The following is a 230,686-nucleotide window of genomic DNA, read 5'->3' as shown; positions in this document are numbered from 1 at the left end:
TGCTGCATTAAAAGCAGAGTTTCAATATCAATATCAAAAAACAAACGGTAAGTCTTTAAGAAGTAGAGCATTCGCGAACAATGTAAAGATGAATCAGTTAGCTTCTAAAGCAACAGGATTTTCTAACTTTTTATTCTCTAATAGTTTTACTTCAGGAATTGCTAAAAATATAATGGGAGTAGCTCCGGAAAGGAATTTACCTCAACTAGCGAAACAAACTGTTTGGGACTATTATTCTAAAAACCATGTAGAGCTTGCGAAGCCTATAAAAACTGTCTATTTATTTAACGACGAGTTCACTAATTATTTGGATGCAAGTATTGGAATAGATGCTTTGCAATTATTACAAAAGCTAAATTATCAAGTAATAATTCTTGATAATCCAGAAAGTGGCCGTAGTTATATCTCTAAGGGTTTCTTAGAAGAAGCGAAGGAAGTAGCGAATAAAAACATAGAACTCTTTTCAAGTTTAATTTCTGAAGATTCACCTTTATTAGGAATAGAACCTTCAGCTATATTGAGTTTTAGAGATGAATATCTACGTTTAGCAAATAATATTGATAAGGCGAATACCTTATCTAAAAACTGTTTTTTGATCGAAGAATTTTTAAAGAAAGAGATCGCATTAGGAAATATAAGGGCAGAGGCATTTACTTCAGAAACAAAAGAAATAAAAATTCATACGCATTGCCATCAAAAAGCCTTGTCCAACTCTGCTTATACTTTTGATATTTTAAATCTACCTACAAATTATACTGTAAGAATAATAGCTTCTGGTTGTTGTGGGATGGCAGGATCTTTTGGATATGAAAAAGAGCATTATGAGATCAGTATGAATATTGGAGAACAGAGTCTTTTTCCAGCTGTTAGAAAATGTTCCGATTCTACTTTGATTGCTGCAAACGGAACCAGTTGCAGACATCAAATATTTGACGGAACTAAAAGAATTGCACAACACCCAGTGACAATCTTAAAAGAGGCTTTAATTTAAATTGTAATTATATTTTTAAAAATTTTAAAGACGCATAGCTCGCCTATGATTTTAATATGTCTTTAGATTTTTAAATCTGTAGTTAAAAAATTACATTTGTTAAAAATCGATATATGGCAGGGAACTCCTTTGGGAAATTATTTAAACTAACCACTTTCGGAGAATCACATGGCCCGGCTATTGGTGGAATAATAGATGGTTGTCCCGCTGGCATCGTTTTGGATCTAGATAAAATCCAGGATGATCTTAATAAAAGAAAACCTGGCCAATCTGCAATAGTTACTCAGCGTAAAGAACCAGACACCGTTGTTTTTCTGTCTGGTATTTTTGAAGGTGTAACTACGGGTACTCCAATTGGCTTCACTATAGAAAATGCTAACCAGAAATCGAAGGATTACTCTCACATAAAAGATGCTTTTAGACCCTCTCATGCAGATTACACATATTCAGAAAAATATGGCGTAAGAGATTATAGAGGAGGAGGACGATCTTCAGCTAGAGAAACAGCTTGTAGAGTTGTTGGAGGCGCAATTGCCAAACAAGTTATAAAAGATATTAAGATAGTTGCGTTTACTTCTTCTGTGGGTGAACTGAAACTAGAGAAAGAATTTGCTGAATTAGATTTCAGTTTAATTGAATCTAATCCTGTACGTTGTCCAGATCCTGAGACAGCTACTAAAATGGAGAATTATATTAAGCAAATTAGGGCAGAGGGAGATACCGTTGGTGGTACTGTAAAGTGTATTATTAAAAATGTTCCAATAGGATTAGGAGAACCTGTGTTCGATAAATTACATGCTACTTTAGGACAAGCGATGCTTTCTATTAATGCTGTTAAAGGTTTTGAAATTGGGAGTGGTTTTGATGGCACTAAATTAAAAGGTAGTGAGCATAATGATCTTTTTAATCAAGATGGCACAACCAAAACAAATTTAAGTGGAGGTATTCAAGGTGGAATCTCTAATGGAATGGATATTTACTTTAATGTGGCTTTTAAACCTGTAGCTACAATTATGCAAAAACAAGAAACTATTAACTCTAAAGGTGAGTTGGTAGAAATGCAGGGGAAAGGAAGACACGATCCATGTGTGGTTCCAAGAGCAATACCTATTGTAGAGGCTATGGCAGCCTTGGTATTAGCAGATTTTTGGTTACAAAATAAGACATCTAAAATATAATTAAAGCAAGAAATACAATGAAAAAATTAGCATTGCACTGGCAAATTTTATTAGGGATGCTCTTCGGGGTACTCTTCGCACTAGTGTTAACCAATTTTAGCTGGGGACCAGACTTTGTTGAAGATTGGATTAAACCTTTTGGAAACATATTTATTAATGCTTTAAAATTAATTGCAGTTCCCTTAATTCTAGCTTCTTTAATTAAAGGGATCTCCGATCTTAAGGATATTTCTAAATTATCCCAAATGGGAACTAGAACTATTGTAACCTATATAATTACTACGGTTATAGCGGTTTCTATAGGACTTGGACTTGTAAATCTTATAAAACCCGGAAGTGCAATTAGTGAAGAAACTAGAACAGATCTTATTACTAGTTACGAAACTGATGCATCGGTAAGAATAGCAGATGCTCAAAAGCAAAAAGATGCAGGTCCTTTACAAGCCTTAGAAGACATCGTTCCTAGTAATATCTTTGGTGCAGCTAGTGATAATGGAAATATGCTTCAAGTGATCTTTTTTGCTATTTTCTTCGGAATTGGTTTAATCCTTATTCCAGAAGCAGTTGGAAAACCGGTAAAAGACTTTTTTGATGGCTTTAATGAAGTTATCTTAAAAATGATAGATCTCATAATGCTTGCAGCTCCTTACGGTGTATTTGCTTTATTAGCAGCCTTAGTTGTAGAATCTCCAAGTGCCGATCTTTTTGCTGCATTAGCTATGTACGCCTTGACCGTAATTGTTGGATTAGCAATAATGATTGGTTTCTATATTTTAATCGTTTGGATCTTTACAAAAAATAAACCAGGATTTTTCTTAAATGGAATTGCGCCAGCACAGTTATTAGCTTTTTCCACAAGTTCCAGTGCTGCCACTTTACCTGTAACTATGGAAAGGGTAGAAGAGCATCTTGGAGTACATAAAGAAGTTGCAAGTTTTGTATTGCCTATTGGTGCAACTATTAATATGGATGGGACAAGTCTTTATCAAGCGGTAGCTGCAGTATTTATTGCACAGGCGTTTGGGATAGACCTAAGTATTGGAGCTCAATTAGGGATCATAGTAACTGCAACCTTAGCTTCTATAGGCTCTGCTGCTGTTCCTGGAGCCGGAATGGTAATGTTGGTGATAGTACTTGCTCAAGCAGGGATTCCGGAAGCTGGTTTAGCACTGATATTTGCAATAGATAGACCTTTAGATATGTGCAGAACAACTGTAAATGTAACTGGGGATGCAGCCGTTTCTATGCTGGTTGCTAAATCTGTAGATAAATTAGGCCCACCAAATGTGAAGGATTGGGATGATAATTATGCGCCAACCAAAGAAAAAGAGATCGCACATCAATAAGAGATAATGTAATAGTACAGTTTTTCTAAAAGGAAGTCGGATTCTAAAATTTATTTAGAATCCGACTTTTTTTTATTCTAAAAACTTCGCTTTTAGTTCTGGTGTTGGGATCATGCAAGATTCTTTTTTGCCAAACCATTTGTAGCGATTAGTGGCCACAATATCATACACTCCATCTCTAATGAAATTTGGGAGAAATAAGAAGTGTTTCATTAAAGAATATCCTCCAGAAAGCTCTTTTGCTATTTTTAATGCCGCAGTAGATTTTTCATAATAAACGACTCCTGGCTCAATTAAGGTTATGCTATCTAGTTTCTCTGGATCGATCCCTCTTTCTGAAACCATTTTTTTACCCAAGTCACTTTGTAAGGAGGCAAACCTAAAAACATCTTTTTTATCATGTTCAATAATAAAATTGATGGCATTATTGCAAAGATTGCAAACGCCGTCAAAAAGGATAATCTTTTTATTTTTGGGTAATACAGTTTCCATTTTATTTTTTCTTTTTCCCTGCAGGTTGCACCAATTCTAATTGCGCAAGATCTACGTTGGTAGTGAACATGCCGTAATTTACAATGGCTTTTCCTTTTTCAATTTTATCTATAGAGCCAACAGCACGACCATCTTCCATTCGAACTCGGTCTCCAATTTTCAAGGCAACCTTAGGCTTATTTGCTTCTTTTTTCTTCTGAATTGCTTCTGATTTCTTTTCTTCTTTCTTACGCTCCCTAATTACTTCTACTTTCTTTTCAGCTTCTTGAAGCACCTGTTTTTCCTTGACTTTTTTGACCTTGATCTCTTTAGGTGTTTCTTTTTTTCGTTTAGAATTCTCGATCTCAACGATCTTCAAGAATTCACCAATTAGATCTTTTTTCTTTTTATTGCTGAAGTATTTCTCGCTAAGATCATTGATCTTCTGCCCGAGATAGATCAACCGCTGATTACTATCATAGAGTTCCTGATAGCTCTCTAATTTCTGCTGAATCTTTGAATTTGTCTCTTCTAGCTTGTCTTTTTGCTGAGAGGCTTTTAACTCCTTACTTTTTAATGAATCGGTCGTTTTTTGAAGCTTGCTGCGTTCCCGTTGAAGATCTGCAATGCTCTTGTCAAATCGGATTTTCCCGCGTTCTACTTTCTTTTTAGAACGGTTTATCAAGCTATAGGGAATTCCGTTTTTCTGAGCAACTTCAAAAGTAAAAGAGCTTCCCGCTTCTCCAAGATGCAATTTGAAAAGTGGTTCCAGTGTTCTGGAATCAAACATCATGTTGGCGTTGCTCATATATGGCAATTCATTCGCCAACATCTTTAAATTGGTATAATGCGTAGTTAAGATTCCAAAAGATTCCCGCTCGTAGAACACTTCCAGAAAAGTTTCGGCTAAAGCACCACCTAATTCCGGATCACTTCCGGTTCCAAATTCATCTATAAGAAATAATGTTTTATCATCACATTTCTTCAGAAAATAATTCATGTTCTTTAAGCGATAACTATAAGTACTTAAATGATTTTCTATAGATTGATTATCTCCAATGTCGGTTAATATTTTATCGAAAAGACAAACCCGACTGTATTCATGTACCGGTATTAAAATCCCGCTTTGCAACATGATTTGCAATAAACCAACCGTTTTTAAGGTGATACTTTTACCACCTGCATTGGGTCCGGAAATTACTATTATACGTTCTTCTTTAGAAAGCTCAATATTCTGAGGATAGGTTTTTGTCCCCGATTTAAGGTTATTTCTATAAAGCAACGGGTGATAAGCATCTTTTATATAAAGCTCCCGTTCCTTTGTGATCTTTGGTAATAAAGCATTAATTAAACGCGCATACTTCGCCTTTGCAGCTATCACGTCTATCTCACTAAGAAGATCCTGATATTCCTTTAATAGTTCTATATAAGGAACCATGAAAACAGTAAGCTCTTTTAATATCCTGTCTATCTCTTCTTTTTCCTCATATTCCAGATTATTTAATTCTCTGGTATGGTTCAAAGTAGCTTCTGGCTGAATATATACAATACTTCCAGTTTTAGAATTTCCTAGAATCCCACCTTTCACTTTTTTACGGTGCATAGCTGAAACTGCCAACACTCTAATATTATCTACAACACTTTCTTTTATTTCATCTAAATAACCATAACCGCTATATTTTGAAAGCGCATTAGTAAAACTGGAATTTATCTGGCCTTTTACCAAATTCATCGCCCGGCGAGTATTAAGTAGCAGGGGAGAAGCATTATCTTTTACATCCCCAAATCTATCTATTACTTCATCTATTCTCTCAATAAGTACCTTGGTATATTCTACTTCTTCAGTAGTCTTATACAAACTTGGGTAAAGTTCCTTGAATTTATTAAAAAATCGTAATTGATCGTTTACCGTTTGAGAAAGACTGGAGATCTTCCTAAAGCCTCCAATTTCTAAAACAGCATTTTCTATATTTAGGAGTTTGATCTCCCTATGAACAGCATCAAAACCATGATTAGGAATTTTACTGTCCTGCATATAAGAACTTACATATTCGTTAGTCTGGTTTAGACCAAAAATAGTATCGTCGTAAGAAGAATATGGTACAATTTCTAAAGCCTTTTCAATTCCCATTTGTGTGGTACACAACTCACTTATTTGTTTTCTAACAGTAGGAAACTCTAGATCCTGAAGGCTTTTCGATGCAATTTTTATCATAGTAATTTTTCCCTAATTTTGGGTTCTACAAATTTACTTAAATTATAATGAAGCTCACTATCCATAACAGTTGGAAAAAGGTACTTAATGATGAATTTAATAAACCTTATTTCCAAGAATTAATAGATTTTGTTTCTGAAGAGTATGAAAATAATACTTGTTACCCAAAACAAGAACATATTTTTGAAGCCTTTAACAAATCATCTTTAGATGCTGCAAAAGTGGTTATAATAGGGCAGGACCCATATCATGGATTTGGCCAAGCAAATGGATTGTGCTTCTCTGTACATAATGGAGTTACAAACCCTCCTTCATTAAAAAATATTTTCAAAGAATTGGAGTCTGATCTTGGGGGACCATATAATACAGAAAATGGTGATCTTGAAAAATGGGCAAATCAAGGCGTTCTTTTATTGAATGCGGTATTAACTGTTAGAGGTGGAGATGCAGGATCTCATCAAAATAAAGGATGGGAAAAATTTACAGATGCGGTGATCAAAGTTCTTTCTGAAGAAAAGGAACACCTGGTTTTTTTACTTTGGGGTGGCTATGCAAAAAAGAAAGGAAGAAAGATAGACACTTCAAAACATTTGGTTTTAACTAGTGGTCATCCTTCTCCCTTAAGCGCTAATCGTGGATATTGGTTTGGAAATAAACATTTTACCCAAACGAATAAATATCTAATTGAAAACAGGAAATCCCCAATAAACTGGTAATTTAAAATCTAAATCCGAGGTTTACATTAAACTGGCCAACAACAACAGGAGAGTTATCGTTGAATAAATTTCTACCAATCCCGGTACTTAGATCTAAGAAGAAACCTTGTTTTCCAACAAATTTTCCACCTAAACCAAATCCCAGAGCGAAATCTGTATAAGATATCTTTTCACGGTTAGAGTAATAGATATCATCCACAAAGTATTCATTATACTCAGAATATTTCCCAGAAGATATCATTGCAAGTCCATTTACATAAAATCCCCAAGCTGTACGGTCTCCAAAAAAGTATTTATATTTTCCCGTTAAAGAGACATCTTTGTTAAAAGCATCACCAATGTCTTCGTTATCTCTATCTAAGGCCAGAACAAAGGCTTCAATTGCCCAACTAGAATTTGGTGTTATTATACGTTCATAGGCAACATCCAGAGCTCCAAAAGCAACTAAATTTAATGTACCTATACTTAGTTCGTTTTTTGCAATATCTCGTTTATAAACTATTTCTTCTGAAGAAGTGGTCTCCTTTTCAGTAGTTATTCCTTGTGAGAAACTTATAAATGATGCAAATAAAAAGAGGGGAAGAAGTAATTGTTTTTTCATGTAAGCTTTTTAAAATATAAAATGAGATTAAAAACTACAAATTATAAATTAATTTGGAAGCAGCGAGTTTTTCAGGAATTAAATTCAAGCTTAATAAATGGTTTTGAATATTCTCAATTTCCTCTACTGTCAGCTGGGATTCACTCCATGAAGTGATCTCCAACCATTCTTTAATATCTTCTAGCTTTTGATCATATCGTTTAGCTAATAGCTCCTCTATTTCCGGGATCTCTTTAAAACTGATCGTTTTAGTGTTAATCACCTTCAACATTTCCCTAACGGCATCCTTTTGATTTTCTAAAACGTCTTCTCTTACCGCAATAACAAAACATGGCCACGGAGTAGGACATTCTCCCACACTTCTAAAAACGCCTTTATCTACCAAAGGTTTAGTAGTAAAACGTTCCCACATAAAGTACTGAGCTTTATCTTCTTCTAGAGCTTTTACAGCTCCATCTATATCCCCAACAATTTCAAAGTCTAATGATTTAGGTTCCCAGTGTAGCTTTTCAGCATTTATATATGCCATAAGATGAGATCCCGATCCCATCCTTGAAATAGCTGCCTTTGTATTTTTTAGGTCTTCTACAGAACTATATTTAGAATTAGCATCTACGTGTATTCCCCATATTAATGGAGAATGTACATAGGTTTGTACTATTTTAGACGGATTTCCAGCGATGATATCTTTAATGATCCCTTCTGTTAAAATAATAGCGACATCTATTTCATTATTTCTCAAAGCAGAATTCATAGCGCCCGTTCCCCCAGGGAAACTATGCCATTCTATATGTAAATGATCATATTCAAAATCTCCATCTTCTATAGCAAGATGCCATGGAAGATTGAAATGTTCTGGAACTCCACCAACTCTAAGTGTTCTCATTATATATCGTGTTTTTCTTTTAAATACTCATAGATCTCATATTGAGAACGAATCGCTTTTTCTCCAGCCTTTCTTTCAACATAAGTGTTCGACTCTTCTTTATCCTGAATTCTTGCTTTTACATTATCACTCAATTGAATATGTAAAATATCTTTAAATTCCTGAGCGATATCTTCATCAAAAATAGGTGTGATCACTTCTATCCTTCTGTCTAAATTTCTACTCATCCAATCTGCACTTCCAAAAAATATTTGTTCATCGCCTCCATTTTCAAAAAGATAGATTCTTCCGTGCTCCAAAAATCTATCTATAATACTGGTAATATAAATATTTTCACTCATTCCTTTAATTCCAGGTATCAGACTCGTGAAACCACGAATAAGCAATCGAATTTTTACTCCAGCATTACTGGCCTTATATAAAAGTTCGATCATTTCTTCATCTTCTAAGCTATTCATTTTCGCAATTATGGAAGCCTTTTTTCCTTCTTTCGCAAATTGAATTTCATTTAAAACCAGTTTAGTGAAATTTCTACGGGTGGAGAAAGGAGATATTAATAAGTGCTTTTCTCTAGGAATGATCAATTTTCCATCCAACACCTTAAAAATACGATCCAGTTCCTTAGTTACTCTTTTATCTGCAGTGAAAATTGCATGATCACAATAAATCTTGGAGGTCTTACTATTAAAATTCCCGGTTCCTATATAAGCGTATCTTTTCGCTTTTCCATTTTCCTGCCGTTTAACCAGCATGATCTTGGAGTGAACTTTAATCTTTGGATAGCTATAAATTACATTGGCTCCTTTTTCTTCAAACTTCCTTCCCCAAACTATATTGTTAGCTTCATCAAATCTTGCTTTTGCTTCAACAAAAATGGTCACTTTAATACCATTTTCAATAGCCTTAAGAAGACTAGATGTTAATTGAGATTCATCGGCGACTCTATAAAGCGATATTTTTATCGCTTCTACAGTTGGGTCTGAAGCTGCTTGCTCCAAGAATTTTTCGACATAGTTGAAAGACATAAAAGGGAAATGCAAAGACTGATCTTTTGCAGCTATGATCTCAAAATAATTTTCTGAATTACCTAAAACTTTATGTTTAAGAGGGGGAAGCTCTTCAAAATGTAACTCGGCATTATTTGTTGGATCTGGGAAAGAGAAAAAATCGCTAAAATTATGATATCTCCCTCCAGGCATCATATCTATCTTTCCAAGATTTAAGAGTTTTCTTAACTTCTTATGGATTTCCTTATCCATATCTGCATCATATAGTAAACGAGTAGGTTGCCCATCTGTTCGTTGTGCCAAGGACTCATAAATTTTTTCGGCTAAAACCCCATCAAATTCATCTTCAATATAGAGTTCGGCATCTCGAGACATTTTTATTTCATAAATCCCGGAAACAGATTCCTTTGGAAATAATTCTGGAATAATATTTCTAATAATATCGTCTAGAAAAGTGATCGTATTATTGGTGAATTGTACAAAGCGGCCACATTCTTCAGTAGGAATATTTACAAAACCTAGTTTGTTTTCATCCTTAAATGTAACTACTAAATAAAGTATATTATTGGTGAGAAATAATTCAGATGCTTTAGTAAGGTCAATGACTTCAGGTTTCAAATATTTTGCTACCTGCTCATTATAATATTTTTTTGCATAAGCATGTTGTTCCTGATTGAAGTTTTCTGATTCTATTAGAAAGATTTCTTTTTCTGCCAATTGCGGAATGATCTGCTCATGAAAGATCTCTCCAAATTTATTTTGCTGAAGTTTTACTTCCTCTAAGATTTGCTTGGTAAATTTATTAGGTCTTAAGGCAAGTTTTTTACGAATGCTCTTCTCTACTTTTTTAATCTGCCGTAATTGAGATACGCGTACTCTAAAGTATTCATCTAAATTAGAAGAGAAAATAGCTAAAAATTTAAGTCTTTCGTAAAGCGGATTTATTTCGTCTTCAGCTTCTTGTAAAACCCGTTCATTGAAACTCAACCAATTTAGATCGCGATGTCTTAAACGAGATTCTGTAGATGCTAGCATAGGGGATCATTTTTAACAAAAATACAAAGACTACAATGCTCTCAACTTTAATGTTCTGTTAAATAACGGCCTCTATAGAAGCTATTCTATCTAGTGCATCCACAATAAGCCTTTCTACCGTAGCTGTTGGATCTTTACTAAATTCGCCTGTTGCTCTATTAGCAACTATAGCATTTAATGAGAGCGCTCTATGCCCAAGAAGTTTCGATAAACCATAGATCCCGGCAGTCTCCATTTCAAGATTGGTTATTCTTCGGTCTTTATAATTAAAGTGAGCCATTCTATCATTTAGATTTGGGTTGCTAAGTGGCAACCTAAGCACTCTTCCTTGTGGACCATAAAAGCCACAGTTGGTTACAGTAATTCCTTTAAAATAATCCTTTTCAAAATAGGAGAGTAGCCTAACATCTGCATTTACTACATAAGGAAGACCATTTTCTCTTGGAAGAATTAGATGTTCTAATAATAATTTTGAAAATTTTATATCTTGGATTTCCTCACTTTTATAAAAATGAAGTAAAGAATCGAAACCTACAGCAGTTTCAGAAACTAAAAAAGCATCTATTGGGATATCTGCTTGAATAGATCCAGAAGTCCCTATTCTAATAATATCTAAAGAAGTGAGATTTTTCTTAACCTTCCTTGTTTTAAAATCTATGTTTACCAACGCATCTAATTCGTTGAAGACGATATCTATATTATCGGTTCCAATACCTGTAGAGATCACACTAATGCGTTTACCTTTGTACATTCCAGTTTGAGTATGGAACTCTCTTTTATGTACAATATGCTCTATAGTATCAAAATGCTTAGTAATATTGTTTACTCTATCTGGATCACCTACCGTAATAACTGTTGTAGCTAATTGATTTGGCAATAAATTTAAATGATAAATACTACCATCTTCATTTAGGATAAACTCTGAAGGTTTTAAAGTCATTCTATAATTTTAAAATATTATGAGATTCAGAGTCGTATAAAAAATCATACATTTTTACTCCGCCAAATGAATCTTTGTTTTTTAGGTTTTGATAAAAATTACGTGAGCCAATAAAAGCCTCTTCTCCCTCTTCAGTAAGGATGATCCTCTCATTTTTAAGAGTATAAAACTTTTTCAACTTATCTAGTAATCTCTGAATTTGTCTTTCTCCATATCCAAAATATCCTTGATACTGAATAGAATAGCCCAATAACTGATTTAAACTAGTGATATTATTCTCTTTTATTAATCTAAGAATATTTGCTTCTATCGTGTTTAAGCCTGTTCTGGAATTTGGAAAACGTTCTATATGAGTTCTAATACAGCTGGAAAGGTATTCGAAATTAGATTTTTGCCTTATCAAGGATTTTAATTTCAAAGGGTTCTCTTCATTGTAATACTGCCAGATCAAATTTGCCATTTCTAGATCATCCTGATCTAAATGTATTTTCTGATCGAAGTGATTTTTTAGATGTTTCAGAGATAATTGAGAAAGTGGTTGAAATTCCTTTTCTCCTTTCAGTTTTTTGCTGCAAACTAAGTAAACAGGCAGATCTACCTTATTTTCCAGTAAACGGCTAATTGCAGCTATCATATTAATATGAGAGAAAAGATCGAACTCAAACCAAAGAATAATTTCATCGGTATCTTTTATCGCATCTAATTTCTGAAGTTGTTGTAAAAATTTCTCTTCATAATCTTCTGGATTAATTTGATAAAAGCGTTTTAAGAAAGTAGTGCGTAGTTTAATGAATTCTGGAGTTCCTAGTTCATAGGTGGTAGGACCCTCACAAAGCATTTCTCGCCAAATAACAATATCTCCCTCAATGCCCAATTCCGAAATATTTTCTGCAAGTATATTTCCATTAGCAATATGTAATTGTCTAGGCATATTAAGGGGTTAAAAAAACATTAGTATAAATCATCCGCCAACTCGTTTCACTCTATAACCATCTTGTTTTAAAAACTCCATGACTTTATTTCTAACATCTCCTTGAATTATGATCTCTCCATCTTTAACAGATCCACCAACACCACATTTTTTCTTTAAGGTTTTTCCAAGAGAATTAAGATCTTCATCCTTTCCTTCAAAACCTTTAATAACAGTCACAATTTTACCACCGCGACCTTTGTTGCTAAAATGTGCCTCTAAATATTGATCTTTAGGTTCTGGGGTTTCGGTTTGTTCTGAATCATTAGCATCTACATCAAAATCATTATCTGTAGAAAAGACAAATCCGCCCAGATCCTCTAAACCTAATTTTTTCTTGGACATAACTTATTTTTTAATAAGCCCTATCTCAACAAGACGCTGATGTAGAAATTCTCCAGCAGTAATATCTTCATATTGCTTAGGATTGTTTTCATCTATACATTCTTCCAGACAATTTAAAGGCATTTCACCTCTTGGATGCATAAAAAATGGAATAGAATAACGTGGATTGCTCCATTGCTCCTTAGGTGGATTTACCACTTTATGAATAGTAGATCTTAATTTATTATTGGTAAGTCTTTCCAGCATATCACCAACATTAATAACCAATTCATCTTCTTCGGGAATTGCATCTATCCATTCTCCGTCTTTTCTCATTACCTGAAGTCCTCCTGTAGAAGCACCCATTAAAAGTGTGATTAAATTGATATCCCCGTGTGCTCCGGCACGTTCAGCACCTTTAGGTTCTTCAGTGATTGGTGGGTAATGAATAGGTCTTAAAATACTATTTCCATTACTTGCCCAATGATCAAAATAATGCTCATCTAAGCCAATATATATAGCTAAAGCTCTTAATACATAGATTCCCGTTTTTTCAAGCATTCTATATGCTTCCATCCCGGTATGATTAAAATCTTTTAATTCTTCTACAATTACGTTTGGAGGATATTCTTCTTTTAAATTAGCATCGGCTGTTGGTTCTTGTCCAAAATGCCAGAATTCTTTAAGATCTCCTTCTTTTTTGCCTTTAGCATGTTCTTTCCCAAAAGAAATATAACCTCTCTGTCCTCCTAAACCTTCAATTTCATAACTTCTCTTAGTCTCTTCTGAAAGGTCAAAGAATAATTTTACTTCTTTATATAATTCCTCCACCAACTCATCACTCAAAAAGTGATTTTTTAGTGAAACAAATCCAATCTCTTCATAGGCTGTACCTATTTCATCAACAAATTTTTGCTTGCGCTTTGGATCTCCTGAAAGAAAATCTGCTAAGTCTACACTTGGTATATTATTCATTGCCATTTTACGGTGTCTTTATCATAGTTTACAAACAAAGTTAAATAAAATTAATGGAGTATATATTTTTCTTTACAATTATAAGGAACTCATAAAATTAATTACATTTGATTAACTAGATATATTTTATGAAACCTGCAAATACAGACTTTTCAAGCATAAACTACCAAAACACCAACCTCCCTAATTCTACTCTTTTAAAGTTATACAGGGGAATGCTTAAGCCCAGACTCATAGAAGAAAAAATGCTTATTTTATTAAGGCAGGGAAAAGTATCTAAATGGTTTAGTGGAATAGGGCAGGAAGCCATTTCTATAGGAGTAACAATGGCAATGCAAGAAGATGAATATATCTTACCAATGCATAGAAATTTAGGTGTATTTACCGCTAGAGAAATACCTCTTTATAGGTTGTTTTCTCAATGGCAGGGAAAAGCTAATGGTTTTACTAAGGGAAGAGATAGAAGTTTTCATTTCGGAACTCAAGAATATAAAATTGTGGGAATGATATCTCACTTAGGTCCTCAGTTAGGAGTTGCAGATGGTATTGCTTTAGCACATAAACTTAAAAATGAAAATAAATTAACTGCGGTTTTTACTGGAGAAGGAGGTACCAGTGAAGGGGATTTTCATGAGGCTTTAAATATTGCTTCTGTTTGGGATCTTCCTGTTTTATTTTGTGTTGAAAATAATGGATACGGACTTTCAACCCCAACCACCGAGCAATATAGGTGCAAGAATATCATGGACCGCGGGATTGGTTATGGAATGGAAGCTTATCAAATAGATGGGAATAATATTTTAGAAGTATTTACCAAGGTATCTGAGATAGCTGAAAGTGTTCGTGAAAACCCAAGACCAGTATTATTGGAATTTATAACATTTAGAATGCGAGGTCATGAAGAGGCAAGTGGAACAAAGTATGTTCCAGAAGACTTGATGAAGGAGTGGGCTGCTAAAGATCCACTATCTAATTTTAAAGCCTTCTTAATAGAAAATAACATCCTTAGTGAAGAGGTTAATAAAGGCTATATAAAGGATATCAAAGCTGAAATAAATGAGAACTTACAGCTAGCATTCGATGAAGAAGTAATTGTTTCTTCTGAAAGTGAAGAGTTAAATGATGTATATCAAAAATTTGAATATCAGCATTTTGAAGAAAATAAAGAAGTAGAGAATATCCGGTTTATCGATGCGATAGCAGAAGGTTTAAAGCAATCTATGCAACAGCACGATGATCTTGTTCTAATGGGGCAAGATATTGCAGATTATGGAGGAGTTTTTAAAATAACAGAGAACAGTTTAGCAGACTTCGGCAAAGACAGAGTTCGTAATACCCCTATTTGTGAATCGGGAATTGTGGCAGCTGCAATGGGACTTTCTATTAAAGGGATTAAGTCTATGGTGGAAATGCAATTTGCAGATTTTGTGAGTTCAGGCTTTAATCCAGTGGTTAATTATTTAGCTAAAGTACATTATAGATGGAACCAACAAGCAGATGTTGTAATAAGAATGCCTTGTGGCGCAGGGGTTGGCGCAGGACCCTTTCATAGTCAAACTAATGAAGCTTGGTTCACTAAAACTCCAGGTTTAAAGGTTGTGTATCCAGCATTTCCTAAAGATGCCAAAGGATTATTGAATACCGCCTTTAACGATCCCAATCCAGTCTTGTTTTTTGAACATAAAGCACTTTATAGAAGTATTCGTCAAGAAGTGCCAACAAATTATTATACGATTCCTTTTGGAAAAGCCGCATTCATCCAGGAAGGGCACGAGGTTACTATTGTAGCTTACGGAGCAGCTGTACATTGGGCAATGGAAGCCTTATTGGAGTTCCCAGATCTTAGTGTAGATCTAATAGATCTTAGAACTTTGCAACCCTTAGATATAGACACCGTTTTCACTTCTGTAAAGAAAACAGGACGCGTACTTATAATAAATGAGGACTCTATCTTTGGAAGTATCGCTTCAGATATTGCAGCGCAGGTGGCAGAAGAATGTTTTGAGTATTTAGATGCACCTATAAAGAGATTAGGAAGTATGGAAACACCAATTCCATTTACGCAAAACCTAGAGAATCAATATCTTCCGAAAAATCGTATTAATGAAAAATTAAAAGAATTAATAACGTATTAGCAAAATATTGGCTTTACAAGTTTATATTTAAGATTCCTTAACAAATTCCTTGTTAAATTATTAATAATCTTTTGTTAGATGCTTAAGCGTAGAGTAATTTAGCTTTAACTAATCATTAAACTACTATTATTATGGTACGACTTATTGTTATTTTCCTGATTATTGCACTAGTTGCTGCAATTTTTGGTTTTGGAGGAATCGCAGAAGGATCTGCAGACATTGCAAAAATTATCTTTTACATCTTTATTGTATTGCTTGTTATTTCCTTAATAAGCCGATTATTCAGAAGATAATTTAAGCTCAATATATTAATCCAATTAGATAAAATAACTTTATTTGATTGGATTTTTTCAAATCTTTAAACAAAAACCCTTATGAAAAAGTTAATTTTTATACTCACCGCAGCTCTTTTAATAGTTTCCTGTGGTCCTAGTAAAGTAGCAACAGAAGCTCGTAAAACATTTAAAGGCGATTGGATGCTTAATACCGTTACATATCCTAATTCTCAAGGTACATTTGATGTTACCTTATTTAATGATGCTTCGGCAGCATGTTTTAAGGGAAGTAACTGGAGTTTTGTTTCCAATAACAATACGGGTACTTATACTACTGCTGGTTCTAATTGTACTGCTGGAGAACGTTATTTCGTTTGGTCTATAGACGAAGAGAATACACCAAGTGGAACATTCGACTTTTTATTGAAACCAACAGATAGTAAATGGAACTCTACTACTGGAAATCAAGGTTTCAGAATTAACTTAGTTTCCTTAACCGAAACTACAATGACCTGGGAACAAACTGTAACCCTAGAAGGTTCTCCATTTGTTATCAGAATGAATTTTACTAAACTTTAAAATATAAATTATGAAAATAGGAATAAATAAATTTTTAGCTCTAGCATTTACGGCAACCTTATTATTTGGTTGTGAGGCTACTAAGAATGCAAATAACACTCAAAAAGGTGCTGTAATAGGTGCTGGTAGTGGAGCCGTTATAGGTGGTGTAATTGGAAACAATGTTGGAAAAGGAAATACTGCTCTAGGGGCCATAATTGGTGGTGTTGTAGGTGGTACTGCTGGTGGTTACATTGGAAGTAGAATGGATAAACAAGCTAAACAAATAGAGCAAGAAATTCCTGGTGCTGAAGTTGAAAGAGTAGGTGAAGGAATTAACGTGACATTTGATGAAGCGAGTGGTGTTTATTTTGATACTGAAAAATATAACATCAATGCAAAATCTCAAGAAACCTTGAATAAATTAGCTGGTATCTTTAAAGAATATCCAAATACTAATGTTTTAGTTGAAGGACATACAGATGATACAGGTAGTGATAGTTATAACCTTACTTTGTCTAAGAACAGAGCGCAGGCCGTAACAAATTATATGGTTAATAACGGATTGGATAAAGGTAGGTTTGATACCAAGTGGTATGGGGAAGCTCAACCTAAGTACGATAACACTACTGCAGATGGTAGATCTAAGAATCGTAGAGTAGAACTTGCTATCGTTGCAAATGAACAATTGAAAAAAGAAGCAGAAGAAGCTACTAAAGAGAACTAAGACAACTCACAAATTCATACTAAATCCCGGGTTTCCCCCGGGATTTTTTTGTTTCCTTTTAGTATCTTCAACAAGTGAAAAAAAAATCTATAGGAATTATCGGCGGTGGTCTATCAGGCCTCGTTTCTGCTATTCATCTTTCTAAAAATAATTTGCTTGTTACAGTATTCGAGAAAGACTCTTATCCTAGCCATAAAGTTTGTGGAGAATATCTATCTCTGGAGATCGTACCATACTTAGAACAACTTGGAATTGATCTATTAGATCTTAATCCTGCCAAAATAAGCAAGCTTCAATACAGCGATGTATCTGGAAAATTAATAGACACAACATTGCCCCTAGGCGGTTTAGGGGTCTCCCGTTATACTTTAGATGAATTTCTGTATCAAAAAGCAATTTCCTTTGGTGTTAAGTTCGTTCACAAATTGGTAACCGATGTGAAATTTATTGAAAATGAATTCGAATTAATCACCAATAAAAAAGATACGTATCACTTTCATTTGATATTAGGAGCTTATGGAAAACGCTCATTATTGGATAAAAAATTGTATCGTGATTTTATCGATCAAAAGTCTGGATGGTTAGCAATAAAAGGACATTATATAAAAGAAGATTTTCCAGATGATCTAGTAATGCTACATAATTTTAAAGGTGGGTATTGCGGATTATCTAAAACCGAATCTGGAGCTATTAATGTTTGTTATTTGGCTTCCTATAATAGCTTTAAAGCACATAAAGATCCAAGCACTTTTAAAAGTGAAATTTTAATGCAAAACCCTCATTTAAATTCTTTTTTTCAGGATGCAATCCCATTATTTGATAGAGACCTTAGCATTGCACAGATATCATTTAAAAAGAAATCTAGTGTGGAAGATCATATTCTAATGTTAGGAGATGCGGCAGGACTAATTCATCCTTTGTCGGGGAATGGCATGGCCATGGCGATCCATAGCGCTAAGATCGCTTCAGAAGTAATTCTCAAATATTACGAAAATGAAACCTACAATAGAGAAGATATGGAAAAGGAATATCAAAAAAATTGGAAAGAACAGTTTAGCTCCAGATTACGGATGGGTAATATTTTGCAAAATATTTTATTAAATCCAAAGCTTTCAAATATCGTTCAAAAAATTATAAGTAGCTTCCCTTCATTGCTCCCAAAAATTATTTCAAGAACCCACGGAAACCCAATATTATGATTTCTATAAATACTTCAAAACGCAGTGAAGAAGCCGAGATCATGGATGATTTCGAATTAAAAGGGGAAGAACTAGAGCAAACCCTGAGTGATCTTGAAAAGATAAATAAATGGTTGGGCGGAAATAAGATCACCTTAGAGGGAATTCAAGTTCTTTTGAAAGACACTCCGGAGCAAACAACGATAAGAATAGCAGATGTAGGTTGCGGTAGTGGGGCTGTACTTCGAGAAATTGCTAATTGGGGTAGAAATCAAAATTTTAATTTAGAACTTATTGGGATAGATGCAAACCCATACGCGGTTGAAATTGCCCAAAGAAGATCCAATTATTATCCTGAAATAAAGTTCGAAGCCTTAAACATTTTTAGTGAGACCTATAAAGAGCAGAAATACGATATAGTGCTTTGCACCCTCACTCTTCACCATTTTAAAAATGAGGAGATCTTAGAATTACTAAATACTTTTATGCATCAATCTAAAAAAGGGGTTGTAATAAATGATCTTCAGCGAAGTAAAACCGCATATATTTTATTTCAGGCTTTCTGTAAAGTGTTCATCAACAATGAGATTGCAAGAAAAGATGGATTAACGTCTATTCTTCGGGGTTTCAAAAAGAATGATCTAGAAAATTTAGCCAAAGAAATCCCTTCTCAAAAACATAGTATAAAATGGAAATGGGCATTCCGTTACCGTTGGATCTTAAAAAAATAACCCCTTATGAGTGTAAGAATTATAAGCGTTCAAAAAGAACTCCCAAAATATTTTAGAGAAACTTCAGATATAATACCATTGGTCGAGGATTGGCTGGATGAAAAGGACGAACGCTTTAGGAGAAAGATCACTAAGATATTTGAAGGTGCTGGTGTAGATAAGCGATATTCTATAATGGCTCCAGAGGAGGTTTTTACGGCGACTTCTTTTGAAGAGAAAAATAACATCTATGTTAGGGAGGTTAAGAAATTAGGTAAAAACGTACTTAAGGATGCATTAGACCAGAATAACTGGGAACCAGGATCTTTAGATTTTATAATCACGGTTAGTTGCACTGGCATCATGATCCCTTCTTTGGATGCTTATCTAATTAACGAATTACAACTAAATCAAAATATCACCAGACTTCCAGTAACCGAAATGGGTTGTGCTGCAGGAATTTCTGGAATGATCTACGCCCATAAATTTTTACAAGCCAATCCTGGAAAAAGAGCAGCTATTGTTGCGGTTGAAAGTCCAACTGCTACCTTTCAATTAGGAGATTTTAGTATGGCCAATATGGTGAGTGCAGCAATTTTTGGAGATGGAGCAGCTTGTGTATTGCTTTCTTCTGAAGAAGATGCTGTAGGGCCTAAAATTATAGGGGAAGAAATGTATCACTTTTTTGATGCTACTCATTTAATGGGCTTTCACCTTGCTAATTCCGGGTTGCAAATGATCTTGGATGAGTCTGTTCCAGAAACTATTTCAAATCATTTCCCAGATATTATTTATCCTTTTTTAGAGAAAAATGGTAGTTCTATAGATAAAGTACAACATTTAATTTTTCATCCAGGTGGAAGAAAGATAGTACAAACAGTGTCTGATCTTTTTGGTATCTTAGGGAAGAATATAGATGATACCCGAGAAGTACTTAGACTATATGGGAACATGAGTAGTGTAACCGTGCTTTATGTTTTGGAAAGATTTCTTCAGAAAGAAATACCAAAAGGAGAGCAGGGTTTACTTTTAAGTTTTGGTCCCGGGTTTTCAGCTCAACGAATTTTAATAGAATGGTAGCAGAATTTAAAGATCTTAATTACTGGGCATTGATCCTGGGAGGCAGCAGCGGACTTGGACTTGCAACAGCCCGAAAACTTGCCAAACACGGCATGAATATTATAATTATTCATAGGGATAGACGCTCTGAAATTCCAGATATCGAGGAAGCTTTTGAGGACATTAGAAATTCTGGCGTTCAGTTAGAAAGTTTTAATGTAGATGCTATTCAAAAAGAGAAAAGGGCAGATCTAATAAAGGAGATCACCTCTATTTTAGGAGAGAAAGGTAAAATAAGGACTTTAGTACATAGCATTGCCAAAGGAAATTTAAAGCCGATGAGTGGTGAGGGGCCTTTTTTAGAAAACATAGATTTCCAAATCACTATAGATGCAATGGCATTGAGTTTATACGACTGGACTGAAGCTGTTTATCAATCAGGATTATTTGCTAAAGATGCTCGAGTAATTTCTTTTACCAGTGAAGGAAATAAAAAGGCTTGGGAGAATTATGCAGCTGTTTCTGCTGCCAAGGTAGTTCTAGAATCAATAACAAGAAGCATGGCACTTGAATTTGCAAGATATGGTATTCGTGCAAATTGTATTCAGGCTGGAGTTACAGTTACCAGATCTTTCCAGATGATTCCGGGAAATGAGACGTTGAGAATGCATGCATTAAAACATAATCCATTTAAGCGTTTAACCGTTCCAAACGATGTGGCCAATGTGGTATATCTTTTAAGTAAAGATGAAGCCAGTTGGATCACGGGGACAATAATCCCTGTGAATGGTGGGGAACATCTTAAATAATTCATTCAAAATTTAGCTTTAACCAAAATTTCGATTTTTAAAGTGAGTTTTAATTCTATAATTTCCACACTTCCTTATACTTATCCATTTCTATTTGTAGATGAAATTTTACAGATAGATGAAGAATCTTGTACGGGCACTTATCGTTTCCCTAATGATTCTTATTTTTATAAAGGGCATTTTAAAGATAATCCTGTAACTCCTGGAGTGATCTTAACAGAATGTATGGCGCAGATAGGAGTAGTATGTTTAGGAAGCTTTCTTCTGAATATAACTAACCAAGAAAATCCTGCGCTAACAGAGAATATTCAAATTGCATTAAGTTCCAGTCAAATAGATTTTTTTATTCCGGTATATCCCGGAGAGCAAATAAAGGTGGTTTCAAAAAAGGAATATTTTAGATTCAATAAATTAAAATGTGGTGTAGAAATGTTCAATAGTAATAATGAATTGGTTTGCCGGGGGACGATCGCGGGCATGATTCGTAAATGAGATCTAAAATTCAAAATTTCAGGTTTCAAGTTTCAAGTTTGATGTTTAAGATTTAATTTGTTGGGGTATTCTAGGGATTATATTTATAATAGAGATGTCAGGTTGAGTAGTTTAGAAAACTTCATTTCTAATAGAAAAGTTTTCGAATACGCTCGGATAGAACATTGCGTAAGGTTACAGAATAAAGATTAACTACATTTCGGAATAGTCAATAATGGAAAAAAGAGTTGTAATTACAGGTTTAGGAATTTGTTCTCCCAATGGAGTAAGTATTCCTGAATTTGAAGAATCTTTAAGGTCTGGCACGAGCGGGATCACTTTTCATCCTCAACTTAAAGAGCTTAATTTTAGTTGCCAAATAGGAGGGAAGCCTGAAATTTCTGAAACCAAGCTAGCTGAATATTTTACGCCTTTACAACTTCGGGGCTTAAATAGCAGTGGAATTGTATACGGTGTGATCTCCGGAACCGATGCTTGGAAAGATGCCGGACTTGAGATCTCGGATGGTTCATCTCCAGATTGGGACACTGGGATTATTTTTGGAACCGGAATCTTAGGCGTAGATAAATTTAGAGAAGCCATTCATTTAATAGATGAGGGAAAAACAAGACGTCTAGGCAGTACCAGTGTAATACAAACCATGGCAAGTGGGATAAGTGCTTATCTGGGAGGTATTTTAGGTTGTGGTAATCAGGTGACTACTAATTCTTCTGCATGTACTACAGGAACAGAAGCCCTTTTAATGGGTTATGAGCGCATAAAAGCTGGAAAAGCGCAAAGAATGTTAGTGGGAAGTTGTAGTGATCATGGACCCTATGTCTGGGGCGGATTTGATGCTATGCGTATTCTTCCAGGCAATTATAATGAATATCCAGAAGCTGCCTCCCAACCTATGAGTGCAAATGCATCTGGATTTGTTCCTGGAAGTGGAGCTGGAGCTTTAATTTTGGAAGATCTTGAGTCTGCTTTGGAACGAGGTGCCAAGATCTATACCGAAGTGCTTGGGGGAGAAGTAAACAGTGGCGGACAAAGGGGAGAAGGAAGTATGACGGCTGCAAATAATGAAGCAGTACAACGTTGCATTGTAGGAGCTTTAAAAAACTCAAAGGTATCAGCTTCAGAAATAGACCTGATTAATGGACATTTAACAGCAACGAGTAAAGATTCCGTAGAAATTAAGAATTGGGTTCAGGCTTTAAGTTCAAATTCAGTATTTCCATATATCAATTCTCTTAAAGGAATGACAGGACATTGTTTAAGTGCTTCAGGGAGTATGGAGTGTGTGGCAAGTGTGTTGCAAATAGATAAAGATTTTATTTTTCCAAATATTAATTGTGACGAAGTTCATCCAGAGATCTTAGATCTAATTTCAGAAGAACGTATTCCAAGGAAAATAATTGAAGAACCTATCAATATAATAGCAAAAGCAAGTTTTGGCTTTGGAGATGTGAATGCGGTGGTTATTTTTAAGAAATATGTTTAATTCAAAATTTTATATTCAAGATTTCGGATTTCTTATTTAAATTTTTAAACCTCAAACCTCAAACCTCAAACCTCAAACCTCAAACCTTGAACCGTGAACCTTGAACAGAACAGTAATATTTTTTACTTTTCACCTCAAATAGATTATTATATTAGCCTCATGACAGACAAAACAATTTTAGAAAAAATAAAGGCCATCGTAACTCCTTATGTTCAACGCAAAGAAGGGCTAGAGGATTTTGATGAAAAAACTGATTTTTTAACTGACCTAAAAATAAACTCAGCGAATCTAGTAGATGTTATTTTGGATGTTGAAGATGAATTTAATATAGAAATAGATAACACTTCGATGGAAGGAATGCTTACTGCCGGAGATGCTAAAAGAATAATATTAGCTAAAATTGAAAATTGATAGGTAATGATATAATAGACCTTAATATACCGATCTCTCCAAATTGGAACAATCCTCGTTATTTGAATAAATTATATACTCCTACAGAGCAATTTGTTATTTTTAATTCCGACAATCCTAAGATCTCTCTTCAATTATTTTGGACATTAAAGGAATCAGCTTATAAAGCACATCAACGTTTATTCAATTTGCCTAGAACCTATAATCCGCTAGATTTTCAATGTAAAATTATATCAGAAAATAAAGAAAAATTACACGGAATTGTAAGGGTTAATAGCTATACTTACTACACTCAATCAAGGATTACATCCCTAACTATCCACAGTTCAGCAACTTCAAAAAAAACTCAGTCTACAAGTATAAAAGTTTTTGAAGATGAAAATATTCTAAAAGACAAATTATTTAGTGAATATTCCTTACTTTTAAAAGAGCCGAAAACAAATTTTAGAATTAAAAAAAAATATCATAATATTCCTGAATTGTTTAGCAACAATATAAATACCAATCAGGTATTTTCTCTTTCTCATCACGGAAAATTTGCTGCATTTGCAATCGCGTTAATGAACTGCTAAATGCTCGTTAAAGAATATTAAAGGAGATGGCCTTGCTATCATCCCTTTGTAAATTTAAATATAATTTAAAACCAAAATATCTTATGAAGACAGTAGATAAAATGGAGATTTTACATAGCCAAACAGCCGAATTTATTTTACAAGGAGAGACCGGAAAATTTTTAAAATTGATTCCCGATACTTTTATAATAAAAGGTAGCGAACAAGAAAATGGATTTAATCAAGGATATGCAATTAGACATATTAATAGAAAAGACATTCTTTTAATAGACGTAGTTGAAAAAGAAACCCTAAAAGCAGTAAAACAACTTGTAACCGATGGGTATACTATAAAAGGAATTATCCTTAGTAACTCCTCGGTCTATAAAAATGCATATGCAGATCTTAAAACAATTTCTGAAGACGCTGGAGGAGCTCCAATTTTTGCACATCCAAGAAATTCTATTAAAGACGACTATAATTTAAAGGATATCACTGGGAAGCAGGAGGTAACTAAACACTTTGGCTTAAAGATCTATGACTTGCCTGGAAATGGGGGAGGATCTATTTTGATCTATTCAGATATCAATGACGGTATGTTGTTTACAGGAGAAGATGCCATAGGTTCCAGTTATTCTACTGAAGAAAATAATTTTTCTAGACCTACAATGGATAGTAAAAATTCTGAATTTGGATTAGCCGAAAGTTGGGGAGCTTTTGAAGAATCCTTTAGTTATCTTTTCCCATTACATGGAAAGCCAGCTTTCAATTTAGAAGATGGTGAACAAACCGATATACTAAATAAACTCAGCAGAATTCAGTCTTAGACTGATAAAATATTTTTACAAGGACTATTCCCGAAGTGTTTTCGCATTGATCACAATTTTAGTTTTCTTATTTATGAAAAAGTAAAATTCCGTTTAATGTTTTTTGTAAATCATTTCTCGAATAGTCTTTTTTTTATTTGCCTATTTTTATGTTATAGACGGTTGTAACTTTTAAAGTTCTATTCATCTTCAATTCTCTCTTTATTTTCCTTAGCATTCTCTTTTGCTTCTTCAGCCTGATCTTCAGCTTTCTCAACCATAGGATGGTCTTTTACTCCAAAACCAACTATTAATATTACGTTGGAAATTGTTTCGTAAAGCATGGTTACAATTGCTATAAAACCACCCCCTAAGATAGAGGCCATTCCCAAACTTATATAATATATTATAGTGAACCAAGAGCTTGGAACTTCCTCACTTTCGGTAATTGGTAAATTCAGCATTAAAAAGGTTATTACCGAAACTATTATAAGAATGGTTACAAATTTTGCAATGGTCAAAACATGACTATAGTGCACCTTAGTTAGTCTGGAATTAGAACCTGTACTTAAGCTTAACAAGGGGAGCATCAATGCCAAAATAGTTGATGATCCTAGGATCACGGTATTGCAAAGCATATTAATTCCCGATAGGGAAGTGGAAAGCAGTTCTTTAGCTTTATATCCAGACATTTCCCCTAATATATAAGTCCCAATTCCCATAATAATTGTTGAGACTACACCTCCTACAATTGCACGTTTTACGATTACATTCATATTAGAATATTTTAAAACAATTTATTTGCTATTCATTTCTCGCCTTACACACTTATAAAAGCTATAAGATATTGTTAAACACCCCAGAAAATCCAACGAAATTTGATATTTTGAAAAGTAAAATTATAAAAAAATGGAAAATCTAAATGTTACCCAAAAGCTAATAAAATCTCATCTTCTTCAAGGAGAAATGACTCCGGGAAAAGAAATTGGAATTAAGATAGACCAAGCTTTATTACAAGATGCAACTGGAACCTTAGTGCAATTAGAATTGGAAGCCATGAATCTTAAAAAGGCCAAGACGGAAGTTGCAGTACAGTATGTAGATCATAATCTTTTACAAACAGATTTCAAGAATGCCGATGATCATTTATTTCTTCTTTCTGCTGCGCAGAAGTTTGGTTTATGGTACAGCAGGCCAGGGAATGGTGTGAGTCATCCTGTGCATATGGAACGTTTTGGGAAACCAGGGAAAACATTAGTAGGTTCAGATAGTCATAGTTGTGCGGCTGGTTCTTTAGGAATGCTCGCAATTGGAACAGGGGGTTTAGATGTTGCTGCCGCCATTGCAGGCAAGCCTTATTTTGTAAAGATGCCAAAAGTTTGGGGTGTAAAACTTACTGGAAAACTGCCAGACTGGGTAAGTGCCAAAGATGTGATCTTGGAAATGTTGCGTAGACATGACGTAAAAGGTGGCGTTGGAAAGATCGTAGAATATTATGGAGAAGGATTAAAATATTTAAGTGCTATGGATAGACACGTAATTGCAAATATGGGCGCAGAGCTTGGAGCAACTACCACTGTTTTTCCTAGTGATAATGAAACCAAGCGTTTTTTAAGATCCCAAGGTAGAGAAGGGGATTGGAGTGAACTTTTAGCCGATGATGCTTGTGAATATGACCTATATGAAGAAATAATTTTGGATGATCTTGTTCCTTTAATCGCTTTGCCAACCAGTCCAGGAAATGTGGTTCCGGTGTCTGAGGTTGCTGGAAAAAAGATTAGTCAGGTAGTGCTAGGTTCTTCTGCTAATCCGGGTTTAAGAGATTTCTGGATGGCAAGCGCTATAGTAAAAGATAAGGCAGTGAACAGTGATGTTTCTTTTGATGTGAATCCAACATCAAGACAAACTATTCAAAATATGATCGAGAATAAGGCTTTTGGTAATCTTATTAAAGCTGGGGCAAGATTTCATCAATCTGGATGTATGGGTTGTATAGGGATGGGACAAGCTCCGGCATCTAATACCATAAGTCTAAGAACGATGCCTAGAAATTTCCCGAGTAGATCTGGTACAGAAGATGATCAAGTGCATCTATGTAGTCCAGAAACCGCAGCAGCTTCTGCATTAACCGGAGTGATTACAGACCCTAGAGATTTGGAAAAGTTATATAAGATGAGTTACCCTCAATACATTCAACCAGAAATGGAAATTATAAATAAAGAAATGTTGGTAGCTCCTTTGGAAGATGGTTCTCAGGTCGAACTACATAAAGGACCAAATATAAAAAGTCTGCCACATATAGAACATTTACAAGATAATTATAATGTGCCCGTACTTTTAAAAATGGGAGATAATGTTTCTACCGATGAGATCCTTAAAGCAGGAGCAGAGGTCTTACCCTTTAGGAGTAATTTGCCCGAAATAAGTAAATATTCTTTTACCGTAATAGATGATACTTTTTATGACCGTGCGATGAAAGCTAAAAATGAACACGGAGGACATATTGTTGTGGCTAAAGAAAACTATGCTCAAGGTTCTAGTAGAGAGCACGCTGCTTTAGCTCCAAAATACCTAGGGCAGGTTGCAGTTCTAGCAAAAAGTTATGCGAGGATCGCATGGCAAAATTTGGTGAATTTCGGAATTCTTCCCTTGGAATTTATAGATATAGGCGATTATGATAAAATAGAACAGGGTGATATGGTTTCATTAAAAAACCTACCTAAGACGGTTTCTGAAAGAGAACAAATTCAAGTAATTATTCAAAAGAAGAATGGAGAAGTTTTGGAGATCCCTAGTAAGCACAGTTTAAGTGATAGACAAATAAATATTTTGCTAAAAGGTGGGATCATAAACGAATTCAAAGAGAAATTGGAAGAAAACGAACTAAACTCATAATTAATTATAATAGTAATTTTAAAAATTAAGATCATGAAAATAGGAGTTATTGGAAGTGGAAATATTGGTGGCAATCTTGGTAAACATTGGGCCAAAGCAGGCCATGAAGTATTGTTTAGCTCAAGACATCCCGAGCAATTAAATGATATTGTTAGAGAAGCTGGTGGAAATTCTAAAGCCGTTAGTATTGAAAAAGCATTTGAAGCAAATGCAGATGTCTATTTATTAGCAGTTCCTTTTAAAGCTATAGACAGATTATCTGAATTATATGCGGGAGAATATGGTGGAAAAGTGATCATTGATGCTACCAATCCATATCCAGAGAGAGATGGGGCCATGGCGCAAGAAGTTAGAGATTCTAACAGGAATGCTTCAGAATATACAGCCATGAAATTTAATACTGCTAAGACTTCAAAAGCTTTTAATACTATTTACGCCGACCATTTAAAGAACAAAGCTTTTCAGGAAACAGATAAACTCGCTATTCCTTATGCCGCACAAGATCAAGAAAGTAAGGAAACCACCAGAAAATTGATAGAAGACATAGGTTTTGAGGCTGTATATGTGGGAGATCTTACTAAAACAAAAATAATGGATCCAGATCAAAAAATATATGGTAAATCTGTGAGTAGACAGGAATTAGAAAAGTTGATCTCTTAGAAAGAACTTTATATTATAAATAGCCAAAGACTTAAGGGAAAACACTTAAGAAAGGTACAAGTAACATCCTTTAAGTATATATGAAGACAGAAAACAAAAATGAAGAACGAGATCGGAAACAAAAAAATATAGATTCTGAACTTGAAAATTCTGAAGTTAAGGAGAATGGTGAAGAAAATAAACGCCGTGAACATGGAGAGATATTAAATGAGCAACTGGAAGAAGGTAAAGCCGTGTTTGGAAATAGCCCAGGCAGCATTGCGCTATGCTCATTTACTGCAGGTTTAGAGATAGGATTTAGTTTTTTACTAATGTGCTCTGTCTTCAGCTTTTTTACTGGTAAGCTGGCCGAAGACACTATATTTAAATTATTGACCTTTGTATATCCTGCTGGTTTCATTTTTGTAATTCTAGGAAGGTCCTTACTTTTTACAGAGCAAACCTCCTTGCTAAGCTTACCGGTTTTAAACAGAAAACAGTCGGTAACGAGTTTATTAAAACTGTGGAGTTTAGTGATATTTGGGAATCTTGCTGGAGGTTGTCTAATGGCAGCACTCTTAATTTGGATAGGGCCAGCTTTAGGTCTTTTCGACCTATTAGCGGTTGAAAAAATTGCCAGTCATGTCATTTCATTTTCTCCTCAAGTAATTTTGATAAGTGCAATTTTGGCTGGTTGGTTAATGGGATTACTTTCTTGGTTGTTAGCATCTGCAACAGATACGGTAAGTAGGATCCTATTAATTATAATAATTACCGGAATAATGGCTTTTACCAGTTTGCATCATAGTATTGTAGGAAATGTGGAAGTATTTGCTGGACTTTTAAGTTCCCCGAAAATCACGATTTCAGATTATTTAATATTTGAAAGTGTTGCACTTTTAGGGAATGCAATTGGGGGAGTAGTGTTTGTTGCCTTATTAAAATATCGTGCTTTTGTATATAACGTAGATTAAATTAAATGCTATAACAGAAAAAAGGTCTGAAATAATTAAACTTCAGACCTTTTTTTTATATGTTATCCAATTTAATGAGTATTCATTTGTGCTTTTCGCTTAGATAGTTGTCTATCTAGATCGCTTACCGTTTCTGCCATAGCCGCTTCAAAAGAAGTTTCGTTAGATTCTGCAAAAACCTGTGGTCCAGGCACACTTAATTTAATATTGCAAATAAATCCTTTAGGATCCATACCATCTTGCTTCTTAAAGAAAACATCTGCACGGATTATCCAATCATATTTATTTTCTAATTTATCTAGTTTCTTCTGAGTTAATTCTTCTAAACGTTCACTTTTACTTAGTTGAACAAATTGAAATATCGCTTCCATATTCTAATAATTTTTAGGGTTAATATTTTATCTAAGAAACCCATTTTTCTATAGTTCTACAAGCAATTCTTCATTAATTAGCAAAGAATTATGATTGGGCTATAGAGAATATATGAGATGAGATTAACTTCATAGTTTAGTTTTTCTCAAGATTATTAGCACTTTGTATAAATACCTGTGTAATAGAGGGTTGCTGAATCTGGATCTCGTTACGAATGTTTTGCATGGTATTCTCAGCCTCCAACAATTCCATGGTATCTAAAAGATCTATTTCTATTACCAGCAGTATACTATCTGGCCCAAAATGCATCGTTTGTGGTAAGGTCCAATCTTTCACACTTGGATGCTCTTTCATGATCTTTTCTACTGCAGCTATAACTTCTGGATTTGCACTTTCACCCAATAATAATCCTTTACTTTCTTTTGCTAAAAATGTAGCTACTATTAGCAATAATGCTCCAATAGAAACTGAAGCAGCACCATCTAGATATGGATTTTGCAGTTGCTGAGATAGAAAGACCCCAAGTAAAGCGATACTTAAACCAACCACGGCAGCTGTATCTTCAATAATAACTGCAAAAGTTGCAGCATCTTTACTTTGTACTATATTTTTAATTAAGTTTCCTGAAGCTGCTCTAGACTTATTAAAGGTTTTTAAGGCTATATACAGTGCAGTACCTTCAAAAACCAATGCTGCAATTAAAACTCCGTAATTCCAAGTAGGATCTTCTATAATATGCGGATCTTGTAAGGCATGAATTCCTTCATATATTGCAAAACCACCTCCTAATGCAAAAATTAGGATACTTACCACAAAACTCCAGAAATAGACCTCTTTTCCGTAGCCAAAAGGATGCATTTCATCGGGTTCTTGTTTCGAGCGTTTTATTCCCAAGAGAAGTAAAAGCCCATTTCCAGTATCTACCAGAGAATGGATCCCTTCTGCCAGCATTGCAGAACTTCCTGTGAAGAAAGCCGCAAAAAATTTTCCTATTGCAATTAAAAGGTTCGCGCCAATTGCGCCGTAGATAGCGATCTTAGAATTACCCGCCATAAAGTTTGGATTTTTAGTGATTGGATTAGTTGCTGGAAAATTACAATATTTCGTGCAGAAGTAGGGTAGTGCTGCGCTATTTTAGAATTTATTTGGCATTTCAGGCATTAGTTTTTAAACTTCTTATTCTATGATACTATTTAATTAAACTGACATTTATCAAGTTTAAATTAAAGTGTAGGATTTAACTTTATAGCTTGCATGGGTTCAATATTAAAGAGTTACTATTTATAGTGGCTTAAAAACAAACATTTAGTGTTGTATATTTATAGAGGCTAACTTAATAGTGAAGTTTTCTTCAACGATTTATAACCCTAAACGTTTAAAATCAATAAATTATGAAGACAAAATTATGTATTTTACTCTTATTAGGTTTCGTACAAATAAGTGTAGCTCAAAAAACGGAAAAAATTAAAGGGGATAAGGATGTGATCTCTGTAAGTAATACCATAGATAAGGAATTTAGTGTATTGGAGATCAGCAATAACTTAAAGGTGACCATAGCTCAAAGTAATAAGAATAGTTATGTTCTTACTACAGATAAGAATCTTGCTGAAGTGGTAAATGTAGAAGTTACCAATGGAGTGCTTAAAATGTTTACGACTGCTAAAATTACAGGTAGTAAAAAATTAGAAGTCTTTTTAAGCGTAAAAGGTATTTCTACTATTATTTTAAATGATGATGCAGAACTAGAAACTCAAGGCACTTTATCTTCAGATATTTTTAGTTTTACGGGAAATCAATCTACAAAGTTCGATCTAGATATAGAGGCGCAGAATGCCAGCATAATTTTAACCAAGAATTCTGGTGGAAAATTAGATCTAAAGGCAAAGGAGGTGACTGTTAATATTAGTGACAGATCAGATTTGAAAGGTAAAATGGATGCTGAAAATTTATCGGCGCAATTATCTAAGTCGGCGGAAATGGATATGGACGGCAAAGTGAATAATGCTATTTTTAATTTGAAAAATTCAGCAGAGTTGAAAACTAAGAAAATGAAAGCAAGAACTGCAATACTAAATGCTTCCAATAGTGCTGATATTTATATACATGCCACCAAAAACCTGAGTATAGATATAGAAGGAAAAAGCAAGGTTTATGTATATGGTAATCCTCAGATAGAGGTTAAAGGTTTAACCGATAGATCCAGAATAATAAAAAAGTAAGCTAGTATTAAATATAATTAAGTAATTATGGCAAAGATCCTTTCAGTAAAGCCTTCAGAATTTCCAGAAATTATTGAAGTTGGTACAGATTCAAGCATTATTCCTGTGCATACTAAAATTGAATTTCATGCTGTAGACCTTCGTTTAGAAATGGAATACATGCTATATCTCTATGCTTACGATATACGAGGAAAAGAAGATATACCAATAATTTTAAATAACTGGGATGAAAGTACGATCTCTGCAATCCCACAGGAAACCGAAGATGATATGTTAGGAAAGATCTCTATTCATATAATAGCAACTTCTAGGATCCAATCTATAGATAGCAAGCTTAAATTGAAATTAGGCATCTTGAATAAGAACAAACATTATGAGCGCAGGCATTTAAAGATCTTTGCTGAATTAATTCCAGCTGTGGGTGTTGCGTCTAAATGGAGTGATGCTTTTGAAGCTGGGGTAGCACACTAATTAAATACGATGATTGGATAAGTGAATACTGCTATTTTAAATTTTAAAAATTCTTCGGAATTTTATTCTTAGAAGTTGAAAGCGAATACGGCTAGCTTAAGTGCTTCCAACAATACTGATTTTTTTGTTTGCCACTAAGAACCTAAAAAGAGATGCCGAAAGCAAGATTTTTGTATCTGGCAATCCAAAAATTTGAGTTGAAAGGTTTATCTGGTCGTTACATAATAATTTAATAGTGGATTTGCCCATACCTAAAATTAATATTCTTTCTAGTTTTGGTAAATACAGGTATGTTTTAGATAGTTTCAGTAGCTCGTTTCTCGTCTGCTTTTAGATAAATAATCAGACCAATTGATAGAGCTGCGCATATTGAAAAGCCAATAAACAGAGGCAAAGCTGTATCAGAAATAAACCTTCCAATAAAGATACTGATAGGAACTGCCATAATAGTAGATATAAATCCGGTTACGGCAGCAGCACTCCCGGCAATATGTCCTACAGGTTCCATAGCCATTGCGCGTAAATTTCCGAAGAGAAAACCAATACTAAAAAATTGCAGTGCGAAAAACAGGAATAAAACACGAACATCCGGATTCGGACTATTATAGAATATGGCAACATATATCGCAGAGATCATAAAAAATGAAACCAGGGCCATGGTGATCAATTTTTCCATTCCAAATTTAATAACAAATATTCCATTAAGGAAAACAGCCGAACCTATAGATATTGCCAGGCCGGCGAAAATTAAGGGAAATTCTTCCTTCAAATTATATTGATCCTCGAAAATTTGCTGTGCGCTACTTAGATAAACCATAAAAGATCCAGTAATAAATCCGGCAATAATGGTAAAACCAATTGTTCTTTTAAATTTTATGAGCTCTTTAAATTCACCTATAAAGCCTTTTTTGGAAAAGCTTTTTTTGTTATTAATGGTTAAAGTCTCAGGTTGTCGTTTCCAAAACCACCACGAAACTAAAATACTTATAAGTACCTGAATATAGAAAATCCCGCGCCAGTTATATTGATCAAGAACAAATTTACCCAAAGCCGGGGCAATTACGGGAACCAATATAAAAACAACGGTCACAAAAGACATAATACGGGCCATATAATCCCCGCTATACATATCGCGTATAATAGCAATACTCATGGTTCTGGGAGCAGAAAGTCCAATTCCTTGCAAAATCCTACCAACAACCATCATTTCTAAACTTGTTGAATTAACACAGATGAAACTAGCAAAGATAAAAAGGGCAAAACCCATGTAGACAACTGGTTTTCTCCCAATACTATCGGAAAGCGGGCCAAAGACTAAAGGACCAAATCCAAGCCCTAGGAAGATCATTGTAATGAGTAATTGGTTATCTACAATTTCGGTGGTTCCAATAGTAACTCCAATAATGTCTAAAGCCGGCAATAAAGCATCGATGGCTAATGCCACCACAGACATCAATGAGGCCATAAGTGCCACAAATTCCAATTGCGAAGCCTGTATATTTTTTTGCATCCCGCAAAAATAATCTATTGATCTTAACAAGGCAGAACTTAGAGCACCTAAAATCTGAGGTATTTAAAGGAAAGCAAATTGGTACATAGATATTTTACATTGAAAATTATAACGTCTTGCGGTTATAAGAATATTTATAGCTGAATTATTAAATGGTCTTCAAGTTCCGAACTTTGTAAATGAAATAGGCTGAAGAGTGCTTTCTAATAAGATCCGGAAGAAGTGATAGAATTTCTTAAAAATCACTATTTATTAAAATAGGAAATTAAAGTGAGCTTGAGGTTATTATACATTCTATTTTACATAATATAAATTATAGTACAAATATGACTGTGTCGTAAAACAGTGTATAGCTGTGCTATTTGATATAATATCAGATATCGGCCGTCAGGACTATATCGATAGATATTATGTCAAAACCGTTTTACTGGAATGTTCTTGAATATTTGATAGTTATAATTAAATACTATGTAAAATATCCTAGTATCAGTTACTTAAATTAAATATTCCCTATCTGGTTCAAGTAACTTTTAAATAACAGATTCTCAGTGAATGGTATTGAAACATATTGTCCTTTAATTTGCCGCTATGTAAAATTGCCGGTGCTCCCGAAAGCTTTCGGGACGCTCATTGTTTATTTTAAATATAATTGCAGATGCAATCATATTTAAAACACAATTCCAGCCGCTTTGCCAACGTCAAAAAAAGCTTAGCTTTTAGATTCATATAAAAATCGCGTATTCGATAATAATCCTGTAAGATTTTTTTCTACGGTCTTCTCGTGAGTTTGCCGCAACAGCTTAAAATTACTCTACGAGATAATTTCTAAGCACTTGCTAGTATAGTGTTTCAATTTAACTCTTTTAATTTGAGCTGTATAATAACATTAGAATAGAAAATTTAACAACTAATATTTGATTCAGTTTTATCCTATATTTATTTGAAAACGGTATTAATAGTAGTACCAATTCTCCGATTTGGCCCGTATAATGTGATTGTTTTTTCTGCTTCTGGTCTTCCAAAATAGGAAGGAAATAAATAATGATAATCTAACGTAAGTCTTAGCTCGGTTTTTTCATTGTTCACAGTTAAATCATAATTACCTGAGTTCTGAATAATAAATAATGAACCATTGGAAGGAATAGAAATGGTTTCTGGTAAATTCTTCCCGTTAATAATTAGTATGTCATTCCAAGAATAGCTGTCTTGATTTATTGAATTAATAACAGGCACATCTTCAGACAAAACATCTACATTAAAAATTGATGTTGTTTTAACTTCGCCATCTATCAAATATTTAAGTTTATAGTTAGTTGCTGTTACAATATTTTCTGGAAAACGAAAACTTAAGGAATTAAATGGCATTCCGTTAGTATAAGAAGATGAATTTGTAGTTAAAATATTTTGAATGGTGTAAGAATTTTGTTCATTTTCTAGAACAAGAGAAGAATTTGGTACAGATAGATCTATACCCGTTCCAGAAGCAATTGCAATGGCATCACTATAAAATAATTTGGCGTTGCTACCAAAAAAGTTATAAGCTTTGGCTGTTAATGTAAACGTAGCTGTTGTACCATTTTCAGCTTTTACTATATATTCCACTGGTAAATAGAAGTTTTGTGGATCTTCTTGAACCGAAGCAATAGTGCTACCTTCAGGTAAAGAAAAAACAATGTCTGCAGAGTCTAACACATTATCGGTTTCTGCATATAAAGTTTTAGCAGTATTATCTACCTCACCATCATAAACTTTGCCCTCTATTAATAATTGAAAACCGAAAATATTTGTATTTGAACTTATATTTTTTACAAGCACTCTATAAATATTTGAATCTCCATTTTCTGCGATAAGTGTATAGGAAACTTCATTTTCAAAATTTTGTGATACAGTTGGTGCTGGAGAAATACTTGCTTTATCTGAGTATTCAATAATTGGTACTAAAGATGCTAGATCTGCATCTTCAGTATTAAAGTTGATAGTTTTATCAGTTTCATTTATTTCTCCAGAAACTAATTCGCCTGCAATGTTTATTTGAAATGATGTTATTAGATTTTTATCACTTAGAATTACTGGAGATCCATCTGAATCGTCGTCTTTTTGACATGATGCTATTATACCAATAAACAATATTAGAATAAATTTGATGTTTTTCATTTTCAAAATTTAATTTTTTAATCCGCTTACACTTGGGTAAATCACTGTTTCCCCTTCGCCAATCACAATTGTTGGAGATTTAAATATGACTCCTTCACTTTTTATTTTCCAATCCATTACACCTGTTTCAGCATTTATAGCATACAAGTTTTTGTTCCAATCTCCTATGTATACTGTATTTTCAAAAACAATTGGAGAAGAAGTTGTGTTATTTTCTAAAACTTGACTCCAAATCACCGAACCGTTTTTCGCATTTAAACATAATAATTCGCCACTGCCATTATTTGAGATACCAATGTATACTTTATCGTTATAGACAAATGGAGAAGTCTCTAAGACACCAGTAGGAGAATTATATTCCCATACTGTAGAACCAGTATTTAAATTATAAGCATAGAGCGTTCTATAAGTACCAACAATAACAGATTGGTTAAATTGTGTTGGAGAAGGATAAAATGGATTATACTTACCTGCATTGATAGTCCAATTTATAGAGCCTGTATTTTTATTAAGAGAATAAAACCTACCAATATTATCACCAAAATAGATATCGTTATTTACAATTAAAGGATTTGTGTTGATTTTAGTGGCAGCTCCTGTATTATTATTACTTAATCTAAAGCTCCAGTTTGTTAAGCCTGTTTTTTTATTAATAGCATATAAATGATCATTATTCCTACTACACGCAAATACATTCTCAGAATCTATAGATAAAGGAGCATAATAGCCTAGAAAACTTCGTTCCCATAGCTTCCCTCCTGTTATTTTATTAACACAAAACAAATTAGAATCAGCATCGAAAGCGTAAACATTTAAATCATCTATAATAATATTTCTATATTCATCATTAAAATTACGGCTAGGTGTACTTGACCATATATTTTCTCCAGTAAGAATATCCAATCCATTGATACCATTAACACCAGAATAAACCATATTATCGGATATGCTATGGCTTTCTATATTTGAGGTTCTAGTAGACCACATTGGTTGTAAACTAAAAAGATCGATAGCATTTAAGGCTCCAGAACCATCTGCAAACAATAATATTTTACTATTAGCGCTAGAAAAATTAAAACTAACTTCTGTTGTCCCACCGTTCTTATCTGAACCTATTATTCTACCCGTATAATCTTTATTATACTCTAAAGTCGTAGCACCTATAGATTCTGTAGTTTCTGAAATAAGAATGGAGTTTATATATAATTTATAAAATATCTGGTCATCATCTTCATCTTTGGCATCACTCCAGTCTATAGTTACTTTTTTACCATCTAAAAGAATTTCCTCGATTTGTATGGATCCTGGTTTTGAATTAATATGAGAATTGTCATCATCAGATGAGCAAGAAAAACATAGGATAAGTAGAATTAAAGTGAAGTATTTCATCAAAATATTGAATTTTTCATTGGAGAAAACAAACATAACGAAAATCCGTTAATAAAGATGATTTGTTCAACCACAATGTTCTACCAACAATTTCCCCCATTTCTATTGGGCTGGTAGCGTAAATGGCTAGTTATATATAAGATCTGAATGAAAATTTTGGAAAGAAAACTAACAGATTGTGAGTTCATTCTACTCTTCTTTCACTCAGTTCAAATAATATAACGCTTAACCCTATGGTATACTTTTAAATATGGTTTAGCAAGTGGTTGATACCTATATTAAAAAATAATGAGCTGAATTATGATGTGTACAGAAACTAAAGGCTATAATTCAATACTATGTAAACTATCCCGTTATATTCTGTTTTCATAAGAAACCTTTGTACTTGGGCACTTAAACATTCGTATTTTTGCATTTCCTTTAATTTTAATATTCTGTAACAACTATGCAGAAATTTTTGAATAGCAGATGCTCTTCCACTTTGGCAAGTAATCTATTATTTTTTTTAAAAAAAGACACTTCTAAAAAATGGAAAATGCATATCCAGTAAAAAGAAAGTAAGACATTATGATACCCAAACTACATTATATATCTCAAGGAAACTCTCCAAAAGAACATCTGGAAAACATCCAAAAAGCCTGTACTTCTGGTGTTGAACTTGTGCAATTAGGTTTAAAAAATGATTCAGAAGAAAATTTTTTAAAATTAGCCAAAGAAGCTAGAGAGATCACCTCGCATTATCAAACTAGATTAATTATTAACGACCAATATAAAATTGCAAAAGAGGTTAAAGCAGATGGTGTACACTTAGAAAAAATGGACTCCTGCCCTACTATAGTGAGAGCGCATTTATACACTTGGCAAATTATTGGCGCAACAGCAACTACCTTGCAAGATTGCCAAACATTAATAGATAAGGAAGTCGATTATATTATTTTAAGCCCCTTTAGATTTACAACAAGCAAAGACAATCTAAGTCCGGCTTTAGGTTTAAGCGGTTATACTGCAGTTTCAGAAGCCTTAAAAACTGAAACTCCGATACTTGGATTTGGAGGCATAACCACAGAAGATGTTAAAGGCATATTAGCAACAGGTGTTTCTGGAATTGCTGTGTCTGATGAAATCACCCAATATTTTGATACTATAAAAACATTTAATCTATTACTAAACGCATCTTTAATAGAAGAGAAACGCCATTCATTTAAATAACATAAGATCAATTTACAATAAAGTTAAAAGTGAAATATCTTTAAAAAGGGAAGATTCTATTTTTTCGTTGCTTTCATTTGCTGAAACAATTCTTTGAACAAACCTCGAGCTATCAATACTTTCATGATCTCATTGGTGCCGGCATAAATTCTTGCCACTCTATTATCTGCATACATCCTAGCAATTGGGTAATCCCACATATATCCATAACCTCCAAATAACTGCAGACATTCGTCTACTACTTTAGAGTGCATTTCTGTTGCTGAATACTTAGCCATGGAAGCACTTTCGGCAGTTAATTTATGTGCTGAAAGTAATAGTGTACAACGATCTAAAAAAGTTTGATGTATTTGTAATTGTGTAGCACACTCTGCAAGTTTAAATTGTGTGTTTTGAAAATTTGCAATAGGTTGCTTAAAAGCTGTTCTTGTAGAGGTATATTCAATAGTTTTTTCAATAGCCCCTTCTGCCCCACCAATAGCATTAAGTGCTACTATTAATCGTTCTCTAGCTAATTCCTTCATCATAATTTTGAATCCTGCTCCTTCTTCTCCTAATAAATTTTCTTTTGAAACTTTTACATTATCAAAAAACAATTCGCAAGTATCTTGGGCTTTCATCCCTATTTTCTTGAGTGGGATTCCCTTTTCAAAACCTTCAGAATCGTTTTCAATGATCAATAAAGAAACGCCTTCATTCTTTGTTCCAAGATAGGTTTTTACGGCTACTATAGACATATCACTCATATAACCATTAGTGATAAAAGTTTTCTGACCATTTACCAAATAATGATCTCCTTTATCTACAGCGTTAGTTGTGATAGCCTGAAGATCACTACCACAGTTTGGTTCTGTCATACCAAGTGATGTGATTAATTGCCCGCTAGCCATTCTAGGTAGATAATTTTGCTTTTGAACTTCGGTGCCATACTTTAAGAGATAGGGAGCAATAACATCTGAATGTAATGAAAAACCTGGTCCACTAACTCCTTTTTTAGCCAACTCCTCAATAAATAAGGCGCTAAAGCTGAAATCTAAACCACCTCCCCCATATTTTTCAGGCATATCAATGCAAAGCAATCCCAATTCCCCGGCACGTTCCCAGATCGCTCGGCTAACCATTCCATTTTTTTCCCATTCATCTTGCTGATCCAAAATTTCATTGTGGATGAAATCTTGGATCATCTTTCGGGTCATTTTATGTTCTTCTGAAGAATAGATCTCTCGTTCTAATAAAACATTTTGTAACATACCTGATATTTTAATTTATTGAAGATGAACAACTAACTAGATAAACCTAGAGACAACTATTTAATTTTCAGCATATTAAATATAATATTTTAATTCCATTTTCGGCACACTACTTATTTATGATTTACCTCAAGAAGTGGATTAGCCAGTGACTGATTCATATTTAAAGAAACCTTTAGCAGAATTATATAAAATATCTCAATAGGTCTGTTGCTAAGCTGTTTTTCTTAGAACTTCTAAAGGAGAACTCTTCAAAACTTCCCGAATGTTGCTTAATCCAATTCCCAGAACCAATAAGGAAATTCCTGGTATAAATATAAAAAACGGAATTAATGATGGTACAAATGCTTCTTTAAAAACGAAAATAGCCAATAAAAAACTACTAATAAGTGCCAAAAGTATTCCTACTAAACTTCCTAATACTCCTAAAAATAAATATTCAAGTGCGGTGATGCTTAATATTTGTTTGTTCTTAGCGCCCAAAGTTCTTAGCAACACACTTTCCTTGATACGCTGATATTTACTTGTACGCACAGAACCTATCAACACGATAATTCCTGTTAGAATACTAAAGAAAGCCATGAAATTGATGATCCATGATACTTTATCCAGTATATCTTCTACCACAGTATATACTTGTCTTAAATCTATAATAGAAACATTGGGGAATTTGCTAACCAAATCTCGCTGTAAGCCCGCTGAAGCTTTTTCTGTTGCGGCATAAGTTGTTAATACATTAAATTGAGGTGCATCTTCTAAAACCCCTTTTGGAAAAACGATAGAAAAATTGAGTTGCAGGTTTGCCCAATCTACTTTTCGAATGCTTTTCACAACTGTTTGCATAAGTACTCCTTGCACATTAAAAACGATAGAATCACCTATTCCCACGTTTGCATCTTGTGCAAGATTATCTGAGATCGAAATTTGAACTAGATCATTCTTGTTTTGAGTAGCCACCCACTCCCCTTCCATGATTTCTTCTGAAGCCATTAATTCATCCCGATAAGTTGTCCTAAATTCGTGGTTCAAGATCCAGCCTCTTATTTGTGCGGTACTGTCGGCACGTAAAGCATTTACCAGAACATTTTTTATACTATGAATACGCATGGTAACTAGCGGAATATTATCTATTACTGGTAAATTATTTGCTTCAAAAGTCTTCACCACTTCATCAATCTGGGCTGGCTGTACATCTAAGGTAATTAGGTTCGCAGATTCTGAGCTTTGACCTAATTCTGTTTTATCCAATAATATATCTTTGGTAAAATATAAAGTACTTATCAAAAAGGTTCCTAAACCAATAGCTACAAGTAATACGAGGGTTTGATTGTTGGGCCGAAATAGATTCAGTAAACTTTGTCTCGTTGTAAAACGCGCTCCTTTGGGGAAATAGTTTTTCACCGCTTTCATGCTAAGAATGGCGATACCTGCCAATACTCCAAATGTTACAAGCACTCCACCAATAAATGCGAGTGCAAACAACCAGTCTTTGAGCAACCAAAAAGTAAAACCATATAAAAACAGAATGATCACTGCAATTGCCACAATTCGAGCCTTTTTTGATCCTGCAGATGTACTAGCGCTAACCCGTAAAACCTCTAATGGAGAAACATACCAAGTGCGTAATAATGGCAATAAAGCAAATAAAACGGACATCACTAAACCTAAGATCACGCCCATAATTAATGGTTGTACGCTAATATTTATGGTTAGATCAAATGGTAAGAATTCTTTTAATAATAGAGGGAATAACTCCTGAAGCCCTACACCAATTGCCGTTCCTATAACTCCTCCCACAATTCCTATTCCTGCAATTTGTATTAAGAAGATCAAAAAGCTTTGTTTTCTTGAAGCTCCCATACATTTTAAGACGGCGATGGCTTTAATTTTTTCCTTGATATAAATGTTTACAGAACTGGCTATACCAACACAACCCAGTAAAAGTGCAATGAATGCCGTTAAATTTAAAAAGGATCCAACATTCTCATAACGTCTTCCCAGTCGGCGGCTTGTACTAGTATGGGTATCTAGATCTGCATCTTCTGCCTCTAGCATGGGTTCCAGACGCTTTTCTAAGGCTTCTAGATCTACTTCTGGTTGCTTGTAAAAAAACTGATATTCTTTACGGCTTCCAAACTGTAGCAATTCTGTTTCGTCAATATATCTATACGGAATAATGACTAGCGGCGCAACGGAAGTTGAAATTGCTGTATTCCCAGGGATCGCTTGTAAAGCACCAGCAATAGGAATAGTAAGTTCTCCTATTTTAATAGAATCTCCAGGATTCATTTTATACTGCAACATTAGCGTAGCATCTACCAGAGCGCCACCAGATTTTTGATAATTAGCAGCCGCCGAAACTGGCTGTGTTTCTATAATGCCATAAAAGGGAAAATCTCCTATTAATCCTCTAACGCGAACTAGTTTTGTCCCATCATTTTTAGGAAAAGCGATCATCGATACAAAATTAACTTCAGATGCATCCGGCTTTAAAGAATCTATAATTGCCTGAGCTCTTTCCGTGGGAAGTTGATCGCTATCGATAGTATAATCGGCACCCATCAAAGATTTAGATTGCTTCTGAATATTTTCGGTGAGATTCTGACTGAACAACTGAATGGAAACCACGGCAGCGATCCCTAAAATTATAGAAGCCATAAAAAGCAACAATCGTACTCTACTTGCTTTGGCATCCCGCCACGCCATTTTAAAAAGCCAAGGGATATTTAATTTTGATTTTAATTTGGAAGTGCTCAAAAGTTTGCTGTTGTTTCGTTAGTCAAGATCTTGCCACCTTTCAATCTTAGTATTTGCTGAGTTCTAGCCGCAAGATCTAGATCATGGGAAATAATTACTAGAGTAGTTCCAGCATCTTTATTAAGGTCAAAAAGCAACTGTATAACTTTCTCTCCAGTTTCTTCATCTAGATTTCCTGTAGGTTCATCTGCAAATAAAATCGATGGTCTGTTAGAGAAAGCTCTTGCCAGTGCCACTCTTTGCTGCTCTCCCCCAGATAATTGCGATGGATAATGATGAATGCGATCTCCTAAACCTACCTTTTCCAATAATTCCTTTGCTCTGCTGTTTGCGTCTTTAGCTCCTTGTAATTCTAAGGGCACACTAACATTTTCTAAGGCAGTAAGCGTTGGTAATAACTGAAAATTTTGAAAAATGAAACCAACTTCCTCATTTCGTAGTTGTGCTCGCTCATCTTCATTTAAAGTCTTTAGATCATAACCGCATAATTCTACAGTTCCTGCATTAGGTTCGTCCAAGCCTGCACATAATCCAAGCAAGGTGGTTTTGCCGCTTCCAGAAGGACCAACTATAGAAAATGTTTGTCCTTTCTCAACTTCAAAAGATATGTTTTGAAGAACAGTTAATTCCTTGGACCCACTAGTATATCTTTTTTCTAGCCCGTTAATCTTTAATATCTTTGACATCTAATTTTTGTAATAATTACTGAAATCATGCTGAAGTCTAAAACTACACAAACGCTTTTAAACAGCGCAATTTCCAAGCCTAGAAACCTCTTAAATTTTTGTTATATACTGATAGCTTTCGCTTTGATTTCTTGCGGTAATGAAACTAAATCTAAAGTAAGTGTAGAGGAAAATGAAGTTAGCAGTACAGTAAATGAAGCTCCTGAAGCAACTGCAAAAAAGACCATACTTTTTTTTGGGGATAGTATCACAGCGGGTTATGGCCTGGATGATACTAATGATGCTTTTCCTGCAGTTATCCAGTCTAAAATAGATTCTCTTGGATTGGCCTATGAGGTTGTAAATTCTGGATTAAGCGGGGAAACTACTGCTGGAGGTAAAAGTAGGATCCAATGGATACTCAATCAAGATATTGATATTTTTGTTTTAGAATTGGGCGCAAATGATGGCCTGCGCGGCGTAGCATTAACTGAAACCAGAGCAAACTTGCAGGCAATCATAGATGCTGTAAAATTGAAGAGTCCAACTACGAAAATTATATTGGCTGGAATGCAATTGCCACCAAATATGGGACAAGATTATACAACAGAATTCAAAGAAATTTTCACTGATCTTGCTGCTGAAAATAAACTTGCCTTTATTCCATTTATATTAAAAGATGTTGGTGGTATTAAAACTTTGAATCAGAATGACGGAATTCATCCAACTGTAGAAGGTCATAAGATCGTTGCTGAAAATGTTTGGGAAGTTCTCTCGCCTGTGATCAACGAGGAATCAAAATAACTTAAGAGTTGTTAGAGGTATTTTGTAAAGACACCAGTTATTTGAAAATTCATTATAGATTCTCAAATAACTAATGCTTTACAATAAATTTTAATTCAACTCCTGCATGATCTCAGCAAATAATTCATAAGATCGTATTCTGTCGTTTACATCGTAAATATTAGTAACCGCTATAAGTTCGTCCGCTTTGGTTTGCTCCATAAACTCTTTTACCTGAGCTTTCACGGTGGCCTTACTACCTATAAAAGAATATTTTAACATTTGGTGTATTTGCGGATGTTGCAAAATCTCCTCCAATTCTGTTGTCATGGCGGTTGGTGGTTGTACAAACTCCCGTTTACCTGTAAATATCCCCACGATCATACGGATTAAAGATGTAGACATACGTTCGGCTTCCTCGTCTGTATCTGCAATAATAATATTTACCCCAGCCATTACACGTGGTTCCTGTAACTCTTCTGATACTTGAAATTCATCCCGGTAAATTTCTAAAGCATCCATTAAATGTGTTGTCGCAAAATGACTTGCAAATACATAAGGTAATCCTTTTTTTGCAGCCAAATGTGCACTATCTGTACTGGAACCTAAGATATAAATTGGAACCTCTACCCCTTCTGCCACGGTTGCTCGCACTTTAGAAGTGGAATTCTCCTTAGAAAAGTATTTTTCTATCTTTTCCAATTCGGCAGGAAAAGATTGTGCCGCTTGCATAAAATCTGAACGTATAGCTTGTGCAGTCTCTCTATCTGTTCCCGGAGCTCTGCCTAATCCTAGATCTATTCGGTTAGGATATAATGAAGCTAAGGTGCCAAATTGTTCAGCAATAATTAAAGGAGAATGATTGGGTAACATAATGCCCCCAGAACCAATTCGAAGTGTTTTTGTGCCTCCCGCAACATAGCCAATCAAGACCGAGGTAGCACTACTTCCTATATTTGGAGCATTATGATGTTCTGCTAACCAATATCTGGTATAACCAAAACTTTCGGCGTGTTGTGCCAATTCCAGAACATTATTAAAAGTTTGTTTTAGAGTATGACCTTCAGAAACCAAAGCAAGGTCTAAGATTGAATATAATGTAGGTTTTTTTTTCATAAATGGAAATAATCAATTGTAAAGTGAGTGTCTAAATACAGAAGAGAATTTTTGAAAATAAAGACTCTTTTTTCATCTAGATTCGATACCCTTAGTACCCAAATTTAGCTGAGACTTACATTAAGGAGTAATAAAAATAGAAGAAGTTTTCTATTCACACTTTTGATTTTGTAATATCTATTGAAAGAATGAAATAAAATAAAGCTAACTAGGATTATAAAGTATAAATAATTCAAATAAAAAAATCACCTGTTTATGTTGCAAGTGATTCTATACTCTCTAAATATTGATTTCAATCAATTCTTAAGCGATTTCATATCTATAACAAATCGATATTTTACATCACTCTTCAGCATACGCTCGTAGGCTTTATTAATATCTTGAATCTTTATAAGCTCGATATCTGAGGTAATATTATGCTTTCCGCAGAAATCCAATAATTCCTGAGTTTCGGCAATCCCACCAATTAAAGATCCTGCAACAGACTTACGTCCCATAATGAGTGGTACAGTAACCAACATAGGGTCTAATGGGCCTAAATAGCCAACTACTACCAGCGTACCATTTGTGCCAAGTGTACCTACATATGGATTGAGATCATGCACGTAGGGAACGGTATCGATAATAACATCAAAACGTCCCGCAGCTTTTTCCATTTGAGCCTCCTCTGTAGAAATAATTACTTCATGTGCACCTAATTCTTTAGCGTCCTTTATTTTATTAGTAGATCTTGAAAATAATGTTACATGTGCACCTAGAGCAGCTGCCAACTTAATAGCCATATGGCCCAAGCCTCCCAAACCCACTACAGCTACCTTACTTTCTTTCCCAACATTCCAATATCTTAAGGGGGACCAAGTTGTAATTCCTGCACATAATACCGGTGCAATCCCTGCAGGATCTAAATTTTCCGGAACACGAAGTACAAATGCTTCATCTACAACAATGCTTTCTGAATAACCACCATGTGTATTTGTATCTAGGTGCTTATCGTAACCGCCGTAAGTTCCAACCCATGATGGGCAATATTGTTCTAGGTCTGCTTTACAGTTTTCACAGGTTTTACAGGAATCTACTAAACAACCAACCGCTACTAAGTCACCTTTTTTATACTTTGATACTCCGGCTCCAACATTAGTAACCCTACCCACAATTTCGTGTCCTGGTACTACAGGATATTGGGTCATACCCCAATCGTTACGGGCAAAATGTAAATCGGAATGGCACACGCCACAAAATAAAATATCGATACTTACATCTTTTGAAGTGACTTCTCTTCTATCTATGTTCAATTGTTTCAAATCGGCTTCAGGAGATTCAGTTCCAAATGCTTTAACTCTGGTTGTTTTCATCATTTTTATATTTTATGGTTGCTATAATTTTAGAAAATTCATATCCAATTGTGCTATGAACTTTTAGGGAGGAAATTAAAGATACAAAATACTAGCAATAATTTTTCTGTTTACAACTGATTTTCAGCACATTAGGAGCTATTCAATTTTATTTTTTAAAGAATTTTCTTCGGTTTGAAGCTTTACTAAATGAAAGTAAAATGCAGCCTATATAAAGTTTACAGGATATTATGTACATAATTGACCTAGATTATTTTTGTAAACAGAATTGATAGTAAATGAATTTTTACATAGTATTTTATAAATAGCTAAAAATCATTAACTTACAACATCAGTAATATACTCTCCCTCCATAATTCGTAATTAAGCTTTATTTCCTCTAGTCATATAATTCTTAACCTGTAAACGATGAATTAATTTAAACCGATTATTGATGAAATCTAAAGAAGAAGCTAACCTAGTAAAGGCTAAGAAAAAAGCAAAGAACAGAAAAGTAGAATTAATTGTGAAAGCGCATGAGCTCTACGCACTCCCTCCAACAGAAAAAAATGTAGATGCCAATACATCTCTTTCTGATGATGAAGGATATACTAGTGAATTTGGGGAATCTAACAGTAAATATGAAACTGTTGTTTTTAAGAATTTTATTATGAACTGGGATATTGAAGTTGAAAATAAAAAGGATAAAAATTATAATGTAGAATTGGTATCCATTACTCATAACCCTAAACCTTCTGGAAATCCCAATATCTTTGATGTGAACCCACTAAAGCCCAAAAAATATAGCAACAATAAAAGTATTTTTGGGACTGTTGTCCACGCTTCACCCTCACCTGAAGATTACACTATACATTTCCAGATCTTTAAAAATGACAAAGATCCTCATACTTTTCATTTAGATCCAAAATTAAAAGTTAATCCAGAATAATTAAATATGCATCTTAAAATTAAAGCCTATTGTTTACTGATAGGCTTCTTTTGTACAGGCTTTCAATTTACTTGGAGTCAAGATCAGAAGCTTGCAGATAGTCTCAAGATTATTTATGAAAAGGGAGAAACTTCCGGGATCGAAAGATTGGAATTGCTTCGGAATCTTTCTTTTAATGAGGTAAACGATATAGACGCCTCTATAAAGTATGCAGAAGAACTGATAGCACTCTCGAAAGCTCAGAGTAATTTTATGTATTTATATAGAGGATATTCCCAAAAGGGAAGTGCACATCGGTTAGCCGGAGATTTAGACTTTGCTTTAGAGAATTTTTTCAAGAGTATTGACGCTGCTATAAAGGCAGATCATAAAATTGGCGAAGGTATTGGGAATTTAACTGTTGCAGACACCTATTCTGAGATGGGGAATTCTAACAATGCCTCAATTTATTATGAAAAAGCGATTTCTATTTTACGCGAAACAGACAATGACTTAGGTTTGGCAACAGCACTATTAAACGCGGGAGATGAAGCTTTTAATACTAAGGAATATGAACTGGCATTGCAATACTTCGAAGAGTCTGGTGCCTTATTTAAAGAGAAAGATTATTTGATTGGCACCGCTTATAATCTCGGGAATATGGGAATGGTCTATGCAGAGCAGGGAAAGGAAGCGCTCGCAAAATCGAATATTACTGAAGCCATTGCCATTTTAGAAGAGCTTGGGGATTATTATGCTATTTCTGAATATCTCACCTATATGGCCGATATTTATTTAAAGCAGAATAAGCCAATTATCTCCCTGAATTATGCAGAGAGAAGCTTGGAATTAGCTGAGAAATACAGACTTAAAAAACAGATAAGTGAATCTAATCTTAAATTAGCTGAATTGTATGAAGCAGCGGGTAATTTACCGGAAGCCTATTCCCATTACAAAGACCACATTACCTATAGAGATAGTTTTGTGAATCTGGAAAATGTTGCTAGCATGGCCGATATTCGTACTAATTTTGAAGTATCACAGAAACAGGCAGAAGTAAATTTACTGAATCAGCAAAAAAGAAACCAACTCATTATTCTTGGATTTACGGGATTTTTACTCCTCACTTTGTATTGGTATTATAGAAGCATTTCCAAAGAGAAAAGACGTTCTGAAATTTTACTTCTAAACATTCTTCCAGAGGAAACTGCACAAGAACTTAAAGAAAAGGGTAAAGTACAAGCTAAAAAATTTGATTCTGTAACGGTATTGTTTACAGATTTTGTGGGTTTTACGGGCTATGCAGAAAGTCTGCCACCAGAAAAACTGGTACAAAGTGTAGATTTCTATTTTTCGAAATTCGATGAGATCATGGATACTTATCGTTTAGAAAAAATAAAAACTATTGGCGATTCTTATATGTCTGTAGGAGGATTAAATAATGCTAATAGTGACCATGCCCTTAGAATGGTAAAAGCAGCATTTGCAATTTTAAAATTTGTTAATGATTCTAAACTGGAGAATCATGAAGATAATACGCGTTTCGATATTCGGATAGGAGTAAATACCGGGCCCGTGGTAGCGGGTGTTGTAGGCACTAAAAAATTCTCTTATGATATTTGGGGAGATGCTGTAAACATTGCATCTCGTATGGAATCTCACTCTTTACCAGGAAGGATCAATATTTCTAAATCTACTTATAATCTTGTTAAAAATGATTTTGAGTGTGAAGCTAGAGGCGAAATAGAAGTCAAGAATAGAGGCCAAATGGAGATGTTTTGGGTAAATGCTTCTAAAACAAACTTCAAGAATACCCCAAGTTGATCTAATTATAATTTCTCTACTTCTAATAATAGTTCTAAAAAAAAACCACCCTCTCGGATGGTTTTAAATATAAAATTTTGAATAATTTAAACCGGTACTGAATCTGTAATACTTCTACGGTCCCAGTTTCGGTGTTGCGCCATACTCTTTTTAAAAGCTTCTGGTTTTTCATTCACATGTACAGCTTTATCTTTCATATGATCTTTTACGAAGCTAGCTTTTAACAGGCGCTCCCCTTCTCCATCGGCGGCAATCGCCTTGCAATATTTAAAAGTTTCATTCACGAACTTAATAAATTTGGCTTGCTTCAATAAAGCATCTACAGAGGTTTTTCCATCCGGAATATAAAGTGCATCAAAAAGTACACTTTCTGTTGTCATAATAGCAGCATCTACCTTATGTTCATTCTTATCAGAATCTTTTACAGTGCCTCCATGTGGTGCGATCAATTTTGCCATCGCTCCTTCTTTTTCAAGCATTGCTTTCATAGCTTTGAAGCTTTTAGCATCAAAACCATCAGCCAACAACACAGCTACTTGACGAGTAGCAATGCTATCAAATTTGGTATTCGATTGGCTCAAGGCTGGGGAAGCATCCAGGTAATTTTTCTTAGGTCCCGGTTCGTGCTTTTTAGGATCGGCATCTGCACCAATAGCCTGATTAATTGGTTTCTGGATATTATTAGGAACCTTCATTCCTAAACCGTCTGCAACTTTCTGGGCAAGATCTTCGTCTATTTGGGCAATAAGCCATAACATACGTTCTTTAATATGATCATGCATACATTTACCCAACTCGAAAGTATAAGCTCCTGCTACATGCTCTTGTTCCCATGGGGCTAAGCTTCGGTAAAAAAGTGCGGGTTGAGAGAAATGATCACTAAAACTTTCACTTCGGGTACGGATCTTTTTAGCATCTATACGCTCCTCATAGGAATGAAATGCACCTTCAGACATTTTTGCCAAATGGGGACAGCCTCCACTTAAAGAATTTGGAAAATAAGCAGTTTGTCCTTTTGGGATACTTGCTTGCATTTGTCCATCCCGCTGATTGTTATGAATTGGAACTATGGGTTGGTTTATTGGGATCTGGTGGAAGTTAGGAGTTCCCAATCTAGAAAGTTGTGTGTCTCTATAAGAGAACAAACGCCCTTGCAAAAGTGGATCGTTAGAAAAATCTATTCCTGGAACGATATGTCCTGGCAAGAAAGCTACCTGTTCAGTTTCAGCAAAGAAATTTTCAGGATTTCTGTTTAATACCATTTTCCCAACGATGGTTACAGGAACCATTTCTTCTGGAATTAATTTTGTTGGATCTAAAAGATCGAATTCAAATTTATGTTCATCTGCTTCAGGAACAATCTGTAATCCTAATTCCCATTCTGGGAATTGTCCTGCTTCAATAGCATCCCAAAGATCACGACGGTGAAAATCGGCATCTGCTCCGTTAATCTTAACAGCTTCTTCCCAGGTTACAGAATGCACACCTAATTTCGGCTTCCAATGGAATTTTACAAAATGAGATTCATTCTTATCGTTGATCAATCTAAAGGTATGAATTCCAAAACCTTCCATCATTCTCAAACTACGCGGAATAGCACGGTCACTCATCGCCCAAATATGATTATGCAAAGTTTCTGTAGTAAGTGAAACAAAATCGTAAAAAGTATCGTGGGCAGAGGCTGCCTGTGGAATTTCTTTATTAGGTTCTGGTTTTACAGAGTGAATAAGATCTGGGAATTTCATAGCATCTTGAATAAAGAATATAGGCATGTTATTACCTACTAAATCCCAGGTTCCTTCTTCAGTATAAAATTTAACAGCAAACCCACGAACATCACGTGCCAGATCTGGAGAACCTTTTGAGCCGGCAACTGTAGAAAAACGAACAAAAACGGGAGTCCTTCTATTTGTATCGGTGAAAATTCCAGCTTTCGTAAATTCGGACATATCCTTAGATAGCTCAAAATATCCATGTGCTGCACTTCCACGAGCATGCACAATTCTTTCTGGAATTCGCTCATGATCAAAGTGGGAGATTTTTTCTCTAAGTAGAAAATCTTCCAATAAAGTAGAACCCCTTTCCCCAGATTTAAGCGAATTATTTGTGTCGTTTACTTTAAGACCTTGATTGGTGGTCATGGTAGTGTCTTTCATTTCCCAATGGTCCTTCTTTAAGTCCTCAATTTTTTTAGACTCGGAAGAATCCTTATTAGTTTTCTTAGCCATTATTATAATATTTAGTGAATGAATATGTAACTTGATTTTTGTGTTATCTTTCTAAAGCTATTAGGTAGCTTAATTAAAATTAAACATTCGAACATATCATTTCAATATTTTAAGAATAGTTTATGTTTTGGCGAAATTGAGAAAAATTCCCACTGCCTAGATACTCATATTTGATGAAATGTAAGCCTTTAGCAACTACTGCTGAATTGGGATTGCTTTATTTATCGCCACTATAAAGATGAAAGGCCTTAGAAGGATTCCGTTTAAAGGTCATTTAATAAAATGCTATAAGTATTCCGCTTATTTACACTAAATTTAAAACTTATAGTTAATTAGAATAAAATCACTGTTTTACCAATGGACTTACCAGACTCTTGTAACTGGTGTGCTTCTTTTAAATTATCTACAGTAAAGCCTTTTATTGTAGTTGTTAGGGTTGATCTAATTGTACCCTTATCTAATAAATCGGCAATATGATTTAAAATCTCATGTTGTCTCTCCATATCTTCAGTGGTAAACATAGCTCGAGTAAACATTAACTCCCAAGAGAAGGTAACACTCTTATTTTTTAGCAGATTTAAATCTAAAGGCACACTACTTCCCGTAATAGATAAAATATGACCTTGAGGTTTAATAATCTCTGTCGCAGTTTCCCAATAGCCTTCCAGATCTACAAAATCTAAAATATAGTTCACTTGGGGATGACCTATTTTCTTTAATTCCTCTTTTAAATGATGATGATTTACTACGAAATCTGCGCCTAAATCTTTACACCATTCGGTAGAATTTTCTCTTGAGGCCGTAGCAATCACGGTTAAATTCGCTAATTTCTTAGCTAATTGAATCGCTATGGATCCTACGCCACCAGCTCCTGCTAATATCAACACCGATTTTCCTTTATCTTTTTCTGGATCTATTCTTAGGCGGTCAAACAAAGCTTCATAAGCAGTTAAGCTTGTTAATGGCATAGCAGAAGCTTCCGCAATACTTAGGCTTTTAGGTTTTTTACCAACGATACGCTCATCCACTAATTGAAATTCTGAATTACTACCACTTCGTGTAATATCACCTGCATAAAATACTGAATCTCCCACTTTAAATTTCGTGGTCTTCTCACCTACTGCTTCAACGACTCCAACCGCATCCCAACCTATAATTTTTGGTGTTTCTAAAACCGTATCCTTGGCTGCATTCTGTCGTATTTTGAAATCTACAGGATTTATAGAATTTGCTTGAACTTTTATTAAAAGATCATAGCCTTTAGGTGATGGTTTTTCAATTTCAAACTCAATAAAACTTTCTTCATTTGATATTGGTAATGATTTTTTAAATCCTATTGCTTTCATAATTCTTGTTTTATAATTGATTCAATATTATATATTCAGTAAGTATATAATAGTAGCCTCCAACTTATATGAATAAACCAAAGTGTATAAGAGTAATCATCTTAACTCTGATTTTTTTTGTCACTCAATAATATAAGTGAATTTTTTCAGAAAGCAAAGGCATACTTTTTTTGCGGAAATATATAGAGGTAATAATTTATCTAGTGGAAATTCGCTTACTGTATTCTGTTGATACCCTGTCTCTGAAATTTCTTATTTTTTAAATTTACAGATTTGAAACTTTTCAAAAACATATAAAGTCATGTTGGAAATTTCGTAGAGGGAGTTTAATAATGGAAAGTGAAAGCTTTTAATAAAAACACCGGCTCTTTCAAATACTAACTGTTTATTTTCCTAATAATTTTTGCTTGCTTCCTACTTCTTATTTTGAAAATTCAATTTATTATAGATCCATCTTCACGAAACATAACATCTTTATTCTTTCCTTTCTGTTTGAATTCTACATCGTAAAAAACACCATGTTTAGCAGATTCTACATGCTCTACTTCAGTGATCTCATGATCGGAATATTTTTCTTTAATTACACTTTTAATAGCCTCAGGTAATTCGTCATTTTTTATACTATTCTCGGTTTCCACCCAAGAACCATCTGCATTAAAATCGGCGCGATATTTTTCTCCATCTATTTTAAAATGAGATTCCCAATACCCGTGCTCATCTTGTTCCCAGTCTGGATCGGTCTCTCCTGGATATTTATTTTGAAAGGTAATTTGTACCGCTTCAGGTACATCATCGTTTTCTTTATCGGCTTTTTTATTTTCCTGACAGCTTACAATTCCTACGCATAAAAAGCTAAGAAGTACCAAATATCGTTTCATATCTAATTTTTAGAAAGTAAAGCTAATAAGATCAAATAAAAAATCAGCTTAAGGAATTCATAAAATCTGGTGAGATACGCTATTTGCCAAGCTATCGGGATAGTATAACTGAGTGGCGAGACGTCATGCTGAAATTGTTTCAGCATCTCAGTAATTAATAAGAAGACCCTGAAACTAGTTCAGGGTGACGATGCGCTAAACGAAATTTAGTAAAGAATATAATTGTCAAGCTGAGCCTGTCGAAGTTGCTTTTTATTTAGACTCTTCGACAAGCTCAGAGTGACAGAGTACTTTCAACTTTCAGTATAAGCACTACCAGTTAATAGGTCTGTAATCTTTTAGGAATTTTCCACACCAGTGTTTCCCGGTATTAATCCCATCAAACAAAGGATCCATTACTCTTGCAGCTCCATCAACAATATCTAAAGGTGGCTGAAAATCGTCTCGCTCTTGTTTTAACTTTGCCAAAGCTGCAGGATCTTCATCTGTAACCCAACCAGTATCTACCGCATTCATAAAGATGCCATCTTTAGCCAAAGTGCCTGCAGATGTATGTGTTAGCATGTTTAAAGCTGCTTTAGCCATATTGGTATGTGGATGTCTATCTTCCTTAAAGCCAGGATAGAATTTCCCTTCCATCGCCGAGACATTAATTATGTGTTTTTTTCCAGTATTCTCTTTTTTCATGACTTCTGAAAGTCTGTTGCACAATACAAAAGGAGCTACTGAATTTACCAGTTGCACTTCCAGCATTTCGGTAGTTTCAATTTCCCCTAGTTTTAAACGCCAAGAATTGGTTTTTCTAAGATCTACCTGTTGTAAGTCGGCATCCAATTCTCCTTCCGGAAACACTTCTTTTGCAACTAAGGTATTATCAAAACTATAAGGAATCTGGGATAATTTTGCTGATGCCCGCAAACCTATTCCAGGTTCTGGTCCATGCCATGTAACCGGCATATTAGTATTGGAAGAGGTTCTTGTAGTAAGACCCTTTAATTCTTGAAGGCAGTTATCATGATCTATTAAAAGATTACGAGCAAATTCTGGTAAGGAGGCAATGGAGCGTTCTTCATTTGGCATTAAATGCTGATAGAAGCCTGCAGGACGGCGCACCGTTTGAGCTGCATTATTTATGAGGATATCCAATTTTTCATATTTCTGCTCTATAAAATTACAGAAGATCTCTACACTTGGAATATGTCGCAAATCGAGTCCGTGGATCTTCAATCTATGTCCCCATTCTGTAAAATCTTCTTCCTTAGAGAATCTCAAAGCAGAGTCTACTGGAAAACGAGTGGTTGCTATCACAGTTGCTCCGCCTCTTAACAGCATTAAGCTTATATGATATCCTATTTTTAATCTGGAGCCTGTTATTACAGCTATTTGTCCTTTTACATCTGCATTCTGAAAACGTTTTGCATAATTAAAATCTCCACAACTTGTGCACATGGAATCGTAAAAATGATGCATTTTGGTGAATTCTGTTTTACAGACATAACATTTTCGAGGAGTTTCTAATTCCAATTCCACTTTATTGGCGAGATGTGCCATTGGAAGCAATTTGGGAGCTACAAATACCGAAGCTTCCCGAGCATTTCGAATCCCCGTTTCTTTACGAGCGGTTTTATCTTTTGCCTCTTGTTTGCGTTTTGCTGCTTTTTTACCGTCCTTTTTTCGTCTGGAAAATTCATCCCGATCTGGTCTGGAGAACATTCCAGCTACTTTTAAAAGTTGTGTTCTTTGCTCCCTTGGAATGTCAAATATCTGATCTGTGTCTTCTATCAATTGTGCTAAAACCGCGATGCAGTTTTCAATTTCTGCGGAAGTGATCGCTGCTTTTATTTCTGTTTCATTCTTCTTCATAACCAAATTGCAAGCTAAATTCAGCAGAAGATCCAGCAATACGCTACATGAATCAGTGCTAAGTTTATAGAGGCGCAAAGGTAGTTTTTAAATACTGTTCGATTTGAATTTTTATTTTTTTAAACCTATTTAAAGAACTGTTTCGTTTCCATGGATTATTTGGAGAATGGTTCAAGTGTAAGGAATTGAAAAATCTAAGATTTTACTGCCTGTAGATACACCCAATATCCTTCTTTGAAGGGAATTTGAATATTAGTAAATCCTACATTTCTTAAGCATTCTATTTGATCTAGATAATCTGTCGGTTTATCGAATGCTTTATAATGTTCCATGACCCAAGCCCATTTTTCTCCATCAGGAAAATTGCTATTAACAAAATGATGCCATTCATCCAATAACACTGGATGATCTGGATTAGTTTTATTTATCATTAGGTCACTATAAGAAAACATTCCTCCTATTTTTAAAGAAGAATAGATAGCCTTAAAAATAGATCTCTTTTCTTTGTAATCACAATGATGTAGACTAAACCCAGCAACAATCAAGTCATAAGATTCTGGTTTAAAAATGAAATCATTGAAATACATATTGGAATAAATAACATTATGGCTCTTAAACTGCTTCCGACATAATTCGATCATTTCTGAAGATGCATCCACCATTGTATATGTTGCATTTGGAAAATGAGAAATTAATTGAGAAGTGATATTTCCATTACCACACCCAAGATCAAGAATAGAGATTGGACTAAAATTATCTGGAAGGTATTTTATAAAACTTGAAATGAGTTCCTTATAATGAGGAACACAGCCAATCATATCATTGGTGTAATTTTTAGAAAATTCATTAAATTCTAATGCTATGTTATTAACTGATTCCATTATTTATCTTCAAAACTGTTTAGTTATTGATTATTAGTATATTATGTATTAAATATATGATATTTTTTTCAGTAAATTTTGAAGGAATACTAGTGAAAATATAGTAGATAAGAGGAATTTATAATTATACTGAGATAGGTAAGTTCATAGAATTTCAACTGTTTCAATAAATAGAATTGACTTTAATTTTTCAAAAAAAAGCCCTTTAAAAATCAATTTTAAGTGGTAGTCGTATTTTTGCTTTATAAAAAATCTATTTCTTAAATATCCCTGCAATCTGATTGTAATCTAAAAAGTATTGAAGTTTCAATGAGAACACATTATTTATAGGCTGTTGGAACAAGGTATCTATACTCTGGGTATACGAATCGCGAGCAGCTGTATCAAAATTGAATAATTGGTTACGGTATAAGGCAGTTACAAAGCTCCCTGGTGCAAATTGCCAAGAATAACTAAGATCGAAATTCCAAGTAGAGAAATTGATATCTGGATTATCCGGAATATTCGTTGTGGTGTAACCAGTATCATGGGTAACGCGCCCATTGTTCTGCAAACTAAATAATTGTTCGTCATACTTAACGATGCCCCAATAATTTCTTAGCGTTAGAGATAAGGTATGATTTGGATTAAAGTTATAACTGGCATTAAAAGTTTGCTCTATCTCTTCCCTTTCTCTGTCCCCAAAGATCACCTCATCATCTATTTGAGTTACATAGCCTCGATCTCCTAAATAATGATCTCGATAGAAAAAATATGAGATCATAAATTTATCATTGAATCGTATTTGAGGACCAAACCCAAACCAGTAATCAAAATAATCTCGACCTTCTTGAAGAAAAGATTCAGCACCAATATTAGCACTTAAAGCCACTTTTTTACTATTGTTTGAGTTAAACCATCCGTTCATATTTACTCCGTTTTCAGTTATAAAGTAACTTCCTTCTTTTCGAGGCTCAAAATAATCGTATTGTTTACCAGGTAGTAAATTGATGTTCCCTCCTATTTCATTCAACTTTTTTGTAGTTCCGTTAGCACTTAAACCCAAGCCAAATCCTGTAAAAGTACTTGGTTCAGCAAGCATTGTATAATTCACATAAAAATTAGCGAAATAGCGGTTCCAAATTCCGGATGGTTCAAAAGTGCGATAATTAATATCTACTCCAAAATTGTTATAATTGTTTCTATTTTGTAATCCTAGATCGTTCGGATCAAATTTAGTGTCGGCATAGCTGTGATCTATACTATATCGGAAATTACCATGAGCTTTTCTTGCAGCTACAAAAGTGCTAAATCCTGTAATGGTTCCAGTCTCTAGGTTAATATTACTCATTTTTATATCCCCTCTTACTTGATATGTATTTCGCTTGTTGGTAATATCTGAAGTGATCGCTGTAACATTTGCATCTCTAAAAGATCCTTCCCGAGTTACATTTGTGTTGATGATCCCAATTGAAGAATTGCCATTAAACTGCTTATCTATTACTAAAATGTTATAATTTGTAAAGGGTTCTACCACCTCCCTGCGACGGTCTCCAGTCTCTATATTTTCTATGGTAGCTTCTGCTTTTTCTGTAAAGGAATTAAAAAAGCCTAGTCCTAACCCATTTCCGGTTCTTCCGGATACTTTAATAGCATTCAATACTTTTACAGATTCAGGAAAATCCACCACCTCTTCATTTGCTGAAGTCACAGGATCTGTAATTGGTGCGCTTCCTACCCTTCTGGAAAAGAAAAGATCTCCTTTAGAGAAAAGATCCACGCCTTCGGTAAAAAACTGTCTTTGTTCAGAAAAAGTTTGTTCGAAGGGACCAAGATTTAAAGTAATATTATCAAATCCAGCCTGTGAAAAATCAGGTATTAAAGTGGCGTCTAAAGTGAAGTTCTCGGTTAAACCATATTTCACATCCAATCCGGCATTAAAGTTAGATTCATAAACACCATCAAAATTATTTTGGACAGTAGAAACAAAAGGGTAAAGAGAAAGTCTTGTTGGAGGATCTATTGCTTCTAAACCTTTTAATTCCCCGTGATATAAACCAATATTTCCTTTAGTAACATCTACCGGGTTCCAAGTGTATTGGGATTCATCTCTTCTGAAACGTCTATGAAATTGAATACCCCAAGTTTCCACATCATTATTATCGAATCTAAGGCAACGGTATGGGATCTTCATCTCCACGATCCACCCATCTTCCACGATCGCTACTGCACTGCTCCATACGCTGTTCCATCCAAAATCCTCACCCACACTTGGGTTAGAAATTGCATCGGCTTGAGTACCCGAGGCAAAAACAAAGAATTCGGTATCATTTTGAGCATCATTATTAGGGTTTACTACAAATCCGAAAAAGTCTGCATTCCCAAAATTATCTCGACTAGAAAGTTGTTTGGCTATCTTAGTAGGATCATCATATAAATATGCAGAGATGTATAAGGCAGAATTATCATAAGCCAACTTAACCACTGTTCTGTTACTTTCTGTTTCCTTAACATTCATATTAGGACGAAACTGAATAAAATCTACTGCTTCTTGTGCATTTGCCCAAACGGCATCATCTAAGATCCCATCTATTTTGGGAGCTTCTACCGCTCGTTCAATATGTAGTTGTTTTTTGGTTACTTGTGCATTTGTACTTAGGCCAATACAAATGATGATGATGGTAAAAAGTGATAATTTCATTAATAAGATTGATTGATGTATCTAAAAGACCTACTTATCATCTAATTGTTACATAAACATCTAATTTTATTCAAATTTCATGGATTTACATTGAAGCGGTTAGAAAGATCATCTAAATGCTATAGAAATTAATAGAATATACAAAAAGCCCTACTGCATTGGCAATAGGGCTTTTTCTATCAAAAAAATCTGAGGTTAAAGTTATTAGTTATTGTATAAAAATAATGAAGATGCGGACATTAAATCATTTGAAACTGTTGGAGCAATGTCTCCTGTAATATTTAAGACATTAGTAAAAGCCAAAACTTTTCCATTTCCTACTTCAGCAATAAACACAGTATTAGTTTTATGATCGTAAGCGACATCTATAGGATTTCCTAATAAAGTAGAAGCTCCAGAAACTCTGGTTTGATCTGCTAATGAAATACTCCCTCCAGTTGCAGTAGCTTCTAAAATACTACTAAAGTTCTGAATCACTTGAAAACCACCATCATTAGTTGCATTTGCAGCATCACCTATATCTGTCATCACCAATACATCATCTGCTTCATTATAATCTATCCCGTGTGTTCTTACTATTCCTGCAATGGTAATTCTCTTATCTGGGGATAATGTTCCATCTGTAGCATTATTCAGAAAATTATTGAAGACCGCCAGATCACTAGAGTTATCTACAACAGCTAAAAGATCATCTCCCTTAAAAGTGATTCCCCAAACATTAAATCCTGGATCTACCGTATTTTCCAAAGTAAAAGAAGAGCCATTGTAGGAATAAACATAAAACATGTGTGTTCCATTATCTGAAACTACAATTTTATTTCCTGAAACTGCAATTTCTCTCGGGCTCGTTAGATCTGCATTACTTGAAAAATCGGAGGTTACAATAGATGCATCTGCTGCATTAGAAAAATCTGAATAATAAGCTAACATAAGATCTGATCTTGATGCTTGAATTAATATATCGTTAGTCCCAGAATAATAGATTCCTTCTGAAGCTGTAGATCCTGAAGTAATGGTTTTTACTAACATGCCTACACCATCGTATATGTTGATGTCTCCATTAGCATTGTTGGTAGTATATAGCTGTGTTTTTAATGTGGAAGATTGAGTTGAATTTCCTGAATTCCCATCTGTTTCATCACTGGAAAAATAAATTGAAGAGGCTCCAGCAAGATCCTTCGAAAAAGTAGGTGATAAATCTCCTCCATCTCCTATAGAAGAAAAGCCTAATACAGTTCCATTTCCAATTTCAGAAATATAAACAGTATTCTCTTCAGAATCATATGCTACATCAATCGGATTTCCTAAACCTGTAGAAGGTCCGGCAACACGCGTTTGCATATTTAAAGTTAAAACTTCCCCATCTGAGAGTGCATCAAATTTACTGGAAAATTCATTAATTATATGAAAACCTCCATCATCGGTTACATTTGCTGCATCTCCAATATCCGTCATCACTAAAACATCATCTGTTCCATCATAAGTAATTCCATGGGTTCTAATAATTCCTTCGATAGAAATTCTTTTTGATGGAGCGAGTGTTCCATCTATTACATTATTCTCAAAATCGTAAAATACTGCAAGATCGTTAGTTGTATCTACAACTGCATAAAGGTCGTTTCCTTTAAATGTAATTCCCCAAACAGGAAACGGTATTGTCACTGTATTTGCTAAAGAAAAACTATCTCCGCTTTTAGTATAAACAAAAAATTTATTAGAACCATTATCTGATACTACATAGGTATTTCCATTAACTGCAAGTTCACGAGGGCTCTCCAAATCTACAGCACCTGTATAGGTGGTTGTTAAAGAAGCATCTGTCATAAAGCTTGAAATATCTGAATATGCTTCCAACTGTAAGTTAGAACGTGAAGCTTGAACCAAGAGATCATTATTGGTATCGTAATAAATTCCTTCGGCTGAAGAGGATTGAGTAGTGAACGTTAGAGTAGAATCTCCTGAAATGCTATATTTAGTAATATTTCCGCCAGCATTACTAGTTACATAAAGTTCTGTTCTTCTCCCTAGCATTGTAGTTGTACAAGGTTCGCACATTGTACCTCCACAATCGACACCAGTTTCAGTACCATTCATAATTCCATCTGTACAAGTTCCTTCTGCAGCCATGTAGTCGTCATCGTCTGAACATGATACAACCAAGGATAAGCACAGAGAGAAAAGACTAAGTCTAAACAATTTTTTCGTTGAAATTTTCATATCTCGTTTTGTTGATTAATAGTATAATATCTACGGAGACAGGAAGTGAGCAGTTTCTAAAGAACTACTAATTGTTTGTTAAAGACTCTTAAAAAAATATTTATAGCTTATTTAAAGGATCGCTTTATTAAAGAAATTATTAAGTGGTTGCATAGTTTTCCAATATTCCATGATTAGAGAATCTAGATTATGGTTTGTAATTGTTTCTGGCGGTAAAGTAGTTCCATAGTAAAACTGCTTATTAGCAATTAGAGGTTCATTTTTAAGTGCACTTTGAAATTCTTTAGGAATACGTTTGTTTATCTCACCCCTAACGGAACCAAATTTTTCTTTAAAATCTTCGTTATCTATCAAGAAACGAAACCCTTTTGTGTCTGCACTAATTGCTGCTCTTATCTTATGAAGTTGTAGTGATGAAGGTTGATAACAGCGTCCCATAATTGTGATGTTTTCTGGTGAAAACCTTATATACATCCCAGGAAGACTTTTATTTTTTCTACCATTTGTAGAAATTGCTGCTGAAGAAAACAATTTATAAGATGATTTATCTTTAGAGAAGCGTACATCTCTATGTAACCTAAAAATACACTCTTTTGAAGTAATTTGATAATCTGTATCTAATATGCATATTTCCTCAATGATTTTTTCTACAAAGGCTTCAAAAGGTTCCTTTACGCTTTTTTCATAGCGTTCTTTATTTGCGTGAAACCATTCTGTATTATTATTTACCGTCAACTCTTTAAAGAACTCGGAAAAATCATCTGTAAAATAACTCATGTTGAAAATTTTGATTGATTTAGAAATGAAATTCAATTTGAAATTCACTCCAATAGTAGGACGGGAAATCTTGGTGTTCCTTAATAAATATTAATGATTTGAATTTTCTTAACCATTTTTAAAAATAGGTAATCTACTTCAAGATCGAAGATTTTAAACTTCATTAAAATCTAGTTAATGTTTCATTTATAAAGTATGAACTATTCCAATTATTAAAAACTATATACTGTTTAAGTACATTTTAAGAATTCCGATTGATGTAGGTTAACCAAACGGGTTAAACTAATCATAATCCTACATTCTGGCGGGTTTAAGCCTTTTCTAAGCTCTAGATTTGCATTATAATTTAATTTTTAAACTTAAAATTCATAGAAATGGAAAATAATATAAAGGGAAAAGTTGTTGTAATTACCGGTGCTAGTAGTGGTTTAGGAGAAACAACAGCTAGACATTTAGCAAGCAAAGGAGCATCAGTTGTTTTAGGAGCTCGTAGAATAGAGAACTTGGAAAAAATAGCAAATGAGATCCGTGAAGATGGTGGAAAAGCTGAAGTTTTAAAAATGGATGTAACTAAGGCTTCAGAAGTGAAGGCTTTGGTAGATAAGGCTGTTTCTACATTTGGGAAAATAGATGTGCTTATTAATAATGCAGGTTTAATGGCAATTGCTCCACTTTCTGAAACTAAAGTTGAGGAATGGGATAAAATGATAGATATCAATATAAAAGGAGTTTTATATGGGATCGCGGCAGTATTGCCAATATTCCAAAACCAGTCTTCTGGGCATATTATTAATCTGTCTTCTGTAGCAGGAATAAAAGTGTTTAGTCCGGGTGGAACTGTGTATAGCGGAACCAAATATGCGGTTAGAGCAATTACTGAAGGATTAAGACATGAAGTTGGAGGTGCAATTAGAACTACTTCTATAGAGCCAGGAGCTATCGATTCTGAACTAAAACATGGAAGTTCTCATGAGGAAAGTTCTGCAAACGTAAAAGAATTTTACAAACAAGCAATACCTTCAGATTCTATAGCTCGTGCTATTGCGTATGCAATTGAGCAACCAGATGATGTGGATGTAAATGAAATTGTAATTAGACCAACTGTACAAGAGTTCTAGATTGCAATTAATTTAAATATTAAAGGGTTTAAGGAACATAGTTCTTTAAACCCTTTTTCTTTGAAAATTAGAACTATTAAATAGCTTTTAATTCTGATTAAATTTAGAATTTAGATTTAATATTTCCAGAGAATTCCTCCAGTAAGACTTTTAGTTTTGGAGCTATATATGTTTTACAAAACGGTTTTTCTGGATCTTTGAGATAATAATCAAGAAGTTCTTCCCTTGAGGCTTTAAATTTATTAAAGGAATACACTTTTGTGATTAGCTTATAATTAAATTCTGGCTGAAGATTCTTCAAAATCTTTATAGAATGAGCATTTTGATATTCAGAATAAGTATACACCGCAGATCTGTACCTTCCCCTCATGCTATGCATGGACATACTTTTATGGGTGTAAAGATGGATTTCGATAAGCCTTTCCAGAGGAATAACTTCTGAATTGAAGTGTACAATGACAGCTTCAGAAAAATTTGAATGCTCATCAAAAGAAGATACATAACCCTGCTCTACCTTTTTTACACCAATTAGAGATTGAAAAACCGCTTCGGTACACCAGTGGCAACCACCTCCTAACGCAATTTTTTCTAAAGAATTCGGCATAAAATTAGGTCTTAGATTAGTTTAAGAATTATTGCTTAAAAAAAAGAAATGTCTTTATTTTAATTCAACTTTCTTTGGTCTCATCCTTCCTTTAAATCTAGACAGAAGAATCAATTTCTTCTTGGTATTTATAAAATAAACTCCTGTTAATAGAACAATAGCAGCAATAGAAGATTGTAGGGTTATTTGTTCATTTAGAAAATACCAGCCTAAACTCATCGCTATAATTGGGTTTACATAGGTTGAGGTAGCAACTTTCTCTGGAGAAACAACTTTTAATAAATAATTGAAAGATGTAAAAGCCACAATACTTCCAAATAAAATTAGAAGGATCATAGAGATCTGTACCTCGCCACTCCAAGTTGTTGGAAGTGACCATGATTCTCCAAAGGCGAAACTAGCGAGCATAAGCATGATTCCACCAGAAAACATTTGATAGCCGGTATTCACAAAATAATTGGTAGGCAAATCTGCTTTACTTACAAAAATACTTCCGTATGCCCAGCTTACTAAACATAAAAAGATCATTCCCATTCCAATAATAGAATCTCCATCACTAATTATCTGCTTCTGACTTACCAGAAGGTACATTCCAATAATTCCGAAGCCAACCCCTATCAACGACATGGTTTTTATTTTTTTACCTTCTAAAACTCTTAATAAAAACAATACAATTAATGGTTGTGCAGAGATCTCCAAGGCTGCAAATCCGCTGTCTACAAATTTAAGAGCCCATACAACGATCCCATTACCAAAGCTGAGAAACAGAAAGCCAGCAATAATGGTATTTTTAAGTTGCTTTTTAGTAATAGAAATATTAATTCCCGAAATCTTACAAATTATAAAGATCAAAAGACCTGCAGTTATAAATCTAATAGCTGCTAGCATAAATGGAGCAAGTTCTGTTACTGCGATCTTATTTAAAAGATATGTGGAACCCCAAATAACATATATCGAAAAAAAAGCAAGTACAATAAGTACTGTATTTGGAGTCTTTCCCATGAAGATTTTCATTTTAAATAAAGTGCAATAATAAGATAAACTTTCAATAAAGTAAGTTGCTAAAAATCTAAATAAAAAAGACTTGGTTTTGGTTTACTTTATAGATTTAGGAACTCAAAATTGATTTATTATAAAGACTTGATCTCTGAAAAAACATACTTCATTTCAGTTGCAATTTGTAAACTTCTATCTTTATAAACCGCTTTTTGGTTTGGTGTTCCATCAGACACTTTTGGATCTTCGTACGTGATCGGGATCCTTATTTCTGCTCCTTTAATAAGTGGACAATTCTCATCTGCATCAGAACATGTAAGAATGGCAGCAAACTCCGTTTTCGGATTGGTTTCAGAATCAAAGGTTTTTGAGAAGGCATTGATCGGGGATACCTTTTCTGAATATGTTATATTATAAATAGGGTTAGACCCTTTGGAAATAACTTTTATAACAAAACCTAAATCTTTTAAAGTTTCAGCAACCATAGGATATAAAGCGGTAGCCTCAGTTCCTCCAGAATAACAAACAACTTTATTCAGATTAAAATAAGCAGCAATCGCTTGTGCCCAAACTTGAGAGAAATGACTTCTTCTAGAATTGTGGGTACAAATAAAGTTCAGTTTAATCTCCTTGTTAGTATCCAGCTTTTCTTGAATATATGCAATTAGTGGTGCTAATATTCTTTTTCTATCTTTCGAAATAGAACTAATATCTAATGATTTTATGACTTCTGAAATTTTTGGAAGTGTCATATTCTAAAAGTAAGTTGGATGATTCTAATTATGTTTATACTAATCCTAGCAACAACCAGATCCTGGTGCAAAAGAATTTGCTTCTTCTTTTGTAAGATGGGATAAATTCACCTTAATTTTTTCTGAAGGAATTCCACATTTATCTTTTGCAAGACAATCTGTTAATTTGGTAGTTAAAAGAAAATTATCACCTTCAAAATCTAGACCGTATTTCCCTATCGTTGAGCCTTGATATTCTACTTCAATCTCCAGATCTTCCATATCTAATACTTTTTCTGAAAGTTCAATAATACTTGCTAATTTTTCAGGATGAAGTCTATGATCATAATCGTTGGCCTCCCAAAGCTGAAAATTAGCTACTTCCTCTTTCCTAACTGTCCCCCCACAATCTATGAAGTGTTTAGATACTTTTCCAACTTCTGTTACATGAAAGTGATTTGGTACTAAACTCCCATCAGGAAGTTCAAAAGCGATGGTTTTTAAATTTTGGAGAGCTTGTTTTATTTCTGAAAGTTTCATTATTCTAATGTTTTAAATTGATAATTCATTTATTGGTTTACCTATCTATTTACAGCTATTAACAGTATTAGGTTGTAACTCCAAGAATTCTTTAAATAATCCCAGGGCCTCATTCCATTTGTCTTCATTAATACAATAACATACACTCGTTCCCTCTACATTACCTTTAATGAGTCCCAAGTTTTTTAGCTCTTTTAAATGCTGAGATATTGTTGGCTGTGCTAAACCGATCTCTTCAACAAGATCTCCACAAATACAAGTTTGCATTTTAAAAAGATGTTGTAAAATGGCTACTCTAGCCGGATGCCCAAAAGCCTTTGCTATTAAAGCAATCTCATTTTGCTGTTCTGTAAAAATTTCTGATTTGGTAATTCCCATAATAATATATTAATACATTGCAATATTACGATTAATATATTTGTATTAAAAATATTTTATATAAAAATAGCTTATCCTTCTCATCAGAAGTACAATGTCTGTCATCCTGAGCTTGTCGAAGGATTTTTTTTTCGTCAAGCAGAACTTGTTTCAGCTTCTTTTTTATAAAACTCCTATTTATTTAAATACTGAAATTAAACCCAGGATTTCAACTAACTGTCATCCTGAGCTTGTCGAAGGATTTTTTTCGTCAAGCTAAACTTGTTTCAGCTTCTATACCTTAAAACATACACTCGAATCCGGTCGAAATAACTGGGTTTTAATTTACTCCTTCGGGATAAATTTAAGTGCTGCAGAATTAATACAATATCTAATATGGGTTGGTGCAGGTCCATCCATAAATACATGACCTAAGTGTAGACCAGTAGATTTTTCGATCACTTCATTTCTCACCATTCCAAGGCTATTATCTTTTACCCAAATAACACCCTCGTTAGTTATAGGTTCACTAAAAGATGGCCAACCTGTTCCAGAATCAAATTTAGTTGCAGAACTAAATAAAGGTTCACCCGTGGCCGCACTTACATAAACACCTTCTTCATGATTATTATAAAATGCATTATTAAATGGGGGTTCAGTTCCTTTTTTAACCATGATTTCATATTGGTTTGCAGTTAATTCCGCTTTCCATTCACTTTCAGATTTTGCTTTAGGGAAATCATGACTAAATTCTGTCTCAGTCTTTGCAGAAATTTCATCTTTAGACTTTCCTTTTTTCTGACTATTCTGACAAGAAACTTGAGCTATTGCCAGAAAAATTAAAATTGTGAAGATGCTATATTTTGAAATTAGATTTTTCATTATTGTTGTTTTTATTCAATTCTCTTGGAATTAATTTCTAGAGAATTCTGATTAATATTCTTATGTTATTCTATGTACGTAAAGTCTCCCCTAGCCTTTCTTAAGCTAATGCCAAATCTTAACAGATTAATATATTAGTTATAAAGCAAACTAATGAGAATAAAAAAAGCGACTGTTAAAAGTCGCTCTTTTAGTCATTTAAACTATTTTATGCTTTTGGCAACATTACAGTATTTACAACATGTATCACTCCGTTAGACTGATTAACATCTGCAATAGTTACCATAGAAGTTCCTCCATTGGCATCTGTAATTTCCACATTACTTCCTTTCACCATTGCTGTTAAAATTCCGCCATTTACGGTAGTGAACATTGCTTTCCCATTACCATTTTTAATAGCTTTCATAATATCCATAGAAGAATGTTTTCCAGCTACCACATGGTAAGTAAGCACACTTTGCAATTTCATTTTATTTTCAGGTTCTAAAAGACTTGCTACCGTTCCTGCTGGTAATTTATCGAAAGCAGCATTTGTTGGAGCAAAAACAGTAAATGGCCCATCGCCTTGTAAAGTGGTTACAAGATCTGCAGCTTTTACAGCCGCAACCAAAGTTGTATGCTCTTTAGAGTTCACCGCATTTTCAACGATGTTCTTTGTTGGATACATTGCTGCTCCCCCAACCATCACTGTCATATCCTTGGACATATTCATATCTTCTTTCATGGCTTTGTCTTTAGAAGAAGAACATGCTCCTAAAGAAAGGATCGAAACGAATAATAATGCTTTAAAAATGTTTGTAGTTTTCATAATTGTTGATTTGTTATTGTTATATGTGACTAGATAAACGCATCTAAGATCGGGGCGGTTTTAAATAGCGATCGATTTAGCCTTTCTTTAACAATAGACAAACTATGATTTACTTGGCTTTAGGCTGAATATTAATGATTTACATGTTTTGATAAAATTCTCAACATTTAAGGAATAAATAGGGAAGTGACCTATTTTGAAGATTATAAAAGCAATACCTCTTTATAATAAACAACAAACCACCTTAAAATTATATTTCAAGGTGGTCTATAATGGTATAAGTATTCAACTTTTAAAAAGTTTTGAGAACTGTGTTTTAAATTGATTGAAAACTAAACTTTAACGATCATCTTTCCAGTATTAACTCCTTCAAACATTCCAGCTAGGGCTTTAGGTAAATTATCGAAACCATCAAGGATAGTTTCTTTATATTTCAGTTTACCTTCCTTAAGCCATGGCCCCATTTCAGCAAGCATTTCTTCCATTCTATCATTATAATCTCTAGATAGAATTCCTTGTATGGTTGCACGAGTGTAGAGCATTTTGTGTAAAAATCGGGGCCCTAACTCCGGAGTTTCCAATCCGTGGTTGTATTGGGAGATCTGTCCACAAATTAAAATTCGCGCTTTATGATTGATAAGATTAAAAACGGCATCGGTGATTACCCCTCCAACATTGTCATAATAAACATCTATACCGTTTGGAGCGGCATTGTTCAAAGCTGCAGTCATCTCTTCTAAAGACCTATGCTCTTTATAATTGATCACGGCATCTGCTCCCAGTTCATCAGTTAAAAAATCCAATTTTTCTTGTGTTCCTGCAATACCTATCACTTTGCAACCTTTGATCTTTGCTATCTGAACAACTGTAGAGCCCACAGCACCTGCTGCACCACTTACTACCACAGTATCCTCTTTTTTAAGTTTCCCTGCCTCTAAAAGGCCGAAATAGGCAACACGAGCAGGCATTCCAAGAACCCCCAGGGCAGTTGAAATAGGCGCAACCTCCGGATTTAATAGCCTTGCTTCGTTTTCTTGAACAATGGCGAATTGTTGCCATCCTTTGTAGCAGTTTACAAAATCTCCATTTTTCAATTTAGTGGATCGGCTTGCTATCACTTCGCCAACCATACCTCCACCCTGAACGATACCTAATGAATGTGGTTTTTCCCATGTATTATGAGTGGATTGTTGGATACGCATATATGGATCTACACTTAAATAAAGAGCTTTTACCAAAACCTCTCCTTCGTTAAGGTTATCTGAATTTAACTCTTCAACATTAAGCTTGTAATGCTCCTCACCAATTTGTCCGGAGGGACGTTCTGTATAGATCCATTGTTTGTTTGTAATCTTCATTTCGAAATTATTTTATAAATAAATTAGTTTGGGAACAACAGATATCATGTTCTAAATAAATCAAAAACTTGTAAGCTCCCGAGGTATGGAATAGAGAATATTCTTATAAATTCTAGGCAAGCCACTGGATATTAAACCCTTGTTGAGGATTATAGCTGATTGTTTAAAGCTTTAATATATTCAGCAATTACAGCTTCATTCCTTTTATAATAGGTCCATTTTCCATGACGCGTCGGGATTATTAGTGAAGCCTTCTGCATTTGTATTAAATAGGTAGAAATAGTTGACTGAGAAAGACCGGCGCGTTCTGTAATATGAAACACACAAACACCATCATTAAAATGTCCCAAATCCTCGTGAGGTCTAAAATTAGCCTCCGGATCTTTTAACCATTTTAAAATATTCAGTCGAGTTTGATTAGCAAGCGCTTTATTGATATCTATAATTTCCATGTGACAAAGATAAGGTAATACGTAGAACACATCTATAAATCTAGATATAAGAATCTATCTCTTATGAAATATGAATTTCTAAAATCATCAAATATTTAAAGAAGTTTAGATTAGCTGTTCTATTATTAAAAAGAAGTTCGGTCTAATCTAATACTACTTTAGTAGTTTTTTTATTCAATCTGGAAATCAAATAACTACTTGTAACAATCAAGCTACCACCTAATAGAATGTTCCAAGTAATTGGTTCATCTAGCACAAAATATCCCAACAAGATAGCACTAACTACTTCTAAATACATAAGTGTAGTTGCAGTTGCGGCAGATAATTGCTGAAGTCCGTAAAAAAAGAGTTTAAAAACCACAATCCCAATTAAAAATCCGTAGAAAACACCAATTCCTAGATCTGTTACTGTTGCTGAAGGAATTGCAGTTAAAAATGGAATAAAAACGATAGCTCCAACTATATTCTGATAAAAGACCATTTGGTTCTTACTATATCTTGAATTCTCTGCCTTGAATAACACAACTGTAATAGCATAACCAATTGAAGCTCCTACGGCTGCAAGCATTCCAATAAAATCATCAGACTGAAAACTGAAGGGTTTCCCAATGTAGGTGATCACTATTCCCGTGAATGCCAATAGAAGTAGCAGGGTTTGTTTACGTTCTATTTTTTGTTTGAAAAATAGAACCTCAATTATAGTGACAAATATGGGATAGGTATAGAAAAGAACTACCGTATTCCCTATAGAAGTATAAATATATGCCAGCAAATAGAGATACATCCTCGCCGCATTGATAAGAGACGCGAGTAACATTTTTTTATTATCCCCTTTAAAATGCAATTCGCCATTTTTCCATAAAAAAGGAATCAAAATCAAGATTGGAATTCCAGTTCTAAACCAAGCAATAGTACCGGTGCTTAAACTAGTCATGGATTTTATTAGCAAGCCATTAGCACCAGCAAGAATTGCGCAGATTATAATAGCATAGATCGCCTTTTTATTCATAACGGAAACTTCTATAAGTAGATTATCAATACCAAGTTTTCAATCCAATACTGTTATTAAAAACCTGATATAAAAAACAAATTCCAAAAACAGCAAGTGCTTTTGGAATTTAAAATATTGTTTAAGCGAAACTTATGCTGGTTGTAGCTCCTGATCTTTTTTAGACTTTCTATAAAGGAAAGAATTAAAAATGTTTCTTTTTGCAAATCTAAATTGTCTATCAGAATTTACAAACTTAACAAACAAAGGTTTATTTACTCCAAAGTACTCATAAGTCGTTCCATCTGTAAAAGATATCTCTAATAAATTCCCTTTATGTTGGAAATCGGCAATTCCAGCTTCAGAGGTGGTTTTGTTGTATTCTTCAAGATTAGCTGCTTTCGTTTCTGGTGCTATACTCACTAAAAAGTGGTAACCATCAATTATTTGCTTGCTTTTAATTTCAGCTTCCGCGTGTTTCTCATCACTTTCCTGAAATTTATCTGGATGCCATTCTTTTACCAGATTTCTGTAAGAAGTCTTTAGTTGCTTAAGGTCATAACCTTTTTCAACATTAAATAATTTCTTGTATTCGTTAACACGCTTCATAAATGCCTCATTTTAAATAAGGCGCGAAATTACAGCTTTTTATTTAATTATTAGAATCTATTTTTAAATCCTGTGAAATCAATTAATTTGCATTGGAACTTCCATTAATAGCACTTTAGCTTCTGAATCTGCCATCACTTTTAATTTCTCTATTTCCCATACTCCAAATCCATCTCTTTTATCAAGTTTTTGATTATCAATACTTACGGAACCTTCAAGAACAAATAGATACACTCCATTGTTTTTATCGTGAAGTGAATATTCCTTAGAAACACCTTTCTCGAATTCCCCTATAGAAAACCAAGCATTTTGATGGATCCATACTCCATCATCATTTGCATTTGGAGAAAGCACTTGGTAAAACTCATTTTTTTTCTCAAGTTCTCTAATCGAGATCTGGTCATATCTGGGAGCTAGATCTCTCTTATTTGGAAAGATCCATATCTGTAGGAATTTAACTTGTTCCCCTTTATTCTTATTATATTCAGAATGGGAAATACCAGTACCGGCACTTAATATTTGGATGTCCCCTTCCCGAATGGTACTTAAATTCCCCATGCTATCTTTATGTTCCAAATCTCCTTCTAAAGGAATGGAAATAATCTCCATATTTTCGTGAGGATGGGTACCAAATCCCATTCCTGCACTCACTACATCATCATTTAAGACACGTAACACTCCAAAATTCATTCTTTCTGGGTTATGATAATTTGCAAAACTGAAACTGTGATAGCTATTTAGCCATCCATGATTTGCATGTCCCCTTGTATCTGCTTTATGAATTACATATTTCATTGTCCTGTACTTACTAGTTAAAATCTTGAATCTGAAATAAAAGTATATTATTACCGATTTCAGCGAGCTCTAAATTGCAAAAAACTAGTAAGAAACTATATTAGAAATATGTTAATTCCCATCACTTAGATATATGGAGTTCTTTGACTTCACTAAAGCATTTTTCCAATACTTCCAATTTGGAATAGACTTGAGATTTTTTATTTACCTGCGCTTTTTCTTAGCAGGCTCATCGCTTATAGCAGTATCATTCTTGTTTTGCATGATATAAGAAGCCAGCATTTTCTCAACAAGTTCATCTTTAGTTAAATGATGAAAAATGGTCTTTACATTCTCTTTCAATTCCGGAGAAAGATTATGATTTGGTTTCGTTTTAAAGATTTGCTTTGCCCATAAAAGTGTGTTGTTATCCTCAACACTTTGAGCATCGGGTTTAGAATATTCTTTAAATACTATTCCCAATTCATCTTGAAATTCAGCAATATCTGGAATTTCTTCATTTTGGATCACAGTTAAAGAAAGGCCTTTTGCTCCTGCCCTAGCAGTTCTACCACTTCTATGTACATAAACTTCATATACATCTGGTAAGTGATAGTTTACCACATACGAGATCTCTTTTACATCTATTCCGCGGGCAGCAAGATCTGTGGCAACAAGAATATTTATATGTCCTTCTCGAAATTGCTTCATGATACGATCTCGGATTGGTTGGGACAAGCTACCATGTAATGCTCCTGAAGAAAATTTATTGATCGCTAAATTCTTAGCCAGTTTATTTACAGCAGCTTTCGTCTTACAAAATATAATTCCGCGTTCTCCCTCTTTAGAAGATAAGAAATGCATTAAAACTTCCAATTTTTCTATAGGTTCCACGACTACAAACTCATGATCTATTTCTTGATTTCCAACAGTTTCCATGTTAGCACTTATTTGGATTACATGTTTAGACATGTAATTTTGGATAAGTTGCTTAATAGTTCCCGGAAGGGTTGCAGAAAATAATAAGGTTCTTCTTTTTTTAGGAAGTTCAGCCACGATCTCATCTAGACCATCTTTTAGAGATGTCACCATTTCATCGGCTTCATCCAACACTAAATAATTAACCATAGAAAGATCTATTGCCTTGCGCTTAATAAGATCTATAAGTCTTCCTGGAGTTGCTATTACGATATGTGTGGGTTTTGTAAGTCTTTCTATTTGTGGCTTAATAGGAATTCCACCACAAGTAGCAGTAATTGAAATATCAGGTAAGTTTGTGGCATAACTTTCTAAATTGTTCAGGATCTGATGACCTAATTCCCTTGTAGGAACTAGAATAACAGCTTGAACTTGTGATTCTTCAGATTTTATAAGTTGTAACAAAGGCAAACCAAATGCCGCAGTTTTTCCTGTACCAGTCTTTGCCAAACCAACAAAATCTTCAGATTTTGATAAAAGAACAGGAATTGTTTTCTCTTGTATTTCTGTTGGAACAGATATATTTAATTCATCTAAACTTTTAATGATCTCTGCTGAAATTCCTAAATTAGAAAACTGATATGACATGAAATATTTTTTTACAAAGGTAAGTACTCTTTTCGCTTTTAAGCATTGAAAAATTAGCCGTTATTTTTTTTGAAAATTTGGCTGAAGAAACTCCCTTAAATTATAGCTTGAAAATTCTTAGTTTTTAATAAGATTTTTAAGTGCGATCCATTGCTTAAGCATATCCTTAGAATCGCATGCTGGATAACCCAACACGGTTTTTCCTGCTGCTACATCACTCATAACCCCAGAACCACCGCCAACAATGGCACCTGAGTGTATTGTTGTATGATCTTTAATAGATGCACTTCCACCAATAATTACTCCGTCTCCCAAAGTAACAGAGCCTGCAAGCCCACTTCCTCCAGCCATGATACATGAACGTCCCATTACAGAATTATGACCTATCTGAACCAGATTATCTATTTTACAGCCATCGCCAATAACAGTAGAACTAAACTTTCCACGATCTACACAAGAATTTGCGCCTATTTCAACTTGATGTCCAATTACTACATTTCCAATTTGTGGGATTTTAACCAGCCCTTGGCCATTATCACTTGGTCTATAACCAAAACCATCTGACCCTATACTCACATTGCTATGAAAAATACAATAGCTACCAATTTCAGATCTTTCCCTAATAACTGTTCCAGACCAGATCGTAGTATTGTTTCCTATGCTTGTTTCGTCTAGAATAGTCACATTAGGATAGAGGACAACATTATCGCCTAGTATTACATCTTTTCCAATATAACATCCTGCACCTATCACGCAATTTGCTCCTATTTTAGAGGAATCATGAACTGTTGCAGATGCATGTATTCCAGCTTCTAGTTGTGGCTGACCAGGATCAAAGGCTTCTAAAATTTTTACCATTGCCAGATCTGCATTTTTCACGCGAATTAGAGCTTGACCTTCTTCAGGTAGTAGATCTATATTATCATTAATGATCGCGGCCATTGCTTTTGAAGCCATCCATAGTTTAATATATTTCCTACTTCCTATAAATGAAATATGATTATTTTCTGCTCTTTCTAATTGTTCAGGGCCTGTTATTAATAAGCTTGTGTCTCCTAGTAATTCTCCATTAACTAGTTCGCTTAATTCTGTGATCTTTAGGGTTTTCATTTTAGGGTATTTTATGCTTATTATAACGAATAGTTATTTAATTGGAAATGTTTGTCTCAGCGAAGATAGGGTCTAATTTTATATTTTACTGTCACTCAGGGAAATAGTTATAATTGTTGCTAATATTTTTTTGTATTCTTCTGATTAACAAATCTTAGAATGAATTTCAAATAGCATTTTATATGCAATTTTGAGAAGCAAAATTGAAATTAAAAGATCAATCAAAATATTTGGCATAAATCCTCTTAACTTATTAAAACCTTAATTCCATATGAATATTGCAACGTTCGTAAGGAGTAGGTTGACCTCTAACTTTTTTAAATCCGAACTTTTCATATAATGCAATTGCAGGAATTAACTTGGTGTTACTTTCAAGATAAACATTTTTAGCTTTCAAAGATTTTGCTTTATCTATAACGGCCTTACCTAATAGCCAGCCAATTCCCTTTCCTTGGGCTTTATCTGAAACTGCCATCTTACCTAGTTCAAAATCATAATCTGGATGATCCATTTTAATTAGGGCACAGACTCCAACCGGAATATCTTTGTACAGTGCCACAAAGATGTATCCGCCTCTATCTAAAATATATTCCTTTGGATGATCTAAGGCCTTATGGTCTGCCTCTTCCATCATAAAGTGATTATTTATCCAGTCTTCGTTAAGTTTCTTAAAATCAGATCTATATTTTGAATCATAAGGCACAATTTCAACATCTTTCATTTCTCGTATTTTTTTCTGATCTAGTACTCTCTTAAATAAAGATTTACGATCTAATAAATATTCAAACTCATCCATAGCTTTCCAAAGATTGTTTTGGGTTTGAGCCAGAGCTTCATCTACAGCGAGATTTACATCTAAATATTGATTCTCTGTTTGTAATGCAATTTGCTGTCCTTTTTTGGTAAGCTGAATGATGTTTTTTCTACCATCGTTCTTATCGGTATTTTCCAAAACAATTCCTTCAGCAAGCATTTCTCTAACTATTTTACTTACAGAAGGATGAGAATGTTCGATAAATTTTGCGATCTCTGTTATAGATTTTCCTTCGTTGTGAGAAAGTACGTAGAATACGGGAAACCATTTCGGTTTTAGCTTTATTCCGTAGAGAGTGTAAATTTGTTTAGCATCTTCGGTTAATATTTCGCTTAACCTTCTAAGTCTGCTTCCCAATGCCACATTTCCAATTTGATTATAAAACATATAATATTAATTACGTAACTAATTCCGTAAATATATTCATTATAATAGTATTCTATGAAAATAAAGGTTAAAAAAAATGCAGTCCCTTAAGACTGCATTTTAATTTACTATAATATTTTATCTATAATTGATTTCCGTAGATATCTAATTCGATCACTTCTTTCCCAAACTTTTTAACTTCTTCCATCTGGGTAGCTTTATCTCCAACTACAACATAGATTAATTCCTCTTCTTGCATATAATTATTAATTACCTCCTTAAAATCTTCCAAGGTCATCTCCAATAGTTCTTCTTGCTTATCCTTAATAAAACTTGAGGGTCTATCGTACTTACTAATATCTCTTAAAATGCCTAGTTTTGCCTCTAAGCTCTCAAAAGCTCTTGTGTTTTCTTTTAGTAATTTATTTTTTGTAAGTTCCATTTCTTCTTCTCCAAAATTTTCGGAATATGTATCTACCATTTCTTCAATAATTTTCAGAGAAGGCAAAGTTGCATTCGCTCTCACACTAGATGTGATATAGAAAGGGGATACTTCTAAATTTTCAGAAATGCCTGAATAAGCTCCATAAGTATATCCTTTTCCAATTCTCAATGTTTGAAATAAGCGACCACTAGAACCTCCACCTAAGATCTCATTAGCAAAAGCTAGCTTATTCGCATTTTCATCTGTTGCAGATAATGCTAATTTCCCGATAAGTAGCACAGACTGTTTAGCGTCTGGGAAATCTATAAAATATAAAGTTCCTGCTTTACTTGGAGCTTCAATTGGAAATTCTGGGATACTAACAGCTTTAGTCTTCCATGCTGCGGCTAATGTTTCTAAAGTTGATTTAACCTGAGCTTCAGAGATCGCACCAACAATATGAAATGAAGCATCTGTAGGAGCTAATTTTTTATAATACTCCTGTAGATCTTCGATTCTAATTTTTGCCGTAGTTTCCAATGTACCAGAGCCAGGAATACCAAAATTATTTTCAGAACCATATAACAATTTAAACATAGCTAAAGATGCAATAGAGGAAGGATCTGCCTCTCTACCTTTTAAGCTTGTTTGCAATGCTGACTTTAATCTATTAAATTCTGCTGCATCCCAACGTGGTTCTAATAAAATTTCTTGCACCAATTTCATTGTGGCATCAAAATTCTTGGATAGACTCGTGCCTGTTATATGGAAATCTTCATTACTACTATATGTACGTATACTAGCCCCAAGTAAGCCTATAGCCTCTTCTAATTCTGCAGGGGTTTTGGTAGCAGTTCCTTCCATCATAAGATCACTTAATAAACTGGCAACGCCAGCTTTTCCTTCAGGATCTAACATCTGCCCTCCTGGGATTGTAATATCAAATTGTATAAGTGGTACTTCTCGGTTTTCTATCCCATAAATTTCCATTCCGTTAGCTAAGGAAGCTGTCCATACTTCAGGGGCTTCAAATAATGGTAAATCCCCAAATTCTGGTTCACTACGATCATATTTACTAGCAGTTTTTTCATAAACTGCTTCTTCTCCCTGTTCCACCTCTTCGCTTGCAACATCTTGTTTCACTTCTTCTATCCAAACTTCAGCTTCGGAACTTCCTGTTAGGGATAATTCAACTTGCCCTTTAGGAACCACACTTGTACTAATAAAGTTTTTATTCTTAATATATTTATTATATACTCTCATTACATCTTCACGACTTACCGCATTTGTAAGTCTGGCTGTTTGAGTTATATATCCTGGATCTCCTTTAAACTCATTATCCTGTACTAATTGAAAAGCCTTATTTAAAACAGTGCTAACTCGTTGATATAAATTAGTTTCTAATTCTGCTTTAATTCGTTTTAATTCTTTATCTCCAAATCCTTCTTTTTCGAATATATTGAAACCTTGTTCGACAGCGACCTTTACGGAATCTAGGTCTATATTAGAGTTTGCTCTTATTCTAATTATAAACTCACCTGCTAATTCACTACTACTTTGATATGTACTAACATTTGGAGCTAATTTAGCCTCTTCCACCACAGTTTGATATAAGGGAGATTTTTTGCTTCCACTTAATAGTTGCCCCAAGATCTGTAAAGCATACATATCTTTATTATAATCCTCTACAGTTGGAAACACCATTCTCAATTCTGGTAGTTTAGCAAAGCTATCTTCAAAGTAAAATAATTTAGATTCAGATAAACTAACAGGTTTAGGCTCTAACGTTCCTACCTCGGGACCTGATGGAATTTCTCCAAACCATTTTTCTACTAATTTTTTAGTTTCTTGAATATCAATATCACCAGCAATAACTAAAGAAGCGTTAGATGCACCATAATATTTATTATAAAATTCTTTAACATCATCTATGGTTGCTGCTTGAAGATCTGGTAGTTGGCCAATAACTGTCCAATTATACGGATGACCTTTGGGATAAAGGTTTTTTCTAATGATCTCATCGGTATAACCATAAGGCGCATTATCTACGCGTTGACGTTTTTCATTTTTAACTACTTGCTTTTCGCGTTCTAACGCGGCTTCAGTAACAGTGTTTATCATATATCCAAACCTATCAGAATCTATCCAAAGGATCTTTTCGAAAGCGTCTTTAGGGACCACCTCATAATAGACGGTACCATCGCTCCAAGTTCCCCCGTTTCGACTTCCACCCCATTCTGGGATCATTTTTCTGTTGGCACCAACGGGGACATTTTCTGAATCATTAAAACTCATATGTTCAAAGAAATGAGCAAATCCGGTTTTTCCTGGTTTTTCTCTATTAGAACCCACATGCATCATAGTAGCTACAGCTACTATAGGATCGCTATGATCTTCATGCAATATAACTTCGAGACCATTGGATAACGTAAATTTTTCATATTCGACCTTAAAATCTGTCGCGGTATCTTCTTGGGAATAAGAAATAGATGATATTAGGAATATCGAAAACAATAAATAATTAAGGAAACGCATTGGAATGTTTTTATAATTGAATTTAAAAATAGGAATTATTTAAGAATTATCCATTTCATCAAAAGATATATTAAGATTATGAAGAAACGCGGAGTAACTAAAAAATCTTAAATGCGGTATTAAAATAAGTTTAATGTATAATCAATAATTTTTTATTTAGTCTTCAACCAAACATTTTAAAAATTTCAATAATTAAATTGATTTAACATATTTTCAAAATCTGAATTAATTTTCTTCAGCAAGATCCTTTACAATTTTTAAAGCCTTTGGAAAAGATTCATTGAAAAAATCTTCATGTTCTTTGGAAGTGTCCATTTTAACTAACAAAGAAGTAATAGCATTTTTTTCTGTTAGATTGTAGCTTTCTAAAGCTCCCTCCCATTTTTTGGTTTCTGGAGTTGAAGGTTGAACTTCCCCATTTTTTATCTCTTTTAAATGTTGAAAGACCATAGTTTCTGGTGGAGACATCTTATTTATTTTACTTTGCATACCATTACCTTTAGAATCCATAAATGTGATGGATGCTCCTTCTTTCCAATCTGAGATAGTTTTTAGATCTCCATTACTAAATGGCTTAATCCATTTTTTGTAGCTTTCTTCATCCCATAGCACTTCCCAAACTTTTTCGCGAGTTGCATTAATTTCCGTAGAAAATTTTAAAACTTTCATATGCCTTAATTTTATTCTCTCCTTGAGAGGGTGAAACATCAAGATTTATTAAAAATTCACTCATTATTTCTTTTTACTCTTTCTATAAATGCTGTAGGGTTGTTATTTTATTCTTCTTTAGTAGATTTAAATCTAAGCATCCTCCTAGTAATGATATATCTTCTAGAACAAAATAGAATGCCTAAAGACATTAGAAATCATCTATAGATAAATTATTAATCATCGTTTTAGTTGGCGTATTTAAAATTAAGAATAATTCACATATTATACTACGCTTTAAATCAATACTTTATTAATATTTAACCGATTTTGTATATGCCAATTCTTCTATTTAATCTTCAATAAGAATCCCCATTTTACCCATTTGATAATCTCTCATTGCTTCTAAAACCTCTGTTTGGGTATTCATAACATAAGGACCATGTTGAGTGACTTTTTCATCTAGCGGTTTCCCCGAAAGTATTAAAAACTGAGAATCATGTTTAAGAGTGACTTCAATGCTATCTCCATTAATTCCAAAAACCACAAGTTGTTCTGCTTCTACTAAGCCATATCCTTTAATATTTATGCTTCCTTTAATAAGATATAACATGCAATTAAAATCTTGGGGAATAAGATAATTTTCGATTCCTCCTTCTTGCCCATTTCCCCAAAGCACTAATAATTCACTTTTTGGAATTACTTTTCCTCTCTGCTGATTATAATTTCCAGCAATTAGTTTTGTCTTTATTTTTTCATCTTCTGAAATAAGCACTGGAATTGTTTCTATAGAAAGATAAGTGTATTCCGGTGGTTGCAATTTAGCCGAACTTGGACTATTTATCCATAACTGAATGATCTCTTGTTTGCCGGTTGCTTGCACCACTTCTTCCGATGGTCTTTCGCTATGAACAATTCCAGCCCCGGCGTGCATCCATTGTACTTCTCCTGCCTTAGCAACCTGATCATGATTCCAACTATCCCGATGTCTTACTTCGCCCTCTATAATAAAAGTAACCGGAGAAAATCCTCTATGCGGGTGTGGTCCAACACCTTGGTGTTTAGCAGGCCTGTTCTTATTGAACTTCACTGTAGCATGATGCAACAATAAAAAAGGATCTACCTGCTGAATTTTATGAGTAGGTAAAGCCTGTTTTACAGGAAAACCATCCATATCTATTTTCTCTGCCGGAAGTATATATTTTACTTTTTTAAAAACTGTTTCTTCCATAGTTATTCCCTAATTTCTTCTTTTCCGTCTGCATGCAATGCAAACCTACCTTTATCCCGGGGATGTGCTTGCTCGGTTTCCGGCCATGGCCACCCACCAAACTGAGTTTGTTGAAAATCTTGTAATGCCTGCTGAATTTCACTTTGAGTATTCATTACAAATGGACCATATTGAGCCACTGGTTCATTTATAGGTTTTCCTTGAAGCACTAAAAGAAAGGCCTCGGTTTCACCATTTTTTATTTCCAGATCTTCTTTAGAAACTACATGGATCACATGAGCTTCAGCAATTTCATTTCCTTCAATACTTATATTATTTCCTTTATAAAAGTATAAACTTCTAGTCACATCTTCCTCACTTGCAGGCAGAGTGTAAATTGCATTTGCCTCCATCTTAATGGTAAGTACCATCACTTCATTATCTGGGTCTGCAGCCCATGAGTCTGGAGTTGGGGAAAGCGCCGAAACATCTCCTAACTTTCCAGCTATTAAGTTGATCTCTGTTTTATTGCCATTGGAATCCTCCTTTGTAATAAGTGGAATATCCTCCGCCCATAACATTTTAAAATGAGGAGCTACCATTTTATTTGCTTTAGGAAGATTTAACCATATCTGAAAGATCTCCAAAGGATTTCCTTCATTTTCCTTTATAAGTGGGAAGATTTCTGAATGTTGTACTCCTTTTCCTGCTGTCATCCATTGCACATCTCCTGCTCCAAATCTTCCAGCTGCGCCTAAAGAATCTGTATGATCTACAAAACCTTCTTTATTGATGGTAATAGTTTCGAATCCACGGTGTGGATGAAAAGGAAAACCCGGCATTGTACTACCATGATACATTCTCCAACCATCTTTTAAAGTAAAATCTTGTCCTATATTTCTATCATCTAAAGAAACCGCAGGCCCCATTTTATTATTCCCCTTAGGATATTCATCCCTATGGTGAGCACAAAACAAAAATGGGTCACTAGTTTCCCAAGGAAAGCCAAGAGGTTTTATATTTTTGATCTTAGTATTAACCATATATGTAAAGTGTAAATTCTAATAATAACAACAATAAAGTTACATATTTATAGCTTTTTTGGTCGTTAAATATGCCAAAACTCTACAGTTTCATTTAAAGGCCTTAATGGAGTTCTCTTTGATGAGATCTGAATATAAATGAGAGTTCCTATAAATAATAGGCCGAGATACCATGAGTTACTAACTAAATCAAGATAATCAATTTTCCCCCCAGCCAAGCTTAGAATAATAAGGCATTGTGCTCCATAAGGCAATAAGCCTTGAATACAACAAGCAAAAATATCCAGGATAGATGCTACTTTTTTCGGGTTTAACTTAAACTGATCGCTTAGTTGTTTTGCAATGGGACCAATTATGATAATCGAAACTGTATTATTTGCGATTGCTAAGTTAGTAGCGCTTACTAAACCAGAGATGCCAAAATAAGCTGTTTTAGAATTCATCTTAGTGGTGATAAAATTTATAAGAAAGGTTATTCCCCCTGCCCTAGTTACCAAGGCTGCTAAACCACCAGTTAATAATGAAAGAAGAAAAATCTCTGTCATACTAGTAAAACCTTCATAAGAAAGTTTAGCAAATTCCAGCAAGCCAAAATCTCCGTAATAAATTCCTAAAATTCCCGCAGCAATTATTCCTATAAATAGTACCACAAAAACATTTAATCCAACCACAGCTAGCGTTAACACCAACAGATAGGGCAGTATTTTAATAATTTCTATGGAAGAAGAAGTGTCTAATTGAATATTATCATTTAAAGCAAAGCCTTGAACCAGTAATATTCCAACGGTGATTATAGCTACAGGTCCAGCAATTAGTATATTTTGCTTGAATTTATCTTTCATATTAACTTGCAAAGATTGGGTAGCAGCGATTGTGGTATCTGATATTATAGACAAGTTATCACCAAACATAGCACCGCCTAAAAGTGAGGCACTTAATATTCCTAGAGAAACATCTGTAGTTTCCGCAAAACCCATTACAACAGCTCCTAAAGCAACAATTGCTCCAACAGAAGTTCCGGTTGCAATAGAGAGAAATGCCGCAATTATAAATACCCCAGCATATAACCAATGAATAGAGATATATTGCAACCCAAGTTCTACAATGGCGTCTACACTCCCGGTTGCTTTGCAAACAACCGTAAATGCACCCGCCAGTAAATAGATAAGGCACATGGTTAAAATTTTATCATCTCCACAACCTTTTAAAAGAGTAGCTATTTTTGCGTTTATACTGCCTTTAAACATGGCCAATGCTAATACTATCCCTAGTATTACTGCAATTGGAGATGGTAGCTCGTAGAAATCATTTAGATAGATGCCTGCACCTAAAAAGGTTAAAACAAATAGGAATAGGGGTAATAGAGCATAAAAATTCCCCTTGGTTTGAGTCGCATTCGAATTATTCATAAATAAAATTTTTATGAATCTTAAAAGAGGAAATAAAAGCAATATAGAGGAAGTAGTGATTAACATTTGTTCCAAAGAAATGGCTTATCATTTTTAGCACCTTGCTCGTTATTGCAGGTTGCTATCTCTCTTGAGATTCTTGATAATTAGCCGCGAATATAAAGTTTTATTTAATTGAGAGTTCTTAAAACTGAATTAATTTTCCTTAAAAATTTGAAGTGTTTCTCACTTATATAGAAGACTACAATTTATTATTTGTTATATATTAAAGAAAAAAAATGGGGCTAAATAATATGATTTCAATTATTTAGCCCCATTTTTTCTTTCCGAATTTCAAAATAATAATATTTTGTTTAGTTCTTTAATCCTATAAAAAGGGAATTCTTTATAAAATTATTTTTTTTATAAATAAATCTGCAGTTCGCTATGCTAGCTTCAGAATTACAAGCTACAGAAATAATTTATTTAATAGATTCCATATAAATCTTCTCCACCTTATCTCTTGCCCAAGGGGTTTTTCTTAAAAACTTTAAACTGGATTTCACTGAAGGATCATGAGTAAAACATCTAATAGGTAACATTTCACCCATTTTTTCCCAGCCATGTTTTTCAACCAAATGCTCAATGATATCGACCAGTTTCACTCCGTGTAACTGATTATTATGCTGTTTTTGAGGTATTTTATTATTATCCATATTTATGTTTTTAATTTTTATTTCCTACCAATCTATCGGCATGTAATCTTTAAGGAATTTCCCACACCAATGTTTCCCTGTATTAATTCCATCAAACAATGGATCCATTACTCTTGCTGCGCCATCTACAATATCCAAAGGTGGTTGAAAATCATGTATTTCTACCTTTTTCTTAGATAATTCTGCAGGATCTTCATCGGTCACCCAACCAGTATCCACGGCGTTCATAAAAATTCCATCTTTAGCGAAGGTTGCTGCAGAAGTATGAGTCATCATATTTAAAGCCGCTTTTGCCATATTGGTATGTGGATGCCTGTCTTCTTTTTTAAATCTATGAAATTTTCCTTCCATGGCAGAAACGTTTATAATATGCTTTTTGCCTGTATTCTCCTTTTTCATAAGGTCTGAAAGGCGATTACATAGAACAAATGGAGCAACAGAATTCACTAGTTGTACCTCGATCATTTCTGTAGTCTCTATCTCCCCTAGCCTTAATCTCCAACTATTGGTTTTTCTAAGATCTACTTGCTGTAGATCTGCATCTAATTCTCCTTCCGGAAAAACTTCCTTAGTAGAAAGTGAATTATCGAAACTATAAGGGATCTGTGATAATTTTGCCGAAGCTCTTAATCCTATTCCCGGTTCTGGTCCGTGCCAAGTAACTGGCAATACATTATTTTGATTATTAGAAGCTCCTTCAGTTAATGACTTTAACTCTTGTAAAGAATTATAATGATCTGTTAGTAGATCTTTAGCGAATTCCGGTAAGGAATCGAATGGTAATTCTTCCTTCTCCATTAAATGAGCAAAAAATCCTGATGGTCTTCGCACTGTTTGAGCAGCGTTATTAATAAGAATATCCAATCTTTCATAATGTTGCTCTATGAAATTACAGAAAATCTCTACACTAGGGATATGTCTAAGGTCTAATCCGTGGATCTTTAAACGATGTCCCCATTCCTGAAAATCGTGTTCTTTTGAAAATCTCAAGGCCGAATCTACAGGGAATCTGGTAGTTGCAACAACGGTTGCACCTGCTTTTAATAACATAAGTGTTATATGATATCCAATTTTTAATCTGGATCCGGTTACCACAGCTACTTGTCCAGTTAGATCGGCGGTTTGATAGCGTTTTGCATAGTTATAATCGCCACATTCTGTACACATAGTATCATAAAAATGATGCAATTTGGTATACATGGTTTTGCATACATAACAGTTACGTGGAGATTCTAATTCTGGACGTTCATCTTTTGGAACTTCTACTAAACTGGGAGCAATAAAGATAGTAGCTTCTCTAGCACTTCTAATTCCGGTTTCTTTTCTAGCGTGTTTATCACGCTCAATCATCTTCCTTTTTGCTGCTTTTTTAGAATCTTTTTTTCTCTTAATAAATTCATCTCTACTGGGACGAGTAAGTGCTCCAGCAGCTTTCATTAAGGCAATTCTTTTCTCTTCAGAAAGATCAAAAATTTGATTAGAATCTTCAACCAAAGATTCCAACATAGAGATACAAAGATCTATCTGTGCCTCATTTAAATTTTCAGTTATTTCCTCTTTTTCAGAACTCATTGAATAAAATTTTCAGTCTGCAAATATAATTTTATTATCTCCTATTTAGTGCAGGTTGTATTTAAAATATAGGATTATTAGAGTGATTTCCTTTTTATGATTCAGGAACTAACGACTTGTTATTGTAAACATTTAAAACAAGAAGATTTATTTAAGTTCCATTTTATAAAAAGCAAGGAACAAAATCTTATATTTCAGTAGCAAAAACTTATCTAAGAAATATTTGATTATTAATTTAAAAGTTTGATATGAAATTTGAAAATAAGAATATCTTAATTACTGGGGGATCTAGTGGTATTGGAAAAGCCTTGATCTCTGAACTCTTTAATAATGGAGCAAGAACGATTGCTGTGATAGGAAGAGATCGGTCTAAAATGGAACCATTAAAAACCAAATATCCAGAAATTAATTTTTTGTTCTTAAAAGCGGATGTGGCAAAGCTGAATGAGATAAAAGATGTTATGCAACTAATTGGAAAGGTTTGGGATAGAGTAGATATTTTAATTAATAACGCAGGTGTTGTGAGTGCAGGAGCTTTAGAAGATATTTCTGATGAAGATATCATCGCACAACAGAATATTAATACCACTGGTCTTATATTATTAACTAAACATGTGCTTCCACTGCTTAAGAAAAGTGAAGATGCTGCGATTATTAATATTTCTTCAGGCTTAGGGCTTATTGGAATGCCATTTTATGCTACTTATGCAGCAACTAAGGCAGCTGTAAAACAGTTTTCTGAAGCCATTAGACGAGAACTTAAGGATTATCCCATACATGTTATGACAGTTTATCCAACTGCAACAGATACTCCTATGATGGAAAGTGCAGCCTCTAAAAATATGGATACTCCAGAGCTCGTTGCCCAAAAAACCATAGAGGGTTTAAAAAATAAAGAAATAGATATAATTCTCGGTGGGGAGCAACGAATACAGGATAATAAGGATAATTTTAATGATCCTTTAAAATTTGATGAAAAAGTAAATAGCATGTATGATACTATGAAAAGCAGAGCGAAAAATCACCGTTCCATGTAAATCATATTTCGAATAACCGATTTAAATTTAAATCAGTCTCACCCTTACCTTCTTATTCTTGAGTTTCGTATTATTCAAACTTGCAATAAGCGATTGCACTTTTTTTGCCGGGACTGAAACAAAACAACAATCTTGTTTCAGTTCAATTGCTCCTAATTCATCTTTTTCAAGCTTTCCTTGTTTAAAGAACAATCCTGCAATATCTCCTTTGGATATCTTATCTTTTCTACCTCCAGAAACAAAAATGGTTTCCCAAAGCGTATTCTTAGGAGTTTCTCTAGACTTAAGATCTTTCAACTCGTCCATTTTTATAAAGCTTGGAAGATCTTCTTTTACCCACTTAATAACATATGCATTTCCACTCGCATTCATTCTAGCAGTTCTACCATTTCTATGGGTAAATTCCTCTTCTTTTAGCGGAAGTTGATAATGAATAATGAAATTAAGCTCAGGAATATCTAAGCCTCTAGCAGCAAGATCTGTGGCAACTATAATATTGTGTGTTCCATTTCTAAATTTAATTAGAGAACGTTCTCTGTCTTGTTGTTCCATACCTCCATGAAAACAACCATGAGAAATTTGATTCTGATGCAGAAAATCACTCACTCTTTGAATACTATCTCTAAAATTACAAAACACGATTCCTGGCTTATTGCCAATATGATCTAATACCTCTTTTAATGATTCTAATTTATCTTTGGAATTAGAATTTATGGTTTTAATCTGAAGCTGAGATTCCTTCTTGCCATTTAGATAATTTATATGTGCAGGATCTTCTAATCCCACAAATCTCGGGATCACAATTTGCTGTGTAGCAGAGGTAAGTATGCGTTTTTCAATATTTGGTAAAGCTTGGATGATCTCTGTCATTTGCTCTTCAAATCCAACTTCTAAAGATTTATCGAACTCATCTAATACTAAAGTTTTAATTCCTTCTACAGAAAATGTTTCTCTTCTTAAATGGTCTGAAACTCTTCCAGGTGTTCCAATTAAAATGGCAGGTTCATGCTTCAACTCTATTTTATCCTTAGAGAAAGGTCGACCTCCATAGACAGCATTGGTTTTGTAACCTGTACCCATTTCTCTAATCACTTGTTCTATTTGAATGGCAAGTTCTCTGGAAGGAACCAAGATCAAGGCTTGAACTTCAGGTGAATTCATATCTAACATTTCTATTATTGGTAATAAAAATGCCAAGGTTTTTCCGGTTCCGGTTGGTGATAATAAAACAACATTAGAAGTGGAACTTATTATATTGCAAGCCTCTTCCTGCATAGGATTCAGTTTTGCTATCCCCATCTTTTTCAAGATTTCGCTTTGATCTTTAATTGTATTTGCCATTTTGCAAAAGTACAGCTAAATCCGATACTTCTTAAGGTTTCTGAAGTTGTGACACTTAAGTTATTTCAACCATAATAAAGGTCGTATCTTTGCCCTTCAATTAATCTCACACATTTGCATCCAAAGAACATACATAACGAAGCTTATAATTTTGACGAACTTGAAAAAGCACAACCAGAATTATCACAATACATTATAGCCAATACCAATGCTGAAAAAACCATTGATTTTGGTGACAATCAAGCAGTACTTCATTTAAATAAAGCGCTCTTAAAGCATCATTATAAGGTAACCGATTGGAATATCCCACCTAAATATTTAATTCCACCAATACCTGGAAGAGCAGACTATATCCATCATCTTGCCGATCTTCTTGCTGAAGAAAAATTAACTCCAGAAGTTAAAGGTCTGGATATTGGAGTTGGAGCAAATTGCATCTATCCTATTTTAGGAAACAGCATTTATCATTGGAAAATGGTAGGTGCAGATATCGATGAAAATGCAGTAGTAGCAGCGCAAAACAACATAAGCACTACCAAAAAACTGAGTCAGAATATCGAAATAAGATATCAGGATGATCATTCTAATATGTTTAAAGGAGTGATCAAAGAAGGTGAGTATTTCAACTTTAGTATGTGTAATCCTCCTTTCCATTCTTCAAAAGAAGAAGCAGCTAAAACAAGTAGGAGAAAGACTAAGAACTTAGGGAGAGAAATTGGAAGTCCATTAAATTTTGGTGGAGAATCTAACGAGTTATGGTGTAACGGTGGAGAAGCTTTATTCTTAAAGCGAATGATAAAAGAAAGTGCCGATTTCAAAACTCAAGTTGGCTGGTTCACTTCTCTGATATCTAAAAAGGAAAGCCTTTCTAAAATATACAAGCAGTTAGATAAACTAAAAGCAACTTATAAGGTGATACCTATGAGTCAAGGAAATAAGAAAAGTAGGTTTATCGCTTGGAAATTTTAAAGCTTCAGAGAAGCTGTAATCTCCTATAATAAAAACCAAATAAAAAAGCTCTTCAAAGTTAATTGAAGAGCTTTTTCTGTTATAGAACATCATAAAGCTATTTTGCTATTCTTGGCTTATTTAAGTTCATTCAATAGAAAACCATATTTAAAGGAATTCTCTAAAACTTTATCTTCCATATTACTGGCTCCATAATGACCAGTTTTATTCTGCGTCCATAGTAAAACCGGATTTTTTTGATTGGGATTGTTCTGCATTAAAGCGGTAAATTTATAAGAGTGTAGCGGCGGAACCCGATCATCATATTTTCCTGTCATAATGAGTGTAGAAGGATAATTTTTGTTGTAATCTAAATTATGATAGGGTGAATAAGAAAGCAGATTTTTAAATTCCTCTTCGTTTTTTACACTTCCAAATTCAGACAGATTTGTGTTTGTAGCCCCCACTGTAAAGTTTTCGAATCTTAGCATATCTAAGACACCAACATCTATGGCTGCCGAGCCATAAAGATCTGGACGCATTGTAATTGCCGCTCCCATCACCAAGCCTCCGTGAGATGCCCCTGTAATTGCTATTTTCTTAGGAGAAGTATAGCCTTTTTCAATTAGGAATTCTGAGGCACTAATGAAATCCATAAAGGAATTTTTCTTTTTTAAATTCTTACCATCCTGCCACCAGGAATTACCTAGCTTTCCTCCTCCTCGCACATCTACATACGCAAAAGCTCCATCGTTTTCTAGGAAATATATAATTCCCGGGTCATATCTTGGAGTTCCCATATTACCGTAACCACCATATGTTTTCAATAAAAATGGAGTACTTCCATCGGTTTTTAATTCATTTTTAAAAACTATGAATATTGGAACTTCTACCCCATCATGAGATTTAAAAGTGGTTTTTCTAAATTTATAATCTTTAAAATCAAAGTTAACTTTTGTTTTATCATATAATTCTGAGGTAAATTTTTCCAGATCCAATTTGTATAATACCTGCGGAATTGTAAAAGATTCTACTGAATAAATAAATCTTTTTGAATCCTCATTAAAATTCATAGTACTCAAAGAGAGACCAGGAGTAATACTTAATTCATTTAAAACCTGCCCATCATAGTCTATTGCTATTATAAAATCATTAGCTTCTCCCTGATAGGATAAAATGATCTTATCTTCTAGTACCTCTTGCCCCGTTAAAATAGCATTTTCATATGTTGGTGATAAGTTTTTCCAGTTCCCAGGGTCTTTCGGATCGATTGCAACTAATAGCTGTTTATTGTTCATGGCTGTTCTCGCAATGATCCTATTTTTCTCGAAGCCACGGATGTTCAATTCATATTTTAAATTTTTTAAAAGAGGTCTAAATCGAATATTATCTTCTTTAGCTTCGTAATAGTAATAACTGTAAGTCTTAGATTCTGGCTCCTCTTTCTTAATTATATAGATCTCCTCTTTTGCATCACTATATAAATCAAAAGATTCTGAACTATTTCTGGTTTGATAACTTGATCTTTGCTTTGGTCATTTCCAATTAAATGATATCTAATTTTTGGATAAATAGTCTTTCCATTTAAAGAATCATTTGGATATTCTGTATAAAAAAAGCCGTTTTTATACCAGTTGATATCAGAAAATTTAGTGTCTTCTATTAGATCGTTTAATATCAACTTATCATCGATCTTAACAATTTTTATAACATTCCAATCACTTCCATTTTGATTATATTGAACCGCGAGATATTCATTATTTTTGGATGTTTTTAAATTGGAAATATTAATATCTCCATCAGTAGAAAACTTGGAGCTTCTTAAAAAAGGTACATATTTTCCAGTGGCTCCATATTTATAAAATATATCTGGAGTACCATAAGTATTAATATAATATAAACTAAAATATCGTTTGTTTCTATTTTTATCTGTACGTTCCTCTCTTCTCAAGAAATCTACATCACTAAACATGTACCTATTTATTTCTAAATAAGCTCCAGACTTGTTTAGCATTTTTTTTAAAATCTTCTCTGATACCTCGTTTTGCTCATCTACCCATTTAGATACTTGCAATCCTTCTTGGTTTTCTAACCATTGATAATTATCTATGATTGTTGTGTCGTGATATACATCTTCTACCGGATCTATTGGGGAGCTTGGATATACTATTTGAGATAATACGGGTTTAGAGATAAGAAAGAAAAAAATCAGTGTGGGGCAATACTGTAAATATTTCATAAATAGATTTAGACTCGGAGTTTTAAAAATTTAATAATACTCAAGAGAATTTATCAAAACCAATGAATACCATATAATTTGAGGCCATAAATATAATATTATATGTTAATTACAAAAACTCAAAGTCAAAAAAATAATCTGAAATCCATTGTTGATATAAAGACAAAAAAAAGCCTTTTAGAGTTTAATCTAAAAGGCTTTTTGTGAACTATTTAAGTGAATCTACTGTAACACAGGCTCTCTTTTTGTTTTAACTTTATAATCTATATAACCTTCTGGCCCTCCACTATAAAAAGTGTCAGAATCCCAATTATCCATTGGAACACCTTGTTCAAACCTTTCTACAAGATCTGGATTAGAAATAAATAATTTTCCAAATGCTACAAGATCAGCATTACCTTCTTCAATAACTTTATTTCCCTTTTCTTGGTCAAAACCACCGTTAATCATTAAGGTTCCATTATAAATAGGTCTGTAATGTTTTGCGATATTTGGTTCTGCAAAAGGAACTTCAGAAACATCTGTAAAAGGTTCAGATAAATGTAGATATGCAAGATCGTAATCATTCAATTTTTCAACTATATAATCGAAAGTAGGTATGGTTTCCTGATCTAATGTAATTCCAAAAAGTTTGTGCATAGAAGGATTTAATCTCACCCCTATTTTATTGGAAGGGATCACTTCTTTTACAGCATCCAAAACTTCAAAAAATAACCTTGCTTTATTTTCTATATTTCCGCCATATTCATCTGTCCTTTGGTTTGAACAATTTGTGAAGAACTGATGAAATAAGTAACCATTAGAAGAATGTATTTCTACACCATCAAAACCTGCTTCTACAGCATTTTTTGCTGCATTTTTAAAGTCTTGCACAGTGGTTTTTATATCTTCAATAGTCATTTCTCTAGGAGTAACCGTGTCTTTAAATCCTTCTGGAGTAAAGGCTTGTGCATTTGGATTTACAGCAGAAGCAGATACGGGTAAGGCTCCATCATGGAAATCTGGATGAGACATTCTTCCTACATGCCATAACTGAATGAATATTCTCCCATTAGCTTCATGTACTGCTTTGGTTACTTTTTTCCAAGCTTCTACTTGCTCTTTAGAATGAATTCCGGCGGTATTTATGTATCCTACAGCTTGTTTTGAAACTTGAGAACCTTCTGTAATTATAAGACCTGCACTTGCACGTTCTTTATAATATTGAAGATGCAAATCTTCTGTAGGTTTATTTTCAGGATTGCTTGCTCTACTCCTAGTTAATGGTGCCATCACTACCCTATTTGGAAGTTGAAGATCCCCCATTTTATAGGTCTGTAATAAGGCTTGTTTAGTACTCATGCTTATTTTAGTTTTTTCATTAAAAGATCTGCTACTTTAGAAGATGATGCTGGATTTTGACCAGTAATTAAAAGTCCGTCTTCTAATGCATAAGGTTGCCAATCTCCTATTTTGCTATAGTTTGCTCCTTTTTCTTTCATCATATCTTCAATTAGAAATGGCACAACATCTGTTAATTGTACAGCCTTTTCCTCTCCATTTGTAAATCCAGTAACGTTTTTACCTTTTATTAAAACATTTCCGTCTGTATCCTGTATATTTTTTAAAATTGCAGGAGCATGACAAACAAAAGAAACTGGTTTATTGTTAGCTATAAAAGATTCTATTAAATTCTTAGATGTTTTGCTTTCTACAAGATCCCATAAAAGACCATGTCCTCCTGGATAGAAAACAGCATCAAAATCTTCTTGATCTACATCTTCTAATTTCTTAGTATTTGCTAAAACCTCCTGAGTTTCTTTATCCTTATCAAAACGCTTAGTGTCTTCTGTAGCTGCATCTTCTGTATCACTATTTGGATCTATAGGAGGTTGACCACCTTTTGGAGAAGCTAATGTTACATTATAACCTGCATCTGTTAATTTATAGTAAGGTGCCGCAAATTCTTCTACCCAAAATCCAGTCTTATTACCGGTATTACCCATTTCATCATTGCTGGTTAATACAAAAAGTATATTTTTCATAATATATATTTTACTTGATTAATGAAAACAAAGTTATCAGAAAATCTGCGGAAATTACTTGATGTAAGTTAGGACGAAGTGTTAAAAAAAGTTAAGCTAAAGCACTTCTTTCCTTATTCTACTTAAGCTTTCAGGTTTGAGACCTAAATAATTAGCTATGTGATAATTTGGAACTCTTTGCTCTATCTTGGGATAAGATTCGCAAAATTCTAAATACCGCTCTTTACCACTTTTTTGAAGGCTAGATAATATTCTTGTACGTAGAGAAACAAAAGCATTTGTGGTTTTAATTCTAAAAAATCTTTCGAATTGCGGAATGCGAGTATATAATGTTTCTAAGGCTTCCCGATTAATGGCTAATAGCACTGAATCTTCAATGGTTTCTACATATAATTTGGCAGGCACTTTATTGAAAAAAGCTTCAAAATCTGAGATCCACCAATCTTCTAATGCAAACTGAATAATATGCTTATCTCCAGTTTCGTCTAAATAATAAGCTTTTAGGCATCCAGAAACAACATAATATTCTGAATTTACAAGATCCCCGGGTTCTATTAATAAACTCTTTTTAGAGATCTTAATCTCTTCCAAGATGCTACTGAATTCCTGTTCCTCACTTTCGGAAAGTGATATTACCTTTTTAAGGTGATTTAGAATATTAGTATGTACGCTATTCTCGCTCATTATCTAAACATACATTTTTGAAATGCAATTTAATATTTAAATTTCTTCCTCTACTTCTTCATCATTATGTGTTTTTCCTTCAAAAGCATCTACATATTTTAGATCTTGAAAGAAGTATTTAGAAGATATTACAGTAACTAAAGCAGTATTGTCTTCTTGTATTTCTGTATTCATTTGCCAAATAATATTCTCTGCTTCTACGAATGAGCCAGAGCTTAATTGTTCAGTAAATAATCTATTTATTAATGTATGTTCTGGCATTCCTTGAGCCAACAATCTAATTAGAGCAGCTTCTGAAATTTGATTATCAATAAGTAGATCATCCAATTTATTAGAAGTTATTTTCACTTCAAATTTTACAGCCTCAGGATGTGGAAACTTTCCGTTGAAGGCATCGTAAAGGATTTGTCCCGTATTAAAAAAGTCTTCATGAAAGCCTATTTCAGCATATTCTTCCCACATTTTTTCTTCCCTCATTTCATTGGAAAGATTATCTATTTGTCCAGAATTTAAACGATCATTAAAAACATATCCTAGAATTAGTTTTGCCGCTTCTTCAGGTTCATTATCTGCAATAGACATGTAACACATATCTTTTAGGTCGGCATCAGTTATTTCAGAAATATCTCCATATTCCATCACTCCTAGCAAATCCTTATATTTCTGCTTATCCCAATAATTAGGTAATTCCAGAATAGCTTCAAAGTTTAATATCTCTGCTTTATATATAGTATTCATTTCTCTGTTGAATTTTGATGTTGTAACTATCTAAATTTTTTAGATCTGCCAAATGTGACTAATTACAAGGGATTTCTATCACAACGCAAGGTTAATTTACCTAGAAGCTTCATCCAAAACAGGAGCTTTCCATTTGGTAGTACCAACTTTAATACTATTTGCTTCTTTTAATGCTTTAGAAGATCGACGCTTATCGTAAATCATTGCAAAGGTCATAATTAAACTGGTTCCGATAATTACAAATAACAAGATCCCGGGTTCAAAACTTTCTATTTGAGCCTCCACTGGAATTGCATAAAATAAGAGTACTGTAATTAATCCCCGTGGTGCAATAAATAACTGCGGAAGGATATCTGCACCTATAAAAATCCTTAGTAGTATGAATCTAATTCCGTAGATAGATCCAATGATCATTAAACTTATAAGTGCCACATCTACATTCCAAAGAGAAGCGATAGTAATTGTTAAACCGAAGATCACAAAAAAGAAAGTTCTTACTACGAAGGCCGTTTCTGCAGTGATAGTATGTAACTCATGATAAATATGATGTGCTTTTTCAAAATGAAGATATTTAGAAAGTCTTCCTTTAAAGAATAATTTCATATTGGCAATTACCAACCCAAAGATTAAGATTATGATGAGAGATGATAAATGCATCTTTTTTCCTAAGGCATATAATAAGAGTAATACTCCAATGAGAAGGAATAATTTAACTTGACTCTTTATACGTTGAAAAATTAAAATAATCCCATAACTGGCAACTAAGGAAATTACGATAGTTAAAATTAAATTCCCACTAAAACCTACCAGGCCACCATCTTCCGCAGGATTTAATTTACCTGTTAGAAAATAGAACATCATAATTCCCATAATATCAGAAAAGGTACTTTCATAAATATGAAATTCTCTTTTTGCTCCTGACAATCCTAGTACACTAGGAATAATTATTGCGCTGGAAAGTATAGATAATGGAGTGGCATATAACCAGGCAGATTGCATGGTCATTTCTGGTATAAAATTATATAAGATAAGGGCAGCAACCCATGCTGAAGCTAACAACCCTATTAACGCAATTCCCATAGCTTTTAAAATGGGGACCAGCTTTTCTCGTTTCAATTCCAGCTCTAGTGCGGCTTCCAGTACGATCATTATTAATCCAACTATTCCTAGGACCTCTAAAACGGGGAAAAAGTTAACATTCCCAGCATCCCAATAATCTAATAAATACTGTAGGCCTACTCCCAGTATTATTAACATTAGAACGGCAGGGATATTGGTTTTTTTGGATAACCCGTTAAATAGAAAGGACAGTATGATAATTACCGACACTCCAATTATTAAATTATAAGAGGATAAAATTTCCATATATTAATTCACTTTACGGGTTAATTTTGTTTCTATCTCTTTTGAATTTAAAAAAGAAATAAGATCTTGGGTAGTTGCTCCAGACTCTAAAGTATATTTTAAAATGAGGTCTTCAGGTTCCACCCCATTTTTAAGACTTGGCTTTTCTTCGAAATTTAGAATAGGATTATCAAAAAGAATATCTAAAACAGCATCTTGTGTAAGAATAGTTTTGAGATAAAGGGTTTGTCTTAAAGCACTGCTTTTATTAGAGTTTATAGTAAAACCAAATTCTTCTATATTCTTATAATTCACATATTGCTCCCCATATTCTGTATTAACAATCATTCCTAAAACCATTAATTGTTTTATTTCTCCCTCTAAATCTTTGGATTTAATAAGTGCTCCTTTACTTACAATAGGGTTCGATTTAAATAATATGCCACTTAAGTAATTTTTAATATAAGGAAAGCCAAATATCCCAATTATCAGTATAAGGATAGAATGCGTAATGTAATTAATAGAAATAAAACCAAGCACAAATACTATAACGGCAACTGGAACGTAGAAGAATAAGCTATTTCTTAACCAAAATATAAACTGCTTATTGGTTAAATTTTTCTTAGCTGAATTTTCAATAAGCCGGATCACTATTTTTATAATTCCATATAATGCCAGTAGTCCTATAAAAAGATAAAACAGTCCTTTCCACGAGTAAAATGTAGTAATAGTTTCCATTTAATTTATAGTTCCTCTATATCTCAGAATCTCAAATACATCTGAAGTTATTACTCGGTTTAAAATAAGATTTCCATTAGAGTTTCGGCATAAAACCTTAGTATTTACCAGTCTTTTTATTCCTGAATCGAAATTGATGTTATAGCCCTTACCTAAGAAGCTCTTTAGAAGCACCTCATTAACATATTTGTAGAGGTACACATATTTTAATATGATGAGTTCTTCTGAACTAAAAAAATCTTGAAAGCTACATTCAGCTTCTTCAAAAATTACAAGATTATTATCTATCATTTTAGTGCTATATGCCCAAGCTTGGAGCACCTCACCAATATTATTTTTAAAATCACTGCTTAATTCTTGAACCTTATTTTCAATTTGTTTAGGAGACATTACATTACTATCCTTATTCACCAATTTTTTATGAGAAGCACCATGCCGAATTAAAACAGCCTTAAATATTTCTTCTGAATTGGTTTTATTTAGATCTATACGTGTGGTAAATGCATTAGAAAACGGGAGTCTCTTATCTAGATGTCGTTGCATTGCTTTAGAAATAGAAACCAACACGAAGATCCTGTCAGATTCTGAAAGCACAAAATTAACCAAGGCTCTCACATTATCTAAAAAACTAATATCCTCTGATCTCCAATATTCAAGATCGTCTACTAATAAAACTGGTTTAGTATTATAAATGTTCTTTTTAACTTCCTGTAGAGCTTCTTTTAAATTTTTGTTTGTTTTAAACTTTCTACCTTCTATAGTAATAGTACTATCTGGTGCTAAAACTATAGTTTCCTTGCCAAAATGTTTTTTAGCAAAATCCTCCATGAAGGTAGATTTTCCACTTAAATTATTACCGGTGATAAGAACAGATTTATTAAAGCCATTCTGCCAATCCTTGAAACACGTATCAAGTTTCTTTTCCTCATCTATTCTAGGAACAAGAAATAGATCTCCAATAAAGTTTTTATTTAGAAATAAAGTATCATAATGAGCATTTTCCTCTTTTACCATTCTAAAATTGATACAATTAATAGCTTTCTCAGTTAAATTATCTGGAGAAGTAGAAATGGTTTTTTCGTAGGAAGAATTTAAGGATCTAAATGCTGTTTTAATTTTCTGCAATAGCCCTTTAAGTAGTCCGCTGCTACCTGCGGTATATAGATTTAGTGAAGATTGAAATGAAACTTCCAAAAATTCTTCTGAACCATAAATATTAGTTGCCAGAAGTTGCTTTTCTAATTTGTTCTCAATTTCAGCAATAATTTGTTGCTGCTTATTTATGTTTAATCTAATGGTATTTCGGATCTCCTTTAATGTTGCTATTTGAGGATCAACCGGGGCCAAGGACGAATTATTTTTTAATAATTTCAGGCTACTTTTTAAATTAAGAAGGCTGTGTTTAAAATAGGAAGCCAAGTTATTCTGGTTTTCCCACAGATCGATCAAATAAGGCAACAACTCATAATCTAACCATTTTTTTACAGATCTATTAAAATCTATCTTTTTAATAAGTAAAAGCCCTTCGTTTATAGCTGCTGGGAAATTTAAAGTTTCTAAGGATTTCACCTTGTCTTCAGCAAGATCTGAGAAGCCTTCAAGTTTTCTGCCAGAAGTTTCTATTTTTTTTACTGCAAGATCTATCTCTGAAATAATTGAGGAAATCTCATCATTATCACTCATTTTTTCCAATGAAATTGAGACTGTTTCAATGGTTTTCTCTGAATTTTTTGCCTCTTCTAAACTGCTTTCATAAGAACTAATTGTATAAGTTTTAATCGAACTAAAAATATCGATCACCTTTTGAAAGTCCAGACCTGAATTACTAATTAGTTCAATATGTTCCAGAATATCTACAAATTGCACCTTGTAGATATACCAAGGGTTTTGATGATGCTTTGTTTTTTTGGAAATATCCTTTCCACTCTTTTCAAATCTAGAGATAGTTCTATGCTCTTGTTCTATATTTTTCTGAAATGAGTTTAGAGCTTGATCAAGTATGGATTTAGATTCTTCAAAATGTGTTACAATAGAACCTGTATTTACTACATTTTCCTGTGCCTTATGTGATGCAATTTGAAGTTGAAGAAAAACATCTCGATGCAATAGCATGAGATCCTTAAAAGGTTTTGCTAGGGCATAATGTAATAAATAGCTTTCTTTAGAATTTTCATCTGGAGTGGATAGCTTTTGAAATTCTAAATCTGAAAGTGAAATATAGAAGTTAGCTAATTCTGAAAAATCTAAAAGAATTGCTCTTTTCAATTTTTCAGAATCAGTAATAGTATCTAGTACATTTTTATATTCATTAAGTTCTAATTCGAACTTTTTTGAAGAGTATTCAGATGTAACCTCAGATGGTTCCAAAACTTTTATTTCCATTTATAGATCAAACAACTTAGATGAATGTAATTATACATTAATATCATCTAAAGTTACATACATTTTATCTTAAATGACAAATTTAGCTATATACCATCTTGGAAGATGCAAAACGTAAATCAACCAAATTATAATTTCAGTAAGAACTAAATTATAAAATAGTATTTAAACGAGTTTAAAGTAAGGGTTTAATTATCCCTTTTTAACTCTAACAGCGTTCATTCCTTTCATTCCACGTTCAATTTCGAAGATCACATTATCACCTTCTTTTACTTCATCTACCAATTCGCTAATGTGAACGAAATATTTTTCTTGAGAATCTAGATCATTAATAAATCCAAAACCTTTAGAATCGTTGAAGAATTCAACTTTACCTTTATGGAAAGGATCCTCTTCTATATATTCTTTTTTTGGAACACCAATAACAATACTTTCTGCATCTACTTTTTCCTTCTTTTTATTTGGATCTGGTGGAGTATCTGTTAATTGCCCGTTCTCATCAACATAAACCAACATATCTTCCAAGTCTCCACTTTTAGGATTTGATTTACGCTCTTCTTTCTTCTTCATTTTTTCCTCACGCTTTTTTAAGCGCTTTTTTTCCTTTTCTTTTTTACCAAAACTTTCTTGTGGTCTTGCCATTCTTATCTAAACTATTAAATTATTAAAAAGCTGTTCTATATGAACAGTCTGGAGACTCGTAAAAACACTCGATTTGAAAGCAAAAAGATCTCAAAAAAGATAAAATAATCCTTAATGAGTGTAATTAAATTACTTGAAGGGTATTTATACGATTACCGTTGTGTAAAAGTACAATAAATATAGCAAAAAACATTATGCATTTAACATCTGCCATATTAAATAAAAATTTTTACAAATCAGGTTTCCATCTTTATCTAATGTGCTTATTTGTTCACTGGTATGGCATCTAAAGGGTTTTCAAAACCAATAAATAGGACACAAGGTCCAGAGTTTCCGCATTTTCCAGTATGTGGTTTTTTGGCAGGACCATAAGCATAATAACCTTGTTTTAAAGTTTGAGTTTCTTCACCCTTGTATGTTACCTCAAGTTCTCCAGATAATAAGATCATTCGCTCTGGAGAATTGTGCCAATGGTTAGGAATATCTGTATTTGCTGGTAATTTAAAAAGTATATCCACATTTTGTTTAGACGGATCTCCGTGTAAAACGGCAATTTCACATCCATCTGGCATAAATTCTGGACATGGTCCCCAAGTAATTTCCGAACTATTTGCATCCCTTATAAGAGATTTTTCAAAAGTCATATTATTATTCTCTTGTGCTACTAATACGAATGGAAAAACAGCAAACATTATTAAACTTAATCCAACATTTTGAAATGAACTTATATCTCTTTTCATATTTATAATTATTAAGGTTTAATATTTTGATTTACTCTAAACAAATTTTTAGGATCATACTTTCTTTTAACTTCTACTAAGCGATCATAATTCCCTTTATAACTAGCTTTAATTCGTTCTTCTCCTTCATTCATTAAAAAATTGGAATATGCTCCCCCTGCAGAATAAGGATGTAATGCTTCCCAATAGTCCTTGCACCATTTCGTTATTTTAACAGCATTAGCTGGGTCTGGGTCTACTCCTACTATAACTCCTGCATATTTTGCATCTCTATATGCCCAAGCAGTTTCTGAATTCTTTTTTCTACTAGCAGCTCCGTTTATAGGGTACAAATGCATTTGAGATAAAGGCGTTGGAATTTGAGAACCAAATTTTTTGTGTTGTTTTCTCAATTCTGGTCCGAGTTCATTAAAGAAATCTGCTCGCCAATACCATTGCAATCCAGGTGGCATCAATTCATCAAACATGCTTTGGATTGCTGGATAGGGCATTTCCCCCAAATGCTCAAAAATAGGCTTCAGTTCTCTTGCTGATTTAAATACTTCTTCAGTATTTTTAGGATCACCGAGATAGCACCAAACAATTCCGCAGAACTGTTTATTATGAAGAAAGTCTGGAAAAGGAGGCCCCGGAATTATCATAGTTGCTATAAATCCATTAAGATCTTCTTCCGCCGTTTCAATAAATGTATCGTACCATTTCATAACTTCCTCTGCCTGTTCTATAGGCCACAGCATGGGTCCTCCATAAACTGTTTTCACTGGATGTCCTTGAAATTTAAAAGAGGTAACTATTCCAAAATTCCCACCACCGCCGCGAATTGCCCAAAATAGGTCTGGATATTGATGGTTATTTACAGTGAGGTAAGCTCCATCTGCCATTACCATATCTACTTCTAAAAGACTATCTATAGTTAGACCATATTTTCTAGCCAAATAACCAATTCCACCCCCTAAGGTTAAACCTGCAACACCAGTACTAGAGATCATTCCCGATGGAACGGCTAGTCCAAATGCATGGGTAGCATGATCTACCTCACTCCATAAATTACCAGCACCAATTCTTACCGTATCATCTTCAGCATTAACACGTACGAATTTGATTTCAGAAAGATCTATAACCATTCCACCATCACATAATCCCAATCCTCCACCATTATGTCCACCGCCTCTAATTGCAATTAATAATTTATTTTCTCTCGCAAAATTTACCGCAGTAATTACATCGGCAGCATCAATACATTTAATGATCATTCCCGGATGTTTATTGATCATTGCATTGTAGACCTTTCGTGTCTCCTCATAAACTTTATCATCAGGAAAAATAACTTGGCCTTTGATCTCATTAGTTAATACATCCTTCATGGATATATCTACTGTTCCCGTTAACTCCATAACTAAACTATTTAATAATTAAAGTGAATATTTATTAATAGTATTGAGGTATTCTCATTGCTATTTATTCTAGTTGTTTGGGATATATTCTAAAGGGATGAATGGAGGGATTTAACTGATATTCAGATATTTAAAGGTAGTAAATTTATTTAATTTGAAAGTGGTTTTTAGTAATTTGTAGAGGGAAAAATAGAAAAAGGTATTCTTTTAGAAAGGATAAATTAATCTGTAGACGATTTTGTTACCATTTTTTTTGATTGCCAAGGAAATTTTCCTTCAATTTCTACTTGTAGTGAAATGCTTAAAAATGTTCTTATTAGTACGATCACTCCAAGGGTAAATACTCTCCTTAGAGTTGGTTCTGTAACCACAGTTGCTATAATATCTGCAGCTACCAATACCTCTAACCCTAATAAAATGGCTTTCCCAAGCTCACGTCTTAATCTTGTATATAGATGATTCTTAAATTTTAGCTGAGAAATAACAAAACGTGATATCGCAATTAATGCGCCACAAGCAATAATAACTACCCCTACAGCTTCCAATCCTTTGGCAATATATTCTATATATAATTTTACTTCATCCATTTTACTTATAATAAGTGTTCAAAATATCATGATGTAAAACTTATTTTTTAGTTGGGATCATATAAACTGGAACCTTGGTATTCTTTAAAACTTTAGATGCCACATCTCCAATAAAGATCTTCTCTAAGATGTTATGACTATGTGTTCCAAGTACGATCGTATCTGCTTTCCATTGTTCTGCATATTCCAAAATAACATCTGCAGTATTCCCTTCAACTACTTTTGTAATTACTTGATTTGCGCCTAAATGTGTTTTTACCGTCTCCAAGAAATTCTCTGCGACTCTATGCATTTCTTTATTTATATTTAAATCAATTTCCGCATCAAAACCATCATATCCCATAAATGTTGGATACTGAACTCCATAGTATTGAATATCTGCAATAACATGTAATAAACAAACCTCTGCATTTAAGGCTTTTGAAAGTTGATATCCAGAATTAGCAACTACCTCGGAAGTTGGATTATAATCTATACAAATAAGAACTTTTTTCATAGTTAATTGAAATTAAAGCATATTATCAAAGTAATCAAATTTCAGAATGGGTTACTAATTTCGGTATAAATTGAATAAGCCGCTATACCCATTCCACTTATTTTTAACTTCTTAACAAATTGTGTTAAACCATTGCAAAATATGATTTTGGTTAGTTTTTATCATCAATTATCAATGTATATTTATATAATAATATGTAATTAACAAAATTAAAAATATGAAAACCACTAGAGAAGAAGCTAAAGAAGAGAGTCATAATGAAATTGTAAATAATCTAAATGAACTTTTAGAAAAAAATTATGATGCTGAAAAAGGATTTAAAAAAGCTTTAGAAGATGCTGAAAATCCTAGTTTAAAAAATTTCTTTAAAAAACAAGCCGTAATTAGAAGTAGATTCAAAAATGAAATAGAAAAAGAACTTCATGAGCTTAATGCCCATCCAAAAATAAAAGAAGGAAGTGCAACAGGAAGTTTACATCGTGCTTGGATAGATATTAAGACTGCTCTTTCTGGAAATGATGACGAATCGGTTCTAGAAGAATGTATTAGAGGAGAAAAAGCGAGTGCTAAAGAATATGAAGAGAAATTAAGTAAAGGTCATTTTTCTCCAAATGTAAAAGCAATGCTTACAAGTCAATTACATGAAATTAAAAATACAATTTCCAGCGTAAAACGAATGGAAGATATTGCAGACGATTAAATTATAAAGGATATTATTTAAAAAGCCATCAAAAAATTATTTGATGGCTTTTCTATTTTAAATTCTATTTTCTTAAAAATAACTATTGCTTTACTACGATAACACTAGCCTTAGCGCCAGTAAGTAAATTCCATTCGTTCGTAGTTATTAATTCCCCCTGATCTCCGTATATCTTGAAGGCTGCAGTATTTGGGCCAGAACTACCTTGATTAAGTGCTTCGATTTCTATAGTATTAAAGCCACTATCCAACTTAACAAGAATAGGTGTGTAATTTGCTTGTAATTCTATTACAGATTCTATCATTTTTCCATTCACATAAACCCGCACTTTATCTCCATCTACAAATTGGTAATCTCTACATAAAACCTCTACATAACTTCCTTTGGTTTTAAAATCTCCTAAGTACTGGTCCTTTCTATATTCTTCACTAATTCGCTTATCTTCTGTCCACTTTTTTTCTATAAAATCTCCTGCCGTTAAAAGATCATTACCAGTTTTCATGCTGAATGTTTCTTTTTCTTCTGAAGGTAAATTAGATGTTCTTTCTTTGGTTTTAAAGAAAGGATTGGTAGATTTTCTTGCTGGAATTGAAGAACTTTCTGTTGGTGGAGGAAAAGAAGTTCCTGCTCGTTCTATAGGTGTAGATTTAATAGGTGCTTCCTGAGAAAATCCTAAACTAGAACTAATAACAACAATAAGGAAAACAATATATATTTTCATACAACAAAAATAAGGAATTATAAGAATCTCTATAATATCAAAAATAGCACCATGAAATAGAAAATTGTGTATTTTCTTTAAATGAATGAATAGCTTACTAAATATTCTACTTAAATTTATCCAAAATTCTTTCCATGCAAGTTATTAATCTAGGCGAACACCAATCTATACTAAACAAATTTATTTCAGAGTTAAGAGATGTTTCTGTTCAAGCAGACAGAATGAGATTCCGAAGAAATATTGAGAGAATTGGAGAAGTGCTTGGATATGAATTGAGTAAAACCCTTTCTTATAATAATATTGATGTTAAAACCCCATTAGGAACTGCTACCTGTAATATTCCAAAAGAAGATGTTGTTATCTGTTCCATATTGAGAGCAGGTTTACCATTACATCAAGGTTTGCTTAATTATTTTGATGGAGCTGAAAACACCTTTATATCAGCTTATAGGCATCATATTTCTGAAACCGAATTTGAAATAAAAGTAGAATATCTGGCCTCTCCTTCTTTAGAAAATAAAGTATTGATCTTAGCCGATCCAATGTTAGCTACTGGAAGATCTTTTGTTAATGTATTTAATGCATTAAAATCTATGGGCACACCAAGAGAAATCCACTTAGCATCGGTTATAGGATCTGAGCAAGGAGTTGCACATATCGCTGAACATTTTCCTGAAAGCACTAAATTATGGATCGCTACCGTGGATAAAGAGTTAAATGATAAAGGATATATTGTACCAGGTCTTGGCGATGCTGGAGATCTAGCCTACGGAATTAAACTTCAGCATTAAAAAGGATACCCAATAGCAAAATTAAGCACGGGATTCTGATAATCGAAATTAAACTTCTTGCCATCTGTTGGCCTTTTAACTGCAGCTGCAAGATCAAATCTAATTACGAAGCTTTGGATATCTATTCTTAATCCAGCTCCCACACCCAGTCCAAGTTCATTAATAAAATCACTACTAAACTTTCCTCCTTCTAAAGAATCATTCGTGTTCCAAACATTTCCTGCATCTACAAAAAGACCGCCTTTAAAAAAAGAGTAAATCGGGAATCTGTATTCAACATTGGCTTCTAATCTCACATTTCCTGTTTGATCAAAATAGGAAAGATTATCTTCCGATTCTTCTGGCACATAAGTTCCTGGACCAAGAGATCGCGTTTTAAAGGCTCGAACACTATAAGGACCTCCAGAGAAATACTGCCTTGTATAGGGCATAAATTCTGAATTTCCATATGGCATTCCTAATCCGGCAAATAATCTGGTAGCTATTTTTTGTTCTTTTCCAAAGTTATAATGGTATCTAAGATCTACATCTGCTTTTGCATATTGAGCAAATTCTAATCCTGCAAACTTCTTAGGTGAGCCATCATCTGTTTTAGAACTTACTAGATCTAAAGTGTTTCCTGCAATATCTACATTCAAGCTGCTAAAGAATTGATGTGTTTTGGAAACATCCACCATTCCATTATAAGTAAAAGTATACGTTAGTCCTGCAATAAATTGCTGATCAAAACTAGTTCTTAGAAAGGGATTTGCGATTAAAATATCATCGAATGCCTGTGTTGTATTTGCTAGTTTAACGTAATTAACAGCGATTGGATTAAATTCGTGCGTAATATATTTGTTAGCATTCCAATAGTAACCGAAGCTTCCATAAAATGACATAAGGCTAAATAGATTAGTTCTTGTTAAGTAATCTGCACCAATGCTAATTTTGGTTTTGGGAATTGCATACTTAAAGAAGTCTTTACTTATAGAAATTGGAAAAAGAAGTCTAGGATATATAAGATCTGCTCCTATCCCAAACTCCAAACTATTAAAACCAGATTGACTTCCTTTGGATAACTGAAATTCATATCCAAATTTTCCAGTAAGGTTTAAAATTTCTCCACCTTTAAAAAGATTTCTGTTTACATAAGTAAGGGCCAGATTTGGTCCTGCAAAATTATTAGATTTTGTTACAGCCTGTAATTCAGCTCTAACAGCTCTTTTATTTAGTGGAGATAAGAAAATATTGGCTTCTAAGATTCCTAAACTATCTGTAGAAAGAGAATCTATTTCATCATATCTAATATTCACAAACTTATAAGCCCCAATATTAGATAAACGTCTACTAGTAGCACTAGAAAGCGACGGATTAAAATACTGCCCTTCTTCTAATAGAATAAAAGGGTCTAATCTATTAGGTTTAAAATATTCTATATCTTGAATAAAGTTTTTTTCTGCATAACGAGTAGTATCCTGTGGAATAGAATCGTTACCGATCACATAATTAGGATAGATGTTCACTTTTGTGATTTTATAAGGTACAATGCTTCTTTTTGGTACATCTATTTTTAATCTTAGAAAAGCATCAAATCTTTTGTTTGAATATTGATTGGTATCTGCTTCGAAGATCAACAAACCGGGACTAAAATTATAATAACCCTTTTGTTTTAGATCTCGATCTATTCGTTCTCTTTCTCTCTTTAATTTAAAAAGGTCATAACGCATCCCTTTTTTTATTACAGTTTTAGAAAGTCCTGCCTCAATATCATTATATACCAAAGAACTATCGGAGTCTATTTTATAATGTTCTAAAAGATATGGTTGGGCTAATCGAATGGTATAATCTACACTAGCTTCTTTTTGAATGCTGTCTTCTTCTACCCTTGAAGTAACTTCACTAAAAAAGAAACCTCTATTCTCTAATCGGTTTAATAATAAGGCTTCAGTTTGTGCTTGATCTATTCTAGTAGAATATACAGGTTCTTCCCCAAGTTTTTTATTCAAGAATTTGTTAATGAAACCTGGATTTTCTTTTTGTGCTTTGTAATAAAAAAATAGTCCAGGACGCATTCCCAAGAATTCTTTGTTTTTAACCGGTTTTAGAACGCTCTCCAACTCTGCTCTAACGGCATCAATATCTTTAATAGTATCTATCTTTTCTGTAAAAGCAATTTCAGACCCAGCATATAACAATTTATCTTCAGGGATGTATTTTTCAACACTACAACTATTTAAAACAGTTAGCATAAGAACAATTACAGAAAACATTCGAAATATTTTCTTTGCCGAAAAACATTTATATATATTATTTCTCTTCATCTTTATTAGCTTCGTCTATAATCGCTTTTTCGAATAATTCCTTGAACTTATTGAATTCCTGTGTGAATATAAGTGCAATACCACTTACTATAAGTTGTCCATCAATCACATTATCATATCTATTCATTCTAAAACCTTTCAATCTAAATCTTCCATTCTCTGTAAGTAGGTATTCTAAACTCACATTCCCAATAACCGGGTTAGCTTCTGAAGATTGATCACTACCCTGAATATCTACATTACTTCCCACCCTAACGATTAATCTATCATCTAGTAATTTCTTTTGTGCAGCAACTTCCAATTGCGTTCTATCTTCAGGGTTTGCTCCCTGGTAATCTGTAAAGCTATCCAATCCAAAATCCAGCTCTAATCCAGATTCACCTAATAATTTACTGGATAATAAATTTAACTGATCTGATAATGCCTGGTTAAGATTATCTCTAGCCATTGTTGCTGCCCCTCCTCCACTTCCATCAGTTCCAGATTCTGGGAAGAATTTGTTCAATACTAACAAAGAGAATACTTGTTTGTTTAACTCCCCTTCCTGTTTATTTAATTGTTGTACTCTTCCATAAACTTCACCCCCTATAGCTCCTTGCTCATCTTCAGGCATATCCAAATTAAAGCTTAGTACTGGTTGCATTAACTCTCCATCTACATTTAGGTACACTAAGAAATCTAGTTCTTGTCTAAATCTTCCTTGGTCTCTCTGATCTGCTCCGGAAAGCTGCGCGGCCATTAAGCTACTGGCAGATGTCTCTACTTTATAAACTGCACTGGCATTTAAATTTGCATCGTAAGGATCTCCTGTCCAAGTTATGGTACTTCCATCTACGATTTCAAACCTTCTTTTCACAAGATTATAAAGGCTCATTTCGTAATGCCCAGAACTAACATCTATTCTACCAGACAATGTAGTTCTCCCATTTGGTAAAATGCTAAAAATTAGATCACCTTCTCCAGAAGCTGCTAGATTATCCCCAGTTTCCTGATCAACGATCATATTAAAAACAGCGCTATCGGTTATCGAAATATTCGCATTTACCTCGTACCCCGAGATCACTACAGATTCCTCCTTGGTTTTAGTTAAAATATCATCTGGATCTTCCCTATTAACGAAGATCACAATACCGTCTCGCTCTACGATATCCAATGCTGCTTCTGGTACTATATAAGTGATATTAGTATCTGGCCCTACTTTTAGATCTAGATCTAGTTTTGGTAATAAAAGATCTCCGGTTAATTTGGCTTTAGCATCAAAACTTGCAACTCCATAAAAAAGATCATTGTCCTCTTTAGTAGAATTTAATACCTTAAAATTATCTGCCACAAAATTAAGGTCGAAGCTAGGATTTAAATAGGTTTCTGTTAATATGGAGCCGTCCATTACAAAAGAATTACTATTCTCATCTTGGATCATGAAATCATTAAAATAGATCCCCTCATTATCGATTTTAAGAATTTCATCCTCAAGTAGAAAAGCTGCATTTAACATAGCAACTTCAAATCCAGCATCATTAAATTTGAATTCTCCATTATATTTTGGTTCTAAGGTGGTGCCACTTACTTTCATATTTCCCGAGATAAATCCTTTTCCATTTGTGAGCTCTCCGCCAGAAAACCCATCTAAAGCCAGCATATTGAACTTATTTAGATCTAGATCTAAATTGAGTTTAGCCGCAACTTGATCTGCTATATAATCACCGGTTAGATCTAGATCTACGTTTCCATCTTTAATTGCAAGATTAAAATCGTAGCTATTGTTACCTATAGACTTAGCCTCAAGAGTCAATCTTCCTAAAGGAGCTTCAAGTATTTCAAAATCTAATATTTCGAGATCGGCTAAAATTCCGGTTTCAAGGAAAGGTTCTTCTACTAAAAGATCCCCACTCAATATTCCTTTGGCCAAATATTTATCAGGATTCAAATAGCTTAGAAAAGTTTGTAAAGTGAAGTTTTTAAAATTCACTCCAATATGTTCTTTAGCTATTCCCGATTTATCTGAATAGAAATTCACTAACTGATTTTTATTGGAAAAAGTAAAATCTTGAAACTGAATTCTATTATTTCCAAAAGAGATTTGATTATTGGCAGGAAGTGTCCAAGCCTGATTGTTAAGGATTATATCTTCTGGAACTACATGTAAATAAAGAATATCATTAGATTCGGAAATTTCTGTTTTCACATGCACTATTTGCTTCTTATCATCAAAAGAGCTAAAGTCCATATATAATTTGCGGTTGTTGATTCTCCCATCCAAAAGTGTCTTTTTAATTGCAAGCGGTCCTGCTGTAAGTGAATTCAGTCCGAAATCGAATTTAAGATCTGAAGCATCAGAATTTACATTAAATGAGAGACTATCTATCTCTGTTCCCCAGAAATCGATATACGGAATATTAACTGAACCTACCAGAGTTCGTTCCTTTTCGCTAAAATCCATTTTAATATTAATAGTATCCAAATCTGTTAACCTTGTTACAAAAACATCACTTAAAATTGGGGCATCTATAAATTTACCTCTAACAATCACTGAAACTGGATTCACTGCTGTATCCCTTATCTTTTCAGGATGTAGATAACTGGTAAAATGTGTTTGCAATGAAGAAGTAAGATCTGCAGGATTCGCATTAGATCGCAATGTGAGATCCAACATCTTATTTGTGATATCCAAAGATGTGGAATCTGGTAAGACAAATGCCGAAAGCCCTAGATCTCCAAGTAAGTAAGATTGATTATCATAGATAGCTAATCCATCGGTAACAGCTGCATTTACATTATAACTTTCTAAATCTCCTTTAAATGTGGCATTTATTTTAAGAGCGCTTGTAATTTGTTTTTCAGTAAAACCTAATGCATTTAAATTAGCACCTTTTACAGCTATATCCATATCAATTTGACTTGCTATGGTATCTAAATTCACGTATGCATTAAGAGCAATATCTAAATTTTCATCTTTATATAATGCGGTTAATGGACCTTCCCCATCTAAAAACTCACCATTTATATTAAGATCCTTTATGCTATAATTATTCAAAGAAAGATTGGTAATGTTGGCATCCAAATTGGCATTTAAATGGTTTAAATCTTTCCCTTTTCCGTTGGTAGTAATTTTTAGATCTAAGCTGCCAAGATTCTCCATCTTCAACAATCTGCCAAGATCAAGTTTAACTGTTTCTAACTGAGCATTAAAAGCGATCTCTTCATCAAATTTGAAATCGCCAATCATTTTTAAATCCCCATTGGACGTTTGTAAATAGGAATTTGTTTTTAATGAAGTGAGATCTCCAGAAAAACTACCTTTTAAATTGACAAGTTTAGGTATTTCAATTCCGAGATCTTCTTCCTTTACGAATCTCTTAAGATCGTTTCTAGAAGATATAAAATTTACGTTCCTGAAATCGTAACTTAATTTATCTATATCTAAGGGGTTGTTAAGCGTTCCATTTGCGTATAATGAAGTGGAATTTCCCCAATTAATTGCTGTATTAGTAAGGTTCAAAGAAGTTCCAGAACCTTCCAGTTTAAATTTACCCGATAGATTCTTAGCGCTTAAAGCTCTTATATATTCATTCTTCTTTAATTCTGGTAGATATATAAAGAGATCTTTCATATCTGCTGCAAAATTAGACACCTCTGCCTTTAGATCTATTTGCTCTGGAGAGTTAATAAGCTGGGTGATACTACTATAGGAAAGTAGTGCATTTCCATCAATTACATTATCATTTAATTTTAGCTGAAGTCCATCTAAGCTTAAATTCGTATTGGTCACATTTAAATCTCCCTGAAGTTCTTTTAAATTTAAACCTGAACTTTCTTGAAATGTGAATTCTTTAATTGATGCACTAGCAGTTTCATTTTTCAAATAAATGTCGCTCGCTTCAAAATTAAGTTCTGTAATTGAGATCGCATTTGGATCATATATATCAGTATTAACTGAAGCTCCATTTACTAAATAGGTGAATTGATCTTCTTTAAAAGAGACTCTGTTTACTTGCACATACCAATTTGGCCAAACAAATTCTTCCAAAGCAATTTCTAAATCTTTCGGCGCTTCCTCTAATTTTTTATCTGTTGTAGAAGTTACCTCCAAAACAATAATGCTATTATTTAATGATATTTCATCAATTAAAATATCATTATTAGCAAGATCTATTTTCGGAATTTTGGTCTTTATAAGTCCTATATCTAATTTCGTAGCTAAGCCATCTGGAGATGAACTATAATAAGCAGAAACATTTTCTATCTCCAATTCCTTTATGATGATAAAAGGTAAAGTAGCTGCAGGATCATCATCAGAAATGGGAAAAGGTTTATTCTGAATATAAACCACAGAAGAATTTGCCAATCTTGCCTTAGAAATATTAAATTTCATATTCTCCATATCGGTCTCTTCCATCTCCAATTGAAGTTGTTCTAATTGCAAATCGGCTTCAATTCCACCAACTTTATCTTCAAATGAAATTTTGAAATCTTTAAATTTAAAATCCCCTAATTTCAAATTTAAAGGTTCAGAAGTGGTTATAGTGTCCGCAACTGTGCTGTCTGTGGTAACAAATGCATTTACTAAAAACTCGTAATTAAAGCCTTTAATAGAATCTTTTCTAGATATATTGGCTTTGAGCCCTTCCCAGTCTAGAGAATTAATAACTACTCCACTCCCTTTAATCAAGGGCATAAGAGGAATATAGGCTTCTAATTTTTTTGAATATATTAAGGTATCCCCATTCTGGTCTTCCATATAAAGACCTTCGATTTGAATATCGCCAGAAAAAGTTACGAAGGCTTTATCTAAATTTACTTTCGTGTTTGTTTTATCAGAAATATAAGAGACAAGTTTATTTACAATTATCCCTTGACCCCAAGGGCTTCGGATAAAAAGTAAAATTCCAATTAAAAGGATTAACAGGCTCAGGAATATCCAGCCTACTATCCTTAAAAATTTATTTTTACTTTTCTTTTTCTTTTCTTCTTTTTCCAATACTCTTAATAATATAGCTTCAAATTTAGTTGATAAAGAAAGTATAATGAAGGATTGAAGACTTTAATTTTAAAGGCCATTTATAAAATTTTGTTAAAGAAATATGCCTTATTTAATTAGTAGTCATATATTTTCCAGTATTGCATTTCAATTTTTAACCCTGTATGTATGGAGGAATATATTAAGGAAATTGGGTTAAGACTGTTACAAAAAATAGAAGTTGTATAGCAGTCTATCTATATCAACTCTACTAGTCCTATAAATCTGTGGCAATTATTCCCACTTAATTTAAAAATTTCCACAGATTTAACATGACTAATACTTTAAGATTTACAGTAGTAAAACTCTTTTAAGATGGTGATAAGCTTCAGGATATCATCTTATATTACTGAAGACTAACTAATTAAATCGATTTATTTTTCGTTTTTCCAAGTAATTCCACTATTAGATTAATTTAATAGAAGGTGTACTGGCATTGTTATCGCAATAAGAGGAATAGGTCTTAGTAAAAAATAAGAATAATATCATCAACTAATTAGTGACCTATTAATTAAAACCAAAATATGAAAAAAACAGTATTAGTATCCGTATTGTCATTAGCAATGTTCAGTTCATGTGTATCTAAGAAAAAATATGTAGAGCTTGAAACTGAATTATCTAACACTCAAAGCAATTTGCAGCGAACTGCCATGGAAAAGGAAGAAGCGCAATCTAAATTAGATGCAATTGAAGCTCGTGTAGCAGATTACAATTCAAAGATCAATTCTTTAAAGGAATCTAATGATGAGAAAATGGAGATGAACGATTTAACCGTGATGTCCAATAACACAAAACAAAAAATGAGAGCTACTTTGGCAAAAGTAGATCAAAGCGAATTAAGTAAAGCGACAAGCTTGGAAGATTCAATTAACCTTGCAGTTTCTTACAATTTGAAACAATCTATCACCGAAGATTCTGAAAGTGATGATGTACAAATAACAGTAGATAAGACTGTAGTGATGATCAATGTATCCGATAAATTACTTTTTAGAAGTGGTAGCTATAGATTAAATAGCAAAGCAGATGGATTAATGAAGAAATTAGCTGAAGTAATTAATTCCGAACCAAGCATGGAAGTTATGGTGGAAGGTCATACAGATTCTCAAACTATGGTTCCTGGGTCTCATATTCAAGATAACTGGGATTTAAGTGTTAGAAGATCTACTTCTATAGTAAGAGCTTTACAAGACAAGTATAATGTTGACCCTGCAAAATTAATTGCTGCAGGAAGAAGTAGTTATGCTCCTTTAGTAGAGAACTCTAACAAAGAGAATATGGCGAAAAACAGAAGAACTAGAATAGTTATTATTCCAAATCTTGATAAGTTTTTTGCAATGATGGATTCTGAATAAATTTAGAAACATTTATATTAAAAGGCCTAACACGTAATCGTGTTAGGCCTTTTAAATTTTTAATCACTTAAAATTATACTGCAGAAAGAATTTCTATCTTTTTAATACTCGGTGGCTCACTCAGTAAATTTGAAGCCTTTTCCATAAGCTCCGAAACTATTTCACCATTTAAATGAGCATCTCTGCCCGATTCTCTTTCGAAGGAATCAAAAATACCAAAAGTAGTTTCATCTATCCTGTAGGAATACCAAGTAATAGTTTTCTCTTCCCTTCTTGCCAAGTTAACTGCTTCTTTAATAAAATTAGATACTTCCATTTCTTTCCCTTCTTTAGCTTTCAAAGTAATTAGTAAGCCTATATTCTTCATGTTTACTGTTTTATTAATTAGATGTGTCTCATTTATTTTTTTAGAAAGTAATGGTCTAAAGAATGTTTACCTGCCCCTGTTATACATATAAAGGAATAAACCAGTAAATAAACTAATGCTAATTCTTTGTTTTGGAAAGGATCACTTACATGAACTATAAAAAAAGCAACAGCCATTGTAAATAGTAGAATTAATGATGCGACCCTTGTAGCTAGACCTACTGCTATTAATGCAGAGCATATTACTTCTGCAAACACTGCTAATGTAAGACTTGTAGTTTCCCCAATACCAAGGGGATCTAAAAAAGAAATCTCTTGAGACCAAAATAGCATAATTAGTTTCGGTATTCCATGCGATAACATTAATACTGAAATAGCAATTCTTAAAAACAAAAGAGCATAATCTGTTGAAGGCAAATTTAAACTGGTGATGTAAGTATTTCTCATTGCATTTAATTAGAACCAAAAGTTACAAAATTTTAGATGCCTATAGATTCTTAGAAATTTCAAAAAACGATAAGCTTTTATAATTCATGCAGGAATTTGACAATGCGTAAGAAAATGTCCTACAGATCCAGATTTGTCTATTTATAGGCTTAATCTTGAATTTTTGCTGAATGTTAGCTATTTAAGTCGGTTAAATACTACCATTGGACTAAATTAACTAATGAAAAGTTAAACTTTAATGCATTTCATCGATTAATTAATGCATTTCATCGACAGTAACATGCAGTTTACCTATATTTGAATACCTACTTATCGTTAAGCATACAACATGAAAAATATACATACCCTACTCATCATTATAACTTTTTGTTTCTCTAGTATGAGTTTTGCTCAAGCTACCGCAACATTTACTGCTTCAGTTACAATTATACAACCAATTGGAATTACTACAACATCCGATCTTAGATTTGCGAACATTGATGCGAAAAATGGTGGTGAGGTAACTTTAAGCCCTAATAGTACAAGAAGTACTGCTGGAGAAGTCCTATTATCTGATGGAGGAACAGTTTCAGCTGCTTCATTCGAAATCACTGGAGAACCGGGCTATACATACGGAATTACTTTACCAGGAGATAACCATGTATTATCTAACGGGACTGAAACTATGGTAATCAATAATTTCACAACAGATTTTAATGGGGACAACGCACTGGCATCAGGACCGCAAACTATTAATGTTGGCGCAACCCTTAAAGTAAATCCTAATCAAACTCCAGGGAACTATATTAACCAGGGTGGATTTAATGTTACAGTAAACTATAATTAAAAGTTGGCGGCTCAACTTTCAATAAACACATTTCTCTATTTAGTTCCAAGCAACATTCTTACAATTCTCCAAATTTTATAGAACACTTACCTTTTTAGATAATTATCTTGATTTAATAGAAAACGCTAATAAATAAGTCTTTTTCCATGAGAAATTAACTTAAATATCCAAGGCTCCTCCTACTTTTGTTGCATTTACTACTATATCTTGACCTACTTTCCTACCCTTTATCGATTAAATAATGTTTTTTAACGAGTAATTGAATGTTTTTAGTTTTGGTACATTTATTATAACTCATATTTGTAGTGTTATTATTAAACAACCCAAATTACCTACATATGAAAAAAATTACTTTTATTTTGTTCGCTCTTATTGCTGGAACAACTTTCGCACAAGATTCTGATACAGGATCTGCTACAGTTAATGCTGAGATTGTTAGTCCAATTGAAATATCTGATGGAAGTGACTTAAATTTTGGTACTATAAATGGAACTGCTACAGGTGGTACTGTTTCTGTTACTACCTCGGGAGTAAGATCTTTTAGTAATTCAGATATGGCGATTACTTCTGCAACAGCAATTACAGCTGCTAATTTTAGCGTTACTGCTGCTAGTTCTTATCTTTACTCAATTTCTATTCCTGATATAACTTTGACAGGTAGTGGTGATGATATGGCTGTGACATTTATACATAACAGAAATACTGTTGCTGGAAGAACCGGTAGTGGTTCAGCACAACCATTAAATGTTGGTGGAACTCTAACAGTGGGTGATGCTCAGGATGCCGGAACATATAGTGGAACTGTTAATGTTACAGTTGCTTACGAATAAATAGAACACATACTATATAAAAAGCCGCCCATGTGGCGGTTTTTTTTTGTTTTATCCTATTTCCATTCATCTAAATATTATATGAAATCAATTTTTATACTATTATTATTTTTTGTTTGTTTAGGAAAAGCTTACCCACAAGCTTCAGCTTCAGCAAATGTGAATGCAAGAGCCTTAGTGGTGGATCCTATTGAAATCTCGAAATCTGTAGATCTAAATTTTGGGAATGTTATTGCTGGTTATACATCAGGTACAATTATCTTATCTCCAGATGGAACAAGAACAGCTAACGGAGTTCAAATTTCTAATGCTATCCCAGGAGAAGTATCTGCTGCGGAAGCCGTAGTTACGCATGGGGAATACAATTACTCTATAAGTTTACCAGAATCTCTTACCTTATTTAATGAAACTAATCCTAATCAGATAATGATTATTAATCAGTTTCAAGTAACACCATTACCAGGAATTTCAAATTTAGGCGATGATATTTTAAAGATTGGAGCTACTCTAAATCTTGAAGCGAATCAATTACCAGGCTATTATACCAATTCAGCTGGATTTAACGTTACGGTTTCCTATAACTAAAAACTGGGTTTACCATTTTTCAATTGCTTATATTTGAACCTCAGTAACATAACCTATTAACAAAATAGATATCTATTCCCAACTATGATATTAAAATTACTTCAACCTACCTCTGCATTCTTATTAATCTTATTTCTATTCAGTTCTACCGGGTTCGCCCAAGGAGATTTAATGATCATGCCAAAAAGACTTGTTTTTGACGGCACTCAGCGTTCACAAGAAATTAACCTAATAAATACAGGATCAGATTCTGCCACTTACGCTATCTCCATAGTCCAATACAAAATGACCGAAAAAGGAAATTTTGAAGAAGTATTAGAACCTGAAGAAGATCAGCGTTTCGCGACAGATTATTTACGTTATTACCCTAGACAAGTGGTTTTAGGACCAAAGGAAGCTCAAACTGTAAGAATTCAATTAACCAGAACAGGAAATTTAGAACAGGGAGAATACCGCTCTCATCTTTATTTTCGAGCTGTTGAAAAACAAACAGCACTTGGAGAAGTAAATACAGAGGAGGCAGATGGAATTTCCATAAATATTAAAACCGTTTTTGGAATTAGCATTCCGGTAATAATTAGAGAGGGTTCTTCTACTACTTCAATAGAGTTGAGTGGAATTGAACTCAATAAGGAAGAGGAAGACATCATATTATCACTGAGCATCAACCGAACTGGGAACATGTCTGTTTATGGAGAGCTTAGTGTAGATCACATTTCTCTAGATGGAACAATCACAGAAATAGGTAAAGTGCGTGGAATGGCTGTTTACACACCAAATACAAAGCGTGATTTTTCTATGAAGCTTCAAAACGTAGAATTGATTGACCTAACTAAAGGGAAATTAAATATTATCTATAAAACTGAAGAGGGAAAAATATTGGGTGAAACCAAATTTGACTTAAATTAAATTCTTAGAAAGGTGAGTTTTATATTTATACAATTTTAGATCTGAATTATTCCCAAACTATAATTTATGGTAAAAAAATACTTTTTTAACTTTTACCTAAATAATTGGAATGGTACACAGATATATTTGTGGATTGTTCTATTTATATTATTCAATACTGGAAATGTATTAGGCCAAACAATTGATAATGTAACTGTAGATACCTCTCCAATATGTAAACCTACTAGTATAAATGTAACTTATCGAGTAGTTAATGGCAATGGTAATAACAATCGTTTTTCACGAAATACCGATTATATAATTTATTTAGGTACTTTATCTGGAAATACCTTTACTACCGAAGATTCGCAAAGTTATAGTTCGGCCTCAGTTTTCCCTCCTGGTAACAATGGTTCATCTATATATATTACTAAATCATTTATCATTGATGCAGACATTCCAAACAGATCTAATTATCAAATTGTAATTTCATCTACCAATCCCAACGCTGGTTTTACATTTTCATCCTTATCGCCAGAATTTGCTATTAGTTCAATTCCAACATCTCTATCAGCTTCCAATAACGGTCCTCTCTGTATAGGTGGTACTCTAAATCTTAGTGCTTCCAATATTAATGGAGCAACCTATAATTGGACAGGCCCAAATGGTTTTACTTCTTCCTCGCAAAATCCCATTAGAAATAATGCGAATTTGAATATGGTGGGAGATTACACTGTAATTGCTACGGTAAACGGTTGCTCGAGCTCACCAATAACTACTACTGTTAATAGTAGCTTGTCCACTGCAGATCAAAATTCATCTGGGGAAAATTCATGGTTGGGACATGTATATGACGGAGTAAATTTTAATACTTATATTGGTAATTATGCAATATCTGAAACTTTTGATGAAAGTTTTGGGGGAAATAATACTTGTTTTGATCTAACGTCCAGTTCAAATTCAATTTCAATTTATACTGAAACCTTTTCAGTACGTTATAGAATGAACTCCACTAAAAGAGGTCTATATACAGTAGACCTAGGATCTGATGATGGAAGTCGATTAACCGTAGATGGTACTCTCATATATAATAATTGGTCTGACCAAGCTTGGTCATTAAGGCCAAATGTGCTAATGAATCTTACAGGCAATAGTCAATTGACCTATGATTTTTATGAAAATGGTGGAGGTAATAGAGTGAACTTTAATAATCTCTCTTTAATTCTTGAAAACACTTTAACCGGAAATTTGAATCAGACCATTTGTAACGGTGGAACAGCATTAGAGATTTCTGGAGACACTTTTGGAACTCTTCCCTCCGGAATAAGTGAAAATAGGTATCAATGGACATATAGCACTAGTATAAATGGGCCTAGAAATTATATTTCTGGAGCAACTTCGGCGACTTTTAAACCTAATCTTAATAACGCTCCGTTTAATAATCCAGGAACTTATTATATATATAGAAATGCTAGCTTATCTAGTTCAAATAATATAAATCCAAATCCATTTATAGCTACGAGTGAATCTAACTTTGCTTTGTTAAAAGTAAATTCACTTTCTTCTGCCAATTTAACTGGTGATGCTACAATTTGTGAAGGGGATACAGCGGAAATCACTTTAAATATTTCTGGCCCAGGATCCTCTTGGAATGTAACAGGAACTGTTAATGGTAATTCTTTTTCGGTAAATGTAAATGAAAATCCATTTAGTCTTACCGTAAATCCTAATATCACCACTACTTATCGTATTTTAAGTGTTACAGATGAAAATGGTTGCATAAATAATAGTATTGATAGTTCAGTAACTATAAACTTACTACCTAATATTCAGAACAATGTGATTAGCCAAGACCAAGGTATATGTGATGGGTTAACAGCTGAAACATTAACTGGAACAGCAGTTACTGGTGGTAATGGTAGTTATACTTACCTTTGGGAAAGCAGCATTATAAATAGTACCTCTGGTTTTGGCCCAGCAGCGGGCACTAATGATTCTGAAAACTATATTCCGGGAACAGTTTCCCAGACAACGTGGTATAGAAGAAATGTAACTTCTGCCAGTTGTAATGGAAATACCTCCAATACGATTAAAATCACTCTAAATGATAAGATAAATAATAATCATTTAAGCTTTACAAATGGAATTTCTGGGACTACTTGCGGTAGTATAGATGAAAATGATACTATGCTTCTAACTGCCCCAGAAGGAACTGTATTTAATTATGTGAATTTTTCTAGTTATGGTACACCAGGAGGAACTTGCGAAAATTTTATAGAAAACCTAAATTGCCACGCTTTAACAAGTCAGCAGGTTACAGAAACCTATCTTCTTGATAATAATTCAGCAATTATACCAGCATCAAATGGGATATTTGGCGATCCATGTTCTGGAACTTATAAGAGGTTATATGTTCAGGTATCTTACACTCAACCAATTTGTAGTGGGACAGATCCGGGAAGTATATCAGGAACACTTCCTTCTGGTGGGGATGGAAATTACACTTATTTATGGGAAAGTAGTATTTCTGGACCCAATTCAGGATTTGTTCCAGCTACTGGAATTAATACTTCACAGAATTATTCTCCTGGAATTTTAACTCAATCTAATTGGTTTAAGAGAACCGTTACTTCTAGAGGCTGCGATAATGAGTCCACGGTGCTTTTAATTCCTGTGAAACAAGAAAATAACTGGACAGGTGCAACAAGTACAGATTGGAATACAGCTTCTAACTGGTCCTGTAATACAGTTCCAAGCCTAAATACAAATGTTATAATCAAATCAGGATTAACAAATTATCCTATTTTAAATTCTGGTGCAAATGGAATGGCTAAGGATCTTGAATTGGAAAATGGAACCTCATTAACGGTAATGGATAATTCAATGCGAATAGCTGGATCTATTACTAATACAGGAACTTTAAATAGTTTAAATGGAACAATTGCATTACAAGGAGAGAACTCTCAAACAATTCCTGCCAATACGTTCGTTTCAAATAGGATTAGAAATTTGATTATAAATAATAATGCTGGAGTTAATTCTAATAATACTTTGGAAATAACTGGATTCCTTAGAGTTGAGAATGGGCAATTTAACACAGGGAATTTACTTAGCCTTATTTCAAACAGTACTCAGACTGCATTAATAGATGGTTCTGGAAATGGGCAAGTTATAGGGTCTGTAAAAATGCAACGTTACTTAGATTCGGCTATAGGATATAAATATTTTAGTAGTCCATTCAACAATACTACTGTGGGAGATTTTTCATCTTATGTAGATCTTAACGCTACTTTTCCTCAGGCTTATTCTTACAGTGAAGATAATACCGATGGTAGTGGGAATGATATTACTGGTTGGAAGTCTTATACTAATACTTCTTCCGGATTAGGCGTTCTGGAAGGATATGCATTTAATTTTGGGACAGCTGGATTAGAAGTGACTGTTGAAATTAACGGGATTGTAAATAATGGGAATTTTCAACGTCAATTAAAAAATACCAATGGAACCTATACAGATGGTTACAACTTGGTTGGAAACCCCTACCCTTCTCCAATAGATTGGGATGCATCGAGTTGGACAAAAACTAACATTGATGATGGCATCTATTTCTTTTCTGCAAACAGCCAATACAAGGGAACTTATACCTCTTACGTAAATAATGTTTCAAGTGATGATGGTAGTTCTTCTAATATAATTCCGTCAATGCAAGGTTTTTTTGTACATGTAAGCGATGGTGGAGATAGCAGTTCTGAAACTAGTGGAATTTTGGCTTCAACAAATGAAGTTAGAGTAAATAATTTTACACAACAATTCATAAAAAAAACAGAGCCCAATCCAATTTCTCTTATTAGACTTTCTGCAGGAATTAAAGGTAACCTCGCAAAGGATGCCATGGTCATCTATTTTGATGATTACGCAGATGAAGCTTTCGAAAAAAACATGGATGCATTAAAATTAATGAATACAGATGAGCGTGTTCCCAACCTTTATAGCATCACCTCTAAAAGTGAAAAATTATCCATTAATGCATTGCCTGCCTCTTTTAAAACTGCAAATCAAAGAATTCCTTTGGGAATTTATTCTGAAATGGATGGAGAAATGAATATCCATCTTAAAGACATAGAAAATCTCCCGTCCAATTTCTTTGTTTATCTTATTGATGACGTTAAAAGAATTGGTCAGAATCTTTCAGAAATACCTGAGTATAATTTCCGTATTAAAGCGGGAGAACATAACTCTAGATTCTTTTTAATGTTTTCTGAATATGAACTAACAGATCCAGCCTTAGCTTTCGATGAACCATTCAGTATTAAAACAATAAACGGAAAGGTATATGTTAACCTGAATCTAGAAGATGGAATGTCTGGAGTATTAATGGCAACTACGGTAACTGGTCAAATTTTAGAGGTCAAGAAGGTATCTGGTAATGAAACTATTAGTTTAGATGGAATAAAAAGCTCAGGGATTTACTTTATTAACTTAAGCTGGGAAGGCCAGAAATTCTCTAAAAAGATAATGATTCAGAAATGAAAAATTTAAATTTATCATCTTCACTAAAAATAAACCTGGTTAAAAATCTGGTATTCGCGCTATTCATTTTTTCTTCTGGAATCACTGTTTTCGCCCAAGAAAATCCACCTATTCCTATTCAAGTTGAAGTTAGAACTGCCCGTTATCTAAATTTTGGAACTTTCACTGTTGGGGTCTCTGGTGGTACAGTAATAGTTTCACCCGACGGACTTCGAAATCCAACTGGCGATGTGGTACTATTAAATCTAGGCCCCACTGTTACTTCCGCCCTTTTTGAAGTTACCGCAAACCCAGGAACTCTGGTTACTATATCTCACCCTCCAAGTTTTATACTAACGGGAACAAGCGGAGACCAAATAGTTTTAAAGGATTTAACCTATAGTGAAAATAAAACATTTATAACGACAGCCCAATCCACGAGTATCAATGAAATTAAAATAGGTGGCACATTACAATTGGGTACAATTAATAGCAATCGGGCGGGCTCATACAGTGGTACTATTGATATTACCTTTATTCAACAATAACTATCCTATAGAAAGCAAGTCTTGATCCACAAACAATTTCCTCTTAATAATTATTTTATTATAAGCAAAAGCACCCTTAAAGTATATTTTGTATTTCTCACCCTTATATTTTTAGGTAATATTAACTGTTCTGCCCAGGAATATGATGAATTCCCAGTGGAATTACGAGTTTCTAAATTAGGAGTTACCGAGATGCCAGTTGCAATTAAAAATCAAGAGGCTTACATAGCAGTTGCAGATTTTTTGGATTTTTTAGATTTAAAAAATGTCGTGGGAAACAACCCGGCAGAAATCACTGGTTTTATAATAAATCCTGAAGATTCATTTGAATTCGATATTCCAAAGCAAAAAATTATATATAAAGGAGAAAATTATATAATTAAGCCAACAGATTATATTTTAACCGCAACCACCTTTTACTTGAGATCATCTTTTTTTGGTGAGATATTTGGTCTTTATGCTAAATTTAATTACCGTGATCTTTCCATTAATTTAGAGACCGATATTGAACTTCCAAAGGTTAAAGAACTACGTTTATTAAATATTAGGCAAAATCTAAATGAACTTAGAGGCTTTGTGACTCCCGATACATTGATAGAAAGAAAATACCCTTTTTTTAGGGCAGGAATGGCAGATTGGTCAGTGGTTACAACTCAGCAAACTAACGGAACTAATGATAATAGATTTAATCTTGGTCTGGGAACAATAATAGCTGGTGGGGAAACCAATGTTCTCTTAAACTACTCCACACGTGTCCCATTCACTGCTAAAAATCAGTTTTATCAATGGAAGTACGTAAACAATAATAGTAAGCTTTTCAAACAAGTTACTGCGGGAAAAATATTCTCTAGGGCCACTTCTTCTCTTTTTGCGCCGGTAGTTGGAATACAATTAACTAATACACCAGTAATTAACAGAAGATCTTTTGGTTCCTATACTCTTACAGATGTCACCGATCCTAGATGGACAGTGGAATTATACGTCAATAATGTGCTGATAAATTTTACAGAAGCAGATGCATCTGGATTTTTTAGCTTTGAGGTGCCATTAATGTATGGAAATACCATTGTGAATCTGAGGTTTTATGGGCCTTATGGAGAAGAACGAACTGAGGAACGTATAATTAATATTCCTTACAATTTTATACCTAAAAAGGAACTTGAATACACCTTTAGTGCTGGAATAGTAGAAAATGAAGGTAATGATCGTTTCTCCAGATTTAATTTGAACTATGGTATTTCTAATGGATTTACCTTAGGTGGAGGAGTAGAATATTTGTCTGATGTTACTTCTGGTGAATTTATGCCTTTTTTAAATACTTCCTTAAAAATTTCATCAAATTTACTTTTCTCTGGAGAATATATGCATGGTGTAAAATCTGAAGGATTATTAAGCTATAGAACTCCTTCAAGTTTTCAAATAGATTTTAATTATATAAATTATGATGAAGATCAAACAGCTATTAATTATAATTATTTAGAGGAGAGAAAAATAAGTTTATCGCTACCTATTAGAACTAAATTTTTTACCACTTATTCACGGTTCAGTATAAATCAAATTATACTTCCTACAACAAGATTCACATCTGCTCAATTTTTAATGTCTGGATCTTTCTTCGGAATTAGTACAAACCTAACAACATATGGATTGTTTAATGAACGATCTAAAACTCCTACAATTTATAGCACGCTATCTCAAACCTATAGATTACCATATCAATTGCTTTTATCACCTCAAATACAATATGATTTTAGTGATAATGCTATTACTAATATGATAGTAAGATTAGAAAGACCCTTTTTAAAACGTGGATTTGTGAATGTTGGCTTCGAAAACAATTTTTTAAGAAACACACAAATATTTGAGATTGGTTTAAGGTATAATTTGAATTTTACCCAAACCTCATTTACATCTAGAATAGGGAATTCCAATTCCACTTTTATTGAATCTGCAAGAGGAAGCTTTCTTTTTGATGATGCAACCGGGTATATTACCTCGAATGATAGAAGCAGTGTTGGAAAAGGTGCTGTTACAATTATTCCATTTTTAGATTATAATGATAATAATGTGCGAGAAAAATCGGAACCTAGTGTGCCAGGATTAAAAATCAAAAACCTTGGGGGTAGTGTTACTTATAATAAAGATAATACTCAGCTTAGAATTTATGACTTACAACCTTATACCAACTTTATAATTCAGGTGGATACTTTAAGTTTAGATAATATTGCTTGGAAAATTAATAACCCAATAATCGCACTAGAGACTGTTCCAAATCAATTTAAAACTATTTATATACCTGTAAAGGTGTTGGGAGAAGTTTCGGGAATGGTTTACGTAAAGGATGAAAACGGAACTAAAGGACAAGGAAGAATTTCTATTCATATATTAAATATGAATAATGAAATAGTAGGAAAATTTCTAACAGAAGGTGATGGTTACTTCACCTATTTAGGACTAAAAACAGGGAAATATAAAGCAGTTATAGATCCTGAACAATTAGAAAACATAGGCTATAAAGTAAGTCCATTAGAGATAGAATTTTCTATTAAAGAAACAGAATTTGGAGATATTGTGGATGATCTGGAATTCATTTTAGAAAAGAATTCCCACTAATATTTTATACTAAGTATTTCTAATTCCTGAAGTTTTCCAGCCATAAAGACTTCTGCTATTTCTGCCCTTTTCTTTCCTGTTAATGCCTTAGCTAAAGGAGCTACAAATGCAATTTTATTCTCTTTGATATTCGCTTCATCTACCCCTACGATCTGAAATTCCTTGATAACACCTTGTTGTTCTCCGGTTAAAAATTTAAATGAGATCAAAGCTCCAAACCTAACTTCTTCCTGAGGTTGCTCTTTTGGATCCAATATTCGGGAAGATAATATCCTTTCATTTAGTAAATTCAATTTACCATTTAAAATGGCCATAGTATGTCTTCGTTCTTTTCCTTCCTCAAGATCTAGATTAGAAATATCATTTTCTAGATCACTTCTTTCCTTTATCAGTTTCTCATAACCAAAGGGAGTAACATAATTTATTTCTCCAGGAGGTAAAACTGCTCTTGCTGGGATAAAGGGTGCTTCTTCTTGATCATCTTCCTTTACAAAACCTCTACTCATAATGATTTTTCTTTTTTTATTGAAATTATGAAACATTTAATATAATATCAACTTAAAGCTGTTGCTTTGTAAATGTAAAAATTATAATATTTCAGCTTTAAATCTAATAGCATAATAAAAGGTTAAATAAATTAAATAATTGATGTATTACTTGAAATCTCGTAAATTTAGAAACGAAGTTTTCAATTAATATTTCTAACTATCATAAAAAACAAAACCATTATAAAGGTTTTAGAAACAGAAATAATATTTACACATGGCTCTAAATTTTTTAAAAGGATTTAATAAAACGAATTTAGTTTCTAAGACTTATGAGCACTGTATCGATTTTTTAAATAATAGCAGGTGTAAAACTCTCCCTTTTCATAGCGTTCAACATACAGATGATGTATACCAATATGTAAAAACAATAGCGAACTATGAGGAGGTTTATGGATCTGAACTAGAACCAATTCTTATTGCTGCTCTATTCCATGATACCGGAATGGCAGAAACCTACATGAATCATGAAGAACAAAGTGTGGTTCATGCCACTAAATTTCTCCAAGAAAATGATTATCCAAAAAATAAGATAGAGATCGTTCAAAATTGTATTATGGCAACTAAAATGCCTCAAAATCCTAAAACTAAAGCTGAAAAAATTCTTTGTGATGCAGATCTTTATCACTTAGGTTTAGAGAGTTATATTTTCAGGAATGAGCGCTTAAGAGCCGAATGGGAACATTTCTTTAATAAGCAATTTTCAGATGAAGAATGGTTTGCTTTGAATGTAGACTTTTTAGATACCCAGAAATATCATACTTGGTTTGGAAAAACAGTTCTAAACAACAGAAAAGATCTTAATTGTAAGATGCTCAAAGAAAGACATGAAAAATATAAGCATTAACTTACATTGCCCTGCTTTTTTTGACCTGTGATTTTTTATTTTTTTATGCCAAGGTTCAATTAACTTAAAGTTAAAATATATAGGGTATGTCTATTGAAATTATATTGGTTTTTATAATACTTGCCATCGTGATCATTCTTTTTGCGTTGGAAGTTTTCCCAGTAGATAAAATTGCCTTTTTTATAATGGTTAGCCTACTGCTAACAAAATTAATAACTCCAGAAGAAGCTATATCTGGATTTGCCAATCCTGCTACGATTACTGTATTAGCTTTAATGATTATTGCAATTGGATTGGAAACAAATGGGGTAATAAGTTGGCTTTCTAATGGCCTCAAAAATTTAAAAGGTCTCCCAATTTATTTAATGATCCCGGTTTTTATGCTAATTGCAGGGAGCATTTCTGCCTTTATAAATACCACAGCAGTAGTTATAGTATTTATAAAAGTTATTACAGAACTCTCTGCAAAATATAATATCCCAAGTGAAAAATTACTATTACCCGTATCCTTTGCAGGAATTATTGGAGGAAGTTGTACTCTAATGGGAACTTCCACCAATCTTATTGTAAATGCTATTGCAATTGAGAAAGGTGTAGAACGTTTTACCTTTTTTGAATTTACTAAGTATGGAATATTATTTCTTGTCATCACAATAATCATAGTTAGCCTATTATATAAATTTTTGCCTAATAAAGGAAAAACCGATATCAATAAAGATTACAATCTAGATGAATATATTACCAAGGTAATTATCAATTCCAATTCTGAAGTAATAGGCAAAAAAATTATAGATACCTTTTTTCATGATAATATGGATGTGGAGATCTTGAGATTAAAGAGGGATGGAATTATTAACGATAGACCTGGGAAATACACAATTCTTAAAGCAAAAGATCAGCTTCTTTTAAGATGTAACTTAGAAAATCTGGTTTTATTTAAAGAGCACAAAGGATTTTCAGTAATTAAAGAAGAAAATAAAAAGTTCATTCTTCCAATTACAGATGCAGAAGGCTTGGAGGAAAACATACAAGTTGTAGAGATTTTAATGTTACCAAATTCACCATTAATTGGAAAGAGTATTAAATCTGTTGGGAATTTCGATCTTCAAGGCGCTGTTCCTTTAGCCATTAAAAAAAGGAATAGTTTCAGACACCCAGAAGATAGGGTGTTTAGTAAGAAACGGGACGAGATAGAGCTGCGTGTAGGAGATAGATTATTAGTTGAAGTTTCTGCAAAAGCACTTTCTGCTCTTGGTAAGATAGATAACATCACCATCCTTCAACAACATCAAGAAATTGAAGTTAAGAAAAAATCTAAACGATTAATTTCTTTAGGAATTTTAATTGTGGTTGTGGCACTATCTGCATTTTCAATATTTCCTATTCTTCAAAGTGCTTTAGTAGGAGTTTTTCTAATGATCTTCACCAAATGTCTTGATCTAGGGAAAGCATATTCTCAAATAAATTGGCAAGTTATTTTTCTTTTAGCGGGAATGATCCCATTAGGAATAGCAATGAGTAATAGCGGTGCCGATATGTGGATTGCTAGCCATTTACTAGCACTTTTTACAGAACAATCCAGCACCATCATAATTGGTATACTCTTTTTGGTTACCATGATCTTGAGTGGCTTTGTTTCGAATAATGCTACAGCCATTATCATTACACCCATTGCCATTACCATTGCAACAACAATGAATCTAGATCCAAAACCTTTTATTTTGGCAATTATGTTTGCAGCCAATTTTAGTTTTTTCACACCTGTAGGTTATCAAACCAATACCTTGATCTATGGAATGGGAATGTATAAATTCAAGCATTTTTTAATAATTGGTGGTTCAGTTTCATTAGTGCTCTGGATAGTTGCCTCTTTACTACTTTCGGGAACTTTCACAGTTTAGCTTCTTTCACTTCAGAATAATCAAGTATTTTTGAAGAAAAAAGATGTCTACGGTTTTAGTGATTGGGTATGTGTGGCCAGAGCCAAATTCTTCTGCCGCAGGAAAACGGATGCTTCAGTTATTGAAATATTTCACTTCCTCCAACTACAAAGTGATTTTTGGTACTACCGCCGCAGCTTCCACTAATGCCGCCAATCTTATAGAACTTGGAATCACTGCAGTAAAAATAGAATTGAATAACAGTAGTTTTGACACCTACATTCAAGACCTTCAACCAGAGATCGTCCTTTTTGATAGGTTTATGATGGAGGAACAATTTGGATGGCGTATTAGCAAGAATTCTCCAAGCTCTATTAAAATATTGGATACTGAAGATCTTCATTTTCTACGAAATTATAGGGAGAAAGAACTAAAAGCTACCAATTCTATTACTAATTCTGAATTGGCTAAACGGGAAATAGCAAGTATATATAGGTGCGATCTAAGTCTTATAATTTCTGAAGTAGAAATAAATATATTAAAAGAAACTTTTAATATATCACAAAATCTATTACTCTATATTCCTTTTTTATTGGAGAACATAGGTAATAAAGAGATGGTGCTTCTGCCCTCTTTTGAAGAACGAAAAGGCTTTCTGAGTATTGGTAATTTCAAACATAAGCCCAACGTAGATGCTATTAAGTATTTAAAAAAAGAGATCTGGCCATTAATTAGAAAGGAACTTCCAAATGAAGAACTTCATATTTATGGAGCATATCCAACTGCAGCTGTTCTTCAATTAAATAATCCAAAAGAGAATTTTTATATAAAAGGTTGGGCTAAGGATGCTGAAGAGGTTGTAAAAAAATCTAAAGTTAGTCTAGCTGCATTAAGATTTGGAGCTGGTTTAAAAGGCAAACTTACCGAAGCTATGCAATGTGGAACTCCCAGCGTTACTACAAGTATTGGTGCAGAAGGAATGCATAAAGAATTGCCTTGGAATGGATTTATAGAAAACGATCCAAAAGCCTTTGCAGAATCCGCAATCAATCTTTATACTACGAAAGCAATCTGGCAAGAATCTCAATTAAATGGCTTTAAGCTTATAAATGAACTTTATAATAAGGAGTTCTATTATAAGCTGATGGACCAAAAATTAAAAGATTTAAAGGAGAAACTTTCTGCACATAGAGAAAATAACTTTATTGGCGGAATGCTTATGCATCACAGGTTAAAGAGCACTCAGTATTTATCTAAATATATTGAAGTAAAAACCGAACTGGAAACTTTAAAATCTTCCCTTAATACTTAAATTCCTACCTCTAAACCGAAGGTACACTCGCTCTCTCTTTCTGAATAAATAAGGTTTTATGTAATGCTTTTAGTGCAGCAACTTTGTTCTCTGTTGCAACTAAAAGGGAAACGTTATTTAAACTTCCACCATAAGAGATCATACGTACAGGGATCTCATTTAAAATTTCAAAAAGTTTAAAAGTATTTGGATCTTTAATAAGTCCTTCTCCCACAATACATATAATACTATGATCCATTTCCACGGTTATATCTCCATATCCGTTTAATTGATCTAAGATGAGATCTAAATTTTTAGTGTCGTCTATAGTAAGAGAAATTGCTATTTCGGATGTTGTGATCATATCTATAGCGGTTTCTAAATTATCGAATATTTCGAATATTTTCTTTAGAAAACCATGTGCCATCAACATCCTATTGGATTTAATTTTAATAGCAGTAATTCCATCTTTTGCTGAAATTGCCTTTAGCCCACTTTCATTGATCTCCGAGGATATTTTAGTTCCAGGCAGCAGAGGTGTAAAGGTGTTTTTAAGGTAAATAGGAATATTCTTATCTATAACAGGAGAGATGGTTTGAGGATGCAAAATTTTTGCCCCAAAATAGGCAAGCTCAGCTGCTTCTTCAAAAGTAAGATTAGCCAATGGATGAGTATCTTCTACATATCTTGGATCGTTATTATGAAAGCCATCTATATCTGTCCAAATTTGTACTTCTTCAGCATTTAAAGCTGCTCCAAGAATGGTTGAAGTATAATCACTTCCTCCCCTTTTTAAAGTACTTACCCTATTAAATTTATCTATACGAACAAATCCCTGAGTTATGTAGATCATTTCACTTTCTCCGGAATCTAATAAAGGAGCTATTTTAATAGCGACTTTATCCGTATCTGGATTTTCTAGATTACCAACATACATAAATCGTTTTGCATCAAGAAGTTTATTATTTATCTCACAAAATGCTAAATATTCTGAAAAAAGATAAGTAAGCATAGTCTCCCCAAAAGTTAGAATCCTATTGGCATTGTTTTCAGAAAATTCGTTGCTTAAAAGGGCATTAAATTCATCGAATAACTTATTTAAGCCATTTCTTACCCTACTATTTCTTTCTGAAGCAGGAATTAATTTATCTAATAGCTCAAGATGTTTAATTTGAAGCGCAGTATTTAGAACTTCTACCTGCTCTCGATTCCCCGCTTCCAACTTTTCTGTTATTGTAACCAAATAGTTTGTTACGCCAGACATAGCGGAAAGTACTATCATTTTGGACCCTGGAACAGATTCAATTATAGTTCGAACATTATTTATACTCTCTGCAGTTCCTACAGAGGTACCTCCAAATTTTAAAACCTTCATATTATAAATTTAAAGATGCATAAGTAGTGAGAGTTCTTAAATTGGAAAAAAAAGAAATAGAATTTATATATATTTACACAAAATGTATATTATTTAACAATGAACACTATAACCTCTTGTGTGCACGATATGCTAAGGCATCAACCATTTTTAGACGATGCACTTTCTAAGGATCTTCTGAATTTTAGTGCTCTGGCGGCACATTTACAACCAGATGTAGAAAAGGTTTTAAGAAAACCTGTAAAACAAGGATCTATAATTATGGCTTTAAGGAGGTATGCTCCTCAGCGCAATCTCTTAAAGAATGCTAATTTGAGAGAAATGGGAGATATTGTGGTAAGGTCTGGAATTACAGAATTCACTTATTTAAATTCCAACACTTTATTAGGCAATCAAGCTTTACTTATGAATTCTGTAAAAGATCAAATTGGGGTTTATTTAAACTATTCCAGTACCTACCAGGAAAGTAATATATTGGTCTCTACAGATTTAAAAGAAAGTGTAGCAGATTTTTTTAAAGAGGAAACGCTAGTATCGGTAAAAAGTGAACTATCCAGTATTACGATAGCTTTACCAAAGAATAGTTCTAAAACGGTAGGACTATATTTCTATATTTTTAAACTCTTAGCTTATGAGGGAATTCCAGTTTTTGAGATGATCTCTACGGCAAATTACTTTGCTTTATTCTTAGAAAAGGAATTTATAAATCAGGCCTTTTTATTACTTAATGAAATAAAAATATCGAGATAATTTAATATTACCAAATATCAAAATAAACTCCAGTCATTGCGACCGCTGCGGCAAGTATAACTAAAACTATTAAAATAAAAAAAACTCCGAATTTGGTCTTCTTGTTGTCTTGTAAAATATAATCTTCAGATTGATTGTCTTCCTTGTCTCTAATTTGCATAAATAAATAATTTTATTCAAAATTAAATAAATTATATTTTAAATATTATTAATAATGATAAAATAAAATTATAAATTTTTAAAATATCTAAATTTATCTTAAACAGAGAAACATATTTACGCCGTCTTTATATTTTTAAATAATCAAAAAAAAAAGATTATGAAGAATATTTTAAGAGCTCTATTAGCAGGATGGGGTGCAAAAAAATTTGGTGGAGGCTGTGGTTGCTTCGGAATAGTTATAGTATTTATAATCTTGTGGATCCTCTTAGGATATTTAGGCCTTAATTAAATCTCTTGGGAAAATTGGTTTAGGCATATTATATTCAAGAATGTTAAGATGTACGCTCTTCTTCTCTTCGGAAAAGATCAATTATATTGAAAATAAGGATACAAAACATCACCCAAATTGTTCCTGCAATTATTCCTCCAGCAATATCTGATGGAAAATGCACTCCTAAATAAATTCTACTTAAACCAATGCTCACTATAAGAAATGAGCATATAAAGATTAGAGCTGCTTTTAGCCCCTTATTGATCTTAAGAAAATAAAATAGATAAATTAAAAATCCATAAAAGGCTGTCGCACTCATCGCATGTCCACTTGGATAACTCAAGGTCTGTACAGAAACCAAATGTTCCGCTGTTGGTCTTGCTCGATTTATAACTTCCTTTAAAGCTAAATTAGAAAGTCCGGAGACAATAATTACAAATACTAATTGTAACACGTATCGCCAATTTTTAAATTTAAAATAAAACCAAAGGGAACAAATTGTAGTAATAACAATATATCCATAAAGATCTCCAAGATTGGTTATAAATTGAAGGATCTTATTTAGCTGGGGTGTCCTAAATGAAGTAACATACTTAGTAACAGCAGCATCATATTTAGTTATAAGGTCACTATTAAGCGTGTTTGTTAATTCAACAAAAACATTAATTCCTACAACCACCACTATTAGCGCTAAAATTATAGATATTATATAAGGCAGTTTATGATTATATTGATGGAATTTATCTTTTAGTATAAATTCCAATTCGCGTAAGAAATCAATAATTTTCTCTTTCATATTTAGTTTAACTAATAGCCTCAATTATTAAGTAGAAAGGGCTAATATAAAACGTAAAACTAAAGAAAATCTATAGAAAGTGAAATATAAGAGAGAGAGTTGTATAAATTGAGTAATAAGAAATTTTATAAAAGATTTATTAGATAGGATACTTATTCCAAATGTTCTACTAAGGAATCTTTTTGGACAAGATATTGAATACTTATTTTCTTTCTACCCCAATTCTTTGCTTTCTGGACATCCTTACCCATATAAATGTCTATTTTATTTTTCCAGCGATGATGCATTTTATCTTTCACGAAAAATATCCCAGATAATCCATCAATTTTTACAGGAGTATTATAAACCAATCCTTTCTTCAGGAGATCACGAGAAATTGCAATTACATTCATCCCTGGTTTTAAAGTATCTCCCCATGCAGTAATCTTGGGGTTCCCTTGGCTTTGATAGGCTAAAGAATTGTACGCACTTGCTGTGACTTCTACCGTTTTCCAATTCACAGCTTCTACATGAATTTCCGTAGGCTCCTTACAACTCACATAAATAGTCATAAAAAAAGCGAAAAAAGATATAGATGTAATCTCTAGAAAAAATCTAGTCATTGCTCTAATTTTTAGAATATAGATAATAACTGACATAATTACCGATTATTGTTTAAACCTGAAATATTAGCATCCATAACCCACAATTTACGAAAAAACATGTCTATAATAGACTGTATTTAGGCTTAGGAAGGTAAATACTGTGATAATTACATGATAAATAGTCCTAAAACCATGATTCTGGACTTTGGCAAGGTTATGGCAACTTAGGTAATACAACATGTAAATATCAATATTGGAGTTTACATATTATAAAAATTGAAAAAACACATTTATGAGTCAAGTTAAAGAGAACGACACGGTAAAAGTACATTACACAGGAAAATTAGCAGATGGACAAGTTTTTGACAGTTCAGAAGGAAAAGACCCTATTGAATTTACTTTAGGTCAAGGTCAGTTAATTCCTGGTTTTGAAAAGGGTCTTATCGATATGAAATTGAACGAGAAAAAAACTATAAATATTCCTCAAGCTGAAGCATATGGTGAACCACGTGCAGAAATGATACAGGAAGTTGAAAAAAGTCAATTACCACCAGAGATCACTCCAGAAGTTGGAATGGGACTTGTTTCTAAAGGACCTGATGGTCAAGAAATGAATCTTTTGGTTGCTGAAGTAAAAGAGGATACTATTGTAGTAGATGGTAATCACCCTTTAGCTGGAAAAGACCTTATTTTTGATCTTGAAGTAGTAGAGATCAAGTAAAATAATTTTCTAGATTATTTACCTCATAATTAGGTGCTATATTTAGATATACGCCTCATTATGAGGTTTTTTTATTTTAATAAATCTTTAATCTCGCTTTAATTCTAAAAGAGAATTAAATACTGCAGATTTTATTTTTTGAGAGAACATTTTTTCTTCTACGTATTTCTGATTAATCTCTAATTCTATTCCAGTATAATTATTAGGAAATTTCTTTCTTAGATAGGTAGTAAAACCATCTGCCGTGCCTAGATAGGGATAATTATACCTAATATTAAAATCTGGTAACTCAGCTTTTAAATTCTGCTTCAACTTTTTACAAATCAGTTTTTCCGAATTTCTAGATGGATCGTATAATAATCCAATATCTGCCCTTCTTATCTTTCCATTAAGCACAGGTGTAAAACTGTGGAATGAGATATGTATTACCTTCTCCCCTTTACTTATGAATTTCCCAATTTCTTCTTCTATTTTATCCCGATAAGGATCATATATTTCATCGATCAATTTCAATTTATTATCCACATTCAGCAAACTAGTAAATTCAGAAAATAGTTTTGGATGATGTTTAGATCTATTAAGTTCTATTAATAATCTACTTACAGTATTCGATTTGGAAAAATCACTTAAAGATTTGCAGAATACAAAGAGATCTAAAGATCCAAAATCGATTCCACGATGAGAATTAAGGGTGTCCTTTGCATTTACAAATAAGCTTTGGTAGGTTTCAGGGATCTTGTTCCCACCATGCTCACAAGTAAAAACTAATTTCATGGCTTGTAAAAATCATTAGTTTCTAAACATGTGACCAAACGAGAGTAAACAGATTTTATATTTTCGACAGAATAGTCGTTAGAAATCCCTTTTTGGATCCTTGTGGCTAAACTACCATTGGATAAAATAAACTCAATAGACCTTCTATGTTTTGGAGAAATTTCTTCAGATACTCTTTGATATAATATTTGCCATAAATCTCCTGCAGAACAGTCCTTTTCAACATCAAAGAGATTTAAATATTCAAAATTTGATATTTTCGTTTTTTCAGCATCCTTTATAACCTCATTGAAAATAGGGAAAAGATCGTCTTCGTGCCATTTTTTCTGATCTTCTAGAGCAACCAATTCTTCAGAAACTAAAAGTTTTAAAGTTTCTATTATTAAGACAGCAATTGCAATATCTGCTTTTGGACATTCCTGAATATCTATTACTCTAATTTCGATCGCATTTCTATCAAATCTAGCGATCGCACCTCGAGAATTAAGGAAATGTTTGTCCAAAATTTTATCGGTATCAAAAGGCTCGATAGCTTTATTTATAGGCTCAAATATTTGTTTTATATAATCCTCTTTGCTGAATACCTGTTCTGGGATCACTTTCCCCGTCATTTCAGGAATCTCTTTTTGATTCGTTTTATAAACTTCCATTCTACTATCTAAAAAACCTGTACTCTTGCCATCAAAGATAGGAGAACTGGCGCTTAGCGCGGGGATAATTGGTAGCAAGATCCTAATTGCAGCATGCAGTTTTTCAAATTCTTCATCTCCATAAAAAGGTAAATTAAGGTGCATACTCTGCACATTGCTCCAACCATGTCCTCTACAATCAAAGATCTTATTATATAAAGAATAGATCTCACTATAATGATGTTCCCAAAGTTTCATTTCTGTCTCTGGATTCATAAGCGGATGCGATGCTGAAGGCATTAATTTTGCATTCTCTGCTATTAGTAAACTGTTAATCTCCAAAATATTTTCGTGAAATAACACATCAAGAGATTCTAAGTTATTTGTTGGTCCATTGGTCTTTAATTCTACCACATGAGCTACTAACTCATTACTCCATTCTATCTCCCCATTAGAAATGTCTGAAATTATTGAACCATTTTTAAGGATCATTAATTTATCTACAATTGGGGTAATCTTAAGGTTGATATTTTGAACGAGCATATATTCCAGTTCTATCCCAAAAACTTCAAAAAGCCGATAACTCATATTTATTTTTTTTCTAATCTGTTCTTTAATGCAGAGAGGATCTTAATATAGATCTCATCTCCATAATACGCGTCTTCTACCCCGGCATCAATATTAGGATTATCATTAATTTCTATAACAAGAGGTTTCCCATTCACCTCTTTAACATCAATTCCAAATAAACCCAAGCCCATAAGTTTAGCCGATCTTAACGCAACATCTAATATTTTTTTCGGAACCTTATCAATAGGCAAACAATCTGCATTGCCGTCCTGGTCATCTTTCTTGGAGGCATCCCAGTTATAAATTTGCCAATGTCCTTTTGCCATATAATATCTACAAGCAAAAATTGGCTCATTATCTAAGATCCCTATTCTCCAGTCATATTCTGAAGGGGTAAATTCCTGAGCAATAATTAGATCAGATTTTTTTAGCATCGTATTTACCAACTCATTAAACTCTTCTTCGGTTTTAGCTTTTTTAACTCCGAAGGAAAAAGTTGAATCTGGCGACTTTAAAACACATGGCAATCCGGTTATTTCTAATACATGCGCTTTATTATATTTATGTACTATAACTGTTTTAGGAGTAGGAATATTAGCATTTTGTAAAGCTTCTGCCATAAACACTTTATTACAACACTTTAAAATAGCTCCCGGATAATCTACAATTGCGATCTCCTCTTGCTGTGCCTTTCTTGCAAAGGTGTAGGCTTCATTATTAACTTCTGTGCTTTGCCTAATAAATAAGGCATCAAAAGAAGACAATCGGGAAAGATCTTTAGGGGAAATTACTTCCACATAGAAGTTCATTTTTTCTGCTATTTCTGTAAACTTCCTAATTGCTAGAGCATTGCTTGGAGGAGCAGGATCTCCAGATTGTACAAGTATTGCAAGATCATACTCTGCAGCACTAGATTTTGCGGTATCATAACGTTTCTTGGCAAAATATTCTGAAGCAAATAAATGCATGCTTTCTTTATGATCTTCTGGAATTTCAGATTCAGAAATTGCTCTAATACTTTTAATATGCCATTTTGTATTGAAATTAAAATGTATCCTTAAAAAGGGAATTTGAAAGGACCTAAAAAACATCGTACTCAACTCTTTATATTTTTGAGCTACATTTTGCCCAAAATACACACTTAGAGTAAACTCTTGAGACTTTATATTTTTAAAACTTTTCTGAATTAGATCATCAAAATCATCTGCTATAATTTTAACCAGTTTTGGTTGTCTAAGATCTACAATATTCTTTACCGTAGGAATGGCTCTATGATCTCTAGCTTCTGCAAGCAGAGATACATAGTAACCCTTAGATTGATAAGAGTAATCTTTACAGAGATTAAAAACTCTGGCCTTTTTAAGATTGGAATATTCGGGCTTAATAAGGTAATCCTGAGAGGATATCACCGCGATATTATCTACAGCGATTTTCCATTTTTCTGGGTGGTTAACTACAATTAATTTCTTCATTTAACAGTTTAAGATCATATCAAATTTAGCGGAAAAATATCTTCAATATTGAAAATTGTGACCGCATGTAAAATATAATTATTAAATTCCGAAGAAATTAGTAAATAACACACCTCCCATGAAATTCACAACCATTTTATTATTAAGTATTCTTAGTTTTAATTCTATTTATAGTCAAGATAAAGAAGGATCTGAGATGTGGGAAAAAGCGAAAGCAATTCATGAGAAAGTGATTACTATAGATACTCATGACGATATAAATGTCAATAATTTTACCACTTCAAAAAATTATACCCAAAATCTTAATACCCAAATAAACCTGCCCAAAATGATGGACGGTTGTTTAGATGTTGCTTGGTTTATAGTTTATACAGGCCAAGGAGAATTAAATAAAACAGGATATGCAGCAGCTTATAAAAATGCCATTTCTAAATTTGAAGCAATCCATAGATTAACAGAAGAAATTGCTCCAGATAAAATTGGACTGGCAACTTCTTCTACGGAAGTTAGAAAATTAGTGAACGAAGGAAAATTAGTGGCGATGATCGGAGTAGAAAACGCGTATCCAATTGGGGAAGATCTTACTAATATTGAGAAATTCTATGATCTAGGAGCTCGATATATGTCTCTTTCACATAATGGCCATAGCCAGTTTAGCGATTCTAATACGGGAGAAAAAGATAATGTTTGGCTGCATAATGGTTTAAGTGATTTAGGTAAAGAAGCAATTTCCGAAATGAATAGATTAGGAATTATGATAGATGTTTCTCATCCTTCTAAAGAAGCTATTAAACAAATGTTCGAACTTTCTAAGGCTCCATTAATTGCTTCTCACTCTTCTGCTAGAGCGTTATGTGATCATAGCAGAAATTTGGATGATGATCTTTTAGAATTATTTAAAGAACATGGCGGAGTGGTTCAAACCGTTGCCTTTAGTGCTTACGTAAACACAGATAAACACAATGCTTATTATGCAGCAGTAAATGCAATTTATAATCAGGAAGGAAAAGACTCAGGATTTATGGTATTATCTAGAGATAGTATTAGAGGTTTAGATGAAGCAGAAAAAGCTATTTACGAACAAGAGTATTCTAATATAGTAAATAGATCTTCTAAAAAAATTAAGGAACTAAGACAAACCAATGGCCCAGTAGATGTATCAGATTATGTGGATCATATAGATTATCTAGTTGAAAAAATAGGAATTAACCATGTCGGGATCAGTTCAGATTTTGATGGTGGTGGAGGGATTGAAGGATGGCGTGATGCTTCTGAAACTTTTAATGTAACCTTAGAATTGGTTAAAAGAGGATATTCTGAAGAGGAAATTGCAAAGCTTTGGGGAGAAAATTTGTTGAGAGTTTTAGATGAAGTTGAAGCAGTAGCAAATCAAATTCAGAAAAGCTAGAATTATTTTTTAACTGATTTTTTATCTAAAGTCACTTTTAGAATATTTCCTAAACCGCCCGAACCTTCATTAGAGATATAAAGATTACCAGAAGCATCAAAAGTTAAACCTTCTGGTTGGCCAAATTGTTCTTCCTTAAAAACATGTAACTTTTTAATAGTTCCCTTAGAGTTTAAAATCAATAACTTGGGATTGGTAGCTTCTAAAACATAAATTTCTCCTGTAAAAGGATGTATAGCAACTTCTGATGGTTCGATGATTTGTTGATTTCTTTCTTGTCCCAAGATTTCAAACGCAGGGTCATCGAATTTAATTTTATAGGCTGGTGAACTTTCTAATTTTTTGGTTTTTAAATTAAAGGCATAAATAGGTTTTGAATTCTTATCTACTTTGTTCTTTATACTTAGTAGTAGTCTATTTTTTTTCTTATCCCAAGCAATCCCTTCCCATTCATATTTCTTAGACATTCCTGTGGAATACTGGTTTATTTCCAGAGAATCCTCTTGGTAATCTAAAACTTCAAATAGTACACCATCACTTCTAAGAACATATGCGTCTTTACCAACTAAGGCTATTCCTTCATAATCTCCATCTTCTCCAAAAACTATTTGCTTTTCTATTTTAGAAGTTTTGGTGTTATAAATAAAGATAATTGCTTCTTCATCTTCTACACAAGCAATATGATCTTGATCTATCCAGGATATCCCTGAAATTTCCTCCAAAACTATAGGCATGTTCCAAGATTTATCTATTTGAATAGTTTCAGCTCCAGGGAAATCTCTGTTGGGAGAAATACCATCAAAAGAATAATATATAAGGGCTACTAAGGCAAATACACCTATTATAATAAAAATCGCTATTCTATTCATATTTCAAAATTAAGCTTTTAATGATATTGTCTAGTTAAGGTATTGCAAAAGTCCCTTAGATATTAGCGGTAAAAACCTTATTAATTCACACCTAAATGTTAAATAAGTGTTAAATGCTACTATTTTATACCTAGTACTGTAACATATTAAAATTCTCCTCGTCTATTAAGTATAACATTTAAAAACATTCATCATGAGAACATCAGAAAACATCAGTCAGAATTTTAGTGGAATCAAAGAAGGAGATCTAACTCACAAAAGACACTTCTTAAATCTTAGACAATCTACCAGAGATACTTGGTATGGCAGAAGAAGATTTGGAGTATAAATTTAATAAACCGATCCAATGCATTTAGAATTCTAAAATAGCCGAGCATCTTATTGTTTCGGCTATTTCTTTTTAAAGTTAACCTTCCATTTTTTAAAATCAGTTTTCTGGCTCTCCCTACTTTTAAAGGAATTTTTCCTAATTTATAAATTCTTAAAATTAACTAAACATCATCTAAAAATTTTATTAGTATTCGTTTATTTGTAAGCATAACTTATACTATGTTTCAACGAATTAAGAAGTCTCCCAAATTAAAATGGTCCTTAGTGGTTTTGGGCTCTATTTTTACTGTATTCATTCTATTTTATTTCAGCATTTATTTTGGTGTTTTTGGTAAGATTCCTTCAACTCAGGATCTAAAAGATCTTAAACAAAATCAAGCGACACAAGTTTTATCCTCTGATGGAGATCTAATAGGTAAATATTATATTTTTGATAGACAACCAGTTACATCTAATCAAATCCCCAAACATCTTATCAATGCTTTAGTAGCTACTGAAGATGCTCGATTTTACGAACATAATGGTATTGACAGCAGAAGTTTACTAAGAGTATTCTTTAAATCCTTGATGTTACAGGACAGATCTTCTGGTGGTGGTAGCACTATAACCTTGCAACTCGCTAAAAATTTATATGGAAGAAAGGACTATGGCTATTTTGGAATCGTAGTCAATAAATTTCAGGAATCGATCATAGCTCAACGCTTAGAAGAAATTTATGATAAAGAAGAAATTCTAACTCTTTACCTTAACACCGTTCCTTTTAGTGATAATACTTTTGGAATAGAAAGCGCTGCCATGAAATTCTTTAATAAGAGCACGAAAAATCTATCCTTAGAAGAATCTGCAGTATTAATTGGAATGCTAAAAGCGAATCATTCATATAATCCGAGAATATTCCCTGAAAAAAGTAGATTTCGTCGCGATGTTGTTTTTCAGCAAATGGAGAAATATGGGTATTTGACGAAAACTGAAATGCAAGTTGCAAAACAGTCAGACATTCAACTGGATTATCAATATTATAGTCATGACCAAGGATTGGCTCCTTACTTTAGGGAACAACTTAGGAAGGATGTAACCTCCATTTTAGATACTTTGAAAAATAATAAAGGGGAGAGTTTTAATATTTATAGAGATGGTTTAATAATACATACCACCTTAAATTCTAAAATACAGGAATATGCAGAAGCTTCTGTAAATTCCCATATGTCTAAATTACAAGAAGCTCATGAGCGATCTTATGGAGCAAGGGCTCCTTGGTTTACAAATAAAGAATTGATCCTGGATGCAGCAAAGCGTACCAGTGCTTATAAAAAATTAAATAAACAAGGATTATCTGATACTGAAATATTAGCTGAATTAGATAAGGACTCTAGTGAAAGGGAGCTTTTTAATTACGGGAAGAAAGAACTGGTGAAGGGAACAACTTTAGACAGTATCAAACACTATCTTAAATTTTTAAATACTGGATTTTTAGCTGTAGAACCATCTACAGGTGCTGTAAAAGCATGGGTTGGCGGTGTAGATTTTGAAAATTTTAAATACGATCACATTTCACAAAGCAAGAGACAAGTAGGTTCTACCTTTAAACCTTTTGTGTATACTGCAGCTTTAGAAAATGGGATAGTACCTTGCTCCTACTTTTCTATTCGAGAGGTCACTTATAACGATGGTTGGACGCCTTCTAATTCTGGTTCTGCTGATGATCCAGATATGAATTATAACATGAAATATGCGTTAAGCAATTCCATAAATACTATTGCTGTTAAGGTTCTAATGGAAACAGGAATTAATAATGTGATCTCGCAAGCCAAGAAAATGGGAATAGAGTCTAATCTGCCTCCTGTACCTTCTATTGCATTAGGGACAGCAGAGATAAGTTTGAAGGAAATGACGATGGCATATACTGGTTTTGCTAATTCGGGAAGATCCTCTAAACCTTATTATATCTCAAGAATAGAAGACGGAAAAGGAAATTTGTTGGCAGAATTCAAGCCTCAAGTTCAAAATAAAGCAGCTTATTCTGAAACTACTCGGGAAATCATGATTGAGATGATGAAAGCAACTGTTAATGAAGGAACGGCAACAAGGCTAAGAAGCACTTATGGTTTGCAGAATGATATTGCCGGAAAAACTGGAACCACCCAATCTAATAAAGATGGTTGGTTTGTAGGTTTAACACCAAAACTTTTAGCCGTAACTTGGGTAGGTTCTGATGATCACAGGATTGGTTTTAGAAATACAGGAATAGGACAAGGAGCAAATTCTGCCTTACCGATATTCGCATTATTTCTACAGAAGATAAATGCAGATCCTAATTTTAGTGAAATTAGCAATGCTCGATTTGGAAATCCTTCTGCACAGGTTGTTTCTTTGATGGATTGTGAAGCAAGCGAAAAAGATGGATTTTTTGATAAATTATTTGGTAAATCTGATCAGAAAAGAGAGCGTAAGAAAGATGATAATGAGAAAAAAGGCTTCTTTAATAAACTCTTTGGAAAAAAGAAAAAGAATTAATAAGTAGCAAAAAAGTTTTCAGCCCAATGTTTAGCGTCTTCTAAATTTGAGAAAAAAGCAAAGGAACTATCAAACTTTTCTTGTTCTATAATAGCTTTCTCTCTTACTTCTTCGTATTTAGAAACTATGGCAATACCTTTTATTTTCTTAAAAACGCCAGGAGAATATGCATCTGGCATTAGAGTATAATTAGTAGTTCTATTAGAAATAATAACAAAATTATTACCCTTATAATGGTCAAGAATTGTTTCAATGGTTCTCTTTGAGATAGAAGAATCTATTTCTTGCTGACCTAAACCTTCTATTATAACATAAGAGTTATAAAATTCCATTTTATAAAACTCTGTGATCTTTTCTACCATTGAAAAAAATTAACAGGTAAAATTACTCAAAATCACTTAACAATGTTAACATTATATTAAAAACGTTAATAAATTTATCAATTATGTTAAATAATAAAAACCGATTTTAGTAAAAAAAATTTAAATAGATAACTATCAACTATGTATAATAGGATTGAGCATCAATTTGTAGGTTTCATAAATACTCCCTCTATTTTTAATAATTCGAATTTTGCTGGGTTTAAGTTGTTTGAATTAAAGAGTAATAAAACCTTTAGCTCAAGCAGTATATCGCAACAAAAATTTCCAAATAATTTAGTGCTGGGAAAACGTGTAGAATATTTTTTTATGAGTGCAATAAATGCATCTAAAGGATATGAATTAATCACCAATAATATTCAGATAAACGATGAGCAACGAACATTAGGAGAGTTGGACTTTATTGTTAAAGATCTGAAGACTAAAAAACTACTTCATATAGAATTAATGTATAAATTCTATGTTTACGACCCAGAATTCCAAATCGAATTGAAACGTTGGATTGGGCCTAATAGAAAGGATTCTTTACTTCAGAAGATTCAGAGAGTAAATACAAATCAATTTCCTTTGCTTCATACTCCAGAAGCAGAAAAATATCTAAAATCTATAGATATAGACTCCGAAAGCATTCAGCAGCAGATCTGTTTTAAAGCCAATTTATTTATCCCTAAAAATATTCAAACCCAGAAATTCTCACAGATAAATGAGGATTGTATTATCGGTTATTGGATTCATTTTAAAGATTTTGGCGATTACGATCAAGAGGCTTTTTATTTTTTTGCTCCAGAAAAACAAGATTGGCCAATAGTTCCAGAAAATTGGGAAGAATGGATTAATTTTAAAGATGTGAATGAGCAAATTAAAGAGCTTCATTTAAGAAAAAAATCTCCCCTTATATGGATTAAAAAGAGTGATGGAAGTTTTGAAAGGATTATTGTGGTGTGGTGGTAAGCATTATTTCCTTTGATAAGTTAAAAATTATACCTTTGCCCCTTCTTACCCTAACCCCAACTTAATAAGTTATATGGCTTCTAATTTTGATCAAGCAGTAAAAACTACCTATTTAAGTATCCTGGGAAACTTAGTCTTGGCATTAGTAAAAGGTATTACAGGCGTTTTAGGGAATTCGTATGCACTTATTGCAGATGCTATAGAATCTACTACAGATGTGTTTTCTTCTATTTTCGTACTATTAGGTATAAGATATGCAAATAAGCCTGCAGATGCCAACCATCCTTATGGTCATGGGAAAGCAGAACCTCTAATAACATTTGCTGTAGTTGGTTTTCTGGTAGTTTCTGCTACGGTTATAGCATACGAGAGTATTCAGCACATTAAAACCCCACATGAGGCTCCTGAATCTTATACTCTTATTGTTTTAGGAATAATTATAATTATAAAGGAGACCTTTTATAGAATTGTTTCTAAAAAAAGTGACGAGATTAATAGTACGGTGCTAAAAGCTGATGCCTGGCACCATAGAAGTGATGCTATTACTTCTTTAATGGCTTTCATTGGGATCTCAATAGCATTGTATATGGGGAAAGGTTACGAAACTGCAGATGACTGGGCAGCTTTGTTTGCTTCTGGTTTCATATTATATAATGCATATCTAATAATGCGCCCAGCTTTAGGAGAAGTTATGGATGAACATATGTATGACGATCTTATTGAAGAGATAAGAAAGTATGCAGAAAATATTCCTGGAGTTCAGGAGACCGAAAAATGCTTCGTTAGAAAAACGGGAATGACCTATCATGTAGACCTTCATATTGGAGTAACTAGAACGATCACTGTGGAAGAAGGCCATGACATATCGCATAATGTGAAAAATGAATTATTGCTTAGGTTACCTCAAATTGCCGACGTTCTTATTCATATTGAACCAGTTTAAAACTTTATAATCTAGAACTTTTTATAAGATCTTTATTATTAATCAATTAAAAACCACGCTTATGATTTTTAGGAGAAATTGATTTCCCTTTTCATTAAAATCATAACTTAGCGTACAAAATTTATAAAATGGAAAATAATTTAGCCGTACTTATTGATGGAGATAACATTCCTTCAGCCTATGTAAAAGAGATGATGGAAGAAATCGCAAAATACGGTAATCCTACAATTAAGAGAATTTATGGAGATTGGACCAAGCCACAACTTTCTAAATGGAAAAATGTGCTATTGGAAAATGCCATCAATCCTATTCAGCAATATGGTTATACTCAAGGGAAGAATGCAACAGATTCTGCCATGATCATAGACGCTATGGATATCTTATATGCTAATAAGGTTCAAGGATTTTGTTTGGTGTCTAGTGACAGTGATTTTACGAAACTCGCTACAAGATTAAGAGAATCTGGTTTAAATGTTATTGGAATTGGAGAGAAAAAAACTCCAGAACCCTTTATTGTAGCTTGCGACCGTTTTATTTATATAGAGATCTTAGGCTCTGCTTCTAAAGAACAGGAAACTGAAACAGTAAAAGGAAAGTCTGTTAAAAAAGATAACGTAGATAAGATCACTCCAAAAGTTCTGAAATTTATTGCCAGTACTATCTCTGATGTTGCAGATGAAGATGGTTGGGCATTTTTGGGAGATGTTGGAGGAATGCTTCAGAAAAAGCAACCGAATTTCGATTCTAGAAATTATGGATTTCAAAAATTAACGCCGATGATAAGTTCTATAAGCAATTTTGAAGTGGAGTCTAGAGAAAATCAAAATGGGAGATTCAAATTGATCTATGTGAGAAATAGAACTTAATAAGATATTTCTTTTATAAAAAAACCTTCCAATCCCTCAAAATATAGGAATTGGACGGTTTTTCATTTTTGTTAAATAATATACAGGAAATCTATTTATTAGCATGCCTCTTTTCTAGCACTTCCACGATATTATTTAAACCAAAACCTTTTGCTTTTAGTAAGATCATATAATGAAAAAGCAAATCGGCACTTTCATTTAGAAAAAGATCATCATTATCATCCTTGGCCTCAATAACCGTCTCGATAGCTTCCTCCCCAACTTTTTGGGCAATCTTATTCATTCCATCATCAAAAAGGGAAACCACATAACTAGCATCTTCCTTTCTTCTTAATTCTGGTTCTATTTCACTTTTCTTTTTTCGGTCTTCAATAATTCCCTCTAGTTCAGAAAGAAATCCAAAATTAGGTTTATTTGTTTCACCCCAGCAGGTATCTGTTCCTTTATGGCAGGTAGGACCCTGTGGAATTACAGATATCAATAAAGTGTCATTATCACAATCATTCTTTATATTTACAACTTTTAGAAAATTCCCACTTTCTTCCCCTTTAGTCCATAATCGGTTTTTCGTTCTACTAAAAAAAGTGACCTTATTAAATTCATTGGTCTTTAAATAAGCCTCCTCATTCATATAGCCCAACATTAATACATTTTTAGTGCTGTTATCCTGAATGATCACTGGCACCAAACCATCGTTATTTTTATTGAAATCTATTTCCATAGTTTTATATTTTCTTCTGAAGAATAATTAAATTCTTACTGGAATTCCTTTATTTCTTAACTCTTCTTTTAAATCCTTTATTTCTATCTCCTTAAAATGAAAAACACTCGCGGCCAAAGCAGCATCTGCCTTTCCTTCTATAAATGCGTCGCAAAAATGTTGCATATTTCCTGCGCCCCCCGAAGCGATTATCGGGATATTTAATTCTGTAGATAATTTTGCCAAAGCTTCGTTTGCAAAACCGTTTTTTGTTCCATCATTATTCATAGAAGTAAACAAAATCTCACCTGCACCACGTTTTTCTACTTCCTTTGCCCATTCAAAAAGATTTAACTCTGTAGGTACCTTCCCTCCTACTAAATGAACGATCCATTCCCCATCTATCAGTTTCGCATCTATAGCAACTGTAATACACTGACTCCCAAATTTAGCTGCCAACCTATTTATAAGATCTGGATCTTTAACCGCCGAGGAATTAATAGATACTTTATCTGCTCCATTTTGAAGCAAAATATCTACATCCTCTACAGATGATATCCCACCACCTACTGTGAATGGAATATTGATCTTTTCAGCTACTTTTAGAACTAGATTAGCTAAAGTTTTTCTTCTCTCTTCTGTAGCAGAGATATCAAGAAAAACCAACTCGTCTGCTCCAGAAGCGGCATAAATAGCTGCTAATTCAACTGGGTCTCCTGCATCTCTAAGATCTACAAAATTTATCCCTTTTACAGTTCTTCCATTTTTTATATCCAAACAGGGAATTATTCTTTTAGTTAACATAGTTTCGAGTTATTTGTAGTCTAAAATAAAGGCTTCTAATTGTTTTAAACTGATCTTGTTCTCGTAGATAGCTTTTCCTATAATGGTACCTTCACAGCCCATTTCTGCAAGCCTTGGCAATTCATCAAATGTAGATATCCCTCCTGAAGCAATTAATTTAATAGCCTTTTCATTATCAGATGTTTCAACGAGTATTTTCTCATATAGATCAAAAGAAGGACCTTCTAACATACCATCCTTAGATATATCTGTACAGATCACATATTGCAAGCCATCTTTTAAATAGGCATCGATAAAAGGAACTAGTTCTTCTTTAGATTCTTCTAACCAACCGCTAATTGCGACTTTTTCATCCTTAGCGTCTGCCCCTAATATAATTTTATCACTTCCATATTTTTCGATCCAGGATAGAAACAGATCTCTATTTTTCACTGCAATGCTTCCCCCTGTTATTTGTTGTGCTCCACATTCAAATGCGATTTCCAGATCTTTATTAGATTTCAAACCTCCACCAAAATCAACTTTTAGATTGGTATTATTAGTAATTTGTTCTAATATTTTATAATTCACAATATGGCTGGATTTTGCACCATCCAGATCAACGAGATGAAGGGATTCTATGCCATGTGCTTCAAACTGCTTTGCCACCTCAAGCGGGTTCTCATTATATATCTTTTTGGTGTTATAATCTCCCTTAGAAAGTCTTACACATTTACCGTCTATTATATCTATTGCGGGTATAATTCTCATTGTCCTCTTAAATTATAGTTCTAAAAAATTCTTTAAAATCTGCTCTCCTGCATCACTACTTTTTTCAGGATGGAACTGAACTCCATAAAAATTGTCTTTTTTTAATGCGGTACTATATTTCACTCCATAGTCTGATATTGCAATAGTTTCGTCGCATTCAGCTACAAAATAGCTATGTACCAAATACACATATTCCAATTCTTTAATATTATTGAATAAAGGAGAATTCAATTGTGAAATTTGATTCCAACCAATTTGAGGCACTTTAACTGAATTGTTGAATTTAATAACTGGAGCATCAAAAATGCCTAATCCAGTGGTATCTCCTTCTTCACTTTTGGTACACATCAATTGCATTCCTAAGCAAATACCCAAAACTGGTTTCTTTAAAGTGGGAATTACTAAATCCAATTTAGATTGCCTAAGCATTCGCATTGCACTACTAGCCTCTCCTACTCCTGGAAATATCACTTTATCTGCAGTTTTAATTTCGGTTTCATTATTACTCAAGATCGCTTCAAATCCCAATCGCTGAATCGCAAATTTGATACTTTGAATATTTCCTGCTCCGTAATCTATAATTACTATTTTCATTCTATGTACTTGATCTAGGCAAATAACCTATTAAATATTATAACATCCCCTTTGTTGATGGTAGGATCATTTTTTCGGTATCTCTTTTAACAGCCATTTTAATTGCTTTCGCAAATGCTTTAAAAATCGCTTCTATCTTATGATGTTCGTTAGTACCTTCTGCCTTGATATTCAGGTTTGCTTTCGCGCCATCTGTAAAAGATTTAAAAAAATGAAGAAACATCTCTGTTGGCATTTTTCCAATCATTTCACGCTTAAATTCGGCCTCCCAAACCAACCAATTTCTACCACCAAAATCTATTGCCGCATGGGCTAAACAATCGTCCATTGGTAAACAAAAACCATAACGCTCTATTCCAAGTTTGTTACCTAGTGCTAAACTAAAAGCTTCTCCAAGTGCGATTGCTGTATCTTCTATTGTGTGGTGTTCATCTACTTCCAGATCTCCAGTTACTTTTATTTCTAGATCCATTTGTCCATGTCGGGAAATTTGATCTAACATATGATCGAAAAAATCTAATCCAGTAGAAATATCAGATTTTCCTGTACCATCCAAATTAAGGTTGATAAAAATATCTGTCTCATTGGTTTTCCGGTTGATCTCTGAAGAGCGTTCTTTAAGTTTCAAGAATTCATAGATCTTTTCCCAACTAGAAGTTCTTAGAGCTATGGATTTTCCGATTTCTTCATGTCCGTTTTTTAACTCATCTTTTCCAAGTTCCTCGTGAGTATCAATAAAAATACCCTTTCCACCAAAGTTTAGAGCGAATTCCATATCTGTCATCCGGTCCCCGATCATATAAGAGCCGGGAAGATCGTATTCTATATTATTCAGATAATTTTCTTCCAATAAACCGGTATTTGGTTTTCTAGTAGGAGAATTATCCTTTGCAAAAGATCTGTCCATAAGTACTTCTTTAAAAACCACTCCTTCATTTGCAAAGGTTTTTAAAACGAAATTCTGAATTGGCCAAAAAGCAGTTTCAGGATAAGCATCGGTTCCCAAACCATCTTGATTAGTGACCATTACGAATTCGTAATCGAGTTCCTTTGCTATTTTAGACAAATAAAATAATGCCTGAGGGTAGAATTCCAGCTTTTCTAAAGTATCTATTTGATAATCTTCCGGCTCGTGAATCATTGTGCCGTCCCGATCTATAAAAAGTATTTTTTTCATTTTTTCTTCTTCTTATTTTAGATTGATAAAATATACTGTCACATCGAGCGGAGTCGAGATGTCTTTAGACCTTTCATTTACGCTGAGAGTGACGAAATAACATTAAGGTTCAATCTAAATTCTTTAAAACCTTAATTAATTTCAAATTTTCCTCTTTTGTCCCAATAGTGAATCGCAAAGTATTTTCGCAAAGTGGTTGTTTGGTCCTATTTCTAATTACTATGCCTTTACTTAATAATTGATTGTATCTCTTTAAAGCATCATCTACTTTAACAAGTAAAAAATTAGCATCGGACCTATAAATTTTTTTAATAAACTTTACTTCAAGTAATACTTTAGATAACGTGTCCCTTTCTATCAATATATCAGCTATTTCTCTATTTACTTCTGAAATATTCTGAAGCCTATATTGGGCTCTATTCTGAGTTAGTTCATTAACATTATATGGCGGCTTTATCTTATTAAGAACTGCTATTATTTCTTTGGAAGCATAACAAATTCCCAATCTAATTCCTGCCATCCCGAAAGCTTTAGAAAGAGTTTGTGTTATAATTAAGTTCGGATATTTATCTAAGTCTTCTATCCAACTTGCCTGTTCAGAAAAATCGATATATGCTTCATCTATAACTACAAGACCTTCAAATTTTTCTAATATTTCGGCGATATTTTTCCTGCTGAAAGAATTCCCTGTTGGATTATTTGGAGAACATAAAAAGATCAACTTCGTGTTTTTATCTACATTTTTAAAAATCTCATCCACATTAGGTTCAAAATCTCCAGTTAATAATACCTCTCTGCTTTCAATATTATTGATCCCAGCTAAAACATTGTACATTCCATAAGTAGGTGGCAATGTGATTATATTATCTTTTGCTGGCTCACAAAAAGCTCTATAAATAAGATCTAAAACTTCATCGCTCCCATTTCCTAATAGAATATTTTTAGTAGGAATATTCTTGATCTCTGCTAATTTCGATTTTAATTTCTTTTGCTGTGGATCTGGATATCTATTTACACCTGTTTCATTTGGGTTTTCGTTGGCATCCAAAAAGATCATTTTAGAACCCTCAGCAGTATATTCATCTCTGGCAGATGAATATGCTTCTAACGCTAAGACATTAGGCCTTACCAACTTATTTAATTCGAATACTTTCTCCATTATTTCTTCAGCTTATTAAGTCTTAAAGTAACTGCATTCTTATGAGCCTGAAGTCCTTCTGCCTCTGCCATGATCTCTATTGCAGGACCAATATTCCTAATTCCTTCTTCAGATATTTTCTGAAAAGTCATACTCTTCATAAAACTATCCAAATTTACACCGCTATATTGTTTAGCAAAGCCATTAGTTGGTAAGGTATGATTGGTCCCTGAAGCATAGTCTCCAGCACTTTCCGGAGTATAATTCCCAATAAACACAGAACCTGCATTAGCAACATTCTCTACATAGAAATCATTGTGGGCAGTACACACGATAAAATGTTCCGGACCATATTCATTGATAATTTCCATAGCTAATTGTTTACTCTCTAAGTAGATAAGTTTAGAATTAGCGATCGACTTTGCAGCCATTTCTTTTCTGGGCAAAATCTCTAACTGAAGTTCAATTTCTTTTTCTACATCTTCAATCATTTTTTCTGAAGTAGAGATAAGAATTACCTGACTATCTGCACCGTGTTCTGCCTGGCTAAGAAGATCTGAGGCAACGAAGGCAGCATCTGCTGTATCATCTGCAACCACAAGTAATTCCGAAGGTCCAGCAGGCATATCTATCGCGACATGAAACTTTGTAGCTAATTGCTTAGCAACGGTCACAAATTGATTCCCTGGTCCAAATATTTTATATACTTTCGGGACCGTCTCTGTTCCAAATGTTAAGGCGGCTATTGCTTGAATCCCTCCAATCTTAAAAATCTTATCTACTCCGCAAAGTGCAGCAGTATAAAGAATTACTGGATTGATCTCTCCATTTTTATCTGGAGGAGTACACAACACGATCTCTTTACATCCAGCAATGTTAGCTGGAATTGCGAGCATTAAAATAGTGGAGAATAATGGCGCATTGCCTCCCGGAATATAAAGTCCTACCTTCTGAATAGGACGTTTTTCTTGCCAGCAATCCACTCCTTTAGAAGTGGTTACTTCTACTCTTTGTGTTTTTTGAGCTTTATGAAATTTTTCAATATTAGATTTTGCTAACTGTATCGCATCCTTCAAATTAGAACTAATAGCAGCTTTGGCAACTTCAATATCTTCAGTAGAAACTTTAAAGTTATCTAATTTTATACCATCAAAAAGATCGGTATATTTTGCAACTGCAACATCCCCTTTAGACCTAACTTCAGAAAAAATATCATTTACAGTTAACTCTATATCCTCGAGAGTTTGAGTTGGTCTTTGCAATAAAGCTTCCCAATCTTCTTTATTTGGATTATATATTTTATTCATATTATAAAGAATTCAAATTAAAGAACCATTTTTTCGATTGGTGCAACTAAAATCCCTTCTGCTCCAAGTTCTTTCAATTCCTGTATTATTTCCCAGAATCTATCTTCTTGAATAACGGTATGTATAGAACTCCAACCTTTTTCTGCTAAAGGCAATACTGTAGGACTTCTCATACCTGGCAATAAATTAATGATCTCTTCTAACTTATCATCTGGAGCATTTAAAAGAATATATTTTGAAGTTCTTGCATTAAGTACAGATTTCAATCTGAATTCCAATTTGTTTAGGATCGTTCTTCTGGCTTCAGAAATATTTGGAGCAACTGCAAGAACAGCCTCGCTCTTCATCATTACCTCTACTTCCTTTAGATTGTTCTTAAACAATGTATTTCCACTAGATACGATGTCACAGATAGCATCTGCCAAACCTATATTTGGAGCAATTTCTACAGAACCATTAATAATGTGTAAATCTGCTGTTATTCCTTTTTTCTTTAGAAATGTATTTAAGGTATTAGGATAAGATGTAGCTATTCTTTTTCCTGCTAGATCCTCTATTCCATTATACTTAGCAGACTTAGGAATAGCCAGAGAAACTCTACATTTTGAGAAACCTAATTTTAATGATTGCACTATATCGTCTCCTTTTTCTTCTAACACATTTTCTCCTAAAAATGCGATATCTACTACTCCATCTCTTAGATATTGAGGAATGTCACCATTCCGAAGATATAATACCTCAATTGGAAAATTAGAGGAAGTGGCTTTTAATTGTTCCTTACCATTATCTATAGAGATGCCAGCATCTTTTAAAATTTTTAGGGAATCTTCATTTAATCTTCCTGCTTTCTGAATTGCAATTCTTAGTTTTTCTTTATTCATCTTTTTAATTTCTTAAAGTTTTATTTGAAAACCAAACAGGAAACAAAAAACCCGTTCGATTGCTCAAACGGGTTTTTATATATGTTGAATTTACTACATATCAAAATCACCTCGCCAGAGCGCAGTAGTGAAAATGATGATGATGTAGTTGTATTGTTTTCATAATAAAAGCAAATCTAGCGCATTTTTTTTAAAACAAAAATTCGTTTCGATAAATTTATGACTTGATTAATCTATTTTTAGTTGTTTCCAAGGATCAAAGGCATTCCACTTTCTCCAGAACCAATCACTACCACCTTGGCATTAGGTGACTTAGCCAGCTCTACAGTTGCTTGAATTCCTTTTTCCATTAAAATTTGATCGTTCAACGAAGCACTAAGAATTTCATTGGCTTTGGCTTTACCTTCAGCATCAATACGTTGTCTTTGCGCCTCTTGTGTAGCTTTAGTTAGTCTAAATTCATACTCTAAAGACTCTTGTTCTTGTCTCAGTTTTCTTTCAATAGCCTCTTTAATGTTCTGTGGTAGAGAAACATCTCTTACCAATACTTCATTTACCTGAACATATTGATCTTTTAATAAGATTTTTGTCTCATCCAAAATCTCTTTCTGGATAGCTTCACGTTTACTAGCATATAATTGTTCTGGAATATATCTTCCTACAACTGCTCTAGCTGCAGATCTAACCGCAGGTTGTAGCACTCGGGCAACATACATTTCACCTTTTTCTTGATGTAAAGAACCTAGATCTGCAAACGCTGGCTCGTACCAAACGGAAACATCCAATTTGATCTCCAATCCATTCGAAGATAACACTTGCATTTTTTCTTCTAGAGCTTGTTGTCTTACTTCGTAAACAAAAACGTCATTCCAAGGAGCAACAACATGAAAACCTTCTCCTAAGGGAGGACCATCAGTAACAACTCCACCATCAAAGGTTTTATATAATACTCCAGCTTCTCCAGAATTAATTGTGATTGTAGATTTTGCGATTAAAATAATTAAGATGACCGCAACAATTAAAATTGGTAATCCAATCTTTGGTAATTTATCCATAAATATATATTTGTGATTATTAAATTAATCCGAAATACTTTCTTGTAAACCACTCGGCACTAAGACTTAGCACTAATAGGATAAGTAAATATTTCCAATCGATTAAAGGTACGGTTTTTTCATCGCTTTTTTGTACCGAAACAAAGCGTTTATCACCAGTTAAAGCCTTAATTATCTTCAATTCTTCCCCAAGTAAATAGGTTTGACCTGAATTGTTACTTGCCAGAAAATTCATTTTACTAAAATTAGCGGAAGTGAACTGTTGTTCAAGGTTATATTCCAAAACTTGAAAACTTCCTTTTTGCACGATTCCAGTGGTCTCTTCTCTAATTGTAAACTGGTACTCACCAAAACTAAGGCCATCCAATTCTACCTTATAAAAATTAGAACTTGGCAGCATCTGAGCCTCTATTGTTTCTTTGGAATCTATATTTTTGATATTAATAGAAAGATCTACATCTGGTGAAAAAATATAATTCTGATCAAAGAACTGAGCAGTAACTAGTATTTGTTCATTTTCTAAATAGACAGATTCAAGATTATAAGTTAGCCGATCGCGCTTTTTAGAGGCCGATAAATACTGGATTAGCTTATTCCAAAAGTTATCTATACGTTCGAAATTACCTGTAAGCCGAAAACTTTCTAAACGCCATTTCCAAAGGTTCTCTCCAAACAAAACGCCTGTCTTTAAATTACTGGTTTCAAATATGCTCAATAATGCTTGCTGAGTTTCTATGCCTTCAAGTTTTTGATATAGTAACGTGTTTCCACTTTCAGCAGCTAGTTTTAAAGTCCCAAAGCTATCTTCCAAAGGAGGAAAATTCGAAAATCCAATATCTCCTGATTGATACTGAAGGAAGTTTTCATTATAAACTGGAAACAGATCTTGTGTTTGGTTAGAGAGCGTTTTGGAGAAATATTGCTGAGCATTATTCAAGAAATTCCAATCTGTTTTAGTACCAGTAATGATTAACCGATTGATGTTCTTCTTATCTAGTTCCTTTAATATTATATTAAACTTATTATTTGGCTGATACAATATAACTAATTGATAATCATTAATTTCTGAAATATCAAAACCATCTATATCTTTTAATTTTACCTCTCTCTGTTTGTTATTTTCTATAGATTTTTTGAGTGCTCCAATATCCGGATGTGAAATATCGGAAAGTAAAAGAATATTGGTTCTTTCGTCTATAACTTCTACAGCAAATTTCCTATTGTTATTAATGAGATTTTTTTCATTCTGGGGGGAAGTAATGCTCGCTTCATAAATTCTAGTACCAAGTTGCTTAGCAGTTAGAGTTGTGTTAATGATTTCTGAAGCATGTTCATTATCAAAATCCAGCGTTTTATTAAAGAGCGTGGTGTTTCCTTGTTTTAATTGAAAATTGGCTTTTATAGCATCTCCTCCAGTATAGTTAAGCAGGATTTCAACGGGAAATTCATTGTTTAAAAAAGCATACTTATTAACATTTACCGAATTTATTGAAAGATCAACACTAGTGGCAGTATCGCCAGCAACTACAGAGTTTAAAGTGAACTTATCATTTAATTTTGTAAATTCATAATCCTGTCCATAAGTGGAATTTCCATCTGAAATTAGTAATAGTGCCGTAGATTTATCCTTATATAACTTATTAAGTTGAGAGATCGCTTTGTAAATATCAGTCTTATTTCTATCGATCTTTATGCTATCATTATTCTCAGGCTCAATATTACCTCCAAAATTATAAACTGAAATATCGAAATTTTCATTTAAGACCTTATTATCCTTAAAGTTTTTAACCAAAGAATTTATACTATCTATTTTGCCCAAATTTCCTATAGATTCAGATCGATCTATAGCCAATACAAGTTCAGGTTTAATAGTTTCAAATTCAGTATGTCTTATTTTGGGGTTTATAAGCAGGATTAACAATGTGAAAATACTTATAAAGCGTATCACTCCTAGAAAATAGGTTTGCCTTCCCCGATTCTTCACTTTGAAGAAATAGGTAAAAAAAATAAACCCTAACGCAAATACTGCAGCTAGGGTTAGATATAAAATTGTTGATATCGGCATTTTTAAAAATCGAATTCAGCAAATAAATAATTTTATTTCCCGTTAAAAATCATTTGTCCAGAATTATACGGCAAATAATTTTAATTCTAAAAATCTTCTAAGTAAGCATTCCACCGTTTACATGAATTACCTGCCCAGTAACATAACTACTTAGATCACTTGCAAGGAAAACACATGCGTTTGCAATATCTTCTGGAGTTCCACCTCTTTTCAAAGGAATAGATTCTCTCCAACCTTCAACGGTCTTCTCATCTAACTTTTCAGTCATTTCAGTTTCTATGAACCCAGGAGCAATAACATTAGTTCTAATGTTTCTTGAACCTAATTCTAAAGCCATAGATTTAGAGAACCCAATGATACCAGCTTTAGAAGCTGCGTAATTGGACTGTCCAGCATTACCCTTAACACCTACCACGGAACTCATGTTAATTATACTCCCTGATCGTTGCTTTAGCATAGTACGCTGCACTGCTTTAGTCATATTAAAAACCGACTTTAAGTTCACATCTATAACAGCATCAAAATCTTCTTCTGTCATTCTCATTAGAAGATTATCCTTTGTAATTCCTGCATTATTAATAACGATATCTATCGCACCAAATTCTTCAGCAACATTTTTAATTAGCTCTTGTGCTTCTTCATAATTAGCAGCATTAGATTTATAACCTTTAGCTTTTACACCTAGGCTACTTAATTCCTGTTCTAACTCATTAGCTGCATTTACAGATGATGCGTAGGTGAAAGCTATATTTGCTCCATGTTTTGCAAACACTTCAGCAATACCTTTACCAATACCTCTACTACCACCTGTGATAATAGCATTTTTACCTTCTAATAACTTCATATAAATAATTCTTTAATCCTTATTATGGGTTTATAATTCCACGAAGTCTACCCAATATAATTTTGCGGACTTCCCTCCATTTTTTAAATATCTTTAAATTCTAACACTACTATTAATAAGTCAGTTTTAGACTCTCAAAAAATTAAGTTCGAAAACCATTCTTATAGGCGTTAAAAATCTAAAATTCTTAATTGATTCAAATATAACAAAACCAAAAAGCATTAAAATAAAAAAACCTCTTGAAATTACTCATTTACTGAGGAATTAAGAGGTTTTTTTAAAATATATTGACTTGTTGCTAACTATGCATTCACAGAGTTAAGAACTTCTGCAACTTTTTTTCCAATTTCTGCAGGTGAATCTACAACATGAATCCCATTTTCTCTAAGAATTGCTTTCTTAGCTTGCGCAGTATCTTCACTACCACCTACAATTGCTCCGGCATGTCCCATTGTACGTCCTGCTGGTGCAGTTTCACCTGCAATAAAACCAATAACTGGTTTTCTGTTTCCATTAGCTTTGATCCATTGAGCAGCATCTGCTTCTAATTGACCACCAATTTCCCCAATCATAACGATACATTCCGTTTCATCATCATTCATTAACAATTCCACTGCTTGTTTCGTTGTAGTTCCAATAATTGGATCTCCACCAATTCCAATAGCAGTAGATATTCCTAAACCTTGTTTTACAACCTGATCTGCAGCTTCATAAGTAAGTGTTCCAGATTTAGAAACGATACCTACTTTACCTTTCTTAAAAACAAAACCTGGCATAATTCCAACTTTTGCTTCTCCTGGAGTAATTACACCAGGACAGTTAGGTCCTACAAGTCTGCAAGATTTATTTTTAATATAATTACTTACTTTGATCATATCTGCAACTGGAATACCTTCAGTAATTGTAATAATAACTTCAATTCCAGCATCTGCAGCTTCCATTATAGCATCTGCAGCAAATGCAGGTGGTACAAAAATTATGGAAACATTTGCTCCCGTTTCTTTTACTGCTTGAGAAACAGTATTAAAAACTGGCTTATTTAAATGGGATTGCCCACCTTTTCCTGGAGTAACTCCTCCAACAACATTGGTCCCATATTCTATCATTTGTTCAGCATGAAATGTACCTTCACTTCCTGTAAAACCCTGAACTAATATCTTTGAATCTTTATTAACTAAAACGCTCATAATTGTTATAATTTTTGCTTTGCAAAAGTAGGTTTTTAAATAGAAACCTTAAAACCTTTTTATAAATTAATTGCCATAAAGGAAGTAAGGTTATCGGGAGAATCATCTGCCGGTTGGCTCATTTGATATCCTTTGTACATTTTCCCATCTTTTATTTCCCAAATAGCAACCATGTGCGTCATTGGAATTTCTTCATCAGGATTCTCAATAGTTTTAGTAAAGAAGGTAATTCTAATGGTTACTGTTTTATCATCTTGTAGTAAATGACTTATTTCCGGTCTGATATATTCAAAAGACTTTGCCATTTCTGTACAAATTTCCTCAAGATCTTTGACGTTCATCTTGTTGAAACCTGCACTACTGTTCCAAAACAACTCTGCATCAGGATGAAAATGTTTAGATACTTGGGATGGGTCTTTATAAAATTCTGAAGTATAAAATGATTCTACAAGTTGTTTTTCGCTTGAAGCCATATTATTTATGTTTTAATTTATCTATGATTCCGGGAAGCATTTTTACTGCCGCCATCTGTCTTAATTTTGTTCTGAATTCCTGAGCAGGAGACCCCCAATAACTCGTGTTTTCTTCAGTAGTTTTAGAAACACCAGATTGAGCCATTAATTGGGTTCCTTTTTTAATTCTCACATCGCTTCTAATTCCCACTTGTCCCCAAATAATAACTTCATCTTCTATAATAACACAGCCAGCTATACCGGTTTGTGAAGCTATAAGACATTTTTTACCAATTATGGTATCATGTCCTATTTGAACCTGATTATCTAATTTTGTTCCGGCTCCAATAAAGGTATCGCCAGTAACTCCTTTATCTATAGTGCATAATGCGCCAATTTCCACATCATGATCTATAACTACTCTTCCCCCAGAAAGTAATTTATCATATCCGGAAGGTCTAGTTTTAAAATAAAAGGCATCTGCTCCTAAAACGGTACCGGCATGTATTGTTACGTTATTTCCTATAATTGCATTATCGTAGATACATACATTAGGATGGATCATACAATTATCCCCAATTTTTACATTATTACCTATAAAAACATTTGGCTGAATTATTGTGTTTTTACCAATTTGGGCTGAATCTGCAATTTTGGAATTTGCTTTTTCAAAAGGTTTGAAGTATTGAGTTAACTTGTTGAAATCTCTAAAAGGATCATCTGAAATAAGAAGCGCTTTCCCCTGTGGACATTCTACTTCTTTATTTATCAAAATAATAGTTGCTGCCGAATTCAAGGCCTTGTCATAATATTTTGGATGATCTACAAAAACAATATCGCCTTCTGTTACTACATGTATCTCATTCATTCCGAAAACCGGAAAATCAGATTCCCCTACATAGGTAGAAGATATGATGGTAGCTATTTGTTGAAGCGTATGCTTCTGTGGAAATTTCATATTTTAAGCAAAACAATTAAGTTATTGTAAACGAGATCAAACATAAGTGTTATTCATTAAAAAACAAAAGTTAGGAACATTAATTATAATGCTCCTAACTTTAATAAATTATAACGAAATCTTACCGGATTTATTCTTTAACTCGCTCCTTGTAAGTTCCTTTATCGGTTTCAATTTTAATCTTATCTCCTTCATTGATAAAAAGAGGAACATTTACCTCTGCACCAGTTTCTACCGTTGCTGGTTTCGTTGCATTTGTAGCAGTATTTCCTTTCAATCCAGGTTCTGTATGAGTTACCTCTAAAATAACACTTGCAGGCATATCTACAGTAAGAGGCATATTGTCTTCAGTATTTATTAATACAGTAACAATTTCACCCTCTTTAAGCAGTTTAGGCATGTCTAAAGCATTTTCTAAGAGACGAATCTGCGTATAATCCTCTACATTCATGAAATGATAAAATTCTCCATCGTGATACAAGAATTGAAACTTATGAGTTTCTACCCGCACGTCTTCAATTTTATGTCCTGCAGAAAAAGTATTATCTAAAACTTTCCCTGATGTTACACTTTTTAATTTAGTTCTAACAAAAGCAGGTCCCTTCCCTGGTTTAACGTGTAAAAACTCTATAACTTTATAGATGTCATGATTATAACGGATACATAATCCATTTCTAATATCACTTGTACTTGCCATTATTTTTTAATTTAATTTGAACTAAAATATCCTTTCATAATTCCTCGTTGTGAGTTCTTAATAAATTCTAAGATCTCGTCACGCTCTGCTGTTGCTTGCATCTCTGCTTCAATTATAGCCACTGCTTGCGAATTATTATAATTTTTTTGATATAATATCCTATAGATATCTTGTATCTCTCTAATTTTTTCAACATTAAAACCACGTCTTCTAAGACCAATAGAATTAATTCCTACATAAGAAAGTGGTTCTCGTCCAGCCTTTACAAATGGTGGAACATCTTTTCTAACCATAGAGCCACCAGTTACAAATGCATGGTTACCTATGCTACAAAATTGTTGAATAGCAGCCATTCCAGCTAATATTACATAATCTCCAACGTTAATGTGGCCAGCTAAGGTACTATTGTTGGAAAAGATGCAGTTATCTCCCACTATGCAATCATGGGCGATATGGCAATAGGCCATAATCCAACAGTTCTTACCAATTACGGTCTTCATTCTGTCTGTAGTCCCACGATTAATGGTCACACATTCACGTATTGTTGTATTATCCCCTATTTCTGTTGTTGTCTCTTCATCATTGAATTTTTTATCCTGTGGCACAGCAGAAATAACTGCTCCAGGAAAAATACTGCAATTCTTCCCTATTCTAGCACCTTCCATAATGGTAACATTAGAACCTATCCAAGTTCCTTCCCCGATCACAACATTATTATGAATAGTGGTAAAAGGCTCTATAACAACATTTTTCGCAATTTTTGCTCCAGGATGTACGTAAGCTAAAGGCTGATTCATAATAACTTATTTATTTTTTACAATTTGAGCCATTAAAATAGCTTCTGTTACTAATTTACCATTTACATAGGCATAGCCTTGCATTTGGCAAATTCCTCTCCTTATTGGGGCTAATAATTCTAATTTAAAGATCAATGTATCTCCCGGAACCACTTGTTGTTTAAATTTTACATTATCTATTTTCATAAAAAATGTAAGATAATTTTCTGGATCTGGTACAGATTTCAAAGCTAGGATCCCTCCTGTTTGCGCCATTGCTTCTACTTGTAAAACTCCAGGCATAACAGGTTTTCCAGGGAAATGACCCACGAAAAATGGCTCATTCATGGTAACATTTTTCATTCCTATTACACATGTTGGGGTAAGAGAATAAATTTTGTCTACCAATAAAAATGGTGCACGGTGTGGTAAAATATTCATGATGTCATTGACATCCATCAATGGCGGTTTATCAAAATCTATTTTAGGAACATTATTTCTACGTTCCGTTTTAATGATCTTAGCAAGCTTTTTAGCAAATTGGGTATTTACTTCATGTCCTGGTTTTGTAGCAATTACCTTCCCTCTAATACGAGTACCTATTAAAGCTAGATCACCAAGAACATCTAGTAATTTATGCCTAGCTGCTTCATTTGGATAATGCAAAGTAAGATTATCTAGAATTCCATTAGGTTTCACTGAAATATTATCCTTTTTAAAGGCAGTTCTCAGTTTGGCCATTGTTTCTGGACTCAGTTCTTTATCTACATAAACAATTGCATTGTTTAAATCTCCGCCCTTAATTAGTCCATGTTCTAATAAGGTTTCAATTTCGTGCAGAAAACTAAAAGTACGAGCATCGGCAATTTCAGATTTAAAATCTGATAACTTATTTAGCGAAGCATTTTGGGTGCCTAGAACTTTAGTTCCAAAATCCACCATCGTGGTTACTTGATAAGTATCAGATGGCATAATGATTAACTCACTACCAGTGGCTTCATCTTTAAAGCAAATTACTTCACTTACAATAAATTCGTCTCTATCTGCTTCTTGAGTTACTATTCCCGCTGCTTCTAAAGCCTCCACAAAAAATTTGGAAGAACCATCCATTATAGGAGGTTCGGAAGCATTTAGCTCTATAATAACATTATCTATTTCTAAACCTACACATGCTGCAAGCACATGTTCTGAAGTTTGAATGGTGATTCCATCTTTTTCTAGATTGGTACCACGCTGCGTATTTACAACATAAGTAACATCTGCCTCAATTGTAGGTTGGTTTTCTAAGTCCATTCTCTTAAAAACATAACCTGTATTTTCGGCTGCCGGCTTAAAAGTAAGTGTAACTTCCTTGCCTGTATGAAGTCCAACCCCTTTTAAAGAGATCTCATTCACTATAGTTTGCTGTTTTGAAAGGATTTCACCCATTCTATAATTTTTTTTCTATTTTATTTAATCTATTAACAATTTTCGGGAGATTTTTAAAGTGCACATAAGACTTATTGAAATCTCCATACCCAAATGCAGGTGAACCTTGAATTACTTCATCATCTGCTATATTTCTTCCTATTCCAGACTGTGCTTGAATTTTAACTCTATCTCCAATGGTTAAATGACCAGCTAATCCAACTTGCCCGCCAATAAGACAATTTTCACCGATCTTGGTAGAACCTGCGATCCCGGTTTGCGCCGCAATTGCTGTATTTTTACCGATCTCTACATTATGGGCGATCTGAATTTGATTATCCAGTTTAACGCCACTTCTAATTATAGTAGAACCTAAAGTGGCTCTGTCTATTGTGGTACCGGCTCCAATATCTACATTATCTTCTACAATAACATTTCCAATTTGCGGAACTTTATGATACTCTCCACTATCGCTAGGGCTAAATCCAAAACCATCTGCACCCACAACAACTCCTGCATGTAACACACAGAAATTTCCAATAATAGTTTCAGAATAAATTTTTACTCCAGGAAAGATAACTGTATTATCTCCTATAGTAACATTATCGCCTATATAAGTATTTGGGTAAATTTTTACATCAGCTCCAATTTTTACATTTTCGCCGATATATGTAAAAGCCCCCAAATATATATTCTCACCATAAGTGGAGGAAGCTGCAACGTAATTAGGTTGTTCTATCCCTGTTTTGTTCAATTTCACTTGATTATAATACTCAAGCAAAGTAGAAAAGGCCTTATATGGATCTTTAACTCTAATTAATGTGGTTTCTATATCTTGATCTATGCTAAAATCATCACTAACTATCGCAATAGAAGCATTCGTAGAATATATATAAGAGGTATACTTAGGGTTACTTAAAAAAGTAAGAGAACCTTCAGTGCCTTCTTCAATTTTCGCCAATCTATCAACTTCTGTATCGGGATCCCCATCAACAGTACCATTTAATAATTCGGCAATTTGTGCTGCAGTAAATTTCATTCTGGCAAAAGTAAAAAAAATTGTTAACGTATGGTCTTTGGATAACAGATATAATATTTAGTTACTTCTGTAGATAGTGCAACCAAATTTAATTGATCTGAAGCTTTAGCCACATCACTTATCTTTCCATTTCTATGTAATATTCGAATTTTGTCGTTGTCACTTGAATAAGCAACATTGGAAATCTCTCCACTAAACACAAAATAATTCGCTTCTTCTTCGGTTATTGAATATTTCTTCTGAAGTGATAACGCATATTTCTGTAGTTTCTCTGGATTGATCTTTTTCTTTTTCAACTTCACTTTCAGCAGATCTCGATTTAGTAACATTTTACATAAATTACTCAATACAAAATCGTCATATTCCATCCATTCTTTCATTGCTGAAACTATATCGTAATCATCTAACTTTGCAAATGTTTTTAAGGTATCTGAATCAAACTTATCTAAGGTAACTTTAGTGTGTAAGAAATAAGATAATGCTGGACTACTAGATAAATTTTCTCCGCGTTCTATTAATTCCTTTGCTCTTTTTAATACTCTAATAAGTAATTGTTCTGCAGCAACACCAGTTTTATGTAAATAGACTTGCCAATACATTAATCTTCTTGCTACCAAGAATTTCTCTACAGAATAAATCCCTTTTTCCTCTATTACAATATGATCATCCACCACATTTAACATAGTAATTATACGCTCACTATTGATGTTACCTTCCGGCACCCCCGTATAAAAGCTATCCCTTTTTAAATAGTCTAATCTATCCATATCTAACTGACTAGATACTAACTGATTCATGAATTTTCTAGGATAACTACCTTGAAAAATTGAAATCGCTAAAGTTAAACTTTGGTTAAATTCAGCATTCATTTTCTCCATAAATAAGAGCGAGATACATTCATGAGAAACACCTTCTACAATGCTATGTTCCATTGCATGAGAGAAAGGTCCATGGCCTATATCATGTAATAAAATGGCTATTTGCAGGCCTTCTTCTTCCTCAGCACTTATCTTAATCCCTTTAAAACGAAGAATCTCTATTGCCTGCTGCATTAAATGTAAACCACCCAAAGCATGATGAAATCTTGTATGATGTGCTCCTGGATAAACTAAATAAGACATTCCCATTTGTGAAATGCGGCGCAATCTTTGAAAGTAAGGATGTGCAATAATCTTAAAGATACGTTCCGATGGAATAGTAATAAAACCGTAAATTGGATCGTTAAATATTTTGAGTTTTGTTCGTTTAGCCAAGCTTAAAATTCTTTAGAATTATAACAAAGATACATATATGATGTCCAAAATGGACACATGATAACTAATAGCAAGAAAACAGTGCGATTTTTAAAGCTGCTTTCAATTATAAATTCCATTTAAATGAATAAAATTAAAATACTTTGGGCAGATGATGAAATAGACATGCTTAAACCACATATCATCTTTTTAGAATCAAAAAACTATGAAGTTACTACCTGTAAAAGTGGTACTGAAGCTATAGAACAAATAGATACGCAGAATTTCGATATTGTTTTCTTAGATGAAAACATGCCAGGGTTAACCGGATTGGAAACTTTATCTGAAATAAAAGAAAAGCGGGCAGATATGCCCATAGTCATGATCACCAAAAGTGAAGAGGAATATATAATGGAAGAAGCTATTGGATCTAAAATAGCCGACTATCTTATAAAACCCGTAAACCCTAATCAGATCCTTCTAAGTTTAAAGAAGAATCTGGATCATTCCAGATTGATAACAGAAAAAACTACTTCCAACTACCAACAGGAGTTTCGTAAGATCTCTATGGATATGAATGATGTTAACTCTTTTGAAGGATGGGCAGAATTATATCAGCGACTTATTTACTGGGAATTGGAATTGGAAACTATAGAAGATAGTGGAATGTTCGAAATTTTGGAGTCTCAAAAGCTAGAAGCCAACAATCAGTTTTGCAAGTTTGTAGATAAGAACTATCCAGATTGGTTTGAGAAAAATGCTGATGCACCAATTATGTCTCATACCTTGTTCAAAGAAAAAATAGTCCCAGAGATTAGTAAAAGTCAGCCCACTCTTTTAATAGTAGTTGATAATATGAGATATGATCAGTGGAAATCTTTTGAACCCACGATTAACAACTATTATAAGAAGGAGCAAGAAACACCATTTTATAGCATACTTCCTACTGCAACCCAATATGCAAGAAATGCTATTTTTAGTGGATTAATGCCAAGCGATATGGAAAAATTGTTTCCAAATTACTGGCTTAACGATACTGAAGATGGAGGGAAAAATATGTTTGAAGCAGAATTTTTAGATGCTCAGTTAAAAAGATTAGGATTAGATATTAAATCTGAATACCATAAGATCACAAGTCTTAAAGGAGGGAAAAAGTTGGTAGAGAATTTTAAAACGCAAAAAGAAAACGATCTAACTGTAGTGGTTTATAATTTCGTGGATATGCTATCTCATTCCAAAACCGAAATGGAAGTGATCAAAGAATTAGCTTCTAATGATAAATCTTATAGATCCTTAACTCAAAGTTGGTTCAAAAACTCTCCGTTGTTAGAAATTATTCAGCAAGCACAGCAATTAGGATTTAAATTGATCTTAACTACAGATCATGGAACTATAAATGTAAAAACACCATCCAAAGTAATAGGAGACAAAAACACCAGTTTAAACCTTAGATACAAGACAGGGAAAAGTCTTACTTATGATAATAAGGATGTGTTAGCAGCAAAAGATCCTAAGAAAATTCATTTACCAACAATAAATATGAGTAGTTCTTTCATATTTGCTAAAGGAGATTCCTTTTTTGCCTACCCAAATAATTACAATTATTATGTGAATTATTTTAGAAATACCTACCAACATGGAGGGGTTTCTATGGAGGAAATGATCATCCCATTCGTGGTCTTATTGCCTAGGTAATAATAAATTACATATCTTTACAGAGCCTAAAATCTAATTTTGAATGACGTTAACCTACGAGCTATCAGAAATTGATAGAATAGCTGTGCAATTACTTTCCGAAGTTAATAGTAAAACGCTATTATTTTATGGGGATATGGGTGCCGGTAAAACCACAATTATCAAAGCACTTGTAAAAGCCCTTGGCGCGCCAGATCTGGCGTCTAGCCCCACTTTCTCACTAGTTAATGAATATCAAACAGATCAAGGGAAGATCTTTCATTTCGATTTTTATAGAATTGAAGATGAAATGGAAGCTCTGGATATGGGAATCGAGGATTATTTAAATCTTGATACCTGGAAATTTATTGAATGGCCTCAAAAAATAGAGAAATTATTAGATGAGGATGTTCAAAAACTGGAAGTTTTGATCATTAATGAAGGGACTAGAATGTTAAAGTTTTGTTAAGTATTTCTAGAAAGCGTCAGATTTCCCTCCAAACAGTGGTGTAAGAAAAATAACACAAAATGACCCCATATGAAAGGTGGGATTTTAATAAATTCGTAATTCAGCGAAAGATGATGATTTTTAGCTTATTTTTGACAAGTAAAATTGCCAGAAATACAGGCTATTTTTGCCTCGAAAAAAGGTGCAAAGGTACGATTAAGGTGTTAAACATTAGCATTTTATAATAGCATAGGTTTGTTTCAGAAATCAATACGAAACTTAACATAAAAACCTATTATTATGAAAATCAAAGCTATCTTATTCGCCGCAGCCATTTTTGGTGCAACATTTTTTGTAACTTCAACTACAGAAAACGATAATAATAATGATCCAATTCAAAAACAAGCAGTTGATAGAAGGCTCCTCAAGATTCCTACTAACGGGTAGTATATTAGCTTTTTTAATAGCTTTTTCACCATACATTTTTTATTTATATGAAATTTTCCCAAGCGGTCCAGTTTGGGAAAATTCTTTTTTTATATATGAAAGTAAATATTATGGAAGTGTAAACGTTGCAATGTGGACTTATTTTGGTAAAATAACTCCTTTATTTCTTCTGTTGATATGGTTTTTCACCTGTAAGCACTGGTGGTATCATGCTATTTTAATCCCTATTTCCATGTATGCATACCAAATTGTAAGTACTGTATATGATGACGTCTATCAAGAAAAACCTGTGAGCTTTGATACTGATGGATTAATTTATCTTGCTCCTTTTTTCATTGGAATTCTGGTTATAGTATATTTAGTACGTATCCAAATATTCGATAGGATTTACGGAATAGATCTAAGTGAATTAAATGAAACTGATGTTACTGTATTTTCAAAGAAAATGTCCACTAATGAACAAAAGGAAGTAGATAATGTAAGGCATCAAGGTTTTAATTTTAGACCAGAGCCTACAGAAGATTATTATCAAAAACTTTAATTAAATAAGACTTCTTTATTTGCCTAAAAATGTTGTAATTTGAATCTTTTGTACAACTAAAGGCATGATAGATAAACCATCTCCATTTACCAAAGAACAATTAATTCCGCAGGAAGAAACTCTGGAAATATATAAGCATAAAGGAGAGCTATTTATTGGCATTCCAAAAGAAACATCATACCAAGAAAAACGTGTATGTTTAACTCCAGATGCTGTTGCAGCTATTACTGCTCATGGCCATAGGGTTATTATAGAGTCTAATGCCGGGAAATGGGCGAGATTTAGTGATAAGGATTATTCCGATGCTGGTGCAGAGGTTACAAAAGACACAAAAAAAGTATTCTCCTGCCCTACTATACTTAAAGTAGAGCCACCATCCAGCGAGGAACTGGAAATGATAAATTCTCAAACTACTATCATTTCTGCATTGCAATTAAAAACACAGTGCAAAGAATATTTTCAAAAATTAGCAACCAAAAGAATTACAGCACTTGGATTTGAATTCATTAGAGACGATGATGGATCTTATCCCGCAGTTAGAGCTTTAAGTGAAATTGCAGGGACCGCCTCTGTTTTAATTGCTTCAGAAATAATGAGTAATTATACTGAGGGAAATGGCTTGTTATTCGGGAACATAAGCGGTGTTCCACCAGTAGAAGTCGTGATCTTAGGAGCTGGAACCGTTGGAGAATTTGCGGCACGTTCTGCTGTTGGATTGGGAGCTAATGTAAAAGTTTTTGATAGCAGTCTTACCAAGTTACGTAACATTCAAACAAATATTGGCAGAACTCTTTACACTTCTACAATTCAGCCAAAGAATCTTACAAAGGCTTTACGAAGATGTGATGTTCTAATTGGTGCTGTTAGGGGAAAAAATCGTTCCCCGATATTGATCTCAGATGAAATGGTACAGAGCATGAAAAATGGTTCTGTAATTATAGATGTGAGTATAGATATGGGAGGTTGTGTGGAAACTAGTGAGATCACTACTCACGACAGGCCTATATTTAAAAAACATGGAGTTATTCATTATTGTGTGCCTAATATTCCATCCAGATATGCCAGGACAGCTTCGGTTTCCATAAGCAATATATTTACCCCTTATCTTTTACATATTGCAGAACAAGGTGGACTTGAAAATACTTTGAGATATGACAAAGGTTTGCGAAATGGATTGTACTTTTACCACGGAATTTTAACCAACAAATCTATTGCAGACTGGTTTGATCTTTCTTACCGGGATATCAATTTACTTATATTTTAATTTATGAATTTTATTCAAAGACTAGGTTTTTTCTCTGTGGGGCTAATCATGGGAATTGGAATACTTATGTTCTTTTTGGGAGGAAAAAAAGCATCATGCGATTACTCTCCAAATGCCAGAACCCTTAAGAACATTAGAAATAAAGAACGTGTGTTTTCTGAAAATGCACTTATTAATTTTTCTGATAATAGTCTAGATACTTCCGCAGTTACAACCATCTTAAAAAGTGGAAACGTAGACTTTGGTAAAAGTGACACTAAAAAAGAATCTTGTAAGGTTTATTTTATTACTGAAGAGTTAGAGTCTGGGGAATTTGAAGTAGAGATTGAAAATTGTCGTGATAAGGCGATTATTAAATCTGTTCAGAAAATAAAACAATGATCTGGTACATAGATTTTCAGCTATCTAAAGTTTGAAAATTCTATTAGTTGAATATTCAAATATAAAATCCCAAAGTTCCGATAACTATCAGGACTTTGGGGTTTTATATTCTAAACAGGCTCCTATGTATATAATTATCGAGACCTCTTGTTTCTAATAAAATAAGATCTATTACTTCACTTAACTTTGTAATATCTGGGAAGTATGATCTTTAGTTTTTACTTTAGTAATAATTTCTTCGATCAATCCATTTTCATCAATAATAAAAGTGGTTCTATTTATCCCTTCATATTCTTTTCCCATAAATTTCTTCGGACCCCAAACTCCGTAAGCTTCTATTACTTCTTTATCCTCATCTGCCAATAAAGGAAATGGTAAATCATATTTATTTTTAAAATTAGATTGCCTTTTTTCACTGTCTGCACTTGCACCTAATATCTGATATCCTTTTTCCTGAAACTGTTCCCAATTATCTCTCAAATTACAAGCTTCTGCCGTACAACCTGGAGTACTCGCTTTTGGATAAAAGAACAAAACAACTTTTTTGCCTTTATAATCTTTCAGACTTATAGTATTTCCATCCTGATCTTTTACTGAAAATTCTGGAGCGGTGTCTCCTACTTTTAATTTTATCATTATTCTTATTTTAGCCATAAATTTAAGCATTATGAATAAGCAGGAAAAGGTTCAGTTCGTTATAGATACGTTAAATGATATTTATACAGAAGTTCCTATCCCCTTGGATCATAAAGATCCGTATACTTTATTGATCGCTGTTCTAATGTCTGCGCAATCTACAGATGTAAAGGTGAATCAAATCACCCCTTTATTATTTGATCGAGCAGATAATCCTTATGATATGATAAAATTATCTGTAGAGGAGATTCGGGAAATCATAAAACCTGTAGGTTTATCGCCAATGAAAGCAAAGGGTATTTATGGACTTTCCCATATTTTAATTGATAAATATAATGGACTAGTTCCAGCTAGTTTTGAAGCTTTAGAATCTTTACCAGCAGTTGGGCATAAAACAGCTAGTGTAGTAATGTCTCAAGCCTTTGGGATTCCTGCGTTCCCTGTAGATACACATATACATAGATTAATGTATAGATGGAACTTAACTAATGGTAAAAATGTGGTGCAAACCGAAAAAGATGCTAAAAGATTATTTCCAAAAGAACATTGGAATAAATTGCATCTGCAAATAATATTTTATGGAAGGCAATATTCTCCTGCTCGAGCCTGGAATTTAGAAAAGGATATTATCACAAAAACAATAGGAAGAAAGCAAGTTCTTGATGAGTATTATAAAAGCAAATTAAAATGAGAATTTAAAATTCCTAAAAGAACTACAACTTTTTTATAAAAAATAAAAAGACCCGCTCTTAAGCAGGTCTTTTTTTATCTAATTTAAAATTGTCTCAAAGCTCAACTGCTTATACTTAGTTATACGCAGGGCTTTAGAATAATTTAAAAGGAACTGCAAGGTTTCCTTTTTAGGGTTTAATTTGTTCAATTGTTCTCCTTTCGAAGTTTTAGTGTAAAGGTGCTTCATTTTTGGTCAACGTTTAGTTAGTTTAAATGAAGAACGTATTTAAAGTAGTCTTATTGTAAATTAATTTGTTAAAATCAAGTTATGTTTTTCAATTAATTTTCTCAAATTTATTAAAGCATAACGCATTCTCCCTAAAGCTGTATTAATACTAACCCCAGTGCTTTCAGAAATCTCCTTAAAACTCATGTCTTTATAGATACGCATAGTTAAAACCTCCAACTGATCTTCTGGTAATTCTTTAATTAATTCCTGAACATCAGACTCTATTTGATCTTTTATTATTTGCTTTTCTATATTTAGATCTCCATCACTTAATACAGAGAAAATATTAAAATCCCCATTGTTCTCGAACATAGGCATTCTTTTATTTCGTCTAAAGTGATCTATCACCAAATTATGTGCAATACGCATTACCCAAGGTAAAAACTTACCTTCTTCATTATATTTTCCTCTTTTAAGGGTATTGATGACTTTTATAAAAGTATCTTGAAAAACATCTTCAGATACATCTTTATCAAAAACCTTAGAATAGATGAAACTATAAATGCGTTGTTGATGTCTATTTATTAAAGTGGAAAGTGCATTTTCATTCCCTTGAATATATTCTTGCACTAGTGCAGCATCAGTTGCCTTAATGTAATCCATAATAGTTACTTTATTATCGGGTATATAAGAATACCGTCCGGTTAGATTTTTAACTTAAAAAGTAACTTTATGCAATAGGCAATAGATTTTTAGAATGTTCGTTGATGCTCCAAATATAGCAACATATATTTTACATAAACAAACTTAAAGCTTATTTTTTAACAAATCATATAGATTTTGTTCACTTTTTACACTGATTCTTATTGAGTACCTTTGCATTTATTTCGATAAGACAAATTCATGGCAGTAGATATTTCAAAGGTTAACCCCAAAGAAAACATAATAATTAAAGGAGCTAAACTCCATAATTTAAAGAATATTGATGTTATAATTCCAAGAAATAAGTTGGTAGTAATTACCGGGCTTTCTGGTTCTGGAAAATCAAGTCTCGCGTTTGATACACTGTATGCTGAAGGGCAACGCCGGTATGTAGAAAGTTTATCTTCTTATGCTAGACAATTCCTTGGAAGATTGAATAAGCCCAAAGTAGATTATATTAAAGGAATTGCTCCTGCGATCGCTATAGAGCAAAAAGTGAATTCTACAAATCCTCGCTCTACTGTTGGAACTTCTACAGAGATCTATGATTATTTAAAACTCTTATTTGCAAGAATTGGAAAAACCTATTCCCCAGTATCTGGAGATGAAGTCAAAAAAGATACAGTAACAGATGTTATAAACTATGTAAAGTCATTTCCTGAAGGCGAAAAAATGCTACTTCTCTCCCCTATTCATTTAGAAAATGGTCGAGTTCTAAAGGAGAAATTAAATGTTCTTCTTCAACAAGGTTATAGCAGAATAAAAGTTAAGGAAGATGTTGTTAGGATAGATGAAACACCTTTAGAAGATCTAGTTCCAGAGAAAGTTTCATTAGTAGTAGACAGAATTGTAACAAAAGATGACGAAGATTTTCTGAATAGGTTAGCCGATGCTACTCAGGCAGCTTTTTTTGAAGGCAAAGGTGAGATCTTCTTACAGAGCTTATCCGATAACAAATTAAGACATTTCAGTAATAAATTTGAACTGGATGGAATTACCTTTTTAGAACCAAATGTCCATCTTTTCAGCTTTAATAATCCATATGGTGCATGTCCCAAATGTGAAGGTTATGGGGATGTAATAGGAATAGATGAAGATCTGGTTATTCCCAACACCGCGCTATCTGTATATGAAAATGCGATATTTCCTTGGAGAGGTGAAAGTATGAGTTGGTATAGAGATCAATTGGTAAACAATTCTCATAAATTCAATTTTCCAATACATAAGCCTTATTTCGAATTAACTCAAGATCAAAAAGATCTTATCTGGAGTGGGAATTCTCATTTTGAAGGACTAGATGCTTTCTTCGCTTTTCTAGAATCTAAAGCTTATAAAATTCAGAATAGAGTAATGTTATCTAGATACAGAGGCAAAACTAGATGTACTGTTTGTAAAGGAAAAAGATTAAGACAAGAGGTAAATTACGTTAAAGTTGGGGGAGCTACCATTACAGACCTTGTGGAAAAACCAATAGATAAGGTTCGTGAATTTTTTAGTGCACTACAACTTAATGAAACTGATACCCAAATTTCAAAACGGCTTTTAGCTGAAATTAATAATCGTTTGCATTTCCTATCTAATGTTGGATTGGATTATTTAACCCTTAATAGAAAATCCAATTCATTATCTGGAGGAGAGTCTCAACGTATCAACTTGGCTACCTCTCTTGGAAGTAGTCTTGTAGGATCCATGTACATCTTAGATGAGCCGTCCATTGGCTTACATCCAAGAGATACAAAGAAATTGATTGAAGTACTTAAAAACCTTAGAGACCTGGGGAATACCGTAATTGTTGTGGAGCATGATGAAGATATTATGCGAGAAGCAGATGAAATTATAGATATAGGGCCAGAAGCTGGAACTCATGGTGGCGAAGTTGTAGCAACAGGCTCATTTAATGATATTTTAAAAGCCAATTCTTTAACCTCGCAATACTTAAATGATACTATGCGGATAGAAGTTCCTAAGAAAAGAAGGACTTCTAAGCAATTTGTAAGAATTATTGGTGCTAGAGAAAATAACTTAAAAAATATAGATGTTACATTTCCTCTAGGCGTCTTTACCGCTATTACTGGAGTTTCAGGAAGTGGTAAAAGCACCTTGGTAAAAAAGATACTTTATCCTGCATTACAAAAAAGCATAGGTGGATATGGCGAAAAAGCTGGACAATTTACAGATATAGAAGGTGAATACAAAAACACGAAATCTATTGAGTTTGTAGATCAAAATCCTATTGGAAGATCATCAAGGTCCAATCCTGTTACTTATATCAAGGCTTACGATGATATTAGGAATTTATTTGCTAATCAGAAATTATCTGTAATTAGGGGTTTTAAGGCGAAACATTTTTCTTTTAATGTAGATGGAGGGAGATGTGAAACTTGTAAGGGAGAAGGAGAAGTTACCATAGAAATGCAATTCATGGCCGATGTTCATTTAGAATGTGAAACTTGTAAAGGTAAACGCTTTAAAAAGGAAGTACTAGAAGTTCAATTCGCCGAAAAAAATATTGATGATATTCTTAAAATGACCATTAATGAGGCTATTGATTTTTTTACCAGTAATGATATTTCAAAGATCACTAAGAAGCTTCAACCTTTGCAAGATGTTGGATTAGGATATGTGCAGTTAGGACAAAGTAGTTCTACCCTATCTGGTGGGGAAGCACAAAGAATTAAATTGGCTTCATTTCTAGTTAAGGGAACCACGAAAGATAAAGCGCTTTTCATATTTGATGAACCTACTACTGGTTTACATTTTCATGATATTCAGAAATTATTGAAATCTTTTAATGCCCTAATAGAAAAAGGTCATTCCGTTATTGTAATAGAACACAACATGGATCTCGTGAAATGTGCAGATCATATTATAGATCTTGGATTAGATGGAGGTGAAAATGGAGGATATCTTATTGCTGAAGGAACTCCAGAAGAGATAGCGAAGAACAAGAAGTCTTATACGGCTCCTTTCCTAAAAGAGAAATTGTAGAAGTTAATTATGGTTCTTTCAGTTGAAAATGAGAATTTTAGAATAAATTAGATAATTCATTTTTAGATTAGATTTTGATTCTAGGGTAAACATCTAAGGTTTTGGCACGCGGTTTGTATTAATTGGAACAATAGCATCCAACTAAAATTAATCTGTAATAACCTAAAATCACCCTCTATGAAAAATTTAGCACTTTTGTTTACAATGCTTTTCGTTGGATGGTCGGCATCTGCCAATTCTACTGATAATTCTAGTTCGTTTCCATTCAATAACTATGGAGAGTCTATCATCTTCGTGGAGGGAGGCGTGGAATTCGCTATTTATTCAAACGGAGAATTTGATTTCTATTACGACCCTCAGTTTACAAGAAATTCTGTACAAATTTCTGCTCCTAACGGAAATATCAGTTATAATTCAGGATATAACTATGATCCTTATGTTCAATACGATGATTATGGTGCTGTAATTCAAATTGAAAACGTACCAGTATATTATGATTATTACGGTAGAATAATTCAAGCTGGAAATATCTCTATAGATTATAACAGATATGGTAAGGTTTCTAGATTAGGTGGATTACATATTCAATATAATAGTTTTCATACCCCAGTTCATTATTCCGGATATATAAATGCTTATAACTCAAGATATGTATACAGGCCTTGGCATAAATATTATGCCAGACCTCATAGTTCTTATAGAGTTGTTTATTATGAGCCATATAGAGCATATTATGAGCCAATTAGAGTTAATTACACGCAATATGTAACTTACTACCAGAGTAATAATTACCACTATAGAAGCAAAAAGGATTATTATAGACCTGGACATAGTAACGTAGCATATAATAATGGAAGAAGGACTTCAGAAATGAGAACTATTCAATCCACCTCAGGAAGATCATCAGTAGATAATAATAGAAGAAGTAATAATCTCTCTTCTAGAAATACATCTGCAAGACTAGGTAGAGATGCTAGTGGAAATAGATTGATGGAAAGAAGTTCCAACACTCGAGCTACATCCAGAAAAGAAATTTCTAATAATAGTAGACATGCAGCCGCAGTAAGATCAAACAGAAATTCTACGGGGGTTGCAACAAAAAATACTCGTTCTACTAATGAAGGAAGAATTATTTCTAGAAATAGTGGAAGTTCTAATAATCGAACCAATACAACTTCCAGAATACAACAAGATTCTAGAACTGTAACTAGCGTTCCTCAAACTAGAAGTACTACTACAACAACGGCTACAACCCAAAGAGGAAGAACTACAAGCAGTAATTCCAGTTCTACGAGAACACCGCAGTCCCAGAATAATAGTAGAGCAGAAAGCGTAAAAGAAGTTCAAAACACAGAAAATGCCAGATCAGGTAGATCTTCTTCTTCCAGAGATGATTCTAGAAGTTCGGTAAGAAAATAATAAAGTTAAGTTTTTGGTTGGTTAGTTAGTTAGAAAATCTCCATTGATATTGAAAAATGTCGTGGGGATTTTCATTTTTATACAATAATCAATCTCTAATATTTCATCTATTTTCATCTATAGTTGAGGAAAAAGATGAATTCAATTTACCAGAACATTAGAATAGAATTCTTAAGAAAATGGGATTAAGAGTTCCAAATTAATTTCTACTTAAGGAGATACTATTTACTAGTATACTTTCTAAATAGTGAATTAATGTCTTCAGAAAAATTAAACCTAAGCGCAACAAAAACATAGATAATACTTACTATCAAAGATTTAAGAAAAATATTAAGTAGAGGATGAAAAGGGAATTCCCAGAAGTAAAAAGCCGCAGTAAGAAAGGTGGTGAATATTAAAATATATAGCGTTTTTAAGCTAAAAGGTTGCATCTTAAATTTGTTGAGTACAATTAATAATTTTGATACATTATAAACAGCAAAAGCCAAGAAACTTGCAACAGCTGCACCAAGAATTCCATAAGCAGGAATTAGAAGCAAATTAAAAACGAATGCCACAATAGAAAGTATAACTCCAAATACAAGCACCAATCTATAATAGTCTGAGTTAAAAAGGATACTGTTATTATTTCCCAGCATATTGTCAAACAACTTTACTACCGACAATAGCAATATAATAAATGTACTTATTTGATATTCCTCTGGGATCAATAAATATAACTGATTGATATTTACAATTATCAAAATGAAAATTATTGCGCTTACCACTAATAGGGTGAGCGAACTACGCTTATATAAATTCTCTAATGATCTCTTATCATTACTATTCAACAAACTTGCAGTAAGTGGATGGATTATTTGGTGCATCGCTTTTTGCGGTACAGAAATCACTGTAGCAATATAAACAGCAATTCCGTAGATAGCTACATTTTCTATTGGTAAATAGTGTTCTATCATCACCTTATCTAAATCCAATAAAATAGTGGCCACCGAACCAGCAATTAAAATAAGTGCGGAGTATTTTAATACTGAATTCAAATTACTCGGTAGCGAAAGATTAAATTTAGGTTTATAAAGAGAGAAAGCATAGAGTTGCATTGCAATAGCCCTTATTACGAAGACCAAAACCATAGCATAAATAAAATACTCTACTGTGATTATTGAAAAGTATACCAGAAACAACAAAAGGGTAATACAAAGTCTATGAAATACTTCTTTCATAAAGTTACCAAACACACTCTGATAGTTAATTTTAGACCAAGCAAAGAAAACTTCAAAATAAGCTGTAGCAAAGGCAATTATAAAAATAAGCCAGATATAAGGCTGTACAAGCTGATTACCTGCCTCAAAGTATGCTAATAACCATTTATAACTAAAAACCCCTACAAGACCCAATAAAATAGAAACTCCTAATGGTAATAGCAATATAACATTCAGTAATTTATCCTTTTCTTCTTTAGTTTTATAAGAGGTATAGAATTTCACTAAAGTATTATGAACACCAAAAGCCATAAATGGCCAAACTAAATTTGCGGCAGATAATAAGAAACTAACAAGTCCGTAATATTCTTTTTCAAGAAAATAAGTAAATAAAAAGAGAGTATTTATAGCACCTATCCCAAAGCCAAAATAGGTGGTGATCATATTTTTAAAAGACTGCTTTATTATAACTCCCATTGGGTAAATCTACTCTTTTAAAAGTTTAGCCAAGTCTCCAGTAAGGTTTCTCCGACTATATTTTTCAGTGTTCAAAGAGTTCACACTTAACTCTTGTTTTTTATACTGTTTATACAAACTCTGTATGTGCTGTTTTAAACTCGCTTCTTCATGATACCCGAAATATGTTCCAGAATTTGTTTCTGCCAATATATTTTTCACGTCCCAGTCTTTTGGACCTAAGGCTAAAATCGGTCTCTTGGAAGCCATATATTCAAATAGTTTCCCCGGTATAATTCCTTTGGTTTCAAAACTATTAATCTCCACCAATAGCAAGACCTGGGAGGTTTGCTGGATATTATTGGCCTTGTAATGAGAAACATATCCAGGTAATTCTAGATTACCACCTAAATTATGTTCTTTTATAGATTTTAAAACGTCATCGCTTACCGTTCCTACTAAATTTAAGACAAGATCTGTACTAAATTCTTTGTCTTCTGAAATGAGCTCCTGTAATACTTTCCAAAGATTTATAGGATTTCTACCCGAGAGTAAAGATCCTATATGCGATAAAGTGAATTTTTGATCTAATTCTGAGGAAAACTCCAAACTAGGATCATATCCATTAGTGATCACAGATATTGGTTTTTCCGTTTTCTGCTGAAATTCTTTTTGAGTGGAAAAACTTGTAGTTATTATTTGATCGGCAGAAGTTAGAACCTCCTTTTCCAAAAATAAATGTTTAGCTTCAGCTGAAGTGGATAACTTCAATTTCTTATGATATCCTATTTCTGTCCAAGGATCTCTAAAATCTGCAAGCCATTTTATTTCTAATTTTTTCTTTAAACCAAGACCAATAAGATGTAAACTATGGGGTGGCCCAGTTGTTATTATGGTATCAATATTATTTACTGAAATATAACCCGTTAAAAACTTTACTGAAGGTTTTATCCAAAATTTACGAGCATCAGGGATAAAGAAATTACCTCTGATATATAAAAATAACTTTTGAAGTAAATTTTGAGTTTTAGCTTCTTTAATGATCCCACTGCTTATCGTTGAAGTTTCCTTTTTAGAAAAAAACTTTGCTAAAAAGTAAGGTTCAAAAATTCGTTTTTTCAGTATAGTTATTCCTTTTGGAATATCATCTAAAAGACTTTTATCTACGATTGGATAATCTGGATTCTCTGGAATATAAACAAGAGGTTCAATATCAAATTCCCGTAAGTATTTAACGAATTTTAACCAGCGTTGTACCCCTGGACCACCAGCAGGTGGCCAATAATAAGTTATAATTAAAACCTTTTTCATAGTGGCACTTTAGAACGTACAAATTAAAATCGTTCAGTTCTTTTTCCTGAAAGTGAAATAAATTCCACCTAATGTTAGGAGCCCTAATAAAATAGAACTTGCAAGAGCTATACTACTTCCTGTTTTAATTACCTGTGGCTCAAATTTAAAAGTAATAGTATGCTCACCAGCAGGTACCTGCATACCTCTTAAGATATAATCTACATTATAATGAGGTACTTCTTTTCCATCTACAAAAGCTTTCCAACCATTTTCATAGTACATTTCAGAAAACACTGCGAATTGCTTTTTGGAAGATTTTGATCTATAAACTAATTCGTTTGGTTGTTGTTTGATCAACTTAATACTTGCCGTGGAATCCTTTAGTTTATTTGCACTTAATTCAGATTTCTTAAATTCAGAATTAATGATGACAGTAGATCTAAGTTTGGTATCTGCCAAACTCAAAATCTCTTCATCTGGAGAGTTTACCCATTTAATATTCTCAACAAACCAGGCATTTCCAAAGACGTTTGGATTTTCTTGTGCGATAGGTCCTTCTTCCGATGGTACTATTATATACTTCACATTAAGCATATTCAACACAGACATATTATTTTTTGAAATATAAAAATCGAATAGATCCTGCATTCTTCCTGGCTTGGCTGCGTGATAGCCACCAATAGAATTATGAAAATAAGATGTTCTACCTGTATTAAATGGACTTTCTGCAAGGTCAAAAACTCGGAAATGACTTTTATCTTGAAGAATTAGTTCGTCTGCTGCAGTTTTCTGGAAAGGTTTGTTCATCACCCTTGCTGCCACAAAATCTTCACTATTCACATATCTTCTATCTACTCCAACTAAGTCGAACAAGATTAAGAGAACGAAACCTAATATAATTAAGTTCTTATTTGCAAGCTTTTTTAAGTAGGCATAGATAAACCCAGCAGCAATTAATACTAAAATTAGGGATCTAAGTGCATCGGCTGTGAATATAGAAATTCTATCTTCTTTCAGAGCTCTAACGAACTCTGCCCCCATTTGTTCTATATAAACAGAATCACTTCCTCCACTAAAACTAAATAAAGAGGTTTTTAGAACAAGTAAAACTAAAGCGAAACCGGCTGTAATTATGGTTGCCCATTTTAAGGCATGTAGTTTTTCTTCCTCATCTTCAAAATTGTTAAAGAGTTTATGTAACCCAAAAATTGCTAGTATTGGAATACATAATTCAGCAATGATTTGAATAGATGAAACCGCACGGAACTTATTATATAGGGGAACAAAATCTATAAAAAATTCAGTAACAAAACCAAAATTCTTACCCCAAGATAAAATTAGTGATAAGATGGTTCCACCCACGATCCACCATTTTAATCTTCCTTTTATTAAGAATAGGGCAAATACAAATAAGAAGATAATACTCGCCCCAATATAGGCCGGCGCTCCAACAAAGGGTTGACTTCCCCAATACGTTGGCGCACTTTCTGCAAAATCCTTTGCTTGTGCAGGAGAAGCCCCCATACGTAGTAATTGAGCATACATTTCAGAATCTTCATCAAGCTTCTCTGAACTTGAACCTCCCATAAACCTTGGTATAAAAAGGTTTAGAGTTTCAGTGATCCCATAACTATATTCAGTGATATAGTCATAATTCAGTCCAGCGGTTTCCTTTTGTTTTCCTTCGGCAGTAATACTTAATCCAGTATCTCCTCGAGTACTAAACTTAGTATATTCTTGAGTTGCCATTAAATTAGTTGCATTAGTTGCAATGGCCAATAAAACAGCAAGTGCCATTACTCCTAATGCTTTGAAGAAATGTGGTAATTGATTTTTTTTGAAAGCATCTATTAAATAAACCAAGCCTAACACTAATACGAGAAGTAATAAGTAATAGGTCATTTGAAAGTGATTTGCACCAATTTCCAAAGCCATAGCAAAGGATAAAAGCAAAAAACCACCGATATATTTATTCCTGAAACACAGCAAAATTCCAGCAAGTACCATTGGCATATATGCAATAGCGTGGGCTTTGGCATTATGACCTACGCCAAGAATAATAATTAGATACGTTGAAAATCCAAAGGCTAAAGCTCCTAAAAATGCGAGTTTATAATCTAGTTTTAAGACAAGTAATAAAATATAGAAGCCTATAAAATATAAGAATAAATAATCTGCAGGCCTAGGTAAGAACCTTAAAACTGAATCTAATTTTTTTATATAATTATGAGGATAGTAAGCACCTAGTTGATATGTTGGCATCCCTCCAAAGGCGGCATCTGTCCAATAAGGCTCCTCTCCAGTTTCGGCTCTAAAGTCATTTTGTTGCTTGGCCATTCCAGTATACTGAACTATATCACTTTGAAAAATTTCTTTTCCTTGAAGAACAGGACTAAAATAGACTAGAGAAATAACAAGAAAACCAAATACCAAAAGAATATGTGGTAGAAAACCTTTTAAGGATCTAATCATAGATAGAATTTAATAGGAACGAAAATTAATCAATTTCTTCGAAATCGATGTACTCCCCTACTTTTTTATTGGAATTACTTGTTTTTGGAATATCTGTTTCAATTTTAACTTCTCCCTTTTTTTGAGTTTTTGGAGCAGCTTGGTTATTGAATTGCTGTTGGAACTTTTGTCCAATTCTTTTTAGAAACCATTTTAAGATCAATGGTCCAAACCATTTTATAAAAATTTTGAAACCAAAATATATTAATAAAATAATTAATACGGTTTTCAAAATACTTTCGAATGATGCTTCGTGCATTTGTATAAAGTTTCTACAAAATTACTATTCTGACGAGACAAATTGGGTATCTATATCCATAAAAAAATAATAAAATCTTCTATATTTGATGGCACTAACAACAACATGTATGAAATTCCATCAGATCAAAATATTTACCTTTCTTATATTCATTACTTCCGGTTTTACCACCTATGCTCAATATACCGAAACCATAAATTCCAATAGGCCTGGAGCCTCTCAAGGAGCATTTTCTGTTGGAACCGGAGTTATTCAACTAGAAGCTGGGGGCTATTATGGTAATGATGAACATACACTATTACGTACAAGTACAGATATTTTGGGAGCCGATTATTCTCTACGTTATGGATTGTTCTTTGAGGCTTTAGAAATTAGTTTAATTGGGTCTTTTGAGGAAGATAAAGAATTCATTAGAATAGGTGCAAATGAAGTGGAGTTTAAAACCCGAAATTTCAAGACAAATACCTTGGGAGTAAAATATCTGATATTTGACCCTAGTAGAACTATTAAACCAGATAAGCCTAATCTATATAGTTGGAAAGCAAATCAGCAATTTAAATGGAAAACTTTGATCCCCGCAGTATCCGTTTATGCAGGAGCTAATTTCTCACAAGCCAATAATCCTTTTTTATATGAAGGAGAAAAGACTATAACACCAAAAGTAGCACTTATCACCCAACATAACTGGACAGGAAGTTGGGTATTAGTTATGAATCTTATCTTGGATAAATTTACTGAGGAATTCCCTAGTTACACTGGAATAGTAACTCTTACCCATGCTTTTACTCCTAAATTTGCAGGATTTCTAGAATACCAAGGGATTATAAGTGATATTTATGCAGACGATTATGTTAGAACTGGGATGGCTTATCTAGTAACAGATGATCTTCAATTTGATGTTTCTGGTTTATTAAATTTCAAAAACACACCAGATAGATGGCAACTCGCTGCTGGGGTTTCCTATAGATTAGATCTACATAAAAAAGAGGAATATTTAGACGACTCTTATGAAGGGGATAGAAGAAGAAAGAGAACAGAGAAAGATGCGTTGAAGGAAGAAGATATTCCTGAACAAAATTAAACCAGGTAATTATATAAAATAAAAAATCCACCATAACTGGTGGATTTTTTATTTTATAAATCTAGGAGTTACTCGCCTAATGAGGCTGTCACTGCTGCAGATAATCTTTTATAAGTTCCGTTCTCTAATCTTTCTCTAATTGCTGAAAAAGCAGTTAAAGTAAGTTCTATGTCTTCCAATGTATGAGTTGCAGTTGGTATCATTCTTAAAAGTATCAATCCTTTTGGAATTACTGGATACACAACAATAGAACAGAAAATACCATGGTTCTCTCTAAGGTCTCTTACTAAAGCCATTGCCTCAGGAATACTTCCTTTTAAATAAACTGGAGTTACACAACTTTGCGTAGTTCCAATATCAAAACCATTGTCTTTAAGACCAGTTTGAAGGGCGTTCACATTTTCCCATAATTTCTCTTTAAGCTGTGGCATTGTTCTAAGCATATCCAAACGCTTTAAAGCACCAACAACCAATTGCATTTGTAAAGATTTTGCAAACATCTGTGAACGTAGATTATATTTTAAATAATCCATGATCTCTTTATCTCCGGCAATAAATGCACCTGTACTAGCTAAAGATTTTGCAAAAGTCGCAAAATAAACATCTATATCATCTTGTACTCCTTGCTCTTCTCCTGCTCCTGCTCCAGTAGCTCCTAGAGTACCAAATCCATGTGCATCATCTACAAAAAGTCTGAAATTATATTTCTTTTTCAGCTCAACGATTTCTTTAAGCCTTCCTTGCTCGCCACGCATTCCAAAAACACCTTCAGAGATCAAAAGAATTCCTCCTCCCGTTTGCTCACATATTTTTGTTGCACGCTGCAAGTTCTTTTCGATACTTTCCATATCATTGTGCATATAGGTGAAACGCTGACCTAAATGCAATCTTACACCATCTATAATACATGCATGCGCATCTACATCATATACAATTACATCTTGCTTAGATACTAATGCATCAATTGTAGATACCATTCCTTGATACCCAAAATTTAAAAGATAAGAAGCCTCTTTATTTACAAATGAAGCAAGCTCATCCTGTAACTGTTCATGAAGATCTGTATGTCCACTCATCATTCTAGCTCCCATTGGGTAAGCAGAACCATATTCGGCTGCAGCTTCAGCATCTACTTTTCGTACTTCAGGATGATTTGCAAGTCCCAAATAATCATTGATACTCCATGTGATCACTTCTTTCCCACGGAATTTCATTCTATTAGAAATTGGTCCCTCTAGCTTTGGGAATACGAAATATCCTTCTGCTTGTTGTGCCCATTTTCCTAAAGGTCCTTTATCCTTATATATTTTATCAAATAAATCTCTCATAGATTTTTTTTATTTACAAGTTGCAAAAGTACTCAAATACAACTCAATTTTACAATAATTATATTTAACAACTTAGACCAACTATTATAACCTAAAAGCATCCTATAAGAAGGATGCTAGTAAGTTTAATATGTTATTAAAGTTGCATCCTTATTTTATAAATTCAATTGACTGCGATTCTACTTCTCTTTTAGAATCAAAAAAGCCCTGAGCCTCCATCCATTCATCACTATATATTTTACTCATATATCTAGAACCGTGATCTGGAAAAATAACAACTACTTTACTATTTTCATCAAATTCTCCTAGTTCCTGTAATTGTTTAATTCCTTGCATTGCAGCTCCACTGGTATATCCAAGAAACATTCCTTCTGTTCTGGCTAGCTCTCTTGCTGTATGAGCACTATCTTCATCGGTCACCTTAATAAATTCGTCAATAATATCGAAATCTGTTGCGGAAGGTATAAGATTTTTACCCAAACCTTCAATTCTGTAAGGATATATTTCATCTTTATCAAATGCTCGAGTCTCATGATATTTCTTTAAAACAGATCCAAATGCATCTATTCCAATAACACGAATATTAGGGTTTTGTTCTTTCAAAAATCTTGCAGTTCCAGAAATTGTTCCTCCAGTTCCACTACAAGCTATTAAATGAGTTAATTTTCCTTCTGTTTGTTCCCAGATCTCAGGACCTGTAGAATTATAATGAGCTTCAATATTCAGTTCATTAAAATATTGGTTGATGTATACCGAACCTTCATTTTCCTCATGTAATCTTTTAGCAACCTCATAATAAGAACGAGGATCGTCTGCTGGAACGTGAGCTGGGCAAACATATACCTTTGCTCCCATGGTTTTAAGCATGTCTATTTTATCTGCAGAAGATTTAGAACTTACTGCCAAAATGCACTTATAGCCTTTAATAATACTTACCATTGCAATACTAAATCCAGTATTTCCAGAGGTAGTTTCAATAATAGTATCACCAGGTTTTAATATTCCTTTTCGTTCTGCCTCTTCAATAATAAATAAAGCTATTCTATCCTTAGAAGAGTGTCCAGGGTTAAAAGCTTCAATTTTCGCATAAAAATCTCCACTAAAATTTTTGGTAATGGAATTCAATCGAACTAAAGGAGTATCTCCTATTAATTGCAATATATTATTGTATACCTTTTTCTTTTCTACCATAAAATGAAATTCTTTAACCAATTTAGGGATTAAAAATTTATTTATAAATGTTAAAACAATCTTAATCCAAAAAACGCCCAAATTTAAGGCAAATTTTTCAATTACTCGGTAATTCCTTCCAAGTCCAGTAAAAAGGCATACTCTTCAGCTACTTCTTTTAAGGCTTCAAATCTTCCAGATGCACCACCATGACCTGCATCCATATTTATATGAAATAGCAACTTATTATCATCTGTTTTTAATTCTCTCAATCTAGCAACCCATTTAGCAGGCTCCCAATATTGTACCTGAGAATCATGTAACCCAGTTGTAATTAACATGTTAGGGTAATTGTGCTTAGTAACATTATCATATGGAGAATAAGAGAGCATATACTTATAATATTTTTCTTCATTAGGGTTTCCCCATTCATCATACTCGCCTGTTGTAAGAGGAATAGAATCATCCAACATTGTTGTTACCACATCTACAAAAGGAACCGCAGCTATGATCCCATTGTATAGTTCTGGAGCTATATTCACTACAGCTCCCATCAATAAACCACCTGCAGAACCACCCATGGCATATAAATGTTCTGCTGAAGTATATTTTTGATCTATTAAATATTTTGAAACATCTATAAAATCTGTGAAAGTATTCATCTTCCTTAACAACTTGCCATCTTCATACCAAGCTCTTCCCAGATATTCTCCTCCTCTAATATGTGCAATAGCATATATAAAGCCTCTGTCCAGCAAACTCAACCTTACGCTAGAAAAATAAGGATCTATTGTAGAACCATAAGAACCATAAGCATATTGTAATAAAGGGTTAGCACCATCTTTTTTAAGATCTTTCCTATAAACAAGGGAAATAGGGATTTTCGTTCCATCTTCGGAAGTGGCCCAAATACGCTCTGTTGTATAATTCTCTTTTTTGAATTCCCCTCCTATTACTTCTTGTTCCTTTAGCACTACTTTCTCTTTAGTAGCCATGTTAAAATCTATAACCGCAGTTGGATTGTTTAAGGAATTGTAAGTATACCTTAAGATATCTGTGTCGAAATCTGGATTAATACTGGTATAAGCAGTATATGTTTCATTATCGAAGGGTAAATAATAGCTTTCATCTGAATGCCATTTAGTGATCTTAATTTTATTCAAGCCTTCATTTCTTTCACTAATAACAAGGTAGTGTTCAAAAATATCTATATCCTCCAATAAATAATCATCTCTATGTGGGATCACCTCAACCCAATTCTCTTGCCCGGTATTATCTACCGGAGTTTTCATCAATTTAAAATTAGTTGCCCCGTCTTTATTAGTAAGGATATAAAATGAATCTTCGAAATGCGTAAGCCCATACTCTAGGCCTCTTTCTCTAGCTTGTACTATTCTAAATTCTCCATTAGGATTATCTGCCTCTAAAATTCTAAATTCACTCGTTAAGGTACTGTGACATCCAATTACCAAATATTTTTTGGATTTAGATTTGTAGATGTAGGTATTATAAGTTTCATCTTCTTCCTCAAAAACTAATTGATCCTCCTTAGTACTTGTTCCTAATACATGTTTATAAATTTGGTTGGAACGTAGCGTCTTATCGTCTTTTTTGGTATAGAAAAGTGTTTTATTATCGTTTGCCCAAGTAGACCCACCAGTAGTTGTTTTTATTTTTTCTTTTAGGATTTCCCCGGTTTCAAGATTTTTAACCTGAATTGTATACTTTCTCCTACTTACAGTATCTACTCCAAAAGCCATTAGTTTGTTATCTGAACTCACATTCAAACCACCTAAACTGTAATATTCATGCCCTTCGGCCATCTCATTTACATCAAACAAGATTTCCTCGGGAGCATCTAAGCTTTCTTTTTTTCTGGAATATATTGGGTAATCTTTCCCTTTTTCAAATCTGGTTAAGTACCAATAACCATTTAACTTATAGGGAACAGACGAATCATCCTCTTTTATCCTAGCTTTCATTTCATCAAAAAGATCTGCCTGAAACTGCTTGGTATGTGCAGTCATTTGCTCATTATATTCATTTTCCTGATCAAGGTATTTGATAACTTCCGGGTTCTCTCTATCGTTCAGCCAGTAGTAATCGTCAATCCTTACATCATTATGAGCTTTTAATTCTTTGGCAATCTTTTTAGCCTTTGGAGGATAAATTTTAGTTTTCAATATAGGGTGATTTTGTGCTATTACATTTGTATTTACAAAGGTAAGGCATCCTATTAAAAAAAGTATGAGTCTTTTCATTTTTAGTGTTATATGATATTGTAAATTAATAAATTTGTACTTAATAATTTATAAAACAAAAACCATGTTTGGAGATATGATGGGGATGATGAGTAAAATCAAAGAAACCCAAGAAAAAGTTGAAGCTACTAAAGAACGTCTTAAAACCGTATTAATAGATGAGCAATCTAGCGATGGCCTTTTAAAAGTAACTGTTACTGCAACGAATGAAATTAAGAACATTTCTATCGCAGATGAGCTATTAGAAGATAAGGAGCAATTAGAAGATTACTTGGTATTAACTTTAAATAAAGCAATAACTAAAGCTACAGGCATCAATGAAGCTGAACTTGCTGCTGTAGCTAAGGATGGAATGCCAGATATACCTGGTTTAGATATGTTTAAATAATAAAAAGGCTTCTAGGAATCCTTTTTTCATTAATGCAAAATGAGCCAAATGAAATATTATTTTCATTTGGCTCATTTTTTAAATTTTCACTAAAATATGACTATGCTTCTCCCCTAGCTGGATATTCTTCATTTAAGACAAATGAAATTGACTTAAGTAGATCGTCAAATTTTGGTCTTGCAAATGGCATACTTTGTATGGATGCTGCATAAAGTGTTCTGTCTGGTCTTATTAAAAATAAACCAGGCTCAAAAAACACATCTGGTTCTTTATCGCTAATCCCTTCAGAAACAAAAAGATCCCAATTTCGTGCATTTTCAATAGAAAAATCAAAACCAACAGTTAACTTATCAATATCCCACATAGTGGTAGTTTCCTCTGCCAGAGATCTTGTATTGGCACTTATACATATAACATTTACACCCTTATCTCTAAATTGATCTATTTTAGAGTTCAATTCTTCTAAGTAGGATTTACAAACTGGACAATGTAAACCTCTATAAAAAACAACCAAAGTAAAATTCTTAGGTTGTTGGTCACGAAGATTCCATGTCATTCCATTTACTGTATCTACTATAAGTTCAGGAACTTCTTGCCTTGGTATTAAATTCTTCATTTTCTCGTTAATTTTAATTGTTGCGAAAAATATAGAATTTAAAAGGTTTACACCTCCTCAATTTTTATAATCTTCTGTTAAGCTTTGACCGTATTAAAATTGAATTCCCTTAAGAACTTGTAGAAATTTCTGATGTTGTTCTTCTGTATAATCTAAATGAGTAACAATTCTAAGCTTTCCTTGCCCCATATTACTAATTCTAATGTTTTCTTTCTGAAGCTGTTTCATAAAACTCTCCTCATTAGAAGCATCTTTTAAGTAGAAAATAGCAATATTGGTTTCAATAGATTCTACTTTTAAAATATAAGTTAAGCCAGCTAAGGTATTTCCTATTTCCTTTGCACGTTTATGATCTTCAGAAAGTCTTTCCACATGATTATCTAAGGCATATATTCCTGCCGCTGCCATAAAACCAACTTGTCTCATACCACCACCAAGGACCTTTCTAACTCTAATAGCATTTTTCATAAGGTCTGAATTCCCAATTAGAACAGAGCCCATTGGCGTTCCTAAACCTTTAGAAAGACAAACAGAAATAGTATCAAACAATTTGCCGTATTCCTTAGGAGACTCTCCCTTAGCAACCAAAGCATTAAATAACCTAGCTCCATCTAAATGCAAACCTAAACCGTGCGAATTACAAACCTTTCGAATCTTTTTTATCTCTTCCAGATCATAACAAGCACCTCCACCTTTGTTGGTTGTGTTTTCTAAGCATACTAAACTTGTTAACGGACTATGATAAAAATCTGGCGGATTTATATTCTCTTCTACTTGTGCTGCAGTGATCATTCCTCTGTCTCCATCTACAAGTTTACAGGAAACTCCGCTGTTAAAGGAAACTCCTCCTCCTTCATAATTGAAAACATGTGCCCATTTATCGCATATTAATTGCTCGGCAGGTTGAGTGTGTAATTTTATTGCCGCCTGATTTGCCATACTTCCTGTTGGAAAAAACAATGCTTCATCCATACCAAACATATCGGCTAACTTCTTCTCCAATTCATTTACAGATGGATCTTCTTTATAAACGTCGTCTCCTACTTTTGCTGAGATAATAGCTTGTAACATTTCTTTTGTTGGACGAGTAACAGTATCGCTACGTAAATCTATTTCCTTCATATATTATTTTTCTGAATATTTTATTAATTCTATTTCTGCTAATTATAACTTCCTATTGGTGAACCATCGGGAATTTTTGGGGCTTGCATTTTCGGTTTAAATAGATCTGGATCTTTTTTAAACCGATCTATTTCCAATAAAAGTTGTTGATTAAACACTTCATTATTGGTATTAGATCTTAGCCAAGAATGCAAAGAATTAATTGCTGAGTTGCTAACAGCCTTCACTTGTGCTATAGACCTATTGTTTACAGACAAATTAAATAGATGCTGTAATACATTATAATTTATAGTGTTTTGAACTTGTTGCAAATATGAGTCTTTAAAAGACTTTTTAAGGGTAGCATTAATTAATTCTTCTAAGATCTCATTTAAGCCTAGGTTGGAATTATCTAAAGCTTTTTGCTGAATTAACCTTGCCGCTCGTTCTGGATGTAGTAAATAATCTAAACTAAGATCACTGGCAGTCCCTGCAGCTCCTAAGGCATCGAATGCAACTCCTGTATTGCTTTTAAAGGATTCCCTGCTCCTTGCATATCCATAAGCCCTAGGTGGAAATAATTTCAGCTTATCTTTAGGTATAGCTAAAGCTTCAGCATCTAGTGTTTTTAAATATATAGAAAGCGCTTCTTTTTGATCTTCAGCTGATATTGTTTGAACTATGTTGCGATCATCACCTTTTACTGCGTACGAATAATCTAAACCTCCAATAAGCTTGGCAACCGCTTCAGTTTGATATCTATGAAGAAAATATAAGGGCACAAAAACATCTTCTAAAACGGAATATGATTCGCCAGTTCTTATATTATCTACAGAAAAATTTGAAATTGCTTTCTTTCTTATTTCTAATAGTTCTTTTAAACCTTCGGAAGCCGAACTTCCATTATCCCATAAATGACCAAACGCATTTGCTCCTCCGGAAGCCCTAGCATCACTATCTGTTATAAATCGTAATCCTTTAGCTTCAGCTAGCACAGAATTCAAAAATTGTTTTTCTGTTTTTTCAGAAGGAAGATCTGCATAAGAATATTTCACAGTGATCTTATCCCAGGCTCCAATCCCGGTACTGTAGGCATCAGATACAACGATCTCATCATTCTCCAATTTAAATTGAGGATGAGGGTAATCCATAACCGAAGCATTATTATTTGTACTAGCTGCAAAATTATGCGCAAAGCCTATTGTATGGCCTACCTCATGCGCAGATAATTGTCTAATTCTCGCAATTGCCATTTCCATCATTTGCTCATGATTTTCATCATTTCCAGCAAAGGCTTTGTTTAATAATGCCTGAGCTATTAGAAAATCCTGCCGAATCCTTAAACTTCCTAAACTTACATGTCCTTTAATGATCTCTCCTGTTCTAGGATCTATAACACTTGCTCCATAACTCCAACCTCTGGTAGACCTATGCACCCATTGTATTACATTATACCTAACATCTAATGGATCTGCACCCTCAGGCAACATCTTAACCTGAAATGCATTTTTGTAACCTATTGCTTCATAAGCTTCATTCCACCAACGAGCTCCGTCTAAAAGTGCCGATTTTACCGGTTCTGGAGTTCCGGGATCAAGATAATATACTATAGGCTCTACAGCTTCACTAATTTCTTTATTAGGCTCTATTTTTTCTAATCGGTGTCTTACCACATATCGTTTTTCTATAGGTTCAAAAACTGGTGTGGAATAATCTGAATAAGAAATATAGATAGCTCCACTTCTAGGATCAAAAGCCCGTTTCTTATAATTATCATCAGGTAATTTTACAAAAGAGTGATGTTGTGTTACTGTAAGCGCATTATTATTTGGTAAAACCTCTCTTAGAGTTTGGCTGGTTGCTTCTCCATCAAAAGTTAATAACGCTTCAAACTCCACGTTGTTCGGAAAAGCTTTAGTCATACCCAGAGATAATGCACTCTTAGATCTATTTAAATTAAAATTCCCATGATTTCCTCTTTTTAAACTACTTGAAACCCCATGTGCATCCTCCATTATTAAAGGAGTAAGATCTATTATATAACTATTTCTTCTTTTCTCTTTAATTTCGAATCCATATAATACAGAAGTAGCAAATGCTTCTTCTACACTTTTCTTCTCTAAGGTATTATCCGTGATTGCCCTATATTTTAAATTTGGCTGAATTAATAACAGTTTATTTCCTGCCTTTATAAATTTCACCACTGCTTCATTACCTATTTGCCCTCTATCCAATCCAACATCATTAGATCCAATTCCAGTAGTAAGAGAATGCACATACAAGAATTCGGTGTCCAGATCTTTTACTTCTAAAAATATCTTATCCTCTTTTTCTGAGTATTCAAAGTTGAAAAAGCCTTTATATTTCTCAAGATCTTCTTCTTCCTTTGAGGTTTGACTATAAAAAGCACTTGAAATACTAAGGGACAGGAAAATAGCTAAAAAGAACTTCATAGAGTGATTTTAAAAGTTGTCTAAAACTATAAAATTATTGTAAAATAGTTTTAAGAACCTATGTTTAATTCTATTTTTACTGAAATTAAAAACAGATATGGTCACTACAGAACATATAAAAGATCTTAAAGATCGCCTGGTAGCGTTAAGGAGGTATCTTTGACGTTGATGCCAAACAGATTGAAATCTCCAATTTAGAGGAGAAAACATATGCCCCAGATTTCTGGGACAATCCGAAAAAAGCAGAAATCCTAATGCGTGATCTTAACGCTGAAAAAAAATGGGTGGACGATTATTTAGCTGGTGAAACACTTGTTGAAGATCTCGAGGTTATTTACGAGTTCTATAAGGAGGATGAAGCTAGTGCTGAGGATGTAGAAAACAGATTTGAAAAAGCTTTGGGGTTAATTGAAGATCTTGAGTTTAAAAATATGCTTTCTGATGAAGGTGATAGTTTAAGCGCCGTGCTACAAATTACTGCTGGGGCTGGAGGAACAGAAAGTTGCGATTGGGCAGAAATGCTAATGAGAATGTACCTACGTTGGGCCGAATCTAAAGGTTTTAAACTTAAAGAGCTCAATTATCAAAGTGGTGAATCTGCAGGAATTAAAACTGTAACTATAGAAATTGAAGGGGAGTATGCCTTTGGTTGGTTAAAAGGTGAAAATGGAGTGCATAGATTAGTACGTATTTCCCCTTTTGATAGTAATGCAAAAAGACACACCTCTTTTGCCTCGGTTTATGTATACCCTCTTGTGGATGATAGTATAGAAATAGATGTAAATCCTTCGGAGATCTCTTGGGAGACTATGCGCTCTTCTGGTGCAGGAGGACAAAATGTGAATAAGGTAGAGACTGCTGTAAGATTACGTCATGCTCCTACCGGGATCGTAATAGAAAACTCAGAAACTCGTTCTCAATTAGAGAACAAAACAAAAGCGATGCAACTTCTTAAAAGTCAGCTGTATGAAATTGAACTTCAAAAGCAACAGGCGCAAAGAAGAGAAATAGAAGATTCTAAAATGAAAATAGAATGGGGATCACAAATTAGAAATTATGTGATGCATCCTTATAAATTAGTAAAAGACGTTCGCACCGCAGAAGAAACAGGAAATGTAGATGCAGTTATGGATGGGGCGCTAGACCCATTTTTAAAAGCATATTTAATGATGATGGGCCAACGGCATGAAGATTGATATTACGTCCCCTAATACTTTAAAAATTAATAATAATTGTGTATTTTAAACCTACAATATGATTACAGTATATCATAACCCCAGATGTAGTAAATCTAGAGAAGGATTAGCATTAGTTCAAAGTTCGGGTAAAGAATTTTATGTTAGGGAATATTTAAAAACTCCTCTCTCCGAGAACGAATTGGAGGAATTAATAGGAAAACTTGGTATGTCCCCAATAGAATTAGTGAGAGAAAATGAAGAAATCTGGAAGAAGGAATTTAAAAACAAGGAATTAACTAGTGAGGATATAATGTTAGCATTAACAAAATATCCAAAATTAATTGAAAGGCCTATCGTGGAAGATGAAGAAAGAGCAGTTGTTGGAAGGCCTTCCTCAAAAATAAGTGAACTATTGTCCTAAATTGGATTTTACATAATTATTTAAATTGCAGAATATGAAAGTTAAAAATAGAATTCAACTATTAGGTCTTTCGACTATTTTGGTCGGAGGCTTTGTATTAGCGCAAGTATATCTTCATAATAAGAACTCTAAAGAGATCAAGGAAATAGCTTCCGAAATTGCTTTAGAATGGAATGAAAAGTTAGGTCTTACTCCAGAGCAGACTAAAAAATTAGAAGCTACAATTATAGAATTCACTATTTTAAAAAATGAGATCATAAACTCTAATAGATCTCAAAAATTTATAATTAGAGATCTTCAGACTACACAACAGAGAGAATATAAAAAATTAAAAAAATTCCTAACTAGTGCACAATTCACTGCTTATGTTGGAGTTAACAAAAAAATTCCTAATCAATTAATGGATGCATAAAAACTCCTATTAAAATTAAGGGATTTTTAACAAAAGTCTATTAAACCTTCTCTTTCTTCTTAAGTCTAACAATAAAATATTGTTATGACCTTCAAAAAAATGCTAGTTTTCAGCTTTTTGCTGATTTTTTTTATTTCCAGTCCCTACTCGGGCTATTCTCAATCTAAGCAATTTACTATTTCAGGAAAAGTTATAGATGATGCTTTGAATGTTCCACTGGAATATGCAACCATTGCTATTACTAGACCTAATGACCCAAAGTTTTTAGATGGAGGAGTGACAGATATAAATGGAGAATTTTCCATAAAGGTGCCACCGGGAGTATATAATATTACGATAGAGTTTATATCCTATACTTCACAAAGTTTCAAAAATAAAACTGTAGAATCTGATCTTGATTTGGGAACTATTAAATTAGGAATAAGTTCTTCTAGTTTGGATGAAGTTGTTGTTCGTGCAGAAACAACCCAAGTAGAGGTTAGATTAGATAAGAAGATCTATAACATAGGAAAAGACCTAACTACTAAAGGAGGTACTGTAAGTGATGCCTTAAGCAATGTCCCGTCTGTTGCTGTAGATGTAGAAGGAGCTATTAGTCTTCGTGGAAATGAAAATGTTAGAATTTTAATTAACGGAAAACCTTCTGCGATGGCTGGTTTTGGTACTACCAATGTATTAGGACAACTACCTGCAGATGCTATAGACCGCGTAGAAGTTATTACCTCTCCTTCTGCGAGATATGATGCTGAAGGAACTGCCGGGATCATTAATATTATACTAAGAAAGGAAAAAACTTTAGGCTTTAATGGTTCTCTTACTGCTAATATTGGAGATCCAGAAAATTACGGAATTAGTGTAAATGCCAACATTAGAAAGGAAAAATTCAATCTTTTTAATACAACTGGCTTTAACTATAGCAATGCTCCAGGAAATGCATTTTTTGATACACGTTATTTTAATGGAACTTTTGACAGAGTAATTGAAAACAGAGATTACGATAGATTAAGAAGAGGATTCAATACAAACTTTGGTATTGAATATTATTTAACAGATATGTCTTCCCTTACTGCAAGTGCTTTTTATAGACTTGGAAATAATAATGATGTTTCAAAAAATGTCACCAATAGATTTATAGATAACGGTTTAGCTGTGAAGACAGAAAGACAAGAAATTGAATCTGAAGATGATAATAGTTATCAATTTGCATTGAATTATATTAATAAATTCGATGAAAAAGGACATCAATTAACTGCAGATTTTCAATATGAATATGATAAGGAAAAACAACCTTCATTTATTTCAGAGGAAATCCTTTTTAGCATCCCAGATCAAGAAATAGGCTTTCTTGCAGATGAAGAGATAAATTCTCTAGAAAAACAAAATGAATTTCTAGTACAAGTAGATTATGTGCGTCCAATTGGAGAAGACTCACAATTTGAAGCAGGATATCGAGGTAACTTTAAAAATGAAATTACAAACTATACTTTAAGACAACAAGATCCAGAAAATCTTCAGCTTTTAGTTAATGATACACTGACTAATATTTTTGATTATACTGAAAATGTAAATGCCTTATATACGCAGTATGGAACTAAATTTGGAGATTTTTCATTCCTACTTGGACTTAGATTAGAGAATACACAACTAAAGGGGAACATCGATTCAAAATTAAGTGATGAGGAGATCCAAGAATCTTTTGGGTTTCCGATAGATACAGATTTCGATAATAATTACTTAGGACTTTTCCCTACAGTGAATTTAATATATGAAATAGCAGAAACAGAGAATATAACATTAGGTTATAATAGAAGAATTAACAGACCAAGAGGTTGGTTTATTAATCCGTTCCCATCTAGATCTAGTAGAACAAACGTTTTTCAAGGGAATCCAAACCTTGCTCCAGCTTACTCAAGTGCTTTTGATCTTGGATACTTAAAACGTTGGAAAAAGGTTACACTTACTTCTTCTATATATTATCAATATGAAACAGATGCTTTTGAGAGAGTTCAACAAGGAACTGGTGAATTTATAGATGGAATAGAGATCATTAGAACTATTCCTATTAACCTAGGAACCAACGAACGCATTGGTGCTGAAGCTGGTATTTTGTATAATCCAGCAAAATGGTTAAGATTGAATGGAAGCATTAATTTCTTTCAGTTTAAAAAAGAGGGAGATTTTAATGGAGTAGACTTTGGATCTAAAAACGAAAGTTTTTTCACAAGGTTTAGTTCTAAAGTAACTTTACCTGCAAATATAGATTGGCAAACAAATGCCTTCTATTTTGGACCTTCAGAAAATTCTCAAACAAAATCTGAAGGGATCTTTAGTCTAGATGTTGCTTTAAGTAAAGAAGTATTTAATGAAAATGCAACATTATCATTAAATGCTCGAGACCTTTTAAATACCAGAAAACGTAATTCGGTAACTACTACAGATAGATTTATACAGGAAAGTGAGTTTCAATGGAGACAAAGACAAATCACTTTATCGCTAACATATAGATTTAACCAAAAGAAAAATCAGCAGCGTAAAAGAGAAAATAACAATGGTGGTGAAGATGGTGGAGAATTTGAAGGATAAAACAAGTTACATATATTTATAACTAATAAGGTTGCCAAATGGCAACCTTTATTAGTTTAAACAAAAAAAAGGATACAGTAATAATTACTGTATCCTTTTTATATTTAAGAAATTAGAGGTGAAATTCTTAAGATTTCAACTCCTTTTCCTTTTTTCTTTTTTCTCTCATTTCTTTAAAAAGTTCAGTAACAGAACCACCTATCCAATAAGGAACGATTGCTACCAAGAATATCATTAACCAAAATCCCATGGTTAAAATAACTAGAAATGCTAAGAAGCCTAAATACTGATCAAATTCAAACATATTTTCTGAAGATTTTTAAATCTAAGCAAAGATAGTAAGTCTTAATGCGTTCTGCCAAATAAAATTTCATTTTTTAGCAGAAAAATCAAATAATCTTTAAATACATAGTAAAAGAGATATTCAATAGAAAAACTTAAAAATTTGTATTAAAATTCAGGAGATAAAAATCTTGAAACTGTAAATTTGTAAACTAATCGAAAAAAATTATGGACTACAGAATAGAGAAAGACACTATGGGGGAAGTTAAGGTTCCTTCAGATAAATTATGGGGAGCGCAAACAGAACGTTCTAAAAATAATTTTAAAATTGGTGCACCGGGGAGTATGCCGCTAGAAATAGTATATGGTTTTGCATATCTAAAAAAAGCTGCTGCATTTACTAACTGTGAGCTTGGAGCTCTTCCTGTAGAAAAAAGAGATTATATAGCACAGGTTTGTGAGGAGATCCTTGCTGGGAAGCATGATGATCAATTTCCATTGGTGATCTGGCAAACTGGAAGTGGTACTCAAAGTAACATGAACCTAAATGAGGTCATTGCTAATCGCGCACATCAATTAGCTGGAAAAATTATTGGAGAAGGTGAGAAAACTTTACAACCTAATGATGATGTAAATAAGTCACAATCCTCTAACGATACGTTTCCAACTGGAATGCATATTGCTGCTTATAAAAAAGTGAGTGAAGTTACTTTGCCTGGTATTTTAAAATTAAGAAACACTTTAAAAAAGAAGTCAGAAGAATTTAAAGACGTAGTGAAAATTGGCCGTACCCATTTTATGGATGCCACTCCCCTAACCCTTGGGCAGGAATTTAGTGGATATGTTGCGCAACTAGATCATGGAATTAAAGCTTTAGAAAATACACTTCCGCACTTAGCTGAATTAGCTTTAGGTGGAACTGCAGTGGGTACTGGATTAAATACACCAAAGGGCTATTCTAAACGAGTAGCTGAATTTATAGCTAAATTCACTGGTCTTCCTTTCGTTTCTGCTCCTAATAAATTTGAAGCGCTTGCAGCACACGACGCTTTTGTTGAATCTCATGGTGCCTTAAAGCAATTAGCGGTTTCATTGAATAAGATTGGAAACGATATTAGAATGCTTTCTTCTGGTCCAAGAAGTGGAATTGGAGAAATAAGTATTCCTGCGAATGAGCCGGGCTCTTCTATAATGCCTGGAAAAGTGAATCCAACGCAATGTGAAGCCTTAACTATGGTTTGTGCACAAGTTATGGGGAACGATGTTGCTATAAGCGTAGGTGGAATGCAGGGCCAATTTGAATTGAATGTATTTAAGCCAGTAATGGCCGCAAACTTCTTACAAAGTGCTCAATTAATTGGAGATGCTTGTGCTTCTTTCGATGAGCATTGTGCTAAAGGTATTGAGCCTAACAAAAAACGAATTAAAGAATTATTAGATAATTCCTTAATGTTGGTTACTGCTTTAAACACGAAAATCGGATATTATAAAGCTGCTGAGATCGCAAATACTGCTCACACAAATGGAACGACCTTAAAACAGGAAGCTGTGAATTTAGGTTATGTTACAGAAGAAGAGTTTGACGAATGGGTTAAACCTGAAGATATGGTAGGAGGTTTGAAGTAATTCCTATTTTCAATTTATATAATATTAAAAGCTGCCTTGAAAGAGGTGGCTTTTTCGTTTTAAATCTCTAATATAATCAGCTGAAATGTCAGGCTGAGTCTGTCGAAGCCTGCTCAGATATAAAACACAATTCGACAGGCTCAGTGTGACAAATCGATTTAATACTTTGTCCTTCCTGCGAAGGAGAGATCTCAATGAATAAATCCAAAATGAATTTAATCAAATCACTTCTCTGCTTTCAAAATGACAGTAAAAAAGTCTGGCAAAGCTTGTCGAAGCCTGCTCAGATATAAGAACACAATTCGACAGGCTCAGTGTGACAAATCAATTTAATACTTTATCCTTTCTAATGAGTCGAGAAACATTAAAAATAAAAAAAGCCTGCTTCTAAATGAAGCAGGCTTTTTTTAAGTTATAATTTTTAAAAACTACTTAGCGTAGTATTTTTTATATTTCCAGTAAGAAACAGCTCCAAGAACAGCTACTCCCGCAACTGCGTAGTAGATGAACGTTGGTGTGATTACTTTATCTCCACTCGCATATGAATGCAAACCTGCTAAATAGAAATTCACTCCAAAGTAAGTCATCATAATACTAGCAAAAGCAATGATAGCCATTAAATTAAAGAACCATCGGCTTCTTAATCCCGGTACTAAACGCATATGAATTACAAAGGCGTATACCATAATACTAACCAGAGCCCAAGTTTCTTTTGGATCCCATCCCCAATATCTTCCCCAACTTTCATTGGCCCATTGTCCTCCTAAAAAGTTTCCAATAGTCAGCATTACAAGTCCAACAGTCAAAGCCATCTCAGTAATTATAGTGATCTCTTTAATATTTAATTTCATTTTTACCTTATTCTTTTCCGTAGTAAGGATCATAAGGATAAGCGAAACTGCTCCTAGGATCATTCCCAAGGTAAAAGGTCCATAACTCCCCACAATAACCGATACATGGATCATTAACCAATAAGAATCCAGTACAGGTTGTAAATTAGCTATAGCAGGATCCATCCAGTTCCAGTGGGCGATCATTAAGATCATTGCCGTTACAAAAGAGGTAGATGCAATGGTTAAAAAGCTTTTTCTTCCGAAGGCTAGACCAAAGAACATCGTAGCCCAAGCAACGTATATCATAGATTCGTAAGCATCACTCCATGGAGCATGTCCAGAAATATACCATCTAGCAGCTAACCCTAAAGTATGAACAATAAAAAGTAACAAGATCACAAACGCACTGGTTTTGATCAGGACTCTTATTATTTTAGAATCTTTAAAGATCTGGGCAACTACAAGAACAAGCATTATCAAGCCTGCAAACATATACCACATAAATAAACTGCGGAAAATATCATATTTATTATAAAGTACTTCTGCGTTGATTTTTTCTTCTGAAGGCATTACATCTGCTCCAAACTTTTTCTGATATCCAGTTATGCTTTCTAATAACTCATCAGACTTCGTATAATCTCCAGTGGCTCTAGATTCCCGAAGTGCATTCATATAAATTGGTAAGATCTGTCTTGCATATACAGAATCCATTCCTGTTAATTTCGATTCGGCTACCTCCGGAAAAGAGATCCATTTATTATTTTCATCTTCTGGAATAGGGAAAATTCGTAAGACTTTACCTTGTAAAGCATTATATAGTAAATTTACTTTTCTATCTGTTTCTATAAAATCCTTCTGAAACTGATTTGGAACACTCGCTTTATAAGCTCCTTCTAAATATGGTGAAAGTTTGTATGACCCTGAAGCATCGAAAAAGTTAGTTAAAGCAAGAAATTCCTCTTCTTCGCTTACGCCCGCAATATGCCGGATACTATCATTATTAGGTTTTACATATATTAAAGGAACATTATACCAAAGTGCAGGATTCTCTGTCATGGAGATTAAGATCTGATCTGCATTTAAACCTTCGTAAGAATCCTTCTTGCTAAGTTTTCTCAATAATTCAGAAGAAAAAGTATTCGCTGGTTTCATTCTTCCACCTGCATCCTGAATCACCAATTTTCCAAATTTAGCTGCATGTTCTGCTTTTACAGCAGAACTTTGGATCATAGAATCTACTCTAGCCTTGTTAGATGTTACATGAGCATGATCTGTTTCTTGTGTATTATCCTGTGCGAATCCAGATCCAAAACTCAAAAATAATGCAGCTACTAGTGTAAGGGCTGCTTTCTTTTCTTTCACTTTATCTAACATCTCCTTCAATTTTCCGAACCTACTTCCTTTGTCAAATAAGATCAACATTAAACCTAAATACAATAAGAAATATCCAATATAAGTGATCCAAGTTCCCCAAAAGTCATGATTTACGGATAGCACAGTCCCTTTTTCATCTGGATCGAAAGAGGCTTGAAAAAATCTATATCCTTCCTTATCCAGTACATGGTTCATAAAAATCTCATATGGTTCTGAACCCTTATCATCTATAACATCTACTTTACTTTTAAAAGAAGCGTAGCTAGGAGTGGGATTATCTTCGGTGCCAGGATATTTTGCGGCAATAAAATCATTCAACTTAATAGAAAATGGTAATTCCATTTCTCTAGAACCATAATTAAGGTAGATATCTAAACCGCCAACTTTTAAATTCTTAGGTGGATTTACAACACCTTTAGCCCCTAACATACTTATGCTTTTAGATTCTCCTCCAGAAGTAACTTTTAAAGTAACTGCATTGAGTTGCGTTGGAGCTTTGACTTCCGTAGGAATAATTTCGTAATTCCCCCTTGCCATTGGTTCAGGAATTACAAACTGCATTCCACCTACATTATAAAGAGATCTTAGCATTAAAGCTTGAGTACTATCTGCCACAACCTTTCCTTTAAATTGATCTGCCATTCTCATGAAATCTCCTTCAAATGGAGATCTTAATTGATAGGTTCCCTCTGCTTCATTTACTTCAATATTTATGGCACCATCTGTAGGCTTGTTCAGCGTAAATAGTGTATTGTGGATATTAGCTATTTCTCCTTCTTTTAAATAGTGATCGTGCCTAGCTCCATCCCCAGCTTCAACAATTTTTAGATAATTATCACCATTTTCTGCTAATACTAGACCTTCTTCTGCTCCATGAATAAAATTGATGACCTCGATATCAACCTTCTGACCATTAAAATCGGTATTTATAGCGATATCATTCTCTGTTTCGGGAGCTAAAAGAACCGCTTCTTCCACTACTCTTCTTCTAGGTTCCCCATCTATTTCTCCATCTAGATAAGCCGTTAGATAAGTTCTTTCAGATAGAAATGTATTGGTGGTTTCTCCTTCACGAATTGGCATAATACCTTCGTAACTAATATATCTGGTTACAAAAGCCCCAACTAGAATTAAAATAAATGACATGTGAATTAAAAGGGAGGACCATTTTTCACGTTTATGCATTCCATACCGGATAATATTTCCGCAGAAATTGATAACAAAGAACAACATAATACCCTCGAACCACCAGGTATTATAGATCAAGACGCGGGCGGTTTCTATGGTGTACCAGCTTTCTATGAATGTTCCTAAAGCCATTGATATGGCGAAGACAATGAACAAAACTGCCATAATTCGGGTAGAGAATATAACAGTCGCTATTTTATTTTGCATTTGGAGTACTTTAAAACGATGCAAATTTAACTAAATTTAAACAGTTAGACCGCTTTAAAAACAAGCAATTCCTAAGGACAAATGTTAATTTTAAACTCAGAATTTTTGGTAATTTAGCCGAATGAAGCGAATTGTAATTTTTGGAACTGGGAACCTAGCAACTCATTTATTTGAGGTGTATAAATATTCTGGTGATTTTAAGATCATTCAGGTTTATAATCATGACCCAAAAAGCTTACAAATATTCAATGATCAAGTCGCTATTACTACTAATCTTAATGAAATTGCGCCTGCAGATATCTATATTCTTGCTTTAAAAGATGACATCCTTGCGGAAATAAGTCAGAAAATAAATGAGACGAACGCCTTGGTGTTACACACTTCTGGTGCTGTTTCTGTTGAAGTGCTCAATAAATTCAAAAATCGTGGGGTGTTCTATCCACTTCAAACATTTTCGAAAAATAAGAAAGTAGATTTTTCTAAAATCCCCATTTGTATTGAAGCCAATACTGCTGAAAACACCAAAGTTTTAAATGAGCTAGCTTCAGAAATTTCAGAAAAGGTATTTGGGATCTCTTCAGAACAAAGAAAAACACTTCATGTTGCCGCAGTATTTGTAAGCAATTTTGTGAATTTCATGTATACAGAAGGAGAGAAAATATGTAATGATAATCAGGTGCCTTTCGAAATATTACATCCATTGATCTTAGAAACTGCCTCAAAAGTTACAAAAATGAGTCCGTTAGAGTCGCAGACTGGACCTGCAAAAAGAAATGATCAAGAAGTTATTAGTTCCCACTTAGAATTACTGAATGAGGAACAACAAAAAATATATTCACTTTTAACCCTATCTATTCAAAATCTCCATGGAAAAGAATTATAAAGAATATCTAAATCACATTAATACATTCATTTTTGATGTAGATGGCGTACTTACCGATGGAAGCATCCAGGTAAATACCGCGGGGGAATTACTGAGAACCATGAACATTAAGGATGGTTATGCACTTAAAACAGCAGAAAAAGCAGGTTATAATGTATGTATAATTTCCGGAGGTAAAAATGAAGGAGTTAGAAAACGTTTACGAGATCTAGGGATCACTAATATTTTTCTTGGAGTATCAGATAAGGTGGAGCAGCTAAAAGAGTTTATGGATATCTACGATGTAAATCCAGAGCATGTACTTTATATGGGTGATGATATCCCGGATCTATATGTGATGAAATTAGTAGGTATGCCTTGTTGCCCACAAGATGCCGCGGCAGAGATAAAAGATATCAGCCGCTATATTTCTCATAAAAAAGGGGGCAAAGGTTGTGTACGAGATGTGATCGAGCAGGTGCTTAAGGTACAGGGAAAATGGCTTCAAAATCATGATGCTTCACAAAGCTAGAAGGTTTTAACTTTCAATTAAAAAGTGGTATAATTTAAATATTCCTATGCTGTTAGCGTTTCTGAAATTAATAAGGTTTCCAAATCTATTAATGATCTTACTTACCCAGGTCCTAATAAAATACGGCTTGTTCGATAGTTTTGGAATAAGTATCACTTTAAATGGTTTAGGTTTTTCTTTGTTAGTAGTGGCAACCATCTGTATTGCTGCGGCAGGAAACATTATAAATGATATTTATGATCTTGAGACAGACAGAATTAATAAACCAAATAAGAACCAGGTAGGCTCTAAGTTCTCTATTGGAAGCGCTAATACACTCTATATAATTCTAAGTATTATTGGAGTTGGATTTGGCTTTTATCTTTCCAACATTATTGGAAAACCAGGTTTTTCGGCAATTTTCATCATTATTTCCGCGCTATTATATCTCTACGCTACTTATTTAAAGCATATTATGATTGTAGGGAATCTGGTAATAAGTTTGTTAGTTGCTTTCAGCATCATCATTGTAGGACTTTATGATCTTCTGCCAGCTATTACTGCAGAAAATCAGCAGACTCAATCTACTATCTTCTCCATTGTCTTAGACTATGCGCTTTTTGCTTTTTTACTGAATTGGCTTAGAGAAATGGTGAAAGATCAGGAAGATATTAATGGGGATTACAATGCAGGGAGAAATACGCTTCCAATAGAAATTGGAGCAAAACGAACAAATCTCGTTATCTTTTTGGTTGGAATTTTACCTCTTACCGCGGTAATCTATTATTTATACAATTATCTATTTGAAAATATATGGGCGGTATTATATGCCTTATTACTAATTGTAGCTCCATTACTCTATTTCTTAATAAATATTTGGACTGCGGAAACTAAAAAGGATTATACCAAACTCAGTTTCTTATTAAAAATAATCATGCTTCTAGGGATCGTATCTCTTGGACTTTATAAATTCATATTACTCTAAGTTATGCTGAAGGAAAAATTAAAAAATCATAATATCATTTTAGCTTCTGGTTCTCCAAGAAGACATCAATTCTTGAAGGATCTAAAGATCTCATTTATAATAGATGTAAAAAAAATAAAAGAGATTTATCCTGAAAACTTAAAATCCTCAGAAATAACAGATTATCTATCTGAACTTAAAGCAGAGGTTTTTAAACACGAGCTTAAAAAAGAGGATATTTTAATTACCAGCGACACGATTGTTTGGCATAAAAATGAAGCTTTAGGTAAAGCTGAAACTACCACTCATGCAAAGGAGATGTTGTTATCTTTGTCTGGACAAACTCATGAGGTAATTACTTCTGTCACTTTTACTACTACGGAAATTCAAAAAACGGTAAATGCATCGACATTTGTGACATTTAAGGAACTTACACATGAAGAAATAGATTTCTATATTTTGAATTATCATCCTTTAGATAAAGCTGGAGCATATGGTATTCAAGAATGGATCGGTTTAATTGGAATAACAAAGGTGGAAGGAAGCTATTTTAATGTTGTTGGCCTACCTACGCATTTGGTTTATGAAACCTTATTAGAGATTGCTAGCATATAAATAAGAATTAAGCCTTGTTTGAATTTATAATTTAGTTTCGTATTCAAAAATCTGTTAGCCTAACGAATGTCAGGTGGAGCGTAGTCGAAACCCAATCTATTTACTTCCATAGTTCTCGACTCCGCTCGAACTGACAAAAGAATAATAGCTATTTAATTATAAATGAATTCGTTAGCTTTAATAGATATAATCATATTAACAATAGATATTTAAATATTATTAAATGAGAACTAATTATTGCCTTCTTTTCTACGGTATATTCTTGTTAATTTTATTATCAGGGTGTAAAGACGCTTCTTCTTCCGATGTTTCACTTCCCGAAAGAAATCTTTCAAAAGATTTCAAATCCTATTGGTTTAATGGCGAAGCAGAGATCACTTCCTATAAATTAGATCAATCAAGATATGGAGAATCTAGAGAAGGAACTGCGGTACTAATCTTTGTGACTGAAGAATTTTTGCCGGAAGCTCAGGTAAAGGCTAATGCCAAGACAGAGAAGACGATCCCAATATTAAAATTGAATGCTACAAAGAAATTCAATACTGGCATTTATCCATATTCAATCATGCAAAGCACTTTTTATCCTTTGGAAGGCAAATCGCATGCGTTAAAGGTTTCTGCTTCTATTCAGGAATGGTGTGGACATGTATATATTCAACTTAATAACAGAGAAAAATTCGAGATAACTTCCCACTCTTATTTTGAAGGAGAAGCTGATAAAGAATTCGAGTTACCTAAAACATATTTGGAAAATGAAGTATGGACCCAATTAAGAATAAACCCTGACCTCCTGCCAACTGGAGATATTAACATGATCCCCTCTTTGGAAAGTCTTAGAATGGGCCATTTAGAAACCCAACCTTATAAGGCACTTGCCGAATTCTATCAGGATGGCGAATGGAGTGTTTATAAAATTACCTATCCTGAACTTAAAAGGAATCTAAAAATCTATTATTCGAATATAGCTCCTTTTAAAATTGAAAAATGGCAGGAAGAAACAAAAGTAAATGGAAAACTCTATACCACTACTGCCACAAAAATGAAAGATTTAAAATCTGATTACTGGAATAAAAAATCCAATAATGATTTACATTTGCGTAAGGAACTGAATTTATATTAATGATAGAAATTTTCAACACTTATAAGAATGAAATAGTTTATACCACCATTATCGTGGTATCACTACTTATCATTCAGTTTACCATGAAAAAGGCAGCACATCGCGTTGGAAAGCGAAGTGAAATACATATTACCAGAACCCGGTTAATGTTTAAATACATTAATATTCTCATCTTCTTAATTGCAGTTTTCGCACTGGCATTTGCTTGGGGAGTTGGCTATAAAGATCTTTCGCTTATTTTCTCCTCTGTTTTTGCAGTTATTGGAGTTGCCTTATTTGCTATCTGGTCTATCCTTAGCAACATTACTTCGGGAATCATCTTATTCTTCTCGTTTCCTTATAAGATTGGAGATAGAATCAGAATTCATGATAAAGACGCGCCTTTAGAAGGCGTTATAGATGATATAAAAGCTTTTCATCTCCATATTATTAATGATGAAGGAGAATTGATTACCTATCCAAATAACCTGATTTTGCAAAAGGCTGTATCTCTTATTAAGAAAGATGTATATCTGGATGAAGGGAAGGATAGCCTTTAGATTAGCATTCATTAAATCTCAAGAACACCTTAGAAATTTATATATTTGAAAATATTGAATCTAATATTTTCAGATGCGTAAAATTCTCCCTTTTCTATTGGTTTTGTTCTTTATAACAGCACAAGCACAAGCTCCCAAAAAATTAAATTCTGCAGAAATAGATCAAGCACTTAAAAAGTTAAACTTTTTGGGCTCTGTACTATATTTAGCGGCACATCCCGATGATGAGAACACGCGCTTAATCTCTTATCTAGCCAATGAGGTAAATGCCAGAACAGGCTATTTATCTATCACTCGTGGAGATGGAGGACAAAATCTAATTGGTCCAGAATTAAAAGAACTTTTAGGAGTTATTAGAACACAGGAATTATTAGCTGCTAGAAGAATTGATGGAGGAGAACAACGATTTACCCGAGCCATCGATTTTGGATATACAAAGACCCCCGAAGAGTCCATGGAAATATGGAACAAAGAAGAGGTACTTGGAGACGTGGTTTGGGCTATTCGAACTTTTAAACCAGACGTGATCATTAATAGATTCAATCATCGTACGTCAGGCGAAACCCATGGACAACATACCGCTTCAGCTTTACTTAGTGTAGAAGCCTTTAAACTTGCTGAAAATAAAAACTCTTATCCCGAGCAGTTGGAATTCACAGAAGTCTTTTCCCCTACCCGCCTCTATTTTAACACTTCTCCCTGGTTCTACGGTAGTCAGGATGAATTTGACAATGCCGATAAATCCAATTTTATTCAGTTTGATACTGGAGTTTACTTCCCTTGGAACGGATTATCGAATCCTGAAATTGCCGCTTTAAGTCGAAGTCAACATAAATCTCAAGGATTTGGCAGCAGCGGTAGCCGGGGTAGCCAAATTGAATATGTAGAATTAATTGATGGCGAAATACCAGCAACAAAAGGAGATCTTTTCGCAGGAATTGACACTTCATGGAATAGATTAAAAGGAGGTGCTGCTATTGGTAAAATCCTAATAGAGGTTGAAAAAAATTATAATTTCAGAGATCCTTCAGAAAGCCTACCTAAGTTGGTAGAAGCTTATAAATTGATCGATAATCTTGAAGATAGCTATTGGAAAAATATTAAAACTGCAGAGATAAAAGACATTATTTTAGCATGCAGTGGTTTATATATTGAAGCTTTAAGTAATATGCCTTACTCTACTCCAAATCAATATATTGAAGTTAATTTTGAAGCAATAAACAGGAGTGACGTACCGGTAGAAATCTCATCTATAACTGTGCTACCGGGAAGCCCTTCCGCAGAACCTAATAAGGTTCTAAGCAATAACGAGGATTGGAAAGAAAAACTAATTTATTCGATCCCAAAAGACGCAAAATACACTTCCCCTTATTGGCTTAATGAATCACCAAATTTAGGAACTTATATGGTAGATGATAAAAAATTGGTGGGTTTACCAGAAACTCCCCGAGTGACCAAAGCCATCTTCAATCTTAAATTTTACGATGAAATAATCACTTTTGAAAAAGAGTTAGTTTATAAAAGTACAGATCCAGTAAAAGGGGAAGTATATCAACCTTTTGAAATAGTTCCTCCGGTAGCCGCATCTTTTAATGATAAGGTTCTTATTTACACCAATGGAGAGGCTAAAAAAATTCATTTGACCATAACAGCAAATCAAGACAATGCTAAAGGAAAAGCAAATCTAAAGGCATCGGATTCTTGGAAAATTGAACCTAAGGAGGCAATTTTCGATATAAAAAATAATGGCGGAACTGCCACTCTCAGCTTTACAGTTACTCCCCCAGTGGAACAAAGTGAGGCCGATTTAATTCCTGAGATCACTATTGAAGGTAAAGTTTATTCGGATGAAATTATCAAATTAGATTACGAGCATATCCCTTTACAAACACTTGTGCTTCCCGCTACTACTAAGTTGGTGAAATTAGATATCAAGAAAAAAGGAGACTTAGTTGGTTATATAGAGGGCGCAGGAGATGTAATTCCAGAAAGTTTAGAGCAAATTGGGTACAAAGTAGTAAGAATAGATCCTAATGAAATTAGTGCTGCATCACTTGCTAAATTTGATGCGATCGTTTTAGGGATTCGTGCATATAACATGGTAGATATTTTAAAATTTAAACAAGCTGAATTAATAAAATATGTGGAGAACGGCGGAACGCTGATCTCTCAATATAATACAAACCGCGGATTGGTTCTAGATAATTTAGCACCCTTTAAATTAGAACTTTCCAGAGATAGAGTGACTGAAGAAGATGCGAAAGTGGAATTTTTAAATCCTCTACATCCAGTTTTAAATACTCCAAATAAGATCACTCCAAAAGATTTTGAAAATTGGGTACAGGAGCGTGGTTTGTATTTTTCAGACTCATGGGCACCAGAATTTACTCCAATCTTTTCTATGCATGACACTAATGAAGCTAGTAGTAAAGGAAGCTTGCTTATCGCAAAATATGGAAAAGGGCATTATATCTATACCGGATTAAGTTTTTTTAGACAGTTCCCAGATGCTGTTCCCGGAGCTTTTAGATTATTTGCTAACCTAATATCAATTGGTAAATAAATGGAAACCCCAAAAAAGTATATCTGGAAAAAGTCTTATTCAATAGTTCTGCTAGCGAATTTAGCCTACATAGTCTTATTCTATTTTTTAATGAACCTATTTTCTTAATATGCAATTAATAGATTGGATCATTTTAATAGGAACTCTAGCGTTTATTGTCATTTATGGAGTTTACAAAACAAAAGGGAGTCATAGTGTAAAAGATTACATTGGTGGTGGTAAGGATTCACAATGGTGGACCATTGGGCTTTCTGTGATGGCAACTCAGGCAAGTGCAATCACCTTTTTATCTACACCGGGACAAGCGTACCACGATGGAATGGGCTTCGTGCAATTTTATTTTGGACTTCCAATCGCCATGGTAATTATCTGCATGGTCTTTATACCAATTTATCACAGACTCAAGGTCTATACTGCTTATGAGTTTTTAGAATCTAGATTCGATCTTAAAACTCGAACTCTAACAGCATTACTATTTTTAATACAGCGAGGCTTATCTGCCGGGATCACCATATTTGCACCAGCGATCATTTTATCGGCAGTATTAGGATGGAACCTTACTACCTTGAATGTTATTATTGGAGTATTGGTTATTATTTATACTGTTTCTGGAGGTACAAAGGCTGTAAATGTTACCCAAAAACAACAAATGGCGGTGATCTTTGCAGGGATGTTCGCTGCATTTTTTATAATTATTCATTATTTACCGGCAAACATAAGTTTCTCTAATGCCTTGGATATTGCAGGCGCTAGTGGAAAATTGGATATTCTAGATTTCTCTTTCGATCTGGATAATAGATACACCGTTTGGAGCGGAGTTATTGGCGGCAGCTTTTTAGCACTTTCTTATTTTGGGACAGATCAAAGTCAGGTTCAACGTTATTTAACTGGAAGATCTGTACGGGAAATGCAATTAGGACTAATTTTTAACGGGATCCTTAAAGTACCTATGCAATTCTTTATTTTACTTGTTGGGGTCATGGTTTTTGTGTTTTATCAATTCAATTTAGCTCCTTTAAATTTTAACCCCGCTGCACAGGAAGCTGTTTTGGAATCTGAATATTCCGAAGAGTATCAGCAGTTGATGGTTAAGAATGAAGAGATTCAGCAGCAAAGACAGGAAACCAGTATTAGATATGGCAATAGTTTAGAGAGCTCATCCAAACAGGAACGAGATCTATATAAATCTGAACTTTTAGAACTCAATTCTTTAGAAGAAGCTAACCGAGAGGAAGCAAAAGCCCTTATAAGCTCTGTAAGTGACGATTTGGAAACAAACGATAAAGATTATGTCTTCATTCATTTTATACTCAACAACCTTCCCAGGGGTCTAATAGGCTTATTGTTAGCTGTTATTTTATCAGCAGCCATGTCCTCCACTGCTTCAGAATTAAATGCACTGGCCTCTACCACTACTATAGATCTTTATAGAAGAAATATCTCTGAAGAAAGATCTGACGAACATTATGTAAAAATGTCTAAATGGTTCACTTTAGGTTGGGGGTTGTTAGCGATCCTTTTTGCTAGTTTCGCAAGTTTATTCGACAATTTAATTCAATTGGTAAACATCATTGGTTCTATTTTCTATGGAAATGTTTTAGGGATATTCTTACTGGCGTTTTTCATTAAACATGTAAATAGTAATGCCGTATTTATTGCTGCTCTTATTACACAAGCTTTAATACTTTTAGTTTACCATCTTGAAGTCCTACCCTATCTTTGGCTGAATCTTGTTGGCTGTGCTTTAGTTATGATATTAGCACTTATCCTACAAAGTGTAATTCACTCACCAGGCAAACTTAAGAACAATGTCGACTAAAACTTACAATTGGGGAATATTAGGAGCAGGGAAAATAGCAGCAAAATTTGCTGAAGACCTTCTACAGTCCCCGGAGCAGTTTTATATGCTGTTGCCAGCAGATCTATAGATAAGGCCGAAGAATTTGCCGAAAACCACGAAATAAAGCTTTCTTATGGTAGTTATTTGGAGCTAGTTGAAGACAAAAATATAGATGTTATTTATGTTGCAACTCCACATACCTTTCATTTTGAGCATTCCATACTTTGCTTAGAACACAAAAAAGCGGTGCTCTGTGAAAAGCCCTTAGGTATAAATCTAGGTCAGGTAGAAATTATGATATCTCTGGCCAAAGAGAAGAATGTTTTTCTAATGGAAGCCTTGTGGACACAATTTCTTCCTCATTTTAACTATGTGAAAAATTTAGTTGATTCTAAGGAATACGGAAGACTCCTTGGATTGGAAGCCGATTTCGGTTTTAATGCTCCCTTCGAGCCAAAAAAGCGCATTTACAATAAGGAACTTGGCGGAGGCAGTTTGATGGATGTGGGAATCTATCCCATTTTTCTATCGCTAGCATTATTAGGAATTCCTGAAGATATTTTTGCTGAGGCCACTATTGGTTCTACTGGAGTAGATGAGAATTGTACTATACAGCTCTCTTATTCTAATGCTGTTAAAGCTAATCTTTACAGTGCTATAAATGAAACTACACCAACAACTGCAACTTTAAGATTTGAAACAGCTAAAGTTATTATTAACAGTAGGTTTCATGAACCTTCCTCTGTGAGTATTCAGAAAAATGGGAAAATGGAAACCAAAGAATTTCCGGTAACAACGCATGGCTATAATTTTGAAGCAGTTCATGTTCAAAACATGTTGAAAGAAAAAAGAACAGAAAGTACCTTAATGAGCTTTGAAAAAAGCAAAGAGCTAATTTCGATTCTCGACAGCATTAGAAAGGAAATAAATCTAGAATATTAAGTAAATAAAAAACCCACTGAAAAGTGGGTTTTTTTATATTAAAATTTATGTGACTTACATCGCTCCCCATTCTTTTAAGGACGCTTTATTCATCTTAACATAGTCTGCATTTTTAGCTTTTTCAGCAAGTTGCATAGATTTTTGAGCACTAGAAATAGCTTCTTTTTTCATACCTAATTCAGCTTCTATCAATGATCTTCTTCTCCACATCCAAAATGCATCTTCCTGCATAGATGTAGCTTTCTTGATCCATTCATGAGCTTGTTTAAGGTCTTTTCCGCTTTCTATGTAAAAACTCGCAGCTGAATAGTAATCTCCGGCACCAGGACCATTCATTACTTTTTCTATACTTGCTAAAGTTCTAGCATCTGTTGGCACTTTAAATGCCAAACTTGCAGCTGTATTAGCCCATACAAAATCTAAAACTGCTCCATCATTAGATAATTCATTTACAAAGATCCCAAAAGACTCCATAGAGAAAGGTATAGTTTCTACCTTAGCAGTCGCTTTTAAAGCCACTTTAGATTCATCCCATTCTTGTGGATTTCCCCAGTTGCTAGAATCTGTATAAAACATCACTTCCCAAGAATCTTTATTAGGTATTGTATAAATTGCATAAGTACCTTTTGCTAACGTCTTTCCTCCTATTTCTACATCATCACTAAAAGTAATTTTTGTGTTTGCGTTTGCTCCAGTACGCCAAACTTCCCCATAAGGAACCAAACCGCCAAAGATATCTCGCTCGCGAACTGCTGGACGAGAATATTCTAAGGTAACATTTGTAAGCCCAACAGTCTGTTCAACTTTAGCCGCTGGACTAGGTTGAGGAGCTTCAATTTGTGCTGAAGTGCTAAATGCAACTATGCTGGCACACATAAATAAAAATACTTTTTTCATAATTTTTCAGTTTGTTGATTTTCCAAATATACACAAACTAAGTATTTTTTAAGCGTAATAAAAATTACATAAATTAAACTTTGTTTAACAATATAACTTTTTGGTTAAACAATTATTGATGTAAATTTATCCTGAAAATAAAAATCATGAAAATCTACACGCTACATAGCAAACAAAATTTACCCATAACATTAGAAGAAGCTTGGAATTTCTTGTCAGATCCTAAAAATTTGAAAGTGATAACTCCAGATTACATGGGCTTTAACATTCTTTCTGGTGCAGATAGACCTATGTTCCCTGGACAGATCATTCAATATATTGTTACTCCTATTGCTGGAATAAAAACAAAATGGGTAACAGAAATAACCCATGTGAGTGATAAAAATTATTTTGTGGATGAACAAAGATTTGGACCTTACTCTTTATGGCATCATAAACATTTTATAAAAGAGATTGAAGGCGGAGTAGAAATGGAGGATATTATAGATTATAAACTACCTATGGGATTTCTAGGAGAATTGGTTCAACCCTTTTTGGTGGCACCTAAACTCAAAGAGATATTTGATTATAGAAGAAAAAAATTAATCGAGCTATTCGGAGAATACAAGGAAGTAAAGTCTTCAAAAGGAATCCTTAAACAAGATATATTAAACTAAGACCTTATATACCTATGAGAAAGAATATTCTATTTATTGGTGGTTCCTACGGAATTGGATTGGAAAGTGCTAAGATACTAACTTCAGAAAATAACTTATTTATTGCCTCAAGAACTAAAGAAGGCCTTAATGAAATTGAATGTACTCACTTAACATTTGATGCTTCTAAAGACGATATAAAAGAATTAGAGCTACCAGATACACTTGACGGTTTAGTTTATTTTCCTGGAAGCATTAAATTGAAACCCTTTAAAATGTTATCTCCTGAAATTTTTCAAGAGGAAATGAACCTAAATTTTTTCTCTTTGGTAAAAGTGGTGCAAGGTTTGCTTCCAAAATTAAAGAATTCTGAACAGGCCAGTTTAATCTTTTTTAGTACTGTTGCGGTTAAAGTAGGAATGCCATTTCATACCAGTATTTCTGCAGCAAAGGGTGCTATTGAAGGTTTTGCTAAATCGCTGGCAGCAGAATACGCTCCATCTTTTAGAGTTAATGTGATATCTCCATCTTTAACCGACACCCAATTATCTGAAAAATTACTTTCTAACGATGCAAAAAGAGAGAAAATGGGAGATCGTCACCCATTAAAAAGAGTTGGAAATCCAAAAGATATAGCTAATGCCGTAGAATTCTTGATTTCTGAAAAAAGCAGCTGGATGACTGGACAAATACTAGGAATAGACGGAGGGCTTTCCACTTTAAATGTACATTGATGAACAAAAAGATATCGATATTCTGGTTTCGAAGAGACCTTAGGTTAGATGATAATGTTGGATTTCTAGAGGCTTTAAAAGGGGATTTTCCCGTGCTTCCCATATTTATCTTTGACACTGAGATTTTGGAGGATCTTCCTAGAAATGATGCTCGTGTAAATTTTATATTCATTACGTTGCAGGAAATGCGAAATGAACTTCAAGCAAAGGGAAGTTCCCTTGCTATGTATTCAGGCAAACCATCAGCTATTTTTAAAGAACTTTTTAAGAAGTATGATATTCAGCAAATCTATACTAATAGAGATTATGAGCCTTATGCAAAACTTAGAGATGAAGAGATCGAAGAATTAGCTAAAGCTAATGATTCTGAACTTCTCACTTTTAAAGACCAGGTGATCTTCGAAAAAGATGAAGTAGTAAAAAGCAATGGAGATCCTTATGTGGTGTATACGCCATATATGAAATTATGGAAGGCTGAATTCAAAAAAATAGAGCTTCAAGTACATTATACTTCTCAATATTTGGATAATTTATATCAGAATTCAAAATTACCCAACTTAAGTCTTAGCGATATTGGTTTCGAAACTTCAAGTCAGAAAGTTCCAGATTACGATGTAACTCCCAGCCTGATTCAAGATTATGAAGCAAAGAGAAATTTTCCTGCCAAAGACGCTACATCTCATATAGGTCCGCATTTACGATTTGGAACTGTCGGAATTCGAAAAATCATGAAGAAAGCAATTTCTGAAAAGAATGAGATCTTTTGGCAGGAACTAATTTGGCGTGAGTTTTTTATGCAAATATTATATCACTTTCCAGACACTGGAACAGAAGCATTTAAAAAGAAGTATGACCGCATAGAATGGAGAAATAATAAAGAGGAGTTTGAAAAGTGGAAAACAGGAACTACAGGTTATCCAATGGTAGATGCTGGAATGCGACAGTTAAATGAATCTGGTTTTATGCATAATAGAGTCCGAATGCTGGTGGGTAGTTTTTTATGCAAACATCTCTTAATAGACTGGCGTTGGGGAGAAGCCTATTTTGCTGAAAAACTCTTGGATTATGAAATGTCCTCCAATGTAGGTAATTGGCAATGGATAGCTGGAAGTGGCGTAGATGCGGCTCCTTATTTCAGGATCTTTAACCCAACCACTCAAATAAAAGATTACGACAAAGATCTGGAATACATTAGAAAATGGATCTCAGAGTACGATACAGCCGATTATCCAGAGAAAATGGTGGATCATAAAGAAGCACGGGAAAGAGCGCTTAGCGTTTATAAAAAGGCTGTTTCTGGTTAGTTAATTTGGGGTGAATAATTTACGCGCTTTTTCAAGATCTTCTGGAGTATCTATTCCAATACCTTTAAAATTTGTTTCTACCATTTTAATGCTTTTTCCATATTCCAAATACCTGATGCATTCAATTTTTTCTGTGGCTTCAAGTTCAAGCATAGGTAAGCTATAAAAATCCATAAGAGCTTTTTTTCTGAAGGCATACACTCCTATATGTTTGTAATAGGTAACTCCAGAGTTAGTATCTCTTGGATACGGCAGTGGAAATCTTGAGAAATATAATGCGAGATTATCCTTGTTGGTGATCACCTTTACATTATTAGGATTAGAGATCTCATCACTATCCATCATTGGCGTTTTTAAAGATGCCAGATCTATTGTTTTTTCAGGATCGTTATGAAACACTTCTAATAATTTTCGTAGACTTTCTTCATCTATAAGCGGCTCATCTCCTTGTACATTTACAACAATATCTACCTCCATTCCTTGAACAGCTTCAGCAATCCTATCGCTACCGCATTCATGATCTTTGGTGCTCATTATGCTCTTACCCTGATTGTTTACAATTTCATCGTGAATAAGCTCGCTATCGGTCACCACATAAACTTCATCAAATAAATTAGTATTTAGTGCAGCTTCATAGGTTCTTCTAATAACAGTCTTTCCATTTAGATCTTGCATTAATTTACCTGGGAAGCGAGATGCCTCAAATCTAGCAGGGATCATAGCTATTATTCGTAATGAGTTATTATTTTTCATTCGTTTTAAAAATTCGTTTTCAATTCTAATTTTCAGTAAAAAAATCGTCTTTAAAGCCTATTAAATAAAGCTTGTCACTTGCCCTGGTAACTGCAGTATAAAGCCATCTAAGATACTCTTTATCTACTCCATTAGGCAAGTATGGTTGTTCTATAAATACAGTGTGCCATTGCCCACCTTGAGATTTATGACAGGTCATTGCATAAGAGAACTTAATTTGTAGGGCATTAAAGAACTTGTTATTCTTCACCTTCAAGAACTTTTTATATTTAGAGGTTTCTTCTTCATAATCCTTCATCACTTCCTGGTATAATCTATTGCTATCATCATAGGTTAAAGATGGGGTATTACTTTCTAAAGTATCTAAGATCACAACAGTTTCAAAAGGAGCCATTTTTGGATAATCTACCATTTGCACCTTTACTTCAGCAAAGCGAAATCCATACAACTCTTTAATAGCAAAAATCTCTAACACCTTAACAATATCTCCATTGGCTATAAATCCTGCTTCTGAAGAAGGCTTGATCCAAAAATAGTTATTCTTTACCACCATTAAATAATCCCCAGAAGAGATTTCTTCTTCCTGAAATAATATCCTAGATCGTATTTGCTGGTTGTATTGATTAGCACGTTTATTAGAACGCACTATTATGCTGGTATCTTCATGTCCGAGATTATCATAAGAATCCTGAATTGCATCTAAAATTTGATCGCCATCTATTAATCTAACTAGATCTGCTTTCTCGGTAAGTTTGAATTTAAAGGATTCATAAAACTCTTCAGACAAAGCTTCTCGAATTCTTGTGGCGTTTAAAAGAATATCACTCTCTTCGCTTTGCCGAACCACTTCATTTAGTTCTATATGAATTACTTCTTTATCATAATCTCTACCTAAAGATTGCTCCATCAAAGCTGGACTTAAATCCAATTTTACCGGAGGCAACTGGGCTGTATCTCCAATAAATATCAATTGGCAATTCTGTCCGGAATCTACATATTGAATAAGATCTGAAAGCAAACCTTTATTTTCGAATAATTTGGAATCCTGATCTTCATCTGGAATCATCGAAGCTTCATCTACAATAAACACTGCATTCTTATGTTTATTTGGCTGCAATACGAATTGAACCCCTGCCCCACCAGTCTTCTTAGGGAAATATATCTTTTTATGAATTGTTTGGGCTTCCTGATTAGAATATAGAGAAATTACTTTTGCAGCCCTTCCTGTTGGAGCTAATAAAATACCTGCTCTTTTTATCTTCCAAAGATTTTTTACAAGGGAACTTATGATGGTAGTTTTACCAGTTCCAGCAAATCCTTTCAATAAAAACAGCGAATTTGGCGCAGGATTCACCACATAAGCAGCTAATTGTTGTAATGCGATATCTTGTTTTACTTTTGCCTGAAACCCTAACTCGTTGATTAGCAGTTTATAAAATTTATCGGCGGTAATGGTTTCCATAGGCTATCTTGCAAATATCAAAGATAACAATGGATTTTTAGGGCAGAAACTTTTACGAATAAAAAAAAATTGTAGATTTGCGATGAACTCTAATAACTTAAAAAAGTCAACCGCATGAAACTTGTCATTCAATTAGTCCTTTGGATTGTGATCATCTTCTTGGGATACATGGTGTTTAACGCTGTGTATGAGCCAATTCAATTTAATAAAGTTAAAGAGAAACGTTACGCCAAAGTAGTTGATCGACTTAAAGATATTCGTGCTGCACAATTAGCGCATCAGGAAATCACCGGAAGTTTTGAAAAAGATTTCGATAAATTGATACGATTTATTGATACTGCAGAATTCACCTTAACTCAAAGAAGAGATTCTACTGTTATGGATGAAGAGTATAGAAAAGCTTTTGGAGTAGATAAATATAAAGATATCGTTGTTGTTGATACCTTAGGTACAGCTTCAGTTAAGGATTCTTTATTTAAGAACTCTTCAAGATATAAAGAAATGATGAAAGTACCTGTAGAGGGTGTAGACGCTAACTTTACCATGGATGCCGGTACTATTCTTAAAAACGATAATAAAATACCTGTGTTTGAAGCGAAAGTTGCTAAGAAAGTAATTTTACATGATCTAGATAAAGATCTACTTATGGCAGAGAATCAAGTGATTTCTGTTGAAGGTGTAAATGGAAAATTCATTAGTTTAGGTTCTATGACGGAGATTAAGACTGAAGGGAACTGGCCAACAGCTTATGACAATAATTAAGAACGAAAAACAAGATATATTTAAGATGTCCATTCAGGTTCGCCTGAATGGATTTTCTTTTTGCATTCTAAATTGTAGCCACAACGAAATTGCCTGGTACAAAAAGATCGATCTTGGCAAAGAACATAGTCCAGTAGAAATTTTAAAAGAGATTGAAAAACTTTATGCTGAAGAAACTATTCTACAGAACGAGTTTCAGGAAGTGATAGTTCTTTTCTCCAATAATTTATACACCCTAGTTCCAGAATCTTTTTTTATTGAAGAAGAAGCTTCTACCTATTTAAAATTCAATACCAAGATCTTAAAAACAGATGTTGTAGCCCATGATGTGTTATCGCATGAGCTGGTAAATGTTTATATTCCTTACACTAATATCAACAATTATTTCTTTGATAAATATGGGGAATTCGAATTTAGAAATAATATTTCTGTTCTTATAGAAGCAGTATTAGCAAAACATAATGAGAGCAAAAATGCTCAAGTTTACTTAAATGATTACTCGAGTTATTACGATCTTGTAGTAGTAAAGAATAATAAATTATTACTTGCTAATACGTTTCAATATGAAACTAAAGAAGATTTTATTTACTACCTGCTATTTAGTGCAGAGCAATTAGAAATAGATCCAGCAGAATTTAATCTTTGGTTATTAGGGGATATTTCAAGAGATTCAGATAACTTTAGCATCGCATATACCTATATTCAAAATATAGATTTTTTAATCCCTTCCTTTAATTTTACTTCCATACTGGAACAATCCGAAACATTTCATAGAGAAGCTTTTTCTCTTTTAAAAACTCTTAAATGCGAATAATATCTGGCCAACATAAAGGAAGAAGAATTACGGCTCCTAAAAAATTGCCCGTAAGACCAACTACCGATATGGCTAAAGAAGGTTTGTTTAATATTTTAAACAATAACTTTCACTTTAACAAACTGGACGTTTTAGAATTATTCGCTGGTTCTGGAAACATCTCTTATGAATTTGCATCTAGAGGAGCTGAATCTGTAACTTCAATAGATGAAAATATAGATTGTATAAAATTCATTAAAAAGACAAGTTTGGAGTTGGATTTAGATATTACTCCTATTAAAAGTGATGTTTTTAAATATTTGGAAAGAGCTCCAATAAAAGCGGATATCATCTTTGCCGATCCTCCATATAATTTTACAGATGATCAGTTTAAAAAGATAGCAGAACTTGTTTTCGAAAAAGGATTACTAAAGGAAGATGGAGTGCTAATAATAGAGCATTCTAAACATTCTAAACTTGATAATTTTGAAAATTTTGATGTAGACAGAAGATATGGAAATTCCGTTTTTAGTTTTTTTAGATTAGTTTAGAATAATGAAGGAGCCAATAAAATCTGTCGATTTGGAATTCACATCTTTAGAATTCTATAACAATTACGCGGTATCCGTAGTAAAAGAAGATACGGTGTTTAGTCAATCCCAATTTATGACTATCGCCGAAGCCTGCAGTGACTTTTATAATGGCAAAAAATTCGTTTATATCTCAAGTAGAAAAAACAATTATAATGTAAACCCTACAGTATATGTAAAGCTTGAAGAGATAAGAAAAAACTTGATTGGTATCGCTATTGTAAGCGATAAAGTAGCTTCACTTAAAATGGCCGAGTTTGAAAGAAATTTTTCTAAGGCTGAATTTAAAATCTTTTTAGAACTAGACGAGGCTGTAGAATGGGCAAATGATCTAATAAAAAAAGTAGGCCGATAAGCCGGATTCTGTCCCTCGATAAAATCAAGGTCCTTATCATTTATCTCATATTCTTGTTACCAAGAATCTTTAGCTGCCTACCCTCCAGCAACGGGCGAGCAACCCTTAAATGCCGGTATACATGGCATTGCACCGCATAGAGTTTACCTGGTTTCACTACAGCTTAACCTGTACATACTTTCTGTTGCACTTGTCCTAATCTCACGACTGGTGGGTGTTATCCACTATGCTGCTCTATGGTGTCCGGACTTTCCTCCACACCGGGATGTGGCGATAAGGTGGCCTACTTTGCTGCAAAGATACAGCAGCATTTTAAATCTAGCATTATTAAAGTACTGTAGAATGTTAAAAACATTGAATAATATATTGATAAAAACTAGAAATAGATTTACATCTTCGGGATGGTATTTCTATATTTGTTTTTCAAAATTTATCTATGGAGCATTTTGTTGTATCGGCACGTAAATATCGTCCTCAAACATTTAAAGATGTTGTGGGACAGCAGGCCATTACTAACACTCTTTTAAATGCTATAGAGCACAACCATCTAGCACAAGCTTTACTTTTTACAGGACCGCGAGGAGTAGGAAAAACTACCTGCGCCCGTATCTTAGCTAAAATGATAAATCATGATGGCAACCAAAATCCAGATGAAGATTTTGCCTTTAATATTTTTGAACTCGATGCGGCTTCCAATAACTCTGTAGATGATATTAGAAATCTAATAGATCAGGTTCGGATCCCTCCACAAGTTGGAAAGTATAAGGTTTATATTATAGATGAGGTGCATATGTTATCTGCCTCTGCTTTTAATGCATTTTTAAAGACATTAGAAGAACCACCAAAACATGCTATTTTCATCCTTGCAACCACTGAAAAACATAAAATAATTCCAACGATACTTTCGCGTTGTCAAATATTCGATTTTAAAAGAATAACTGTAAAAGACGCAAGACAATATCTTGGGTATATCGCAGAACAACAAGGAATTGATGCGGAAGAAGAAGCATTGCATATTATTGCTCAAAAAGCAGATGGAGCTATGCGAGATGCTCTTTCTATTTATGACAGAGTAGTAAGTTTTACTGGTGCCAAATTAACCAGACAGGCAGTCACAGAAAACCTGAATGTGCTGGATTATGAAACCTATCTTAATATTACACAGTTAATTTTAGATAATAACATTCCAGAGTTACTTGTAGATTTCAACACTATATTATCTCATGGGTTCGATGGTCATCATTTTGTTTCTGGATTAGCTTCTCATTTTAGAGACTTGCTTGTTTGCAAAGATCAACGAACTATAGACCTACTTGAGGTTGGAGAAACCGCAAAGGCTAATTATTTTAAGCAATCTCAGCAAACTTCTCATTCTTTTTTATTGAAAGGAATAGAAATGGCAAATGACTGTGATCTTAAGTACAAAGCGAGTCGAAATCAGCGACTGTTAGTTGAACTTTGCCTTATGCAGCTTGCCTCTATCAATTTTGATGGAGAAAAAAAAAAGTCTGAGCCTTTCATAATTTCACCGGAACATTTTAAGAATACTAAGGTTGCTCCTGTTTCAATTCCTACGGAAGCCAAAAAAGTGATCTCAGAAAATGAATATTCCGAGAATGTAGAAGCCACAACATCTTCTGCAATTATTCCTTCAGAAGAAAATAGAGACTCTAGGAAATCATTTGATGCCTCAATAAAAAATACAGAGTTACAAGAAACTAAGATAGAGTCTTCTTCAGAAAAAACTAATCTAGAGAAATCAAGTACCAAAGAAATTGCGCCTAAAGAAAGTTCTCAACCTGAAGTTAATCCAACTTCTGAACAGGCAATGCCTAAAAAAGTTTCTGGACTTTCTATAAAAAGTATAAAACAGAAAAAAGAGATCCTCGCTAAAAAGCATGGGGAAAAAGCTCCCGCAAGTGAAGTTTTAGATGAAGCTATTAACGAACCTCAATTACATGCTGCATGGGACGAATACATACATAGGTTAAAAAACAAAGGAGAGAAAATTCTGGCTTCTATTATGGAAACAGATATGCCGAAGCTAACAGATAAGGTGATTTCTATAGAATTACCGGCAGATACAATGAAAAATGAGTTAGAAAGACATACTCATCCTTTAATGAGTTTTTTAAAAAAGAAACTTCAAAACACCTTGATCACCTTAGATATTAAGGTGAATGAACAAGTAGCAAAGAAGTATGCATTTACCGACATGGAAAAATTTAATAAGTTGAAAGAGCAAAATCCGTTATTGGAGAAACTCCGTAAAACTTTTGATCTAGATATATAATTATGCTTGGATTAAAACTACCTACAGACCCACGCTGGGCTTCTATAGCAGAGAAAAATTTAGAAGAAATTCTAACAGATCATGCATATTGCGAACAAAAAGCAGCTTCTACCGCTATCTCTTTAATTGTTTCTTTTCCAGAATATTCAGATCTGGTTTCAGAAATGACGGCTTTAGCAAGAGAAGAAATGGGGCATTTTAAAATGGTTCATGATAAATTGCTAAAAAGAGGCTATATCATGGGACGGGATCGAAAAGATGAATATGTGCTTCAACTGCTCAAATTCTTCCCTAAGGGAGGCTCTCGTGTAACCCAGCTGGTACATAGATTATTAATTGCAGCACTTATTGAAGCCAGAAGTTGCGAGCGGTTTAGATTGCTTTCAGAAAAACTTCAAGAAGAAGAATTAAGGGACTTTTATAGAAATTTAATGGTTAGTGAAGCTAATCACTACACTCTTTTCTTGAATTTTGCTAGAGAATATGGAGACCGAAAAGAAGTGGATCTAAAATGGCAGGAATTACTAGAATTTGAAGCGGAAGTGATGAAAGGTCTAAGTAAGACTCAAAGTATTCACGGTTAACGAATTAACAACTTAAGGAAAAGAAAATTTAGTCACCTTTTAGCTATCGAGACAGAAAATTAAACCTGTTATTCGGTATCAAATGTTTTCTTGATAAAGGGATTTAATAATCCCATCTGCCAATCCTATTTTTGGAACATAAATCCTTCTGGCCTTGGTCCATTTCATAGCAGACAAATAGATCCTAGTTGCTGGAATAATAACATCGGCACGATCATCATTTAAATTCAATTCTGTAATTCGCTCTTCATAAGTAAAGGAATTTAAGAGTTGATAATAAGAACTTAGATAAAGAAAACTTAGTGGTTTCCCAATAGCTTTCCCGCTACTTTTAAAAATATTGTTGATGTTACCTCCAGACCCCACTAGATCTATCCGATGATAATCCTTAGTAACGGTCTTTACCCATGTTTCCACCTCTTCCCAAATATCAGGCTCCACAATATTTTTTAGTAATCTTACTGTACCTAATTTAAACGATCTAGAAGCTATCGATTTACCGTTGGAATATAAGGTGAATTCTGTGCTACCACCCCCAACATCTACATAGAGATAGGTTTTATCGCTTTGTATAAGAAGGTTTAGATCTGTAGTAGCTATAATTGCCGCCTCGTGACTACCGTCTATAATTTCAATTTCTACCCCGGTTTTTTCTAAAACTTCATTAACAACTTGCACCCCATTTTCTGCTTCTCTCATTGCGGAAGTAGCGCATGCTTTATATTTTTCGATTTTATGGGATTTCATCAATAATTGAAAAGCCTTCATAGTATCTACCATTCTAACCTGATTTTCTTCAGAGATCATCTTAGTCATGAAAACATCTGCACCTAATCTAATTGGAACCCTTACTAAGGATGTCTTTTTGAATATAGGCTCTCTTCCCTCCTGCTCTGTTATTGTTGAAATTAATAACCGAACCGCATTGGAACCTATATCTATTGCTGCGTATTTATGTTGTGTGATCAAACTTCTACTTCTTCTAATTTTTGTTCATAATACTCGTAAAGTGCATATTGGGAACGTACAGCTGGAAATTCTTTCTTTCTGTATGCATTATCCTGATTTGCACTTAAAACGCGAGCCTTTACATTATCATTCCAACTGATCATAAAAGTCTCCAAGATCTCATTTTTTATATCTTCATCGTATATTGGGCACGATACTTCTACTCGAGAATCCATATTTCTTGACATCCAGTCGGCAGATGATATATAAATTTTAGGTTTTCCATTGTTCTCAAAAATAAAGACTCTTGGATGTTCTAAGAATTTATCTACGATACTAATTGCTTCAATATTCTCACTCATCCCAGGAACTCCAGGGATTAATGAACAAATTCCGCGAACAATCAATTGGATTTTAACACCAGCCCGGCTTGCCTCGTATAATTTATCTATAAGTGTATAATCAGACAGACTATTAAGTTTTAACTTAATTCCAGACTTTTTCCCACTTTGAGCATTTTCGATTTCTGTTGTGATAAGCTTAATTAAAGCCATTTTAGTATAATGCGGTGATACCAAAAGATGCTTATACCTGCTTACCTTATAATTGATCTCAAAGAAATCGAAGACCTTATTTATTTCTTTTAAAACTTCCTGATTACCTGTAAATAAAGTATAATCTGTATATATCTTAGAAGTAGATTCATTAAAGTTTCCTGTACTTATAAAGCCGTATCTGTGGAGCTTTCCATTTTCTTCACGTTCTATAATACAAGTTTTGCAATGTACTTTTAGACCGGTGACGCCAAATATCAATTTTACTCCTTCTTTCTGCATTTGCTCGGCATACTTAATATTTGCAACTTCGTCAAATCTAGCTCTTAGCTCTATTTGAACAGTCACTTTTTTACCATTTTTCACAGCATTTATTAGGGAACTGGCGATATGTGAAATCTTTGCTAGCCTATAAATTGTAATCTTAATAGTTCTAACTTTAGGATCTAGAGCGGCTTCCCTCAAAAATTTTACAACATAAGCAAAGGTCTGATATGGCGCATATAGTAGATAATCTTTTTTAGAAATCATTCCCAACAAGCTACCTTGAAGAACTAAACCCTTTATTGGTAATGGATCTATAGCCGGGTAAAGTAATTTTTCCCCTCCAATATTTGGGAAGTTCATATAATCTCTTCTATTATGATATCTACCTCCAGGAATTATACTATCTGTAGAGTCTATGCCCATCTTCCCCATTAAAAAGGCAAGCGTATCTTCTCCAATATTCATATCATAAACAAACCTAACAGGATCTCCTTTTAACCTGTCCTGGACACTAAGGGTGATCTTTTCTATAAAACTTTTGCTTAGATCACTATCAATATCTAATTCAGCATCTCTGGTTATCTTGATCATGTGTGCCGTAACACTTTCATATTCAAAAATGTTAAAGATGGTTTTTAGATTAAACCTAATAAGGTCATCTAATAAAATAATATATTGTTTCCCATCTTCCATAGGAAGTACAACAAACCTGTCTATACTTCTAGGGATCTCAATTAAAACATATTTCTTATCGTGAATATGGCGATTTAATAGTTTAGAAATTCCTTGTTGAGGAATTTCTTCTTTCATCACCATTTTCACAGCCAAATATGCAGCACTATCTTTTAGACCTGGGATATCCACTAAATCATTCAAAATTATGGTTACCAGAGCAGGACTAACTTTAGATAGAAAATAATTTTTTATAAATGCTTCCTGAGATTCTGAAACTTGTTTTTCATTAATAATATAAATATCATGATCCTTCAATTTTTCCTGAATACTATGAAGTACCTGTAAACTTTCTGACTGCTGTTCTATAACTATTTGAGTGATCTCTTCTAAAAGCTTACTAGCCTTTATACCACCCAAAATACTCTTAGCACTTTTACCTGCAAGATCTATACGCTTAATGGTTGCATATCTAACCTTAAAGAATTCATCTAAATTATTAGAAAAAATCCCAAGGAATCGAAGTCTTTCAATAAGTGGAACAGATTCATCTTCTGCTTCTTGAAGAACACGCGCATTAAACTGAAGCCAGCTAAGCTCTCTATTGATGTATTGGTTGTTACCCATTAATTTTATCGTAAATTTTTAGGAAATAAACTTAGAATTGTTTTCCCATTTTTAAGGTTTTCCCAAGTGTTAGTTTCAAAATCTATAACTGTTAATCCAGTTGTAGGCACATTATCTATATAAGAATCCCCTAGATTATTAACCAGATTCGTCATTGCAGGATTATGTCCAAAGACCATTAAATTATTAACTCCAGGATCGCAATTCTGAATTTGAGAATATAAATCTCCGCTATTAAAAGTATAAAGAGACTTTATAATATTAAAATTCTCATCTTCAATAGCTAACTCATTTTTAAAAATATTTGCAGTAGATAAGGCTCTTACAGCTGGGCTAGACCAAACCATAACAGGTTTCTGAAAAAACGCAGAGAAAGACTTGGCCACAAGCGTACCATCTCGTTCTCCTCTTTTTTTAAGAGGTCTTTTATCATCTGGTAAGTTCTGATCCCACGCAGATTTTCCATGTCTAACTAGTATGAGCCTTTTCATAATTATGGCGCTAAGCGTTTAAAATTCCAACTATTTCTTTCCTCAGTATATATTATTCTGTCGTGTAATCTATTTGGTCTTCCCTGCCAAAATTCAAAACTTATTGGTTTTACCAAAAAACCACCCCAAAATTCAGGTTTTGGAACAGGTTTCCCTTGAAATTCTAAAGTTAACTCTTTTAAAGTCTTATCTAAAACTTCTCTAGAGGCAATTTCTGAGCTCTGATGAGATGCCCAAGCCCCTAATTGGCTTTCTCTTGGACGAGAATTAAAATAAATATTTGCCTTTTCTTCTGAAGCTTTTTCAGCTATTCCTTTAATAATTATTTGTCTTTCCAATTCAGGCCAAAAGAAAGATAAACAGATCTTTGGATTTTCTAATATGGATTTTGCTTTTTCCGAACCATAATTGGTATAAAACATGAAACCTTCTTCAGAATATTCTTTTAAAAGAACTATCCTATTTTTTGGGAAACCATCTAATCCTATACTAGATAAATTCATCGCATTCACTTCAGAAGAAGTTTGTGCAGACTCCATTTCCTCAAACCAAGTTTTAAATTGAATATAAGGATCATTAGAAATATGTCCCTCTAATAATTCCCCTTTGATATAGTTTTTACGGTAATCGGCTAAATTCTTACTCATGTAAAATGCTTTGCTGCAATTTACATGATTTGAAGATGAATTTTTAAGAAACCAGGAGATTTTTATATAAAAATTAGAGAATAAAAATTGACTTTAAAAGCTTTAATCATACCCTTATCTATTCGGAAAATTATTTGAAATATGTTGGAATTAACCGCTAATGAATCCAGTTCCATAATACTCCATTAATGACTTTTAACCTTTAATAGTTAAAAGGATCTTATAAAGACACCCTTAATTTTTTGTTAAAAACCTCGTGTGTGTAAGCAAAAATTTTGATGGTAAAATAAGTGAATTCCCTTATTGTATTTTATTACTTCATTAAGTTATATCATAATTTTATTCATATGAAATAGGTGAAAACTAGTAGTTTACGCAACTAAATAATGTAGTTAATGCCATAAAATAGGTATTTAATCTAAAATATTGCGAATTTCTTTTTTTAACAACCTATTATAATAAATTTACTTCATATTAATACATATATCAAATTGCCTCAAATCGATTTGTAATAGATTCCCCCCACAAAATCTTCTGTATTCAATATAATTTGTTTCTCATTATAGAAAGCAAATTGTGGTTCAGCCCCAAGCAAAATCACCCAATTTTTTAAAATAATTAATTTTTATCAATTTTTGAAATCCCTGTATCCAAATTGGAACGGGTATCATAAATAAAATTAGTACTAATTCAAAAGTGTACATTATGGCTTGGAAAACTACTCTCGCATTATTGTTTACATTATTTAACTTATCAATTGGATTTTCTCAAATTACTCCTGTAGAAAATCCAATGGATGTAAGTGATTATAAATGTGTTTCTTCAGATTTCGACGATTTATCTTTTTATTTAGGGGATAGTAGTGGAGATCCAATTGATAGTTGTAATTCAGGTGAAAATATTGTTGCCTATATTTGGATTAAATCTGTTAATAATCCTTCAAGATATTCCTTATGGGCCCAATACACTCTTTCAATTACTGATATAGATGGTAATACAATTAGTAAGATTTACCAAGGCTGTCAATACGAGAAGAAATTAATTCCATCTAATGGTCAATTTCAAATTTCAGATGAAATTGATTGGGAATGTGGCTCTACAGTTAATATTTCTGGGTTTTATCTTGCATGGAGAGAGAGAGCAACTCAAAATTGCGGTCCTACAGATCCGAAATGTGTGAGATTAGGAAATCAAAGTAGAGTTGAAACTCCTGTCATTGCAAATTTTAATTATACGCAGGAATGTGATAGTTACATTGTTAATTTTGAAAACTTGACAACTGGTGGTAAAGGTATTGTCGAATATAGCTGGAGTTTTGTAGGTGGAAATCCCAGCACAAGCTTTATTAAAGATCCATTATCTATTGATTTTACTCAGCCTGGTAATTATTCCGTTACATTGACTTCTTCAGATGAAGTTGGATCCAATTCTTATTCTGAAACAATAAGTATATTTCAACCCATTGATAGTAAAATAACTGGTAATCAAGAACTAACTTGTACTACATCTGAAATCACTTTAGATGCTTCTAGTTCTGCTGTTAACGGAACGGCTTCATATCTATGGAGTAACGGTGAAGAAACAGCAACCATCAAAGTAACAGAACCAGGAAATTATAGTGTTATTGTTACTGATAACTCCAACGGATGTTCCGATAAGGCTTCAATAACGGTAGAACAAAATACAACTACAGCAAATGCTGTGATCACTGGTAACCAAGAGCTAACTTGTACTACTACTTCAGTAACTCTGGATGCGTCATCTTCCACTGCGGATGGTGAGTTTACGTACCTATGGAGCAATGGATCTACGGATTCTTCTATATTAGTATCTGATGCTGGTGATTATTCTGTAACTATTACTGGTGAAAACGGATGTTCCGATAAGGCTTCAGTAACGGTAGAACAAAACACAACTACAGCAAATGCTGTGATCACTGGTAACCAAGAGCTAACTTGTACTACTACTTCGGTAACTCTGGATGCGTCATCTTCCACTGCGGATGGTGAGTTTACGTACCTATGGAGCAATGGATCTACGGATTCTTCTATATTAGTATCTGATGCTGGTGATTATTCTGTAACTATTACTGGTGAAAACGGATGT

General features: G+C 33.5%; 205 protein-coding genes, 1 other RNA gene and 1 riboswitch (1 of these 207 cut by a window edge). Of the genes, 85 read left to right on the top strand and 121 right to left on the bottom strand.

The window, feature by feature from the left end; translation table 11 throughout:
- The 3 genes from BC962_RS06720 to BC962_RS06710 all read left to right on the top strand — a co-directional run.
- A protein-coding gene (locus BC962_RS06720; RefSeq protein ID WP_121345151.1) for an FAD-binding and (Fe-S)-binding domain-containing protein crosses the window boundary here: on the top strand, positions 1–991 show its end. The gene continues 1,919 nt to the left of window position 1, outside the view; 991 of the gene's 2,910 nt are visible here — the last part of the coding sequence; the start codon falls outside the window, past its left edge; its stop codon occupies positions 989–991.
- Positions 992–1,104: 113 nt separating this feature from the next.
- A complete protein-coding gene (aroC, locus tag BC962_RS06715) occupies positions 1,105–2,169 on the top strand; it encodes a chorismate synthase (RefSeq protein ID WP_121345150.1) in 1,065 nt (354 codons plus the stop codon).
- A 17-nt stretch (positions 2,170–2,186) separates the two neighbouring features.
- Positions 2,187–3,515 carry a dicarboxylate/amino acid:cation symporter gene (locus tag BC962_RS06710; protein ID WP_121345149.1) on the top strand — a complete coding sequence of 443 codons (1,329 nt, stop codon included), beginning with the start codon at positions 2,187–2,189 and terminating at the stop codon, positions 3,513–3,515.
- Between the two features lie 72 nt (positions 3,516–3,587).
- Here BC962_RS06710 and BC962_RS06705 read toward each other — a convergent pair whose 3' ends face one another.
- A complete protein-coding gene (locus BC962_RS06705) occupies positions 3,588–4,007 on the bottom strand; it encodes a thiol-disulfide oxidoreductase DCC family protein (protein WP_121345148.1) in 420 nt (139 codons plus the stop codon).
- Between the two features lies 1 nt (position 4,008).
- A complete protein-coding gene (locus tag BC962_RS06700; protein WP_121345147.1) occupies positions 4,009–6,201 on the bottom strand; it encodes an endonuclease MutS2 in 2,193 nt (730 codons plus the stop codon).
- Positions 6,202–6,248: 47 nt separating this feature from the next.
- On the opposite strand from BC962_RS06700, the gene BC962_RS06695 reads away from it, so the two are divergent.
- Positions 6,249–6,917, top strand: a complete 669-nt coding sequence (locus BC962_RS06695) for a uracil-DNA glycosylase (protein ID WP_121345146.1) — start codon at positions 6,249–6,251, stop codon at positions 6,915–6,917.
- Position 6,918: 1 nt separating this feature from the next.
- Here the strand turns inward: BC962_RS06695 and BC962_RS06690 are convergent, their stop codons facing one another.
- The 7 genes from BC962_RS06690 to BC962_RS06660 are packed head-to-tail and all read right to left on the bottom strand — an operon-like array spanning position 6,919 to position 13,655.
- Complete coding sequence (locus BC962_RS06690) at positions 6,919–7,518, bottom strand: hypothetical protein (protein WP_121345145.1); 600 nt, start codon at positions 7,516–7,518, stop codon at positions 6,919–6,921.
- A 34-nt stretch (positions 7,519–7,552) separates the two neighbouring features.
- Positions 7,553–8,404 carry a substrate-binding domain-containing protein gene (locus BC962_RS06685; protein ID WP_121345144.1) on the bottom strand — a complete coding sequence of 284 codons (852 nt, stop codon included), beginning with the start codon at positions 8,402–8,404 and terminating at the stop codon, positions 7,553–7,555.
- Complete coding sequence (gene ppk1, locus BC962_RS06680) at positions 8,404–10,446, bottom strand: polyphosphate kinase 1 (RefSeq protein ID WP_121345143.1); 2,043 nt, start codon at positions 10,444–10,446, stop codon at positions 8,404–8,406. The genes BC962_RS06685 and ppk1 (BC962_RS06680) overlap by 1 nt, the downstream gene beginning before the upstream one ends.
- Before the next feature lie 58 nt (positions 10,447–10,504).
- Entirely contained in the window at positions 10,505–11,386 is an 882-nt protein-coding gene (locus tag BC962_RS06675; protein WP_121345142.1) for a nucleoside phosphorylase, read from the bottom strand.
- A 1-nt stretch (position 11,387) separates the two neighbouring features.
- A complete protein-coding gene (locus BC962_RS06670) occupies positions 11,388–12,317 on the bottom strand; it encodes a DUF1835 domain-containing protein (RefSeq protein ID WP_121345141.1) in 930 nt (309 codons plus the stop codon).
- Between the two features lie 30 nt (positions 12,318–12,347).
- The gene (locus BC962_RS06665) at positions 12,348–12,701 is read right to left on the bottom strand and encodes a translation initiation factor (RefSeq protein ID WP_121345140.1); all 354 of its coding nucleotides are present in this window, start codon (positions 12,699–12,701) and stop codon (positions 12,348–12,350) included.
- A gap of 3 nt (positions 12,702–12,704) precedes the next feature.
- Positions 12,705–13,655, bottom strand: coding sequence for an isopenicillin N synthase family dioxygenase (locus BC962_RS06660; RefSeq protein WP_121346027.1), 951 nt, complete (start codon positions 13,653–13,655; stop codon positions 12,705–12,707).
- 128 nt (positions 13,656–13,783) lie between these two features.
- On the opposite strand from BC962_RS06660, the gene BC962_RS06655 reads away from it, so the two are divergent.
- From BC962_RS06655 to BC962_RS06595, 13 genes are all read left to right on the top strand, one after another.
- Complete coding sequence (locus tag BC962_RS06655; RefSeq protein ID WP_121345139.1) at positions 13,784–15,790, top strand: alpha-ketoacid dehydrogenase subunit alpha/beta; 2,007 nt, start codon at positions 13,784–13,786, stop codon at positions 15,788–15,790.
- A 131-nt stretch (positions 15,791–15,921) separates the two neighbouring features.
- Complete coding sequence (locus BC962_RS06650; protein ID WP_010228413.1) at positions 15,922–16,083, top strand: DUF1328 domain-containing protein; 162 nt, start codon at positions 15,922–15,924, stop codon at positions 16,081–16,083.
- 81 nt (positions 16,084–16,164) lie between these two features.
- Positions 16,165–16,644 (top strand): lipocalin family protein, encoded by a 480-nt coding sequence (locus tag BC962_RS06645; RefSeq protein WP_121345138.1) that lies wholly within the window; start codon positions 16,165–16,167, stop codon positions 16,642–16,644.
- 10 nt (positions 16,645–16,654) lie between these two features.
- Complete coding sequence (locus tag BC962_RS06640; RefSeq protein WP_121345137.1) at positions 16,655–17,350, top strand: OmpA family protein; 696 nt, start codon at positions 16,655–16,657, stop codon at positions 17,348–17,350.
- A gap of 74 nt (positions 17,351–17,424) precedes the next feature.
- A complete protein-coding gene (locus tag BC962_RS06635) occupies positions 17,425–18,549 on the top strand; it encodes an NAD(P)/FAD-dependent oxidoreductase (protein WP_121345136.1) in 1,125 nt (374 codons plus the stop codon).
- Entirely contained in the window at positions 18,546–19,259 is a 714-nt protein-coding gene (locus BC962_RS06630; protein ID WP_121345135.1) for a methyltransferase domain-containing protein, read from the top strand. Before BC962_RS06635 ends, BC962_RS06630 begins: the two co-directional genes overlap by 4 nt.
- Positions 19,260–19,265: 6 nt before the next feature.
- Complete coding sequence (locus BC962_RS06625; protein ID WP_121345134.1) at positions 19,266–20,318, top strand: type III polyketide synthase; 1,053 nt, start codon at positions 19,266–19,268, stop codon at positions 20,316–20,318.
- The gene (locus tag BC962_RS06620; RefSeq protein ID WP_121345133.1) at positions 20,312–21,106 is read left to right on the top strand and encodes an SDR family oxidoreductase; all 795 of its coding nucleotides are present in this window, start codon (positions 20,312–20,314) and stop codon (positions 21,104–21,106) included. The genes BC962_RS06625 and BC962_RS06620 overlap by 7 nt, the downstream gene beginning before the upstream one ends.
- Positions 21,107–21,148: 42 nt before the next feature.
- Positions 21,149–21,598, top strand: a complete 450-nt coding sequence (locus tag BC962_RS06615; protein WP_121345132.1) for a 3-hydroxyacyl-ACP dehydratase FabZ family protein — start codon at positions 21,149–21,151, stop codon at positions 21,596–21,598.
- A 214-nt stretch (positions 21,599–21,812) separates the two neighbouring features.
- Positions 21,813–23,081 (top strand): beta-ketoacyl-[acyl-carrier-protein] synthase family protein, encoded by a 1,269-nt coding sequence (locus BC962_RS06610; RefSeq protein WP_121345131.1) that lies wholly within the window; start codon positions 21,813–21,815, stop codon positions 23,079–23,081.
- 159 nt (positions 23,082–23,240) lie between these two features.
- The gene (locus BC962_RS06605; protein WP_121345130.1) at positions 23,241–23,492 is read left to right on the top strand and encodes a phosphopantetheine-binding protein; all 252 of its coding nucleotides are present in this window, start codon (positions 23,241–23,243) and stop codon (positions 23,490–23,492) included.
- Positions 23,489–24,064, top strand: coding sequence for a 4'-phosphopantetheinyl transferase family protein (locus BC962_RS06600; RefSeq protein ID WP_121345129.1), 576 nt, complete (start codon positions 23,489–23,491; stop codon positions 24,062–24,064). The genes BC962_RS06605 and BC962_RS06600 overlap by 4 nt, the downstream gene beginning before the upstream one ends.
- 83 nt (positions 24,065–24,147) lie before the next feature.
- On the top strand, positions 24,148–24,870 hold the full coding sequence (locus BC962_RS06595; RefSeq protein WP_121345128.1) for a hypothetical protein: 723 nt from the start codon (positions 24,148–24,150) through the stop codon (positions 24,868–24,870).
- Between the two features lie 179 nt (positions 24,871–25,049).
- Here BC962_RS06595 and BC962_RS06590 read toward each other — a convergent pair whose 3' ends face one another.
- Positions 25,050–25,625 (bottom strand): hypothetical protein, encoded by a 576-nt coding sequence (locus BC962_RS06590; RefSeq protein ID WP_121345127.1) that lies wholly within the window; start codon positions 25,623–25,625, stop codon positions 25,050–25,052.
- Positions 25,626–25,758: 133 nt separating this feature from the next.
- Here BC962_RS06590 and BC962_RS06585 point away from each other — a divergent pair, with 133 nt between their 5' ends.
- The 3 genes from BC962_RS06585 to BC962_RS06575 all read left to right on the top strand — a co-directional run bounded on the left by BC962_RS06585 (position 25,759) and on the right by BC962_RS06575 (position 29,357).
- A complete protein-coding gene (locus tag BC962_RS06585) occupies positions 25,759–27,744 on the top strand; it encodes an aconitate hydratase (protein ID WP_121345126.1) in 1,986 nt (661 codons plus the stop codon).
- Positions 27,745–27,777: 33 nt separating this feature from the next.
- Complete coding sequence (locus BC962_RS06580; RefSeq protein ID WP_121345125.1) at positions 27,778–28,404, top strand: NADPH-dependent F420 reductase; 627 nt, start codon at positions 27,778–27,780, stop codon at positions 28,402–28,404.
- 80 nt (positions 28,405–28,484) lie between these two features.
- Complete coding sequence (locus tag BC962_RS06575; protein WP_121345124.1) at positions 28,485–29,357, top strand: formate/nitrite transporter family protein; 873 nt, start codon at positions 28,485–28,487, stop codon at positions 29,355–29,357.
- A 71-nt stretch (positions 29,358–29,428) separates the two neighbouring features.
- Here BC962_RS06575 and BC962_RS06570 read toward each other — a convergent pair whose 3' ends face one another.
- Together BC962_RS06570 and BC962_RS06565 are read right to left on the bottom strand one after the other, a co-directional pair.
- Positions 29,429–29,728: an HPF/RaiA family ribosome-associated protein gene (locus BC962_RS06570; RefSeq protein ID WP_121345123.1), complete on the bottom strand. Its 300-nt coding sequence runs from the start codon at positions 29,726–29,728 to the stop codon at positions 29,429–29,431.
- A gap of 136 nt (positions 29,729–29,864) precedes the next feature.
- Entirely contained in the window at positions 29,865–30,782 is a 918-nt protein-coding gene (locus BC962_RS06565; protein WP_121345122.1) for a cation diffusion facilitator family transporter, read from the bottom strand.
- A 338-nt stretch (positions 30,783–31,120) separates the two neighbouring features.
- Here BC962_RS06565 and BC962_RS06560 point away from each other — a divergent pair, with 338 nt between their 5' ends.
- Both BC962_RS06560 and BC962_RS06555 read left to right on the top strand, forming a co-directional pair.
- Positions 31,121–31,948 (top strand): GIN domain-containing protein, encoded by an 828-nt coding sequence (locus tag BC962_RS06560; protein ID WP_121345121.1) that lies wholly within the window; start codon positions 31,121–31,123, stop codon positions 31,946–31,948.
- Between the two features lie 27 nt (positions 31,949–31,975).
- Complete coding sequence (locus BC962_RS06555; protein WP_121345120.1) at positions 31,976–32,419, top strand: hypothetical protein; 444 nt, start codon at positions 31,976–31,978, stop codon at positions 32,417–32,419.
- Between the two features lie 295 nt (positions 32,420–32,714).
- On the opposite strand, the gene BC962_RS06550 is transcribed toward BC962_RS06555, so the two are convergent.
- The 3 genes from BC962_RS06550 to BC962_RS06540 form a co-directional block, all read right to left on the bottom strand.
- On the bottom strand, positions 32,715–33,929 hold the full coding sequence (locus BC962_RS06550) for a multidrug effflux MFS transporter (protein ID WP_121345119.1): 1,215 nt from the start codon (positions 33,927–33,929) through the stop codon (positions 32,715–32,717).
- 936 nt (positions 33,930–34,865) lie between these two features.
- Positions 34,866–36,083 carry a DUF5018 domain-containing protein gene (locus tag BC962_RS06545; protein ID WP_121345118.1) on the bottom strand — a complete coding sequence of 406 codons (1,218 nt, stop codon included), beginning with the start codon at positions 36,081–36,083 and terminating at the stop codon, positions 34,866–34,868.
- A gap of 9 nt (positions 36,084–36,092) precedes the next feature.
- Positions 36,093–37,472: a PQQ-binding-like beta-propeller repeat protein gene (locus tag BC962_RS06540; protein WP_183075463.1), complete on the bottom strand. Its 1,380-nt coding sequence runs from the start codon at positions 37,470–37,472 to the stop codon at positions 36,093–36,095.
- Positions 37,473–38,039: 567 nt separating this feature from the next.
- On the opposite strand from BC962_RS06540, the gene BC962_RS06535 reads away from it, so the two are divergent.
- On the top strand, positions 38,040–38,681 hold the full coding sequence (locus BC962_RS06535; protein ID WP_121345116.1) for a thiamine phosphate synthase: 642 nt from the start codon (positions 38,040–38,042) through the stop codon (positions 38,679–38,681).
- Positions 38,682–38,737: 56 nt separating this feature from the next.
- On the opposite strand, the gene BC962_RS06530 is transcribed toward BC962_RS06535, so the two are convergent.
- The 3 genes from BC962_RS06530 to BC962_RS06520 all read right to left on the bottom strand — a co-directional run bounded on the left by BC962_RS06530 (position 38,738) and on the right by BC962_RS06520 (position 43,374).
- Positions 38,738–39,931: an acyl-CoA dehydrogenase family protein gene (locus BC962_RS06530; protein WP_121345115.1), complete on the bottom strand. Its 1,194-nt coding sequence runs from the start codon at positions 39,929–39,931 to the stop codon at positions 38,738–38,740.
- A 213-nt stretch (positions 39,932–40,144) separates the two neighbouring features.
- Positions 40,145–42,637: an ABC transporter permease gene (locus BC962_RS06525; protein ID WP_121345114.1), complete on the bottom strand. Its 2,493-nt coding sequence runs from the start codon at positions 42,635–42,637 to the stop codon at positions 40,145–40,147.
- Positions 42,638–42,684: 47 nt separating this feature from the next.
- Positions 42,685–43,374 carry an ABC transporter ATP-binding protein gene (locus BC962_RS06520; RefSeq protein WP_121345113.1) on the bottom strand — a complete coding sequence of 230 codons (690 nt, stop codon included), beginning with the start codon at positions 43,372–43,374 and terminating at the stop codon, positions 42,685–42,687.
- A gap of 27 nt (positions 43,375–43,401) precedes the next feature.
- Between BC962_RS06520 and BC962_RS06515 the strand changes: the two genes are divergently transcribed.
- Positions 43,402–44,157 carry an arylesterase gene (locus BC962_RS06515; RefSeq protein WP_121345112.1) on the top strand — a complete coding sequence of 252 codons (756 nt, stop codon included), beginning with the start codon at positions 43,402–43,404 and terminating at the stop codon, positions 44,155–44,157.
- 90 nt (positions 44,158–44,247) lie between these two features.
- Here the strand turns inward: BC962_RS06515 and BC962_RS06510 are convergent, their stop codons facing one another.
- Entirely contained in the window at positions 44,248–45,252 is a 1,005-nt protein-coding gene (locus tag BC962_RS06510) for an LLM class flavin-dependent oxidoreductase (RefSeq protein WP_121345111.1), read from the bottom strand.
- A gap of 296 nt (positions 45,253–45,548) precedes the next feature.
- On the bottom strand, positions 45,549–46,604 hold the full coding sequence (locus tag BC962_RS06505) for an NAD(P)-dependent alcohol dehydrogenase (RefSeq protein ID WP_121345110.1): 1,056 nt from the start codon (positions 46,602–46,604) through the stop codon (positions 45,549–45,551).
- A gap of 433 nt (positions 46,605–47,037) precedes the next feature.
- Here BC962_RS06505 and BC962_RS06500 point away from each other — a divergent pair, with 433 nt between their 5' ends.
- Positions 47,038–47,532: a hypothetical protein gene (locus tag BC962_RS06500; RefSeq protein ID WP_121345109.1), complete on the top strand. Its 495-nt coding sequence runs from the start codon at positions 47,038–47,040 to the stop codon at positions 47,530–47,532.
- Between the two features lie 6 nt (positions 47,533–47,538).
- Positions 47,539–49,335: an adenylate/guanylate cyclase domain-containing protein gene (locus BC962_RS06495; RefSeq protein WP_121345108.1), complete on the top strand. Its 1,797-nt coding sequence runs from the start codon at positions 47,539–47,541 to the stop codon at positions 49,333–49,335.
- An 86-nt stretch (positions 49,336–49,421) separates the two neighbouring features.
- On the opposite strand, the gene BC962_RS06490 is transcribed toward BC962_RS06495, so the two are convergent.
- The 8 genes from BC962_RS06490 to BC962_RS06455 all read right to left on the bottom strand — a co-directional run bounded on the left by BC962_RS06490 (position 49,422) and on the right by BC962_RS06455 (position 62,205).
- Positions 49,422–51,563, bottom strand: a complete 2,142-nt coding sequence (locus tag BC962_RS06490; RefSeq protein WP_121345107.1) for a catalase — start codon at positions 51,561–51,563, stop codon at positions 49,422–49,424.
- Between the two features lie 332 nt (positions 51,564–51,895).
- A complete protein-coding gene (locus tag BC962_RS06485) occupies positions 51,896–52,909 on the bottom strand; it encodes a zinc-binding alcohol dehydrogenase family protein (protein ID WP_121345106.1) in 1,014 nt (337 codons plus the stop codon).
- A gap of 434 nt (positions 52,910–53,343) precedes the next feature.
- On the bottom strand, positions 53,344–53,787 hold the full coding sequence (locus BC962_RS06480) for a PepSY-like domain-containing protein (protein ID WP_121345105.1): 444 nt from the start codon (positions 53,785–53,787) through the stop codon (positions 53,344–53,346).
- Between the two features lie 312 nt (positions 53,788–54,099).
- The gene (locus BC962_RS06475; RefSeq protein WP_121345104.1) at positions 54,100–55,650 is read right to left on the bottom strand and encodes an SDR family NAD(P)-dependent oxidoreductase; all 1,551 of its coding nucleotides are present in this window, start codon (positions 55,648–55,650) and stop codon (positions 54,100–54,102) included.
- Positions 55,651–55,844: 194 nt separating this feature from the next.
- Complete coding sequence (locus BC962_RS06470; RefSeq protein ID WP_121345103.1) at positions 55,845–56,531, bottom strand: class I SAM-dependent methyltransferase; 687 nt, start codon at positions 56,529–56,531, stop codon at positions 55,845–55,847.
- A gap of 253 nt (positions 56,532–56,784) precedes the next feature.
- Positions 56,785–59,211 carry a DUF5916 domain-containing protein gene (locus BC962_RS06465; protein ID WP_121345102.1) on the bottom strand — a complete coding sequence of 809 codons (2,427 nt, stop codon included), beginning with the start codon at positions 59,209–59,211 and terminating at the stop codon, positions 56,785–56,787.
- Between the two features lie 204 nt (positions 59,212–59,415).
- The gene (locus tag BC962_RS06460) at positions 59,416–61,428 is read right to left on the bottom strand and encodes an NHL repeat-containing protein (RefSeq protein ID WP_121345101.1); all 2,013 of its coding nucleotides are present in this window, start codon (positions 61,426–61,428) and stop codon (positions 59,416–59,418) included.
- A gap of 111 nt (positions 61,429–61,539) precedes the next feature.
- On the bottom strand, positions 61,540–62,205 hold the full coding sequence (locus BC962_RS06455) for a DUF2461 domain-containing protein (protein ID WP_121345100.1): 666 nt from the start codon (positions 62,203–62,205) through the stop codon (positions 61,540–61,542).
- A 374-nt stretch (positions 62,206–62,579) separates the two neighbouring features.
- Between BC962_RS06455 and BC962_RS06450 the strand changes: the two genes are divergently transcribed.
- Positions 62,580–63,323 carry an SDR family oxidoreductase gene (locus tag BC962_RS06450; RefSeq protein WP_121345099.1) on the top strand — a complete coding sequence of 248 codons (744 nt, stop codon included), beginning with the start codon at positions 62,580–62,582 and terminating at the stop codon, positions 63,321–63,323.
- Positions 63,324–63,426: 103 nt separating this feature from the next.
- Here the strand turns inward: BC962_RS06450 and BC962_RS06445 are convergent, their stop codons facing one another.
- The 22 genes from BC962_RS06445 to BC962_RS06340 form a co-directional block, all read right to left on the bottom strand.
- Positions 63,427–63,927: a peptide-methionine (S)-S-oxide reductase gene (locus BC962_RS06445; protein WP_121345098.1), complete on the bottom strand. Its 501-nt coding sequence runs from the start codon at positions 63,925–63,927 to the stop codon at positions 63,427–63,429.
- A 54-nt stretch (positions 63,928–63,981) separates the two neighbouring features.
- Complete coding sequence (locus tag BC962_RS06440; protein ID WP_121345097.1) at positions 63,982–64,929, bottom strand: EamA family transporter; 948 nt, start codon at positions 64,927–64,929, stop codon at positions 63,982–63,984.
- Positions 64,930–65,057: 128 nt separating this feature from the next.
- Positions 65,058–65,675: an arsenate-mycothiol transferase ArsC gene (locus tag BC962_RS06435; RefSeq protein WP_121345096.1), complete on the bottom strand. Its 618-nt coding sequence runs from the start codon at positions 65,673–65,675 to the stop codon at positions 65,058–65,060.
- Positions 65,676–65,720: 45 nt separating this feature from the next.
- A complete protein-coding gene (locus tag BC962_RS06430; RefSeq protein WP_121345095.1) occupies positions 65,721–66,194 on the bottom strand; it encodes a DUF6428 family protein in 474 nt (157 codons plus the stop codon).
- Positions 66,195–66,239: 45 nt separating this feature from the next.
- Complete coding sequence (locus BC962_RS06425) at positions 66,240–66,572, bottom strand: ArsR/SmtB family transcription factor (protein WP_121345094.1); 333 nt, start codon at positions 66,570–66,572, stop codon at positions 66,240–66,242.
- A gap of 324 nt (positions 66,573–66,896) precedes the next feature.
- Positions 66,897–67,433, bottom strand: coding sequence for a peptide-methionine (R)-S-oxide reductase MsrB (gene msrB / locus BC962_RS06420; RefSeq protein ID WP_121345093.1), 537 nt, complete (start codon positions 67,431–67,433; stop codon positions 66,897–66,899).
- 208 nt (positions 67,434–67,641) lie between these two features.
- Positions 67,642–68,241, bottom strand: a complete 600-nt coding sequence (locus tag BC962_RS06415; RefSeq protein ID WP_121345092.1) for a fasciclin domain-containing protein — start codon at positions 68,239–68,241, stop codon at positions 67,642–67,644.
- A 332-nt stretch (positions 68,242–68,573) separates the two neighbouring features.
- Positions 68,574–69,599 carry an NADP-dependent oxidoreductase gene (locus BC962_RS06410; protein ID WP_121345091.1) on the bottom strand — a complete coding sequence of 342 codons (1,026 nt, stop codon included), beginning with the start codon at positions 69,597–69,599 and terminating at the stop codon, positions 68,574–68,576.
- A gap of 149 nt (positions 69,600–69,748) precedes the next feature.
- Entirely contained in the window at positions 69,749–70,051 is a 303-nt protein-coding gene (locus tag BC962_RS06405) for an ArsR/SmtB family transcription factor (RefSeq protein WP_121345090.1), read from the bottom strand.
- Between the two features lie 142 nt (positions 70,052–70,193).
- Positions 70,194–71,060, bottom strand: a complete 867-nt coding sequence (locus BC962_RS06400) for a DMT family transporter (RefSeq protein WP_121345089.1) — start codon at positions 71,058–71,060, stop codon at positions 70,194–70,196.
- Positions 71,061–71,192: 132 nt separating this feature from the next.
- The gene (locus BC962_RS06395; protein WP_121345088.1) at positions 71,193–71,648 is read right to left on the bottom strand and encodes a J domain-containing protein; all 456 of its coding nucleotides are present in this window, start codon (positions 71,646–71,648) and stop codon (positions 71,193–71,195) included.
- Between the two features lie 78 nt (positions 71,649–71,726).
- On the bottom strand, positions 71,727–72,443 hold the full coding sequence (locus tag BC962_RS06390) for a pirin family protein (protein ID WP_121345087.1): 717 nt from the start codon (positions 72,441–72,443) through the stop codon (positions 71,727–71,729).
- Between the two features lie 204 nt (positions 72,444–72,647).
- Complete coding sequence (locus BC962_RS06385; RefSeq protein ID WP_121345086.1) at positions 72,648–73,988, bottom strand: DEAD/DEAH box helicase; 1,341 nt, start codon at positions 73,986–73,988, stop codon at positions 72,648–72,650.
- Between the two features lie 117 nt (positions 73,989–74,105).
- Complete coding sequence (lpxD, locus tag BC962_RS06380) at positions 74,106–75,098, bottom strand: UDP-3-O-(3-hydroxymyristoyl)glucosamine N-acyltransferase (RefSeq protein WP_121345085.1); 993 nt, start codon at positions 75,096–75,098, stop codon at positions 74,106–74,108.
- Between the two features lie 253 nt (positions 75,099–75,351).
- On the bottom strand, positions 75,352–76,299 hold the full coding sequence (locus BC962_RS06375; protein WP_121345084.1) for a bifunctional helix-turn-helix transcriptional regulator/GNAT family N-acetyltransferase: 948 nt from the start codon (positions 76,297–76,299) through the stop codon (positions 75,352–75,354).
- A 121-nt stretch (positions 76,300–76,420) separates the two neighbouring features.
- Complete coding sequence (locus BC962_RS06370; protein WP_121345083.1) at positions 76,421–79,237, bottom strand: M16 family metallopeptidase; 2,817 nt, start codon at positions 79,235–79,237, stop codon at positions 76,421–76,423.
- Between the two features lie 225 nt (positions 79,238–79,462).
- The gene (locus BC962_RS06365) at positions 79,463–79,906 is read right to left on the bottom strand and encodes an SRPBCC domain-containing protein (protein ID WP_183075462.1); all 444 of its coding nucleotides are present in this window, start codon (positions 79,904–79,906) and stop codon (positions 79,463–79,465) included.
- A 331-nt stretch (positions 79,907–80,237) separates the two neighbouring features.
- Entirely contained in the window at positions 80,238–81,116 is an 879-nt protein-coding gene (locus BC962_RS06360) for a pirin family protein (RefSeq protein WP_245984093.1), read from the bottom strand.
- 2 nt (positions 81,117–81,118) lie between these two features.
- A complete protein-coding gene (locus BC962_RS06355) occupies positions 81,119–82,138 on the bottom strand; it encodes a pirin family protein (RefSeq protein WP_121345080.1) in 1,020 nt (339 codons plus the stop codon).
- A 65-nt stretch (positions 82,139–82,203) separates the two neighbouring features.
- Positions 82,204–83,547 (bottom strand): Na+/H+ antiporter NhaC family protein, encoded by a 1,344-nt coding sequence (locus tag BC962_RS06350; RefSeq protein ID WP_121346026.1) that lies wholly within the window; start codon positions 83,545–83,547, stop codon positions 82,204–82,206.
- A gap of 55 nt (positions 83,548–83,602) precedes the next feature.
- A riboswitch (SAM-I-IV-variant riboswitch) is annotated at positions 83,603–83,698 on the bottom strand.
- Positions 83,699–84,008: 310 nt separating this feature from the next.
- Positions 84,009–84,242, bottom strand: coding sequence for a VF530 family protein (locus tag BC962_RS06345; protein WP_121345079.1), 234 nt, complete (start codon positions 84,240–84,242; stop codon positions 84,009–84,011).
- Between the two features lie 24 nt (positions 84,243–84,266).
- Entirely contained in the window at positions 84,267–85,814 is a 1,548-nt protein-coding gene (locus BC962_RS06340) for an SDR family NAD(P)-dependent oxidoreductase (protein WP_121345078.1), read from the bottom strand.
- Positions 85,815–86,062: 248 nt separating this feature from the next.
- On the opposite strand from BC962_RS06340, the gene BC962_RS06335 reads away from it, so the two are divergent.
- On the top strand, positions 86,063–86,851 hold the full coding sequence (locus BC962_RS06335) for an SDR family NAD(P)-dependent oxidoreductase (protein WP_121345077.1): 789 nt from the start codon (positions 86,063–86,065) through the stop codon (positions 86,849–86,851).
- A 27-nt stretch (positions 86,852–86,878) separates the two neighbouring features.
- Here the strand turns inward: BC962_RS06335 and BC962_RS06330 are convergent, their stop codons facing one another.
- Entirely contained in the window at positions 86,879–88,192 is a 1,314-nt protein-coding gene (locus BC962_RS06330; RefSeq protein ID WP_121345076.1) for a DEAD/DEAH box helicase, read from the bottom strand.
- Positions 88,193–88,306: 114 nt separating this feature from the next.
- Between BC962_RS06330 and rlmF the strand changes: the two genes are divergently transcribed.
- Positions 88,307–89,161 (top strand): 23S rRNA (adenine(1618)-N(6))-methyltransferase RlmF, encoded by an 855-nt coding sequence (rlmF, locus tag BC962_RS06325; protein WP_121345075.1) that lies wholly within the window; start codon positions 88,307–88,309, stop codon positions 89,159–89,161.
- Positions 89,162–89,277: 116 nt separating this feature from the next.
- Here rlmF and BC962_RS16570 read toward each other — a convergent pair whose 3' ends face one another.
- The 14 genes from BC962_RS16570 to BC962_RS06255 form a co-directional block, all read right to left on the bottom strand.
- Positions 89,278–90,591 (bottom strand): prolyl oligopeptidase family serine peptidase, encoded by a 1,314-nt coding sequence (locus BC962_RS16570; protein ID WP_262674337.1) that lies wholly within the window; start codon positions 90,589–90,591, stop codon positions 89,278–89,280.
- Entirely contained in the window at positions 90,591–91,379 is a 789-nt protein-coding gene (locus tag BC962_RS16565) for a beta-propeller domain-containing protein (protein ID WP_121345073.1), read from the bottom strand. Before BC962_RS16565 ends, BC962_RS16570 begins: the two co-directional genes overlap by 1 nt.
- A gap of 222 nt (positions 91,380–91,601) precedes the next feature.
- Entirely contained in the window at positions 91,602–92,720 is a 1,119-nt protein-coding gene (locus tag BC962_RS06310) for an alkene reductase (RefSeq protein WP_121345072.1), read from the bottom strand.
- 2 nt (positions 92,721–92,722) lie between these two features.
- Positions 92,723–93,403 carry a type 1 glutamine amidotransferase domain-containing protein gene (locus BC962_RS06305; RefSeq protein ID WP_121345071.1) on the bottom strand — a complete coding sequence of 227 codons (681 nt, stop codon included), beginning with the start codon at positions 93,401–93,403 and terminating at the stop codon, positions 92,723–92,725.
- Positions 93,404–93,499: 96 nt separating this feature from the next.
- Positions 93,500–94,087 (bottom strand): Crp/Fnr family transcriptional regulator, encoded by a 588-nt coding sequence (locus BC962_RS06300; protein WP_121345070.1) that lies wholly within the window; start codon positions 94,085–94,087, stop codon positions 93,500–93,502.
- 36 nt (positions 94,088–94,123) lie between these two features.
- Entirely contained in the window at positions 94,124–94,825 is a 702-nt protein-coding gene (locus BC962_RS06295; protein WP_121345069.1) for a hypothetical protein, read from the bottom strand.
- Between the two features lie 96 nt (positions 94,826–94,921).
- Positions 94,922–96,190 carry a cation:proton antiporter domain-containing protein gene (locus BC962_RS06290; protein WP_121345068.1) on the bottom strand — a complete coding sequence of 423 codons (1,269 nt, stop codon included), beginning with the start codon at positions 96,188–96,190 and terminating at the stop codon, positions 94,922–94,924.
- Positions 96,191–96,193: 3 nt separating this feature from the next.
- Positions 96,194–96,907: a hypothetical protein gene (locus BC962_RS06285; RefSeq protein WP_121345067.1), complete on the bottom strand. Its 714-nt coding sequence runs from the start codon at positions 96,905–96,907 to the stop codon at positions 96,194–96,196.
- On the bottom strand, positions 96,908–99,289 hold the full coding sequence (locus tag BC962_RS06280; RefSeq protein ID WP_121345066.1) for a P-loop NTPase family protein: 2,382 nt from the start codon (positions 99,287–99,289) through the stop codon (positions 96,908–96,910). It lies immediately after the preceding gene.
- A gap of 192 nt (positions 99,290–99,481) precedes the next feature.
- Positions 99,482–99,931 (bottom strand): cold-shock protein, encoded by a 450-nt coding sequence (locus tag BC962_RS06275; RefSeq protein WP_121345065.1) that lies wholly within the window; start codon positions 99,929–99,931, stop codon positions 99,482–99,484.
- 263 nt (positions 99,932–100,194) lie between these two features.
- Positions 100,195–100,671 carry a cupin domain-containing protein gene (locus BC962_RS06270; protein WP_121345064.1) on the bottom strand — a complete coding sequence of 159 codons (477 nt, stop codon included), beginning with the start codon at positions 100,669–100,671 and terminating at the stop codon, positions 100,195–100,197.
- Positions 100,672–100,682: 11 nt separating this feature from the next.
- Positions 100,683–102,065: an FAD-binding oxidoreductase gene (locus BC962_RS06265; RefSeq protein ID WP_121345063.1), complete on the bottom strand. Its 1,383-nt coding sequence runs from the start codon at positions 102,063–102,065 to the stop codon at positions 100,683–100,685.
- Positions 102,066–102,286: 221 nt separating this feature from the next.
- Positions 102,287–102,652 carry a DUF1622 domain-containing protein gene (locus BC962_RS06260; RefSeq protein ID WP_121345062.1) on the bottom strand — a complete coding sequence of 122 codons (366 nt, stop codon included), beginning with the start codon at positions 102,650–102,652 and terminating at the stop codon, positions 102,287–102,289.
- Between the two features lie 40 nt (positions 102,653–102,692).
- Positions 102,693–103,148 carry a universal stress protein gene (locus BC962_RS06255; protein WP_121345061.1) on the bottom strand — a complete coding sequence of 152 codons (456 nt, stop codon included), beginning with the start codon at positions 103,146–103,148 and terminating at the stop codon, positions 102,693–102,695.
- Positions 103,149–103,365: 217 nt separating this feature from the next.
- On the opposite strand from BC962_RS06255, the gene BC962_RS06250 reads away from it, so the two are divergent.
- On the top strand, positions 103,366–103,848 hold the full coding sequence (locus BC962_RS06250) for a ferritin-like domain-containing protein (protein ID WP_121345060.1): 483 nt from the start codon (positions 103,366–103,368) through the stop codon (positions 103,846–103,848).
- An 82-nt stretch (positions 103,849–103,930) separates the two neighbouring features.
- Here BC962_RS06250 and BC962_RS06245 read toward each other — a convergent pair whose 3' ends face one another.
- On the bottom strand, positions 103,931–104,569 hold the full coding sequence (locus BC962_RS06245) for a hypothetical protein (protein ID WP_121345059.1): 639 nt from the start codon (positions 104,567–104,569) through the stop codon (positions 103,931–103,933).
- A 134-nt stretch (positions 104,570–104,703) separates the two neighbouring features.
- On the opposite strand from BC962_RS06245, the gene upp reads away from it, so the two are divergent.
- The gene (gene upp, locus BC962_RS06240) at positions 104,704–105,360 is read left to right on the top strand and encodes a uracil phosphoribosyltransferase (protein WP_121345058.1); all 657 of its coding nucleotides are present in this window, start codon (positions 104,704–104,706) and stop codon (positions 105,358–105,360) included.
- On the opposite strand, the gene tamL is transcribed toward upp, so the two are convergent.
- Positions 105,357–107,612, bottom strand: a complete 2,256-nt coding sequence (gene tamL, locus BC962_RS06235; RefSeq protein WP_245984089.1) for a translocation and assembly module lipoprotein TamL — start codon at positions 107,610–107,612, stop codon at positions 105,357–105,359. The two genes, upp and tamL, sit on opposite strands and share 4 nt — an antisense overlap.
- Before the next feature lie 37 nt (positions 107,613–107,649).
- Complete coding sequence (locus BC962_RS06230; RefSeq protein WP_245984088.1) at positions 107,650–112,641, bottom strand: translocation/assembly module TamB; 4,992 nt, start codon at positions 112,639–112,641, stop codon at positions 107,650–107,652.
- A 563-nt stretch (positions 112,642–113,204) separates the two neighbouring features.
- Between BC962_RS06230 and BC962_RS06225 the strand changes: the two genes are divergently transcribed.
- Positions 113,205–114,032: an OmpA/MotB family protein gene (locus BC962_RS06225; RefSeq protein ID WP_121345056.1), complete on the top strand. Its 828-nt coding sequence runs from the start codon at positions 113,205–113,207 to the stop codon at positions 114,030–114,032.
- A gap of 73 nt (positions 114,033–114,105) precedes the next feature.
- On the opposite strand, the gene BC962_RS06220 is transcribed toward BC962_RS06225, so the two are convergent.
- A complete protein-coding gene (locus tag BC962_RS06220; RefSeq protein ID WP_121345055.1) occupies positions 114,106–114,399 on the bottom strand; it encodes a putative quinol monooxygenase in 294 nt (97 codons plus the stop codon).
- A 32-nt stretch (positions 114,400–114,431) separates the two neighbouring features.
- On the bottom strand, positions 114,432–114,845 hold the full coding sequence (locus tag BC962_RS06215) for a DoxX family protein (protein ID WP_121345054.1): 414 nt from the start codon (positions 114,843–114,845) through the stop codon (positions 114,432–114,434).
- Positions 114,846–115,173: 328 nt separating this feature from the next.
- On the opposite strand from BC962_RS06215, the gene BC962_RS06210 reads away from it, so the two are divergent.
- The 7 genes from BC962_RS06210 (at position 115,174) to BC962_RS06180 (ending at position 125,644) form a co-directional block, all read left to right on the top strand.
- Positions 115,174–115,671, top strand: a complete 498-nt coding sequence (locus BC962_RS06210; protein WP_121345053.1) for a DUF4402 domain-containing protein — start codon at positions 115,174–115,176, stop codon at positions 115,669–115,671.
- A gap of 338 nt (positions 115,672–116,009) precedes the next feature.
- On the top strand, positions 116,010–116,501 hold the full coding sequence (locus BC962_RS06205) for a DUF4402 domain-containing protein (protein WP_121345052.1): 492 nt from the start codon (positions 116,010–116,012) through the stop codon (positions 116,499–116,501).
- 81 nt (positions 116,502–116,582) lie between these two features.
- Positions 116,583–117,086, top strand: coding sequence for a DUF4402 domain-containing protein (locus BC962_RS06200; RefSeq protein ID WP_121345051.1), 504 nt, complete (start codon positions 116,583–116,585; stop codon positions 117,084–117,086).
- Between the two features lie 84 nt (positions 117,087–117,170).
- Entirely contained in the window at positions 117,171–117,995 is an 825-nt protein-coding gene (locus BC962_RS06195; RefSeq protein WP_121345050.1) for a fimbrial biogenesis chaperone, read from the top strand.
- 66 nt (positions 117,996–118,061) lie between these two features.
- Positions 118,062–122,504 carry a T9SS type A sorting domain-containing protein gene (locus tag BC962_RS06190; RefSeq protein ID WP_121345049.1) on the top strand — a complete coding sequence of 1,481 codons (4,443 nt, stop codon included), beginning with the start codon at positions 118,062–118,064 and terminating at the stop codon, positions 122,502–122,504.
- Positions 122,501–123,031, top strand: coding sequence for a DUF4402 domain-containing protein (locus tag BC962_RS06185; RefSeq protein WP_121345048.1), 531 nt, complete (start codon positions 122,501–122,503; stop codon positions 123,029–123,031). Before BC962_RS06190 ends, BC962_RS06185 begins: the two co-directional genes overlap by 4 nt.
- 21 nt (positions 123,032–123,052) lie before the next feature.
- Positions 123,053–125,644, top strand: coding sequence for a fimbria/pilus outer membrane usher protein (locus BC962_RS06180; RefSeq protein ID WP_121345047.1), 2,592 nt, complete (start codon positions 123,053–123,055; stop codon positions 125,642–125,644).
- Here BC962_RS06180 and BC962_RS06175 read toward each other — a convergent pair.
- The gene (locus tag BC962_RS06175) at positions 125,641–126,150 is read right to left on the bottom strand and encodes a GreA/GreB family elongation factor (protein ID WP_121346024.1); all 510 of its coding nucleotides are present in this window, start codon (positions 126,148–126,150) and stop codon (positions 125,641–125,643) included. The two genes, BC962_RS06180 and BC962_RS06175, sit on opposite strands and share 4 nt — an antisense overlap.
- A 256-nt stretch (positions 126,151–126,406) precedes the next feature.
- On the opposite strand from BC962_RS06175, the gene BC962_RS06170 reads away from it, so the two are divergent.
- The 3 genes from BC962_RS06170 (at position 126,407) to BC962_RS06160 (ending at position 130,228) form a co-directional block, all read left to right on the top strand.
- The gene (locus BC962_RS06170; protein WP_121345046.1) at positions 126,407–127,036 is read left to right on the top strand and encodes an HD domain-containing protein; all 630 of its coding nucleotides are present in this window, start codon (positions 126,407–126,409) and stop codon (positions 127,034–127,036) included.
- Positions 127,037–127,122: 86 nt separating this feature from the next.
- Complete coding sequence (locus BC962_RS06165) at positions 127,123–128,937, top strand: SLC13 family permease (RefSeq protein WP_121345045.1); 1,815 nt, start codon at positions 127,123–127,125, stop codon at positions 128,935–128,937.
- A 43-nt stretch (positions 128,938–128,980) separates the two neighbouring features.
- Positions 128,981–130,228, top strand: coding sequence for a glycosyltransferase (locus BC962_RS06160; RefSeq protein WP_121345044.1), 1,248 nt, complete (start codon positions 128,981–128,983; stop codon positions 130,226–130,228).
- 10 nt (positions 130,229–130,238) lie between these two features.
- Here BC962_RS06160 and BC962_RS06155 read toward each other — a convergent pair whose 3' ends face one another.
- Complete coding sequence (locus BC962_RS06155; RefSeq protein ID WP_121345043.1) at positions 130,239–131,582, bottom strand: aspartate kinase; 1,344 nt, start codon at positions 131,580–131,582, stop codon at positions 130,239–130,241.
- Positions 131,583–131,681: 99 nt separating this feature from the next.
- Here BC962_RS06155 and BC962_RS06150 point away from each other — a divergent pair, with 99 nt between their 5' ends.
- Positions 131,682–132,332: a hypothetical protein gene (locus BC962_RS06150; RefSeq protein WP_121345042.1), complete on the top strand. Its 651-nt coding sequence runs from the start codon at positions 131,682–131,684 to the stop codon at positions 132,330–132,332.
- 7 nt (positions 132,333–132,339) lie between these two features.
- Here the strand turns inward: BC962_RS06150 and BC962_RS16335 are convergent, their stop codons facing one another.
- A complete protein-coding gene (locus BC962_RS16335) occupies positions 132,340–132,492 on the bottom strand; it encodes a hypothetical protein (RefSeq protein WP_183075461.1) in 153 nt (50 codons plus the stop codon).
- A 159-nt stretch (positions 132,493–132,651) separates the two neighbouring features.
- Here BC962_RS16335 and BC962_RS16560 point away from each other — a divergent pair, with 159 nt between their 5' ends.
- Complete coding sequence (locus BC962_RS16560; RefSeq protein ID WP_262674244.1) at positions 132,652–132,783, top strand: hypothetical protein; 132 nt, start codon at positions 132,652–132,654, stop codon at positions 132,781–132,783.
- A 43-nt stretch (positions 132,784–132,826) separates the two neighbouring features.
- Here the strand turns inward: BC962_RS16560 and BC962_RS06145 are convergent, their stop codons facing one another.
- Positions 132,827–133,561, bottom strand: a complete 735-nt coding sequence (locus BC962_RS06145; RefSeq protein ID WP_121345041.1) for a phosphatase PAP2 family protein — start codon at positions 133,559–133,561, stop codon at positions 132,827–132,829.
- 152 nt (positions 133,562–133,713) lie between these two features.
- Positions 133,714–134,112: a 3D domain-containing protein gene (locus tag BC962_RS06140; protein WP_121346023.1), complete on the bottom strand. Its 399-nt coding sequence runs from the start codon at positions 134,110–134,112 to the stop codon at positions 133,714–133,716.
- Between the two features lie 325 nt (positions 134,113–134,437).
- Here BC962_RS06140 and BC962_RS06135 point away from each other — a divergent pair, with 325 nt between their 5' ends.
- On the top strand, positions 134,438–134,866 hold the full coding sequence (locus tag BC962_RS06135; RefSeq protein WP_121345040.1) for an FKBP-type peptidyl-prolyl cis-trans isomerase: 429 nt from the start codon (positions 134,438–134,440) through the stop codon (positions 134,864–134,866).
- 87 nt (positions 134,867–134,953) lie between these two features.
- Here BC962_RS06135 and BC962_RS06130 read toward each other — a convergent pair whose 3' ends face one another.
- From BC962_RS06130 to BC962_RS06120, 3 genes are read right to left on the bottom strand one after another with little or no spacing between them, the layout of a single operon-like run.
- Positions 134,954–135,640, bottom strand: a complete 687-nt coding sequence (locus tag BC962_RS06130; RefSeq protein ID WP_121345039.1) for an N-formylglutamate amidohydrolase — start codon at positions 135,638–135,640, stop codon at positions 134,954–134,956.
- Positions 135,637–136,857, bottom strand: coding sequence for a glutamate-cysteine ligase family protein (locus tag BC962_RS06125; RefSeq protein ID WP_183075460.1), 1,221 nt, complete (start codon positions 136,855–136,857; stop codon positions 135,637–135,639). The genes BC962_RS06130 and BC962_RS06125 overlap by 4 nt, the downstream gene beginning before the upstream one ends.
- Before the next feature lie 2 nt (positions 136,858–136,859).
- On the bottom strand, positions 136,860–138,311 hold the full coding sequence (locus BC962_RS06120) for a RimK family protein (RefSeq protein ID WP_121345037.1): 1,452 nt from the start codon (positions 138,309–138,311) through the stop codon (positions 136,860–136,862).
- Between the two features lie 118 nt (positions 138,312–138,429).
- On the opposite strand from BC962_RS06120, the gene BC962_RS06115 reads away from it, so the two are divergent.
- Positions 138,430–139,719 carry a dipeptidase gene (locus tag BC962_RS06115; RefSeq protein WP_121345036.1) on the top strand — a complete coding sequence of 430 codons (1,290 nt, stop codon included), beginning with the start codon at positions 138,430–138,432 and terminating at the stop codon, positions 139,717–139,719.
- 2 nt (positions 139,720–139,721) lie between these two features.
- Here BC962_RS06115 and BC962_RS06110 read toward each other — a convergent pair whose 3' ends face one another.
- The gene (locus tag BC962_RS06110) at positions 139,722–140,588 is read right to left on the bottom strand and encodes an SdiA-regulated domain-containing protein (RefSeq protein ID WP_121345035.1); all 867 of its coding nucleotides are present in this window, start codon (positions 140,586–140,588) and stop codon (positions 139,722–139,724) included.
- Between the two features lie 193 nt (positions 140,589–140,781).
- On the opposite strand from BC962_RS06110, the gene BC962_RS16555 reads away from it, so the two are divergent.
- Both BC962_RS16555 and BC962_RS06105 read left to right on the top strand, forming a co-directional pair.
- Positions 140,782–140,916, top strand: a complete 135-nt coding sequence (locus BC962_RS16555; protein WP_262674243.1) for a hypothetical protein — start codon at positions 140,782–140,784, stop codon at positions 140,914–140,916.
- A 221-nt stretch (positions 140,917–141,137) separates the two neighbouring features.
- Positions 141,138–143,432, top strand: a complete 2,295-nt coding sequence (locus BC962_RS06105) for a transglycosylase domain-containing protein (protein WP_121345034.1) — start codon at positions 141,138–141,140, stop codon at positions 143,430–143,432.
- Here BC962_RS06105 and BC962_RS06100 read toward each other — a convergent pair.
- Positions 143,429–143,794, bottom strand: a complete 366-nt coding sequence (locus BC962_RS06100) for a hypothetical protein (RefSeq protein WP_121345033.1) — start codon at positions 143,792–143,794, stop codon at positions 143,429–143,431. The two genes, BC962_RS06105 and BC962_RS06100, sit on opposite strands and share 4 nt — an antisense overlap.
- A gap of 141 nt (positions 143,795–143,935) precedes the next feature.
- Here BC962_RS06100 and BC962_RS06095 point away from each other — a divergent pair, with 141 nt between their 5' ends.
- From BC962_RS06095 to BC962_RS06085, 3 genes are all read left to right on the top strand, one after another.
- Positions 143,936–144,763 (top strand): DUF1853 family protein, encoded by an 828-nt coding sequence (locus tag BC962_RS06095; protein WP_121345032.1) that lies wholly within the window; start codon positions 143,936–143,938, stop codon positions 144,761–144,763.
- A 73-nt stretch (positions 144,764–144,836) separates the two neighbouring features.
- Positions 144,837–145,706, top strand: a complete 870-nt coding sequence (locus BC962_RS06090; RefSeq protein ID WP_121345031.1) for a cation diffusion facilitator family transporter — start codon at positions 144,837–144,839, stop codon at positions 145,704–145,706.
- 128 nt (positions 145,707–145,834) lie between these two features.
- Positions 145,835–146,572 (top strand): NYN domain-containing protein, encoded by a 738-nt coding sequence (locus BC962_RS06085; protein ID WP_121345030.1) that lies wholly within the window; start codon positions 145,835–145,837, stop codon positions 146,570–146,572.
- Between the two features lie 91 nt (positions 146,573–146,663).
- On the opposite strand, the gene hisIE is transcribed toward BC962_RS06085, so the two are convergent.
- The 8 genes from hisIE to hisG all read right to left on the bottom strand — a co-directional run bounded on the left by hisIE (position 146,664) and on the right by hisG (position 153,923).
- On the bottom strand, positions 146,664–147,293 hold the full coding sequence (hisIE, locus tag BC962_RS06080) for a bifunctional phosphoribosyl-AMP cyclohydrolase/phosphoribosyl-ATP diphosphatase HisIE (RefSeq protein WP_121345029.1): 630 nt from the start codon (positions 147,291–147,293) through the stop codon (positions 146,664–146,666).
- A gap of 27 nt (positions 147,294–147,320) precedes the next feature.
- Positions 147,321–148,076, bottom strand: coding sequence for an imidazole glycerol phosphate synthase subunit HisF (gene hisF / locus BC962_RS06075; RefSeq protein WP_121345028.1), 756 nt, complete (start codon positions 148,074–148,076; stop codon positions 147,321–147,323).
- 9 nt (positions 148,077–148,085) lie between these two features.
- Positions 148,086–148,826, bottom strand: coding sequence for a 1-(5-phosphoribosyl)-5-[(5-phosphoribosylamino)methylideneamino]imidazole-4-carboxamide isomerase (hisA, locus tag BC962_RS06070; protein ID WP_121345027.1), 741 nt, complete (start codon positions 148,824–148,826; stop codon positions 148,086–148,088).
- 12 nt (positions 148,827–148,838) lie between these two features.
- Positions 148,839–149,420, bottom strand: a complete 582-nt coding sequence (hisH, locus tag BC962_RS06065) for an imidazole glycerol phosphate synthase subunit HisH (RefSeq protein WP_121345026.1) — start codon at positions 149,418–149,420, stop codon at positions 148,839–148,841.
- A 37-nt stretch (positions 149,421–149,457) separates the two neighbouring features.
- Entirely contained in the window at positions 149,458–150,597 is a 1,140-nt protein-coding gene (hisB, locus tag BC962_RS06060) for a bifunctional histidinol-phosphatase/imidazoleglycerol-phosphate dehydratase HisB (RefSeq protein ID WP_121345025.1), read from the bottom strand.
- A 109-nt stretch (positions 150,598–150,706) separates the two neighbouring features.
- Positions 150,707–151,756 (bottom strand): histidinol-phosphate transaminase, encoded by a 1,050-nt coding sequence (gene hisC / locus BC962_RS06055; RefSeq protein WP_121345024.1) that lies wholly within the window; start codon positions 151,754–151,756, stop codon positions 150,707–150,709.
- The gene (gene hisD / locus BC962_RS06050; RefSeq protein WP_121345023.1) at positions 151,756–153,042 is read right to left on the bottom strand and encodes a histidinol dehydrogenase; all 1,287 of its coding nucleotides are present in this window, start codon (positions 153,040–153,042) and stop codon (positions 151,756–151,758) included. Before hisD ends, hisC begins: the two co-directional genes overlap by 1 nt.
- A 17-nt stretch (positions 153,043–153,059) precedes the next feature.
- Positions 153,060–153,923, bottom strand: a complete 864-nt coding sequence (gene hisG / locus BC962_RS06045) for an ATP phosphoribosyltransferase (protein WP_121345022.1) — start codon at positions 153,921–153,923, stop codon at positions 153,060–153,062.
- 24 nt (positions 153,924–153,947) lie between these two features.
- Between hisG and BC962_RS16330 the strand changes: the two genes are divergently transcribed.
- Positions 153,948–154,088, top strand: coding sequence for a hypothetical protein (locus BC962_RS16330; protein ID WP_183075459.1), 141 nt, complete (start codon positions 153,948–153,950; stop codon positions 154,086–154,088).
- A 74-nt stretch (positions 154,089–154,162) separates the two neighbouring features.
- Here the strand turns inward: BC962_RS16330 and BC962_RS06040 are convergent, their stop codons facing one another.
- From BC962_RS06040 to BC962_RS05990, 11 genes are all read right to left on the bottom strand, one after another.
- Positions 154,163–154,978, bottom strand: coding sequence for a prohibitin family protein (locus BC962_RS06040; RefSeq protein ID WP_121345021.1), 816 nt, complete (start codon positions 154,976–154,978; stop codon positions 154,163–154,165).
- A gap of 19 nt (positions 154,979–154,997) precedes the next feature.
- Entirely contained in the window at positions 154,998–157,043 is a 2,046-nt protein-coding gene (locus BC962_RS06035; RefSeq protein WP_121345020.1) for a vWA domain-containing protein, read from the bottom strand.
- Between the two features lie 97 nt (positions 157,044–157,140).
- Complete coding sequence (gene fabG / locus BC962_RS06030) at positions 157,141–157,887, bottom strand: 3-oxoacyl-[acyl-carrier-protein] reductase (RefSeq protein ID WP_121345019.1); 747 nt, start codon at positions 157,885–157,887, stop codon at positions 157,141–157,143.
- A gap of 302 nt (positions 157,888–158,189) precedes the next feature.
- Positions 158,190–159,074 carry a succinate--CoA ligase subunit alpha gene (gene sucD / locus BC962_RS06025; RefSeq protein WP_121345018.1) on the bottom strand — a complete coding sequence of 295 codons (885 nt, stop codon included), beginning with the start codon at positions 159,072–159,074 and terminating at the stop codon, positions 158,190–158,192.
- Between the two features lie 59 nt (positions 159,075–159,133).
- Positions 159,134–159,547 carry a nuclear transport factor 2 family protein gene (locus BC962_RS06020; RefSeq protein WP_121345017.1) on the bottom strand — a complete coding sequence of 138 codons (414 nt, stop codon included), beginning with the start codon at positions 159,545–159,547 and terminating at the stop codon, positions 159,134–159,136.
- A 1-nt stretch (position 159,548) separates the two neighbouring features.
- Positions 159,549–160,484, bottom strand: coding sequence for a UDP-3-O-(3-hydroxymyristoyl)glucosamine N-acyltransferase (locus tag BC962_RS06015; protein ID WP_121345016.1), 936 nt, complete (start codon positions 160,482–160,484; stop codon positions 159,549–159,551).
- A gap of 130 nt (positions 160,485–160,614) precedes the next feature.
- A complete protein-coding gene (gene efp, locus BC962_RS06010) occupies positions 160,615–161,181 on the bottom strand; it encodes an elongation factor P (protein ID WP_121345015.1) in 567 nt (188 codons plus the stop codon).
- A gap of 11 nt (positions 161,182–161,192) precedes the next feature.
- Entirely contained in the window at positions 161,193–161,978 is a 786-nt protein-coding gene (lpxA, locus tag BC962_RS06005; RefSeq protein WP_034925516.1) for an acyl-ACP--UDP-N-acetylglucosamine O-acyltransferase, read from the bottom strand.
- Between the two features lie 6 nt (positions 161,979–161,984).
- Entirely contained in the window at positions 161,985–163,385 is a 1,401-nt protein-coding gene (locus BC962_RS06000) for a bifunctional UDP-3-O-[3-hydroxymyristoyl] N-acetylglucosamine deacetylase/3-hydroxyacyl-ACP dehydratase (RefSeq protein WP_121345014.1), read from the bottom strand.
- A gap of 1 nt (position 163,386) precedes the next feature.
- On the bottom strand, positions 163,387–164,403 hold the full coding sequence (lpxD, locus tag BC962_RS05995) for a UDP-3-O-(3-hydroxymyristoyl)glucosamine N-acyltransferase (RefSeq protein WP_121345013.1): 1,017 nt from the start codon (positions 164,401–164,403) through the stop codon (positions 163,387–163,389).
- A gap of 23 nt (positions 164,404–164,426) precedes the next feature.
- Positions 164,427–165,656, bottom strand: a complete 1,230-nt coding sequence (locus tag BC962_RS05990; protein WP_121345012.1) for an HD domain-containing protein — start codon at positions 165,654–165,656, stop codon at positions 164,427–164,429.
- Between the two features lie 123 nt (positions 165,657–165,779).
- On the opposite strand from BC962_RS05990, the gene porX reads away from it, so the two are divergent.
- The 5 genes from porX to BC962_RS05965 all read left to right on the top strand — a co-directional run bounded on the left by porX (position 165,780) and on the right by BC962_RS05965 (position 170,390).
- Entirely contained in the window at positions 165,780–167,330 is a 1,551-nt protein-coding gene (gene porX / locus BC962_RS05985; RefSeq protein ID WP_121345011.1) for a T9SS response regulator signal transducer PorX, read from the top strand.
- A 43-nt stretch (positions 167,331–167,373) separates the two neighbouring features.
- Positions 167,374–167,778 (top strand): tRNA (adenosine(37)-N6)-threonylcarbamoyltransferase complex ATPase subunit type 1 TsaE, encoded by a 405-nt coding sequence (tsaE, locus tag BC962_RS05980; protein WP_121345010.1) that lies wholly within the window; start codon positions 167,374–167,376, stop codon positions 167,776–167,778.
- A gap of 364 nt (positions 167,779–168,142) precedes the next feature.
- Complete coding sequence (locus BC962_RS05975) at positions 168,143–168,745, top strand: hypothetical protein (RefSeq protein WP_121345009.1); 603 nt, start codon at positions 168,143–168,145, stop codon at positions 168,743–168,745.
- A gap of 64 nt (positions 168,746–168,809) precedes the next feature.
- The gene (locus BC962_RS05970) at positions 168,810–170,009 is read left to right on the top strand and encodes an alanine dehydrogenase (protein WP_121345008.1); all 1,200 of its coding nucleotides are present in this window, start codon (positions 168,810–168,812) and stop codon (positions 170,007–170,009) included.
- A 3-nt stretch (positions 170,010–170,012) separates the two neighbouring features.
- Positions 170,013–170,390, top strand: coding sequence for a hypothetical protein (locus BC962_RS05965; protein ID WP_121345007.1), 378 nt, complete (start codon positions 170,013–170,015; stop codon positions 170,388–170,390).
- Positions 170,391–170,570: 180 nt separating this feature from the next.
- Here the strand turns inward: BC962_RS05965 and bcp are convergent, their stop codons facing one another.
- Entirely contained in the window at positions 170,571–171,026 is a 456-nt protein-coding gene (bcp, locus tag BC962_RS05960) for a thioredoxin-dependent thiol peroxidase (protein ID WP_121346022.1), read from the bottom strand.
- A gap of 31 nt (positions 171,027–171,057) precedes the next feature.
- Between bcp and BC962_RS05955 the strand changes: the two genes are divergently transcribed.
- The gene (locus BC962_RS05955) at positions 171,058–171,717 is read left to right on the top strand and encodes an endonuclease III domain-containing protein (protein WP_121345006.1); all 660 of its coding nucleotides are present in this window, start codon (positions 171,058–171,060) and stop codon (positions 171,715–171,717) included.
- 288 nt (positions 171,718–172,005) lie between these two features.
- Here BC962_RS05955 and BC962_RS05950 read toward each other — a convergent pair whose 3' ends face one another.
- Positions 172,006–172,590: an RNA polymerase sigma factor gene (locus tag BC962_RS05950; protein ID WP_121345005.1), complete on the bottom strand. Its 585-nt coding sequence runs from the start codon at positions 172,588–172,590 to the stop codon at positions 172,006–172,008.
- Between the two features lie 240 nt (positions 172,591–172,830).
- On the opposite strand from BC962_RS05950, the gene uvrA reads away from it, so the two are divergent.
- Together uvrA and BC962_RS05940 are read left to right on the top strand one after the other, a co-directional pair.
- Positions 172,831–175,617, top strand: coding sequence for an excinuclease ABC subunit UvrA (uvrA, locus tag BC962_RS05945; protein WP_121345004.1), 2,787 nt, complete (start codon positions 172,831–172,833; stop codon positions 175,615–175,617).
- Positions 175,618–175,794: 177 nt separating this feature from the next.
- Positions 175,795–177,036: a hypothetical protein gene (locus BC962_RS05940; RefSeq protein ID WP_147405628.1), complete on the top strand. Its 1,242-nt coding sequence runs from the start codon at positions 175,795–175,797 to the stop codon at positions 177,034–177,036.
- A gap of 221 nt (positions 177,037–177,257) precedes the next feature.
- Here BC962_RS05940 and BC962_RS05935 read toward each other — a convergent pair whose 3' ends face one another.
- Genes BC962_RS05935 through BC962_RS05920 form a run of 4 tightly spaced genes read right to left on the bottom strand, consistent with a single transcriptional unit; the run spans position 177,258 to position 182,754 of the window.
- A complete protein-coding gene (locus BC962_RS05935; RefSeq protein ID WP_121345002.1) occupies positions 177,258–178,712 on the bottom strand; it encodes an oligosaccharide flippase family protein in 1,455 nt (484 codons plus the stop codon).
- A gap of 9 nt (positions 178,713–178,721) precedes the next feature.
- Positions 178,722–180,002, bottom strand: a complete 1,281-nt coding sequence (locus tag BC962_RS05930; protein WP_121345001.1) for a glycosyltransferase family 4 protein — start codon at positions 180,000–180,002, stop codon at positions 178,722–178,724.
- A gap of 33 nt (positions 180,003–180,035) precedes the next feature.
- Entirely contained in the window at positions 180,036–182,456 is a 2,421-nt protein-coding gene (locus BC962_RS05925) for a YfhO family protein (protein ID WP_121345000.1), read from the bottom strand.
- A 25-nt stretch (positions 182,457–182,481) separates the two neighbouring features.
- Positions 182,482–182,754 carry a DUF4834 domain-containing protein gene (locus tag BC962_RS05920; protein ID WP_121344999.1) on the bottom strand — a complete coding sequence of 91 codons (273 nt, stop codon included), beginning with the start codon at positions 182,752–182,754 and terminating at the stop codon, positions 182,482–182,484.
- A gap of 88 nt (positions 182,755–182,842) precedes the next feature.
- On the opposite strand from BC962_RS05920, the gene BC962_RS05915 reads away from it, so the two are divergent.
- The gene (locus BC962_RS05915; RefSeq protein ID WP_245984083.1) at positions 182,843–183,835 is read left to right on the top strand and encodes a transporter; all 993 of its coding nucleotides are present in this window, start codon (positions 182,843–182,845) and stop codon (positions 183,833–183,835) included.
- A 68-nt stretch (positions 183,836–183,903) separates the two neighbouring features.
- On the opposite strand, the gene BC962_RS05910 is transcribed toward BC962_RS05915, so the two are convergent.
- The 3 genes from BC962_RS05910 to BC962_RS05900 form a co-directional block, all read right to left on the bottom strand.
- Positions 183,904–185,163, bottom strand: coding sequence for an aminotransferase class I/II-fold pyridoxal phosphate-dependent enzyme (locus BC962_RS05910; protein WP_121344997.1), 1,260 nt, complete (start codon positions 185,161–185,163; stop codon positions 183,904–183,906).
- A gap of 150 nt (positions 185,164–185,313) precedes the next feature.
- Positions 185,314–186,354, bottom strand: coding sequence for a PLP-dependent cysteine synthase family protein (locus BC962_RS05905; protein ID WP_121346021.1), 1,041 nt, complete (start codon positions 186,352–186,354; stop codon positions 185,314–185,316).
- A gap of 101 nt (positions 186,355–186,455) precedes the next feature.
- Entirely contained in the window at positions 186,456–188,594 is a 2,139-nt protein-coding gene (locus BC962_RS05900) for a S9 family peptidase (protein ID WP_121344996.1), read from the bottom strand.
- 64 nt (positions 188,595–188,658) lie between these two features.
- Between BC962_RS05900 and BC962_RS05895 the strand changes: the two genes are divergently transcribed.
- Positions 188,659–188,982: a YbaB/EbfC family nucleoid-associated protein gene (locus BC962_RS05895; RefSeq protein WP_121344995.1), complete on the top strand. Its 324-nt coding sequence runs from the start codon at positions 188,659–188,661 to the stop codon at positions 188,980–188,982.
- Between the two features lie 100 nt (positions 188,983–189,082).
- On the opposite strand, the gene BC962_RS05890 is transcribed toward BC962_RS05895, so the two are convergent.
- The 3 genes from BC962_RS05890 to BC962_RS05880 form a co-directional block, all read right to left on the bottom strand.
- Entirely contained in the window at positions 189,083–189,598 is a 516-nt protein-coding gene (locus tag BC962_RS05890; protein WP_121344994.1) for a redoxin domain-containing protein, read from the bottom strand.
- Between the two features lie 93 nt (positions 189,599–189,691).
- A complete protein-coding gene (locus tag BC962_RS05885; RefSeq protein ID WP_121344993.1) occupies positions 189,692–190,720 on the bottom strand; it encodes a threonine aldolase family protein in 1,029 nt (342 codons plus the stop codon).
- Positions 190,721–190,758: 38 nt separating this feature from the next.
- Complete coding sequence (locus BC962_RS05880) at positions 190,759–193,152, bottom strand: zinc-dependent metalloprotease (protein ID WP_121344992.1); 2,394 nt, start codon at positions 193,150–193,152, stop codon at positions 190,759–190,761.
- 97 nt (positions 193,153–193,249) lie between these two features.
- On the opposite strand from BC962_RS05880, the gene prfB reads away from it, so the two are divergent.
- The 4 genes from prfB to BC962_RS05860 all read left to right on the top strand — a co-directional run bounded on the left by prfB (position 193,250) and on the right by BC962_RS05860 (position 197,746).
- Positions 193,250–194,348 (top strand): peptide chain release factor 2 gene (gene prfB, locus BC962_RS05875; RefSeq protein ID WP_121344991.1). Its coding sequence is split into 2 segments (ribosomal slippage): positions 193,250–193,312 and positions 193,314–194,348, totalling 1,098 coding nucleotides; the frame shifts between segments, so codons are not numbered across the junction.
- Positions 194,349–194,406: 58 nt separating this feature from the next.
- Positions 194,407–194,751, top strand: coding sequence for an arsenate reductase (glutaredoxin) (arsC, locus tag BC962_RS05870; protein WP_121344990.1), 345 nt, complete (start codon positions 194,407–194,409; stop codon positions 194,749–194,751).
- Positions 194,752–194,785: 34 nt separating this feature from the next.
- Positions 194,786–195,163 carry a hypothetical protein gene (locus BC962_RS05865; protein WP_121344989.1) on the top strand — a complete coding sequence of 126 codons (378 nt, stop codon included), beginning with the start codon at positions 194,786–194,788 and terminating at the stop codon, positions 195,161–195,163.
- A gap of 84 nt (positions 195,164–195,247) precedes the next feature.
- Entirely contained in the window at positions 195,248–197,746 is a 2,499-nt protein-coding gene (locus BC962_RS05860) for an outer membrane beta-barrel protein (protein WP_121344988.1), read from the top strand.
- Between the two features lie 127 nt (positions 197,747–197,873).
- On the opposite strand, the gene BC962_RS16325 is transcribed toward BC962_RS05860, so the two are convergent.
- Complete coding sequence (locus tag BC962_RS16325) at positions 197,874–198,050, bottom strand: hypothetical protein (RefSeq protein ID WP_183075458.1); 177 nt, start codon at positions 198,048–198,050, stop codon at positions 197,874–197,876.
- 206 nt (positions 198,051–198,256) lie between these two features.
- Between BC962_RS16325 and fumC the strand changes: the two genes are divergently transcribed.
- Positions 198,257–199,654 (top strand): class II fumarate hydratase, encoded by a 1,398-nt coding sequence (gene fumC / locus BC962_RS05855; RefSeq protein WP_121344987.1) that lies wholly within the window; start codon positions 198,257–198,259, stop codon positions 199,652–199,654.
- Between the two features lie 428 nt (positions 199,655–200,082).
- On the opposite strand, the gene ccsA is transcribed toward fumC, so the two are convergent.
- Entirely contained in the window at positions 200,083–203,256 is a 3,174-nt protein-coding gene (gene ccsA, locus BC962_RS05850; protein WP_121344986.1) for a cytochrome c biogenesis protein, read from the bottom strand.
- Between the two features lie 121 nt (positions 203,257–203,377).
- Here ccsA and BC962_RS05845 point away from each other — a divergent pair, with 121 nt between their 5' ends.
- The 9 genes from BC962_RS05845 to BC962_RS05805 all read left to right on the top strand — a co-directional run bounded on the left by BC962_RS05845 (position 203,378) and on the right by BC962_RS05805 (position 213,212).
- A complete protein-coding gene (locus BC962_RS05845) occupies positions 203,378–204,139 on the top strand; it encodes a Rossmann-like and DUF2520 domain-containing protein (protein ID WP_121344985.1) in 762 nt (253 codons plus the stop codon).
- Positions 204,123–204,650, top strand: a complete 528-nt coding sequence (locus tag BC962_RS05840; protein ID WP_121344984.1) for a KdsC family phosphatase — start codon at positions 204,123–204,125, stop codon at positions 204,648–204,650. The genes BC962_RS05845 and BC962_RS05840 overlap by 17 nt, the downstream gene beginning before the upstream one ends.
- Positions 204,651–204,696: 46 nt before the next feature.
- Positions 204,697–205,614 (top strand): geranylgeranylglycerol-phosphate geranylgeranyltransferase, encoded by a 918-nt coding sequence (locus BC962_RS05835; protein WP_121344983.1) that lies wholly within the window; start codon positions 204,697–204,699, stop codon positions 205,612–205,614.
- 3 nt (positions 205,615–205,617) lie between these two features.
- Positions 205,618–206,208 carry a Maf family nucleotide pyrophosphatase gene (locus BC962_RS05830; RefSeq protein ID WP_121344982.1) on the top strand — a complete coding sequence of 197 codons (591 nt, stop codon included), beginning with the start codon at positions 205,618–205,620 and terminating at the stop codon, positions 206,206–206,208.
- Between the two features lie 223 nt (positions 206,209–206,431).
- Entirely contained in the window at positions 206,432–207,328 is an 897-nt protein-coding gene (locus tag BC962_RS05825) for a septum formation inhibitor Maf (protein ID WP_245984075.1), read from the top strand.
- Positions 207,328–207,867, top strand: coding sequence for a mechanosensitive ion channel domain-containing protein (locus BC962_RS05820; RefSeq protein WP_121344981.1), 540 nt, complete (start codon positions 207,328–207,330; stop codon positions 207,865–207,867). The genes BC962_RS05825 and BC962_RS05820 overlap by 1 nt, the downstream gene beginning before the upstream one ends.
- Before the next feature lie 73 nt (positions 207,868–207,940).
- Positions 207,941–210,430 (top strand): PIG-L family deacetylase, encoded by a 2,490-nt coding sequence (locus tag BC962_RS05815; RefSeq protein WP_121344980.1) that lies wholly within the window; start codon positions 207,941–207,943, stop codon positions 210,428–210,430.
- A gap of 109 nt (positions 210,431–210,539) precedes the next feature.
- Entirely contained in the window at positions 210,540–212,249 is a 1,710-nt protein-coding gene (locus BC962_RS05810; RefSeq protein WP_121344979.1) for a sodium:solute symporter, read from the top strand.
- Between the two features lie 105 nt (positions 212,250–212,354).
- Complete coding sequence (locus BC962_RS05805) at positions 212,355–213,212, top strand: Gfo/Idh/MocA family protein (protein WP_317127955.1); 858 nt, start codon at positions 212,355–212,357, stop codon at positions 213,210–213,212.
- Positions 213,213–213,266: 54 nt separating this feature from the next.
- On the opposite strand, the gene BC962_RS05800 is transcribed toward BC962_RS05805, so the two are convergent.
- Positions 213,267–214,109: a DUF2911 domain-containing protein gene (locus BC962_RS05800; RefSeq protein ID WP_121344978.1), complete on the bottom strand. Its 843-nt coding sequence runs from the start codon at positions 214,107–214,109 to the stop codon at positions 213,267–213,269.
- A 146-nt stretch (positions 214,110–214,255) separates the two neighbouring features.
- On the opposite strand from BC962_RS05800, the gene BC962_RS05795 reads away from it, so the two are divergent.
- The 3 genes from BC962_RS05795 to BC962_RS05785 are packed head-to-tail and all read left to right on the top strand — an operon-like array spanning position 214,256 to position 216,782.
- The gene (locus tag BC962_RS05795) at positions 214,256–214,765 is read left to right on the top strand and encodes an SRPBCC family protein (protein WP_121344977.1); all 510 of its coding nucleotides are present in this window, start codon (positions 214,256–214,258) and stop codon (positions 214,763–214,765) included.
- 14 nt (positions 214,766–214,779) lie between these two features.
- On the top strand, positions 214,780–215,478 hold the full coding sequence (locus tag BC962_RS05790) for an SDR family NAD(P)-dependent oxidoreductase (RefSeq protein WP_121344976.1): 699 nt from the start codon (positions 214,780–214,782) through the stop codon (positions 215,476–215,478).
- Entirely contained in the window at positions 215,478–216,782 is a 1,305-nt protein-coding gene (locus BC962_RS05785; protein ID WP_121344975.1) for a cryptochrome/photolyase family protein, read from the top strand. The genes BC962_RS05790 and BC962_RS05785 overlap by 1 nt, the downstream gene beginning before the upstream one ends.
- Here BC962_RS05785 and kdsB read toward each other — a convergent pair whose 3' ends face one another.
- Positions 216,783–217,535, bottom strand: coding sequence for a 3-deoxy-manno-octulosonate cytidylyltransferase (gene kdsB, locus BC962_RS05780; protein ID WP_121344974.1), 753 nt, complete (start codon positions 217,533–217,535; stop codon positions 216,783–216,785).
- A gap of 25 nt (positions 217,536–217,560) precedes the next feature.
- Positions 217,561–218,997, bottom strand: coding sequence for an ATP-dependent DNA helicase (locus tag BC962_RS05775; protein ID WP_183075457.1), 1,437 nt, complete (start codon positions 218,995–218,997; stop codon positions 217,561–217,563).
- A 114-nt stretch (positions 218,998–219,111) separates the two neighbouring features.
- Here BC962_RS05775 and BC962_RS05770 point away from each other — a divergent pair, with 114 nt between their 5' ends.
- From BC962_RS05770 to BC962_RS05760, 3 genes are read left to right on the top strand one after another with little or no spacing between them, the layout of a single operon-like run.
- Positions 219,112–219,759, top strand: coding sequence for a hypothetical protein (locus tag BC962_RS05770; protein ID WP_121344973.1), 648 nt, complete (start codon positions 219,112–219,114; stop codon positions 219,757–219,759).
- Positions 219,746–220,573 (top strand): DUF3822 family protein, encoded by an 828-nt coding sequence (locus BC962_RS05765; protein WP_121344972.1) that lies wholly within the window; start codon positions 219,746–219,748, stop codon positions 220,571–220,573. Before BC962_RS05770 ends, BC962_RS05765 begins: the two co-directional genes overlap by 14 nt.
- Positions 220,564–221,103: an RsmD family RNA methyltransferase gene (locus BC962_RS05760; protein ID WP_121344971.1), complete on the top strand. Its 540-nt coding sequence runs from the start codon at positions 220,564–220,566 to the stop codon at positions 221,101–221,103. The genes BC962_RS05765 and BC962_RS05760 overlap by 10 nt, the downstream gene beginning before the upstream one ends.
- A 375-nt stretch (positions 221,104–221,478) precedes the next feature.
- On the opposite strand, the gene rnpB is transcribed toward BC962_RS05760, so the two are convergent.
- Positions 221,479–221,787, bottom strand: an RNA gene (rnpB, locus tag BC962_RS05750) — RNase P RNA component class A.
- A gap of 146 nt (positions 221,788–221,933) precedes the next feature.
- Between rnpB and BC962_RS05745 the strand changes: the two genes are divergently transcribed.
- Together BC962_RS05745 and miaE are read left to right on the top strand one after the other, a co-directional pair.
- Positions 221,934–223,790, top strand: a complete 1,857-nt coding sequence (locus BC962_RS05745; RefSeq protein ID WP_121344970.1) for a DNA polymerase III subunit gamma/tau — start codon at positions 221,934–221,936, stop codon at positions 223,788–223,790.
- A gap of 2 nt (positions 223,791–223,792) precedes the next feature.
- Positions 223,793–224,374: a tRNA-(ms[2]io[6]A)-hydroxylase gene (gene miaE, locus BC962_RS05740; protein WP_121344969.1), complete on the top strand. Its 582-nt coding sequence runs from the start codon at positions 223,793–223,795 to the stop codon at positions 224,372–224,374.
- A gap of 78 nt (positions 224,375–224,452) precedes the next feature.
- On the opposite strand, the gene BC962_RS05735 is transcribed toward miaE, so the two are convergent.
- Genes BC962_RS05735 through pdxH form a run of 4 tightly spaced genes read right to left on the bottom strand, consistent with a single transcriptional unit; the run spans position 224,453 to position 228,580 of the window.
- Positions 224,453–225,343 (bottom strand): Ppx/GppA phosphatase family protein, encoded by an 891-nt coding sequence (locus tag BC962_RS05735; protein ID WP_121344968.1) that lies wholly within the window; start codon positions 225,341–225,343, stop codon positions 224,453–224,455.
- Entirely contained in the window at positions 225,340–227,442 is a 2,103-nt protein-coding gene (ppk1, locus tag BC962_RS05730; RefSeq protein ID WP_121344967.1) for a polyphosphate kinase 1, read from the bottom strand. The genes BC962_RS05735 and ppk1 (BC962_RS05730) overlap by 4 nt, the downstream gene beginning before the upstream one ends.
- Positions 227,443–227,447: 5 nt before the next feature.
- Complete coding sequence (locus tag BC962_RS05725) at positions 227,448–227,933, bottom strand: SixA phosphatase family protein (protein ID WP_121344966.1); 486 nt, start codon at positions 227,931–227,933, stop codon at positions 227,448–227,450.
- Between the two features lie 2 nt (positions 227,934–227,935).
- On the bottom strand, positions 227,936–228,580 hold the full coding sequence (gene pdxH, locus BC962_RS05720) for a pyridoxamine 5'-phosphate oxidase (protein ID WP_121344965.1): 645 nt from the start codon (positions 228,578–228,580) through the stop codon (positions 227,936–227,938).
- Positions 228,581–229,285: 705 nt separating this feature from the next.
- Here pdxH and BC962_RS05715 point away from each other — a divergent pair.
- Positions 229,286–230,686, top strand: a 1,401-nt coding sequence (locus tag BC962_RS05715; RefSeq protein WP_147405627.1) for a PKD domain-containing protein, incomplete at its 3' end; no start/stop codon positions are given.

Origin of the sequence: Gillisia mitskevichiae, assembly GCF_003634585.1 — a bacterium.
In the GTDB taxonomy this organism is placed as follows: domain Bacteria; phylum Bacteroidota; class Bacteroidia; order Flavobacteriales; family Flavobacteriaceae; genus Gillisia; species Gillisia mitskevichiae.
Note: the sequence above shows the minus strand (reverse complement) of the source record. Positions and strands in the feature narration are given on the sequence as shown.

What these genes read in the sequence shown, in the direction of transcription:
- BC962_RS05955 (WP_121345006.1), top strand. Translation starts at nt 171,058, where the DNA reads ATGAATAAGCAGGAAAAGGTTCAGTTCGTTATAGATACGTTAAATGAT.
- BC962_RS05770 (WP_121344973.1), top strand. Translation starts at nt 219,112, where the DNA reads ATGAAACTTGTCATTCAATTAGTCCTTTGGATTGTGATCATCTTCTTG.
- BC962_RS06135 (WP_121345040.1), top strand. Translation starts at nt 134,438, where the DNA reads ATGAGTCAAGTTAAAGAGAACGACACGGTAAAAGTACATTACACAGGA.
- BC962_RS06525 (WP_121345114.1), bottom strand. Translation starts at nt 42,637, where the DNA reads ATGGCGTGGCGGGATGCCAAAGCAAGTAGAGTACGATTGTTGCTTTTT.
- BC962_RS05815 (WP_121344980.1), top strand. Translation starts at nt 207,941, where the DNA reads ATGCGTAAAATTCTCCCTTTTCTATTGGTTTTGTTCTTTATAACAGCA.
- BC962_RS06085 (WP_121345030.1), top strand. Translation starts at nt 145,835, where the DNA reads ATGGAAAATAATTTAGCCGTACTTATTGATGGAGATAACATTCCTTCA.
- BC962_RS06505 (WP_121345110.1), bottom strand. Translation starts at nt 46,604, where the DNA reads ATGAAAACAACCAGAGTTAAAGCATTTGGAACTGAATCTCCTGAAGCC.
- BC962_RS06295 (WP_121345069.1), bottom strand. Translation starts at nt 94,825, where the DNA reads ATGAATACTATATATAAAGCAGAGATATTAAACTTTGAAGCTATTCTG.
- hisB (WP_121345025.1), bottom strand. Translation starts at nt 150,597, where the DNA reads ATGAAAAAAATACTTTTTATAGATCGGGACGGCACAATGATTCACGAG.
- BC962_RS06105 (WP_121345034.1), top strand. Translation starts at nt 141,138, where the DNA reads ATGTTTCAACGAATTAAGAAGTCTCCCAAATTAAAATGGTCCTTAGTG.
- BC962_RS06370 (WP_121345083.1), bottom strand. Translation starts at nt 79,237, where the DNA reads ATGCGTTTCCTTAATTATTTATTGTTTTCGATATTCCTAATATCATCT.
- BC962_RS05860 (WP_121344988.1), top strand. Translation starts at nt 195,248, where the DNA reads ATGACCTTCAAAAAAATGCTAGTTTTCAGCTTTTTGCTGATTTTTTTT.
- efp (WP_121345015.1), bottom strand. Translation starts at nt 161,181, where the DNA reads ATGGCAAGTACAAGTGATATTAGAAATGGATTATGTATCCGTTATAAT.
- BC962_RS06190 (WP_121345049.1), top strand. Translation starts at nt 118,062, where the DNA reads ATGGTAAAAAAATACTTTTTTAACTTTTACCTAAATAATTGGAATGGT.
- tamL (WP_245984089.1), bottom strand. Translation starts at nt 107,612, where the DNA reads ATGTTTTCTGTAATTGTTCTTATGCTAACTGTTTTAAATAGTTGTAGT.
- BC962_RS05975 (WP_121345009.1), top strand. Translation starts at nt 168,143, where the DNA reads ATGATCCAATTCAAAAACAAGCAGTTGATAGAAGGCTCCTCAAGATTC.
- BC962_RS05840 (WP_121344984.1), top strand. Translation starts at nt 204,123, where the DNA reads ATGGAAAAGAATTATAAAGAATATCTAAATCACATTAATACATTCATT.
- BC962_RS06160 (WP_121345044.1), top strand. Translation starts at nt 128,981, where the DNA reads ATGTCTACGGTTTTAGTGATTGGGTATGTGTGGCCAGAGCCAAATTCT.
- BC962_RS06580 (WP_121345125.1), top strand. Translation starts at nt 27,778, where the DNA reads ATGAAAATAGGAGTTATTGGAAGTGGAAATATTGGTGGCAATCTTGGT.
- BC962_RS06355 (WP_121345080.1), bottom strand. Translation starts at nt 82,138, where the DNA reads ATGGTTAATACTAAGATCAAAAATATAAAACCTCTTGGCTTTCCTTGG.
- BC962_RS05925 (WP_121345000.1), bottom strand. Translation starts at nt 182,456, where the DNA reads ATGATTAGATCCTTAAAAGGTTTTCTACCACATATTCTTTTGGTATTT.
- BC962_RS06485 (WP_121345106.1), bottom strand. Translation starts at nt 52,909, where the DNA reads ATGAAAGCAATAGGATTTAAAAAATCATTACCAATATCAAATGAAGAA.
- BC962_RS06625 (WP_121345134.1), top strand. Translation starts at nt 19,266, where the DNA reads ATGAGTGTAAGAATTATAAGCGTTCAAAAAGAACTCCCAAAATATTTT.
- BC962_RS06445 (WP_121345098.1), bottom strand. Translation starts at nt 63,927, where the DNA reads ATGCCGAATTCTTTAGAAAAAATTGCGTTAGGAGGTGGTTGCCACTGG.
- BC962_RS06705 (WP_121345148.1), bottom strand. Translation starts at nt 4,007, where the DNA reads ATGGAAACTGTATTACCCAAAAATAAAAAGATTATCCTTTTTGACGGC.
- BC962_RS06270 (WP_121345064.1), bottom strand. Translation starts at nt 100,671, where the DNA reads ATGAAAAGAGATATAAGTTCATTTCAAAATGTTGGATTAAGTTTAATA.
- BC962_RS06140 (WP_121346023.1), bottom strand. Translation starts at nt 134,112, where the DNA reads ATGACTATTTATGTGAGTTGTAAGGAGCCTACGGAAATTCATGTAGAA.
- BC962_RS06585 (WP_121345126.1), top strand. Translation starts at nt 25,759, where the DNA reads ATGGAAAATCTAAATGTTACCCAAAAGCTAATAAAATCTCATCTTCTT.
- BC962_RS06285 (WP_121345067.1), bottom strand. Translation starts at nt 96,907, where the DNA reads ATGGAAACTATTACTACATTTTACTCGTGGAAAGGACTGTTTTATCTT.
- BC962_RS06040 (WP_121345021.1), bottom strand. Translation starts at nt 154,978, where the DNA reads ATGGATAAATTACCAAAGATTGGATTACCAATTTTAATTGTTGCGGTC.
- lpxD (WP_121345085.1), bottom strand. Translation starts at nt 75,098, where the DNA reads ATGAAAACCCTAAAGATCACAGAATTAAGCGAACTAGTTAATGGAGAA.
- BC962_RS05790 (WP_121344976.1), top strand. Translation starts at nt 214,780, where the DNA reads ATGAGAAAGAATATTCTATTTATTGGTGGTTCCTACGGAATTGGATTG.
- BC962_RS06495 (WP_121345108.1), top strand. Translation starts at nt 47,539, where the DNA reads ATGCATCTTAAAATTAAAGCCTATTGTTTACTGATAGGCTTCTTTTGT.
- BC962_RS06640 (WP_121345137.1), top strand. Translation starts at nt 16,655, where the DNA reads ATGAAAATAGGAATAAATAAATTTTTAGCTCTAGCATTTACGGCAACC.
- BC962_RS05775 (WP_183075457.1), bottom strand. Translation starts at nt 218,997, where the DNA reads ATGGAAACCATTACCGCCGATAAATTTTATAAACTGCTAATCAACGAG.
- BC962_RS06475 (WP_121345104.1), bottom strand. Translation starts at nt 55,650, where the DNA reads ATGAAGAAGAATGAAACAGAAATAAAAGCAGCGATCACTTCCGCAGAA.
- BC962_RS06575 (WP_121345124.1), top strand. Translation starts at nt 28,485, where the DNA reads ATGAAGACAGAAAACAAAAATGAAGAACGAGATCGGAAACAAAAAAAT.
- BC962_RS06605 (WP_121345130.1), top strand. Translation starts at nt 23,241, where the DNA reads ATGACAGACAAAACAATTTTAGAAAAAATAAAGGCCATCGTAACTCCT.
- BC962_RS06375 (WP_121345084.1), bottom strand. Translation starts at nt 76,299, where the DNA reads ATGTTTTATAATCAAATTGGAAATGTGGCATTGGGAAGCAGACTTAGA.
- BC962_RS05930 (WP_121345001.1), bottom strand. Translation starts at nt 180,002, where the DNA reads ATGAAAAAGGTTTTAATTATAACTTATTATTGGCCACCTGCTGGTGGT.
- BC962_RS06290 (WP_121345068.1), bottom strand. Translation starts at nt 96,190, where the DNA reads ATGGAAATTTTATCCTCTTATAATTTAATAATTGGAGTGTCGGTAATT.
- BC962_RS05845 (WP_121344985.1), top strand. Translation starts at nt 203,378, where the DNA reads ATGAAGCGAATTGTAATTTTTGGAACTGGGAACCTAGCAACTCATTTA.
- BC962_RS06465 (WP_121345102.1), bottom strand. Translation starts at nt 59,211, where the DNA reads ATGAAATTATCACTTTTTACCATCATCATCATTTGTATTGGCCTAAGT.
- BC962_RS06560 (WP_121345121.1), top strand. Translation starts at nt 31,121, where the DNA reads ATGAAGACAAAATTATGTATTTTACTCTTATTAGGTTTCGTACAAATA.
- BC962_RS05915 (WP_245984083.1), top strand. Translation starts at nt 182,843, where the DNA reads ATGGCACTAACAACAACATGTATGAAATTCCATCAGATCAAAATATTT.
- BC962_RS06620 (WP_121345133.1), top strand. Translation starts at nt 20,312, where the DNA reads ATGGTAGCAGAATTTAAAGATCTTAATTACTGGGCATTGATCCTGGGA.
- BC962_RS06100 (WP_121345033.1), bottom strand. Translation starts at nt 143,794, where the DNA reads ATGGTAGAAAAGATCACAGAGTTTTATAAAATGGAATTTTATAACTCT.
- BC962_RS05900 (WP_121344996.1), bottom strand. Translation starts at nt 188,594, where the DNA reads ATGAAAAGACTCATACTTTTTTTAATAGGATGCCTTACCTTTGTAAAT.
- BC962_RS05760 (WP_121344971.1), top strand. Translation starts at nt 220,564, where the DNA reads ATGCGAATAATATCTGGCCAACATAAAGGAAGAAGAATTACGGCTCCT.
- BC962_RS06110 (WP_121345035.1), bottom strand. Translation starts at nt 140,588, where the DNA reads ATGAATAGAATAGCGATTTTTATTATAATAGGTGTATTTGCCTTAGTA.
- BC962_RS06310 (WP_121345072.1), bottom strand. Translation starts at nt 92,720, where the DNA reads ATGAGTACTAAACAAGCCTTATTACAGACCTATAAAATGGGGGATCTT.
- BC962_RS06395 (WP_121345088.1), bottom strand. Translation starts at nt 71,648, where the DNA reads ATGAAGCGTGTTAACGAATACAAGAAATTATTTAATGTTGAAAAAGGT.
- BC962_RS06280 (WP_121345066.1), bottom strand. Translation starts at nt 99,289, where the DNA reads ATGGAAATAAAAGTTTTGGAACCATCTGAGGTTACATCTGAATACTCT.
- BC962_RS16325 (WP_183075458.1), bottom strand. Translation starts at nt 198,050, where the DNA reads ATGTTTGAATTTGATCAGTATTTAGGCTTCTTAGCATTTCTAGTTATT.
- BC962_RS06435 (WP_121345096.1), bottom strand. Translation starts at nt 65,675, where the DNA reads ATGACACTTCCAAAAATTTCAGAAGTCATAAAATCATTAGATATTAGT.
- BC962_RS06185 (WP_121345048.1), top strand. Translation starts at nt 122,501, where the DNA reads ATGAAAAATTTAAATTTATCATCTTCACTAAAAATAAACCTGGTTAAA.
- BC962_RS06015 (WP_121345016.1), bottom strand. Translation starts at nt 160,484, where the DNA reads ATGAAATTTCCACAGAAGCATACGCTTCAACAAATAGCTACCATCATA.
- BC962_RS06570 (WP_121345123.1), bottom strand. Translation starts at nt 29,728, where the DNA reads ATGGAAGCGATATTTCAATTTGTTCAACTAAGTAAAAGTGAACGTTTA.
- BC962_RS06335 (WP_121345077.1), top strand. Translation starts at nt 86,063, where the DNA reads ATGAAATTTGAAAATAAGAATATCTTAATTACTGGGGGATCTAGTGGT.
- BC962_RS05745 (WP_121344970.1), top strand. Translation starts at nt 221,934, where the DNA reads ATGGAGCATTTTGTTGTATCGGCACGTAAATATCGTCCTCAAACATTT.
- BC962_RS06255 (WP_121345061.1), bottom strand. Translation starts at nt 103,148, where the DNA reads ATGAAAAAAGTTCTTATTTGTATAGATTATAATCCAACTTCCGAGGTA.
- BC962_RS06275 (WP_121345065.1), bottom strand. Translation starts at nt 99,931, where the DNA reads ATGGCAAGACCACAAGAAAGTTTTGGTAAAAAAGAAAAGGAAAAAAAG.
- BC962_RS06590 (WP_121345127.1), bottom strand. Translation starts at nt 25,625, where the DNA reads ATGAATGTAATCGTAAAACGTGCAATTGTAGGAGGTGTAGTCTCAACA.
- pdxH (WP_121344965.1), bottom strand. Translation starts at nt 228,580, where the DNA reads ATGAGTAAGAATTTAGCCGATTACCGTAAAAACTATATCAAAGGGGAA.
- BC962_RS05835 (WP_121344983.1), top strand. Translation starts at nt 204,697, where the DNA reads ATGCTGTTAGCGTTTCTGAAATTAATAAGGTTTCCAAATCTATTAATG.
- BC962_RS06555 (WP_121345120.1), top strand. Translation starts at nt 31,976, where the DNA reads ATGGCAAAGATCCTTTCAGTAAAGCCTTCAGAATTTCCAGAAATTATT.
- BC962_RS06145 (WP_121345041.1), bottom strand. Translation starts at nt 133,561, where the DNA reads ATGAAAGAGAAAATTATTGATTTCTTACGCGAATTGGAATTTATACTA.
- arsC (WP_121344990.1), top strand. Translation starts at nt 194,407, where the DNA reads ATGATTACAGTATATCATAACCCCAGATGTAGTAAATCTAGAGAAGGA.
- BC962_RS06565 (WP_121345122.1), bottom strand. Translation starts at nt 30,782, where the DNA reads ATGGCGGGTAATTCTAAGATCGCTATCTACGGCGCAATTGGCGCGAAC.
- BC962_RS06530 (WP_121345115.1), bottom strand. Translation starts at nt 39,931, where the DNA reads ATGTTACAAAATGTTTTATTAGAACGAGAGATCTATTCTTCAGAAGAA.
- BC962_RS05890 (WP_121344994.1), bottom strand. Translation starts at nt 189,598, where the DNA reads ATGAAGAATTTAATACCAAGGCAAGAAGTTCCTGAACTTATAGTAGAT.
- BC962_RS06665 (WP_121345140.1), bottom strand. Translation starts at nt 12,701, where the DNA reads ATGTCCAAGAAAAAATTAGGTTTAGAGGATCTGGGCGGATTTGTCTTT.
- BC962_RS05810 (WP_121344979.1), top strand. Translation starts at nt 210,540, where the DNA reads ATGCAATTAATAGATTGGATCATTTTAATAGGAACTCTAGCGTTTATT.
- BC962_RS06305 (WP_121345071.1), bottom strand. Translation starts at nt 93,403, where the DNA reads ATGAAAAATATACTTTTTGTATTAACCAGCAATGATGAAATGGGTAAT.
- ccsA (WP_121344986.1), bottom strand. Translation starts at nt 203,256, where the DNA reads ATGCAAAATAAAATAGCGACTGTTATATTCTCTACCCGAATTATGGCA.
- BC962_RS06120 (WP_121345037.1), bottom strand. Translation starts at nt 138,311, where the DNA reads ATGAAGAAATTAATTGTAGTTAACCACCCAGAAAAATGGAAAATCGCT.
- BC962_RS06300 (WP_121345070.1), bottom strand. Translation starts at nt 94,087, where the DNA reads ATGAGCGAGAATAGCGTACATACTAATATTCTAAATCACCTTAAAAAG.
- BC962_RS06330 (WP_121345076.1), bottom strand. Translation starts at nt 88,192, where the DNA reads ATGGCAAATACAATTAAAGATCAAAGCGAAATCTTGAAAAAGATGGGG.
- BC962_RS05965 (WP_121345007.1), top strand. Translation starts at nt 170,013, where the DNA reads ATGAATTTTATTCAAAGACTAGGTTTTTTCTCTGTGGGGCTAATCATG.
- BC962_RS06365 (WP_183075462.1), bottom strand. Translation starts at nt 79,906, where the DNA reads ATGAAAGTTTTAAAATTTTCTACGGAAATTAATGCAACTCGCGAAAAA.
- BC962_RS06200 (WP_121345051.1), top strand. Translation starts at nt 116,583, where the DNA reads ATGAAATCAATTTTTATACTATTATTATTTTTTGTTTGTTTAGGAAAA.
- BC962_RS06610 (WP_121345131.1), top strand. Translation starts at nt 21,813, where the DNA reads ATGGAAAAAAGAGTTGTAATTACAGGTTTAGGAATTTGTTCTCCCAAT.
- lpxD (WP_121345013.1), bottom strand. Translation starts at nt 164,403, where the DNA reads ATGAAATTTACTGCAGCACAAATTGCCGAATTATTAAATGGTACTGTT.
- BC962_RS06345 (WP_121345079.1), bottom strand. Translation starts at nt 84,242, where the DNA reads ATGGATAATAATAAAATACCTCAAAAACAGCATAATAATCAGTTACAC.
- BC962_RS05830 (WP_121344982.1), top strand. Translation starts at nt 205,618, where the DNA reads ATGCTGAAGGAAAAATTAAAAAATCATAATATCATTTTAGCTTCTGGT.
- BC962_RS16560 (WP_262674244.1), top strand. Translation starts at nt 132,652, where the DNA reads ATGAAGAATATTTTAAGAGCTCTATTAGCAGGATGGGGTGCAAAAAAA.
- fumC (WP_121344987.1), top strand. Translation starts at nt 198,257, where the DNA reads ATGGACTACAGAATAGAGAAAGACACTATGGGGGAAGTTAAGGTTCCT.
- BC962_RS06500 (WP_121345109.1), top strand. Translation starts at nt 47,038, where the DNA reads ATGAAATCTAAAGAAGAAGCTAACCTAGTAAAGGCTAAGAAAAAAGCA.
- BC962_RS05895 (WP_121344995.1), top strand. Translation starts at nt 188,659, where the DNA reads ATGTTTGGAGATATGATGGGGATGATGAGTAAAATCAAAGAAACCCAA.
- BC962_RS06225 (WP_121345056.1), top strand. Translation starts at nt 113,205, where the DNA reads ATGAAAAAAACAGTATTAGTATCCGTATTGTCATTAGCAATGTTCAGT.
- BC962_RS06655 (WP_121345139.1), top strand. Translation starts at nt 13,784, where the DNA reads ATGAAACCTGCAAATACAGACTTTTCAAGCATAAACTACCAAAACACC.
- BC962_RS06020 (WP_121345017.1), bottom strand. Translation starts at nt 159,547, where the DNA reads ATGGCTTCAAGCGAAAAACAACTTGTAGAATCATTTTATACTTCAGAA.
- uvrA (WP_121345004.1), top strand. Translation starts at nt 172,831, where the DNA reads ATGGCAGTAGATATTTCAAAGGTTAACCCCAAAGAAAACATAATAATT.
- bcp (WP_121346022.1), bottom strand. Translation starts at nt 171,026, where the DNA reads ATGATAAAATTAAAAGTAGGAGACACCGCTCCAGAATTTTCAGTAAAA.
- hisA (WP_121345027.1), bottom strand. Translation starts at nt 148,826, where the DNA reads ATGAGAATTATACCCGCAATAGATATAATAGACGGTAAATGTGTAAGA.
- BC962_RS05970 (WP_121345008.1), top strand. Translation starts at nt 168,810, where the DNA reads ATGATAGATAAACCATCTCCATTTACCAAAGAACAATTAATTCCGCAG.
- BC962_RS06215 (WP_121345054.1), bottom strand. Translation starts at nt 114,845, where the DNA reads ATGAGAAATACTTACATCACCAGTTTAAATTTGCCTTCAACAGATTAT.
- BC962_RS06125 (WP_183075460.1), bottom strand. Translation starts at nt 136,857, where the DNA reads ATGAGTTATCGGCTTTTTGAAGTTTTTGGGATAGAACTGGAATATATG.
- BC962_RS06130 (WP_121345039.1), bottom strand. Translation starts at nt 135,640, where the DNA reads ATGAAATTAGTTTTTACTTGTGAGCATGGTGGGAACAAGATCCCTGAA.
- BC962_RS06645 (WP_121345138.1), top strand. Translation starts at nt 16,165, where the DNA reads ATGAAAAAGTTAATTTTTATACTCACCGCAGCTCTTTTAATAGTTTCC.
- BC962_RS06670 (WP_121345141.1), bottom strand. Translation starts at nt 12,317, where the DNA reads ATGCCTAGACAATTACATATTGCTAATGGAAATATACTTGCAGAAAAT.
- BC962_RS16335 (WP_183075461.1), bottom strand. Translation starts at nt 132,492, where the DNA reads ATGCAAATTAGAGACAAGGAAGACAATCAATCTGAAGATTATATTTTA.
- BC962_RS06595 (WP_121345128.1), top strand. Translation starts at nt 24,148, where the DNA reads ATGAAGACAGTAGATAAAATGGAGATTTTACATAGCCAAACAGCCGAA.
- BC962_RS06405 (WP_121345090.1), bottom strand. Translation starts at nt 70,051, where the DNA reads ATGGAAATTATAGATATCAATAAAGCGCTTGCTAATCAAACTCGACTG.
- msrB (WP_121345093.1), bottom strand. Translation starts at nt 67,433, where the DNA reads ATGAAAAATCTAATTTCAAAATATAGCATCTTCACAATTTTAATTTTT.
- BC962_RS05865 (WP_121344989.1), top strand. Translation starts at nt 194,786, where the DNA reads ATGAAAGTTAAAAATAGAATTCAACTATTAGGTCTTTCGACTATTTTG.
- hisC (WP_121345024.1), bottom strand. Translation starts at nt 151,756, where the DNA reads ATGGAGAAAGTATTCGAATTAAATAAGTTGGTAAGGCCTAATGTCTTA.
- BC962_RS06220 (WP_121345055.1), bottom strand. Translation starts at nt 114,399, where the DNA reads ATGAAGAATATAGGCTTACTAATTACTTTGAAAGCTAAAGAAGGGAAA.
- BC962_RS06115 (WP_121345036.1), top strand. Translation starts at nt 138,430, where the DNA reads ATGAAATTCACAACCATTTTATTATTAAGTATTCTTAGTTTTAATTCT.
- BC962_RS06390 (WP_121345087.1), bottom strand. Translation starts at nt 72,443, where the DNA reads ATGAAATATGTAATTCATAAAGCAGATACAAGGGGACATGCAAATCAT.
- BC962_RS06440 (WP_121345097.1), bottom strand. Translation starts at nt 64,929, where the DNA reads ATGGGAAAGACTCCAAATACAGTACTTATTGTACTTGCTTTTTTTTCG.
- BC962_RS06430 (WP_121345095.1), bottom strand. Translation starts at nt 66,194, where the DNA reads ATGAAACTTTCAGAAATAAAACAAGCTCTCCAAAATTTAAAAACCATC.
- lpxA (WP_034925516.1), bottom strand. Translation starts at nt 161,978, where the DNA reads ATGAATCAGCCTTTAGCTTACGTACATCCTGGAGCAAAAATTGCGAAA.
- BC962_RS06360 (WP_245984093.1), bottom strand. Translation starts at nt 81,116, where the DNA reads ATGGAAGAAACAGTTTTTAAAAAAGTAAAATATATACTTCCGGCAGAG.
- BC962_RS05905 (WP_121346021.1), bottom strand. Translation starts at nt 186,354, where the DNA reads ATGGTAGAAAAGAAAAAGGTATACAATAATATATTGCAATTAATAGGA.
- BC962_RS06090 (WP_121345031.1), top strand. Translation starts at nt 144,837, where the DNA reads ATGGCTTCTAATTTTGATCAAGCAGTAAAAACTACCTATTTAAGTATC.
- upp (WP_121345058.1), top strand. Translation starts at nt 104,704, where the DNA reads ATGCAAGTTATTAATCTAGGCGAACACCAATCTATACTAAACAAATTT.
- hisIE (WP_121345029.1), bottom strand. Translation starts at nt 147,293, where the DNA reads ATGGAAATAGATTTCAATAAAAATAACGATGGTTTGGTGCCAGTGATC.
- BC962_RS06385 (WP_121345086.1), bottom strand. Translation starts at nt 73,988, where the DNA reads ATGTCATATCAGTTTTCTAATTTAGGAATTTCAGCAGAGATCATTAAA.
- hisD (WP_121345023.1), bottom strand. Translation starts at nt 153,042, where the DNA reads ATGAATAAAATATATAATCCAAATAAAGAAGATTGGGAAGCTTTATTG.
- BC962_RS06260 (WP_121345062.1), bottom strand. Translation starts at nt 102,652, where the DNA reads ATGGATGAAGTAAAATTATATATAGAATATATTGCCAAAGGATTGGAA.
- BC962_RS06630 (WP_121345135.1), top strand. Translation starts at nt 18,546, where the DNA reads ATGATTTCTATAAATACTTCAAAACGCAGTGAAGAAGCCGAGATCATG.
- miaE (WP_121344969.1), top strand. Translation starts at nt 223,793, where the DNA reads ATGCTTGGATTAAAACTACCTACAGACCCACGCTGGGCTTCTATAGCA.
- BC962_RS06165 (WP_121345045.1), top strand. Translation starts at nt 127,123, where the DNA reads ATGTCTATTGAAATTATATTGGTTTTTATAATACTTGCCATCGTGATC.
- BC962_RS06195 (WP_121345050.1), top strand. Translation starts at nt 117,171, where the DNA reads ATGATATTAAAATTACTTCAACCTACCTCTGCATTCTTATTAATCTTA.
- BC962_RS06460 (WP_121345101.1), bottom strand. Translation starts at nt 61,428, where the DNA reads ATGAAAATTTCAACGAAAAAATTGTTTAGACTTAGTCTTTTCTCTCTG.
- BC962_RS05785 (WP_121344975.1), top strand. Translation starts at nt 215,478, where the DNA reads ATGAACAAAAAGATATCGATATTCTGGTTTCGAAGAGACCTTAGGTTA.
- BC962_RS05825 (WP_245984075.1), top strand. Translation starts at nt 206,432, where the DNA reads ATGAGAACTAATTATTGCCTTCTTTTCTACGGTATATTCTTGTTAATT.
- BC962_RS05795 (WP_121344977.1), top strand. Translation starts at nt 214,256, where the DNA reads ATGAAAATCTACACGCTACATAGCAAACAAAATTTACCCATAACATTA.
- BC962_RS06695 (WP_121345146.1), top strand. Translation starts at nt 6,249, where the DNA reads ATGAAGCTCACTATCCATAACAGTTGGAAAAAGGTACTTAATGATGAA.
- BC962_RS06490 (WP_121345107.1), bottom strand. Translation starts at nt 51,563, where the DNA reads ATGGCTAAGAAAACTAATAAGGATTCTTCCGAGTCTAAAAAAATTGAG.
- BC962_RS06470 (WP_121345103.1), bottom strand. Translation starts at nt 56,531, where the DNA reads ATGGAATCAGTTAATAACATAGCATTAGAATTTAATGAATTTTCTAAA.
- BC962_RS05800 (WP_121344978.1), bottom strand. Translation starts at nt 214,109, where the DNA reads ATGAAAAAAGTATTTTTATTTATGTGTGCCAGCATAGTTGCATTTAGC.
- BC962_RS05880 (WP_121344992.1), bottom strand. Translation starts at nt 193,152, where the DNA reads ATGAAGTTCTTTTTAGCTATTTTCCTGTCCCTTAGTATTTCAAGTGCT.
- BC962_RS06170 (WP_121345046.1), top strand. Translation starts at nt 126,407, where the DNA reads ATGGCTCTAAATTTTTTAAAAGGATTTAATAAAACGAATTTAGTTTCT.
- BC962_RS06210 (WP_121345053.1), top strand. Translation starts at nt 115,174, where the DNA reads ATGAAAAATATACATACCCTACTCATCATTATAACTTTTTGTTTCTCT.
- BC962_RS05725 (WP_121344966.1), bottom strand. Translation starts at nt 227,933, where the DNA reads ATGAAAAGGCTCATACTAGTTAGACATGGAAAATCTGCGTGGGATCAG.
- kdsB (WP_121344974.1), bottom strand. Translation starts at nt 217,535, where the DNA reads ATGAAAAATAATAACTCATTACGAATAATAGCTATGATCCCTGCTAGA.
- BC962_RS05950 (WP_121345005.1), bottom strand. Translation starts at nt 172,590, where the DNA reads ATGGATTACATTAAGGCAACTGATGCTGCACTAGTGCAAGAATATATT.
- BC962_RS06650 (WP_010228413.1), top strand. Translation starts at nt 15,922, where the DNA reads ATGGTACGACTTATTGTTATTTTCCTGATTATTGCACTAGTTGCTGCA.
- BC962_RS05910 (WP_121344997.1), bottom strand. Translation starts at nt 185,163, where the DNA reads ATGAGAGATTTATTTGATAAAATATATAAGGATAAAGGACCTTTAGGA.
- BC962_RS06690 (WP_121345145.1), bottom strand. Translation starts at nt 7,518, where the DNA reads ATGAAAAAACAATTACTTCTTCCCCTCTTTTTATTTGCATCATTTATA.
- BC962_RS06545 (WP_121345118.1), bottom strand. Translation starts at nt 36,083, where the DNA reads ATGAAAAACATCAAATTTATTCTAATATTGTTTATTGGTATAATAGCA.
- BC962_RS06450 (WP_121345099.1), top strand. Translation starts at nt 62,580, where the DNA reads ATGGAAAATAATATAAAGGGAAAAGTTGTTGTAATTACCGGTGCTAGT.
- BC962_RS06535 (WP_121345116.1), top strand. Translation starts at nt 38,040, where the DNA reads ATGATACCCAAACTACATTATATATCTCAAGGAAACTCTCCAAAAGAA.
- BC962_RS06155 (WP_121345043.1), bottom strand. Translation starts at nt 131,582, where the DNA reads ATGAAGGTTTTAAAATTTGGAGGTACCTCTGTAGGAACTGCAGAGAGT.
- BC962_RS06350 (WP_121346026.1), bottom strand. Translation starts at nt 83,547, where the DNA reads ATGAATAATTCGAATGCGACTCAAACCAAGGGGAATTTTTATGCTCTA.
- ppk1 (WP_121344967.1), bottom strand. Translation starts at nt 227,442, where the DNA reads ATGGGTAACAACCAATACATCAATAGAGAGCTTAGCTGGCTTCAGTTT.
- BC962_RS06480 (WP_121345105.1), bottom strand. Translation starts at nt 53,787, where the DNA reads ATGAAACGATATTTGGTACTTCTTAGCTTTTTATGCGTAGGAATTGTA.
- BC962_RS06410 (WP_121345091.1), bottom strand. Translation starts at nt 69,599, where the DNA reads ATGAAGATTACAAACAAACAATGGATCTATACAGAACGTCCCTCCGGA.
- fabG (WP_121345019.1), bottom strand. Translation starts at nt 157,887, where the DNA reads ATGAAGTTATTAGAAGGTAAAAATGCTATTATCACAGGTGGTAGTAGA.
- BC962_RS05885 (WP_121344993.1), bottom strand. Translation starts at nt 190,720, where the DNA reads ATGAAGGAAATAGATTTACGTAGCGATACTGTTACTCGTCCAACAAAA.
- BC962_RS16555 (WP_262674243.1), top strand. Translation starts at nt 140,782, where the DNA reads ATGAGAACATCAGAAAACATCAGTCAGAATTTTAGTGGAATCAAAGAA.
- BC962_RS06550 (WP_121345119.1), bottom strand. Translation starts at nt 33,929, where the DNA reads ATGCAAAAAAATATACAGGCTTCGCAATTGGAATTTGTGGCACTTATG.
- BC962_RS06340 (WP_121345078.1), bottom strand. Translation starts at nt 85,814, where the DNA reads ATGAGTTCTGAAAAAGAGGAAATAACTGAAAATTTAAATGAGGCACAG.
- hisH (WP_121345026.1), bottom strand. Translation starts at nt 149,420, where the DNA reads ATGAAAATAGTAATTATAGATTACGGAGCAGGAAATATTCAAAGTATC.
- BC962_RS06455 (WP_121345100.1), bottom strand. Translation starts at nt 62,205, where the DNA reads ATGAGTTATTTTACAGATGATTTTTCCGAGTTCTTTAAAGAGTTGACG.
- BC962_RS06685 (WP_121345144.1), bottom strand. Translation starts at nt 8,404, where the DNA reads ATGAGAACACTTAGAGTTGGTGGAGTTCCAGAACATTTCAATCTTCCA.
- BC962_RS05920 (WP_121344999.1), bottom strand. Translation starts at nt 182,754, where the DNA reads ATGCACGAAGCATCATTCGAAAGTATTTTGAAAACCGTATTAATTATT.
- BC962_RS06510 (WP_121345111.1), bottom strand. Translation starts at nt 45,252, where the DNA reads ATGAAAAAAAAACCTACATTATATTCAATCTTAGACCTTGCTTTGGTT.
- BC962_RS06095 (WP_121345032.1), top strand. Translation starts at nt 143,936, where the DNA reads ATGTATAATAGGATTGAGCATCAATTTGTAGGTTTCATAAATACTCCC.
- BC962_RS06710 (WP_121345149.1), top strand. Translation starts at nt 2,187, where the DNA reads ATGAAAAAATTAGCATTGCACTGGCAAATTTTATTAGGGATGCTCTTC.
- BC962_RS06265 (WP_121345063.1), bottom strand. Translation starts at nt 102,065, where the DNA reads ATGGAGTTAACGGGAACAGTAGATATATCCATGAAGGATGTATTAACT.
- BC962_RS06675 (WP_121345142.1), bottom strand. Translation starts at nt 11,386, where the DNA reads ATGACTTTAAAACCTTCAGAGTTTATCCTAAATGAAGATGGTAGTATT.
- BC962_RS06205 (WP_121345052.1), top strand. Translation starts at nt 116,010, where the DNA reads ATGAAAAAAATTACTTTTATTTTGTTCGCTCTTATTGCTGGAACAACT.
- porX (WP_121345011.1), top strand. Translation starts at nt 165,780, where the DNA reads ATGAATAAAATTAAAATACTTTGGGCAGATGATGAAATAGACATGCTT.
- BC962_RS05765 (WP_121344972.1), top strand. Translation starts at nt 219,746, where the DNA reads ATGACAATAATTAAGAACGAAAAACAAGATATATTTAAGATGTCCATT.
- BC962_RS06515 (WP_121345112.1), top strand. Translation starts at nt 43,402, where the DNA reads ATGCTGAAGTCTAAAACTACACAAACGCTTTTAAACAGCGCAATTTCC.
- sucD (WP_121345018.1), bottom strand. Translation starts at nt 159,074, where the DNA reads ATGAGCGTTTTAGTTAATAAAGATTCAAAGATATTAGTTCAGGGTTTT.
- BC962_RS06400 (WP_121345089.1), bottom strand. Translation starts at nt 71,060, where the DNA reads ATGAATAAAAAGGCGATCTATGCTATTATAATCTGCGCAATTCTTGCT.
- hisG (WP_121345022.1), bottom strand. Translation starts at nt 153,923, where the DNA reads ATGAATAAAGAAAAACTAAGAATTGCAATTCAGAAAGCAGGAAGATTA.
- BC962_RS06660 (WP_121346027.1), bottom strand. Translation starts at nt 13,655, where the DNA reads ATGAATAATATACCAAGTGTAGACTTAGCAGATTTTCTTTCAGGAGAT.
- BC962_RS06000 (WP_121345014.1), bottom strand. Translation starts at nt 163,385, where the DNA reads ATGGGTGAAATCCTTTCAAAACAGCAAACTATAGTGAATGAGATCTCT.
- BC962_RS06415 (WP_121345092.1), bottom strand. Translation starts at nt 68,241, where the DNA reads ATGAAAACTACAAACATTTTTAAAGCATTATTATTCGTTTCGATCCTT.
- aroC (WP_121345150.1), top strand. Translation starts at nt 1,105, where the DNA reads ATGGCAGGGAACTCCTTTGGGAAATTATTTAAACTAACCACTTTCGGA.
- BC962_RS06150 (WP_121345042.1), top strand. Translation starts at nt 131,682, where the DNA reads ATGAACACTATAACCTCTTGTGTGCACGATATGCTAAGGCATCAACCA.
- BC962_RS06540 (WP_183075463.1), bottom strand. Translation starts at nt 37,472, where the DNA reads ATGAAATACTTCACTTTAATTCTACTTATCCTATGTTTTTCTTGCTCA.
- hisF (WP_121345028.1), bottom strand. Translation starts at nt 148,076, where the DNA reads ATGTTAACTAAAAGAATAATTCCCTGTTTGGATATAAAAAATGGAAGA.
- BC962_RS06245 (WP_121345059.1), bottom strand. Translation starts at nt 104,569, where the DNA reads ATGAAAATATATATTGTTTTCCTTATTGTTGTTATTAGTTCTAGTTTA.
- BC962_RS06035 (WP_121345020.1), bottom strand. Translation starts at nt 157,043, where the DNA reads ATGCCGATATCAACAATTTTATATCTAACCCTAGCTGCAGTATTTGCG.
- BC962_RS06700 (WP_121345147.1), bottom strand. Translation starts at nt 6,201, where the DNA reads ATGATAAAAATTGCATCGAAAAGCCTTCAGGATCTAGAGTTTCCTACT.
- BC962_RS05820 (WP_121344981.1), top strand. Translation starts at nt 207,328, where the DNA reads ATGATAGAAATTTTCAACACTTATAAGAATGAAATAGTTTATACCACC.
- BC962_RS05935 (WP_121345002.1), bottom strand. Translation starts at nt 178,712, where the DNA reads ATGGGAGTTATAATAAAGCAGTCTTTTAAAAATATGATCACCACCTAT.
- BC962_RS06425 (WP_121345094.1), bottom strand. Translation starts at nt 66,572, where the DNA reads ATGGGAATTACCAAATCAGAAATTTTTACAGAACAGCAAAATGAGATT.
- BC962_RS06520 (WP_121345113.1), bottom strand. Translation starts at nt 43,374, where the DNA reads ATGTCAAAGATATTAAAGATTAACGGGCTAGAAAAAAGATATACTAGT.
- tsaE (WP_121345010.1), top strand. Translation starts at nt 167,374, where the DNA reads ATGACGTTAACCTACGAGCTATCAGAAATTGATAGAATAGCTGTGCAA.
- BC962_RS16565 (WP_121345073.1), bottom strand. Translation starts at nt 91,379, where the DNA reads ATGAAATATTTACAGTATTGCCCCACACTGATTTTTTTCTTTCTTATC.
- ppk1 (WP_121345143.1), bottom strand. Translation starts at nt 10,446, where the DNA reads ATGCTAGCATCTACAGAATCTCGTTTAAGACATCGCGATCTAAATTGG.
- BC962_RS06175 (WP_121346024.1), bottom strand. Translation starts at nt 126,150, where the DNA reads ATGAGTAGAGGTTTTGTAAAGGAAGATGATCAAGAAGAAGCACCCTTT.
- BC962_RS06250 (WP_121345060.1), top strand. Translation starts at nt 103,366, where the DNA reads ATGAAAACCACTAGAGAAGAAGCTAAAGAAGAGAGTCATAATGAAATT.
- BC962_RS05940 (WP_147405628.1), top strand. Translation starts at nt 175,795, where the DNA reads ATGAAAAATTTAGCACTTTTGTTTACAATGCTTTTCGTTGGATGGTCG.